We start from the raw sequence: 228,324 nt of genomic DNA on the forward strand, positions 1-228,324 counted from the left end.
GCCGTTGGAGGTCTACGCCGAGGTACTCAAGAAATCGGTCGCCGATCCGAACACCATTCAATAGCGTTGCGCTTGGTCATTGAGACCGCCGATCCTGACAGGCTGATCATCGATCAAGGTAGAGGGTTGCAGCTTTTCGCAACCAAGACCGATGACCATCACTTCATTTCCAAAATTCGGATTGTGCGTGATGTTCTTCAGCGTCCGAATAGGCACGATGGCGGCCGGGGCATTAATGGCAACCCCGCAACCATATGAATGATTAAGACCTACAACGTAGTCGACATTGGGAAAGCGTGGCAGCAACTCCTGCTTAATGCGCGACACCACATAGTCGACGGTCCCGGCAACGCACTGCACGCTGGTGGTTATGCCTAGCACATTACGCGTCCCGACACTGCCATCTGGATTGCGGTAGCCCTCAAAGGTGTACCCATCGAGCGGCTCCTGTTTGGTCACGGGTCGCGTCGCTAAAGGCAAGTCGTCCAACGATGGCGCTTCAGGTAGCCTCACATTCTCTTCATTAACGTGATCACCACGTGAAATTGCTGTGACGGCAGTACCAATAACCTCTGCATAACGAACCACCGGCTCATCGATGAGAATATCAGCCAGGGCAACCTTATGGCCTTGCGGGATTGCGGCTGTCACCACAAGGTCGCCGTTCAACACCTCACCTTCCGCCAAACCGCCCACCTCGACAACGATTGCAACGTTATCATCAGGGTGTACCTTGATAACTCTTTTTGCCGACTCAGCCATATTCCTACCTATAAGTTCTGGTTGCCGAGATCAGCTATAAGCTTGCTGATCATCTTTCTTGCCACGCCCTTTCAAGGACATCACGATGGAGAACGTGATCGAGGCAAGGATCAGTGCCCATAGGACCCAGGCAATAGGGCCTCGCGTGAAGAAAATGCCAAAGGTACCAAAAGATTCCAGGCTTTTGACAAAATAAACCTCAGCCGAGCTGCCCAGAATAAAGCCGATGATGAGAGGAGCCACTTCCAGGCCGACCTTCTGTACCAGATAGCCAAGAATGCCAAATATCAAGAGAGTCCATACATCAAACATGATGCCATAGTTGATCGCATAGGCACCCACCACACACATCATGATGATGAGCGGGAAAAGAATATTCTTGGGAACCAGCACTACCTTGGCGATATGTTTTATCGCAAAAAACATCACCAAGAACATCACGATGTTAGCAAACACCAGCGCCGTCATCATGATATACCAGGTGTCGGTATTCTCGGGAATGAAGAGCGGCCCCACCTGAATACCCTGCAGGGTAAAGGCACCGATTAGCACCGCCGTAGTAGAATCCCCCGGTATCCCTAGAGACAATAGCGGGATCAATGCGCCACCAGTCAAGGCGTTGTTGGCCGATTCAGATGCAATCACCCCTTGCGGCGCGCCTTTGCCCATCTGGGAAGAATCCTTGGAAAAATTCTTTTCCTGAGTATAAGCCAACACCGAAGCAGCACTCCCCCCGACCCCGGGCAGCATGCCGACAAAGGTGCCAATGAACGAAGAGCGAATCAAATTGGTCAAGCGCCCCTTATAAATGGACAACTTGAAAACACCGCTACTACCCAGCTTGACACGATCCCCACTTAAGTCATTTCTGACGCCTTTCTCAGCTTCAATAAGGATCGTTGACACGCCAAAGATACCGATCAATACGGGCAGCAATGAAAACCCATCGAAGAGATAGGGTTCCATAAAGTCGAACATCAAGCGCGTTTTACCGTTACCACCGTCTGAGACGCTATAGTCACCGATCAAACTTAGCCATACGCCAATAACGCCACTAAAGATGCCTACAAGCATACTTCTTGAAAGTGATGCAATCACCGTAAGCGCCAAGAAGATGATAAGGAACTTCTCGACATACGAGAATTTTATAGAAAAATAAGCCAAGGGCGGGGCAAACAGGAACAGTATCGCAGCACTAATCAAGCCGCCAACCAGCGAAGCGATGATACCGATCTTGAGCGCCTTCTCACCCTCCCCTCTCATGGCCATCGGGTGACCATCGAAGGTAGTGGTTATGGATGATGGTGTCCCAGGTATATTTAAAAGCACCGCAGGAACCATACCCCCCGATATTCCCCCTACATACAGGCCCAGCAACAGTGCCAACCCATGATGGAGCCCAAAGGCGTATGTCAGGGGCAGGCAAACCGCAACTGCCATTGTCGCCGTCATTCCCGGAATGGCACCGAAAATAACCCCAAGAACAGCACCCAAGCCGGCTAGCAGGAAAAATGTAAAGTCTAGATGAGAAACAAAATCCATCATATCACCCGATTATCAAGGGAGGGTAATGTAAAACACCTTGGCCATCACGAACCAGACGAGGGCAGGTGCGATTATGGAAATAGCCGTTATAATGGCAACTCCCTTCTTCGTCTTCTCATGCATATAAAGAAGCGACATCAGGAACACGAAAACCATCGAGACATATAAAAACCCGTAGCCTGTGTAGGGAAACATATCCCCCACCACATCCATGAGATAGAAATATGCCACGATCAAGGCTATCGACCCAAAGAAGCGATAATTATCTCTTGACTCACCAATGATAGGCATGGTCTTTTCCCCACGCCTCACTGCCGAAAGGAATGGCAGCATTTTGGTCACCAGCACCACGCCAAACAGACCGACCATGATCCAGGTAACTATCCTTGGAAAGAAAAGATGCGATGTCCCAAAATCTATTGAGACATTGAGCAGACTAGAAAGTCCCGATTCCATAGCGGCTCCGACTCAGGAATTATGATTCCCGTCTTGTCTTTATATACGATGGCACAAAATGACAGAAGGCCGGCAAACAGCGCCGGCCTTTTGTGATCTCACCGAATATTATTGATGATTTCCTCGTAGTCGGCCTTTTTCTCTTGAAGATATGCGGCGGACTCTGAAGAGGGTTTAAAATTAGGAATAAAGAACGAGTTCTTCTGAGTCTCCTGAATTTCACCTTCCTCGTAGATCTCGGCGAGAGCAGTATCAATTTGCTCGACGATGGCCTGATCCATGTCCTTGTTATAAAGGAAGAAGAATTCCTTATCGAAGGTGAATGCTTCATCGTCACCCATGGTGACGTTGACATTCGGCTCGACAAACTCAAGAAGCTGCTCGCGGGAAGTCTGTCCCAGGCCCTCTTCGGGCGCCTGCTGAATGGTTTCGTTACGTGCCGTCAGCCAGATAAAACGCATTGCGCGCTGATCATCTTCTTCCAGACGAGTATACTGCTCATTGGCCTGAACAGAACCATTGATGATATCGGCTTGACCATCGAAGAGCTGTTGGTTTTTATCGGCCTGCGAGCCGGTATTAACAGCAACCAAGTTATCTTCCATGCCCGGATGCTCAATCGCAACAGCATTCTTTAGCGCACTAAAGCCAATCTCGGATACGCCACCAGGCTGGATGGCCACTCGTACGGTTTCGCCCTCGGCCACCGCTGCAATCACGTCATCGAGTGACTGGTAGGGGGAATTCATCGGCACCAAGTAAGCATTACCCGGGTTGATAGCCAAGGTCGGTCCGACGTTGTACTTTTCGAAGATATCGTCGTAACCCTGCACACCATACAAATAGCCCAGATACGACATATCGTGGAAAATCATCAGCGTGTTGCCACGCGGATCACGATCCAGAGCACGGAAGGCAGCTGACACGCCCACGGCATCGACGCTCATATTGAGGTCGAGCTTTTCGGAGAGCTGATCGACGACGATACTTGAGTTCTGGTAGGTATCGCCACCCGTCGATGTGGAGCCGATCACGACCCGGATGTTGCCTTGCAGGGGGCCCTCGACAGCGTATGCCATACCACTGCCAACGACTACGGACATCATGGCAGCGGAACCGAATCCGATAAGAGTCTTGGATACTTTCATTATTTCACCTCATTGAACTTATTGTATCTTTATAGTTGCTTGGCGATACCAACCAGCTCCTCTAGCTGCTGGCGCTCCTCTTGAGTCGGCATTTCCAGCGGTGCTCTTACGTTGCCCGCCGGCCTGCCGATGATTGCTGCCCCGGCCTTGATCAGGCTGACAGCATAGCCCGCCTTGCGATCCCGCAGGTCCACAAAGGGGATGAAGAAATCGTTGGTGATCTGCTTGACCAAAGCGCTGTCGCCGCTACGTAGTGCCTTATAGAAGGTCACGGCCATGTCAGGCACGAAGTTGAATACCGCAGAAGAGTAGGTGTTCACCCCAATGGCGAGGTAAGCCTCGGCGAAAATCTCGGCGGTAGGTACGCCGCCGACGTAAACCAGCCGATCACCCACCGTCTTGACGATCTTGTTGAGCAACTGGATGTCACCCTTGCCATCCTTGAGGCCCACCAGGTTGGAGCACTGGTCTGCCAGCGCCTGCGCCGACTCGGCATTGAGAATGCCGTTGCCCCGGTTGTAGTAGATCATCGCCAGCGAGGTCGAGTCGCAGATCTGCTTGGCGTATTCGACCAGGCCATCCTGCGGGCACTCGGTCAGATACGGCGGCATCAGCAGGATACCGTCGGCGCCGGCCTCCTCGGCGGCCTTGGCAAAGGCCTTGCCGGTCTCGACGCTCAAGCCGGCGCTGGCGATCACCGGCAGCTTGCCGTCGACCACCTCGACCGCCACCTCGACCACGCGACGGAATTCATCGAGCGACAGGTTGAAGAACTCACCCGTGCCACCGGCGACGAAGACCGCAGAGATGTCGTGGCCGATGAACCACGCCAGGCGCTCACGATAGCTCGCCTCATCGAAGCGGCCTTGCTCATCGAAATCGGTGATGGGGAACGATAACAGCCCATCGCCTACTGCACGTTTCACTGCTTGGTTGGAAAACCTCACCCGTCTGCCCTCTTGCTCTGGAGGCTGAACGCCCCCGGTTTTCATCGACCGCCGATGCTTGTCGGTGTCATACATCATACAACATACAAGCTAGAGGTATTGTGCCCGGCGAACAAGCGGGAGAGAGTCAATTTCCGACTAAAGTTCAATCAAACGTGGGGGGCTAAATTACATAACCCATGAGATGCCTTGGCAGCAGCGAGGCACAGGCCAACCGTCTGCCGTGGGCTGATACCCCAGGTCGGCAGGACGCGCCCCCCACTGAATCACAGGGCCAGCGGGCAGCGCGGCCGGATCATGTCGGGTGTGTACTCAACGCAGCTCGCCCGGTGCCGTCAAACCACGCAGCGTGGCACAGCCCGCGGCCCACACCTCGGCCTCGAGGCTGGCCACCGCCGCGGTGGCGAAGCCCAACCCGCGAGCGCGGGGGCCTTCGCTAAGGCAGGCGGTCAGCTCACCGACCAGCGGCATATGGCTGACCAGCAGCAGCGGCTGGCCGGCATTGGCCTGCAGCCAGTCGATGACCGCCATTGGCGCGTCGTCGGGCGTAATGCAGTCCAGCGTGTCGAGCTCGCCACCCAGCGTCTCGGCGACTAGCGCGGCACTCTGCTGGGCGCGGATGAAGGGGCTGGCGACGATGCGCAGCGCCTGGCACTCGGCGTCGCTCAGCTCATCGGCCAGCCAGGCGGCCATGCGCTGCACATCGGCCTCACCGCGCGACGTAAGGCGCCGTGCCGCATCCGGCGAGCCCTGGGCGGCTTCGCCATGGCGCATGATCCACAGCCTTTCAATCGCCATCCTTGGTCTCCCGGCGGCGTGCCTGCTTGACGTCCTCGCGAGAGAGGATGAATTCCACGTCGCTGCTCTGCTCGCCCTGCATCAACATCTTGGCCATCTGTCGCGCCGGCACGTCGTTGAACAGCACCTGGTAGAGGCCTTCGGCCAGCGGCATGTAGATGCCATCGGCGTTGGCCTTGTCGCGCACCAGGCGCACGGTGTTGACGCCCTCGGCGACCTGGCCCAGCGCCTCGACGGCCTCGTCGAGGGTGCGCCCCTCGCCCAGCGCATGGCCGACCCGGTAGTTGCGTGACAGGTTCGACGAGCAGGTGACGATCAGGTCACCGACGCCGGCCAGCCCCAGGAACGTCATGGGGTTGGCGCCCTCCTCCACGGCGAAGCGGCTCATCTCGGCCAGCGCCCGGGTCATCAGCATGCTGCGGGTGTTCTCGCCCATGCCCAGCGCCGCGGCCATGCCGGCGGCGATGGCATAGATGTTCTTGAGCGCGCCGCCCAGCTCGACCCCGTAGCGGTCATTGCTGGCATAGACCCGAAAGTAGTCGCAGCCGAGCACGCTCTGCACCCGCGCACGGGTCAGCGGATCATCGCTGGCGATGACCGTGGCGGTGAGCTGCTTCTGGGCCACCTCGGAGGCCAGGTTGGGCCCCGAAAGTACGCCGATATGGCCAAAGCCGGTCTCCTCCTCGAGGATCTGGCTCATCAGCTTGAACCCCTCCTCCTGGATGCCCTTGGTGGTGCTCACCAGGATCTGCTCGGCATTCAAGTAGGGCCGCGCCTGGCGCACCACCTCGCGAAACGCCTTGGAGGGGATCGCCACCAGCACCAGCTCGGCAGCGTCCAGCACCTCGGCCATATCGCTGCTGGCGTGCACCGCCGGGTTGATGACGTAGTCCGGCAGGTAGCGCGAGTTGCGCTGGTCGCGGTTGATCTCCTCGGCCAGTGCTGCGTCGCGCAGCCACTGGCGCACCGCACAGCCGTTGTCGGCGGCGATGCTGGCCAGGGCGGTGCCGAAGCTGCCGCCGCCGAGCACCGCCACCCGGGTGGGTTGTTGTGACATGGTTGCCTCTGAGCCTATTGAGGTTAACGTTACGCCGAATGGTAACCAAAAACGCCCCTCGAGAGGGGCGTTGGAGGACAAAAGATCGCAGCAGGATGGCTATTCGATCAACGGAATCAGGGTGTCGATGCTGTCCCGCGCATCGCCGTAGAACATCCGCGTATTGTCCTTGAAGAACAGCGGGTTCTCGATGCCCGAGTAGCCGGTGCCCTGGCCACGCTTGCACACGATTACCACCCTGGAGCGCCACACCTCGAGCACCGGCATGCCAGCAATCGGGCTATTGGGGTCGTCCTGGGCAGCGGGATTGACGATATCGTTGGAGCCGATGACGATCACCACGTCAGTACTGGGGAGATCGTCATTGATCTCGTCCATCTCCAGCACGATGTCGTAGGGTACCTTGGCCTCGGCCAGCAGCACGTTCATGTGCCCCGGGAGACGCCCGGCCACCGGGTGGATGGCGAAGCGCACTTCCTTGCCCGCGGCGCGCAGCTTGCGGGTCAATTCGCTCACCGCGTTTTGCGCCTGGGCCACCGCCATGCCATAGCCCGGCACGATGACCACGCTGTCGGCATTGTTGAGCGATGCGGCCACGCCACCGGCGTCGATGGCCACCTGCTCGCCCTCGATCTCCGCCGCCGGCCCGCTGGTGCCGCCAAAGCCGCCGAGGATCACACTGAGGAAGTTGCGGTTCATCGCCTTGCACATGATGTAGGAGAGAATCGCCCCGCTCGAGCCGACCAGCGCCCCGGTAACGATCAGCAGATCGTTGGAGAGCGTAAAGCCGATGGCCGCCGCTGCCCAGCCGGAGTAGCTGTTGAGCATCGATACCACCACCGGCATGTCGGCACCGCCGATGCCCATGATCAGGTGATAGCCGATGAAGAACGACAGCGCCGCCAGCACCAGCAGCGTCCAGAAACCGGCGCCGTTCAGGTAGGCGATGGCCAGCAGCAGGCACAGCCCAGCCGCCACGGCGTTGAGCAGGTGGCCACCAGGCAGCTGCTTGGGCTTTCCGTCGACCTTGCCGGCCAGCTTGCCGAAGGCGATCACCGAGCCGGTGAAGGTCACCGCCCCGATGAAGATGGCGAATACCACCTCGAGCTGCAGGAAGGTCAGCTCGTCGGGCGCCTTGGTGGCAACCAGCGCGGCAAAGGCCGAGAATTCCTCGACCGCCCCTTCGGTGGCGCGTACCGCCAGCACCCGGCGCCGCTCGAGGTCGGCGCTCCAGGCCACGAACACCGCGGCCAGGCCGACGAAGCTGTGCAGCGCCGCCACCAGCTGCGGCATCTCGGTCATCGCCACCTGCTTGGCGACCTTCCAGCCGATCACCGCGCCGGCGATGATCATCGGAATCATCAGCCAGTAGGCGCCGATGCCCGGCCCCAGAGCGGTGAACACCACCGCCAACGCCATGCCGACGATGCCATACCACACTGCCCGTTTGGCTTTTTCTTGATTGCTCAGCCCGCCCAGCGACAGGATGAACAGCACACTCGCCGCAATTGCCGCGGCAGATACGAATCCTTGACCCAACATAGTCTGTCTCCGCCGCTCAGGATTTCTGGAACATGGCCAGCATCCGGCGTGTCACCAGGAAGCCACCCACGATATTGATCGTTGCAATCAGCACCGAGATCGCGGCCAACAGCACCACGACCCAGTTGCCCGAGCCGATCTGCAGCACCGCGCCGAGGATGATGATCCCCGAGATCGCGTTGGTAACTGCCATCAGCGGCGTGTGCAACGAATGACTGACGTTCCAGATCACCTGAAAACCGACGAAGCAGGCCAGCACGAAGACGATCAGGTGCTGCATGAACGACGCCGGGGCGATCTGCCCGAGCAGCAGCATCAGCGCCCCGCCGGCGCCGAGCAGCGTCAGCTGACGCTTGGTCTGGGCCTTGAAGGTGGCAAGTTCGGCGGCCTTCTTCTCCTCGGGGGTCGGCGCTTTCTCCTTGGGCTTGGGTTTGGCCGCGGCAATCGCCTTGACCTTGGGCGGCGGCGGCGGGAAGGTCACCTCGCCCTGGTGGGCCACCGTGGCGCCGCGGATCACGTCATCCTCCATGTCGTGGACGATGGCGCCGTCCTTCTCCGGCGTCAGGTCGGTAAGCATGTGCCGCACGTTGGTGGCGTAGAGCAGCGAGGCCTGGGTCGCCATGCGCGAGGGGAAGTCGGTGTAGCCGACCACCACTACGCCGTTGTCGCTGACCACCCGCTGGTCGGGCTGGGTCAGGTCGCAGTTGCCGCCCTTCTCGGCGGCCAGGTCGATGATCACCGAGCCCGGTTTCATGGCCGCGACCATATCCTCCAGCCACAGCTTGGGGGCCGGCTGGCCGGGGATCAGCGCGGTGGTGATGACGATATCCACCTCCGGCGCCTGCTCGCGGAACAGCGCCAGCTGTTTCTCGCGGAACTCGGGGCTCGAGGGTTTGGCGTAGCCGCCGCTCTCGGACCCGTCGGCGCTGTCATCGAAGTCGAGAAACAGGAACTCGGCACCCATGGATTCGATCTGCTCGGCCACTTCGGGGCGCACATCGAAGGCGCGAACCACCGCCCCCAGGCTGGTCGCGGTGCCGATCGCGGCAAGCCCCGCCACTCCGGCGCCGATTATCAGCACCTTGGCCGGGGGCACCTTGCCGGCGGCGGTCACCTGGCCGGTGAAGAAGCGCCCAAAGTTGTTGCCGGCCTCGATCACCGCGCGGTAGCCGGCGATATTGGCCATCGAGGAGAGCGCATCCATCTTCTGGGCCCGCGAGATGCGCGGCACCATGTCCATGGCGATCACGCTGGCACCACTGGCCCGGCAGCGCTCCAGCAGCGCCTCCTGCTGGGCCGGCCAGAAGAAGCTGATCAGCGTCTGCCCTTCGCGCAGCAGATCGGCCTCGGCCTCCGACGGCTCGCGCACCTTGATCACCACCTCGGCCTCGCGCCACAGCGCCTCGGCGCTATCGACCAGGGTAACGCCGGCCTCGCGGTAGGCGTCGTCATCAAAGCCAGCGGCCAGGCCGGCGCCGCGCTCCACCAGGCACTCGTGTCCGAGCTTGTGGATGTGTCCAGCGCTCTCCGGAGTCAGGGCCACTCGGGCCTCACCGGCAAACGTCTCCTTGGGTGCTCCAATTTTCACGTGCATTCCCCTCCTTGTCATCGAAGCTAGGCGTGATGGCGTATTGTTGTGGGTCGAGCCGTCAGTAGTGCCTGACGACCTCCAGGGTCGAAGCGATCTCTGCATATTCGCCGTCGAGCAGCGCCAGGTTCAAGCGCTGCACTTCTTCGGCAGGCCAACGCTGGCCGTGGCGGTCTTCCACCGCGAAGGTGGCGCAGGCATCCTCGACCACGCTGACGGCGAAGTCGAGGCAGGCAGCATGACGCACCGTGGTACTCACTGAATGCGCGGTGGCGACACCCGCCACGACCAGACGCGCCACGCCGTGGCGGCGCAGCCAGATTTCTAGGTCGGTGCCGATAAAGGCGCTGTTGACGTGCTTGGTGACCACGCGCTCGCCCTGGCGTGGCATCACGCACTCCTTGAAGTCGGCGCCGGGCTGGCCCGAACGATAGGGCGAGCGCGGCGTACGCGAGAAGTGTCGCACGTGCACGATATTGCCGTTGCCACCGCGCCAGCAGGCCAGCAGATCGGCCAGCCGCGCCTCCATCTCGGGATTGTTGCGCTCACCCCAGTAGCGGGTGTCGTCGATGGCCTGCTGGACATCGATGATCATCAGCGCCGCACCCTCGTCGCGGGCATCGCAGATGCGTAGCTTGGTCTGGCCGACCTGACGATTCATTGCGCTGCCTCTTGCGGGAATTCACTGCAGCATAGGCGTTGAACGGCGACTCTGCCGACCGCCCAGCCAACGCGCGGGAAATTCGCGGCCCCAGACGCAGAAAGCCCCGCCGGCGTAGCGCCGTCGGGGCCATCGATGCTTACCCGACTCGGGAGGTGTTAGGCGTCAGGCGGTGAGCAGCGCGTTGAGACGCTTGACGTAGGCCGCCGGATCGTCGAGATGACCACCCTCGGCGATGATCGCCTGGTCGAGCAGGATCCGCGCCAGGTCGCCGAAGGCCTCGCCCTCGGCGCCCTCGAGGCGGCCCACCAGGGCGTGCTCGGGGTTGAGCTCGAGGATCGGCTTGACCTCCGGCAGCGGCTGGCCGGCGGCTTCCATGATGCGGCGCATCTGGAAGCCCATCTCGTTCTCGGGGAGCACCACGCAGGCCGGCGAGTCGGTCAGGCGATGAGTGACCTTGACCTCCTGGACCTCTTCTCCCAGCGCCTCCTTGACGCGCTTGAGCAGGTCTTCCTTGGCCTTGGCGGTCTCCTCCTGGGCCTTCTTCTCCTCCTCGCCTTCGATCTCGCCGAGGTCCAGCTCGCCCTTGGCCACGTCGACGAAGGACTTGCCGTCGAACTCGGTAAGGTGGCTCATCAGCCACTCGTCGATGCGGTCGGAGAGCAGCAGCACTTCGATGCCCTTCTTGCGGAAGATCTCCAGGTGCGGGCTGTTCTTGGCCGCATTGAAGCTGTCGGCGACGATGTAGTAGATCTTCTGCTGGCCTTCCTGCATGCGCTCGACGTAGGCCGCCAGTGACTGGTCCTGGGTGGTGCTGTCAGTGTGGGTGGTGGCGAAACGCAGCAGCCCGGCGATCTTGTCGCGGTTGGCGTAGTCCTCGGCGGGGCCCTCCTTGAGCACGCTGCCGAAGGTATTCCAGAAGGTCTGGTAGGCCGCATCGTCCTTGGCCAGCTTCTTGAGCATGTCCAGCGAGCGCTTGGTCAGCGCGCTCTTCATCTTCTCGACCTGCGGGTCCTGCTGCAGCAGCTCTCGGGATACGTTGAGCGACAGGTCCTTGGTGTCCACCACGCCCTTGATGAAGCGCAGGTAGAGCGGCAGGAACTGCTCGGCGTCATCCATGATGAACACGCGCTGCACATAGAGCTTGACGCCGCGGGCGCCGTCGCGCTCGTAGAGGTCGAAGGGCGCACGGCCGGGCACGTAGAGCAGGCTGGTGTACTCGAGCTTGCCCTCGACCTTGTTATGGCTCCAGGTCAGCGGATCGCTGAAATCATGGGCGACGTGCTTGTAGAAGGCCTTGTAGTCGTCGTCGCTGAGGTCGCTCTTGGGCCGCACCCACAGCGCGGTGGCCTCGTTGACGGTCTCCCAGGTGGTGACGTCGCTGCCCTCGATGGGGTTGCCGTCTTCGTCCTTGGCAGACTCGACCTTGGGCATGCGCACAGGCACGTCGATATGGTCGGAGTACTTGCGGATCAGGCTCTTGAGCCGGAAGTCGTCAGCGAACTCCTTGGCGTCGTCCTTGAGGTAGAGCACGATCTCGGTGCCGCGGGCGGGACGTTCGATCTCGGCGATGGTGAACTCGCCCTCGCCCTTGGAGCGCCACTCTACGCCGGCCTCGCTGGGCTCCCCGGCACGGCGTGTCCGCACGACGACCTCGTCGGCGACGATGAACCCGGAGTAGAAGCCGACGCCGAACTGGCCGATCAGCTTGGCGTCCTTCTGCTGCTCGCCGGAGAGCTGCTGGAGGAACTCGGCGGTGCCACTGCGGGCGATGGTGCCGAGGTTCTTGATCACCTCGTCGCGGTTCATGCCGATGCCGGTGTCGCGCAGGGTCACGCTATTGGCCTCGGCGTCGACCTCGATCTCGACCCGCAGCTCGCTGTCGTTCTCGTACAGCGCATCGTTGTCCAGTGCCTCGTAGCGCAGCTTGTCGCAGGCGTCGGCGGCATTGGAAATCAGCTCACGCAGGAAGATCTCCCGGTTGGAGTACAGGGAGTGGATCATCAGATGCAGTAGCTGCTTGACCTCGGTCTGAAAACCCAGGGTTTCTTCTTGAGTGGCAGTGGCCATGGAACGAGCCCTCATAGGATCACAGTGAAAAAAGGCAGCCTCTCGGCGCCAGATCGTAACGTGATCGTGATATGGGGCTCAGCGTGCGCTTTTCAAGCGTTGCGGTTGATCAGCGAGGCGGCGTCGGGGTCGGCCAGGGCGAAGTGCAGTCGCGCCGTGGCCACCGGCTGCGCCTCGCTCTGCTGCCAGGCGGTGACCTGGACGTTGGCCATGCGCTTGCCCTCGCGCAGCAGCCGGCAGCGCGCCTGGGTCGGCGCCAGCCGCGCCGCCTGCAGAAAGTCGATGGAGAAGTCGATGATCTTGGGCAGCCGCGGCTCGCGGGTGGCCAGCATCAGGTCCAGCGAGGCGGCGGTCTCCATGAATGCTGCCACCACCCCGCCGTGCAGCGCCGGCAGCAGGACATTGCCGACGTTGCCCTGCTGCGGCGCCAGGTGGAAGAGCACGCCGTGGTCGTCGACCTCGGCGCTGACGCCGATGCGCCGGGCATAGGGCACCAGCGCCAACCACGCCTCCAGGTCGCCATGCTCGCGGGTGTGAGCCAGCCACTGGCTGGCGATCGATGTCTCGAACATGTGCTACTCCTCGCCGAACAGCGCCGCGGCAAAACCCGGCGGCGTATTGCGCGGGCCCAGGCGCACGAAGTTGCCGATACCGCGGGCCACGATGCGTTCCGGCTGCTGCCAGACCCGCCCCTCGGTAAACACCACCGACTCGGAGATGCGCACCACCCAGGCCTCACCGTGCAGGTCGTGACCGGCCAGCGCCGGCCGGTAGTGGTCGACGCGCAGATCGAGGGTCGGACACACCTCCGGCTCGGGCAGGCCGCACAGCACCGCCGAGCCGCACAGGGTATCCAGCAGCATGCTCAGCACGCCGCCGTGCACCAGCCCGCGCTGGCTGTCGCCGAGCAGGTCGTCGTGCCACGGCAAGCGCATGGTCACCCTGGGCGGCGCAGCCTCCACCACCTCGAGCCCCAGCGCTTGGGTATGGGGAATCACCTGCACGAAGCGCGTCAGCGCCGCCTGCCAGGCCTCGGGTGTACGTTCACCACCGGTGCTCATCGCCGCCTCGATTGACTATTCAAACGTATGATTGTCTATTTAGCGTCAAATCCCCTGCACCGGCAACGTCGACCTTAGCCGCCCCTGTCGCCGCTGCGCGACACTACTCAGCGGGCGGCGCATCGGCGAGGATAGACAGGTCGAGTCCCTACGCACCGAGAGGCACCGCCGTCATGCAGCATATTCGTCTCGCCAGGGGTGTCGTCACCCTGTTTACCGCCCTGGCCCTCAGCCTGCCACTTCACGCCGACCAGAGCCGCGACCAGGCCATGCGCGACGCCCTGGAAGCAGCCCGCAACCAGGAGTGGAGCCGCATCGATGCCGCCGGCATCGACGACCACTTGCTGGCCGGCTACGTCGAGTACCATCGTCTGCGCGCGCGCCTGCCCCAGGCCGAGCCGGGTCAGATCCTCGACTTCATGGAGCGCCACGCCGACTCGCCGCTGGCCGAGTGGATGCGCGGCCAGGCTCAGAGCCGCTACGGCCAGGCCGGCCGCTTCGGTAGCCTGTTGGCGATCAGCGACGGCGTGCCCAGCGGCGGCGAACGCCAGTGCTACTACTACACCGCCCTGCTCGGCAGCGACCCGGCCGCCGCCGCCGAGGGCGGTCGCGAGCTGTGGATGGTCGGGCACTCCCAACCCTCGGCCTGCGACACCCTGTTCAATCGTCTGCGCGCCAGCGGCGAGATCAGCGCCGAGGACGTCTGGGGGCGCAAGATGCTGGCCTGGCAGAGCGGCGAAAGCGGCCTGATGAGCTATCTCGGGCGGCTGCTCGGCAGCGACTGGGACGACGCCCGCGACGCCGTGGAGCGCCTGCGCGGCGACTACGCCGCGGTGACCCAGGTGCCGGCGAGGGTCGGCCCCGACGGGCGCGGCAGCAGCGCGATGTTCGCCGCCGCCATGCACGGCTTCACGCGTGCCGATACCGAAGCAGCACTGGAGGCGTGGCGCAAGATCGCGCCGCATCTCAATATCGACAGCGACGCCCGCCACGACATCGAACACGACCTGGCGTTCTACTCCATGGTCCGCGACGTGCGCCAGAACCTGGCCTGGGTCGACGAGGCCCTGCCGCGGCTGGTCAGCGGCAGCCTGTATGAGCTGCGCGTACGCAACGCCCTGGCCCGCCGCGACTGGCAGGACGCCCGGCAGTGGCTGGAGAGAATGCCCGAGGACACCCTCAGCGACAGCCGCTGGCAGTACTGGCTGGCACGCAGCAACGAGATGCTGGGCAATAGCGAGGCGGCCCGTGCCGCCTATCAGCGCGCGGCCCAGGGGCGCAGCTTCTTCGCCTTCGCCGCCGCCGATCGTATCGACCAGCCCTATCAACTCAACATGGAGCGCGCCGCGTTCAACGACGACTACCGCCAGGAGGTCGCCAACTGGCCGGTGGTGCAGCGCACCGAGGCGCTGATGCGCATCGGCGAGCAGGGCCTGGCCAACAGCGAGTGGTATGCCGCCGTGGCCCGCGCCAGCAACCAGGAGGCCCACGCCCTGGCCGACTACGCCCAGCGCCAGGGCTGGTACGCCAAGCTGGTGCAAACCACCATCACCGGCCAGATGTGGGATGCCCTGGAGTGGCGCTTCCCGCAGGCGTTCCATGAGGAGTTCCTGCACTGGGGGCGGATGACCGGCGTCGACCCCTACCTGCTGATGGGCATCGCCCGCCGAGAGAGCGCCTACAACACCGAGGCGCTGTCGCCGGCCGGCGCCCGCGGCCTGATGCAGATCATGCCCGGCACCGCCACCCAGCTCAGCCGCCAGCTGGGCATCAGCGACCCGGGCCCCTACGGCGTACTCGACCCGGCGCTCAATATCCGCCTCGGCAGCACCTACATCCGCGACATGACCAACCGCTACAGCGGCAATCGCCTGGCCGCCGCCGCCGCCTACAACGCGGGCCCCGGCCGTGTCGACCGCTGGCTGCGCGACGCACCGGAGGAGTTCGACCTGTTCGTCGAGAGCATCCCGTTCCGCGAAACCCGCGACTACGTGCAGGCGGTGCTCGCCTACCGGGTGATCTTCGAGAGCCTGGCCAACGGCGGCGACAGCCGCGGCGTGGCGATGCTCACCCCGGCCGAGCGCAACGTGCGCTATGACGCCTCGCTACTGGCCCGCAACTGAACAGCGCCCCGCGCTAAGCGGGGCGCTGTTCAAGGGCCAGCTTCACACCAAAGCCAATCAGCACCGTGCCGGTGGCCCCCTCCAGGCAGCGCGACACCCAGCGCTTGGCCAGCCACTGGCCGGCGCGCCCCACCGTCAGCACGATGGCGATCTGCCACAGGTTGGCGATCAGGAAATGCACTCCGGCCAGCCACAGCGACTTGAGCAGGGCCGGGTCGCTGGGCGCGATGAACTGCGGCAGAAAGGCCATGTAGAAGACCACCGTCTTGGGATTGAGCACGTTGGACAGCAGCCCCTCACGCAGCGGCACCCAGGCCGGCACAGGCGAGCGTGCGGTGCCCATGGCGGCGACCGGCAGCGCCACGCCGCGCCGCGCGCTGAGCAGACTCTGCACGCCGAGCCAGATCAGGTAGGCGGCGCCCACCAGCTTGAGCAGATGAAAGGCCCAGGCCGACTGCAGCAGAATCAGCGAGATCCCCAGCGCCGACACCGCGGCGTGCACGAACAGCCCGCAGCAGATCGCCAGGCTGGTGAGTACCCCGTCGCGCACGCCGCCCCGCGCGGTGTTGCGAATCACCAGCAGGGTGTCCACTCCGGGGCTCATGGTGAGCAGGATAATAGCGATCAGAAAGGGCCAGAACTGGGCGTCCAGCAGCATGCAGGCAATCCTCCGGGCGATATCGGCGGACGCCATACTACGCTATCTCTGCCAACGGCGAGAGCCCAGCGGCAGGCCCGGAGATTATCTGGACGCTCTGGTTTTTTCCATCTACAGTTGGGTTGGCGGGCATCGCAAGCGGATTGGCAGCGACATATTGACGCTGCCGCCACGCGCTGATGCACTATCCGCTGCGTTGGTTTGCAGGTTGAATGACGTCAGTTGTTGATCGATTCCTTCGAGACTCCCCGTGCGCTTTCACCTTCGCTCGACCTACGCACTACGGGCTCGCTCATGCGACGCATGGCGGCCCAGCACCATCATTTAGTTAGTTAAGGAAATCGACAATGGCAACTGGCACTGTCAAGTGGTTCAACGACACCAAGGGCTACGGCTTCATCTCTCCGGACGACGGCGGCGATGACCTGTTCGCGCACTTCTCCGAAATCCAGGCTGAAGGCTTCAAGACCCTGCAGGACGGCCAGAAGGTGACCTTCGAGGTCACTCAGGGCAAGAAAGGCCTTCAGGCCGCCAACATCAAGGTTGCCAACTAAGCGTTGCTGCCTTGATTCCCGCCAGTTGCCCAGGCCATCCATGCGTTCTTGACATCAACAGGTGTGAATCGCATTAACGCTGCAAGCAAGTGGTAGGAAAAAGGGCCACCCTCTTGGGTGGCCCTTTTTTGTGGCGTTGGATCAGTTCTGGGTGTCGGGCGAACTGAACTCGTCGTCGAAGGCGCCTTGCGACGGCGAATCACCAACATCCGGCTCGTCGAACTGGCTTTCGTCGAACTCGAAGTCGCCAGCCTCGCTACCCGGCTGCTGGCTCTCGACCTCCTCGAACTGCTCCTCGATCTGACGCTGAGCCTCCTCGAAGCGACGCTCGGTCTCTTCCATAAAGGCGTCAATGTCCGAGTCGCTGGTCTCGCCCGGCAGGGCCGTGTCGTCGTCCAGGGTACCCGGGCCTTCGCCAAGGGTCTCGCCGGTATCGAGGTCCTCGGCCGCGTCGGCCTCAAAGGGATCCTCATCGCTAGCCAACGGCTCGTCGTCGCCCAGGGCCGGCTCCTCCTCCGGTGCGGCGGCGTCCGGCTCGTCGACGGCCTCATCGTCCTGGGTGTCGGGCATCGCCACGTCGTCGGCATCGTCGTCGACCGGTGCCGCGCCGTTGGTCTCCTCGACCGGCTCATCTTCCACCACCGGCTCATCATCGCCGTTACCACAGGCGGTCAGTCCCAGGCTCAGCGCCAGCGCCATGGCTGCCGGTATCCAGGGTTTATGCCTCATGTCCACCTCTCCTTTGATATCACGGCGTTACGGTTGAACAGTATTTGACCAGAGGCGTGGGCTGGCCACAAGTCCGATCAATCAACAGCCGGGGGCCAAGCTCATCAACGGGCACTTGGCCGGCAACAGCAGCGCCAGCTCGCCGGGCAGCACCTCGGCCTCGAAATGCTTCCACTCGAAGGGCTCGCCATCGAGGGTCAGCGGCAGCTCTGCGTCACTGTCGAAACGTAGCCGCGTGGTCTGAAAGTAGTTCACGTAGTCGCCGCAGGCCGGCAGTGCTGCGAGTTCGTCGAGGGCCTGCCTGAGGCCGCTGAGCGATTCGAAGTCGCGCACGATCAGTACCTCCAGCAGGCCATCGTCGAGCTTGGCCGAGGGTGCCAGTCGCTGGCCGCCACCGGCCTGGCAGCCGTTGCCGATGGCCAGCAGGAACAGCGGCGCATCGCTTTCGCCCTCCGGCCAGCTCAGCCGCCCCTGGTAGGGCTGGTAGCGCCAGGCCTGCAGCGCCCCCATCAGCGAGTAGGCCCCGCCGCCGAGCATTCGTTTCATGGCCTTGGGCGTGCTCGAGGTGACCTCGGCACCAAAACCGCAGGAGGCCATGTTGAGATAGTACTGGCCGCCCAGGCATACCACGTCGGCCCACCGCGGGCTGGCTTCGAGTGCCAGTGCCAGCGCCAGACGCGGCTCCAGCGGAATGCCTGCGCCGTTGGCGAAGTCGTTGGCACTGCCCAGCGGCAGCACGCCGAGCGCCGGGCGCTCGGCTCGGTCGAGCTGCATCAGGCCGTTGACCAGCTCATTGACGGTGCCGTCACCGCCGCCGGCAATCAGTCGCGAGACGCCCTCGCGACTGGCTTCTGCGCAGAACCGCAGCGCATCGCCAGCCTCCCAGGTGACCCGCACCTCGAGATTGGCACCCGCTTTACGCAGCGCCTTGATCGCCTCCCTGACCTCCGGTATCTGGGCCGACTTGCCGTTGAGAATTACGCGTGCTCTATCGTCTGTCATGAGTTCCGTCTCATGGGGTTACAGCGCCATCATGCCGCGCCACACGCGGCTTGGCCAGCCACTCAGTCGACGTCGAGCAGCGGCGGCAGCGGGCAGTCCAGCGCCTCTGCCAGGGCCCGGAACAGCTCGGCTTCGCGCGCACTGACCCGCCCATCGTGCTCGACGCATCCAGCCAGGGCTGCGAGCAGCTGACGGCGGCCCTCGCCGTTGAGCCGCTGAAGGCGGTCGAGGCTCATGTCGAGCTCGCCGAAGGCGGTCGGACCGGGCACATAGTCGAGGGCCAGCGGTGCCAGTTCCGCCACGCCGGTGGCGAAAGCGCGGCGTGCCTCGTCGTCGTCATCGCTGCCGGCGCGCGCCATGCTCGACAGCAGCACCGCCGCCGGTTCGGCAAGGGCCGAGAGGGCCCGGTCACGGCGCCGGCTGTGGCGCCCTTCAACGCCCTGCACCAGCACTCGATAGAGCGCCCAGTGCAGGGCACCCGGCGCCGCTTCGGCGGCGATCAGCCGTTCCAGGCAGAGCTTGAAGGTGGCGTACTGCGCAGTAGAGAGCTGTTTGAGCAGCGGGATGGCCAGTTCCAGCAGGACCAGCCGCTGGTCGGCGGGCAATTCCGCCAGCGGTGCCTCGAGGGCATCCAGTTCGCGCAGCACGCCGGGGTCGGCAGCGCCATCGAGCAGCTCACGCTGGGCCGCGCGGGTCCTCGGCTCGAGGTGAATCAGCACGCCGTAGGCCACCGCCCGCGCCGCGCCGGGGTCATGGGCGGCCTCAAGCAGGCGTGGGTCGAGGGCGTCCAGGCGCCGGCGCGCATCGTCGAGGTGGGCCTGGTCGAGCTGGCCGATGGTGGCCAGCGCCATGGCCATCAGCTTCTTGGCATCGCGCCCGCGGGATTCGCCGCTGGGCACCGGGCCCGCAGCCGTCTCCTCGCCGCTGTCGCTGCGCTCGGCGCTGCTCGGCAGCTCGCCGTCCCACTGCGGGTCGACGCGGCGGATGCGCTCGTCGAGGGGCGGATGGGTCGCCAGCATGCCGCTGGCGGCGCGAATCCCGCGGCTGAAGTAGAGGTGGCTGAACTCGGCGGCGTTGCTGGCTTCCAGCTGCGAGCCCTGCTGGTGGGCGCCAATCTTCTTCAGCGCACCGCCGATGCCGTTCGGGTCGCGGGTGAACTGCACCGCCGAGGCATCGGCCAGGAACTCGCGCTGACGACTCACCGCGGCCTTGATGATGTTGCCGCACAGGGTGCCGACATAGCCGACGACCATCAGCGCCGCGCCCAGCGCCAGCATCGCCGCCTGGCCGTTGTTGTTGCGGTTGCCGCCGCCGAGCATGCGCCGGCCGGCGGTGCCACGCAGCACCATGTGGCCGACCAGGCCGATCAGCAGCAGGCCGTGGAGCAGCGCCACCAGGCGCAGGTTAAGCCGCATGTCGCCGTTGAAGATATGACTGAACTCGTGGGCCACCACCCCCTGCAGCTCGTCGCGGTCGAGGCGCTCGATGGCGCCGCGGGTGATCCCGACCACCGCATCCTGGGGCGAGTGGCCGGCGGCGAAGGCGTTGATCGCCGGCTCCTCGAGCAGGTAGACCGCCGGCACCGGCGTGCCCGAGGCGATCGCCATCTCCTCGACCACGTTGAGCATGCGCTGTTCGTCGGCGTCACGCACATTGCCGTTGAGCAGCCGCCCGCCCATCGCCTCGGCCACGGCACGGCCGCCGGCGCGCAGCTGCAGATGCTTGAACAGGCTGCCCAGCACCACCAGCGCCAGCACGCCCAGCGCCACGCTGCCCAGCAGGTAGGGGTCGAGGGCGCGTGCCAGCGGCTCGCCGCCGGCCTGCTGCTGGCTGCCCTCGCTGATCGCCATGACCAGCGCCACCGCCAGGGTCGCCATCGCCACCAGCGACACCACGGCGACGATCAGCAGCACCACCAGGCGCCCGGTATTGCGCCGGGCGCGATCCTGGGCGGCAAAGAAGTCCATCGAGCTCGGCGCCGCCATCTAGAACGAAACCTTGGGCGCTTCCTGGATCGCCTCGCTGTCCTCGAACTCGAGCAGCGCGGCATCCTCGCCGTGGCCGAAGGTCCCGGCCAGCAGCACCGTGGGGAAGCGCTGGCGGTAGGTGTTGTACTGCATCACCGCGTCGTTGAAGGCCTGGCGGGCGAAGGCGACACGGTTCTCGGTGCTGGTCAGGGTCTCGCTGAGCTGCTGCATGTTGGCCGAGGCCTTGAGATCGGGATACGCCTCCATCACCACGTTGAGCCGCCCCATCGCCGAGCCCAGCGCACCCTCGGCACTGGACAGCTGGGCCATGGCCTGGGGATCGCCGGGCTTCTCGGCGGCGGCCGCGAGACCGTTCATGGCGCCCTGGCGGGCCTGGACCACCGCCTCCAGGGTGTCACGCTCATGCGACATATAGGCCTTGGCGGTCTCGACCAGGTTGGGGATCAGGTCGTAGCGGCGCTTGAGCTGCACCTCGATCTGGGCGAAAGCGTTCTGGTAGCGATTGCGCAGCGCCACCAGGCTGTTGTAGATGCTGACGCCATAGAAGATCAGCGCCACCACGATCACGAGTAGAACAATGCTGGTAATCGACATAACCGGTCTCTGGTCCGTGGCGCAGTGCGCCGTGAAAATCAACTGCTGCAGATAGAGAGATTACACTACAACAGGGTAGTCTGATGATCAGCACGGTGGCAGCGATCAACGCTCGACGCTTGACCTCGCCGCCGCAAGCCCGCAAATTCTTGGGCTTGCTCCGCCGTGGCACAGGATATCCATGGAAGACTTCTTCAACTGGCTAGGCACCCTGATCGGCGAAACCCTGCGCTGGATCGTCGATCTACTGGTGATTTTCTTCTCCAGCCTGCGCGGCGCCGTCGAGGGTTTCATTGGCGGTCTCAGCGGTGCCATGGGCATCAACCCTACCCTGTTCAGCCTGCTGTTGCTGATCGTCGGCGTGTGGATGCTCTACTGCGCGCTGCGTGCGCTGCTCGCCCGGCGCCTGATCGCCACCCTGGTCTGGGCCTTCCTTGGCCTGGTGGTACTGAGCTGGCTAATCGGCCGCTAGCCTTTTTTGTACGAAAACTGCCTGCGCTCGGCTATTCCGCCAGCGCCTTCTCCACCACCTCGAAGACGTTGGGCGACAGCTCCTCGGCGCGAATCCGCTCCAGCTCGGCCTTCATCAGCGCCTGGCGCTGCTCGTCGAAACGCTGCCAGCGGGTCAGCGGAGTGATGATGCGCGCGGCGATCTCCGGATTGAGGCGATTGAGCTCGATCACCACGTCGGCCAGCAGCCGGTAGCCGGCGCCGTCGATGCGGTGGAAGTTGACGCGGTTCTGTCCGGCGAAGGCACCGATCAATGCGCGTACCCGATTGGGGTTCTTGAGCGAAAACGCCGGATGATCCATCAGGAACGTCACCCGCTCGAGCACGTCGGACTGCGGCCGCGTCACCTGGATGCTGAACCACTGGTCCATCACCAGCGGATCGTGGGCCCACTTCTCGCTGAACAGCCTGAGCGCTGGATCGGCCAGATCGCCGCGTGAGCTGTGGGTCAGCAGGGTCAGTGCGCAGCGCACGTCGGTCATGTTATGGCCGGCGCTGAACTGGCGCTGGGCCAGCTCGATGCCCTCTTCGTCCTCGATGCTCATCAGATACGACAGCGCCACGTTCTTGAGGCTGCGCGCAGCGATCTGCTCGGGCTCAGGCGCATAAGGCGCGTCGCTGGCGTTATCGTGATAGACGCGCAGGAAGTCGTCGCGCAGCGCCATCGCCAGCGACTGCTTGACGAAGGTGCGCGCTGCGTGAATCGCATCGACGTCGACCAGCGGCTGCTGCTCGGCGATATACGCTTCCGAGGGCAGCGTGAGCATCTCGGCGAGCACCGCCTTGTCGTCCGTTTCGGCATGCAGCAGGCCGCGGAAGGCCTCGACCACGCGCACGTCCATGACCTTCTCGACGCCGTTGCGGTGGGCGGCGATCAGGTCATCCAGCGCCAGCAGCGCCAGGCGCTGGCCGGCGTCCCAGCGGTTGAAGCCGTCGGAGTCGTGGGTCAGCAGGAAGGCCAGATCCTCCCGCGAATAGGGGAAGCGCAGCTTGACCGGCGCCGAGAAGCCGCGCAGCAGCGACGGCACCGGTGCCTCGGCGATATCGGTGAAGACGAAGTGCTGCTCATCTTCGCGCAGATGGACCACGGCATCCTTGCCGATCACCTCGCCATCCAGGGTCATGCGTAGATCCTCGCCGGACTTGGTGCCGACCAGGCCCAGGCGGACCGGAATGTGCAGCGGCAGCTTGTCGGGCTGGCCCGGCGTGGCCGGAGTGCGCTGGCGCAAGGTCAGGTGATACTCGGACTTGGCGTAGTCGTACTCGCCGTGGGCGTCGATCTCCGGGGTGCCAGCCTGGGAGTACCAGCGCATGAACTGGCCGAGATCGAGCCCCGAGGCCTCGGCCATGCAGTCGACGAAGTCCTCGATGGTCACCGCCTGGCCGTCGAAGCGCTCGAAGTAGCGATCGCTGCCCTGGCGGAAGGCCTCCCAGCCGACAAGATTGCGCAGCATGCGCACCACCTCGGCACCCTTCTCGTAGATCGTCAGGGTGTAGAAGTTGGTGATTTCGATGTAGTGGTCGGGGCGGATCGGGTGAGCGGTGGGGCCGGCATCCTCGGCAAACTGGGCGGTGCGGAAGAACGCCACGTCCTCGATACGCTTGACCGGCGCCGAGTTGGTGTCGGCCGAGAAGCACTGGTCGCGGAAGACCGTAAAGCCCTCCTTGAGCGAGAGCTGAAACCAGTCGCGGCAGGTCACCCGATTGCCCGACCAGTTATGGAAGTATTCATGGGCGACGATGCCCTCGACGCGCTGGAAGGCCGCGTCGGTGGCGGTCTGCGGGTGGGTCAGCACCGCCGCCGAGTTGAAGATGTTGAGGCCCTTGTTCTCCATCGCCCCCATGTTGAAGTCGTTGACTGCAACGATCATGAACAGGTCGAGGTCGTACTCGCGGCCGTAGGTCTGCTCGTCCCAGGCCATGGCGCGCTTAAGCGACGCCATGGCGTGGTCGGTATTGTCGAGGTTCTCCTCCTCGACCCAGATCTGCAGTACCACCTCGCGCCCGCTCACGGTGGTGAAGCTATCCTCGACCTTCTCCAGATCGCCGGCCACCAGCGCGAACAGGTAGCAGGGCTTGGGGTGAGGGTCTTCCCAGGTCACGAAGTGACGCCCGCCCGGTAGTTCGCCGCGCTCCAGCGGGTTGCCGTTGGAGAGCAGCACCGGCTCGCGCTGGGCGTCGCCGATCAGCGTGGTGGAGAAGGTCGCCATGACGTCGGGGCGGTCGGGGTAGTAGGTGATGCGCCGGAAGCCTTCGGCCTCGCACTGGGTGCAGTACATGCCGTTGGACTGGTAGAGGCCCTCCAGGGCGGTGTTCGCTTCGGGGGCGATCTCCACCTCGGTGTCGAGCAGGAAACGCTCGGGCACCCGATGCACGATCAGCTGGGTGTCGCTGACCCGGTACTCGTCGGGATCGAGGGGCTGGCCGTCGATGGCGATGGCCTTGAGTGACAGCTGCTCGCCGTCGAGGGTCAGCGGCGATTCGGCGGCATCATCACGCTCAGGATGACGCTCCACATGCAGCCGCGCCTTGACCCGAGTGGCCCCGGGGGCGAGGTCGAAGGTCAGTTCGGTGTGGGTGACCCGGTGGGCGGGCGGCTGGTAGTCATGCAGATACGTCGGCTGGGGTGCTGACATCGAGGAAAGCTCCTGATCGGAAATTGCCCCCATTGTACGGCCCAGCGGTTGTCAGACTCAAAGCATCGTCAGACTTCCCGATGACGATGCGCGAGGGACTTCAGCCGCCCCGCCTATGGCGAGAGGTGCCCCGGCGCCGGGCGGGTCACTATCCACAGCGCCAGCAGGCCGAGCCCGGCGACCAGCGTTAGCTTGATGATCGGGCTGGGCACCGTCAGCAGCAGTACCACGACCGAGAAAGCCAGCATCACCACGGCAATGCCCTTGGCACGCCGCGGGATCGCCCGCTCACACTCCCAGGCCACCACCGAGGGGCCGAAGCGCGGATGCTCACGGATCCACTGGGCAAAACGCGGCGAGCCGCGCGAGGCGGCCCATACCGCCAGCAGCATGAAGCAGGTGGTCGGCATCAGCGGCACGAACACGCCGATCACGCCCAACGCAAAACTGCACCAGGCAAGCACCAGATACAGCGCATTGCGCAGTGTGCGCAGCCCTCCGGCGGGGGCGTCCATGCTTGTCGGCAGTGTCACTCACTCTCCTCCCGCAGGGCTACTGCAGATAGGCTCGGAACTGATCCGGCGACAGCCCTGCGAGGAGGCGCTGTGAACCCATCCCTGGGCGCTATCTTGCGCCCTGCAGCGCTCTCGCATCCTGCTTCGCTTGCAGGACCGGTGCTGCGCCATCCATGGCTAGCCCGTTCGGAGCAGTGCTCCTCACCCATGGCGCAAACCTCCTCTTCGGCCTGTCCCCGGCGTCCTTGGTTTAGAGGCAGTTGCGATCACCCTGCTTCCGCCGGGCAGCGCTCGGGTCACAGTCTTGTAACTGCTATCATTGAAGCGCGAACGTCGAGCATTTTGAAATGCCTAGCCCCTATCAGGCGCCTAGCCTGGTTCAATTAGCATCTCTTAGAAAAAAGTGTAGCGTAAGTTCGGCTTGAACAGGTGGTCGTCGATCAGCAGCAGATTAAAGGATTCCGAATGCGTGCCAAGACACGGTTGTTTATCACCACTCTGCTGGCGAGCCTGATGGCGCTACCGGCGGCCGCCGAGGAGGACGCCCGCCCCCATGTGGTTGCCACCACCGGCATGATCGCCGACAGCGTACGCCAGGTGGCCGGCGAGCACGTCGAGGTTCGCGGCCTGATGGGGCCGGGTGTCGACCCGCACCTCTATCGCCAGACGCGCAGTGATATCTCGGCCATGACCCGTGCCGACGCGGTGTTCTGGAACGGCCTCTATCTCGAAGCCCAGCTCGACGGATTTCTCGCCCGTCTGGCCTCGCGCAAGCCGGTGGTCGCGGTCGCCGAGGCGGTGCCCGCCGAGCAGCGTCGTGCCGATGACGAGAGCCCCGACCAGCCCGACCCGCATGTATGGATGGACCCCAACCGCTGGCAGCACGCGGTGGACGCCATCGAGGTCACCCTCAGCGAACTGGCCCCCGAGCACGCCGACGATTTCGCCGCCAACGCCGACGCCTTCAAGCAGGAACTAAGCGCCCTCGACGACTACGCTCGCGAAATACTCGCCAGCGTGCCCGAGGACACGCGGGTACTGGTCACCGCCCACGATGCCTTCGGCTATTTCGGCGACGCCTACGACTTCGAGGTGCTGGGTATCCAGGGCTTCTCCACCGAGAGCGAGGCCGGCCTGTCGCGCATCGAGGAGCTGGTCGCGATGCTGGTCGAGCGCCGCATCGGCGCCATCTTCGTCGAGTCCTCGGTGTCCGAACGCAACGTCCGCGCCCTGGTCGAAGGCGCTGCCGCGCGGGACCATCAGGTGCGTATCGGCGGCGAGCTCTACTCAGATGCCATGGGCCCGCCCGGCAGCTACGAAGGCAGCTACCTGGGCATGCTCGACCACAACATGACCGTGATCGCCCGCGCCCTGGGCGGCGAGGCCCCCGCCGCCGGCCGACTCGGCAGGCTCGCTCAGGCCAACGCAGACAACGAGGACGCCAGGTGAACGCCGCCCTGGACCCGGAGATTGCCGCCAGCCCGCTGGCTGTGCACGGCCTGACCGTCAGCTATGGCCGCAAGCCGGCGGTCTACTCGGTGGATTTCGTCACCCCGCCGGGCAGCATGACCGCGATCATCGGCCCCAACGGCGCTGGCAAGTCGACGCTGCTCAAGGCCGCGCTGGGCATCACCCGGCGCCTGTCCGGCGACGTGCGGGTGTTCGGCAAGCCCTACGCCGAGCAGTCGCGCCACGTGGCCTATGTGCCGCAGCGCTCGAGCGTCGACTGGGACTTCCCGGCCACCGTGCTCGACGTGGTGATGATGGGGCTCTATCGCGACCTGCGCTGGTGGCAGCTGACGCGTCGCCGCCACCGAGAGCAGGCCATGCAGAGCCTGTCGCGGGTCGGCATGGAGGCGTTCGCCGAGCGCCAGATCGGCCAGCTCTCCGGTGGCCAGCAGCAGCGCGTGTTCCTGGCCCGGGCACTGGTCCAGGACGCCGAGCTGATGATTCTCGACGAACCCTTCGCCGGGGTCGACGCGGCCACGGAAAAAGCCATCGTCGAGGTGCTGAAGAGCCTCAAGGCACGCGGCAAGACGCTGCTCTGCGTGCACCATGACCTGGCCACGGTGCGCGACTACTTCGACCACGTGCTGCTGATCAACGTGCGCCGCGTGGCCGCCGGCCGGGTGGATCAGGCGTTCACCTCCGCGGCGCTGCAGGAAGCCTACGGCGGCCGCTTGAGCGACGTCCAGCTGGCGCGCATCATCTGCCCTGCTGCCCATCTCACCCAGCGAGCCTGACCCATGCTGACCACCTGGCTCGAACCCTGGGGCCGCGCGCTGCTCTTCGGCGCCGGCTACAACACCAGCCTGGTGACGCTGGGCGCCATGATCCTCGGCGCCAGCGCCGGCATGATCGGCAGCTTCATCCTGCTGCGCAAGCGCTCGCTGGTCAGCGACGCAGTCAGCCACGCCACCCTGCCCGGCCTGACCCTGGCCTTCATCCTGATGGCCACGCTGTGGGGCGACGGCCGCTGGTTGCCGGGGCTGCTGATCGGCGCTGCGGCGAGTGCCGCCTTCGGCCTGTGGGCGGTGCAGACCATTCGCGACCGCACCCGGCTCGGCGAGGACGCTGCCATCGGCGCCATCCTCTCGACGCTGTTCGGCTTCGGCGTGGTGCTGATCACCGCCATTCAGTCAATGAACGTCGGCGGCCAGGCCGGCCTGACCGGCTACCTGGTCGGCGCCACCGCCGGCATGCTGGCCTCGGAGGCCACCCTGATCACCGCCTGCGCGCTGCTGCTGCTGGTCGCGGTGTTCGTCATGCGCCGCGCCTTCCTGCTGGTGTGCTTCGACGCCGACTACGCCACCACCCGCGGCCTCAACGCTCGGCACATCGATCTCATCATGCTGATGCTGCTGCTGGCAGTAGTGGTCATCGGCCTCAAGGTCACCGGCTTGATCCTGATCGTCGCGCTGACCATCATTCCCCCGGTGACCGGCCGCTTCTGGACCGATCGACCGCTGCGCATGGTGGCCATCGCCGCGCTGTGCGGCGCCCTGGCCGGCTATCTCGGCGTGACCCTGTCGAGCGTGCGCAGCGGGCTGCCCACCGGGCCGCTGATCGTGCTGGCCGCCTTCCTGCTGTTCGCCGTGTCGCTGCTGTTCTCGCCGCGGCGCGGCATCGTCGCCACCCTGGCCGCCCACCAGCGCTTCAAGCGCCGCGTGCACCTGCGCCAGGGGCTGCTGGCGCTGGCCCGCGACGACGCCATCTACGACGACCTGACGCTGCGCGTGCTGCGCCGCCGCGGCTATATCCGTCGCGACGGCGTGGCCACACCGCTCGGCGCGAGCGCGGCCCGCGATGCCGAGCACGAGGAGCGGCTGTGGGCGCTATACCGCAACCGCTACCCTGATGAAGCCGCCCAGCTCGACCACCAGGGGCTGGTGCCGATCAACAGCGCCCTGCCGCCGGACACGGTGATCACCCTGGAGAGCGACCTGCAGCGCATCCCCGGGAGCGTGCAATGAGCGATTTCGTGATGCTCAGCCTGGTGCCGATGACCATTGCCGCCATCACCTGCATGAGCTGTGCGCTGCTCGGCAACTTCCTGGTACTGCGCCGCCAGAGCCTGATCGGCGACGCCATCAGCCACGTGGCGCTGCCCGGCATCGTCGCCAGCTTCCTGATCACGGGCACGCTGGCCGCCTCGGCGATGATGATCGGTGCCGGGGTCGCGGCGCTGATCACGGTGGTGATGATCGAACTGATCAAGCGGCTGGGTCAGGTCGAGGCCAGCGCGGCGATGGGCGTGGCGTTCACGGCAATCTTCGCCCTCGGCGTACTGATGCTCGAGTGGCACGGCGCCAGCGGCGTGCACCTCGACGTCGAGCACGCCCTGTACGGCAACCTCGAGAGCCTGATCTGGTTCGAGGGCCTCGGCTGGCACTCGCTGTTCGACCGCCAGGCGCTGGCCGACCTGCCCCCGCAGCTGGCGCGGGTCAGCTGGGTGGCGCTGCTGGTGGTAGTGTTCCTGATCGTGTTCCGGCGTGCGCTGGTGATCGGCAGCTTCGACGCCGAGTTCGCTGCCAGCATCAAGGCGCGCCCGGCCGTCGTCGACCTGCTGCTGGTAGTGATGGTGGCCATCACCGCGATTGCCGCCTTCGAGGCCGCCGGCTCGATCATCGTCATCGCCATGTTCATCTGCCCCGCTGCCAGCGCCCGGCTGCTGACCAACCACCTCGGCCAGCAGATCGCCTGGAGCCAGGTCCTGGCACTCATCTCGGCGCTGCTCGGCTATGTGCTGGCCGGCTACGGCCCGGGCTGGTTCGGCCTCGACATGTCGCTGAGCGCCGCGGGCATGATCGCGACGGTATCGGGACTGATCCTGCTGCTGGCCTGCCTGTTCGGCCCCTATCGCCAGCGCGACGCCGCCGCCCGCGCCTGAGCCACCCCCGGCCCTGGCCATCGCTGCCCAGCATTGCCGGATGGCGAATGGTGCATTTGCCGTTCACCGGCTGTCGCGGCGCCGCCATCCGCGTAGCCTGGCTGTCTGGTTTGCCCTACTGCACCGGAGGCCGACATGGTCCAGTCACTGTTTATCTCCCACGGTTCCCCATCGCTGGTCATCAGCGACCACCCGGCGAGGGCCTTCCTCGTCGCGCTCGGCCCGCGGCTGCCGCGTCCGCGGGGCGCGCTGGTCATCTCGGCCCACTTCGAGACGCCCGGGGTGACCCTCGGCAGCGCCGCGGCGCCGGCCACCCTGCACGACTTCTACGGCTTTCCCGACTCGCTCTACCGGATGCGCTACCCGGCCCCGGGCATGCCCGACACCGCGCGGCAGCTGGCAGACACCCTGCAGGGCCACGGCATCGCGGCCAGCCTCGACCCCGAGCGCCCCCTCGACCACGGCATCTGGTCGCCGCTGTCGCTGGTCTGGCCCGAGGCCGAGGTGCCACTGCTGCCGGTCAGCGTGCCCATGGCCATGACCGCCCAGCAGCAGCTTGAGGTCGCGCGCCGGCTCGGCGAGTTCGCGGATACCCACGGACTGTGGCTGATCGGCTCCGGCGCGGCCACCCACAACCTCGGCGACCGCCGGCCGGAGGGCTCGCCGCCGGACGCCTGGGCGCTGGCCTTTCACGACTGGGCCAGCGAGGTGGCCGAGCGCGGCGACCTGGCGGCCCTCGCCGACTGGCAGCGCCAGGCGCCCGCCGCGCTCCATGCCCACCCCAGCCCCGAGCACTTCCTGCCGCTGCTGATGGTGGTCGGCGCCATGCAGGGCGAGCCGCTACGCGCGCTGCACCAGAGCTTCAGCTTCGGCAACCTCAGCATGCTGACCCTGGCCAGTCAGGCACTGGCAGATCAGTGGTCGGCTAGCGCCTGAGGAAAACCAAAAAAAGGCGGCCCTAGCGGGCCGCCTCAAGCGGTTCAGTCAGAGCGCCTGACCGAGAGAGACAATCGCGTAGCCGGTTAGATCTCGAAGCCCAGGCCGAAGTCGTCGGCGGAGATCGCCATCAGCGAGCCGGCGCCGGCCTGCACCATGGCGGCATGGGCGCGGGTGCGCGGCAGCAGGCGCTGATAGTAGAAGCGCGCGGTGTCGAGCTTGGTCCGGTAGAAGGCGCCCTCGTCGCCATCCTGGGCAGCGCTGGCCTGCTTGGCGGCGCGGGCGAACAGGTAGGCGAGGGTCACGTAGCCCGAGTACATCAGGTAGTCGACGCTGGCGGCACCGACTTCCTCGCGGTCCTGCATCGCCTTCATGCCCACGCCCATGGTCAGCTCGCCCCACTCGGCGTTGAGCTTGGCCAGCGGCTTGATGAATTCGGCCAGCGCCGGGTTATCGGCTTCGGCCTGGCAGAACTTGTGGATCTCCTTGGTGAACACCTTGAGCGTCTCACCCTGGCTCATCAGCACCTTGCGGCCCAGCAGGTCGAGGGCCTGGATGCCGGTGGTGCCCTCGTAGAGGCGGGTGATACGCGCATCGCGTACCAGCTGCTCCATGCCCCACTCCTGGATGAAGCCGTGGCCGCCGAACACCTGCACGCCCTCGTTGGTGGCCTCGAAGCCGACCTCGGTGAGGAACGCCTTGACGATCGGGGTCAACAGGCCCAGCAGGATCTCGGCGCGCTCGCGTTCGGCGGCGTCCTGGCCGTGCTCGACCACGTCGACCATCTGCGCGGTGTACAGCACCAGCATCCGGCCGCCTTCGGCGAAGGCCTTCTGGGTCAGCAGCATGCGCCGCACGTCGGGGTGGACAATGATCGGGTCGGCGGCCTTCTCCGGCGCCTTGGGGCCGGACAGCGCGCGCATCTGCAGGCGGTCGCGGGCATAGCCAAGTGAATTCTGGAAGCTCGCCTCGATCAGGCCCAGGCCCTGGATGCCGACCCCGATACGCGCCACGTTCATCATCGTGAACATGCACGCCAGGCCCTTGTTGGGCGCGCCGACCAGGTAGCCCTTGGCGGCGTCGAAGTTCATCACGCAGGTGGCGTTGCCGTGGATGCCCATCTTGTGCTCCAGCGAGCCGCACACCACGCCGTTGCGTTCACCGGGCTCGCCCGCCTCGTTGGGTAGATACTTCGGTACCACGAACAGCGAGATGCCCTTGGAACCCTCCGGGGCATCGGGCAGCTTGGCCAGCACCAGGTGGACGATATTCTCGGCCAGGTCGTGGTCGCCGGCGGAGATGAAGATCTTGGTGCCGGTAATCTCATAGCCGCCGTCATCGGTGGGCACCGCGCGGGTCTTGATCAGCCCCAGGTCGGTACCGCAGTGCGGCTCGGTAAGGCACATGGTGCCGGTCCACACGCCCTCGACCAGCTTGGTCAGGTAGGTGGCCTTCTGCGCATCGCTGCCGTGGTGGCGCAGCGCATCGGCGGCGCCGTGGGAGAGCCCCGGGTACATGCCCCAGGCCAGGTTGGTGGCGCAGATCATCTCGGAGAGCACCATGCCCAGCGAGTGCGGCAACCCCTGGCCGCCGAACTCGGGCTCGGCGGAGAGGCTCGGCCAACCGCCTTCGACGTACTGCTGGTAGGCCTGCTTGAAGCCCTTGGGCGCCTTGACGTCGCCGCCCTCCAGCAGGCAGCCCTCTCGGTCGCCGCTCTGGTTGAGCGGCAGCAGCACCTCGCGGGAGAAACGCGCGCCCTCCTCGAGGATCGCCGCGACCACGTCCGGCGAGGCGTCGTCGCCTCCCGGCAGCGCAGCGTAGTGGCTGGGGAAGTCGAACATCTCGTCCATCACGAAGCGCAGGTCGCGCAGCGGGGCCTGATAGTCGGGCATCTTGCAATCTCCTCACGTCGGGCGCAGAAAGCACCGGCGGCGCTTTCAAACATGCGTTTGAAATTAGCGCCCGAGCCACTCGGAGTCAAGCGTTCGTTTGATGATTGGCCTACCACCTTGGTGGTAGTCGGGACTCGCCCCGGCGGGGTCAGGAGGCGGGGCTGAGCACCATGTTGGCCAGCTCATCCGCCAGCTGGGCAGTGTTCATCGGCCCCTCGGGGTCGTACCAGCGCGCCGTCCAGTTAAGCGCGCCCAGGGCGAAGCGGGTGACGGTCGCCGGGTCGCCGTGTACCAGCCCCACCTCGCGGGCGTCGACGATGACCTGATGCCATAGCGCCTCGTAGGCGTCACGCAGGTGGGTGAGGTGCTCGCGGTCCTCGTCGTTGAGGCGCCGCCACTCATAGAGCGCCACGCCGTGGGCATGGCGATCGTCGTGCAGGGTCTCGAGGTGAACCCGGGCCAGCGCCACCAGCCGCGCACGGGGCGTCGGCGCGGCTTCGGCCATGGCCCGGCGGGCGCTGACCAGGGCGTTACGGGTACTCTCCTCGATCACCGCACAGAGAATCTCCTGCTTGTCGGCGAAGTGGTGGAACAGGCTGCCCGACTTGATGCCCATCTCCTCGGCCAGCATGCGCACCGTGGTGCGGTCGAAGCCTTGCTGCATGAACAGCCGCGCGGCGATTTGGATCAGCTGCTGGCGGCGGGGCGAGTCGGTCGCTACATTCATCGCATTTACACTAGCGCTTGCTTGGTTATGCTGGAGCAAAGCATAGCCCCGCACGACGGGTCAATTGTCACCGCCTTCGAGGAGACCTCCATGGCAGCATCCAACGATATCGTGATTCTTTCCGCCGCCCGCACCCCGATGGGCGGCATGCTGGGCAGCCTGTCGAGCCTCACCGCTCCCGAACTCGCCGCGGTGGCGATCCGTGCCGCCATCGAGCGTGCCGGCATCGAACCCGACGAGATCGACGAGGGCTTTCTCGGCTGCGTGCTGCCCGGCGGGGTCAAGCAGGGCCCGGCGCGCCAGGCGATGCGCCAGGCCGGGATTCCCGACCAGATCGGTGCCACCACCATCAACAAGCTGTGTGGCTCGGGCATGAAGGCCGTGATGCTGGCTCACGACCTGATCCGCGCCGGCAGCGGAGAGCTGATCCTGGCCGGCGGCATGGAGTCGATGTCCAACGCCCCGCATCTCCTGACCAAGGCGCGCAGCGGCTATCGCCTGGGCCACGGCGAGCTCAAGGACCATATGTTCCACGACGGCCTCGAGGACGCCGAGACCGGCCAGCTGATGGGCGCCTTCGCCCAGCAGGTCGCCGACCAGCGCGGCTACGGCCGCGAGCGCATGGACGACTTCGCCATCGCCTCGCTGGAGCGCGCCATGGCCGCCCATGAGGCCGGCCACCTGACCGCCGAAATGGCCCCGGTGACGGTCACCTCGCGCAGCGGCGAGACGCTGGTGGCGCACGACGAGCAGCCGTTCCAGGCCAAGCTCGACAAGATCCGCAGCATGCGCCCGGCGTTTGCCAAGGACGGCACCATCACCGCCGCCAACGCCAGCTCGATCTCCGACGGCGCCTCGGCGGTGATCGTCGCCAGCCGCGCCGCGGCCCAGGCCCACGGCCTGACGCCGATTGCCCGAGTGCTCGGTCACAGCACTTTTTCGCGCCATCCCAGCGAGTTCACCATCGCCCCGGTGGGCGCCATCGCCGCGCTGCTCGAACGCCTCGACTGGACGGTGGAGGACGTCGACCTGTTCGAGGTCAACGAGGCCTTCGCCGTGGTCACCCTGATGGCCATGGACGACCTCGAGATCCCTCACGCCAAGGTCAACATCTTCGGCGGCGCCTGCGCCCAGGGCCACCCGGTGGGTTCTACCGGCTCGCGAATCATCGCCACCCTGATCAACGCCCTGCGCGTCACCGGCGGCAAGCGCGGCGTTGCCAGCCTGTGCATCGGCGGCGGCGAGGCTACCGCCATCGCCGTGGAGCTGGCCGACTAACCCCTTCCTGACTACCCGCGGCGCCCTCCTCCGAGGGCGCCCGTTCCGCTCTCCCACCTTGCCCCTCGCCCATGCGATGGACGCCTTATATACGCTTGAGCATATATGGTATTGCGCATATCATGGCGGCATCGTTTCTCCGCCAGGAGCCAGGCCATGAGCGCACACCAGGACACCCAAGCACCCAGCGTCTCCGAAGGCATGGGCCTGTTCGAGCGCTTCCTTTCGCTGTGGGTGGCACTTGCCATCGTCGCCGGCATCCTGCTCGGCCAGTTCGCCCCCGCCATTCCCGAGGCGCTGTCGCGCTTCGAGGTTGCACAGGTCTCCATTCCGGTGGCGATACTGATCTGGGCGATGATCTTTCCCATGATGCTGCAGATCGACTTCACCTCGGTCCTCGGCGTGCGCCGCCAGCCCAAGGGACTGGTCATCACCACCTCGGTGAACTGGCTGATCAAGCCGTTCAGCATGTTCGCCATCGCCTGGTTCTTCCTGATGGTGGTATTCGCCCCGCTGATCCCCGCGGAGCGCGCCAGTGAGTACCTGGCCGGCGCCATCCTGCTGGGCGCCGCGCCGTGTACCGCCATGGTCTTCGTCTGGAGCTACCTGACCCGAGGCGACGCCGCCTATACCCTGGTGCAGGTGGCGGTCAACGACCTGATCATGCTGTTCGCCTTCGCTCCCATCGTGGTCTTCCTGCTCGGCATATCGAATATCCAGGTGCCCTGGGACACGGTCATTCTGTCGGTGGTGCTGTATATCGTCATCCCGCTGACGGCCGGCTACCTGACCCGCCAGGCGCTGATCAAGCGGCGCGGCAGCGAGTGGTTCGACAGCGTCTTTATGAAACGTATTGGCCCAGTGACGCCGGTGGGATTAATTATCACCCTGGTGCTGCTGTTCGCCTTCCAGGGCGACGTGATCATCGCCAACCCGCTGCATATCGTGCTCATCGCCATCCCGCTGATCATCCAGACCGTGCTGATCTTCTTCATTGCCTACGGCTGGGCCAAGGCGTGGAAGGTGCCCCACAACGTGGCCGCCCCTGGGGCGATGATCGGCGCCAGCAACTTCTTCGAGCTGGCCGTGGCGGCGGCCATCGCGCTGTTCGGGCTGCAGTCGGGGGCGGCGCTGGCCACGGTGGTAGGCGTGCTGGTGGAGGTGCCGCTGATGCTGGCCCTGGTGCGCATCGCCAACAAGACCCGACACCACTTCCCGACGGCCGACACCCGCGCCGCACAGACCTGAAGCCAGGCCCTCCGTTCGACACGTTGAACCACCGCACTTGGCCCGGGCGACAACAGCTTCTAGTCTCGGTAGACGTTCCCTTGCCTGGCCCCGACATGCACCCGCAACGCGCCCGACTGCACAATGAGCTCCACGCCCGGCCCTCGATCTACTTCGAGGATCCGGCGCATCTCCACCACTACGCCTTTCTCGACGAGGACGGCATCGCCGCGGACATTCTCGAGCGGATCGCCGAGGTGGCAGGCAAGACCCCCGACATCGAGGCCGCCCAGGAGATTCTCGATCTCGGCGACCAGACCCTGAAATGGGAGCGCCATACCGAGTTTTTCACCCTCACGCTGCTGGTCCCGCGACCCGAGCGCGGCGAGCAGTGGCCATCACCCCCGCCGCTGCTCGCCGACATCGTCGCCAAGCACAGCCGGGCGCTGATCAATGCCAGCCTGATCCTGGTCGAGGCCGAAGCCACCTGGGGCGGCGACGCCGAGGCCTACGGCTTCCGCGACCCCGCCGGCTCGAGCCTAGGCGATGGCGGGGCCACCGTGTGGAGCGATTTCCGACTCACCGCGGCAGGCGTGAACCGGCTACTGCTGATCAACCGCGGCCTGAATGCCTTCCGCCTTGGGCGCATGACCCGACGACTGCTGGAGATCGAGACCTATCGCATGATGGCGTCGCTGGCCCTGCCGGTGGCCAAGCAGATGAGCCTCGAGCTGCACGATTACGAGCTCGAGCTCGGCGCACTCTCGCAGCGTAATACCGAGGACAAGGAGACCAGCTACCGGCCGCTGCTGGCGGCGATCTCCGCGCTCTCGGCACGCCTCGAGCATAGCGGCGCCCGCTCGCGGCAGCGCTTCAGCGCCACCGAGGCCTATGCGCGGATCGTCTTCACACGCATCGAGGAGCTGCGCGAGGAGCGCTTGGGCGACCGTCCACGCCTGGGAACCTTCATCCTGAGGCGCTTCCGGCCGACGGTGCACTACTGCGCCGCGATCAACCAGCGCCAGCAAGACCTGGCCCAAAGCGTGGCGCGACTCAACGATCTGCTGCGGACCCGCGCGCAGGTCGAGATCGAGGAGCAGAACTCCGCGATCCTGCACAGCCTCAATGAGCGCACCAGCAGTCAGTTAAAGATCCAGAAGGCGGTCGAAGGGCTGTCGATCATCGTCATCAGCTACTACCTCTTCAGCCTGTTCAAGCTGGGGCTGCAAAGCCTCGATGCCCTGGGGATGGTCATCGAGCCGATCGTCGCCGCTGCGGTGCTGGCCCCCTTGGGGGTGGGGATCATCGGCCTGCTGGCCTGGCGCATACAGCGCGTCAAGAATCACTGACCGCTAAGGCGAGTGTTGATGCGCGAGCGAATGGAGCGCCACCAGGCCTGGATCTACCTTGCCTTCATCCTGGCCGGGTTGGCACTGGGGCTGTGGCAACCGTCACTGGCGGCGATGCTCGAGCTACTGCTGTGGCCACTGCTCGGTACGCTGCTGTATGCCACCTTTACACAGATCCCACTGCTGCAGGTTCGCCGTGGTGTAAGGGATTGGCGCTTTATGGCCGCGCTGCTGCTGGGTAACTTCGTGCTAATTCCGCTGCTGGTGGGCGTGGCCACAAGCCTGCTGCCGCTATCACCGGCGGTGCAGGCAGGCATCCTGCTGGTGCTGTTGGTGCCCTGTACCGACTGGTTCATCAGTTTCACCCACCTCGGCAAGGGTGACGCGGGTCGCGCCCTTGCCGCAGCACCACTACTGCTATTGGGGCAGATCGTCTCGCTACCCGCCTACCTGTGGCTATTTCTCGGTCCGGGGTGGTTCCAAATGGTGCTCAGCACCCAGCTGCTCGGCGCCTTCGCCGGCCTTATCCTCACCCCGCTGACCCTGGCCTGGCTGACCGAGCGCCTGGCCAAACGCCGGGCCGGTGCCAAGCGCCTGGTAGAGGGGCTCGGCGCGCTGCCGGTCCCGTTGTTGGCGCTAGTGGTGCTGGCGATCGCCGCCTCTCAGGTGACAGGCCTAGGTGGCCTGAGCAGCATCCTGCTGCAGGTGCTGGCGATCTTTATCGCCTACCTGCTGTTCGCCGCCCTGCTCGGCAAGCTGCTGGGACGTGGGTTCGGCCTGGCCCCGGGGGCGACACGTACCCTGACCTTCAGCTTCGGCACCCGCAACTCCTTCGTGGTACTGCCCATTGCCCTGGCCCTGCCCGAGGCGTGGCAGGCCGCCGTGGTGGTGATCGTCTTCCAGTCGCTGGTCGAGCTGTTCGGCATGGTCGCCTATCTGCGCTGGGTGCCGGGGCGGCTGATTCCTTCACCGACCGAAGCCTAGCCTCAGCACAGCGCCGCGCGTCGCTCGGGGCGGTTGCCCATCGCCGCCAGCCGCGCCAATCGCGCCTCAAGGCGCTGCTGGTCGCCCGCGGCGGCGGCGCTCAGGACGTCCAGCGCCCAGGACGGCAGCGTCGGCGCCAGCCGGTAGTAGACCCACTGGCCGTCGCGCCGGTCGACCACCAGGCCACAGCCGCGCAGCTGGGCCAGGTGCCGCGACACCTTGGGCTGCGACTCCTCGAGCACGTGGGTCATCTCGCACACGCACAGCTCGCCCTCCTCGCGGATCAGCAGCATCAGCATCAGACGGGTGTCGTCGGCCAGGCATTTGAACAGGCGTAGCGGTTGCACGGGGCCTCTCTTGATTATTTCTATGATATTGACGCATTCAACTTGATGGTCCTGATCGGCAGGGCTATCGCAGATAGGCAGCACCGCTCGGAACTGATCCGTCGACAGGCCTGCGAGGAGGCGCTGTAAACCCTTCACTGGGCGCTACCTTGCGCCCTGCTGCGCTCTCGCATCCTGCTCCGCTTGCAGGACCAGTGCTGGCCATCCATGGCCAGCCCGTTCAGAGCAGTGCTCCTCACCCATGGCGCAAACCTACTCTTCGACCTGTCCCCGGCGTCCCTCGCTGCGGTAACCCTACCCTAATCGGCGACCGCGGTATCGGCCTGGCGCGGCAGCGCCAGGGCCATCAAGGCGCTGGCGGCGACCAGCGCCGCCGCTACCCACAGGCAGGCGCTGAGGCCGTGGGCCATGTATAGCCAGCCGGAGAGCAGCGTGCCGATCAGCCGGCCCATGGCATTGGCCATATAGTAGAAGCCGACGTCCATCGACACGCCGTCGGCACGCGCATAGTGCACGATCAGATAGCTGTGCCAGCTGGAGTTGATGGCAAACAGTACCCCAAAGGCCAGCAACCCCGCCACTAGCCAGCCCACCGCGGTCAGCGGCAGCAGTGCCAGGGCCACGCCAAGCAGCGCCAGGGCCGCGGCCCAGCCGGCAGTGATCAGCCGCGCCTCGCCGCTCATCAGCCGGGTCAGCCTGGGCGCCTGGGTCTGCACCCCACCGTAGCCGATCACCCACAGCGCCAGCAGCCCGCCCACGGTCCACTGGCTCCAGCCGTGCTGGTCGTAGAGGAACACCGGCAGCGCCACCACGAACCACACATCACGGGAGGCGAACAGGCACAGCCGCGCTGCCGACAGCACATTGACCGCCCGCGACTTGGAGAACACCTCGGAGAACTTGGGCTTGGCCTTCTGACGGCCGAGGTCGGCGCGCAGCCGCCACAGCGACAGCCCCAGCACCCCGCTGAGCATCAACGCCATGGCCAGCACCGCGCCCTGAAAGCCAACCAACGTCAGCAGCAGCCCGCCGAGAAAGAACCCCAGCCCCTTGAGGGCATTCTTGGAGCCGGTGAGCATCGCCACCCAGCGGTAGAGCGCGCTGCCGGCGCTGGCGCTCTCCTTGGGCACCAGCACCTTGACCGCGCTCTTGGCGCTCATCTTGTTGAGGTCCTTGGCAATCCCCGACAGCGCCTGGGCGGCCATCACCCATACCACCGTGAGCATGCCGGCCGGCACCAGCAGCATCGCCAGGGCGACGATCTGCAGGCCGAGCCCGACGTTCATGGTGCGGTTGAGCCCCAGCCGCGCGCCGAGCCAGCCGCCCACCAGGTTGGTGACCACGCCGAACGCCTCGTAGAACAGGAACAGCATGGCCACTTCCAGCGGCGAGTAGCCCAGCTGGCTGAAGTAGAGCACCACCAGCATGCGCAGCGCGCCGTCGGTGAGGGTGAAGGCCCAGTAGTTGCCGGTGATCAGCAGGTACTGGCGCACCTCGAAGGGCAGCTGCCTGACCCTCGCCAGCAGCGACATCGCTTCAGCCACGGGTCACCTGCACGCCGCCGACCTTCATCGCCAGCTCGGCGGTACGGTTGGCATAGCCCCACTCATTGTCGTACCAAGCGTAGAGCTTGAGCTGGGTGCCGTTGATGACCATGGTCGAGAGCGCGTCGATGATCGAACTGCGCGGGTCGCTGCGGTAGTCGATGGAGACCAGCGGTCGCTCCTCGTAGCCGAGTATGCCAGCCAGCGGCCCTTCTGCCGCGGCCTCGAGCGCGGCATTGACCTCTGCGACCGAGACCTCGCGCTCGAGCTCGAAGACCATGTCGGTGAGCGAGGCGTTGGCCAGCGGCACGCGTACCGCGTGGCCGTTGAGCTTGCCCTCGAGCTCGGGGAAGATCGCGGTGATCGCCTTGGCCGAACCGGTGGTGGTGGGAATCAGGCTCATGCCGCAGGCTCGCGCCCGACGAAGATCCTTGTGTGGGGCATCGAGAATGGTCTGGGTGTTGGTGATGTCGTGCACCGTGGTCATCGAGCCGTGGCGGATGCCGTAGGTCTCGTGGATTACCTTGACCACCGGCGCCAGGCAGTTGGTGGTGCAGCTGGCCGCGGTGACGATGCGGTGCTGGTCCGGGTCGTAGAGGTCGTCGTTGACGCCGACCACCAGGTTGAGCACGCCCGCATCCTTGACCGGGGCGCTGACCACCACCCGCTCGACGCCCTGCTCGAGATAGGCGTTGAGTTTTTCCTGGGTCTTCATCTTGCCGGAGCACTCGATGGCCACCTGGCAGGCTGACCAGTTGCTGTCACTCAGCTCGCGATGGGCGCTGAAGGCGATGCGTCGGCCGTCGATGACGATGGCATCCTGCTGCGCCACGATGCCCTGCCCCGGCGACCAGTGGCCGTGTACCGAGTCGAATTCGAGCAGATGGGCGAAGGTAGCGGCGTCACCGCCCGGGTCGTTGATGCCCGCGATCTCCACCGCGCCGGCCTCGACGCTGGCCCACAGGCTGCGCAGGGCCAGGCGGCCGATACGTCCGAAGCCATTGATACCGATACTGACTGACTTGCTCATAGGATGTACTCCGCCAACTGACATATATGAAATATCATATATACTAGCCCAGCATGAAGGTATCATGACAGTTGCGATTAACAGGGAGGCATAGCGCCTCCCCTGCCTGGCGGCGCGTTAGCCAAAGCGGCCGGTGATATAATCGTGTGTACGCTGGTCCTTGGGGTTGGTGAAAATCGTATCGGTATCGCCGACCTCGACCATGTCCCCCATATGGAAGAACGCCGTCTTGTGCGCTACTCGTGCCGCCTGCTGCATATTGTGTGTGACCATGGCGATGGTGTAACTGGCGCTCAGCTCATCGATCAATTGTTCGATCTTGGCCGTCGCTATAGGGTCCAGGGCCGAGCATGGCTCATCCATCAAGATCACTTCCGGACTGATGGCGATAGTTCGGGCAATACACAGGCGCTGCTGCTGGCCGCCCGACAAGCTGGTACCCGGCTGATCAAGCCGATCCTTGACCTCATCCCATAAGCCGGCACGCCGCAGACTATGCTCGACGATTTCGTCGAGTTCGGCACGTCTGCTGGCCAGTCCATGCAGGCGCGGCCCATAGGCGATGTTCTCGTAGATCGACTTGGGGAAGGGGTTGGGCTTTTGGAACACGATCCCGACCTGAGCCCGCAGCAGTACGACATCGAGCGATGGGGCGTAGATGTCGTTGCCATCGAGGATCACATCGCCCTCGATGCGACAGCCGGGGATGGTGTCGTTCATGCGATTGAGACAGCGCAGGAACGTCGATTTACCACAGCCAGAGGGACCGATAAAGGCGATCACTTCGTTCTCGGTGATATCGAGGTCGATACCATGCAGCGCCTGATTGTCACCGTAGAACACCTTGACACCTCGGGTGCTCATCTTGACCTGGCCCTGCTGGCGCGGCTCACCGGACGCTTCGCTCTTGTGCATTGCCGTGGGAACGGCCACCGTTGCAGTCGTCATTTACCACCTCGTCTCGAATTTTTTGCGCAGCCAGATGGCCAGCGCGTTGAGGCTCAGCATCAGCGCCAACAGCACGATAATGGCCGCTGAAGTCCGCGCTTCGAAGAAATTGCGCAGTTCATTGCCCTGCCACAGGTAGATCTGTACCGGCAGCGCCGATGCTTGATCGATGGGGCTGCTGGGAATGTTGGACACGAAGGCATTCATGCCGATCAGCAGCAGCGGCGCCGTCTCCCCCAGGGCCTGTGCCACACCGAGTATCGAGCCGGTCAGAATCCCGGGGAGTGCCAGCGGCAGTACGTGGTGGAACACCGTCTGCACCCGTGATGCACCTATGCCGAGCGCCGCCTGGCGAATCGAGTTGGGGATCGAGCGCAGCGAGGCGCGGGTGGCGATGATGATGGTCGGTAGGGTCATCAGCGTCAGGACCAGGCCGCCCACCAGTGGCGCTGAGAGTGGCAGGCGCAGGTAGCCGATAAATATCGCCGCCCCAAGTAGACCAAAGACGATTGAGGGCACCGCCGCCAGGTTGTTGATATTGATCTCAATCAGGTCGGTCAGGCGGTTCTTGGGGGCGAACTCCTCGAGGTAGATGGCGCTTGCAACCCCTATCGGAACCGACAGCACCATCACGATCAGCATCATGAACAGTGAGCCCATGAAGGCGCCGGCCAGACCCGCCGATGCCGGTGAGCTGCGCGAATCGGTATTCAGGAACAGCGCCGTGCTGAACGCATTTGTGATCACACCTTCGGCATAAAGCCGGTCCGCCCACTCGCGGGTCTGGGCACTCAATTGCTGCTGGCTATCCGGCAGATCACGATCGATATTACCCTTGAGCCAGACATCGACATTAGCACTGGCCAATAGCTTGATGGTATGCGTCTCGCCAAGCATTGACTGGTCCTCGATGAATCGATCACGCAGAATGCGTCGCTCGGCTGAGGTGACCAACGCCCGGAGATCACGCGCCTGTCGAGGTTCGATCTCTTCACCCAGCGCTTCTTCCAGGGCATTATCGATCAATTGCTGCCAATTGACCCGCCCCACTTCGCTCAACCAGATGAGATCACGCTCTCGGAAATCGGCCTCACTCTCGCCGGCTTCGCGGCTAGGCCGTTCTGACACATCGACTATTTCAGGGTCGAAATGGATATCGAGATGAAAACTCGCTTGCCAGAATGCCGGCAATCCGCGCATCAATATGCTGGCGAACAGAATCAACACCAACACCATGCCGGTTACCACAGCAGCCAGGCCCAAGCGACGAAACCGCTTTTCCCGACGATGTCGTGATGCCAGCGACCGTTCGATAGTGGCAAGACGCTCTCTGCGCGACGCTTGAGTAATGGTATTCAAGATGCCCCCTGCCGATTATTCATATTGCTGACGGTAGCGACGCACGATCAGCAGCGCGATGACGTTCAGGCCCAGCGTGATCACGAATAGCGTCAAGCCGAGCGCAAAGGCGACCAACGACTGCGGGCTGGCGAAGTCCATGTCGCCGGTCAGTTGATTGACGATGGTCACGGTAATGGTCGAGACCGCCTCGAACGGATTGGCGTGCAGTACCGGGTTATTCCCTGCTGCCAGCACCACAATCATGGTCTCGCCGATGGCCCGGCTTGCAGCCAGCAGGAACGCGCCGACGATCCCCGGCAGTGCCGCCGGCAGGACCACCTGGCGAATGGTTTCGGACTTGGTGGCACCCAGCCCCAGCGCACCGTCGCGCAGCGCCTTGGGCACCTGGGTGATGATGTCGTCCGAGAGAGACGAGACGAATGGGATGATCATGATGCCCATCACCAAGCCGGCAGTGAGCGCGCTGGTGGTACGAATACTGATTCCCACTACCTCGCCGAGCCCCGACAAGAAGGGACCAATCACTATTAACGCGAAGAAGCCATAGACGATGGTTGGAATGCCGGCCAGCACTTCGATGACCGGTTTTGCTACATTGCGCAGCGATGGCGGTGCATATTCAGCCATGTAGATGGCCGTCATCAGTCCCAACGGAATAGCCACCAGCAGCGCGATGCTGCTCACCATCAGGGTGCCCCACAATAACGGCAACAGGCCGAATTCGCCCTGTCCGGTATCGCCCGAGGTGCTGAAGCGAGGATTCCAGGTGGTGCCGAAGAAAAAGTCGGCGGGACTGATGAAACGGAAAAAATTCACCGCCTCACCAATCATCGAAAGCACAATACCGATCGTCGTCAAGATCGCCACGCCGGAGCTCAACGCCAGGGCGACCATGATCACACGCTCAATATGGTTTCTGGCTCGCATATGCGGCGTGATCTGACGCCTCGACACCACTAGCCCAAGCACTGCCGCTACCGCCATGCTGGCTAGCACGGTCAGGCGCCCGATGGTCTCAAGCCGCGCCTGCTGAGCGGCAGCAGCCAACTCGAACTGCTGCGGGTCGTTAATATTATTGCCGGCGGCCAAGGCCCCAATACGGCGCATCTGCAACACCATTTCCCGGTCACTGAACGCCGCGGTCTCGGCGGGCAGTTGCTGAACGACCAGGAACTGCACGATATCGCTGCCGAATACCCCCCACAGCAGCAATAGCAACAGCGCCGGCAGCCCACACCACAGGGCCACCAGTAGTCCATAGTATCCGGGACGCGAGTGCAGCCGCTGACCGTCGCCGACCACGGCCTTGCTACGCGTCAAGCCGAGCTGATAGGCCAGGGCCATGACCACCAGCACGCCTGCCATCAGGGCAAGATTGTTCATCGTGTCTCCACGCTATTTCGGGCAAAGCCGACGGCGAGAGTGGCCATTGCCACCCCCGCCGTGAGTTCGATCCTGCCTATCACTCGCCAGTGGCGACGGTACGCGCCTGGAACGCCTCCAGCGCTTGGGCACGCTCCTCTTCGTCCATCGGGATCAGGCCAGCATCCTCCAACGGACTGCCGTACCCTGAGGTCATTTCATCCAGGAAGAACTCGGTGTACTCGGCCAGGCCCGGAATCTGGTCGAGGTGCTCGCCCTTGACATAGAAGAACAACGGGCGTGAGACCGGATACTCGCCAGAGCCAATGGTTTCAAGGCTCGGTGTGATGCCATCGACGGTGGCGACCTGCAGGCGATCACGGTTCTGGTCGTAGAAGCTCAAACCGAACACGCCGACCGCATCTTCCTGGGCATCAAGACGTGCCAGCGTCTCGGTGTAGTCACCGGCGATCTCGATGATGCGGCCATCACCGCGCAGGGCGTCGCAGGCTTCGCCTTCCATGTCGTAGGCGTCACAGCCTTGATGCAGGACCTTCTCCTCAAAGACCTCACGGGTACCGTGGTTGGAGGCAGGGATCACCAGCACGATTTCCTGGTCGGGCAACGAGTCATCGATCTCAGACCAACGAGAATAGGGGTTTTCAACCGTTTCGCCGTCGATATTGAGCTCTGCCGCCGAGGCAGCAAAGACGTGTGCCGGTGTCAGTTCGAAAGACTCCCGGTCGGCGCGCGACGCGAATACGATACCGTCATAGCCGAACATCACCTCGAGAATCTCTTCCACGCCATTGGCGTTGCAGCTCTCGATCTCGGCGCTACGGATGGCCCGCGAAGAGTTGGCAATGTCGATGGTGTTTTCACCGATACCCTGGCAGAACTGGCGTAGCCCCCCGCCGGAGCCGCCTGAACCTACCACCGGCGTATCGTACTGTGGGAAGGTGGCGCCAAACTCCTCAGCTACGATGCTGGCGAACGGCAGCACCGTGGATGAGCCGGCAATCTGGATGGTGTCACGCGCCATGGCGGCGGTGGAGATACCGCTGGCCAGGCCTGCCGCAATGGCAATTCCCAAGGTACGCTTGTTGACGTTCATCTTCACGATCCTCTCTGCGTTGGTTACTGGACGGCGCGACGCGCTGACTCCAGTTCAGGTCGGCTCGGTGCCGATCGCAGGAGTGATCATGCAGGGGTTTCGTTGCAGGAATATGACAGCGACTACAGCAGCAAACCCAGCGCCGCCAGAGTGGAAAGCGCCATCGACGACCAGGTCAGGGCGCGACGGTCGAAGCGGTGTGCGCAGGTATTGGCCAGGGCATTGCCGACCAGCAACCAGGGGAACAGAGTAACGGCGAGGGTCAGGTGCCAGAGGCGGACCTGCCCCGCCAGGACCAGCGCCAGCAGCGTCATCAACGAGCTGCAGATGAAGTAAGCGGCGAGATTGCCGCGAGCACTATCCGGCGGCAGGCGGTGCATCAGCATGGCAATGGGCGGCCCGCCAATCGCCGAGACGGTGCCGAAGATGCCCGACAGCACCCCGGCCACGAACAGGCTAACGCGATTGACCGGCACGCTGATCCTCAACAGGCTGACCGCCACCGCGCTGAGCACGATCAGGGCAATGGCGTTCTCGAGCAGGGCTAGCGGTGCCGCCAGCAGCAGCCAGATCCCCAGCACGGTGCCCGGCACCCGCCCCACCAGCGCCGTGCCGATAAAGGTCACGCGCACCTCGTGGCGGTACTTGCCGACCATCATCAGCGATACCGTGAAACCGAACAGGACCAGGATCACCGGCACCAACCGCGGCTCGAGCAGCAGCAGGATCGGCGCACCAACCACCGCCAGGCCAAAGCCGGTGACACGCTGCACGAAAGCCCCCACCAACAGCGTCAGGCCGCAGCCAACCCACACCAGCGGAGCCACGTCGAGCGTGACGAACAGTGCCTCAGGCATGCGCGTGGCGCCCTACCAGCCAACGCAGCGCGACGTTGCCGAAGATCGACACGCCAAGCATGGTCAGCACCATTGGCCACAGGTTCTCGATTTCGAAGGCGCTGACCATCACACCGGCGAGACCCGCGGCGCCGAACTTGATGCCACCCATCACCGCAGTGGCGGTAGCGCTGATATGACCGAAGTGATCGAGCAGCAACGACATGGCGTTGGGCGTGATCAACCCGACCATGCCGGCATAGATCATGATCAGCGGCACCAAGGTATACAGCGAGTCGAGTCCGAGCACGGTGACCGCGACCAGCGCCGTGGCCGCACCCAGTTGAATGCCCAGCCCCAGGTACATGTTCTGCTGCGGGGTGCGCTTGCCGCGCAGTAGGCGAATATTGACCCAGTTGGAGAGTGCGATCACCACCACATTGATGCCAAACACCAGTGGATATAAGGCCGGTGATAGTCCGAAATAGTCGAGATACAGGAACGGCGAGAAGGTCACGAAGGCGAATAGCCCGGCGAAGGAGGCCGCCACTGCGCAAATGTAGCCCATGCCCTGGCGATGGCGCAGCACGCTGGCATAGTTGGCCAGCACCTGGCGCGGGCTGGCCGCCGGCAGGCTGGGATCGCGGGTTTCCGGCAACTGGGTGCTTAGTAGCCAGATCAGAAACGCCGCATAGAGCGCCAGGAATACGAAAATCAGCCACCAGTCGGCGAGGTACAGCAGCCCGCTGCCCACCACCGGGGCCACCAGCGGCGCCAGCATCATGATCATCGCCATGGTCGACATCACACTGGCCGCCTGGCGGCCGCTAAAGCAGTCGCGCACGATGGCCGCCGAGTTGACCACGCAGGCGCCACCGCCCAATGCCTGGATGAAGCGCCAAACCAGCAGTTCAGGCAGCGACCCCACCGTAGTGATCATCAGGCTGGCCAGCATGAATACCACCAGGCCGCCAATCAGCACCGGCTTGCGCCCCAGCCGGTCCGACAGCGGCCCGAAGACCAGTTGGCCGAGGGCGAAGCCGAACAGAAACACGCTGATCGACAACTCAGTATGGTGAATGCTGGCCTCTACCGACGCCGCCAGCCGCGACATTGCCGGCAGATAGGCATCAATCGCAAACGGTGCCAGCGCGGTATTTGCCGCCACCAGTAGCGCAACCCGACGAGCATTGAGCGTCACGACGCCTCCTGACGTTGGCAGGCTGCACGGCCCACCAAGGGTAAAAAAGATAGGAGGCTAAGCTTACCACTTCATTCGGCTAGGCGCAGTCCTCGCCGAGTTGGTAGAGTAATGGTGGTTGCTGCCCACCACAGGACTCAGTCAGGACACGCCCATGGATCAGGATAAACTGTCACAGCTCAAGACCATGACCACGGTGGTCGCCGACACCGGCGATATCGAGGCCATTCGCCGCTTCAGCCCTACCGATGCCACCACCAATCCCTCGCTTATTCTGCAGGCGGCACAGCAGGAGGCGCGTCGTGCCCGGCTGGCCGAACTAGCCCGTCAGAGCGTCGATATCGACGACGCCCTGGACGCCGTGGCGGTGGAGATCGGTAGTGAAATCAGCGAGCTGGTACCGGGCTATGTCTCCACCGAAGTAAGCGCCCGACTATCCTTCGACACCGATGCCACCCTGGCTCGGGCGCATTCACTGATCGAGCGCTACGAACGGCGCGGCGTAGGCCGCGAGCGCATCCTGATCAAGGTCGCCTCGACCTGGGAGGGCATCCGCGCCGCCCAGCAGCTGGAGCGCGAGGGTATCCGTACCAACCTCACCCTGCTGTTCAGCTTCACCCAGGCCCAGGCCTGTGCCGATGCCGGCGTCACCCTGATCTCGCCCTTCGTGGGCCGCATTCTCGACTGGCACAAGGCCGCCACCCCAGAGGCCGACTTCAGCGGCGACAACGATCCCGGCGTGCGCTCGGTCAAGGCGATCTACGAGCACTACAAGGGCCACGGCTACAGAACCATCGTGATGGGAGCGAGCTTCCGCAACTGCGGCGAAATCGAGGCGCTGGCGGGCTGTGATCGGCTGACCATCTCGCCCAAGCTGCTCGAGGAGCTAGCCGTCGATCACGGGTCGCTGAGCCGACGCTTAACGCCGCTGGATGCTGAAACCTCGGCGCCCGAGCCACAGGACGAAGCAGAATTCCGCTGGGCCATGAACGAGGACGCCATGGCCACCGAGAAGCTGGCCGAGGGGATCCGCAAGTTCATGGCCGACCAGCGCAAGCTGGAAAGGCTGCTGGGCGAGCTACGTTGCTGAGAGGGGTTACTGTACTGACAGGAAGAAGGCTGCGCGAGCCGCTCACTTGAGCGGCTCGGCCGCACGCTGGCGCTCGCGCTGCTGGGCTTCGAGCAGCTCCACCAGCGGTTGGAACTCGGAGCGATTGTGCTCGTTCATACGCATCAGCGTGCGGTGCGCGTCGAGGATACGCTGCTGCAGGCCGGCCTCGTCGGCCTCGATCTGCGGCAGCTCATCGAGGTCACGCGGCTCACTGAGCGGCGCCTCGACCAAAGTGAAATAGTGGGAGAAGCCCATCACGTCGAGCATGCGCTGCACATCGGGATGGTCGGCGACGATCGTCGGTGGCTGCTCGACCTTTCCTTGTACCGCCATCGCCACCTTGGCAAGAAAACCCAGCGCCGTCGAGTCGACGTTGCTGGTATCTCGCAGGTCGATCATGACTGCCTTGAGTCCAGGAGTATCAGCCAGTCGCTGGACCTGATCGTCCAGGGTAGCGCACAGCGTCAGGCGTACGTCGCCACATAGCTTGAGCACGAAGACGCCAGAATCAAACGCCGCCTTCAATCGCCCTTCATGCATCATCATCGTCAAATCCGCTCAACGTCATGATCGTCAGGTCATCCGGAAGCTCATCATAGCCTGGGGCACGCTCGACAACGGCATCGTCGTCGTTTTCCGGCACATCACCCAGTGATAGCTTCCCCCTCAGTGCAGCCACATCCTTGCTGGACTGCACCAGACGCTCGAGTTCCTTGAGCCGACTATCGAGCCCGTCACCGGGCAGGCACTCCAATACCCCGTCCGAACACAACCAGAGTCGGAAGTTCTGCGCGAGCTCACAGCCTAGCGTGGGATATTCCACGCCAGGAAACAAGCCCACCGGCATCCCTTCGCCGTCGAGCAGACGCAACCGCTCACCACTAACCAGCATCGGCATCGGTAGTTGAGCGCCGAGCGAATAGTGCAGGTAGCGACGCTGACGGTCAATCACCCCGACGAACAGGGTCGCGTGCTTGCCGATACCAGCATCCAGCAGTTCGCGGTTGAGCTTACTCAACCAGCGCGCAGGGAGATGCTCTGGGTCATGACCATCCCACTGCGCCAGCCAGTGATTGCACAGATACTTCAGCAGTACCGTGACGAACGCCGAAGAAGCGCCGTGCCCTGACACATCGGCGAAGTAGAACACGCTGTAGCGCTCGTCAAAGCGCTGAAAATCGAGAAAGTCACCGGACAGGTAGAGTGATGGCGCCAGCCAGTAGTCGCAGCTCACGCCGTTGAGGGTCAGCGGGCGATGCGGCAGCAGCTTGCGCTGAATATGCCCCCCCGCCTGCTGGTCGAGACGCAGCATCGCCAGATGGGTCTCGAGATGCTCGTTGAGATCGGCGAGTCGCAGGCGGTCGCGCTCATGCTCCCGCGCCAGGCGATGATTGTCGATCACCTTGTCGATCATCCGTCGCAGCACGTCGCCATGGCGCAGCGGCTCGACGATGTAGTCGACCAGACCGACATCCACTGCCTTGATCAGCTCGGCGTCCAGCCGCGTATCGCTGACTACCAGGGTCGGCAGGCGCTCCGACAGCGCCGCCCATCGGGTCGGTGGCACGGCGCGCACATGCGCCACCGCCAGCAGAGTGTGGTCGGGTAGCTCTTCCGGATCGGCCACCGCGACGACGGCGAAGTGGCCCTTGGCAATCATATCGGCCAGCGCATCACGCTCCTCCCCCGGCTGGTCGATGACCCCGATCAAGCGCTTGTCACTGGCCATATACCACCTTCAATCGGCGAAATCGTCATCGGCGAAGTCATCATCATCGAAGTCGAAATCAAAGTCGTCGCTGGCAAATGGGTCGTCACCCAGTTCGCCGTCGCTGACTTCATAGCGGCGCTGCTGCAGGTAAGAATCGCGAATGAAGCTGTAGCGATCGCCACGAATCAGCTCCTCGAGGTCTAGCAGGCTGGCCCGGGTGTCGACCACCTGCACCGCGCGCAGGGCGTTGCGCAGCGCCACGTCATCGACATGGGTAATCGGATAAGTGTACCAGTCCAGCGGCAGGCCGGCGGTGTCGCGCAGCGTGCTCGGCCCGAGGAACGGCAGCACCAGATAAGCCCCCTCGCCCACGCCCCAGGCCCCCAGGGTCTGGCCGAAGTCCTCGTCGCGTCCGGTGATCTCCATATGCGTGGCGAAATCCCACAGCCCGCCAATACCCACCGTGGTGTTGATCAGGAATCGTGTTGCAGCGATACCGGCATTGCCCGGCTTGCCCTGCAGCAGACTATTGAGCGCGGTGCGTGGCTCGCCAAGGTTGGAGAAAAAGTTGCCTACTCCGGTCTGCACCGGCTGCGGCGTGATGGTGTCGTAACCGCGTGCCACGGGACGCAGGACGGCGCGATCGAGCGCATCGTTGAACACGAATACACGGCGGTTGAAACCTTCCCATGGATCGTCCGGATTACGCTCTTGCATGGTTTGGGTGCCAGCGCATCCAGCCAGCACCAGCGCCATCATCAGCGCCGCCGCCAGACGTAGTCCGGCCGCCCACCCATTTCCCCACCCACGTCCCTTGCCTTGCATCATGTCACCCTGTAGTTACCGCTATATTGTAGATGGTTGATTAAGCCCTGCGTACCACTACGCTGCCGGCACTGTAGCCGGCCCCAAACGAACACACCACCCCCAGCTCGCCGGTCTGCAGATCGTCGCGATGCAGATGGAAGGCGATGATCGAGCCGGCCGAGCTGGTATTGGCGTAGCGGTCGAGGATCACCGGCGCCTCGGTTTCGCTGGGTTCGCGTCCCAGAACGCGCCGCGCAATCAGATCGTTCATATGGCGGTTAGCCTGGTGCAGCCACAGCCGGGCCGGAGGCGTATCGGCCACTCCCAGGCTCTCCAGGTGCTCGCCGATCAGCGCCGCCACCATCGGGCAGACCTCCTTGAAAACCCGCCGACCTTCCTGGATGAACAGCTTGTCCAGTGCCTGCGGGTCGCTATCGGTGACCCGATTGAGGAAGCCCGCGTTGTTGCGAATGGCATTGGAGAAGCGCGTGGTCAGGCGTGTGCCAAGGATTTCGAAGCGCCGCTCGCTGCGCGCCACCTCGGCGGCCTCGACCACCACCGCCGTACAGGCATCGCCGAAGATGAAGTGGCTATCACGATCGCGGAAATTGAGGTGCGCCGAGCAGATCTCGGGATTGACCACCAGCGCCCGCCGGATGCTCCCGGCGCGGATGGCGTTATTGGCCATGTCGATGGCGAAGGTTGCCGAGCTGCACGCCACGTTCATGTCGAAGGCGTAGCCACCGGTGCCAAGCGCCGCCTGCAGCTCCACCGCCACCGCTGGATAGGGTCGTTCGAGGTTCGAGCAGGCGACGATCAACAGGTCGATCTCGGCGGCCTCGACGCCGGCGTTGTCAAGCGCCTGCTGCGCAGCGCTCAGGCCCATCTCGCACTGGATGGAGGGCTCGTCGTTGCCGCGCTGCGGCAGCTTGGGGCGCATCCGTTCGGGATCGAGGATACCCTCGGCGTCGAGCACGTAACGGCTGTGAATCCCCGAGGCCTTGACAATGAACTCGCTGCTCGAGTAGGCCAGCGGCTCACATTCGCCGGCGGCGATGGCCTCGGCGCGGCGCGCGTTCTCGGCGTCGACCCAGGCATTGAAGGAGGCCACCAGCGCATCGTTAGCGATCGACTGGCTGGGGGTGAAAAGGCCGCTGCCGGTGATTACGGCTGTGGTCATATGGCATGTCTCCTGACGACGGCATCGAGACTCCTAGCCGTCGTGTTATCAATCGTATTCAGCAGGGCTGTCGCAGTTGGCGGCATCGCTCGGAACTTATCCGTCGACAAACCTACGAGGAGGCGCTGTAAACCCTTCCCTGGGCGCTACCTACACCGTCCCTGGTGTAGAACCTCCTCTTCGACTTGTCCCCGGCGTCCCTCGCTCGGGGGCAACTGCTAGCATCCTGTCGTGTTCAGTGGTGCCGGCCGGTGATCTCGGCCCAGCGCCGTTCCAGGCGCTTGGCCGACACCGGCATCGCGGTGCCCAGCTGCTGAGCAAACAGCGATACCCGCAGCTCCTCGATCCACCAGCCGAAGTCATCGAGCTCAGGGTCGCTGGCGCCGGCCCGCCGAATCGCCTCGCGGCGCTCCTCCAGGCGGCGCTCGAACGCCTGTACTTCTTGCATCATCATCTGGTCGCGGTTGCGCTCCCGCGGCGCCTTCTCTAAGCGTATCTCGGCGGCCTGCATATAGCGCGGGTAGTGCTCCAACCAGTCACCGGCGTCAGTGACGAAGCCGGGATAGACCAGGCGCTGCATCTGCGCCTTCAGGTCGCTGTAAACCAGCGCCAGGGCGAAGCTGAGATTGCCCTTCAGCGCCTTGGTGACGGCTAGATGCCCTTTGAGCGCCTGCTCGAGGGTCGCCACCAGCGCCTCGCCGTGGGGCACCAGGTCGCTGCGGCTGGCCTCGAGACGCGCCTCAAAGGCACTGTGCGAGCGCGGCAGCGGGTCCACCGCCACCACCTGCCCGACACAGGCGAACACCACGTCGTCGACCAGTTGGCGCTTGCTGCCCACCTTGGCGAACAGCAGCGCGCAGCGCTCCAGGCCCTTGAGTCGGGCGATATGCCGCGCCTGGTCAGGCAGGCGCTGAATCGCCAGTTGGGTCACCCCGCGGCGATGTGCCGCGTGGGCCTTGTCGGGATGGTCGAAGAGCTCGACAGCAAGCGCGTCGCCGTTGACCACCAGCGCCGGGTACGCCTCGACGCGAATCCCCGCCTGGGTGGTGACCCGCGACTCGGGCAGCGGCTCTTCGGGCAGCGACTCGACCGTTTCACTGGCACCGCCAGCGTCGGCCAGGGCCCGGGCACCCTGGCTGGCGGCCTCGCTGAAACGCTCGATCAGCGCCCCGAGATCACGCCCCTCGCCGAGTACCTGGCCATCGTGGTCGACCACTCGCAGGTTCATCACCAGATGCGGCTCGAGCTGGTCGTAGCGCCAATCATCAGGCGCCAGGCGCAGCCCGGTCTTGACCCGCAGGAACTCACTCAACGCCGCGCTCAGCGCGACATCGTCGGGCACCAGCGAATCGAGAGCAGCATCCACCCAGTCGGGGATCGGCACCACCTGGCGGCGCACCGCCTTGGGTAGCGACTTCATCAGCGCGATGCACTTCTCGCGCAGCAGCCCCGGCACCAGCCACTCGAGACGCGCCGCCGGCAGCTGGGACAGCATCGCCGCCGGCACCGTCAGGGTCACGCCGTCGTCGGCGGCGCCGGGCTGGAAATGGTAGGCCAGCGGGTAGCGCACCCCGCCCAGCACCAGCTCATCGGGGTATTGCTCGGCGGTAACATCATCGGCGTCGCGGGCCATCAGCGCCTCGCGGTCGAACTTGAGGATCGCCGGGTCGTCGGCCTCGGCGCGCTTGCGCCACGCCTCGAAGCCCTTGCCGTTGACGATCTCGGCCGGCAGGCGCTGATCGTAGAAGTCGAACAGCGCCTCTTCGTCGACCAGGATATCGCGCTTGCGGGCGCGATCCTCGAGGTCCTCGACCTCGTCGATCAGCGCCCGGTTGTGTTCGAAGAACTCACCGCGAGTGCGAAACTCGCCCTCCACCAGCGCGCGGCGAATGAAGATCTCGCGGGCCTCGTCGGGGGCGATCGGCCCGTAATGCACCTTGCGCCGGTTGACGATCGGCAGGCCGAACAGCGTTACCTGCTCGAAGGCGACCACCTGGGCGCGCTTCATCTCCCAGTGCGGCTCGCTGTAGCTGCGCTTGACCAGATGCCCGGCCAGCGGCTCTATCCACTGCGGCTGGATACGCGCCACCTCGCGGGCGAACAACTGTGAGGTTTCGACCAGTTCACCGGCCATCAGCCACTTGGGCGACTTCTTGGCCAGTCCGGAACCTGGGTGGATGACGAACTTGCGATTGCGCGCCCCGAGGTATTCGCGGTTCTCGAGTAGTTGGCCGAGGTTGGAAAGCAGGCCGGTGAGCAGCGCCTGATGCAGCTTGGCGGCGCTCTCGCGGCGCACCTCGTCGCGCTGTTCGGGGTCGTCATCGGCGCTACGCGGCGCGGCCGGAGGCACCTGGATCTCCATGTCGCGCAGCAGCTGACGCAGCTGGCGGAAGGTGTCGTGCCACTCGCGCAGGCGCAGGTAGCTGAGATAATGATCGCGGCACCAGCGCCTGAGCTGATTGCCGGATAGCTCGTCACGGGCGGCTTCGAAGCCGTGCCAAAGGTTGAGCCAGGCGACGAAGTCCGACTCCGGGTCCTGCCAGCGGCGGTGGGCCTGGTCGGCAGCCTGGCGCTTGTCCGCCGGACGCTCGCGGGGGTCCTGGGCCGCCAGCGCCGAGACCACGATCAGCACCTCACGTAGCGCGCCCTGCTCGGCGCCGGCCAGTACCATGCGCGCCAGCCGCGGGTCGATAGGCAGGCGCGCCAGGCGCTTGCCGGTGGCGGTCAGGCGCTGGGCCTCGTCAACGGCCCCGAGCTCGAACAGCAGCCGGAAGCCGTCCTTGATGAAGCGTCCGTCCGGCGCATCGACGAACGGAAACTCTTCGATCTCACCGAGCCTGAGGGACAGCATCGAGAGGATCACCGAGGCCAGGTTGGTGCGCTGTATCTCAGGCTCGGTAAAGGCCGGCCGCGCCAGGAAGTCCTCCTCAGCGTAGAGACGGATGCAGACACCCTCGGCGATCCGCCCGCAGCGCCCCTTGCGCTGGTCGGCGCTGGCCTGGCTGACCGGTTCCACCGGTAGCCGCTGGACCTTGGAGCGATAGCTGTAGCGGCTGATGCGCACCAGCCCCGGGTCGATCACGTAGCGAATCCCGGGCACCGTCAGCGAGGTCTCGGCGACGTTGGTCGAGAGCACGATGCGGCGCCCGGCGTGGGGCTGAAAGACGCGATTCTGCTCGGCGTTGGAGAGCCGCGCATAGAGCGGCAGGATTTCGGTGCCCTTGAGGTCGGCGCAGCGCAGGGTATCGGCGGTCTCGCGGATCTCGCGCTCGCCGGGCAGGAAGATCAGCACGTCGCGGGGGCCGTGCCACCAGCGCTTGTCGCGCTCGATCTGCTCGATCTCCTCCACCGCCTGCAGGATGCCCTCCTGCAGGGTGCGATCCTCCTCGTCGTCGGCCTCGCGTACCAGTGGCCGGTAGTGTACCTCCACCGGGTAGGTGCGGCCGGAGACCTGCACCACCGGCGCCGGCCGGCCCGGCTCGCCGAAGTGCGCGGCGAAGCGCTCGACGTCGATGGTCGCCGAGGTGATGATGATCTTGAGGTCCGGTCGGCGCGCGGTGAGGCGCTTTAGATAGCCAAGCAGGAAGTCGATATTGAGGCTGCGCTCGTGGGCCTCGTCGATGATGATCGCGTCATAGCGACTCAGATCGGGATCGTGCTGGGTCTCGGCCAGCAGGATACCGTCGGTCATCAGCTTGATCAGGGTACGCTCGTTGCTCTGGTCGGTGAAACGCACCTGGTAGCCGACCTGCTCGCCGAGCGGCACCTCGAGCTCCTCGGCCAGGCGCGTGGCCACCGAGCGCGCCGCCAGCCGGCGCGGCTGGGTGTGGCCGATCAGGCCGCGCCGCCCCAGGCCCAGCTCTAGGCACAGCTTGGGCAGCTGCGTGGTCTTGCCCGAACCGGTCTCGCCGGCCACCACCACCACCTGATGCTCGCGCAGCGCGGCGAGAATATCGTCGCGGCGCTCGGCCACCGGCAGCTCCGGCGGGTAGCGCAGCGTGACCGGCTGGGCACGCCGCGCGGTGACCTTGCTCGCCGAGGCATCGATCAGCCGCTCGATCTCGCCGAGGCCGCGATCCACCGGTTTGCCATCCCGCGCACGCCGCTCGAGCCCGGCCAGGCGCCTGGTCAAGCGCAGCGCATCGACGCGCAGGCAATCGCCCAGCCGCGCGTCGAGGTCGCGCAGTCGGGCCAGCTCGGGGGATGCTTCGGAACGAGAGGTGGTGATGCTCAAGGCAGCCTCACAGGTTGAAATGACACTGCCCGCCCCGGTGTTCCCGAGGCGGGCAGCATAGTGTAACGCTTGGCGCCTGGCCGCGCCTAATTCAGGGCGCCCAACCAATCCAGCAATGCTCGGGACTGATCCGGGGATAGGCCTACGAGGAGGCGCTGTAAACCCATCCCTGGGCGCTACCTTGCGCCCTGCTGCGCTCTCGCATCCTGCTCCGCTTGCAGGACCGGGGTTGGCCATCCATGGCCAGCCCGTTCGGAGCAGTGCTCCTCACCCATGGCGCAAACCTCCTCTTCGGCCTATCCCCGGCGTCCCTCGCCCACGGCAGTGGCATTAGGCGCTCTGCTTAGTCTCCTGGTCGCGCAGCTCGCGACGCAGCACCTTGCCAACGTTGGTCTTGGGCAGCTCGTCGCGGAACTCGACGAACTTGGGCACCTTGTAGCCGGTGAGCTCCTTCTTGCACCACTGGCGCAGGGTCTCACCATCGAGGTCCTGGTTGCGCGACACCACGAACAGCTTGATCGCCTCGCCGGCATCCTCGTCCGGCACCCCCACCGCAGCGGCCTCGAGCACATCAGGATGGCCGGCCACCACGTCTTCGATCTCATTGGGATAGACGTTGAAGCCGGAGACGATAATCATGTCCTTCTTGCGATCAACGATCTTGACGTAGCCATCCTCCTGCAGCACCGCGATATCGCCGGTGCGGATCCAGCCATCGCTGTCCATCGCCTTGGCGGTCTCTTCAGGCAGGTTCCAGTAGCCCTTCATCACCTGCGGCCCCTGCACGCACAGCTCCCCCGCCTCGCCATAGGGCAATGCCTGGCCGTCGGCGTCGATAACCTTGACCGTAGTGCCGGCCACCGGCTTGCCGATAGTGCCGAGCTGGATGGCGTCGACCGGGTTGAAGGTGACGATCGGCGAGGTTTCGGTCATGCCGTAGCCCTCGGCAATGGCGCACCCAGTGACCTCCTCCCAGCGCTGGGCAGCAGCCTTGGTCAACGCCATGCCGCCCGATACCGTGAGCTTGAGACGCGAGAAATCGAGCTGCTTGAAGTCGTCGCGATTGCACAGTGCATTGAACAGGGTATTGAGGCCAATGAAGCCGCTGAACTTGAGACTCTTCAGCTCCTTGACGAAGTTGTCGAGATCACGGGGATTGGTGATCAGGACCGAGTGGTTGCCGGTCTCGACCAGAAAAAGGCAGTTCACGGTAAAGGTATAGATGTGATAGACCGGCAGCGGGGCGATCACCGTCTCCTCGCCATCCTTGAGCGCCGGCCCTATCGCCGCACGCGCCTGGAGCATATTGGCGACCAGATTGCGATGGGTGAGCATCGAGCCCTTGGCCAAGCCGGTGGTGCCACCAGTGTACTGTAGCGCCGCGACATCATCAGCGGTGCGCTCGACATCCTGGTGGGATAGGCTCGCGCCCTTGCTCAGCACATCGCGGAAGCCCACCGCAGTGGGTAGCGAGTAGGCGGGCACCATCTTCTTGATGTACTTGACCACGGCGTTGATCAGCAGCCGCTTGGGGAAGCTGTGCATATCGCCGAGTTCGGTGACCAGCACGTGCTGTATATCGGTGCGGTCGAGCACCTTCTCCAGCTTGTCGGCCATATTGGCGAGGATCAGGATCGCCTTGGCGCCCGAGTCCTTGAACTGGTGGGCCATCTCGCGCTCGGTATATAGCGGGTTGGTATTGACCACCACCAAGCCGGCGCGCATGGCGCCGAATACCGCCACCGGGAACTGCAGCACGTTGGGCAGTTGGATGGCGATGCGATCTCCCGGCTCGAGGCCAGTTTCATGCTGCAACCAGGCGGCGAACGCCTGCGACTGCCTGTCCAGCTCGGCATAGGTCAGGGTCTGCCCCATGCAGGTGAAGGCTGGCTTGTCGGCAAATTTCTTAGCCGATATCTTGAAGACATCCATCACCGACGCGTAGTCGTCGAGGCCTTCCAGGGCCGGACCATTGAGTACCGGGGCAGTGGCGTGCTCGCTCATTGGCTGATCTCCGCTATTGAGATTGATCGACACCCTGTCGACTCTTGTTGTCTGTCAAACGATCGATTGAAACTAACGTTGGAACATGACATGTCGCGGTGTCAAATGCCATGCCACTTTAGGCCAGCATTAACTCAAGCCTATGGTTTATTGAGCGATTTCGCCAACCCCAGAGGCATAGCGTGCAACGATCTCGCCGTCGCGCCACACCAACAGCTCGCCGGGTAACATACGCACCCACTGCTCATTGTCGGTGAGTGGCTCGGTGGCCAGCACCGAGACAACATCGTGCTCGGTGGTGTGTTCGACGAAATCAACGCTGAGCTCGGCATCGGATAGTTGCGCCTTACCAAACGGCGCGCGCCGGGTGATATGCGCCAGCTTGGTGGAGCAGTAGGCGTAGAGATGAACGCCGTCGGAGAGTAGCAGGTTGAACACACCGAGCTCGCGCAGCCTTTCGCAGAGCGCGTGTAGCGCCTCCCAGATTGCCTCAGGCGAGGCAGGCAGATCGTCGAAACGACGCCGCAGCTCTCCGAGCAGAAAGCAGAAGGCGTGCTCGCTGTCAGTGCTGCCTACTGGGCGGTACACCGCCAGCGGCAGCGACTCCCAGTCGGTGAGCTGGCCATTGTGGGCATAGCACCACTGACGCCCCCACATCTCGCGGGTAAAGGGGTGGGTATTGGCCAACTGCACTTGGCCGACGTTGGCCTGTCGGATATGGCTGATGACCACGTGGGACTTGATCGGATAGTCGCAGATCAAGCGCGCAATCGGCGAATCCACCGACGGGTGGGGATCGCGAAAGTCGCGGTAACCGCCGGCTTCATAGAAGGCGATGCCCCAGCCGTCGCGGTGCGGGCCAGTGCCACCACCGCGATGCAGGAAGCCGGTGAAACTGAAGCATATATCGGTCGGGACATTGGCACTCATGCCCAACAGTTCACACATGCGGATCCTCTCGATGCATTGGCCGGCGCCGAGTACGTGACCAGCCTCCTAGGACAAGCAGGGCCAGCAGTAACGCAGCGAGACCGCCCGCCCAGCGTAGGCTGCCCTGGGCGTCCAGTCCGAGCGGCTCACCTGCTCGCTCGAGCCGCGGGATGGTATCCCGCCATAGCGCCTGGGCCTGCTGCGGAAGCTGATTGATGGCGCTCACCAAGCGCTCGGTAATGTCGGGTTCGGGCAGCGGCTGATGCTCCTCAACCGGCACCTCCTCGAGCGCCTCGGCCTGCAGGCCAGCAGTATCACGCTGGGTGGCATCAACACCAATCCGCGCCTGGGGGTTGAGCACCAGCCGTGGCAGGCTCAATTCGAGGCGCTGATCGTTGAGGGTCACCGTAGCGCTGAGCAGCAGCGGCAGGCTGGTTTCATCAGGCAACTCGGGCAGGGCGATCTGCCAGTGGCGGTCGTCCTGCGCCTCGACCTCGAGTGCCTCGCCCTGCAGCTCGGCGCGGATCTGGGTATTGTCGACGTTCAACTGAGGGTGCTCGGCGCGCAGGCTGACCTGCGAGACCGCCTCATCAAGCTCGGCGGCAATAGCCGGCAGCACGTTAACTGCCTGCACCCGTTGACGCTGAAAGCGCACGCTGTCGGCGTCGATTACCAGTCGTGCATTGCCAGGCAGCGTAGGCGCCGGCAACACCCCATGGAAACGCTGATCGTCTGGCGCCAAGCGCGTCGCCGCCTGGACATTGCCGGTCAAGTCCTGTAGCTCGGCGCGCAAGCGCAGGTCGTCGGGCCAGGCAGGCGATGCCAGCACATCACCGTCGAGATCCAGCCAGGCTTCGATCGGCAGCTCGAAGCCGATATACAGAGTCGCCGGTAGCTCGGCAGTTCGCAGCGTAAGGGTTGAGGCTACGCTGACCCGGCTGTCGAGGCTGATCGGGCCTTCGACGCGCCACTCACCTTCGGCGGGCGCGGGCACAGTGATCAGATCGAAGCGTGACTCACTCTGCCAGCGCATCGCGTCAGGGTGCTCGTCTCGGCTGTAACGCTGGCCATCCGGGCCGACTAGCGTCAAAGGCGGCGAATCGGGGTCGTGGAACAGTAGCGCTGAGAACGACTCGACCTGATCATCGATGGTGAAACGCCCATCATTGAGTGGCACCCGGTCGCCGGGGAAGATGCGATCGAAGATATCCAGGAACGCCCGCAGCAGCTCGTCGGGGGATTTGGCGAGGGCGGCCAGGCCACCGCTGCGTTGTCCGAGCAACTCGACCAGCGGCAGGTCAGCCTCCGGAGAGAAGGCTACGGCATGAATCACCACGCCCTCCTCGGCAAGCTGCGGCGTCAGCTCATCGCTCAACCTGCGCTGGGATGCCTCGTCACGGGCGGCTTTATTCTGCCCCTCCGCGGGCAGGTCGATCATGCCATCGGTGAGCAGAATCAGGTGGCGCGGGCCGTTGTCGGCGTCACCGGATGCCGCGCGCACCGCGGCCTCGATATCGGTGAACGGCTGATAGTCGACCAGCGCCTGGCGCAACGCTAACGCTTGCTGCCGCCACCCGGCATCGACCGGTGTGACGGGCAGTGGGTTATCAACGGTCTCGCCAAAGGTCCAGATGCCACCGTGGATGCCGTTGGGGAGTAGTGCCACCAACAGCTCCAGGGCACTCGCCGCCAGTTGGTCAGGGTCATTCTGGCGCATGCTGCCCGACACATCGATGACCACTCGTACATCCGCCGCCTCGCTGCGCTCCACACCGCGTTCGACAAGCAAAAGCGGCGGCTGGCCACCTTCGGTAGCAAGCTCCACTGCCGGCTGAGCCGCGAGCGGCATTGCCACGGCCAGCAGCCACCACAACCCCACCTTCAACACGCCGCGCATGACGCTTCCTTAGCCGATGACCGGCTCCCGACGTTCAGTGGCGGGGGGCCGTTCAGGGCGCTCGGGCGGTGACTTGCGCGCTTCGACAGGCGCATCACCTCGACCGAACCACCACAGCGCGACACCGGCCAACGTACCCAGGCCGATCCCCAGCACCAACAAAATCAACGCGGTGGTCATGGTACTGACATCGCGCTGCAGAAAAGTAATGCCGGCGATGACCACCGACGGTGCAAAACCGCTATAGAATTCGCCCTCTTCGAGCAGCGGCAGGCGAAAGCGGGTCGGCATCCAAAGCGCCCCGGCCACCGCCCCGACGATCACCAGGCGCGGCAGTCGCGGCAAGAAGCGGATGGCCATATAGCCCGTCGCCAGCACCACCAGCGACAGCACCGCGTAAATCAGCCAGAGTAGAGGTATGGAATCGGATATCAGCATCGAACTCTCCAGACCTGCGTCGACAGCGACGCAGCGTTGCAACATTCATACTCCATTATGGTACACCGCACCCGATGAAAGCACAGCCGCCACGTCATAATCCGCTCAACCAGGCAGTCGACTCCCCGGTTGAGGCCTACCGCCGACCCGACGATCCTCTGTGGCACTGGCTGGAAGTGCGCGACGACCCGCAAGTCAGCGCCTTTCTGGAGGCGGCCAACCGTGAATCCGACAGCTGGTTTGCACCACTAGCAGGGCTCAGCGAGGCGCTCTACCAAGGCCACCTGGCACGCCGCGAGCTGGCTGTCAGTGGTCTGGCCACGCCCCTCGATCACTACTGCTACTGGAGCGAGACCGCTGCCGATGCCGATTTTCCGCGTTGGTGGCGCTACCCTCTCGAGGCGCCCGAGGGACGCCACTGCTTTCTCGACCTGGAGGCCCGCGCCGCCGAGCACGATTTCTTCGAACTCGGCGATATGGCCCTCTCCCCTGATGAGCAGTGGCTGGCCTGGAGCGAGGATACCCGTGGTGACGAAACCTTCGAGCTATGGCTCAAGCGCTTGCCGGACGGCACCCCACAACGGGTGCTTGAGGAGATCGGCGCGGAACTGAGCTGGGCCGAGGACAACGTTACCCTGCTGTTCACTCGCTATGATGCCACCCAGCGACCCGACAGCGTGTGGCGGCTGATGATCGACGCCGCAGGTGAAGCCGGCGAGGCAAGCCTGATACTGCGTGAAGAGGACCCTGAGTTCTGGCTTGGGCTGGGCAAGACTCGCTCGCGCCAGTGGCTGGTGCTCGAGTCGGCCTCCAAGGACACCACCGAGTGCTATCTGATCCCAGCCGACGCACCCAGCACCCCACCACACTGCTTCCTCCCCCGTGAGAGCGGCGTGGAGTATTCACTGGATCATCGCCCTGGCTACTTCTATGTGCTGCACAACCGCCGGGCACTGCATTTCCAGCTCGACTGGATCGAGGAGACGGCAAGCCTCGATAGCCTGCCGCCCCACACCTGGCAACCACTGCTGGGCCACCGTGAGGACGTCACCCTCGAGGGCGTAGATGCTTTCAACTGGGGGCTGGTGATCACCGAGCGTGACCACCAGCAGGCGCAGGTGCACCTGCGCCTGCTCGAACTGGATACCGCCCACACCGCTGGTCGCGACGAGCGACTGCCGTTGCCCGAGGCGCCCTGCAGCCTGGTGCTTGGGGATATGCCGCACTTCACCGCACGTCGCCTGCGGCTGCGCGAGGAGTCGTTCACGCTGCCAGTGCGCTGGCTGGAGCATGACCTCGACAACGGCGAGCGACGCCTGCTCAAGCAGCAGCCGATTCACGGCTCGCTGCAACCCGAACAGCTAGCCTGTCGACGGCTTTGGGCCACCGCCCACGACGGCGAGCAGATTCCGGTATCGATCGTGGCCCGCGCCGACCTGCTCGGCCAGGCGCCGCTGCCCACGCTGTTGTACGGCTATGGCGCCTATGGCGAGGTGCTCGACCCCTGGTTTTCAGTCGCCAGGCTCGAACTACTCGAGCGCGGCGTGGCCTTCGCCGTGGCCCACGTGCGCGGCGGCGGTGACCGAGGCGAACCGTGGTATCTGGCCGGCAAGATGGAGCACAAGCAGAATAGCTTTGGCGACTTCCTCGCTGCCCGCGACGCACTAGCCGCCACCAGCCTCAGCGACCCGGCACGCATTGCCGCCTACGGTGCCAGTGCTGGCGGGCTGCTGGTGGGCGCCAGCCTCAACCTGGCACCCGAAGCCTTTTGCGCCGCGGTGCTCGACGTGCCGTTCGTCGACGTGCTGCGCACCATGGAAAATCCAGACCTGCCACTGACCACCGCCGAATACACCGAGTGGGGCAACCCCGACGAGCCGGCCGTCCGCAAGCGTATCCGCGACTATTCACCGCTCGACAATCTCTCACCACTGCCCTACCCCAGCGTCTTTCTACAGGGCAGCTGGCACGATACGCGGGTGCCCTACTGGGAGCCAGCCAAGCTCTATGCACGCTTGCGCGAGCTGGGCAGTGCCCGCGGCCCAGTGCTGCTGCGCACCGACATGGCCGCCGGCCATGGCGGCGCGTCGGGTCGCTTCAAAGCCTGGCAAGATGGCGCCCGCCAGGACGCTTTTATTCTCTGGGCACTCGGCCTGACCAACGCCTAGGAGCCTGTCGATTTGACCGATCATCGTGCCTAGGTCCGGCCGGCGATCAGCGTGCGGCGCGCTAGCCCCCTCTCAGCTATCGCCGCCGCTGCCGCCGCTGGCGCCGCCGCCTGAGCCACCACCTCCATTGCCACCACTACCACCGTTGGCACCGCCACCTGACCCGCCACCGGCGCTACCGCCGCCCGAGCCACCGCTGCCGCCACCGCCTGAACCACCGCCGGCGCTACCGCCGCCGGAGCCACCGTTGCCGCCACCGCCGGAGCCACCACCGGCGCTACCGCCACCCGAGCCACCGCTGCCGCCACCGCCTGAACCACCGCCGGCGCTACCGCCACCCGAGCCACCGTTGCCGCCGCCTCCAGTACCGCCGCCACTGCCACCGCCCGCGCCGCCGTTGCCGCCACCACTGCCATTACCACCGCCATTGCCGCCATTACCGGGTGTCGATGGATTGCTGGTATCTACCGGCTCGACCGCTGGCGCTGGTGTTGGGGCGACAGCATCGGCACTGGTATTGACGCTGAGCAGGAAGCCACCGCCACAACCACCGCCCTCCTCACCGCCGCCAGCCCCGCAGCCACCCCCACCTCCCCCACCAGCGGCGGTAGGCGGCAGGTCGTCTATCATCTCGAGTAGCTCGTCATCAGCCAGTGAGTCAAGTTCGCCCGGTTCAGCCAGGGCATCCCAGTTACTCGACTGTGACCATGCAGCCGGTGCCGCCAGCATCAGGCACACCAACGGCAGGCCTATCCCCCGATAGCGTTTCATGTTCCACCCCCTCGTGCAGATCCCCGTCGCCGGCCCAGCTGTAAGCCAGAAACACGTTGTTACATACACTAATCAGCATCGCCGGGATGGTTGACTACCACAATCAGAAGCCAGGGTGATTATGGCGCACGAACGGGCTCAGCCTTGCCAGACGCCACAAGGTTAAAGGCTGGTGGAAATGGCTGACGGACTAACCGTCGATTGGCAGGATGGCGATGATGTGCTCATCGTAGTCGGCTTCTGCCACGTCGCGTTGAGAGACAGCGAAGCTGGCCACGCTAACGCCCTTGCGATGCATGCGGCGACTATCGCCAGTGATCAGCGGATGCCATCGCGCCAGGCTTCGCCCCTCGGCCAGGCGACGGTAGGCACAGGAACCGGGTAACCAGCGGAATTCGTCGACCCGTGCCGGCGTCAGCTGGGTGCAGTCGGGCACCCGCGCGAAGCGGTTGGCATAGTCGCCGCAGCGGCAGCTATCGATATCGAGCAGCTCGCAGGCTACGTTAAGAACCGCCAGTTCGCCGCTATCTTCGTCGTGGAACTTGAGCAGGCAGCACTGGCCACAGCCATCGCACAGCGCCTCCCACTCCTCATTGGTGAGCTCGTCGAGGCGATAGCGCTCCCAGAACAGTTCGCGCATCCTGTGTCTCCCCCGGCGCCGGCGGCGCTCAGTAGCGTGATTGCGTCGGCGTACGATAGAGGTCGAGCAGATACGGCTCCTTGGCCGGGGGCATCTGCAGATAGAACCCCTTCTCGGCGATCTGCGTCATGACATCACTGGCCTCGGCGCGCGCCAGCCGCTTACCGGCGGTCAGCAGCATGGTGGTCACCGGCAGCGGCGTGCCAAAATGTTCGAGCAGCGCCTCCGGTACGTCACTAAGCCCGTGACGCTTGTCGACGTAGAGATACAGCTCATCCTTGCGCGAGCTCTTGTAGATCTCGCAGATCAACTTATCGCCACTCATGTGTCATCTCTCTCTGCCAGCACAGCGGCCAACCCCGCCGCGAGCCGCTCGCCGCGCCAGCCAACCGGCAGTGGTAGCGGGCGATTCTGCAGGTCGGCAGCCACCACAGCTTCTAGATCGCGACGCCGCAGCAGCACCTCCGGTGCCACCCCCAAAGCGTCGGCCTCAGCTGCCACTACCTGCTTGAGGGCCTTGAAGCGCTTCTTGAAGGCCCCCGCCAACGGCGATGGCAGCGATTCAGGAAGGTCGTCATCATCGGCCCGGCGCGCCTCGCCGATCAGTGCCAGCAGGGTGTCGCCCTCGCGCTTGACCAGCGTCGGCTTGACGCCCTCGATGGCGGCCAGCGCCTGGCGATGCTGCGGCATCGCCTCGGCGATGGCATAGAGCAGTTTATCGTTGACCAGCCAGCCGCGTGGCAGATTGCGCCGCCGCGCCTCACCTTCGCGCCATATGGTCAGGCGCCGGTAGGCTTCGATCTGGCGCGGCGATAGCCGCCATAGCTGGCGATGACGCAGGTACCACTGGCTATCGGCATCACCGTTGCGGCCCGCCTGAGCCAGCAGCTCGGCGCAGTCTGCTTCGAGCCAATCCAGTCTCTCGAGATCGACAAGACGCGCCCGCTGCTGCTTCCAAACCTCAAGCAGATAGACCACGTCGAGCGCCGCATAGAGACACTGGGCCTCCGACAGCGGGCGCTCGAGCCAGTCGGAGCGGGTTTCATCCTTGGGCAGGGTTTCACCGGTCCAGTGCTCGACCAGGCGCTGGTAGCCCATCGCAGGATCTTCCCCCAACAGCCCCTGCGCCACCTGGGTATCAACCAGTGGGGCCACTAATACGCCCGCCCAGTTGCGCAGCACCTCGAGATCCTCGCTGCTGGCATGCAACAGCTTGAGCGGCCCCTCTGACAATAGCTCACGCAGTGCGCTACTGGCCTGGAGCGCTTGGGGGTCGATCAGATAGACCGCTTCGCCGGCCGTCAGTTGGACCAACGCGGGCACCGGGTGGAAGGTCGATTCGCGAAAGAACTCGGTATCCAGCGCCAGGGTCTCGGCCGCCGCCAGGTCGGCACAGGCGGCGTCCAGCGCAGCCGGCGTATCGACCCAGCGAATATCGGGGGTGGCAGGGGTAGGCATAGTCAGGGGTGTCCTGGCCGCGAGGCGGCTCATTCGCTTTGAAATGGCAGGCGGCCGTTGAAGGCGCGACTGAGGGTGCCGCCATCGACGTACTCCAGCTCGCCGCCCATCGGCACGCCGTAGGCGAGACGTGACAGACGCAGCTGGCGACCGTCGAGCTGGGCGGCAATATAGTGAGCGGTGGCTTCACCCTCTACGGTAGGGTTAGTGGCCAGGATCACCTCACTGACCGCTTCGGCGTCGATACGCGCCTCGAGCTGGTCGAGGCCGATATCCTCAGGGCCGATACCGTCAAGTGGCGACAGATGGCCGTGGAGCACGAAGTACTGACCCTGGTAGCCGCCGGCATCCTCGATGGCCAGCATGTCGGCCGGCGATTCGACCACGCAGAGGATGCTGTCGTCGCGCCGCGGGTTGCGGCACAGCCCGCAGATCTCCTCTTCGGTCAAGGTACGACAGCGCTGGCAGTAGCCAACCTCGTCGAGAGCCTGGGCCAACACCGCAGCGAGCCGCTTGCCGCCCTCGCGGTCGCGCTCGAGCAAATGTAGTGCCATACGCTGGGCACTCTTGGGCCCGACCCCGGGCAGCACCCGCAGGGACTCGAGCAGGCGATCAACGAGGGGAGAAAAACTCATCAGAACGGCATCTTGAAACCGGGCGGTAGATTGAGGCCAGCGGTGGCTTCTTCCATCCGCTCCCGGGTGGTCTCCTCGACCTTGCGCACCGCGTCGTTGACAGCGGCAGCCAGCAGATCCTCGAGCAGTTCCTTGTCCTCTTCCAGCACGCTCGGGTCGATGTCCACCTTGCTGACGTCATGCCGCCCGTTCATGGTCACCTTGACCATGCCGGCGCCGGCTTCGCCGGTGACTTCGGCTTTCTGCGCCTCTTCCTGCATGCGCTGCATCTTTTCCTGCATTTCCTGGGCCTGTTTCATCAGGTTGCCCATTCCGCCCTTCATCATGGCTAATGCTCCTGGATCGTGGTGATCAGCGTGCGGCCTCGCCGCTGCGCTGCTGTGGGGACACCGAGGCTTCCAGCAGTCGAGCACCGAAGGCCTCGCGAAGTTCCTGTACGTGGGGGTCGGCCTCGAGGGACTGCACGGCGGCGGCGTGGCGCTCGGCGTTGATCCGGTCGGCCATGGCCCGTGGCGTCTCGATGCTGGGAGGCAGTTCGCCCGGCTCGATGGTGACGCGGCGCGACAGCCCCAACTCGAGCAGCGCCTTCTCGACCCGTTCGACGTGAACCTCGGCATTCATCGCCGCCTGGCTGGGGTCGAGCCGCAGTTGCAGACGCTGGCCATCATCGTGCTCCACCAGGCAATGGGCAGCGAGATTGCGGGTCAAGCCGCCCAAGCCGAGCTCGTCGAAACGCGCCAACCAGGCGGCGTGATCGAAGGCGCCCTGATGGGCGTCGCTCGCCTCCGCCGCGACGGGAGCCGGCTCGACATCGGCAGCAGGCGCAGGCGTGTGCGCCTGGCTGACGGGCATGGGCTCGAGCTCGGCCGCGCGCTGTTCGGCAACCATTACAGCCTCGTCAGCCGAGGAACCCGCATCGTCGGGAGTCGAGGAAGCAGGGGCCGAGACCTGATCGGCCGGCGCATGGCTAGCAGATTCGGGAACTGCAACCGATGGGACCTGACCGGCGGGCTCGGCGGCCGGCACTTCCCACGGTGGTGGCTCGCTGGTCGGCGGCGCCGGGTCAGCGGGGGGCGACTCGCTGGTCGGCGGCACCAGGTCAGCGGACGGCGGAGCAGCATCGCCTTCGGCACTGCCCGACGACGGGCCGGACTTGGAGACCGCCGCCGCTGGCGCGGGGCCAGCATCCTGGCCTTGCGTCGGCGCGCTCCCGCTGATCGGCAGCGGCGTGCTGGCCGGCTTGGGCACGCCCTGGGGGCGGAATGCCAGCATGCGCAGCATGGTCATCTCCAGCGCGGTGCGGGCATCCGGTGCGTGATCCATGTCGCCGCGGCCCTGCAGGCCGATCTGGTAGTAGAGCTGCACGTCTTCGGCGGTAAAGCGTGCGGCCAGGGCCAGCAGCGACTCGCGGTCGCCGTGGCCATTGTCGAGGGCGTCGGGAACCATTTGCGCCACCGCCAGGCGGTGCAGGGTGCCGAGCAGGTCGTCGAGCACGCCAGCGAAGTCGGGGCCCTGCTCGGCAAGGGCCGCCACCTCGCTGAGCACCCGGGCGGCGTCGACCTCGGCCAGCGCCTCGACCAGCGCCAGCAGGTGGCGATGGTCGAGGGTACCAAGCATGGCGGCCACGTCGGCCTGGCGTACCACCCCCTGGCCGAAGGCGATAGCCTGATCGGTGAGACTCATGGCGTCGCGCATCGAGCCATCGGCGGCGCGCCCCAACAGCCACAGCGCCGACTCGTCGAAGTCGACCCGTTCGGCGGTCAGCACCTTGCCAAGGTGCTCGACGATGCGCTCCGGCGGCATGTTCTTGAGAGTGAACTGCAGGCAGCGCGACAGCACCGTGACCGGCAACTTCTGCGGGTCGGTGGTGGCGAGCAGGAACTTGACGTGAGGCGGCGGCTCTTCGAGGGTCTTGAGCAGCGCATTGAAGCTGTGGGTAGAGAGCATGTGTACCTCATCGATGAGGTACACCTTGAAGCGCCCCTGGGTCGGCGCGTACTGCACGTTGTCGAGCAGCTCGCGGGTGTCTTCGACCTTGGTCCGCGAGGCAGCGTCAACCTCGATCAGGTCGACGAAGCGCCCCTCATCGATGGCGCGGCAGCTGTCGCACTCACCGCACGGAGTCGAAGTCACACCCTCTTCGCCATGGCCCTTCGCCGTACAGTTGAGACACTTGGCAAGAATCCGCGCCAGAGTGGTCTTGCCCACCCCGCGAGTGCCGGTAAACAGATAGGCGTGGTGCAGGCGCCCCTGGTCGAGGGCATTGACCAGCGCACGCTGCACATGGTCCTGGCCGACCAGCTCGTGGAAGGTGCGCGGGCGCCACTTGCGGGCCAGTACCTGATAACTCATTGCGGGCAGAATCCTTGCGGCCGGGTTCACGACGAAATTGGCGCCAGGCCGAGGCCAGCAAGCGCTGTCATGACAGGGACTTCATTCTAGCGGCTGGGACTCGCAGGGGAAAGCGACACCGGCAGGCAGTCGGAATCGATCACCCAGAATGGAGGCGGCCCCCGACAGACTCTCCCGAGCTATTCAGCAGGGAGATTACCGAGCGCCTTCCGAGATGCAGGCGATTGACTTAGAAAGGAAATTTCACCTTCACTCAATAGCGAGCAACATCCAGCCCGCTATCCAGATCCTACCTGAAAAAGCCAATATGTACGACCAGAATGGACAGACTACCCAGCCCCCCCCGACCCAAGGTTCTTGAATCCCATGCTCCAGCCCTTCAAGCGCTGGTCGTGTCTCCACTGAAGCTGGATATTTCAAGCACCCCCTATCGACACCGATACGGGTCTGGACAAGCAGGCAGACAGATTTTGAGCTTTTGGCATAGTTCGTACAGATGACCCAAGCATAGCCAGTACCTATGCAAAGCATACCCTCTATATAATTTTTTTATGAGTGAGATTCGCGGCACCTCCTGAAGCTTGTCAGACACGCACACGACCACAGTCTTCAAGGCACGCTGCACAGTTGAGGCGGCACAGCAACCGCTCAGACACTGTACCTTGGTGGTGTGCCCTCCCATCGCGAGCATCATTCGGCTATTGTAATGGTGTAAGAATTAGTCAAAGACGAGGTCGTATCATTTACCACAACCTTTATGTGGTGCATTGAGTGGGGAGTGGTCATGCAAATTGACGAGTACGATGGTAAGGGCAGGACGCCTCTTATGAATGCGGCTATCACCGGGAATATCGAAGAAGTTGAACGACTTCTTAAAGCTGGTGCCAATCCACTCATAGCAGATCGCGACTTCGGTACGACAACAGCAGAAGGGTATGCCGCGCGTTTCGCCAAAAATAGTAAAGAGCATCAGACTATACGAAAAATACTTAAAGCTGCAGCAGCTTCTTTCTCAGAGCAAATTAACCTTTCCTCTTCTCATGAGCCACTACGCCCCGAACCAGACGAGTTAGTTAGCAGAAGCGTGAAACACAATGAGACAGTCTTACATTGGCCATTTGAAATCGTCAGGACACCGCGTGGCGAAAGCATAAAGAGGATAAGGACCTCAACACTTTATCTCAGCGCAATTATCTCTTTCTCAACAGGCATTTACCTCATAAAAGAAGACTTGTTAGCCGGCGTGTTACTTGCTTTCACCATCACCTTGTGCCTAATCCTTTATCCTCCTATCCGTTTTCTATTTGGTGGAAAAGATAGTTTGGCTGCCGCTATCACAACGGTTGTGGCTGAAGAGCTTATAAAATCGCAGATCATTAAGAAAACTGACTCGAATCGACGCCGACGGAAACGATAGCAAGGCACTCAGAGTACGCCGAAATTTCATTAGAACTCTTTTAATGCATTGAATTTACTGAACACCCCAGCACTAGTTATCGAAACTCACGGGTGGATTTCAGTGCTCACCATGGTGCAAAAGGTACACCCTGTGAGCCAAGAGAGACGAAGGCTGACCACTATGGATCAAAGCTGTTGATTTACTATGAGCCACCCTGTAAATTGTGAGCCATGACTTATGAGCCACAAGCAGGGAGAAGCCAGTTCATGTCCGCCACCATCGCCTATGTTCGTGTCAGCACTGATGATCAGACCACCAGCGCTCAGCGTCACGCCATCGAGAGCCGCTATAAGGTGGCCCGCTGGTTCAGCGATGAAGCTACTTCTGGTGCTATCAAAGCCAAGGACAGAATAGGATTTGGGGAACTCCTCAGTTACGTCAGGGAAGGTGATATTGTGGCGGTTTACGCCATTGACCGATTGGGGCGGAACACCATTGACGTACTGGAGACGGTAGAGGCACTGAAGAGCAAAGGCGTGGCGATCCTCTCCATCCGTGAAGGATTCGACCTATCGACTCCGATGGGCAAGATGATGCTGACGATGCTGGCAGGACTCGCTGAGCTGGAGCGGTCCAACATCAAGGAGCGGCAACTGGCAGGGCTAGAGCGAGCTAGAGCGGAAGGGAAAAACCTCGGTCGGGAGAAGGTCATCGATGACAAGGCGGTGGTCCAATGGCGACACAAGCACAGCGCCAGCATCAAGGCCACAGCGGAACATTTCAGCATTTCAACAGCATCAGTGAAGAGAGCTTGCAGAATTTATCGGAAGAGTTTCGTATAATGTTCGACTATGACTCTAATATCTAGGCGGTTTCAATGACATCGAGCGGAAAGTAGCAAGCCATATATGTGATATTAAACATATCGCTACCACTCTTACCAACCGACTCTATAATTATCTGGATAGCTAACCAATGGAAATTTCTCCTCTCCTAGAAGGCAGTCAAGTCTTAGTAGCCACCTCAGCTCCCAGCTGGTACGACTATACGTCTCTTGCATTCACGCTTTTAGGCGCATTTGGTGGCGCGCTAGTAGGTGCTTGGGGTGGCTATAGGGCCTCATTGAAAGCTGGCAACAGCCTGCTCAGGCGCGAAAAACTAGAAGAAGCATTGTGGACGCTGAATGAAGTAAATCGAAGCACAGGGTCATTTATTCATCAACTGCACTTCACGTATCGAAAGGAAGGGAGCGACGCTGCCAAGAAGTTAGTTACGAATGAGCCAGATGCTTTAGACTTACAGTCATTATCTCGATTAAAAATGCTCATAGAGATCTATCTTCGTGATAGTTACAAAACCGTAGACGGCCTTGAAGCTTGTATCTATTTATTTGACATGTCCTGCAGGAATCTGAATAGAATCAATGGACCTGATGATGAAAAGAATGGCCTAGCTGTATTCTCGAAACACCACAAACAATACCTTTCCTACAAGCAGGATCTAAAGAAAGCACTGCTTCAGAAGCTTCATACTTGAGGCTACATTGCTGTATTGGTATTTATCTGACAACCAGCTGCTGAAAGCGAAGCAACCATAATACTCCTCGCGGGTTATAGAACGAGTGTCTGACGCTTGACTCTAACACCATGAGGAAACGTCTATGACCACCGAAGAAAAGGTAGCACGACGCAAGGAGTGCAGATCACTTGGTCAACATCTTTCTATAACGCGCGATCACATTTTCTAAATCTATACCCGCCTTAATTATTTCCTCTCTCTTCCATTTGCTTGGACTAACCCAAAAATCAGCCTTATGTGAACATATAAATGAAAGCTCTTGATCAATATGGCGAGCAGGTATTGCTGCTTCCGACCAAAGTCGCACCAACTCTTTCTCTTTTGATCTATTAGGCTCTTCCCCCAACTCAATATCCCTATAGTAATTGCGAGTTTCACTCAAGGCCAATGAAAGTGCTGACAAAGCCTGATCTGCAAGTTCTCTATTCCTCCCTCTAAACTTAGCAAAATCCTTGGAAAAATCGTACAGGTAACGTATCAGTTGTGCCAACATCTCAACTTCCATATCCACCTCCTTTGGAAAATCATCCTTGGGCATCACTCTTGCTAATCGCCCACTCATGCGCCAACTTCACTGTTTCAAAAATTTTCATAGCCGACTTTACCACAACCTTCCCATACCCTGAATCTGTTTTTTCCATCGCAAAGACGCCATATCTAACTCCGTTTTCTTTATCCCACAACTCTTCAATACAGAATTGATTTCCATGGTTGTTTATCAGATCGTCGTTTGCTTGAAAAAGGCGCTGCCTTATGAAGCTAGAAATATCCTCTGACTCCCAAACACGCATCGGAAGCCCTACCATGCCAATAGTACGGTTTACTGAGTAGTCCGCATACAACCTGACATAACCGTCAGGATAAAGGCGCAACTTTAGCCTTTCTGACACCTCCCCATTTATAGTCATCAAAACACCCGAATATAAATGGTACTTTGAGAAAACTCCATGTCTTCCTTTGTAACCCCAGCCTGTAGCATCTATATGCTCGACGGCCGCAGAAGAGTTAGCAAATCTTTTCTCGAACACATGTTTATACATTTACACCTCCACGAACTTACATACAGCCCTATCCTTAATGAAAATTTTAATATGCTGTCATCAAGGTTATTTAATTTCCACTGTTCAAATCTTATAACGACAACAAGATATCTAATAAAGTTCATCGAATACTTCCTTGGTCAATTTGAAATTCAACCCAACCTCTTAACTCTTTTGCCAAAGCTGATAAACTATGGCTTTTCCCACCACCATAACCATGAGCAACACTTAACAGCCCCGTCCTCTCTAACCTAGTTAACAAGGCAGCACTCAATTCCACAGTGCAGCCCAATCTTTCTGATATATATTTCGCCTGATTTCCGACCTTCTCTTCTTGATCTTTCTCGGCACCAGCCTCCTCTATTTTATAAAGCCAATACAAAATCAGCAACTCCCGCTCCGACAATCCTTCTATGATAGATAAAATTTCGGCATATGCATCAGGCTCCCTAAACAAACGTCCAGAAGAAACACCAGAAACAAGCATATTCGCTAACGCTGTGATTTTTTCCCGTGATGCACACTTATTTAAAGCATCCTCAGTAGCAAGAAAGCATGCGATGAAATCATCTTTCTGTAATTCTGGGCTATCGCGAGTGTATCCAGCCTTGGCTAGCTCAGACAACAAGAAGATACGCCGCTTTTCTTTATAGCTGCTAATGGCTTTCTGTGTAAAAAGGCTAGCCATTCGCAACACTACTGCATTAGGCCCCATTTCCTATCCCCTATTCATATTTCGTTGTTTTCAGCCTGCCACCGTAGGCTCTTCCTGTTCCTTCCGCTCACTTATCCAACTAGAAATGGTAGTAGGACCCTTTCCTAGCTCCTTACCAACAGCCCGAAAAGATTTACCCTGTTTATCAAGCCCATGCAATCTGCTTGAGTTCATCACGCTCCTTACCTCTACCTTTCATGATCGCCGCCCCCGTATGCCTCCAGTCCACAATGCCTTGGGCATAAGCCACTGTCAAAACCGCTCACAGGGGCTAGACGGCCTACCTGATGGGGGCCTATGCTGCTTTCTTCAGAGCCCTCTGCACCGTCTTGGTTGAAACCCCGCCCAGTGCTTCGCCAATCTCTTTATGTGTACGACCCTCTGAGTGCAACTCGATCATCTTCTGGTCTCGCTCGGCTTTCTTGAGCTTCACCTTACTTGGCGCCCTCTCGGGGATATTAAGCATGATGCTTGTATCGATCTCACATTCTACTTGAAGCACCTCTTCAATACGCTTTGCCACATCCACAGTCGGAAGCACCACCACGATACCCTCTTCCTGCTCAATACCATTGCGGATAGAAGTACGGGCAATGTGTTGTGCCATCGGTTCGATAAAGCGTTCATGCTCAATAGCAGCCCTACCTTCATCGATATCAATACCCATCATCGCGAGCATCTTGGTTTCAAGGCGGGCTTGGATCGGGTCTGGATTACCATGGAATACGTTCACTGTGCGATGGTAGTCATTCCTATACTTATTAACCCCACGAGAGTCGAAAGGCGTTACAATGACGTTCTTATAATCATCAAACGGGAACCGGTTCTTGCCCTTCATCCACTTGAAGCACTGGACTAGCACCTTCTCATTCTGATGATACTCGATAGCCTTTTTCATCGCTTTCCAGCCTAAGCAGGTTTCATCAAACCTCTTCGCCTTGGTACCATCGTCCATCAACTCCATCTTCGACTTACTGATCCTGTCAGTATTGAAGAGTGGCACCAGTGTCACAGAAGCTTTGTACTTAAAAGGACCAGGAGTAAATCGAGACTCTTTGATGTCGTAACCTTGAGCTACCACATACTGGTAAAAGAGAGTCTTTTCAACACCATTGCCCATCACATGAAACTCTTTGCACCAATCGATAATCTTGGTGTAGTCGTGATAGTCGGCAACAGTGACCACGTAATGGTCTTCACCCTTCACTAGCTGTACTTCAGATTTGGACTTCTTTCGATTAATCCCGGCCATCTGCTCCAGCAGTCCACTAAACATGATTTTCGCTGGTTCAATACCCGCTGTGATGGACTTTTTAAGCTCATCAAGCAGCATGTACTCTGGTACACCCTCAGCGATAGCCACCCTCCCATCATCGTGGTCTTGGACCAGACCCTTGAAAAGCTTGTCATATGTACTGAAAGGTATTTTTCGACTCTGAGCACAGTTATTCAAGTTCGGGACCTCATCCACTATTATGGTCCACTCCGACAGGTAATAAGACAGGTAGCCATCAGTCTCCATCATAGTAAGAGCCTTGTGAGTAATGACCAGGACACACCCTTCACGACCTTCAGTCAGAGCACGACTAATGCGGGACTTAGTTGATCCCTTCCAATTCTCATCACTGTTGATCACCTCATACTCAACTCCAGCTTCATTCATGGACGCTACAATGTCCTTGCCAAGCTCGATAGTGGGCACAGCAAGGATGTAGTTGAGTTCAGGATCAATGTTCTCGATAAATCCTCGGGTCTTTCCAGCACCCATCAGGGCACTTGCTACGAATACAGTCACTTCTTCTCCTTGTTGATGTGGTTGGTGCTTCCAAGTGGACACTTTTCCTTATAGCTATAAGAGTTTTTGTCCACCCCATCAGTCACTAGCTCCCCCATAGTCTTCGTAAGCCGTGTTGAAAGTCAGTAGCAATATCAGTATCGAGTCGGGAGGAGACCTGAGGACCAACCCCCGACCTCCTCAGAACTTAGACATTGGCAAGATTTTTCCCAACTACTTGGTGCGGTAGCACAGTAATGTGGAAAGGCTATTACCCACGCTCTCCATCAGTCCTGTTCGCTTCGCTCTCCCGCATGCATGATGTGTGGTTAAAGAGCGAATAGGCGCTTCGATGCCATGTAGACCGTTTCTTGGCACCAGCTATAGCCCCCTGTAATGGCTTAGCAGTTCTTATGCCCCTGCCTCTTCGACTTCCTTGATCTTTTTTATAAGCACATTGAATGCCTTTTCATCTAATCTTTCTTTGATCTCATAAGCCGTTTCAATAGCATCAGCACTATCATAAAAATCGCATGAATTTTCGATAAAACTTTCTGCCACTTTATCGAGTACTTCAAGACTATCACCACTCATCTCCATGAAGCACTTACGTGAGATGATCTTATCAAGCAACCAGTGACTTTCATCAAGGTATCCAGTAAGTTCAAAGTGATAGAAATTCAGAGCCTCTACGATCTTGGAACCGTGGGTAAGGTATGGATTTACTGAAGCATTAGTCATATCTATTATCCTTTATTTATTTCTGTAGAACGTACCAATCCCGAAGATACCCAGTTTTAGGGTTCCCCTTTATGTGGTCGTATGATGCCGATTCGTTGGATATACCCCAGACGCAAAGAGGGCCGGGAAATACATCCATTGGAAGGGATGCCCGGTTCAGTTGCTTAGCAGTGGATATACGATTATTAAACCACAGTCGATGACCCAAACGCAAGTTTGTTAACTTATGTAACCAAGCGCCCCCTAAGACACACCCAACCCCCCCATGTAATCCTCGACAACCCTGACTGGTGGGGTAGGTATTGGGTCACCGGTGATCATGACGCAGAGCAGCTTGTGGGTGATCCTGCTGCCATTCCTGCATCAGTGGAGGAGTGACACGACGAAGAACCTATGACTGTGTACTGGTGTTGGTGTCACCGGCAGGAAGCGATGCTCAAGTGACCATCGAGATTTCAGATTCGTCCTACGACTTTGCATTGAGCAACTGCGAGAACCAGGAATGCTACGCTTCACTTCCCGTGATGAGTTCACACTCTCTAATTTGCTTGAGATTTGGTGAACCTGATTCACACTTCTCGTTGAGAGAGTTTCTATCAAAGGGGCTAAGAGCATCCCACAAGCCCCTCTGATTACTGCAAGACTCTACGAACGACCTGTAGCTCTCTCAATATCTACTTGGATCATATCCGTTCCTTGTGGTGTCTGTTCAATAGTAAGCATCTCGATCACTGGCTTCAACACTTCAGGCTTATAGTCCTTACCATATCTGGTGTTAGTCATACCACCCGTTGTGTGCCCAAGAATACCACCAATCAAGTTTTCGCTGACGCCCTTCTGCTTCAGCTCATTGGCTACTGAATGCCTGACACTATGAAAATCTTTCTTTCCAGAGCCATCATCAACCAAGCCAATATCTATCTTGAATCGCCCAAACCATCGACTGGGTGTGGCAGAATAACCGTGCTTCTCTGAGTGTTTAAACATCGGAAAGATACGCTCACCCTGACTTTCCACATAGTCAAGAAAACCAAGCTCCACCAGTTTGCTGTGTACTGGCACAACCCTTTCAGCAGCGGGCGTCTTCAGCCTTTGATCCGACCTACCTGCCCGGATATGAATGCAAGCAACATCATGAATGTACCGTACATCGTCCCTGTAAAGCTGGCACAACTCATTCAAGCGAGCCCCAGTGTAATAGGCCAGTCTAGGCAGCCAATACTTGAAGTCCCGCTTGGTATATCGATATTTGGCTGTAGACTCGAACATCAAGACCACTTCATCAGAACTAAAGACATCACGATAGGAACTAGCCTTAATTTTTCTACGAATCTTCATGTATGCAAAGAGATGATTGGTGGCAAAACCTTCTCTTTTTGCATGGGTGAATACCGTGGAAAGATTCTTGATGTAATTATTATAGGTCGTGACACTGATTGTGGCGTCACCCTTACCGATCAGGTCTGAGAGGGACATTTCAGGATGCTTCTGGAGGATGCGGAGAGTAAAGGGCGGAAGTTTCAATGCTTTTTCTCGAAACATCTTGGCATCTTCGTGAGTGTAATAATCAATTCGCTTGTCCCGACAAATCCGGCAAAAAAGACGAATCACGGCCTCTTTATCGTCAATGGTCTTGACGCTAACCCCTTCGAGCAGTTGAGACTGACGAAATGTTTCGAAATATGCGGATAGCTTGGGGACAGGCTTGGACAGCTTAGGAGTGTGTGCGGGCTCAGAGGACACTGTAGGAGCCGTAGCAGAGACGTTACCCCCTACCCTACCCCTAGCCCTACCCAATAGCTCTTGAGCCTCCAGCAGCAGCCTTGCTGCCTCTAACAAGGCTACGCGCTTGCTTCGTGTCCTGAGTGATCGTCGTAGCTCAGTTTTACCCACGGTTACCCGAAGCGGGACAGGGATCACAAGACGAAAGTAGTAAACACCATGAAGGGACTTGAAGAGGTAGGGTGAGCCCATTTGTACGACCTATCTGTATCAATTCGATTCAGAAGGCAAAATTTACAAGCTCTTTCAATCGACTACCTTAAATGGAGGTGGCCCCCGACAGCCACATCCCGGCACACGCATCCACCACTACCGTTGCTCCCTTCCGGGCCTGGCGGGGTTCGCAGTTTAGCGTTGCGGGAGGACCGACGAGGGCCACCATAACGACCAGTCCGGCGTATCTTGATCCTGGCAGGATGGCGACCTATCCGGAGCAGGCGAGGCGCACTATAACAGCGCCCCGACGGCCTCGCAACCGCGCCAATCGCGAGGAACCCCCGGCGCACTTTGGCGTCCGACCCCTTACCCTGCACAAGCCCTTCGATGGGCCGCCTCGCTGTTAAGTTCGTGTCACAGGGTGTAGCGTGTAGGAACTCGTTCAACCAATTTCCAACGGAGGCACTACCATGACCAAGGACCCCAACAAGGGCTATATCGCGCTTCTGGGCTGGAGCTTGAGTGCCGTAGAAGCCGCCGAGAATTTCGATCGTCGTTACGTGGTGGTGGCTCCGGACTGGGCCGAAGAGTACTGCGAGAAGCACGACATCCCCTACGTCTCTTGGAACTTCGAACGCCTCAATGACCGCTCCATGGAAATTGCCGAGACTCTCCAGGAGATGGGCGTCGACGTGGCCATCCCGCTCTACGAGGAGACCGTGGAGTGGGCCGGGGCAATCAACTCGGTGCTGCTTGATAACCCGCGCCTCTACGGCCAGTCGCTACTGCTGCGCGACAAGGCGCTGATGAAGCGCCGCGCCCAGTTGGGCGGCATTCGCGTGGGTATTTTCGAGGAAGCCCACGACAAGGAAGACGTGGTGCGCTTTCTCAAGCGCGTCAACCAGACCCTGCTCAAGCTCGACGGCGATCCCAACGATCCGATCCACCTCAAGGCCTTCGACAAGGCCGGTTGCCTGGGCCACCGCGTGATCCGCACCCCGGATGAGGTCGACTCGATCCCCGACGAGGAATTCCCGGTGTTAATGGAATCCCACCTCGATGGCTGGGAGTTCGCCGTCGAGGCCTGGATTCACAACGGCAAGATCGTCTTTCTCAATATTTCCGAATACGTGACGCTGGGTTACTCGGTGTTCGTGCCGGCCTCACCGGAGCTGGAGCAGTATCGCCCGCAGATCACCGCGCAGATCGAGAAGCTGATCAAGACCTTCGATATCGAGTTCGGCCTGATCCACCCCGAGTACTTCGTGACCAGCGACGGCGAAATGTACTTCGGCGAAGTGGCCTATCGTCCGCCGGGCTTCAAGGTCTTCGAGCTGCTCGAGCGGGTCTACGGCTTCAATGCCTACCAGGCCTCGATGCTGGTGTTCGACCCCAAGGCCAGCGCCGAGGAAGTCAAGGCGTTCTTCCCCAAGGAGGTCGAGGGTGCCAACGGCTACGCCGGCTGCTTTGGGGTCTACCCGCGTCGCCGCGTGGTCAGCCGGTTGGAAATCCCCGAGGAGGTCGAGGACCATCCGTATTTCGAGTCCCACGAGCTGACGCCGCCGATGGAAGAAACCGTCACCAAGCGTACCGCGTTCGGCACCCACTGGGGGCTGATCTACTTCAAGGGCGAGGATCCTCACCAACTGCGTGATCTGCTCAAGCACCAGGAGGATCTGGACTTCTATGTATAATCCCTGGCAGAGACCGGGATAAGGAGTCGGTGTGACCGAGCACCCAGAGACAAACAGTGCACAAGCGTCCACGCCAGAGGTGGACAAACTCAACGCCCTGCTGGCCAAGCTGGACGAGGCGATCGAATTGCTCGATTCAGCTCGCGAGTTCGCCAAACCGGGCAAGCTCGGAAGGGTGCTCGATACTGCGCGCCGCGTGATGATGCAGCCCGGCGGCTGTGCGGCAGTGGAAGCCCGCGCCGAAAAACTGGAGTCGGCCGGGGTGTTCCTCGGCTCCGACTGGGCCACGCCGCAGTACCTGGTACCTTCGCTGACCACCCATGCGCTGAAGAGCGCCGACCCCAACAGCGTAGTGATCGAGTCGCTCAGCGAGCTGCGCCTGCTGGCGGTGGCCATGGGCGAGTATCAGCACGCGCTGGTCTCCGCCGAGCAAGCCCATCACTACCTGACCCAGGTAATGGCACTCAACCTGTGGCTGCTGTTCGGTGCGCCCAGCGAAGCCGAGCGCGAGACCCAGGGGCGCTTGGCCCAGCTGCCGCGGCGGCTATTCCAGCACCTTGCCGAGCGGATCGGCTACGAGCACATCGTCGATCAGTTGATCGACGAGATCTGGCGCATCCTGCGCCAGCGGCCACTGCAGGTCGAGCCGGTCAAGCAGATGATCACCCAGATCGCCATCTGCCAGGCCAATCCGGCCATCGACCTGGGCTCCAGCGGCCAAGGCGCCGACCGCCTGGTCAGTTCGCTGTTCGGCCCCACCCAGGCGTGTCGCGAAGACCCCGGCCTGGAGGTCTACCGCGAACGGCTTGAGAGCATGGATCAGGCTGCCTTGCAGTATGAGGCCAGCGGCTTCGCCCGTGCCATGCACGACACCGGCCTGGTGTCACCCTATCACGGCGTGTTGATGCGCTACCTGCTGGAGCACAGCGATCATTTGCTGGCCGAAGCCATGGGCCTCTCCTCCACCGGCCGCGACTGCCTGATGTGCTATCGCGAGCTGGTCCACGCGCTGATTCGCAGTGGCGTCTATCCGGCCACGCCCCAGGCCATCTACGGGCTGGCATTGATGCTCGAGCGCGGCATCCTCTACCAGCCGCCGGTAGCGCCGGCCATGTGGCGCCAACTGGGCTTGACCCTCTCGGCGTGGTCGCAGGAGCGGCTCAACATGGCGCACGGCGACGCGGTATCGCCGCGCGCGCGGCTGCTCGAGGGCGTGATGTGCATGTTGGGACTGCCACTGGGGGTGGGCCAGGGCAACAACCCGACCTGTCAGTCGGCTCGCGCGCTATCGATGTGGGCCTACAACGATCCCGACTACCTGCTGCAGATGGTCGCCTGGGCGGCGCGTGACGATGAGATCGTGATGCACTTCGAGGGACAGCCGATCTCGTCTCGCGAGAGCCTCTCGGGGGTGGCCACCGAGCTACCCATGGATCTCGACGCGGTATCGCTGCTGGTGGTGCCCCATCTCGACCGTATCTACGCCGAGATGGGCCGACGCTGTATCGGCCGCGATGGCGACCCGCACCGCTGGGTCAACCCGGAGTTTCACGGCTGGTGGTCGGGGCGTGGCTTCCGCATCAACGTCGATGTGGCCACCGGCCAGTTGGAGGGCCTGGAGGACTTCCTGCGCCACTTCTACGCCGCCTACCACCCCTACTACAACGGCAACCAGCCGCTGATTCATCCCCAGCCTGCAGGCATCGCCGTGACCGATAGCGCGGCGCGCTTCATCGGCTGGCATGCCATCACCCTGCTAAGGGTCAACCTCGATCCCCAGGAGGTGATGCGGGTCTACTTCTACAATCCCAATAACGACAGTGGCCAAGACTGGGGCGACGGCGTCAAGGTCAGCACCGCCGGCCAGGGCGAGCGCTTCGGCGAGGCCTCGCTGCCCTTCGAACAGCTCGCCTCACGGCTGTATATCTTCCACTTCGACCCGCTGGAGCGCGGCGAGCTGGCCACCATCACCCAGCAGGAGCTCGATCGGGTGATCGGCCATGTGCACCGCAGCTGGGGCGCCGACCGGGTGCCGGCCACCGACCTGCAGGCGAGTCCTGGTATCGACGGCGTCTGATCACTCCCTGCCCGGCGGCGATAGCGTCCGCCGGGCAGCCTCATCTCCCGGCATCGGGTAGCGCCGCGCCAGATAGCGGGCCCAGAACGGCGCCACGATCATCAAGGCCACCATGCGCAGGATATGGTGGAAGGCGACGAACACCGGGTCGATATCCAGAGCCACGGCCAGAATCGCCATCTCGCCGATACCGCCCGGTGCCAGCGCCAGCAGCGCCACGTCCCGCGGCACCCCCAATAGGCGGTGGATCAGCTCGGCGAACAGCGCCAGCACCAGCAGTGCCAGCAGCGTGGCCAGCGCGGCTTGCCACAGGTACTTGCCAAAGCGCCGCCGCGAAAGGCCGTGGAACTTGCAGCCGATGGCACTCCCCAACCCCCACAGCATCACGTTCATGCCCCACTCTGGCAGCTGCAGACTGGCCATATCGCTACCCGATAGCAGTGCGGCGAACGCCAACGGCGCCAGCAGCGAGGCACTCGGCAGGCGCAGCCAGTTGCCCAGCGGGATCACCAGTGGCAGCGCCAGCAACATCCACAGGTGCGCGGCCGGCTCGCTGGCGGCCGCCTGGGGCGGCGCACTGCCACCCTCGAAAGCCCAGAACAGCGGTGGCAGCAGCAGAATCACCAGGATGATGCGCAGCGACTGGGCGACGGCGACCCGCTGCGGGTCACCGCCGCACTTCTCGCCAAGCAGGATCATGGTCGGCATCGCCCCTGGTGCCGAGGCGAACCAGGCGCTGACCGGGTCGAATCCGCAGCGGCGGTACCAGGCCGCCGCCACCGCGGTGGACACTGCCACCCCCACCAGCAGCAGCGCCGCCGACAGCGGCCAGTCGAACACCCTTTCGGCCAGCTGAGGGGTGACCTGGCTGCCGAGTACCAGGCCCATCACGCCGAGGAAAGCCTCGCGCAGGCCCTCCGGCACACGTACGTCGATGCCGCGCCCGGAGGCCAGCAAATTAGCGACCAGCGGTCCCAGCATCCACGGCAACGGCAGGTCGAGCAGCGCAAACAGCAGCCCACCCACAGCACCAATCAGCAGGGCACGCAGCAGGGCCAACAGCGAGGCATTCGACACCCGGCACTCCTTTTATTAACCGGCTAACGAACACCCAGTATCGCACGTTCGCCGCCAGACGTTGACAGTGAGGCTATAATCGACGCCGAATCGCTTCAGGAAACCGCTCTATGCCGCGTCTCGACCAACTTCTCCTCAGTCAGGGCCTGGCCCGCTCTCGCACCCGCGCCCAGCGCCTGATTCGCCATGGTCGGGTCAGCCTGGCCAGCGACGGCCGCGTCCTCACCAAACCCGGTGAAAAGCTACCCGACAGCGTATCGCTAAGGATCGAAGCCGATCCCGAGGAGCGTTATGTGTCGCGCGCCGGACTCAAGCTCGAGGCGCTGCTGGAACGGCTCGGGCTGGAGCTCGATGGGCGTGTCGTGCTGGATGTGGGACAGTCCACCGGCGGATTCAGCGATTGCGTGCTGCAGTTCGGCGCGCGGCATGTCATCGGTGTGGAGGTGGGCCACGACCAGCTCGACCCTCTCCTGCGTGAAGACCCGCGGGTGACTTGCCTGGAGGGGCTCAATGCCCGCGCCATGGCCGACGATGCACGTTTGGCCGCGGCGCTGGCCAAGCAGGCGCCGGCCGGCCTCGATTACGCGGTAATGGACGTCTCGTTCATATCGCAGACCTTGATCCTGCCTCAGCTCGCCGCCCTGCTCGCCCCCGGCGGCGAGCTACTGAGCCTGGTCAAGCCGCAGTTCGAGGTCGGCCCCGGCGGCGTCAACGCCCGCGGCATCGTCAGCGACCCGGCCCGCTATACCGAGGTCGAGACGCGCATTCGCGACTGCTGCACACAACACGGCCTGACCGTTCACCACTGGCAGGAGAGCCCGCTGCGCGGCGGCGACGGCAATCGTGAATTCCTGCTTTATGCATTGCGCAACACGGCTGGCTAACGGCCGTCGCCGCTGTCTGTCTCAATATCTCCTGGATCGCCCTTGGCCCCCGGTGGTGGGAAGGCCGGGTTGGTGACTTGCCCCGCAGCGAGGCTTTGGACTTTCTGCGCACCGCCAGCGCTGCGGTGCAGCCAGACATCGAGCTGGTTGAAGGCGATATCGATGCCGTGCTCCTCGAACAGCTCGCCAACCCGGCAGTTGATCTCATCGGTGGCATATAACCGATCACCCAGCGCATTGACGAAGATACGTAGCTCGAAATTGAGGGTGCTGTCGCCATAATCCATGAAGAACACCTGCGGTTCGGGGTCGCTCATTACCCGCGGATTCTCGTCGGCGGCCTGGCGCAGCAGGCGGTGCACCAGGCGATGATCGGAGCCATAGGCCACACCGTAGTTGAGCACCACCCGGGTAACGCTGTCGGACAGCGACCAGTTGATCAGCTGGTCGGTGACGAAGGTCTTGTTGGGAATGATGATCTCCTTGCGATCGAAGTCGGTCACCGTGGTGGCACGGATGCGGATCTTGCTCACCGTGCCGGTGAGGTTGCCGATGGTTATGGTGTCGCCGATGCGCACCGGCCGCTCGAAGAGAATGATCAACCCCGAGATGAAGTTGGCAAAAATCTCCTGTAGGCCAAAACCCAGCCCCACGCCCAGCGCCGCCACCAGCCACTGCAGCTGGCTCCAGGCCACCCCCAGGGTGGCCAGTGACATCACCAGGCCGGTACCCACGATGGTGTAGGAGAGCAGCGAGGTAATCGCGTAGGCGCTGCCCTGCTTGAGGGTCAACCGCGACAGCACCATCACCTCCAGCAGCCCCGGCAGGTTGCCGGCCAGCATCAGCGTCAGCCCCACGATTACCAGCGCAGTGACGATGTCGGATACCGACACGGTGCTCGCTACCAATTCCGGACTGTCACCGTCAGCCGCCTCCCAGATCGCCACTCGGTCGAGATAGCCGAGCACCGACAGCAGATCGGCCCACACTAGATAGAACAGCGCCGCGAAGCCGATCAGCAGAATCAGCTTGGAGAGGCGTAGCGACTGTTGATTGACCTGCTGCATGTCAAGCGGCGGCTCCTCGACAACCTCCAGCCCGCCTTCGGCGCCCTCCTGTACCTGGGCCCGCCGGCGCATCAGTGCCCGGCGGTAAGCCAGGCGACGCGCGGCCACGGCCAGGCCACGCACCACAGCGGCCTCGACCAGGATCCATAATCCCAGCAGATAGAGGGTGATCACGAAGCGTCCCACCAGGCTTAGTGCAGTGTACTCGAAGCCAGCGACGATCAAGCCGACCAGCAGCAGTGGCACCAACGCCAGCGTAAGCCCCAGCAGCAGACGGAACAGCTTGACGCCGAAAAATGGAACATGCGCCAGGATCAAGCGCGCCAACAGCACGCTCATTGCCAGCAGGCCACCCACCAGCAGCGCCAGCGCCAACGGGCGCGAGGCCAGTGTCACCTCGGTATCGCGCACCAGCGGAGTGATCAACAGCACCGGCACCAGCGCGGCCCCCAGCCACAGCAGCAGCCAGCGCAGCCGCGCCGCATAACCTGCCGGCCAATAGAAGTGACGCATCGCCACGCCATCCTTGACCAGCAGACGACGCGACCAGGCGATAGTTGCCCAGGCCAGCGCCAGATGCCACAAGGCGTGGCCAAGCGCCACCGCAAACCCTTCTCCACCGGCTACCAAGCCGGTGCCCACTCCCGCCAGTGCCAGTGACACCGGCAATGCCAACAGCGCGTTTAACCCCACCGCCTGGGGAGTATGGCCCTGGCTGTCGCTGCGCAACCGACCGATCTGCTCGTTGAGCAGCGCCAGTCGCGCGCGAATGCGCCGCCGCGCCGCAGCCAATCCCAGTGCCAATAGCAACATAGGGACACCCAGCAGCGCTTCGATACCCGGCAGCCGCCAGCGGTTGGGCAGCCCTTCGCGCCACTCTCCATCGCGCCACTCAAGCGCCAGGTTGGCCGGCAGCTGTCGCAGCCAATGCCAGTCCAAGGGTCGGCTGTTGGCAACCCAGAACAGCTGCTCATTAATGGTGCCTCGCAACGACTGAGCCCCTCTTAGCAACTGCTGCTGGTTGAGTTGTAGCTCGATGCCGATGCTCAATAGCTCACCGTAGGTCTGCTCGAGCTGGTCGACCAGCTCGCGCCGCGACTGGTAAAGCCGTTGCAGCGAGTCGACCAGCTCTTCGGTGATCTCTACACCGGCCTCTTCCAGGCGCTGATTGGCCAGCCGCTCGCCTTGGCGAAGCTGGTCGCGCTGGCGGCCCAAATCGAACTGCCGCAGGCGCAGATCGGCGATTTCGTCCTGGAGGTCGCGACGCGCCTCGACCTGAGGCAGCGACTGGCGCTGCTCGCGCAGGATCCGCGACAGCAGCAAGCTACCACGTACCGCGCTGATCTGTTCATTGAGGCTACGCTGTAGCTGGGTGACCTGATCGAGCTGACTGCGCACCGTGATGGCTTCACGCAGCAGCGCATTGCGGCGGTCATTGGCACGCAACAACTCCAGGCTCAAATCCTGGTTTATCTGCTGTGCGCGCTCCAGTACCGGATGACCGGCAGCGACCAGGGGGTCGTCTCGCGCCGCATCGGCAATTGCCTGCTCCGAGGCCAGACGACGCTGGCGATCGATCACACTTTGCAGTAATAGCAGCAGGCTCTGCTGATGCTCGACCTGGGCAGTAAGTAGTTCGCGGCGCTGCTGAGCAAGCTCACGCAGGCGAGTATTCGAGCCTAGTTCACGCTGGTGCAGCCGTAGCTCGCGTTCGGCCAATTGGCGCTCAGCACGAAGTGCAAGCATACGCGGATCATCAGCAGTGAGATCGCGACCCGCCAACTCATCCAGCGCCCGACGGGTCTGATCGGTACGCTGCATGGCATCGCCAATCGCCTGCTGGACCCGCTCAGGCAGAGTCTGGGCCGTCAGCAACTGGGCGTTGACCTCAGCCAGGCGATCCTGGAGGCGCTGCAGCTCGCCCAGCGCCTCCTGCTGGCGATCCTCGAGTTCGGCCAGTGGCCGGTCGTCGAGATCCGCCGCCGAGAGCTCTGACACCGCCTGCTCCTCATCCTGCAGCTCACGCTCCAGGCGCATCAGCTCGGCGGGCGCCTCCTGCAGTCGACGATCGAGAGCGGCGAGCCGCTCCTCAACGTCCTCAAGCCGCTGCAGTGCGTCGATCGCATCCTGAAGCGCATCGCGCTGACGCTGCTGGGCCTGGCTAAGAGTCTCGCCCTCGCCGGGCGCGAGTTCGGCCAGCTGCGCCTCGAGCTGCTCAACGTCGGGTAGCTCGGCCAGCGCCGCTAGCGGCAGACTGAGCAGCAATAGCAACAGCGCGCCTAACCACACAAGCGGCACCCAACGGGTAATTCCACGGCGACAACAGATCACGGCACTCTCCGGGCAAAACCGATAGCGGCCCAGGGGCAGATTTTGGGTCTCAGGCGGCGCCAAGGCAATCTCTTTGCATTCACGAGTCACGGCAGTTGACTTAGGCCCCGGGCGTGGTAGAACGGTGGCACGTCATCCCCCTTATGAGCACTCGTTCATGACCCTGCTTCGTACCACTGCCACCGTCGGCACCGCGCTGGCCATCCTCAGCCTGGTCGCCACGGCAGGGGCCCACGCCGACAACCGGCGTGCACAGATCGAAAACCGCATCGACGCATTACAACAGGAGCTGGACAGCCTTCAGAGCGAACTCGAGACGATCCCCGAGGAGCACTCCCCAGGCGTTCAGCCCGAGATCGACCAGACCGCCATTGAAACACTGCAGCAGGCCCAGGAGCGGCGCGCCCTGGAGCGTGAGTCGGACCGCAACCCACTGGCCATCACCGCCTACCGGCGCAACTACCTGTTGCCGGTGAGCTATAACGCTCGCCAGAACGCTGACAATTTTCGCTTCATCAGTGAAGAGAACGGCGTCGACGACTTCGAGGTCAAGTTTCAGTTCAGTGCCAAGGTCAATCTGATCGAGGGGCTGTTTGGTGATCGTGCCGACCTCTATTTCGCTTATACCCAGCGCAGCTGGTGGCAGGCCTACAACTCCAACGCCTCTTCACCTTTTCGCGAGACCAACTACGAACCGGAAGCCTTCTTGAGCTTCGACAACGACTCACGGCTATTCGGCTGGACCAATACGCGTAACCGGCTGGCCTTCAACCATCTCTCCAACGGCCGCTCCACCGAGTTGTCGCGCAGTTGGAACCGGATCTACCTCGAGAGCACCTTTCAGCGCGGCGACTGGGCGCTCACCGTGACCCCGCACTGGCGGATCCCCGAGTCGGACGGCGACGACGACAATCCCGATATCGACCGCTACATGGGCTACGGCGATATCGAGGTCGCGCGCCGCTTCAATAACGATCATGAGGCCAGCGTGCTGGTACGCGGCAACCCCAGTGCCGGCAACATGGGTTCCCAGGTCGACTACTCCTGGCCGCTATTCGGCAACATTCGCGGCCACGTCCAGTACTACGTGGGCTACGGCGAGAGCATGATCGACTACGACAACTCCAACCACCGCCTCAGTCTCGGCTTCAGCCTCAACCCGCTGTTTGCCGGGCGCCCGGAAATGTAGCGTGGTGCTGGCGGCAGCTGATTGAAGTCACATGGCGACCTGCTATGCTGGAGACGTCATTCACCGTCAAAGGAAGACCCCGATGGCAAGCCGCAAACCCAATACCGATGCCAGTACCGAGCAACTCAAGGCTGACCTACATCACCTGACCCAGACCATCGAGGAACTGGTCAACGCCACTGCCGACGACTCGCGCAGCAACATCAAGGAGCTCCGCGAGCGCGCCGAGAAGCGTCTCCACGACACTCGTGACCGCCTCGAAGCACGTGGAGAACGCCTGTATGGCGAAGCCCGCGATACGGTGCGTGACCAGGTCGATGTCTGCGACAAGTACGTCCACGACAACCCCTGGTCCAGTGTCGGTATCGCCGCCGCCGCCGGCATGGTAATTGGCCTGCTGCTCGGTCGGCGCTGATGAGCCAAGGCCAGGGACCGGCCGAGCGACTGTTCGGCGCTACCAAGCGGCTGATCGCCAGCTTGCTGAGTAACGGCGAGGCGCGCTTGCGCCTCGCCGTCGTTGAACTCGAGGAGGAGCGAGCACGGCTTTTCATCCTGCTGTTGCTAGCGGGTATCAGTCTGCTAATGGTGATGCTGGGATTGACCGTGCTGACGCTATTCGTGGTGGTGCTGTTCTGGGAGACCCATCGGCTGATGGCCATTGGTGCCAGCGCAATGGTGCTTCTCGGCGGCGGTCTGGGCTTGGCGGCGTGGGCCGTCAGGTTGGCCAAACGTCCTACGCTACTCAAGAGCACTCTCAAGCATCTGGCGACTGACCGCGCGCTGATGGAGACATCACGTGACGACTAAGACCCCGTCCGCTCGAGAGTTACGCCGCCAGCGCAAGGCGGCCCTGGAGACGCAAATCGAGCAGCAGCGCATAGATATCATGGTCGAGTCGAGTCGCTGGCTCGGCGCCACCCAGCAAATCGACCGTACTTTCCGGCGCATCAAGCTGCCCACCTATACCTTGGGCGGCCTGGCGCTGCTGGCCAGCGCACGCCATCCCCACGCGCTGGTACGCTTCGCCCAGCGCGGCGTCGCCGGCGTGTTGCTGTTGCGGCGTGCCCAGCGGCTGCTGCGCATGCTACGCCGCTGACCCCCCGCCTCTCTTCTATAGCGACTGTCCACAGGCCACTCCTGAGGCCCATGCCCACTGGAAGTTATAGCCTCCCAGCTCTCCGGTAACATCGAGCACCTCACCGATAAAGCGCAGCTGCGGCAGGTCGTTCACAGCAAAGGTCTTGGAGGAGATTGCCTGGGTATCGACACCTCCCAGGGTTACCTCTGCCGTGCGCCAACCCTCAGTGCCGGCGGGCTTGATACGCCATGACGAGAGTCGTTGCTGCCAGGCTGCCAACTCAGCGTTGGAGAGCTCGGCCAGGGTCGGCGCCTCGCCATACCACTCCCCCACTGCCGTGGCCAGGCGCCGGGGCAAGTGCTCACTCAGCCAGGTGAGGAGATGGCGACGCGGTGTCTCGCGGCGCGCCACGGCCAGCGCCTCGACCACGTCGAGCCCGGGCAGCAGATCGATCTGCAGTTCGTCGCCAGGCTGCCAATAGCTGGAGATCTGCAGCATCGCCGGCCCCGACAGGCCACGATGGGTGAACAGTAGCGGCTCGCGATAGTTGCCATGGCGCCGGCCGTCGCGCCGACAGTGAACGCTCACCTCGCAAGCGACCCCGGCCAGCTCGCTGGCACGGGTTTTCCACTGCGAAGTCAGCGTGAAGGGCACCAGCGCCGGGCGGGTCTCAGTGACCGTCAGGCCGAACTGACGAGCGATATCGTAGCCAAACCCGCTGGCGCCCATGGTCGGGATCGACAGGCCGCCGCAGGCGACCACTACCGCGCCCGCCTCGATCATGCCCCGCGAGGTAAGCAAGCACATACTCTCACCACGGCGCTCGACCCTGGTGACCTCAGTCTTGAGCGTCACCTCGACGCCGGCCCAGTCGCACTCGGTTAGCAGCATGGCGACGATCTGCTTGGCCGAATCGGCGCAGAACAGCTGCCCGGGGGCCTTTTCCACGTAGTCGATGGCATGACGCTCGACCAGCTCGACGAAGTGCTCGGGACGATAGCGCTTGAGCGCCGAGATGCAGAAGTGTGGATTGGCCGAGAAGAAGTTCGCCGGCGAGGTCGCCATATTGGTGAAGTTGCAGCGCCCGCCCCCCGACATCAGGATCTTCTTGCCGGCCTTGTTGGCATGATCGATTACCAGCACCCGCCGCCCGGTATAGCCGGCGGTAAGGGCACACATCAACCCGGCAGCGCCGGCGCCGATCACAACAACGTCGTAGGTCATGGGCAGGAGGCTCCAGGCACGGCCTTGGCGAAAGATGCGATGAATCAGGTGCGGCATTCTATCAAGCTCGTCGGCGCTCGTCGCCCCGCTGAGGGATTGAACTTATACCATCAAAAACATTCTGTACAATTACCGCATCACCTAATAAGGTCAGCAAAATACCTCATTCTTGTCACATTACTGGCCGTAGTGATAAGTAGCCTAATGACAGGGGGAGCACAGGAGGTGCACCTGCCGACTCATCGACCGTGTAGAGACATCATGATTCTTATTTCGATGGCGCCTCGCGCCTGGCTGACGCTTGCCCTGACGCTCTCCCTCTGCCTTTACAGCGTTATCGCTTTGACTGACGAGCGCACCGCGGTGATTGGTGCCCGCGCCGATCAGCAGCGCTGGTCCGATCCTCTCGAAGCCCTTGGCACCTTGCGCGCCGACGAGAGCGTAACGCTCTCGGCCACCGTGACCGAGATCGTACGCGAGCTGAACTTCATCGACGGCGAGCAGGTGGAGGCCGGCCAGTTGCTGGTGCAGCTCGATGACAGCGAAGAGCAGGCCCAATTGCGCGCAGCCCAGGCACTGCGTGACGAGCGCCGTAACGCCGTGTCCCGTGCCTCACAACTTGAGTCACGCAATCTCGGCTCGCGGGCCGACGTTGAAGATAGTCAAGCACGCCTGCGCCAAATCGAGGCAGACATCGAAGCTATCGAAGCGCGCCTGTCGGGCCACCGTATCCGCGCCCCTTTCGACGGCGTGGTGGGCTTTCGCAATATCAGTCGAGGCGCCTTGGTCACACCAGGCATGGAGCTGGTGACCCTCGATAAGCTCGACGTGGTCAAGCTCGACTTCAGCGTGCCCGAGGTGTATCTAGCAATCCTGCGTCCCGGCCTAAATCTGAGCGCTCATAGCGTGGCCTTCCCCGATGAGCAGTTCGAGGGTGAGGTGGCGAGCATCGGCGCCCGGGTCGACCCGGTTACCCGCAGCGTCCAGGTGCGCGCCGAGTTTGTTAACCCCGACCTGATCCTGCGCCCAGGCATGTTGATGGAAGTCGTGCTGCAGCGCAGTCCAAGGGACGCCGTGGTGGTGGCCGAGAGCGTGCTGGTACCCAGCGGCGAGCGGCAGTACGTGATGCTCATCGACGAGGACGACGATAACCGCATCAGCCGCCATGAGATCGTGATCGGCGAGCGCCGCGCCGGCCAGGTAGAGGTGTTGGAGGGGCTCGAACCCGGCGACCTGGTGGTCGGCCACGGCGTGCAGCGGGTCCGCGACGGCGACCGGGTGCGGCTGCTGGGTATTGCCGACGACGAACACTCGATCCGCGAGATCCTCGAGCAGCACCGCGGGGATGACGCCTGATGCGCTTATCGGATGTTTCTGTTCAACGCCCGGTCCTGGCCACGGTCCTCGCCCTGCTGATCGTGGCATTCGGCTTCCTGGCCCTGGAACGCCTGCCGCTGCAGGAGTATCCCTCCATCGACCCGCCGGTGGTCAGCATCGACACCCGCTATCCCGGTGCCTCGGCCAGCGTGGTCGAAACCCGCATCACCCAGGTGCTCGAGGATCGCATTGCCGGCGTCGAGGGCATCCAGCTCATTACCTCCTCCAGCGAGGATGGCCGCTCGCGGATCAATATCGAGTTTGGCCTCGAGATGGATATCGACGCCGCCGCCAACGATATACGCGACCGTATCTCCGGCGCTCTGCGTAACCTGCCCGATGAAGCCGACCCACCCGAGGTGCAGAAAGCCGACAGCAGCGAGGACGTGATCCTATGGCTGAGTCTCTCCGGCGAAGACTTCAACATTCCCGAACTCACCGACTATGCCAATCGCTTTCTGGTCGACCGCTTCTCGGTGCAACCCGGCGTAGCCCGGGTTCGGGTCGGTGGTGGGCGCGACTACGCCATGCGTGTATGGCTCGACCGCAACGCCTTGGCAGCGCGCAACCTCACCGCGGGCGATGTCGAGGATGCCCTGCGTGCCGAGAATGTCGAGCTGCCAGCGGGCTCGATAGAGTCCGACGATCGCCAGTTCGTAGTACGCCTGCCGCGCAACTTCGCCACGCCAGACAACTTCCGCGCCCTGGCACTGTCGCGCAGCGATGACTATATCGTGCGACTGGGCGATGTGGCGCGAGTCGAGATCGGCTCGGTGGAGGATCGCTCGGTGTTTCGCGCCAACGGCGTGCCGATGGTCGGGCTGGGAATGATAAAGCAGTCCACCGCCAACGTGCTGGAGGTCTCGCAAGGCGTCACCGCCGAGATGGAGCGCCTGCAGGAGACGCTGCCCGAAGGCATGGAACTGAGCATGAACTTCGACTCCTCGGTGTTCGTCTCCGGTGCCATTCAGCAGGTGGTAATGACGCTGTTCATCGCCATGGGCCTGGTGGTGGTGGTGATATTCATGTTCCTCGGCAACCTGCGTACCACCCTGGTACCGGCGGTGACCGTGCCGATTGCGCTGATCGGCGCCTTTATCGCGCTTGCTGCACTGGGCTTCTCGATCAACCTGCTGACACTGCTGGCCCTGGTACTGGCCATCGGCCTGATCGTCGATGACGCCATCGTGGTGCTCGAAAACATCAACCGCCGCATGCAAGCCTACGGCGAGACGCCGCTCGTAGCGGCCTTCCGCGGCACCCGCCAGATCGCCTTCGCGGTCATCGCCACCACCCTGGTACTTATCGCCGTATTCGTGCCGCTGAGCATGCTGCAAGGTGACATCGGCCGGCTGTTCTCGGAATTTGCACTGACCCTGGCCGCCGCGGTGGCCATCTCGAGCCTGCTGGCGCTGACCCTGACGCCGATGATGGCGTCGAAGATCCTCAGCCCCAATATGCATGAAGGCCGCCTGGCCCACGCCGTGCAGGCGCTGCTCGAGTTCAGTCAGCGGCTGTACCGGCGCATTCTGCTCAAGGTACTCAAGCTGCGCCTGCTGGTGCTGGCGCTGTTCATCGCACTGGTGGCAGGCACCGGCTGGCTGGCCAGCAGCCTGCCCAACGAGTACACCCCCCAGGAGGATCGCGGCAACTTCATCATCCTGGTCAATGGGCCGGAGGGGGCGACCTTCGACTACATCATGGACTACATGGACGAGATCGAGTATCGCCTCGAACCGATGGTCGAGTCGGGTGAACTGGAGCGGGTGGTAATCCGCGCACCGCGCGGCTTCGGCAATATCGAAAACTTCAATAACGGCTTCGTGATCGTCAACATGGCGGACTGGGGCAGTCGCCGCAGCGCCTGGGAAATCATGGACGAGGTGCGCGCAAAACTACGCGACCTACCCGGGGTAACGGCTTCGCCGGTAATGCGCCAAGGCTTCGGCCAGCGCATCCAGAAGCCGGTGCAGTTCGTGCTCGGCGGCGGCACCTATGAGGAGCTCGCCGAATGGCGCGACATGATGTTCGAACATATCCGTGAGCATAACCCACGGCTTACCGCACTAGACAGCAACTATCAGGAGACCCAGCCGCAGCTGCGCGTCGACATCAACTACGAGCGCGCCGCCGCGCTAGGCGTCACCGTGACCGAGATCGGCCGTACCTTGGAGACGCTACTCGGCGGGCGCAACGTGACCCGCTATGTCGATGACGGCGAGGAGTACGACGTGATTCTCGAGGGCGACCGCCGCGCCCAGCGCAGCGCCCGCGCCCTTGACAATATCCAGGTACGCTCGCAGCGCTCCGGTGAACTGATCCCGCTGGCCAGTCTAGTCACCCTGACCGACTTCGCCGGTCCCAGCACCCTGAGCCGTTTCAACCGGGTGCGCTCGATCACCCTGGAGGCCAACCTGGCGGGAGGCTATCCCCTCGGCGAGGCCCTCGACTACCTGCAGCAGACCGCCGACGAGATTCTGCCCGCCGAGGCACAGACCGATGTCGACGGCCCCTCGCGGGACTTTCAGGAAGCCAGTGGTGCCACCACCTTCCTGCTGCTGCTGGGAGCGCTGGTGGTGTTCCTGGTGCTGGCCGCCCAGTTCGAGAGCTTCGTGCACCCCTTCGTGATCATGCTCACCGTGCCGCTGGCGATGAGCGGCGCCCTGCTGGGGCTGTTCCTCACAGGACAGTCGCTTAATATCTACAGCCAAGTGGGGCTGGTGATGTTGATCGGCCTGGCGGCCAAGAACGGCATTCTGATCGTCGAGTTCGTCAACCAACTGCGCGACCAGGGCGTAGCCTTCCACGACGCCTTGGTCGATGCCTCGGTGACACGCCTGCGGCCGATCCTGATGACCGCGGTGACCACCATGGCAGGCTCCATTCCGCTGATCATCGGCAGCGGTGCCGGTGCTGAAACGCGCCTGGTAATCGGCACCGTGATCATGTGCGGGGTGGCCGCAGCGACCCTGTTCACGCTGTTCGTGGTGCCGGTGGCCTACGACCTGCTGGCACGCAACACCGGCTCGCCGGGGGATGTGCAGCGCCGCCTGCAGCGCGAAATGGACGATCATCACACCCCTGCGTCGGCTCATGAGGCACACTGAGGAGCGGGGCTGCTATGCTGCTGTTGAGGATCCACCCCACCACCCTGTGGTGGGTCCAACAGGAGGCCATGAGATGATAGAACTACTACCGTCAGGCGCCGCCCATCTAGTCGCGATGCGTGTCAGCGGCCGCGTCGATGGCCAAGATCTGCAAGTCATCATCGACACCATCGAGGAGGCCAAGCGCCAGCAGCCGCGCATCAGCTTCTACGTCGAGCTCGACCAGATGCGCTGGATGACCGCCACCGCGCTGCTGCGTGACATCGGCTACGGTCTGACCCAGCTGAGTGAGCTGTCGCACTATTACCGCGCCGCAGTAGTTAGCGACAAGCGTTGGGTAAGACGTGTGGTGAGACTGGAGGATCGGCTATTGCGCTCGCAGGAGATGCGCGTCTTCCCCACTCATCAGCACGCCACCGCACTAGAGTGGGCACGCCACCGCCCCGAGGCGCCCGAGCCTGCCGTGGCGGGCGCCGCGGCAGGCTGATAGGGCATGCTGGCGGGCGTTGCCGTTCAACAGTCGCCGAGCCGCTCGCCTTCCATGCTGGTGTTCATGATCATGTCGCCCATCGGTGTGGTGGTCTCGACCCGCATATCGCCTTCCATGCGCTCTTCGAAGTAGCGCATCTCGCCTTCGACCATGGCCTCACCGCCCTCGCCCTGGCACGACATGCGATAGCTCATGCGCTCACTGCTGGCCGACTGCTCGAGAAACTCGCAGCCCTCCTCTTCCTGAACGAACGCCGCATTGGCCTCATCGATGGCATCCTGGGTCAGGCACTCGCGGTGGGTATCGGTTTCATCAGGGATCGGGAAATCGCCCTCTACCGTGGTGGTACTAGTGAACTCCCATTCGCCTGGAGTGAGATTGGGGGATTCCGCCAGCGCGACCAGTGGGAAAGCGAGCAGCGCAGCAGATGCCAGAGCGCGTAACAGCATGGGACAACCTCCGAAACAGTGAATGACGCCTTGTCACAGGCGTGGTGTTTCGACAGCTTAGCCCAGCCGCGACGCCATGCGAAGGCACCCACCAAGTACCACGCACAAGAAGAAGGGCCCGACCGTTTCCGGCCAGGCCCTTCTCAGCACTGCACTCCTTGCAGCCTCCATGGGCATCCTGCCCATGCATCCTTGTGCTAGTGCGCCATCCTGGGCGCGTCTTCCATGGCTGAGCGATCCTTGCTCAACGGCCACCACCTTCTCACGGATAGAGACCCGTTAAGCTAACCCAGGTTAAGGAAGAGAAAAGAAAAATGGCATAAAAAAGACGCTGGGTAGCTCCCCCTACGATCAAGGATAGATCCCATGCAACATATCGATGTCATTGCTCACGCCTTTGGCATGCAGATTACCTGCTTGCGCTGCGGCAACGCTGAGTCACCCCCCGACATGATGCTGCAGTACTTCCGGATCGAGGGCTACTCGAAGGAGAGCAGCCTGCTGCGCTGCCTCAACTGCAATGTCTGCGACGAAGTGCGGCTAGCCGATATCACCTCGTGGCTTGATTCCACTGGCTGATTCGGTTGCCGATCCGTTATCCCCTCGATCCCCCCCACGCCATCGGCCTGGCAAGCTCGCTGCTCGACATCCGCAAGAGGAGGTACATAAATCCTTCAGCATCAGGACAGCCAAGTGTACAGACCTTACACTGCCCCGTGACACATGGCGATGTTGATGACGGAGGATGACAAGCATGACAGACCCGCTGTCCGACGAAGACAAGCCCGCGACATCGCCCTCACGCATGGAACGGCTGACGGCGGTACGACCGCGCCTGGTCTCCTTTGCGCGCCTGCACCTGCGAGACAATGCACTGGCCGAGGATGCCGTTCAGGAAGCCCTGATGGCGGCCATCGAGAAGGACGCCAGCTTTGCTGGGCGCTCCGGATACGAGACCTGGGTATTCGGCATCCTGAAATACAAGATTCTCGATACGTTGCGCACCCAGAAGCGCCAAGGCAAGTGGCAACCGCTCGAGGAAGCCGGTGACGACGATGTGGTCGATCGCCTATTCCAGCACAACGGTCGCTGGCATCAGCATGCCCGCCCCGCCAGTTGGGGCGAACCGGATGCTATGTTCGAGAACGAGCGCTTCTGGCAGGTATTCGACGCCTGCATGATCGCCCTACCGGACAACGTCGCCCGGGTCTTCTCGATGCGTGAGCTGATGGGCCTCTCCACCGCCGAGATCTGCCAGGAGATCGGTATCAAGGAGAACAACTGCTGGGTCATTCTGCACCGCGCACGGCTGCGCTTGCGTAGCTGCCTCGAGAGTGGCTGGCTGAAGGAGGAATCACCATGATGATGTGCAAGGGAGCCACTCGCCTGATGTCGCTCAAGCAGGATCGTAGCCTGTCCTTGCAGGAGCGCATGTCATTGACGTTCCACTTGATGATGTGCGACCCCTGCCGTCAATGCGAAAAGCAGTTCACGCTACTGCATGAGGTGGGCCGACGCTTCGAGGAGGACATCGAACGCGCCGGGCGCGGGGCGGATCCGGACAATACCCGGGACTGAACATGTCCCACGGCCGCCTAACAGGACGCGGCTTGCTGCTGCCAGTGCCTTAGCGTTGAGGGATGGACGCCAAAATCCTCGGCGAGCGGGATACCCTGATGCTCGGCCAGCAGGCCGATGATCGCCATATGATGAATGGTGTGGCTGGTCAGAAAGGCCAATTCACGCGACACGCTGGTATCGAGCGTCAGCGCTTCATCGCCGACAGGGTAGTGCAGGCTCGCCGCCTCTCGCTGGGGGGCAAAAGCAGCCAGCAGGGCTTCGAGATCATCCAGCCGGTTCGCTGCCTGCTGCGGCCACTGTTCGAGACGCGCGTCGCGGCGGCGATGCTCGTAGTCGATAACGCCCTCCTCCGGGCCGAGATTCAGCAGCGCCTCGACGTGGTCGATGATATGCCGGACGTGCTTACCAAGCGTATGGCGGCCCTGGCGGCCGGCCGCCTGCTGATACGCCTCCGGTGTCAGGCCGGCAACGAGGTGTCTCAGCTGTGCCAGGGCCACCTGGTTCTCCTCGATGAGCGCCCGGTCAGGTGTACAAGGTGTGGACTCTGTCGTGGTCATGTCGAGACCCCATTGATGACATGGAAGTTAGCCGTGGCCGGCGCCTGAGTGGCGTCCGGCCCGGCACGCCAATGAATCAGCCTTCGGCTTCTCCCTCGGCTTCTGCTTCCCCTTCACCCTCAGCTTCGCCTTCTGCCCCTCCTTCGGCTTCGGGATCGGCTTCTGCATCATGGGCCTCTGCCAGCATCAGCGGTGCCTCCTGGCTCCCGCTGAACCCCGCAGAGGTGGCCGAATCGTCGGCTACGGCCTGGAACGCCACACCGCTGGCGACCAGCGCCAGCGCCGGAGCGGCATAGCCGAGCTGGCGGCTGAGACGCCCCAGCAGGCTTCTTCGTTTCTCATCTTGCAGTGTCATGATGATGACCTCCGTGATGATGAATAGGCGACATGCCACGGCATGCCGTCATGCAGTACGCCAACCTAAGGAGTCGACGCGCGTTTAGCAACGCCGCCGTGAGGCGACGGCGCGTTCTGCTCGGTGACTTGGCGTGCCGCTTCGAGCTCGGCAAACCAGCCCGATAGCGTCGCGAAGCTGGGCGCTTCCTGCCCCAGTGAACGTCTCGACAGCCCTCCCAGCCACTCGCCGAGTGCCATCACCATTTCTGGCTCAGCCGCAGCGTCGTCGGGAGCGCTGCAGCAGGCCAGCAGCGTGCCGAGCACATCCAGCGCCGATGGCGTGCCTAGCGCGTCATCGCCGTCACCCGCGACCAGCACGCCCTGCAGCATGATGCGGTTCGGCAGGTCGGGTATCATGCCGGCAAAGATCTCCGGGATAGGCAGGCCAAGCGGCTCGATGACCGGCGCAGCGTCAAGCGATAACCGCACGCCTCGCGTCAGTACGCCGTCTGCCGCCGATACCAGCCGCTGGGCAACGTCGATATGCTCACCAACCGCGAAGAGGCACAGTACACCGGTGCCTTGCGGGGTAATCAGCAGGCCGGCGTCGAGCACCGGGTGATCCGGCGTGCAGGCCTGGCGCACCAGATAGCCCAGCAGCGCAGGGCCGAGCTGGGCCAGCGTCACTCGCCCGGCAACTACCTCGCCGCCCGCCGCCAGGCTGTAGCCCGCGGTCTCGCGCAGGACGTCGAGACGTGGCAGGTGTATTGCAGCCTGTTCACTGAGCGGCACCAGCGCCCCGGCGAAGAGTGCCGTCAGCCGGTTCATCGCCGGACCGCTGGGGAGATACAGTGCCCAGCGCTTGCCATCGAAGGCCAACTGCATGGCCTGTGGCGTAGCGTCGATCTCGGCGGGCGCTGCCTCGCTGGCATGCCGCGAGGCATCTTGCGTACCGCGCTGACACAGCAGGCCATCGCGACACCACTCGCCAAGCGTGGCCCAGACCTCGCGACGCAGGACGTCACGATCCACACTGCCGCCCTTTTCTGCCTCCGCCGCCCGGGCCAGCTCGTCGGCAATGGCATCCGGCTCGACCCCCTCGGTGGCCAGCAGCCAGATCAGCGCTGCGCTGTCGTTGGGCCGATAGTAGCGGTGAGTGTGGGTGGCATAGAGCGCCAGCTGGTCATCGTCGAGCAGCTCTGCCACGTGGCGACGCCCAAGGCGTGGACGTGGCACGGCCACGCCGCTCAAGGCATCGGCCAGCTGCACGTCGGCCAGCCTCGGCAGTGAGAAATAGGGCAGGTAACGCTCGGGTTCGGATGCGGGCAGCAAGCGCTGGAAGTTGCCGCCACGGGCCTCCTCCGCCTGAGCTTCGGCCAGCAGCGAGTCATCGCTATCGCGGGCCGCGCCAATGCCCAGCAGCGCGACCATGTCGTGCACCAGCCCCCCCTTGACGCGCTCCTCGACCAGGCCACCGGTCTCGGGGGCGGCGCAGATGCCCAGCGACGGGCTGAGATTACACTCGAGAATCCATGGCTTGAGAGTGTCGTCCACCAGGCAGTCGAGCCCCAGCAATTCGTAGCAGCCCTTGGGGTCGGCGCCGACCTGGGCCGTACGCTGCTGCATGGCATCCACCGCCGAGATGGCGGTCAAGGCAATCAGGTCCTCGATCTTGGCAAACAGCTGTTCGTCGTCATGGCCCTGCTCGCGCAGCCAGTGCCGGTAGCGCTCGAGATCGATGAACTCCACCGGCACCTCGGCATCGGTGTTGAGCGCATTGATATCAGGGTTGGTCAGCTGACTGTAGGGGTTGTCGACATCGTCGGGGTCCCAGGGCTCGGAAGCCAGCTTGGCAAACCCCTGGCGATAGAGATAAACACGCAGCGGCTCGATGCTCGAGATAAGCACATACAGGCGCAGCACATACTTGTGGCCGCGGATGGTGTGAGGGTTGGCCAGGTACTCCTGGACCAGCCAGTCGGCGGCCAGCGGCGCCTGGGCCACGTCCTGCAGTACCCGCACCCCCTTGCCCTTGGAGGCATTGGTGGGCTTGAGAATCCAGCGCTGCTGCGGATCTGCCAGTGCGGCGGCCTGCAGGGCGTGGTAGTCGTGTGGCATCACATAGGCCCGCGGGAAGAATGCCAGCCGCTGGGCCAGTTCGCTCTCGGCGCCATGGCTGGCATGTATGTGCTCGCGCAGGTTGGCCAGGCTGTCGTGGAGACGGCTCTTGACCGTCAGCGCGGCGTTGCCCGGAAAGTGGTTCATGCTGCGCTGCGGTGTCACGCGGCGAAACTGCTTGCTCTCCGGCATGCCGGTGATCCACGCCGCGTCCCAGTGGTCTTCATCACCCTGTTTCCAGCCCAGTGGCTCCAGCGCCTCGCGAAAGAAACGATCCTGCTCGTCGGCCCGCTTGCCGCCCAGCCAAAACCGCCGTTGCGGCGTACTCTGCTTCGTCATCGCGCTGCCCTCATTTGGCTACGTCGCTATGTCATGCACTACCTGCAATCCTGCTCCCTGTGTCGTCGCCACACGCCAGTCCTTACAAGCCAAGATCTCTGACGAGCCTCGCGACCGCAGCGGCGGTGAAAGGGAAGGCCCCGCCTTCCCTTTCATGCATGGGTCAGGTATCGCAGTTGTGCCCTGTGCTGTTGCCGGCGAAGCGCTTCTGAGCATCAACCACGTAGGCCGATAGTGCTGCCAGCTCTTGAGAATCCCAGTCCAGCGGCTCGGCATCCATCGGGGCGACCATGCACAGCTGGACCATCTCGTCGGCATGCACGCGCTCCATCGAGAACATGTCCATGCCCATGGCGACCTCATGGGGGTAAGGGTCATTGAACGTGTCCTGATATCCCGACAAGCCATCGGCCCCGTGGCAGCTGGCACAGGAGAGGCCATTGGTACTCAGCGAGGTATCGTTGAACAGCACCTCGCCTCGGGCGATCAGCTCGGCGGGGTTATCACCCGACTCGTCATACCCCGGGGTATAGCCGTCGGGGCGCTCGACCGCAGATCTGTCATGGTCACCCGCTTCGGCTTCTCCCTCGGCTTCGGCTTCCCCCTCGGCCTCGGCTTCACCCTCTGCTTCGGCTTCTGCTTCTGCCTCTGCCTCCCCTTCGGCCTCTGCCTGGCCTTCGGCGTGGGCTTCTGCCAGCATCAGCGGCGCGTCCTGGCCGCTAGTGAATGAGCGACTGTCAGGCGCCTCACCGGCCATCGCCTGAAACGCCGAACCACCCGCTACCAACACCAGCGCTGGCGCGGTATAGCCCAATTGGCGGCTCAGCCGTGCCAGCAAGCTGCGGCGCTTCTCGTCTTGTATTGTCATTGTCAGATCTCCTCGATCACTGATGGACGACGACAGCGTGTGTTGTCGTGCCATGGCGCTAACGCTACGCCTCGCCGCCAGCTGTCAGCGGCCTGGAGGCTCCCTGTACGTGGCGCCATACCGACTTGGTCTGGATCACACTGCGTTCCTTACACCTGTTTTTCGGCCCAACCCCGGATCACGCGCACTTGATATATGGACTGATTGGTACTAAATTCACGGCATGACACGCGGACGCCCCATTGCCTTCAGCCCCGACCAAGCCACCAGTGCCGCCATGCAGGTATTCTGGGCGCGTGGTTACGACAGTGCTTCGACGCGAGATCTGCTCGATGCCATGCAGATTTCGCGTAGCAGCCTGTATCAAGCCTACGGCAACAAGGAGCAGCTGTTTCTCGAGGCGATGCGCCGCTACCGCGACAACTTGCTTGTGCGCCTCGCGAAGCGATCCGAGGCGGCACCTTCGGCGCTGGCATTCATCGAAGGGCTGTTTCTGGATACCGCCGCCGAGGCCGGCAGCGAGCGCGCCGCGCTGGGCTGCTTGATCTTCAACTCGGCAGGCGAGCTTGGCCAGCGTGAAGGGCTGGCAGCCGAGGAGGCGCGGCGCAGTCTCGACGCCATCACCGCGCTGTTTCAGCAGGTGATCGTCGCCGCCCAGCGCCAGGGAGACATCGATGCTCAGCGTGATTCCAAGGCTCTGGCCACCTACCTGACGATGGGCATGGCCGGGCTGCGTACCCTGCTCAAATCGACCCAGGATCGCGCCGCCACGCAAGCCGCCGCCACGATGTTTCTAGCGTCGCTTCGCTAACGCTTCGATACTCGCATGTCACTAGAGGAGCTTTTTTGCCGATTCTGGACTGATCAATCCATATTACAGGTACCGTGAGTACCCTCCACCGCAAACAGGAGTCACACCATGTCAGCCGACTACCAGATGCAGCTTGCCCCCCAGACCCTCGACAACGCCGACGACCAGGCACGCCCGCTGCTCGAGAAGGCCAACGACAAGCTGGGCTTTGTGCCGCATATGTATGAGGGCATGGCCAAGGCCCCCGGCGTGCTGAGCACCTACCTGCACGGCTATGAGCTGTTCCGCGAGGCCTCCGGCTTCGCGCCACCCGAGCAGGAAGTGGTGTTCCTGACCATCAGCCGTCTCAACGGCTGCGGCTACTGCATGTCGGCCCACAGCATGCTGGCCGACAAGATGTCCCAGGTGCCGGCCGACGTGCTCGAGGCCATCCGCACCGACCAGCCGATCCCCGATCAGCACCTGGCCGCGCTCAGCGCCTTCACGCGCGTCATGTTCGAGACGCGCGGCAAGCCGACCGAGGCCGACGTCAAGACGTTTCTCGAGGCCGGGTTCGAGGAGCAGCATGTCCTGCAGATCATACTGGCCATGGCGGTGAAGACGCTCTCCAACTACGCCAACCATGTGAACCACCCGGCGCTGGATGATGCCTTTGCCGGCCATGCCTGGCAGGGCTAACCTACCTATTCATGCCGGTGCAGCATCATGCGCTGCACCGGCATGACATCATCTGCATGAGGGCAATCCCATGTTACGTATCCTGATCCTGACACTTGCTACTCTAGGGTTTTCCGCACAGTCGTACTCCTCTGAACTCACACCGCTGGTCGACGCCGACTGGCTCAACCGCCACCTCGATGAGGACAACCTGGTGGTACTCGACGTGCGCTCGGATATCGACGGCGGCGGTGGCCGTGACGCGTTCGAAGCGACGCAGATTCCCGGCAGCCTGCACACACGCTACGGCGAAGACGGCTGGCGTGAGAGCCGCAACGACGTCGCCGGCCTGATGCCCGCCGTCGATGAACTGGAACAGTTGATCGGCGGGCTCGGCATCAGCAACGAGCATAGCGTGGTAATCGTCCCCGCCGGCACCGGCCCCACCGACTTCGGCACCGCCGCGCGCATCTACTGGACCTTCAAGATCCTCGGCCACGACCAGGTGGCAATTCTCGACGGCGGCTTCGCCGGCTGGCAGCAGCAAGGCTTCGAGGTAGCCAGCGGCCCGACGCCTAGCGTTGAGCCAGCCCCCTTCCAGGCCGAACTGCGCGAAGCACTGATCGCCACCACCGAACAGGTGGAAGAGGCGCGCCAACGCCAGGCCCAGCTGGTCGATGCCCGCCCGTCGGACTACTTCACCGGCGGGACCACCTCCCCCGCGGTACGCCTAGCGGGTACGATTCCGGGGGCACGCAACCTGCCACACCAGAGCCACCTGAATGACCGCAACGGTGCCTTCTACCTGGATACCGCGGGACTCGACGCGCGCATCAATGCCGCCGAACTGAACCGCGATGAGCGCACCATCGCGTTCTGCAACACCGGCCACTGGGCCGCCACCGACTGGTTTGTGCTCAGCGAGATCGCCGGCTTCGACAATGTCGCCATGTACGATGGCTCGATGGCCGCCTGGACGGTCAGCGAATCGCGCCCGGTGCAGCTGGCCCGCCGCGGCTTCGAGCTGCTCACCGGCGATTGATTCGAAACGTCATCGGCCCACCCACTGCCTCGGGCTCCACTCTGCCTGTCAGAAGAATGTCAGGCCGACCTGGAACAGCCGCTCCACGTCACGGATGCGGCGCTTATCGACCACGAACAGAATCACGTGGTCGCCGGATGCCACCACCACATCGTCGTGGGCGATCAGCACCTCCTTGCCGCGCACGATGGCACCGATGGTGGTGCCGCTGGGCAGGTCGATCTCGTCGATGGCACGGCCCACCACCTTGGACGAGCGCGCGTCGCCGTGGGCGATCGCCTCGATGGCCTCGGCGGCGCCGCGGCGCAGTGAGTGGACGTTGACGATGTCGCCGCGACGCACGTGGGTAAGCAGGCTGCCGATGGTGGCCTGCTGCGGCGAGATGGCGATATCGATTTCGCCGCCCTGCACCAGGTCGACGTAGGCGGCGTTGTTGATCAGCGTCAGCACCTTCTTGGCACCCAGCCGCTTGGCCAGCATCGACGACATGATGTTGACCTCGTCGTCGTTGGTCAGCGCGCAGAAGATGTCGCAATCCTCGATGTTCTCCTCCAGCAGCAGGCGCTTGCTGGTGGCGCTGCCGTGCAGCACCACGGTGCGGTCGAGACGCTCGGAGAGGGTGGTGCAGCGCTCCAGGTCGTGCTCGATGATCTTGACCTGGTGGCTGTGTTCGAGGTTCTCGGCCAGGCGCTCGCCGATATGGCCGCCGCCGGCGATCACCACGCGGCGGAAGTCGCGGTCGAGGCGACGCAGCTCGCTCATCACCGCGCGGATGTCACGCCGCGCGGCGATGAAGAACACCTCGTCGTCGGCCTCGATCACGGTGTCGCCGCGCGGAATGATCGGCCGGTTGCGGCGGTAGATGGCCGCCACCCGGGTGTCGACGTTGGGCATATGACGACGCAGGAAGCCGAGCTCCTGGCCGACCAGCGGGCCGCCGTAGAAGGCCTTGACCGCCACCAGCTGGGCCTGGCCGCCGGCGAATTCCAGCACCTGCAGGGCGCCGGGGTACTCGATCAGGCGGCGGATATGGTCGGTGACCACCTGCTCGGGGCTGATCAGCACGTCGATGGGCACCGCCTCGTGGGCGAACAGGCCCTTGCGGGTCAGATAGGCGGTGGCGCGCACCCGGGCGATCTTGGTGGGGGTGCGGAACAGGGTGTGGGCGACCTGGCAGGCGATCATGTTGACTTCGTCGGAGTTGGTCACCGCGATCAGCATGTCGGCGTCTTCGCAGCCGGCCTGGCGCAGCACCATGGGGTAGGAGGCGGGGCCGGACACGGTGCGAATGTCGAGACGATTGTGCAGATCACGCAGCCGACCGCCGTCGGTATCGACCACGGTGATGTCGTTCTCTTCGTGGGCGAGATGCTCCGCCAGGGTGCCGCCGACCTGACCGGCACCGAGAATGATGATTTTCATGAGAAGTTCTCCGTGTCGTTATCCATCGCCGCCGAGTCATCACGTTCGACCAGCAGGCGATAGCCGATACCGGCCTCGGTCTGCAGCAGAGCTGGCGCCCCCGGGTCGTCGCCAAGCTTGTGGCGAAGCTTGCTGATGACGATGCGCAGGTAGTGACTATCCTCGACGTGGCTGGGCCCCCACACCTCGCGCAGCAGTTGGGTCTGGGTCACCACCCGGCCGGCGTGTCGGCAGAGCCGCTCGAGCACCGCGTACTCCTTGGGCGTCAGGTGCACAGCCGTCGCGTGATGCCACAGACGCCGTGCACCGAGGTCGATCACCAGGCCACCCCGGCGATAGCAGCCTCCTTCCAGGGATAACGGCGACTCATCGCGATGGCGCAGCAAGGCACGAATCCGGGCCAGGAGCTCCTGAATGCCGAAAGGCTTGGTGACGTAGTCGTTGGCGCCACGGTCCAGGGCGCGTACCTTTTCGGTCTCCTGTCCCCGCACCGAGACAACGATGACCGGTACCTGGCTACGCGCGCGCAGACGGTTAAGCACCTCCTGGCCATCCATATCCGGCAGGCCCAGGTCCAGCAGCACCAGGTCGGGGAGCTCTTCGAGCGCCAGCGATAAGCCCTCTCCACCGCTTTGCGCCTCGTGAACCACGAATCCTTGGGAGACCAGGCTGATCCGCAGAAAGCGACGGATTTGCGGCTCGTCGTCGATCACCAGAATGCGTTGAGGCTCAGTCACCATGCGCGTCGCTCGCCTGTGTCGCTTGAGGGAGGGGAAGACGCATCACGATGCGCGTGCCCTGACCGTCGGGGGCCGGCAGGGCCGTGACACTGCCGGCATGAGCGCCCAGCATGCCGCGGCAAATAGCCAGGCCCAGACCGCTACCATGGCGACCGCGATCCCCCTCTCCGCCGGTAATGAACATGTCGAAGACCCGTTCACGCAGGTGCGGTTCGATACCCGGCCCCTGGTCAGTCACCGCGAGCCAGATATCCGCCGGAGAATGGCCGGCCTCGATACGCAGTACTCCGCCAGGTGGCGAGAAGCGTGCAGCATTCTCGATGACGTTGATAAGGGCCTGCTCGATAAGAGCCGGGTGCACATACAGCAACGGGAGTTCGGCCGGCCACGCTCGCCGTATCTCCAACCCCTGCAGCACTGGCCCCAGGCGTTTGAGAGCGCTCGCCACCAGATCGTCCAGGGCGATCCAGTCGCGCTCCAACTTGAGGCCTCCCTGCCCAAGGCGGGTCATATCCAGCAGGTTCTGGATATAGCGATCCAGCCGCTCGCTTTCACTGAGAATGCCATCAAGCAGCTCGGCGCGGTCGCAGGCACCGAGCTGGTCTCGCAGGTCGCGCAGCGTGCTCGCTGAGCCAATGATCGACGCCAACGGTGTCCTCAGATCATGCGAGACCGATGCCAACAGCGCCGAACGGAGTCGCTCGTTCTCTTCGGAAAGTCGTGAAGCCTCCAGGTCTGCCACCAGACGCGTACGCTCCAGCGCCAGAGACAGCAGCCGCAGCATGGCATCGATATGCCCCTCCTCATCAGGGGAAGGCAAGCGCTCTCTCTGTCCCAGCGCCAGTCCAACCAGAGCCACCAGGCGATCCTGTTCCAGTAGCGGAATGACCTGCCAATCGGTATCCATCGGCTGCTCAGTGCCTTTGCCACTCCGGCGAAGATGGCGACGGCTCCAGGCAACCGCTGTCTGAGCCCCGGCATCCAGCGACACCCCCGGCGGGGCACTGCGCGACGGCAGCAGATCGTCAGCATCTTCGGCTGCACCCAACACGACCACCGGACAACCCAGCCACTGCATCAGCGTTGCAGCGCCGGCCGCTTCGACTTGTTCACGGTGCGTCGCCATGGCCAGCTCGCGCGAGAAGGTCAACAGCTGATAGGTCTGTTCGCGACTGGCACGCAGTGCCAGCAGGCGCTTGCGCGCGCTGCCGGCCAACTGCCCCACGACCACCGCAACCAATAAATAGACGACGATGGTTACCACCTGGTCCTGCTCTACCATGGCCAGGGAGTGACGTGGCTCAGTCAGAAAAAAGTTGAAGCCAACGAAGCCCAGCAGGGCGGCGAGCATGGCCGAGCGTGTGCCTGCCAGGGTTGCACTGACCAGCACCGCAGCAAGGAATAGCAGTGACAGGGAGCCCAACTCCAGCCAGGACGCCAGCCCTGCCGCAAGCCCCAAGGCCGCCAGCGTCGCAGCCGCCGCGATGGCCGGATCACGCCAGCGCCACTTTATCCCGCGTCGGCGGGGCCGGAAACGGGGCCGCCGGCGCGCCTCGGCAACCACCACCAGGTCGAAGGGCCCTCCCAGGCGTGCTAGCCGCTCCGCGACCGGTCGACGCCAGATTCGCCATCCCGAGGGTCGTCCGTGGCCTACCAGCAGGGTGGCCACCTTGAGTTCCCTGGCCATGGCCACCAGCTCTCGCGCACGGTCCTGGCCCACGATGATCCGTGTCTCGCCCCCCAGCCGTTGCACTTGGGCAAAGTCTCGCTCCAGGATTTGCCGCCGGTGAGGGTTTACACCGCCACTGTCCACGTAAGCAGCACACCAATTCACCCCATCACGAACCGCTAGCCGATGCGCCGAGCGTACCAGGGCCGCATCTTCGTCTCCCCCACTCAGCGCCACCAGCAGGCGTACGGGCGCCAGGCGGCTCGATGCCAATGTGTCCGCTTCTACACTCTCCTGCATGCTTTCTACTCCAGCTTTCATGCGCACAACCGCCTAGCGCCGCCAGAACATCGGCGTCAACAGTACCAGTACCGTCAGGATCTCCAACCGCCCCATCAGCATGCCCACGCACAGCAGCCACTTGGCCGCATCCGGCAGCGGCGCAAAGTTGCCGGCGGGCCCAATGGTATCGCCAAGGCCCGGCCCCACGTTGGCCACGGCGGTGGCCGCTCCCGATAGCGCTGTCGTCATGTCGAGCCCCATCATCGCCAGTCCCAGTGCCAGCCCGGCGATGGTCAGGAAGAAGAAGAACGAGAAGGCGACCACGCCCCGGGTGATGTCGTCGGTGATCGGCTGGCCGTTGTAGCGAGTGGTAAAGACCCCGTTGACGTGGATCAGATAACGCAGCTGATTGCGCAGCAGGATGCTGGCGATCTGAAACCGGAAGATCTTCATACCACCGCTAGTGGAGCCACTGCAGCCGCCAACGAACGTCAGATAGAAGAAGGCCACGAAGGCCAGCGCTCCCCAGGTACTGTAGTCGTCCGACGCATAGCCGGTGGTGGTCACGATGGAGATCACATTGAAGGTGACATGGGTCAGTGCCTCGAAGGGCGGCGTGCCGAGCCACATGCGCCAGCCGGAAAGCAACACAATCACCACTAACAGCAGCGCCAGCAGGCCCTGCACCTGCTGGTCTCGCCATAGCGCCAGGCGCGAGCCGCGCAGGAAGCGGATATAGAGCACGAAAGGCATGGCGCCCATCAGCATGAACAGCGAGCCCAGCCACAGCAGATGAGGCTGTTCGGCGTAGGCACCGAAGGAGGCATCCGAGTTGGCGAAGCCGCCGGTGGCCAGGGACGTCATGGCATGCACCACCGCGTCCAGCGGTAGCATGCCGCCAAGCCAATAAGCCAGCATGGCCACCAGGGTGAAGCCCACGTAAATCGACAGGGTGGCCTTGGCGATGCCACCGGTACGTGGCATCACCTTGTCGGACCAGTCCGACGACTCGGTGTGGAAGAGACGCATACCCCCCACCTTGAGGAAGGGCAGGATGGCGATCCCCATCACGATGATGCCGATGCCCCCCAGCCACTGCATCATGCCTCGCCACAGCTTCAGGCCGTCAGACAGAACATCGATATCTTGTAATATGGTGGAGCCGGTCGTGGTGATTGCTGATACAGACTCGAACACCGCATTGGTGAAGGAAAGCTGGGGCCACCCAACACCAGCGGCAGGCTGGCCAGGGTGCTGATGCTGACCCAACTGAGGGTGGTCACCAGGAACATCTGCCCGGGCTTCAGGTAAAACTCGGCGCGCAGGGTGGCCAGCCAACTCACGACGACCGCACCGAGCACGATGCCAATAGACGTGGCGAAGGCCTGCGCATCGGGCTCCTCCTCTAGGATCAGCACCACCCAGGGCACGGCCATGAAGACCGCCAGAACCAGCCACAGCACCGATAACACCTTGAGGATCGGCGCCCAGTTACGCCACTGCTCCTGCAACTCATGCCAAAGACTCGCCATGGACTGGACCTATCTGTCGCACCGCCCTCGCAGGGCCCGATGGCGACCATGGCACCACAGCCCAGACTAAAAAATCCGTAAAAACCGCCACCGAGGCATGAGCGTATTTTACCCTGACTGCTTGGTAGTCATCCCTGACCTACATCGAGTTACAGCAGCACAGGCAGGTGGAAGAGGCGCGTCAACACCAGGCCCAACTGGTCGATGAGCCCCGTCGGACGACTAATGGGGAGTCGTCAGCGCCGCAGATCGAGCACCTGGTAAAGCCCCGACGCCTGATCGGGCTGGTCGTCGAGTTCGTCCGGGCAAGGGTTGGCAGGTGGCTCAACGGCGGCCACCTGGCCATCCGGGCGCTCCAATAATCTCCTAAGCTGGCCGAAATGCGGCACCTCCCCACCTTCCAGATCGAGCATCCCCAGCGTCGCCACCAGCGCCTCCATGCCGTGCGCTTGGTCCTCCAGCAGCTCATACACCTGCACGAAAGGCGTTCCATCGTCCCAGCCCACCTTGATCGGCTGGTCGACGATATTGACCTGAGTGCCCACCGGCACGGCACCGAATATCGCCTCGATATCCTCCGGGTACATGCGGATACAGCCGCGGCTGGCACGCATGCCGATGCCGTCCGGATCATTGGTGCCGTGGATCAGGTAGCCAGGGATATCCAGCAGAATGGCATACTTGCCAAGCGGGTTCTCCGGCCCAGGCGGCACTACCGCCGGTGCCGGCTCCCCTCGCGCTGCGGCCTCCTCACGCATGGAGCGGGGCGGATACCAGGCCGGATCCTCCAGCCGCATGGTCGCTCGGGTCACGCCCAGCGGCGTGTCGTAGCCCTCGCGGCCGATACCGATTGGATAGGTCTCGACTCGCGGCGTCTCCCCCGGCTCGGGCTCCGGGAAGTAGTAGAGACGCAGCTCGGGGATATTGATCACGATGCCCGTGCGTTCCGCATCGGGCAGGATATGCCGCGCCGGTACCACCACCTCGGTCCCGACGCCGGGCACCCAGATGCTGACGTCAGGGTTGGCGCGGCGGATCTCTTCGTAGCCCAGGTTATGGGCGCGCGCGATGTCGAGCAGCGTGTCCTCCTCGTTTTCGACGATGATCGTGTAAGTCTCGCCAATCACATCGCCATTTTCCGGCAAGGGGTAGTGGCCCAGCGGCCACTCTGTGGCCTCCTCGGCCAGCGCTGGCGACGCAACCAGCAGCGACAGGGCAAGCAGCAGTGCACACTGGCCGCGCCTGGCGGAGAGCGCGCTGGCCGTGACTCGGTTAGCAAGTGGCAGCATCAGGATGCCCTCCCATGGTCGCGTGAAGGCAGCACGCCGTGGCCAAGCGCACCGTCGACCGGCTGCCGACGCGACCAGGCGACAAGCGCCATGCCCGCGACGATCATCGGTGCGGTCAGCAGCATGCCCATGGTGACCCAGCCAAAGGCGATAAAGCCGAGATGCTCATCCGGCAGCCGTACGAACTCCACGGCGAAGCGGAACACGCCGTACAGCAGCATGAACATGCCGGAGATCATCCCCCGCCGCCGTGGCGCGGCGGATAGCCACCACAGCAGCACGAACAGCACCACGCCTTCCAGGGCGAACTCATACAGCGCCGAAGGGTGGCGTGTCTCGGGCCCCATGTGGGGAAACGGCATCGCCCAGGGCAGCTCGCTGACCCGACCGGGCAGCTCATAGTTGATAAAGTTGCCGATCCTCCCCGCCCCCAGGCCGATCGGCACCAGTGGCGCGATAAAGTCGGTGAGCTGGAAGTAGCCGAGCCGATGCCTACGCGCGAACAGCAGCGCCGCCACCAGCACCCCGAGCAGGCCGCCGTGGAAGCTCATGCCGCCGTCCCAGACCATGAACAGCCATAGCGGGTCGGCCACTAGGCGCTCGATACCGTAGAACAGGGCATAGCCGAGGCGGCCCCCTGCCACCACCCCCAGCGCCGCATAGAACACCAGGTCGCCGATGGCATCCTGGCTAAGGCCGACCCGATGAGCACGTCGGCGCCCCAGCCACCAGGCAGCGACGAAGCCGACCACGTACATCAGGCCATACCAGTGGATCTGCAGGGGCCCTAGCGAAATCGCCACTGGATCGATAGTGGGATAGTCCATCAGACGTCCCCCCGCGGCTTACCGTCATCGGCCGTAAACGCTGTCCGCACGGCCACCCGCCGGGTGACGTGCCAGCCTTTGCAATAGGTCATGGATAACCTCTCGTCTCTCGTGAAGATTGGCTCGTCAGCGAGACGAGCCGCCAATCAGCTACGAGTCAGACGCGAGGGGGGCGCTCGAGACGCCCAGGAGAGGTCGACAGCCAGGCGACGACCGGCGCGCGAAGGGCCTCGCTGGAGGGAGGGAGCAGTCCGGTATCGGGGGAGGCGCCGCCGGACAGATTGACGCAGGAGGTCACGCAGCCGCTACTGCTATCGTCTTGTCCTGCATCCATTGCGATATCGACGTCGAGCGAGGAAAGCAGCGCTACGGACGGTTCAGGCTGGATCGGGCAGCTCACGTCACCATGATGACTTGCTTCCGCCGCAGCCGAGGGCAGCGCCAGGGCAAGCACCAACGGTAGGAACAGCAGCCAGGAAAGCAGGAGGCGCAGCATGAGTCGGAGTCAACAGCCAGTGGGGAAGATAATGAGAGGCAGTATTTCATGGCGTTCGGCGCCCTACAACCGAGGGGCCGCACCCAGGTCGGCCGTACGGTGCCCTCGATATCAAACGCGCCTGGGGTCTTTTGCTAGTCGACGACATCAGAGTATCGGGGCGAGTAGATATGCCGCTCGCGCCGCGACCCGATGCCAGAGCGGCTGCGCCTCCACCTCGCCGGGGCGCATCCGCCACGAGCGGGAAAAGTCCGCCTCGAACATCGCCTCGACCTCGGCGGCGAATGCCGGGTCCATCACCAGCGCCGTCACCTCGAAGTTCAGGCGAAAGGAGCGGTTGTCCAGATTCACGGTGCCCACCGCCGCGCCGACGTCATCTACCAGAAAGGCCTTGCCGTGCAGGAACCCCTCCTCGAAGCGGTGGACCTCGACACCGGCATCCAGCAGTGAATCCAGAAACGCGTAAGCGGCAAAGTAGGTCAGCGGATTGTCCGGCCGCTCCGGAATCAGCACCCGTACGTCCACGCCGCTCAGAGCGGCCAGCTTGAGCATCGCCAGCACGCCCTCGTCGGGGACGAAGTAGGGGCTGGAGATCCAGATCCGCTCATGGGCGGCATGGATCGCCTGCTGGATCATCAGGCTGGCGGTCTCGAAACGGTCCGCGGGACCGGTGGGAAGGATCAGCACCGGCGACGCGTGGTGGGTGGGCACCACAGGCTCCCAGGGCAGCTCGGGCAACGTCTCGGTGGCCCAGTGCCAGTCCTCGAGAAACACCAGTTGCAGCGCCAGGGCTGCCGGCCCCTCGATCATCAGGTGGGTGTCCCGCCAGGGGCCAATGCGTGGATGACCGCGCAGGTACTCGTCGCCAACGTTGAAGCCGCCGACCCAGGCCCGGGCACCGTCAGCCACCACGATCTTACGATGGTTACGGAAGTTGAGCTGGAAGCGATTACCCGGCCCCCGGGTGGAGTGGAAGCGGTGCACGCGGACACCGGCCTCCTCCAGCGCCCTGAGATAGCTCCCCGGCAGGGCATAGCTGCCGATCTCGTCATACAGGAAGTAGACCTCGACGCCCTGCCGAGCCTTCTCGATCAAGCGAGTCTGCAGCGCCAGGCCCACCTCATCGGCGCGTACGATATAGAACTGCACCAGCAGATAGCGTTCAGCGGCCCCGATGCCGGCGAACAGACTCTCGAAGGTCGCCTCGCCATCGATCAGCAGCTCCACCCGGTTGCCGCCGAGAAACGGCAGCTTGGCCAGCTGCTCCACGCCCACCAAGTGCTTATCGCTGTGAGCCGCAGAAACGCCGTGGGCGCGCAGCTCGGCAAGTTTACTGGCTAGCGCCTGTCCTAGCACCGAGTCCTCGTCGCGCCGGGCCGAGACATAGCCCTGGAACCTCGCACGCCCGAACACCCAGTAGGTGGGCACCGCTACATAGGGCACCGTGTTCAGTGAGACGATCCAGGCCACTGCGCCCTGGGAGGTGCGACTCGACATCATGGCGTCCAGCGATGAGGCCAGGCCCACCAGATGGGCGACGCCCATCACAAGCAAGAGCCGGCGCCAGGGCCAGCGACGCCTGGCAGGCGCGTTCTGTGATGGTGACACGACTAGCTCCTCACTTCGCTCGGCCTTGCCGGCGCGGCCCATCAAGGGGAGTCCTCTCGACGTTCCTCTTTAGCCGTCGTTGCCGAGTCGCCAGTGCAAGGAGCACCGACGTCAGGCCTGCGCAGACAGGCTTCGCCGAGCATCAGTCGGCGCGCCAGCCACACCACGAGCGGTGGCAAGACGAGCCACTGCAGCAGCGGCGCAAGCCCCGTCCCCAACAGCGGCAGGGTGGGCATCCGCTCGGCGTATTGCCAGCGATCCTGCAGCACGGTGGCGTGCCACTCCAGCCCGATCGTGATCACCACGCCGACGACCACGAAACCGGCTATCGCCCTGCCGTGAGGCCGAAGCAACCAGTCGCGCTGCCGGAGTACCGCCGCCACGGCCCAGTAGGCCACGAGCGCGATGAGCACGTCCCCCAGGGTCGCCCGGGTGCAGAAGAGAACAGCGTCCCAGTGCCCCATTTCCGGCATCTCGGCGAACAGCGGTACTTGGAGGAACTCCCACGGATAGTTCAGCAGAAACGCAAAGAGCGCCACGTTGAACTCCGGGGTGGCCAGCAGCCGGTTCGACTTGCCGCATCCGGCTCGCGCTCCAGCCATGGTGAAAGCTCCAGAACAGAGAGGGGTCGATGCAGTGGGCAACGACAGGCGCCAGTGTTCCACGCCGCGCGAAGCCAGGCAAGCGGTGCCCTGCCCCCAAGTTGAACGGCAGATGTTTCTTGAGACTCGTCGCTCTAAGGTGCCCAAAGCGAGCCATCATGCTCAGGCCCGGCCCCGTCTATGGCGAAAGGTCTTGATCATTGCCGCCGTCTGCAGGACGAAGAGAATACCGACGAGCCCCAGGAACCAGAACCGAAACCAGTTGGGGTCCGGCACGCCTCGCTGGAAGGCCAGGTTCCTCAAGCTAAGCTCGTAATGCAGGAAAAGAAAATAAGAGGCGTGCAAGGCGACCAAGTAGAAGATGACATAGGCATACTGTTGTAGATGCTTCCAGGCCCGACTTCCCAGATAGCGTATGGCGCGATCAGAGGATATCGCCATCAGGACGAGTGCCCAGAACAGGGCCACCAGGCCGATCAGATTCGCCAGCCCGAAGCCGGGGTCTACGAGGACCGGCCCCGGAATCCCGATATTGTCAATGTGTTGGTAGCCCAGGGAGCCGCTTATCGACCAGCGTGCCCAACCGTCCCACACCAGGTAGGCATGCACGGCAGCGTACAGCGCGAACCAGATACCGAAGGCCCGCCGCCAGTGCATAAGTGAGACCATCACCTTTGGCCAGAGGCGCGCGACGGGGCCAATGGACAAGGCGACGAACAGCAGGGTGAAGGCCGCGTCCCCAAAGGCCCGCCAGGTGCGCATCTCATTATCCCACTCCAGGCGGCTGGCCCAGAAAAGGTATGTCACTACGGCACCGATGAGCACGACAGCCAGGTGCTTCAGGAGGCGGTACTTCCCCACTGAGGTAGTCGCCTCCGCCGAGGCTTCAAACGCTTTGCCCATCCTCTTCTGTCCCGGGGGGGGGTGCTGACTCATTCGCTTCTTCTCCAGCATCAAGAGCCACCTTACAGCGTCGACCAGTCGCGCCCACCGTTGTCACTGAGCAACAGCCGGCCCTCGTCATCCGCCGCCACTAGCCGCTCGGGGTCGTTCGGGTCAACCGCCAGGTGCAGCAGGTAGCGTTCACCCCAGCCTCGTTTTACGACTTCCCACTCGCGGTTGGCTTCCTCAGCCACTAACAGACCACCACCCAGCATGAAGGCATAGAGCCGCCCATCATGGGCCACCACCAGGCTCGCGGGACGGCGCTCGGGGTGAATCGGGCGCCAGCGCAGGCCGCCATCCGGGCTCAGCAACAGGCCATCCTGGGTGGCGGCATAGAGATGCTCGGAGTCGCGGCTCGAGGCCGCCAGGGCAATCAGGCCGTCCGGGGTCCGCTCCTGAATCTGCCATTGCTGGCCGCCGTCGTGGCTGACTTGCAGCTGGCCGGAAAAGGCACCGTAGAGCACGTCGGGGTCGGCTTCGCTGACGGTGAGCTGATGGAAATCCACCGGACCATCGGCGCCAGGCGAGCGCTGCTCCCAGTGTTTACCGCCATCGCTGGAGACTACCACGCCAAGGTTGCCGCCCCGGGCCGGATGGCCGCTGGCGAAGAAAGTCTCGGCGTCAGTGGGGTGCGGCGTGAAGCCCATGAAATCATGGGCCTCCTCCGACACTCGGCGCGCCAGCCGATCAGCACCGATGGCATAGAAGCCATGGTGGGTGGCCAGCCAGATCCGCTCGCTGTCGGCGCGGTCGAAGGCCAGGCCGTGAATATGGGTCTGTTGGCGTAATTGCTCGAGGCTGATGCCCTCCGGCTCGCGGGAACAGCCCGCCAGCAGCAGGCTCGCCACGGCGGTCAGCAGCAGGAAAGCACGTCGGAAGTCGCGCATCGCAAGAGGTCCTCGTTCATTCGGGTAAGGCCGGAGCTGGCGCGCAGCGCCGCGTTTGGCGGTGTCATAGGGCAGCCTCAGTTCACGCGGATCGTCGCCATCATGCCCAGTTCCTCGTGCTCGATGATATGGCAGTGGAATAGCCAGTCGCCAGGCTCGCGGAACACCATGCGCAGCTTGAGACGCTGGTAGGGTGCCAGGTTGACGGTGTCCTTCCAGGCCAGCCACGGCGCCTCACGCCACTCGTCGTCGGCATCGCGGGTGGCGATCACCTGGAAGTGAGTACCGTGTACATGGAAGGGGTGGTCCATGTGGGAGTTGTTGAAGACCTCCCACTCCTCTACCTCGCCGGCCCGGCCCTCGAAGAGGACCTCGTCCATGGCGAAGGCACGCCCGTTGATCAGGAAGTCCACCTCCGGGCGAGCATCGCCGTCCTGACCAGCACCGTGGGCGGCATGACTGGCCCCCGGGCCATGGGTGTGGTGGTGGCTGTCGCTGCCACCTCCATGCTCGGCATGGGGATCGGCGTGGCCCTCGCCGTGGTCGTCATGGCCCGGCATCACCTCGCTAAACTCCACCCGGCGCCGTACGTCCGGCTCGCCCAGGGGCTCGACGCGTCCCAGACGCTCGGGCAGTGCCACGGCAGGATAGACGCCGGCGTTTAGGGTGTTGATCGACAGCAGCGGCAACACGTCGTCCAAGTGTGGCGGCCGAGCGCCCATCCAGCCGCGCTCATAGGGGTAGCTTGCCAGCAGGAAGCGTTCATCGGCCCGCTCACTTACCCTTACCAGCAGGTCGGCGCGCTCCCCCGGGGTGAGCAGCAGTTCCTCGAGTGGCCGCGGCCGCCCGATCAGCCCGCCATCGGTGCCGATCAGGGTGAGTTCGTGCGCATCCAGGCGCAGGCGCAGGTAGCGGCCGGCACAGGCATTGACCAGCCGTAGCCGCAGCGTCGTACCCGGTGCCACATCCAGACGCGGTTCGCGCTGGCCGTTGACCAACAGCAGCTCACCTTCGCGGCCGTTCATCCAGTCCTCGGCGGTATGCGCTGCCACCTCCCCCTCCACATCGAGACGCAGGTCGCTGACCATCAGCAGGTGCTCTTCCACCTCCGCGGGCAACACGTCCTGAGCGGGCCTTACCAGCAGTGCGCCTGCCAAGCCGTGGGCGATTTGCCGGGCGGTGCCATGGTGTGGGTGAGGATGGAACCAGTGCAGGCCGGCGCTGCCCTCGGGGAGGGTGTAGCGGTACTGGCGGGACTCGCCCGGCGCCACGGCGTCCCACGGGGCGCCATCCTGGGCCGGCGGCACCGGCACGCCATGCCAGTGCACGGTGGTCTCATGCGACAGCTCATTGAATAGGGTGACATCCAGTTCATCGCCTTCCCTCACTTCAATCAGCGGCAGTACCTTGCCGTTGTAGAGCCACAGCCTGGCTTCCAGCTCGTCGTTCAGTGGCACTGCATGGGGCGCCGGGGTCAAGGCACTTTGGAAATGGCCGGCAGCATCGCTCAGATTGACGATACGAGGCAGCGGCTGAAGTGCCTGGCCACCCTCCGGCAAGGCGGTAAGCATGGCCGGGGCAGCCGAATGGGGATGTTGGCGGGATAAAGCAAAGCCCATGCCACCCGCGGTAGATAGCACCAAGGCGCCTAGCGCCGAATAGCCTAGAAAGTCGCGACGATTCATCAACTTGTCCTCATGACATGAACACTCTCACCGGGGATCGCTTACCACGGTGCAACAGGGGCAAGAGGGTTCAGGCGCGAGGAGGACGCTCGAAGGGGGCGATAGATCTGGAGGGATTGCCCAGGCCCGGGCTGGCCGTGAAGTGGCCAGATACTACTTGGCGGGTGGCCAGCTCAGCCATTGAGGCTCCGCACTGGGCGCAAGGCATGCTGCAAGGAGACGCGGCAACCGGATGAGACTCGTCGATCTCGGCGGTTGTAGCCAAGTCCCACCCCGCCTGGCTGTGCTTGGCCAGGTTCTGCGGGCAGGGGCCGTCACCATGATGGTCTTGCGCCGCCACAGGCGCTGCCAACGCCAGTAGCAGGATCATTAGGCCGATGCGCCAGTAGTGACAGAGTCGAGACATGTGCTGATAAGGCCATGCAAGCCAAACGGACCGCGAGTATTTCACGCGCCCAAGGACGCCCGCAACCAGCGTCCCGCACGCAGGTTTACCATCGATGTGCCCTTGATCTGCATCAATAGCAAGGTGGCGGCGATGCACTAGGGTAAGTACAACGCCACGTCAGTCGAGCCTCAGGCCATGGACACAGCCGCACCCGCGCCACATCCCGGATCAAAGCACTGCGGCCGGTCATTCTGGCTCAGCGTTTTTCTGCTGGCGTTGATACTGGTGGTAGCACCTCGCTTGTCCCACGCCCATACCGAGCCAACGGGGTCTCCCAGCAACGCAGTAGCGCCGGCTGGCCTTGCGCTCTCTGCGCCTGAGGGCACGTCTTCTCCGCGACTCACCACACCACCCGAGACCCCACGCTGCGATCATGGGCACGCGGCGTTCCAGACTGTGGGTCCCCTACCCCGGCTCGGCCTCGATCACGACGCCGATCATGATGCATATGACGACAGCGAAGCGCCCATTCGCCCGCCTGCCCATCATCCCGCGGTACTGCCCCCTTCCATTCCCCCGGTCATCCCCCTCTACCTGCTCACGCAGCGATTCCGGTCCTGAGTCTCGCGGCTCACTCATCGTTGACAGTGACGAACGAACATTGACCTGTGTGCCCCACACAGCTCGCAGAATGTAGGTGATGATCATCGATCGGGCTCTCTTGCCCGACGGGAGAATGAACATGAAGACTCATAAGCACGCTATCGCCCTCGGGCTTGCCCTGTCACTCGCTGTAAGCGGCACCGGCCTCGTCCTCGCGCAAGGCATGATGGGCGACCAAACGAGCCAAGGACGCACCATAATGGGTGGGATGATGGGCAGCCAGGCCGGCATGGGCCCTGGCATGATGGGGGACATGATGGGCGGCGATCAGGGCGGCATGGGCCCCGGGATGATGCAGGGCATGATGGCCGGCGGCATGATGCCTTGCCCGATGATGAGCAAGGGCATGGGCATGATGCAGATGCTCGAACCCGAGCAGCGCAGCGAGATGCGTGGGCTGATGCAGGAGCACCGCCCTGCCCAGTTCGAGCGCATGGGTCGCATGATGAACCTGCGCGACGACCTGATGGCCGAGATGCACGGCGAGCGCCCCGACCCGGAGGCCGTGCAGGTACTCCACGGCCAGATGGCCGAGCTGCATGGCGAAATGATGGCCGAGATGGTGCGCATGCGGAATGCCATGCATGACCTGCTCACCGACGAGCAGCGCCAGCAGCTCGAACGAAGCGTACCCGAGAGCAGCGTCGATCCCGATGACCACGACGCCCACCACTGAATCGCGGCGATAGACGCGTCAGAACCTACGGGCGGCTCGCCAATGGCCGCCCCTTCGGCCCGCTAGCAGGAGGCATGCGATGACCGATTCGACGGCCAAGACGATCACCCTCACGGTGCCCGGCATGGGCAGCGACCACTGTGCCGGCATCGTGCGCAAGACGCTCCAGCGCCTCGACGGCGTGGGCGAGATCGAGACCAATATCGCCAACCATCGGGTCAGCGTGACCCTCGACGACGACGGCCCCGACGGAGAGGCACTGAAAGGCGCCGTGGAAGGCGCCGGCTATGACGTCGCGGCGGTGCAAGACCAAGGCGACGACGTAGGCGACAGTGACGCCGAGATCGAGGAAGCCTATCTCGGCCAGGCCCGCAAGCGGCTATGGATTGCCGGCGTGCCCACCACCCTGATCATGCTGCTGATGATGCCGCATATGTTCTGGCAGCCGATTCCCGGTTATCTAGCGATCGTGGCGCTGCTGGCCTTCCCGGTGGTGTTCCTCTACGGCGGTATCGCCACCCATAAATCGAGCTGGCGCTCGCTGAAGAACGGCACCTTCAATATGGACGTGCTGATCTCCATGGGCAGCCTGCCGCCCTATTTGATCGGGCTGATCGGGTTCGTCTATCCGATGACCTCGTTCATCGAGATGGCCGCCACCATCATGACCTTCCACCTGCTGGGGCGCTACCTGGAGGCTCTGGCCAAGGGGCGCGCCTCCCAGGCGATCCGCCGCCTGCTGACCCTGGGCGCCAAGACCGCCCGAGTGGAGCGCAACGGCGAGGAGGTCGAAGTCCCGGTGAAGGAGCTGGCACCGGGCGATATCATGATCGTGCGCCCCGGCGACAAGGTCCCCACGGACGGCGAGGTGGTCGATGGCGAGAGCCATCTGGACGAGTCCATCGCCACCGGCGAATCGGTGCCGGTCTACAAGAGCCGCGGCGACAGCGTGATCGGCGCCACCCTCAACAAGGAGGGCCGGCTGCGGGTCAAGGCCACTCGGGTCGGCGGCGACACCTTCCTGGCCCAGGTGGTGCGCCTGATCGACCAGGCCCAGGGCTCGCGGGTGCCGATCCAGGAGTTTGCCGACCGTATGACCGGCCGCTTCGTGCCGGCGGTGCTGCTGATCGCCCTGGCCAGCCTGATCGTCTGGCTGTTGGTGCCCGACATCATGCGTCCGATCCTCGACTGGGGCGCCGGCTTCCTGCCCTGGGTCAATCCCGAGGCCGCCACCCCGGTGCTGGCGATCCTCGCCGCCGTCGCGGTGCTGGTCATCGCCTGCCCCTGTGCCCTGGGCCTGGCCACCCCCACCGCGCTGATGGTCGGCTCAGGCATCGGCGCCGAACGCGGCATCCTGATTCGCTCCGGTGAGGCGATCCAGACCTTCAAAGACGTCAAGGTGATGGTGCTCGACAAGACCGGCACCATCACCCGCGGCGAACCGACCCTCACCGAGGTGGTGGCCGCAGAAGGCGTCGACGAAGCCCGGCTGTTGACCCTGGCGACGAGCGTCGAGAACGCCTCGGAGCATCCCATCGCCCGGGCCATCGTCGAGGGCGCCCGGGAGCGCGGCGCCGAGCCCGGCGAGGTTCAGGACTTCCGCTCCACTGGCGCCCGCGGCGTCTCGGGGCGGGTGAGCAACGAGTCGGTGCTGATCGGCAACCGTCGACTGTTGGAAGAGGAAGGTGTGCAGGGCCTCGAGGCACTGGATGACGCCATGAGCGAGCTCGAGGGCAGGGGCCGCACCGTAGTGATCGTCGCCGCCGACGGCCAAGCGCTGGGACTGGTGGCCGTGGCCGACACCCTCAAGGAAGAGTCGATCGAGGCCATTCGCGGCATGCACGCCCTCGGCCTGCACGTGGTGATGATCACCGGCGACAACGAACGCGCTGCACGCGCCGTGGCCAAGGAGGTCGGCATCGATGAGGTTCAGGCCGGGGTGCTGCCGGAAGGCAAGGTCGACGCTATTCGCGCGCTCCAGGAAAAACACGGCAACCACGTGGCCATGGTTGGTGACGGCATCAACGACGCCCCGGCGCTGACCCAGGCCAACGTCGGCATCGCCATCGGCGCCGGTGCAGACGTCGCCATCGAGGCCGCCGACGTGACCCTGGTGCGCGGCGAGCTAACCGGCGTGGTAGAGGCCATGCATCTCTCCCGCGCCACCTACGGCAAGATCGTCCAGAACCTGATCTGGGCCAGCGGCTACAACATCGCGGCCATCCCCATCGCGGCCCTGGGCCTGCTTCACCCGATGATCGGCGTGATCGCCATGACCGCAAGCTCGCTGTCGGTGATCGGCAACTCGCTGCTGCTCAAGCGGCGCTTCACTCGCGAAACCCCGCAAGGAGAAGCCTAATGAACCGCCTTCACCACTGGATGATGACCGCTTGCGTGGGACTGATGGCGGCGGTCATGCTGCTGCTGATGTGGCGCGCCCAGTCGCTGGGCGGCGGCGCCTGGCTGCTACTGCCCATGGCCATGTGCCTTGGCGCCCACTGGCTGCTGCATCGTCACTGGCACCGGGAACAGGACAAGTAACCTGGCGCCAGCTGTGGCGGATTGCAACGGCCCCCGAAGGTGAGCCATGCCGACATATCACCGTGGCCATCTCGTATGGTGTCCATCGATCACGAAGATGTGCCGATGTCGGCCTTGCGTGTGGTGGTGAGGATGGCAGTGGGGTTCCGGCCCCTCCCACCCTTCGTGTTCGTGCTGATGGTGCTTATCATGGTAATGCAGATGGGTATGCGTCATGGGGGCATGATCGTGCTCGAGAACCAGCGGATCATGGGCACGCCATACCAGTGCCGCTAGCGCCGTTGCCCCCAACGCTACCATTCCCAGCACGGCGAAGGTTTCAGCAAGGCCGAGATGCGCTCCCATCCAGCCCGCCAGCGGATAGGTCGCCAGCCAGCAGCCGTGCGACAGTGAAAACTGCGCGGCGAACAGCGCCGGTCGATCCTCCGACTGACAGGAGCGCTTGAGCAGGCGCCCGGCGGGGGTCATGACCAGCGAAGCGCCAGCGCCGAGCAGCAGCCACAACCCAAGAAGCCCGACGAGCTCGGGGCCGAACAGACCCAACGAGAGGCTCAGGGTCATCAGCAAGCCGCCCAGCAGCATGACCGGCCGTTCGGGCAACCGATCCAACACCTTGGGAAGCAGCAAGGCCACCAGCATGGAGCCCCCACCGGCCGCGGCAAAGGCCAGGGCTACCTCGCGCTCGCCCAGCCCCAGCATCGAGCGTACGTAGACCACCGTATTGACGATCTGCATGGCCCCGGCGGCCGATACCGCCAGGTTCAATGCCAAGAGTCCGCGCAGCCTAGGCGTCTTGAGGTAGATCCTCAGGCCATGGGAGACGCGCTGCCAGACGCCCGGCGCGTCCGCCACCGGACGAGGCGAGGGCAGTGTCACCGACACGATCAATGCCGCCGAGAGCAGGAAGGCCAAGGCGTTGAGCACGAACAACACATCGAAGCCCATCACCATCAGCAGCGCCGCCGCGGCCACCGGGCTCAGCAGGTTCTCCAGGTCATAGGCGAGGCGCGACAGCGACAGCGCCCGGGTGTACTGCCCATCATCCTCCAGAATGTCGGGGATTGTCGCCTGGAAGACCGGTGTGAAGCCTGCCGAGCAGGCGTTGAGCAGGAAGATCAGCACATAGATCTGCCACACCTCGGTGACGAAAGGCAGCGCGCAGACCACCGCCGCTCGCAGTAGGTCCAGGCCGACCAGCAGCCAGCGCCGTGGCAGGCGCGCCGCATAGGCGCCCACCAGTGGCGCGATGCCAACATAGGCCACCATCTTGATCGCCAGTGCCGTGCCCAGCACGACCCCCGCCTGCCCCGCCGCCAGGTCATGGGCCAGCAGTGCCAGGGCCACCGTGGTCAGGCCTGTGCCGACCAACGCAATGACCTGGGCAGCGAACAGGTGACGGTAGACGCGGTTGGCGAGCACGTCGAGCATGGGGCCTCCTCTCGGGGCGGTGGCGCTACAGGTAGCGGGTGATCGTCTTGAACTCCTCTACCCTGGCACGCTGCTCCTGGCTTTGAGGGCCTAGCGCTTCCTCCAGGCAGTGGTCGATATGGTCCTGCACCAGGGTGCGCTTGGCCTGCTGGATGGCCTTTTCCACAGCGTGAAGCTGCTGGGCGATGTCCAGGCACGAGCGCCCGTCCTCGATCATCTGGGTCACGCTCTGCAGGTGGCCCCGGGCGCGGCTCAGGCGGTTGATGATGTCAGGGTGCGACTGGTGAGTATGCGGTGTCATCTTCAGTTCCTTTATTCTATTCCTATCCTCTGGGAGGGGATGTTAAGCTCTTGCCGGTGCTGTGCCAATGACCCGCGTCAGGGCTATGCGCTACTCGAAGTCACGTTTCGCTGCCCTCCTGGTACATTACTTTCATGCTCAACCGGCTTCGCCATCGCCTCGGTTACCTGATCCTGCTTATTCTCATCGTGCCCGGTCTGGTCATGACCAGTGTGGGGGAAGCGCATGCCCACGGAGCGGTAAGCCCGGCTGGCCTGGAGACCGTTCATCAGGAAGCTCAGCACGGCGGGCATGGCCATGCGCATAAGCATGACCATGAGCAGGATGACAGCCGTCAATTGCACCACGAGAGTAGCCATTTTCACGACAAAGTGGACCGACTCGTAGCAGGCATGCTCCTCGAGCCAGGGTTTCACGAAGCCCCGCGAATAGGTGAATGGGGTGGCGCTCCGCTACGCCGCGTCTACCGCCTGGAGCGCCCTCCACGGCCGGTTATCGAAGGATGACCGGGGCCGTCCACCGGACGGCCGATTCAATGACAGACTCGTGGAGGTTTCATGTTTCCATCCCGAATAGGGGGTGCGTTCGGCCTGCCTGCTATGGCGCGACGCCACACCCTGGCCCTGCTCACGCTGCTGGTGCTGCTCCTGGGAGCCAGCGGTGATGCCCTTGCCCACGCCGTCGCCGAAGGCGACAAGGGCTATATCCAGGAGATCTATGGCGTTCACCTGATCGCCTTCGTCTATCTCGGCACCAAGCACATGGTGACGGGGTACGACCATATCCTGTTTCTGCTGGGGGTGATCTTCTTCCTCTACCGGATGAAGCACATCGCCATCTACGTCAGCCTCTTCGCCATTGGTCACTCCACGACCATGCTGCTGGGGGTGTACTTCAACATCGGCATCAACAGCTACCTCATCGATGCCATCATCGGGCTCTCCGTCGTCTACAAGGCGCTGGACAACATCGGCGCCTACCAGCGCTGGTTCGGCGTTCAGCCCAATACCAAGGCGGCAACGCTGATCTTTGGCCTGTTTCACGGCTTCGGACTATCGAGCAAGATCATCGAGTACGAGATCTCGCCTGACGGCCTGGTGCCCAATCTGCTGGCGTTCAACGTCGGAGTGGAGATCGGCCAACTGCTGGCCCTGAGCGCGATCCTCATCGTCATGGGCTTCTGGCGACGCACCGCCGGCTTCCTGCGCCACGCCTACACCGCCAATGTCGCCATGATGTGCGCCGGTTTCATGCTGGTCGGTTACCAACTCACCGGCTACTTCGTCGCCTGATTCAGGGAGTCCCCAATGTACAACACCGATCTACCCACCCGTGCCGAGCTTCCCTCTACCAGGAAGCTGATCCGTTCCACCCTGGTGGCCGCCATTGTGGCCGCCGCCCTGCTGGTGACCGTGGTGCTGCCCTCCGAGTACGCCATCGACCCCACCGGCGCGGGACGCCTGCTGGGGCTGACCCAGATGGGAGAAATCAAGCAACAGCTGGCCGAAGAGGCCGAGCTCGACCGCGCCAACGACGAAGCCGCTGCACAACAGGTGTCGCAACCCGCCCAACCTCAGGAGACGGCGGACAATCAAGGCGTTGTCGCGACAGCTGTCGATCAGCCGGCCCCCACGCCGGACAGTGAGGTCAGCCAAGTTGCGCCTAGTGCGCCTGTGCAGGAGACGGAGCAGTCCGAGGACGACCAGGCGCTGGCCAACGCCTCGTCTACCCAGGAGACAGCCGAGGAGACGGCCATCTGGCGCGATGAAGTGAGCTTTACCCTGACACCGGGCGAAGGCACCGAGTACAAGCTGACCATGGAGGAAGGCGCCATCGCCACATTCGCCTGGGCATCCGACGGAGGACCTATCAACTTCGACACCCACGGTGATGGCAACGGCAACTCCATCAGCTACGAGAAGGGGCGCGGCGTGCCCGAGGACGAGGGCGATCTGGAAGCGGCCTTCACCGGCAACCACGGCTGGTTCTTCCGTAATCGTAACGACAACGAGGTAACAGTGGTGCTGCGAGTCAGCGGCGACTACGGGGAGCTGAAGCGCATGCTGTAACTCGGTACTGCCCTCATTGCCCCGGCCGAGTGAAGATGGCCGGGGCTTTGCTACTTATTCTCAAGCACTGCCATCGACATTGACTAAGGCTTGGTATACGTCGTCCAACAAAACACCCACATGGGTAAGCAGGGCATCGTCATCCGCACAGCGCTCCCGGGCGCCGCTCAACATCAGCTTCAGTCCAGCCGCTTCGGGTACGGGAGCTCCTCCGACATCCAGGTAGTGCACCAATTCGCCGAGCCGCACCAGGGCGGCATCCGCCACCAGCCCGAAACTCTCCAGCAACACTTCGAAGGTGACCTTGTCGTCGACATGGGTGAAGGCGGCACCGTCGAAATCGAACCCTAGCGCCTCCGGCGGACACTGCTCAGGGCTTTCCAGCCACAGGAAGCGCGCCTCGGGGTCGATGAAGCGCTGGATCAACCAGGCCGAGGCCACGCGATCCACCCACAGGTGACGACGCGTAGCCCATAGGCGGCCGCGAAATGCGCTTCGCTCCAGACGGGTAATCTCAGCCCGGGTGGCCTTGGGCTCATCGGGTACGAAGCTACGGTTATAGGTAGCCTCGGCGTCTGCCAGGGCCGCGACGGCTCGCTCTTTTCCTGCTCCCGGAAAGAAGTCGATCTCAATAAGGGCCTGAAAGCGCCGCTGCAGCTGAAGAAGCCGGCGCTGCGCCTCGCGCTCCTCCAGATTGGGACACTCCTGCTGCCAACTGGCGACCGCCTCGAGTAATTCCTGATACTCCGACCCCCGATCGAACAGGGAGGGCAGCACCTCCGTTGTCTCCATGCTCGTATCATCTACCTCAAGCAGCAGGGACTTCCCTCCTAGTGCCTGGATAGCAGCGGCCTGCTGTTGCAGCGCCAGGTACAGGGATGGGCTTGCCGGCAACAGGTAGACACCGTCACGCAGTACGGCCGCGCCCATGCTGCGCAAGGCCCGCCAGATCCGCATACGAGCACTACCCGCCCGTCCACTGAGGCTCATGACCAAGATCAGCCAGCGTCTTTTATCGTTTACCATGCCATCCATCATCGTTGTACACGTAACATGTATGTTATACGCTCTACAAAATTATGCTGCCATCGTCTTCGTGAGAGTGTACATGCCCCCCGTCAATGAAACGCCCCATCAGGTTCCCGTCCGTGAGGCCGTGATGGTCTGGCTGCGCATTGCCATGCTGAGCTTCGGCGGCCCAGCCGGCCAGATCGCGGTGATGCATCGTATCCTGGTCGAGGAGAAGCAGTGGATCGGCGAGCGGCGTTTTTTGCATGCCCTCAACTACTGCATGATGCTGCCGGGGCCAGAGGCTCAACAGCTGGCGATCTACATCGGCTGGCTGATGCACCGTACCAAGGGCGGCCTGGTCGCCGGCTGTCTCTTCGTCCTGCCCGGCTTCATCGCTATCCTGGCGCTGAGTTTCCTCTATGCAACGCTGGGCAACGTGGGCCTGGTGGAGGGGCTGTTCTTCGGCCTTAAGGCCGCCGTTCTGGCGGTAGTGCTTAATGCCGTGGTGCGAATCGGCAAGCGGGCGCTCAAGAATCGGATCATGCTGGGCCTGGCGGCGGCAGCCTTCGTGGCCATCTTCTTTTTCGACGTGGCGTTCCCGTTGATCATCCTGAGTGCGGCGCTGCTGGGTTACTGGGGCGGCAAGCGCGGCATGGCCGCCTTTCAGGTGGGCGGCAGCCATGGCGATGGCAACGACCAGGGGCTCAGCGACCGCGACTCGCTGCTCGGTGAGGGACTGCCGGCCCATGCCCGCCCCAACCCCGGCTGGTCGCTGCGCGTCTCAGCCATCTTTGTGCTGCTGTGGCTGACGCCGGTCGTGATTTTGCTGGCCACCCTGGGGAGCGAAAACGTCTTCAGTCAGATCGCCACCTTCTTCAGCAAGATGGCGGTGGTGACCTTCGGCGGCGCCTATGCCGTGCTCGGCTATGTGACCCAGGAAGCGGTCCAGAATTACGCCTGGCTGGCGCCGGGCGAGATGCTCGACGGCCTGGGCATGGCCGAGACCACCCCAGGCCCGCTGATTCAGGTGGTGCAGTTCGTCGGTTTCATGGGCGCCTACCGCGAGGCCATCGGGCTCGCCCCCATGCTGGCGGCAACGCTCGCGGCGGTGCTCACCACCTGGGTCACCTTCGTGCCCTGCTTCCTGTGGATCTTCCTCGGCGCACCCTACGTGGAGCGCCTGCGCGACAACCGCGCCCTCAGCGCCGCCCTGTCGGCCATCACCGCGGCGGTGGTCGGCGTCATCCTCAACCTGGCGATCTGGTTCGGGCTTCACGTGATCTTTGCCGAGGTGGAGGAGTGGCACGCCCTGGGGGCTCGCCTGCTGATCCCGGACCTGACCTCGCTGGAACCGCTTGCCCTGCTGCTGTCTGCCGCGGCGATGCTTGCCATCTTCCGCTTCAAGGTAGGCATGCTCACGGTATTGGGCAGCTGTGCGCTACTCGGGGTGCTGTTTTCCTTGGTGTTCTAGGGCAGTCTCATCTCGAATGCATTCAGCGTCATGGCCACCAGTGAGTAATAGCCGATGATGCCCACCACCTCGACCAGCGTCTGCGTGCCCAGCGCCTGCTGGGCTGCCTCGAACGTCGCATCGTCGATGCGATTGTCGGCCAGCAGCTGGCGCGCCAGCGTCTGCAGCATGCCAAGCCGTGGAGCGGCGAGATCGGCCCAACTGCCCTCACGTATCGACGCCACCGCCTGTTCCGCCAGCCCCGCCCTTATCGCGATGGGCTCGTGTATCTGCTGCTCGCCGACACAACGGAAATGCGCAGCAACGAGCAGGATCAGCAGTTCGCTCTCGAGGGTCGTCAACTGGCTCTCATAGCGGCAAAAGGCGCCCAGCTGCTGGGCAGGCCCCGCCAGGCCGGGACTATGCAGCCAGGCCAGGAAGGGCCCGTCGGCGTTGCCCCGCGTTGCGAGAATCGATTCGTGAATGGCCCGCTGCTCGGGGCTCATGGCATCTGCCGAAAGGAGTTCGATCCTCGACTGCATGGGCAGGCTCCGCGTCGTTAAAGGGGGATAATGCCTAACGGCTGAACACACACCGCATCACCAGTTCCCTATGACCGGCGTGGGCGCAGACTTTCTCCGTGACCGCTGCGAACCCGCAGCGCTCATAGAACCCGATGGTTCGGTGATTCTCCTTATAGACCTCGATGGTCAGCTCGTTGCGCCATCGCTGGGCCCGCTCGAGCAGCTCACGGCCAATGCCCTGCCCTTGCCAGGCAGGGGCGACGAACAGCGCGGCAAGCGCGCTGCCCTGCAATGAGCCCCCCCCTTACCGCTTGGCCGTCGTCGTAGACGTAGGTCTCGGAAGCGGGAAGATTGAAGTGGACCCCATCCTTCGGACCGCCTGACAGGTCATCTAAGCTCAGATCGGATCATCATCGGTGCAGAGCGACAATCAAGATGAGAGTCACGCGATAATCAGGATGAGAAAGCCGGAACGGTTCAGTTTTAAGAGCCTCGGTCTAGTCTGGGCTCACCTAGGCCCTGCTACTTAACCAGCGCACAAACAATACGCTTACGAATGGCCTCGGCGCCGGCCCCTACTAGCAGCCCCCAAAACGGATCTACTACTACCGTGACACCTGCCGTTACGGCAATCACCGGCCAGCACGCTGGCTTGCAGTCAAGTAATCGCTTGGTGGCAGCCAACTGCCCTGCTGTCACCAACAGCAGAGCCCCCAGCCCCGCCGCTGGTATGGCTGCGAGAATGGTCAGACCAAACTTACCTGGCAACAACGAGAATGCGATCAACGCTACGCCAATCATGAGAGGAGCGGCACCGCTGCGTGCGCCAAAGCGATAATGTGCGGCAAGTCCACCCGCACCATGGCACATGGGCAAGGCACCCCAGGGGGTCAGGAACAGGTTCGCGAGACCGCTGCTGATCGAGAGCCGTACAGGCGTTACATGGGAAGATCGTGCACCGAAATAGTCACCCGCAAGCAGGGCCGTGAGCAGAACAGCGTTGGTGAAGGTTAGCGATAGCTGAGGCAGCACGAAAACCGCAATCGCGCGTTCGATCTCGGCCAGCGAGGGCCATACCGGAAGCGACACCATTTCTGTTGAAAGCGTTCCGAAAATCATTCCTGGCACATCAAGTGCCTGAGCCAGAAGAGTCGCCGCTGCCAGCGCCACCAGCGTGGCCGGATAACGCGGTGATACTAATAGGCCGGCAAGCAATACTAGGGTCACCATTGCAATCAACGGCGCCGATGCCATCAGGTCCAGGCTCATGTAAGCGAGAACGAGCCCGAGCCCAAGCTGAAGACCCGCCACTACCGACTGAGGTACGAGGCGGACTATTCTGTTGATCCACCCCGTCCAGCCGAGAAGCAATAGTGTCAACCCGATCATGACGCCGCTAGCTGCAAGTCCACCAGGGCTGATCCCAGTCGTGAGAAGAACTGCAGCTACCGCCTTCATGGGCTGCACTGGTATAGGAAGACGATAGTAAAACGCTGATCCTATATAGAAAGCGGCAAACCCCAACAAAACTGGAGTCGGAGCCAGCCCGACCAAGGCTATTGTGCCGAGCATAAGCGGCAAGAGCGTGCCAATGTCGCCCAGCGCTCCATTCACCTCCCGTAAGGTGAAGACAAATCTCTCGCCCCTTACTCCAATTCCTACCACCTCTCTTCGCCTGAAAAAAAAGCCTGGGAAGACAGGCAATTATTTATCATCTTGCCAACCTCGCTGCGAGACTTTACATGGCTGCAAGGTGTAGCCTTCATGCATTGAACCTTATTTCACCGAGGTGAGAAATGTCATATCCGCCCATGGACTCGGCCCGCGCGTGGAGGCGTTCACTTCGGGCAAAGGTCATCAGCCTCTGAACCTGGGGCTCAAAGTACACGCGGCGTCGCATGGCAAGGTCGAACACTTCCTGGTGCAGCGGGATGAAATCGAGCCCATGGCGGCGTGCTGCTGCCTCTACTGCCAGGCCAGTATCAGCTTCTCCTTCCCGGATCGATAGCGCCAGATCGTCCTCGCTCAGTGACGCGTAAGGCGCCAAGTTTAGCTCACTCGCGGTGATTTCAAGGTGCTCCAACAATGAGCGGAACAAGGCATCCGAACCTGCCCCACGTTGGCGATGTGCAACCCTCACGGCAGGGGATGCCAGGTCAGCCAAGTCTCGGATACCGTGCGGGTTGGCTGGCTTCACCAGCAATCCCTGCGTACGCCTGGCCCAGTGTATGATAACCAGGTCCCGCATCCCCGACAGCCCCAGGTGAGCAGGATCGTTGAAGTTGCCGGTTGCGTGGTCGATGACATGCAGGCCAGCCACTGTGGCCTCGTCCCGAAGCAGCCGCCTCACGCCGTCTCCGCTACCGTTGCACAAGAAAGCCAGATCTGCGCCCGCCTCCCGAACCGCCCAGTCCAGCAACGGGTCCTGGCTGCCGGCGAGTACCGGCGGGGCCGTATGCCGGGGAGCTTGATCCCCCTCCAGATGGTTCATTACCCACAGATCAACACTGTCGCGCGGAAACAGTAGCTTGCCGGTTACCTTGGTCGACGGGATCAGCCCCTGCCGCACCAGATCGTAGACCTTGCGCTCCTTCATCCGCAGGTACGCAGCGACCTCGGAGGTTGTCAGGTACCGATGGGCCCCAGCTTTTTCATTTTCTGTCATATGGCTGCACGCTTTTCAGTAGTAGGTGATACCCCCCTTTATTATGCACATACTGCCCCACAGAGTTTCATTCGGGAAAGTACGGACATGGATAACGCCTTCCAGGTAGCCTTTCAACTAATAGTGTCGATGGATCCCGTACTGATCGGGATTGTCACGCTGTCCCTGCAGGTCTCACTGACAGCCGTGGTCATTGCCAGCCTGATCGCGTTGCCACTCGGGGCAGCGATAGCCCTGTGGCAATTTCCGGGGCGCGGCCTGGTTATCGTTGTACTCAACGCACTGATGGGGCTGCCTCCCGTGGTGGCCGGGCTCATGGTCTACCTGATGTTGTCCCGGGCAGGACCTCTGGGTCAGTTCGGGCTGCTATTCACCCCTACCGCCATGGTGATAGCGCAAATCGTGTTGATACTGCCCATTGTCGCGGCGCTGTCGCGTCAGGTCATTGAGGAACTTTGGTGGGAGTACCGCGAGCAATTACAGTCACTGGTTGTATCACGGCTGAGGGCCATTCCGACGCTGCTCTGGGATGCACGCTTCAGCCTCCTCACCGTTGTTTTGGCCGGCTTCGGGAGGGCCAGCGCGGAAGTTGGGGCAGTGTTAATCGTCGGCGGTAACATCGCAGGTGTCACTCGTGTGATGACCACCGCCATTGCACTGGAGACTAACAAGGGCAATCTGCCACTGGCACTAGGCCTCGGCATCATACTCTTACTGCTAGTGGCATCGGTGAATGCGGTGGCCTACGTCATCGGTGAAGCCGCGAAGAGGCGCCTAGGATGAATCGTGCTGAATCACCGTCACTGCTGCCGCTGGAACTTCAGGGCGTCACCTTCCGCCACCGCGGCCTAACGCTCCTCGAGCCGATGGATCTGCGGCTCGAGCGTAACGGTAAGACCATGATCATGGGGCCGAACGGCGCCGGCAAGAGTTTGTTGATGCGTATCTGTCATGGGCTGCTGCGGCCCACCAGTGGCTCGGTCCGCTGGGCCGGGAACGGCGCTACGCCAGAGACTATTCGGCAGAGACAGGCAATGGTATTCCAGCGGCCGGTCATGTTGCGTCGCTCGGCACTGGCCAACGTGCGCTATGCGCTCTCCGTCCAAGGCGTACCCCGCAGTGAGCGCCGCTGGCGCGCCGATGAAGCAATCGAGCGGTTCGGCCTCCAGCCCATCGCCCACCGGCCTGCCCGGGTTCTCTCGGGCGGCGAACAGCAGCGCCTGGCGTTAGCGAGGGCCTGGGCGCTGCGCCCGGAGATTCTGTTCATGGACGAACCCACTTCCGCACTGGACCCCACCGCGATCAAAGCCGTAGAAGAAGCCGTGGAGACATTCCACAGTGAGGGCACCCGCATCGTCATGACGACCCACGACTTAGGCCAGGCACGACGCCTCGCTGATGACGTGATCTTTCTGGTTAACGGCCGACTGGTGGAAAAGGCACCAGTGCGGGAGTTCTTCGAGCAACCCCAAAGTCGTGAGGCGGCCGCCTTTGTCCAGGGTGAACTGGTCTGGTAACCGCATTATGGCAAACCAATGCAGGACAACACTGGAGAGGATATTCATGAAACATTTGCTGAGAAACGTAGCCGTCACGCTAACGGCACTGTTCGTCGGCACAGCGGCTCATGCCGATGAGGATCGTTACATCACGGTAGCATCCACCACGTCAACCGAGGCATCGGGGTTGTTCGAACATATCGTTCCGATGTTCCGCGAGGAGACGGGGATTGATGTCCGCGTAGTAGCCGTCGGCACCGGTCAGGCGTTCGAGATCGGCCGCCGTGGTGACGCAGACATCGTGCTGGTGCATGACACTACAGGGGAGGAGGAATTCGTCACCAACGGCTACGGTCGTGAGCGCCGCGACATCATGTACAACGACTTCATCCTTGTTGGACCATCGGAGGATCCGGCCGCTCTTCGCGAGTCCGACAGCGCCCTGGACGCGTTCAGTCGCATCGCGGAAGCCGAGCATCCGTTCACCTCCCGCGGTGACGACAGCGGCACCAACCGCGCAGAGCTGCGCCTCTGGGAAGAGGCGGGTGTTGACCCCAGCGGCCAGTGGTACCGCGAACTCGGCAGCGGCATGGGTGAGACCCTCAACACTGCCGCTGGCATGGATGCCTACACCTACGTGGACCGGGCCACCTGGATCGCCTTCGACAACCGCCAGAACCTGGAGCTCGTCTACGAGGGCGACCCGGTAATGTTCAATCAGTACGGTAGCCTGCCTCTGAGTCAGGAACGTCACCCGGACCTCAAGCACGACATGGCCGAGGAGTGGCACCAGTGGTTGCTCTCCGACGAGGGACAGGCCGCCATCGCCAGCTATGAGCTGCGCGGCGAACAGCTCTTCTTCCCGAACGCCGAGTAGTCAGAAAATGTGCGCCCCGTTCTCTCAGTCTCAGTTGAACTGGCGATAACGGGGCAATCACAAAGTGCGAGATCACAAGAAAGCGAAGGAGAATGCATCATGACGCTAGCAATGACCGCCGCTTCTGGCCTTGTACCAAGCCGATACCGCCCGACATGAACGATCTGCAGATCCGGAAGCACTGGGACGCGGCGAGCAGCACCAGCCTAAACGGGCGAGACAGGAAACGCCGAATGCTCTGCCTGTGACTGACACCTAGGAGGAGGAGCACCATGAAATATGTTGCCTTGGGCCTGTTGGGGGCTAGTGTCTTGATGACAACCTCGGCGCAGGCATACGAACCCGTGAAGCTCCATGCTGCCGGTAGCCTTAGAGCGGCGCTCACAGAGGTGGCCGATGCGTTCACAGACCAGTACGGTGTTGTCATGGAATCCACGTTTGGGCCCTCCGGTCTTTTGCGCGAGGGTATCGAGAGCGGTCAGCGTCCCCATATATTCGCATCCGCCAACATGACCCACCCACAGACTCTAGAAGAGCAGGGTATTGGCGGCCCGGTGACGCTATTTGCGCGCAATCGGCTGTGCGGATTGGCATACTCCGATATGGATATCACCACGGATACGTTCCTGGATGTACTACTGGATGATAACGTGATAGTAGGCACTTCCACGCCTAATGCAGACCCCAGCGGGGACTACGCGTGGGAGCTTTTCGAGCTCGCCGAAAACATGCGCCAGGGCAGCTTCGAGCGGCTCAACGATAAGGCGAAACAGCTGACTGGAGGGCCAGATTCGGAGACGGCGCCGGATGGGCGCAATCAGTATGCCTGGGTAATGACCGAGGATCGGGCGGATATATTTCTGACGTACTGTACCAACGCAGTTCTCGCGCAGCAGGACACCAGTGACCTTAAGATCATACAGGTGCCGGAGAGCTTGAGCGTGGGCGCGGACTACGGGCTCACCGTCTTGGCACCCGATAATCAGGAGGCCGTGCGGTTCGCCCTTTTCGTTCTCTCAGATACCGGTCAGGCCATTCTGGGAGCCTACGGCTTCGATACTCCCACACGGGTCTCCACCAACCAGTGAGGTAATTCATGCAGATCAGTGCGCGCAACAACTGGCCAGCTATCGTCGATAATATTGACAAGGGACCGGTATCCACAGAGATCCAGCTGCGGCTGGATAGCGGGGATGCGGCTGTGGCAACCATAACCACTGCTTCGGCAAACAGTCTCAGCCTGGTACCTGGCGTTCGGGTACGAGTATTAGTCAAGGCGTCTAGTGTGATGGTACTAGCCGGTGACGGAGCCGATGTCGGAATCAGTGCCCGAAACTGCCTCTCGGGCCAAGTGACGCAAGTAGAGCATGGCGCGGTGCAGTCCATAGTGGCCCTGCGCACGACCAACGGCACCGAAATAACGGCTAGCATCACGAAGGCGTCGGCCGAAAAGCTGGGGCTTGTTGCCGGCAAGCCTGCAGCCGCACTCGTCAAGGCCAGCGACGTGTTGATTCTCTCGGAATAACAAGCCCATAGACACCCGCGTTCGCCTACTCGCCGCCAACAGGCAGCGGGGGAACGCTGCTGGAAAGCTTATGCACGCTTTTCCGGATCATCTCTAGCCCGCCCATGCCCAGCGAGTACCCGGACCTCACCTCTGCAGGCTTCACGGCATCAAATAACCGTCGCCATGCCAGGTAATTGAGTCATTACCCAGTCTACAACCCATGCAAACGCGCCATCCTGGACTATCTGCTCCTACCGGGTCACGTCCTCACTGGCTACCAGGCCTGTTCCCAAAAGCGCTTCCAAGACCTAAAACGAAGAAGGCGAATCAATCTAATTGATTGATTCGCCTTCAAAATTTTGTGGCGGAGGGGGAGGGATTCGAACCCTCGAAGCCTTTCGACTTACACACTTTCCAGGCGTGCTCCTTCGACCACTCGGACACCCCTCCGCATTTTGTGCCTGCGCCTGGCGGCCTATGACTGCCTGCTGCCGGTGCGTCAGAACGGCGCATACTGTAACGAGCCAAGCCCGTGATTGCAAGCGGTTTTCCCCGCACTCCTGCCATGCTGGCAGCGGTCCAGGCCGCCTCAGGCGACGTCCTGATACCCCCGTTGCCAGTGGTTCAGCTCCAGCGCTCGACGAAGTCGGCCGGGTCTCGCTCAGGCAGCGGCTTGTGGCGCCCAGCCAGTTGGCCGAGGTAGAGAAAACCGACGATTTCATCGTGCTCGCCCAGCCCGAGCCCCTTGCGCACGGTGCTGTGGAAGGCGTAGTGGCCGCTGCGCCACATCGCCCCCAGGCCCAGGGCGTGGGCGGCCAGCACGATACCGTGGGCAGCACAGCCGGCGGAGATCACCTGCTCCACCGGCGGTACCTTGGGCAGGTCCGGGGTGACCTTGGCAATCACCGCTATCACCATCGGTGCGCGGTGTGGCTTCTTGCGCGCGGCGTTGAGTGAATCATCGCCGCTGTGCGGATCATCGCGGTACTCGGCCTCGGCAAACAGCTCACCGAGCCGGTCGAGACCCTTGCCGGAGAACTCGATGAAGCGCCACGGCGTCAGTTCCTTATGATCGGGGGCGCGCAGCGCGGCACGATACAGCGCCTCGCGCTGAGCTGCGTCAGGGGGCGGCCCTGTCAGCTTGCCCATGGAACTCCGCTCGTGCAGCAGCGTCATGGCATCCATCCGACCTCTCCTCATGATGACATTATCGATCCCGCCAGCTTACCGCAGCGGCTTACTGGCGGGCCAGGCGTAGCGGTGCGGGCGGGCGTTCTCCCGGGGTTGCACGCCAAGGCGAGATATCGAGCCCGCCACGGCGCACGTAGCGTGCCAGCACCAGCAGTCTCTCGGGACGCGCCTGAGCCATCAGGTCGGTGAAGATATGCTCGACGCAGTGCTCGTGAAAGTCTTGATGCTGGCGATAGCCGATCAGGTAGCGCAGCAGCCCTTCGCGGTCGAGCCTGGAACCGCGATAGCGGATCAGCACGCTGCCCCAGTCGGGCTGGCCGGTGACCGGGCAGTTGGACTTGAGCAGGTGCGAATGAAGGCTCTCCTCGACGATCTCGTCGCTCACTGCCAGGTGCTCGGCGCTGGGGGTGTAGTCGTCGATGGCGATATCCAGCTCGTCCAGGCACTCGCCGGGCAGTGGTCGGGGCACCAACGCCTCATCCTCGACACCCAGCAGCGCCACACCCACCGGCGCTCCGGCCGCGGCACTCAGATCGCGCTCAAGGATCGCCATCACCTCTTCGCGGCTGGCGAAACGGGTCTGGTTGAAGCTGTTCAGGTAGAGCTTCCAGGACTTGGACTCGATCAGGTGGGGCGAGTCCGCCGGTAGCCGGAAGCGCGCCACGGCGACCAGCGGTTTGCCCCGGGCATTCAGCCAGGAGACCTCGAAGGCGTGCCACTCATCCTCACCGACGAACGGCAAGGCGCCCTCCTCGATACCCAGCGGCACCCGGTTGGCCGCGCGGGGAATCGGATAGAGCAACCCGGCATCGTAGTGCTCCGGATAGGCCGACTCGCGCCCCAGAGGCGCGTGTTCCAGCGTGTCTGGGCGATGCTGACTCATGAGCGAATTCCCTTACCGTGATCCAACATCCACAGAGCGATGCCGAACAGCACGATGATAAATGCCACGATGGCGCTCAACGCCCAGCCCACCGGAATGTCCGAGACGCCGAGGAAGCCGTAGCGGAACACGTTGACCATATACAGGATCGGGTTGAGCATCGACACGCCCTGCCATAGCGCCGGCAGCATCGAGATCGAGTAGAACACCCCGCCCAGATAGGTCAGCGGAGTGAGAATGAAGGTCGGCACGATCGAGATGTCATCGAACTTGTCGGCCAGCAGCGCATTGATGAAACCGCCGATGGAGAACAGTGCCGAGGTCAGCACCACCACGAAGATGGTCAAAAACGGGTGAGCCATGCTGATCCGCGTGAAGAACAGCGACACGATGGTCACGATCAGCCCAACGCCCAGCCCGCGGGCCATGCCGCCCAGCACGAAGCCGGCCAAGATCACCCAGTTAGGCATCGGCGAGACCATCATCTCCTCGATGGAGCGCTGGAACTTATTGGAGAAGAAAGATGATGCGACGTTGGAGTAACTGTTGGTGATCACCGCCATCATGATCAGTCCGGGGACGATGAAGTCCATGTAGCTGAAGCCATCCATATCACCAATCCGCGAACCGATCAGGTTGCCGAAGATGATGAAGTACATGGTCATGGTGATCGACGGCGGCAGCAAGGTCTGCGGCCAGATCCGCGTGAAGCGCTTGATTTCCTTGTGCACCAGTGTCCACAGCGCGATGGCGATCTGCATTGGATTCATGCCCGCGCCTCCGCTGCCGCAGCGGCACGGTCGAGCTCGGCATTGCCCTGCTCTACCATGGTCACGAACATCTCCTCGAGGCGGTTGGCGCGGTTGCGCATCGACACCACCTGAATGCCCTGCTCACCTAGGGCAGCAAAGATGTCGTTGAGCCGTTGACCTCGGTGTACGGCCACAGCGAGCTGCGCATTGTCGACCTGCTGCACCTCGAAGCCTTCGATCTGCGGCACTGCATCCAGCGGGTCAGCAAGATCGAACAGGAAGGTCTCTGTGTCGAGCTCTGTGAGCAGTGCCCTGACGCTGGTATTCCGGATGATCTCGCCGTGGTTGATGATCGCCACGTTGCGGCACAGGCTCTCGGCTTCTTCGAGATAGTGGGTGGTGAGAATGATGGTGGTACCCTCCTCACGATTGATACGCCGCAGGTATTCCCACATGCTGCGGCGCAGCTCGATATCCACCCCGGCGGTGGGTTCATCAAGGATCAGCAGTTTGGGGCGATGCATCAGCGCCCGGGCAATCATCAGCCGCCGCTTCATGCCACCGGAAAGCATCCGCGCGCTGCCCTCACGCTTGTCCCACAGGCCGAGGTCACCGAGCAGGCGCTTGGCCCGCGGCAACGCCTCGCTGCGCGACATGCCATAGTAGCCGGCCTGGGCCAGCACGATGTCGATGACTTTCTCGAACTGGTTGAAGTTGAACTCCTGGGGCACCACGCCGAGGTGATACTTGGCGCGGGCGAAGTCTCGATCGGTGTCGATGCCGAAGATCGAGATCTGGCCGGCACTCTTCTGCACCAACGAGCAGACAACGCCCAGGGTAGTGGACTTGCCGGCCCCATTGGGCCCGAGCAGCGCGAAGAAGTCGCCCTGCTGGACGTCGAGATCGATGCCCTTGAGGGCGTGAAAACCGTTGCCGTAGACCTTGGTCAGCCCACGGATGGAGAGCGCCGGTATGGCCATCGGAATCTCCCGGGAAATGGGTGAATCATTAGGCAACTAAAGATATGGGCGGCCACGAGAAATTCAATGCCTGGCATCCGCAAAGACAGCTATCGAATAACAAAAAAGGAGGGGGGGGATAAACTGGAGCGGGAAACGAGATTCGAACTCGCGACCCCAACCTTGGCAAGGTTGTGCTCTACCACTGAGCTATTCCCGCTTGTATCACAACTGGCCGATGATCGAGTGGCGTCCCATAGGGGGTTCGAACCCCTGTTACCGCCGTGAAAGGGCGGTGTCCTGGACCACTAGACGAATGGGACGCAAAGGGTGGTGCTTGGAGCGGGAAACGAGATTCGAACTCGCGACCCCAACCTTGGCAAGGTTGTGCTCTACCACTGAGCTATTCCCGCACAGAACCACACTACCGATCATCCGGCACCTGATGGAGGAAGTGGCGTCCCATAGGGGGTTCGAACCCCTGTTACCGCCGTGAAAGGGCGGTGTCCTGGACCACTAGACGAATGGGACGCTGCGTTCCCTCATCGAGGTGGCGCGTATGTTACTGAGCGCCCAAGTGGCTGTCAAGCAACTGGCCAAAGGGGAGTTTCCCGACCGGTCAGCTACGCTGAGTAATAGCTACGTCGGGACTAGTCAGACACCCCCCAAGCGGTGTTTGATGGCCACAGATTCACCCGCAGCGAGAGAGACCGCCATGCGCAACAAAGTCGAGAAAAGCGACGCCGAGTGGCGTGCCCAACTCACCCCCGAGCAGTATCGGGTCACCCGCGAGAAAGGCACCGAACGGCCGTTCAGCGGCGACTATCAGGTCAGCAACGCCCACGGTATCTACCACTGCGTCTGCTGCCAAGCAGCGCTGTTCGAGAACGAGCACAAGTTCGACGCTGGCTGTGGCTGGCCCAGCTTCGACCGCCCCCTGGGAGTCCACGCCGTCGAGGAACACGTCGACGACTCCCACGGCATGCAGCGCACCGAGGTGGTCTGCGCCCACTGCAATGCCCACCTTGGCCATGTCTTCCCGGACGGCCCCCCCGAAACCACCGGCCTGCGCTACTGCATCAACTCGGTATCGCTGAACTTCCACGACGGTGAATAAGCTCGCCCGGGCCGGCCCCCGCCGGCCCATGCTTGCCTAACGCCCTGCTTGCCAAGCTCTGCTAGAATGGTCGCCTTTTGCACGCGGATGGAGAGTGGCCATGCTCGGCTGGTTCCCAGGACACATGAACAAGGCGCGCCGCCAGATCAAGGAGGCACTGCCGGAGATCGACGTGGTGCTCGAGGTGCTCGACGCCCGCCTGCCCTACTCCAGCGCCAACCCGATGCTCGCCGAGCTCACCGAGCATAAGCCGGTGCTCAAGATCCTGTCACGGGCCGACCTCGCCGACCCCGCGCGGACCGCCGAGTGGGTTGCCCACTTCGACGCCCAGTCGGATACCCGCGCCCTGGCGGTAACCACCACCAACGCCCGCGAACTCAAGCGCATTCCCAAGCTGTGTCATGAGCTGGCCGGCCATATCCGCGCCGATCGCGACGTTAGGGTCATGGTGATGGGCATTCCCAACGTGGGTAAATCGACCTTGATCAACGGCCTGGCTGGCCGCAAGATCGCCAAGACCGGCAACGAGCCGGCGGTGACCAAACGCCAGCAGAAGGTGCGCATCGACGGCCGGGTTGCACTGATCGACACCCCCGGCGTGCTGTGGCCGAAGATCGAGGACCAGGCCAGCGCCTACCGCCTGGCGGCCAGCGGCGCGATCCGCGATACTGCCATCGACTATCTCGACGTGGCGGTGATCGCCGCTGCCGAGCTGGCCAAGCGCTATCCCGACGCCATCACCGCACGCTACAAGCTCAAGGCGCTACCCGCCTATACCGCCAATCCCGAGGCGGCGCGGGTCGAGGCCGACGGCCCGGCACGTCCCGATTACATGGCGCTGGCCGGCTTCGACGGCACTGCCATCGTTGCCGAAATCGCCGCCAAACGCGGCGGCCTGCGCCCCGGCGGCGAGGTCGACCTGCATCGCGGCGCTGAAGTGCTGCTTCACGAGCTACGCGACGGCAAGCTCGGGCCGGTGACCCTGGAGACCCCTGCGGACATTCCCGCACCGGCAACCGAGGACGACGCCCCGGATACTCTTGATTACCCATAAGACGCCCCTCGAGGGCTCCACTACTGGACGCACTTTCGGACACCCCATGGACACCCCGATCAGGAAATCGCACAAGCTTCACAACGTCTGCTATGACATCCGCGGCCCGGTACTCGACCATGCCAAGCGCCTGGAAGAGGAAGGCCAGCGCATCCTCAAGCTCAATATCGGCAATCCCGCGCCGTTCGGCTTCGAGGCACCCGAGGAGATCCTCCAGGACGTGATGCGCAACCTGCCCACCGCCCAGGGCTACTGCGATTCCAAGGGGCTCTACTCGGCGCGCAAGGCGATCATGCAGGAGTGCCAGCGCAAGCAGATCCCCGGCGTCGGCGTCGAAGACATCTACATCGGCAACGGTGTCTCGGAGTTGATCGTGATGGCCATGCAGGCGCTGCTCAACGACGGCGACGAGGTGCTGATCCCGGCCCCCGACTACCCGCTGTGGACCGCCGCAGCCAACCTCTCCGGCGGTCGCCCGGTGCACTATCTATGCGACGAACAGGCCGACTGGGCGCCGGACATGGCCGATATTCGCGCCAAGGTCACCAGTCACACCCGTGCCATCGTGCTGATCAACCCCAACAACCCCACCGGCGCGGTCTATCCCCCGGCGGTGGTCAGCGAACTGCTCGATATCGCCCGCGAGCACGACCTGGTGGTATTCTCCGACGAGATATACGACAAGATCCTCTACGACGACGTCGAGCACGTCTCCACCGGCGCCCTGGCCAGCGACGACCAACTAGTGGTGACCATGAACGGGCTCTCCAAGAGCTACCGCTGCGCCGGCTTCCGCTCCGGCTGGATGATTCTCTCCGGCAGCGTCGCCAAGCAGCGCGCCGCCGATTACATCCAGGGCCTGACCATGCTCGCCTCGATGCGCCTGTGCGCCAACGTGCCGGCCCAACACGCCATCCAGACCGCGCTGGGCGGCTACCAGTCGATCAACGACCTGATCCTGCCCGGCGGACGGCTGCGCGCCCAGCGCGATATCACCGTGGAAAAGCTCAACGCCATTCCCGGGGTCTCCTGCACCACGCCCAAGGGCGCGCTCTACGCCTTCCCGCGGCTCGACCCCAAGGTGTTCAATATCCACGACGACCAGCAGCTGGTGCTCGACCTGCTGCTGCAGGAGAAGATCCTGCTGGTGCAGGGTACCGCCTTCAACTGGCCGCAGCCGGACCACGTGCGCATCGTCACCCTGCCGTGGGCCGAGCAGCTCGGTGATGCACTGGAGCGCTTCGGCAACTTCCTGTCGCGCTATCGTCAATGACGCATAAAACGCCAGCGACGTGGGAGGCGCTGAATAAATCGGCTAGCGGGATGAAGCACAAGGCGCACGGAGCACAGAAACCGGAGCCTATGGGGTATAGGTGAGGATTTCGAGCACCGCGCAACGCAGTGATTCGCACGCGCAGGCATTTAGTCAGTGTTTCCCTTGAAACCCGGGCCCACAGACCGTATCTAATCCACAGCTAATTTGTCGTTTCTTGCCGGAGACCGCGTAACATGATGAGAATCCTGCTTTTCCTGGCCACCAACCTGGGTGTGATCCTGGTCGCCAGCATCACCCTCAGGCTGCTCGGGGTTGAGCCCTACCTCAACGCCCAAGGCCTGAACATGAACTCGCTGCTGATCTTCTGCTTCATCTTCGGCATGGCCGGCTCGATGATCTCGCTGTTCATCTCCAAGTGGATGGCCAAGCGCAGCACCGGCACGGTGGTCATCGAGCAGCCGTCGAACAGCACCGAGAAGTGGCTGCTCGACACCGTCGCCGAGCTGTCCCGCGAGGCGGGCATCAAGACGCCGGAAGTCGGCATCTTCCCGGCCCAACAGTCCAACGCCTTCGCCACCGGCTGGAACAGGAACGATGCCCTAGTGGCGGTTTCCGCCGGTCTGCTCAACCGCATGCGTCCGGAGGAGGTGCGCGCGGTGCTGGCCCACGAGATCGGCCACGTGGCCAACGGCGACATGGTCACCCTGGCGCTGATCCAGGGCGTGGTGAACACCTTCGTGATGTTCTTCGCGCGCGTCGTTGCCCACCTGGTGGACAGCTTCCTGAAGAGCCGCAGTAACGGCGCCGGGCTCGGCTTTATGGGCTACTTTGCGGTGGTGATCGTGGCCGAGATCGTGTTCGGCATCGTCGCCTCGGCGATCGTCGCCTGGTTCTCGCGCTTCCGCGAGTACCGCGCCGACGCCGCCGGCGCCCAGCTGGCAGGCTCCGGGGCGATGATCAACGCCTTGGCGCGCCTCAAGGCCGAGACCGAGCTACCCGACCAGATGCCGGACACCCTGCGCGCCATGGCCATTACCAAGGGCCAGACCCGCTCGCTGATGGAGCGCATGTTCGCCAGCCACCCGCCGCTGGATGATCGCATTCGCGCCCTCAAGGAGGCGGCTTACCGGCAGTAAGGTGCCACAGCGTGACCTTGGCCACTTGCGATACGGGCTCACCTTTGGTGAGTCCGTTTGCATTGCGTGCCAAATGATATCAGTTGATTCGGAAGCCCGCCGCGCTAAGCAGCGGTGCCAGCGCTCTACCGCCCTGCCCTAGCGCAACTTCCAGGGTGCCGAACTCACGGCGCAGTGGATAGTCGGCGCGCCAGGCATCGAAGCCCTTGGCCATGCCCTGAGTGGCCGCCCTGCGCGCCAGACCGTCATGGTCGCGGCGCACATCGTAAACGGCCCGCATGCACAGCCGCAGCGCATCCCAGGCCGGCAACCCGCCGCCTAGCTCGAGCCGTGAGAGTGGTGGCCGCGGTGCCAGGTCGTCGAGGCTCAGCCTTGCCGACAGCCCAAAGCGGCGCATCGCCGCAGCATAGATCTGTTGGGTGCCGCGCAGCTTGCCATCGAAGCTGTAACCGGCGATATGCGGCGTGGCGATATCCACAAGCCGCCGCAGTCTCTCGTCGATGCCCGGCTCCCCTTCCCAGACGTCGAGCACCGCACGCAGATCCTCGGCCATCACCAGCCGCTGGTAAAGCGCAGTACCATCCAGGCAGTCGCCGCGGCCGGCATTGAGCAGCCAGGTACCCGGTTTGAGAGCGGTAATGCGCTCGGCATCCAGCAGGTGATGAGTGGCATGCGACCCGCCATGCACCAGTGGGGTATGCAGACACAGCACATCGGCCCACTGACACAGCGAATCCAGATCATAGAAGCGCTCGCCCGGCTCGGCCTCGGCGCGAGGCGGGTCGCAGCGCCGGCAGTCGAGCCCCAGCGCCACCAGCCGCCGGTAGAGCCGCTCGCCGACGTTGCCGGCGCCAACAATCCCCACCCGGCGCTGGTCGAGGGCTGCCTCCTCGCGCTCGGCGAGCAGTGCAAGGCTCGACAGCACGTAGTCGACCACAGCCTCGGCGTTGCAGCCCGGCGCGCTGGCAAACTCGATGCCGCGTGCGGCCAGCGCCGCCTGGTCGACATGATCGGTGCCAATGGTACAGGTGCCGACGAAACGCAGCCGCGCCCCGGCCCGTTCGGCGGCCTCGAGCAGCGCCGCATCGACCCGCGTGATCGAGCGCACGATCAGCGCCTCGGCGCCGGCCAGCGCCGCGCCGTCGATCTCGCGGCCGGGCACCGCAACGACTTCGCCAAGCGCACCGAAGCAGCGCTCGGCGGCGGGGATGTTGGCATCGACGATCACACGCATATGGGGCTCCCAACTATCGCGTTAGCAGGCAAGCACAGCGCTATGGCTATGGGCGGCGGCGCCGTTACAATAGCACGCTAATCAGCGTCGAGCGCCCGACCACGCTCGCCAACCACCTTCAGGAGCCCCGATGATCGTCCGCTGGGAGAGTGAGCATGACTACGTGCTGGTGCATATCCATCAGGACATGTTCGGCGACTGGATCTTCAGTCGCGCCTGGGGGCAGATCGGCACCCAGTTCGGCGGTCTCAAGCACCAGCTCGCCGACGACTACGCCCAGGCGATGATGTGGCTCGACGATATAGGCCATATCCAGGCCTCGCGGGGCCTTCACAAGGTACTCGAGGTACAGGACGACACCCCCGAGGGGCGCGACGCGGTGCGCCAGCTGTCGCTGCTGGGGGCGCTTTAAGCGCCGAGCCATTAGCGCCAGGTTGCTTGGCACTACCTGAGGGCCTACCCCAGATAGCGCCGCCCGCCACGCATTACCGCGCCTTTCACCTCGGCGGCCGGCGGCTCGCCGTCAAGGCGCCGCTGCAGGGCCTCCCAGGCGGCGGCGTCCAGCCACCCTCGCGCCTCCAGCCAGGCCGCCAGCCGCGCCGGGTCGAAGCCGCGGTCGAGTTCCTCGCCCTGCTCATCGGCGAGCACCGGAATCCGCACGCCGTAGCGCGCCATCAAGGCATCGTCCTCGCTGATTTCAACATGCTCCAACGTCACCGGCTCGCGACTCAGCTCGCTGAGTAGCGCCTCGAGCTGGCTGCACAGGTGGCAGCCCAGGGTGGTGTAGAGTCGCAGCCGGATCATGCGGCCTCCCGATGGCGGATCATGAAGACGTGGTGGATATCCGGGCGCCGCGCGAAGTCCGGATCGAAGGTCTTGGCGGAGATGTCCTCCACCGCGTATTCCGCAGCGAGGTCGGTATCGAGCACGAACTTGCGCTGATTGTTGGAGAACACCAGGGTACCGCCGGGGGCCAACCGCGCCATGGCCAGGCGCACCAGGCGGCCGTGGTCGCGCTGGATATCCAGGGTCGCGGCCATCTTCTTGGAGTTGGAGAAGGTCGGCGGGTCCATGAAGATCAGGTCGAACTGGCTGCCGGCGGTCTCCAGCCAGCGCAGGCAGTCGTCGCGCACCACCCGGTGGCGGCTCGGGTCGAGGCGGTTGAGGGCGAAGTTGTCCCGCGCCCACTCCAGGTAGGTATTCGACAGATCGACGCTGACGCTGTCGCTGGCACCGCCCTGCTGCTCGGTACCCAGCGCGGCGTGCACCGTCGCCGTGGCGGTGTAGCAGAACAGGTTGAGAAAGCGCGTGCCCGGGGCCAGCTCGGCGAGCAGCCGCCGCACCGGGCGGTGGTCGAGGAACAGCCCGGTATCCAGGTAGTCGCGCAGGTTGACCCATAGCCGCGCACGGCCTTCGCGCACCTCGAAGCGTTCGCCGCTGGCGGCCTGCTTCTGGTACTGGGCGCGCCCGCTCTGGCGCTCGCGCTGCTTGACGTAGACATGCTCAGGCCGCACCCCAAGCACCTCGGGAATCACCTGCAGGGCGTCGTGCAGGCGGCGCTGGGCCTGGGCGGCGTTGACCGAGCGCGGCGGCGCATACTCCTGCACGTGTACGCGCTCGCCATAGACGTCGATGGCCAGGGCGTACTCCGGCATATCGGCGTCGTAGAGCCGGTAGCAGGGCTCGCCGCGCTGTTTGAGCCATTTCTTGAGGCGCTTGCGGTTCTTCTCAAGGCGGTTGGCAAACATCTGTGCGCCCTCGCTGCGCCGCGGCGCGCTATCGCCCTCGCCGTGGGCAGGTTCGGACGCCAATGCGTCTGCCGGCGACGCCTCTACGTCAGCTTGCGGCAGCGGCATCAACAGCAGCTTGCAGTCCAGCGGGCCGTTCTTGAAGGCGTACTGCTTGACGGCGCGCAGCCCGGTACGGTGGCCGAGGTCCGGATTGCCGGTGAACAGCGCCAGGGTCCAGCCCGGGAAGGCGCGCCGGCTACGCTCGCCGATGGCGGCGTACAGCGGCACCAGTTCGGGCAGTTCGCCGATGCGCTCGCCGTAGGGCGGGTTGGTGATGATCAGCCCCGGCGTCTCGGCGTCCAGCGCCGCGGGGCGCGTCAGCTGGGCCACCGCGCCGCCGCTGACGTCGATCAGTGCCGGAATACCGGCGCGCATGGCGTTTGCCTTGGCCGCGGCGACCGCCTGGGGGCTCTGGTCGAAACCGAACAGTGCCGACTTGCAGCGCTTGCGGCCGATGCTGGCGCGGGCCTCGGCCTCGCGCTTGAGCTCGGCCCACAGCGCCTCGTCGTGGCCCGCCCAGCCGTGAAAGCCGAAGCGCCCCCGGGCCAGCCCGGGTGCCACGTCGGCGGCCATCAGCGCGGCTTCGATGACCAGCGTGCCCGAGCCGCACAGCGGGTCGACCAGCGCCTCGCCGGCCTTGGCGCGGGCCGGCCAGTCGACGCGCAGCAGCAGCGCCGCGGCGAGGTTCTCCTTGAGCGGCGCATGGCCAAGCTCACGGCGATAGCCACGCTTGTGCAGGCTGTCGCCGGACAGGTCGATGCCCAGCGTCAGGCGCCCGCGGTGCAGGTGGGCATAGAGCCGCAGGTCCGGCGCCTTGGGGTCGATATCCGGGCGCCCGACGCCGGCAGCACGCAGTGCATCCACCACCCCATCCTTGACCGTCTGGGCGCCGAAGCGGGTATGCCGGATATGCGCCGACTGGCCGTGGAAGTCCACCGCCAGCGTCGTGCCCGGCCGCCAGTGCTGCTCCCAGGCCACGGCCGCGGCGCTGGCCTGCAACTGCTCGGGGTGTTCGATGCCCTCCTCCCGCGCCAGGCATAGCACCACCCGGTTGGCCAGCCGCGACCACAGGCAGAGCCGATAGGCTACCTCGAGAGACCCGCTGGCATGCACACCGGCCACGGTGGTCTTGTCGACCTGGGCGCCGAGCGCGCTCAGCTCATCGGCCAGCAGGCCCTCGATACCCCACGGGCATGTTGCAAAAATGTGATGGTTATCAGCTAGTTGTAGATTAGTCATAAAAAAGTGCCACGGCCCTGCTGCCGGTCATATTCCTGTAGTGTCAATTTGATAATGGCCTTATGCAAAATCACCGCTCGACAAGGCCCCGCATCATGGACTAGATGTAATAGGGTAGCTACTGAAAACGCATGCGTTTCTTGTCCATGGACGCCACTGGCAATGGCGTGTGGCGGGTCGAGCCGACCCACCGCACTAACACCATTCGTCCCGAACAAACTCGGTTCTTCATCAAGAGGCCATCCGATGAAACGACAGAAACGTGATCGCTTCCAGCGTGCCTATGTTCACGGTTACAAGGCGGGCATTACCGGCCGCTCCCGTGATGACTGTCCCAGTCAGGATGTGAATCTTCGCGAATACTGGATGAGCGGTTGGCGTGAAGGTCGTGGGGATCAATGGTCCGGTATGACAGGTGTCTCCGGCATTCACAAGAACCCCATGGTGATGTGATATCACCGTCTTCATCGTTTAATGCGTAACGCATGCGATGATTGTTTCAAGGCCCGCCTAACCCGCGGGCCTTTCTGTTGTCCACCTGTCGCTTATCCCTGGCTCGCCTCACGCAGCGCCCGGGCGCACTCGCCCACCAGCGCCGGACCACGGTAGATAAAGCCCGAGTAGAGCTGCACCAGGTCGGCGCCCGCGGCGATCTTGGCACTCGCCGCCGCCGCGCTGTCGATGCCCCCCACGCCGATGATCGGCATGTCCGGCAACTGCTGGCGCAGCTCGCGGATCACCCGGTTGGAGGCCTCGAACACCGGCCGCCCGGAGAGTCCGCCCTGCTCATCGGCGTGGGCAAGCCCGGCTACCGCCTCGCGGCCCACCGTGGTGTTGGTGGCAATCACTGCGTCGATCTCGCTGCGGGTCAATGATGCGGCGACCAGCCCGACTTCCTCGGCGCTCATGTCCGGGGCGATCTTTACCGCCAGCGGCACGCGCCGCCCGCTGCGCTGGTCGAGCTGCGTGGCCTCCTCGCGCAGCGTGCCCAGCAGCGCATCGAGATGCTCACCGAACTGCAGATTGCGCAGTCCCGGGGTATTGGGCGAGGAGATATTCACGGTGATGTAGTCGGCATGGGCGTAGACCTTGCGCAGGCAGATCAGGTAGTCGTCCACCGCCTGCTCCACCGGGGTGGTGAGGTTCTTGCCGATGTTGATGCCGATCACGCCCGGGTAGCGGCTGGCCTGGACCCGCGCCACCAGGTGATCGACGCCGGCGTTGTTGAAGCCCATGCGGTTGATGATCGCCCCTGCCTCGGGCAGGCGGAACATGCGCGGCTTGGGGTTCCCGTCCTGGGGCTTGGGGGTCACGGTGCCGACTTCAACGAAGCCGAAGCCCAGCGCGCCCAGCGCATCGAGGTGGTCGGCGTTCTTGTCGAGCCCGGCGGCCAGCCCGACCCGATTGGGGAAGCGCAGGCCCATCAGCGTCAGCGGATCGGCGACCTGCGCGCCGCCGGCCAGCCGTGCGGAGAGCCCGGCACGGTGCGCCAGGTCGAGCCCCCTGAGGGCCACGCCGTGGGCGGTTTCCGGATCGAGTCGGAACAGCAGCGAGCGGGCAAGCGAATACATGGCACTCCTCGGGGCGGCAGATGGCGACGGGCGGCGATTATAGCCCAGCCACTCCGTAAACGACGAACTCCCGCATGCCCGGGCCAGACTACCGTAGATAAGAAGCATCGCTCGGAACTGATCCGTCGACAGGCCTGCGAGGAGGCGCTGTAAACCTTCCCTGGGCGCTACCTACGCCATCCATGGCGTAGAACCTCCTCTTCGGCCTGTCCCCGGCGTCCTTCGCTCAAGCGGAAACGACGAACCCCCGCGTCGGCGGGGGCTCATCGTGCGGCAGCGAGCGGCGCGTCAGCTCTCGCCGTTGCTCTCGGCGAGATCGGCCAGTTCGCGGATCGCCACCGAGAACAGAGGGAAGCCACCCTGGCTGCCGGAGCGCACCTCGGCGAGCAGGCTGCACCAGCGCTGGAACAACCGGTCGTGTCGCTCGAGCCACTGTTCCACACGCTGTTCGACGTCACGCGCACCGCTGTCGAGCTTGATCACGCCCACCGTCAATGCCAGCTGCTGGCGGTCGAGATCGTCGCGGAAACTCTCGCGCGCCTGGGCCTGCCAGCTGTCGCGCACCTCCAGGGCGTTGATCTGGTCGATCATCCACGGCAGTTCGAGGCGATGGCCGACCTCGTAGAACACCTCGGCGACGCGCTGGATCTTCTCGTCGGTCTGCTTGGCCGCCTCGATGATGCCGAGCCCGGCATACAGGCTCTGGGTCGAGGCCACGCTGCTGGCCAGGGCATCCGGCACGCCGGCCGCCTTGAGCTGGTCGCGACGCGCCTCCCAGGCCTCGCGCTCGTCGCCGCGCAGGCGCTTGCCAAGGCTCTCCTGCAGCTGGGCCAGGCGTGGCGCGAAGTGCTCGATGCAGTCCTTGGTGGTCATGCCGCTGCGCTGGCGCAGGAACCAGCGCGTGGCGCGCCGCAGCAGGCGCATCAGGTCGAGCATCATGCGGTACTGCACGCGGCTGTCGACCTTGTTGTCGAGGGCTTCGATCTTGTGCCATACGCCGTTGAGGCTGAAGCTGTCGCGGGCCACGATATAGGCGCGGGCGATGTCGGCGCGCCCGGCGCCGGTAGTGTCCATCAGCCGCCGCACGAAGACGATGCCCATGTGGTCGACCAGGTCGTTGGCGATCTGGGTGGCGACGATCTCGCGCTTCAGCTTGTGGTCGTACATTTCCGTCTTGAAGCGCTCCACCAGCACCTGCGGGAAGATCCGCTCGAGGTGCTGCTGGATATAGGGGTCATCGGGCACCTCCGAGACGATCAGGTCGCCCTTGAGGGTGCTCTTGGCGTAGGAGATCAACACCGACAGCTCGGGCAGGGTCAGCCCCTGGTCGGCATTGGCGCGCTCGATCAGCGACTCGTCGTCGGGCAGGAACTCCAGCTCGCGGTCGAGATGCCCGCTGGCCTCGAGCTCGTTGATGAAGCGCCGGTAGGGCCCCATGCCCTCGTGGGAGAGAATTTCCGAGAGCGACAGCGCTTGAGTCTGGCGATAGTTGCCGATCAGTACCAGCTGCGACACGTCCTCGGTCATCTCGGCGAGCAGCTGGTTGCGCTGCTTGTCGGTCATGTCGCCGCGCTTGACGATATCGTCGAGCAGGATCTTGATGTTGACCTCGTGGTCGGAGCAGTTGACCCCGCCGGCGTTGTCGATGAAGTCGGTATTGACGCGAATCCCACGCGCCGCGGCCTCCATGCGGCCGCGCTGGGTCAGCCCCAGGTTGCCGCCCTCGCCGACCACCCGGCAGTTGAGCTCGCGTCCGTCGATGCGCAGCGCATCGTTGGCCTTGTCGCCGACCTCGGCATCGCTCTCGCTGGCAGCCTTGACGTAGGTGCCGATACCGCCGTTCCAGATCAGGTCCACCGACGACTTGAGCATGGCGCGGATCAGGTCGTTGGGGGCCAGCTTGTCGGCCTGTATGTCGAAGGCCGCCTGCATCTCGGGCGTGATCGCGATCGACTTGGCGCTGCGCGAGAAGATCCCGCCGCCCTTGGAGATCAGCTTGGCGTCGTAGTCCTCCCAGCTCGAACGCGGCAGCTCAAACAGTCGCTTGCGCTCGGCAAACGACTTGGCCGCATCCGGCGTCGGGTCGATGAAGATATGCAGATGGTTGAAGGCGCCGAGCAGGCGGATCTTGTCCGACAGCAGCATGCCGTTGCCGAACACGTCGCCGGCCATGTCGCCGATGCCCACCACGCTGAACTCGTCGGCCTGGGTATTGACGCCGAACTCGCGGAAGTGGCGCTTGACCGACTCCCAGGCGCCCTTGGCGGTAATCCCCATTTTCTTGTGGTCGTAGCCGTTGGCGCCGCCAGAGGCGAAGGCGTCGCCCAGCCAGTGGCCGTACTCGAGAGAGATCTCGTTGGCGATGTCGGAGAAGGTCGCGGTGCCCTTGTCGGCGGCGACCACCAGGTAGGGGTCGTCATCGTCGTGGCGCACCACCGCCTGGGGCGGCACTACCTCGCCGGCCACCAGATTATCGGTGACGTCGAGCAGCGCGCGAATGAAGATCTGGTAGCAGGCGATGCCTTCGCGCTGCAGGGCATCGCGGTCGCCACCCTCGGGCAGGCGCTTGCAGACGAAGCCGCCCTTGGCGCCCACCGGCACGATCACCGCGTTCTTGACCTGCTGGGCCTTGACCAGCCCCAGCACCTCGGTGCGGAAGTCCTCGCGGCGATCCGACCAACGCAGCCCGCCGCGGGCCACCTTGCCGCCACGCAGGTGCACGCCCTCGACCCGCGGCGAGTAGACGAAGATCTCGAACGCCGGGCGCGGCTTGGGCATGTCGGGCACGCGGGTCGGGTCGAGCTTGAAGGCGATGTAGTCCTTGAGCTCGCCGTCGACGCCGGGCTGATAGTAGTTGGTGCGCAGGGTGGCCTGGATCAGCTCGATATAGCGGCGCAGCAGCAGGTCGTCGTTGAGGCTGGCGACGCCGTCGAGGCTGTGCTGCAGGCGCGCCAGGCATGCCTCGACCTCGCTGTCGCGATCGCCCTGTTCGGGGTCGAAGCGCAGCTCGAACAAGCTGACCAGCTCGCGGGTGATCTCCGGGTGCTTGGTCAGGGTAGTGGCGATGTAGAGCTGCGACAGGCCGAAGCGGATCTGTTTGAGGTAGCGCGCATAGGCGCGCAGCATCGCCACCTCGCGCCAGCTGAGGTTGGCGCCGATCACCAGGCGGTTGAAGGCGTCGTTCTCGGCCTCGCCGTTCCAGATGCGCTTGAAGGCGTCGATGAACGGCTCGCGCATCTCCTGCAGGTTGACCACCTCGTTGGTGTGGTGCTCGAGATCGAAGTCGTGGATCCAGCAGGTACCGTCGTCGCGGGTGAGCTCATAGGGGCGCTCGCCGATCACTCGCAGCCCCAGGTTCTCCATCACCGGCAGCACGTCGGAGAGCGGGATCGGCCGGTCGCGGTGGAACAGCTTGAGATTGACCCCGTCGCCCTCCTCCTCGACCAGCCGATAGAGCGACAGCGACAGCGCCGCGCCGGCGTCCAGGTCATTGACGTGATGGATATCGTAGACCGCCGTGCGGGCGCTGAAGTCATCGCGATAGGCCGCCGGGAAGGCGTCGCGATAGACGTCCATCAGGCGATTGGCCTGCTCCTCGCCGAAGCCCTCGACCATCGCCTCGTGAAGCTCGTCGCGCCAGCTGCGCGCCAGGCTGATGACCTTGTTCTCGATGCGCTTGAGATCGTAGTCGGCCGGGGCATCGCCGTTGAAGCGCAGGATCAGCTGGATGCGCGCCAGCACCGACTCGGAGAGATAGGTGTTGAAGTCGCCGAAGGAGGCATCGAGTTCTTCGCACAGCAGGTTCTGGATGCGCACGCGCAGGTCGGTGGAGAACACGTCCCGCGGCACGAATACCAGGCAGGAGTAGAACTTGCCGAAACGGTCTTCGCGCACGAACAGCCGCACCCGACGCCGCTCGCGGATATTGAGGATGCCAAGCGCGGTACGGGTCAGCTCCTCGGTGGTGATCTGGAACAGGTCGTCGCGGGGATAGACCTCGAGGATCTGCATCAGCTGCTTGCCGTCGTGCCCCTCGGGGTTGACGCCGGTGGCTTCCATCACCGCCTTGAGCTTCTTGCGCAGCACCGGCACATTGCGCGGCGACTCGTTGTAGACCGTAGAAGCATACAGCCCCAGGAAGCGCCGCTCGCCGATTACCCGGCCCTTGGCGTCATAGCGGTCGATGGAGATGTAGTCGGGGTAGGCCGGACGATGCACGCGGGCGTGATGGGCGCTCTTGGCGAACGACAGCAGCTCGGGGATCAGCACGTAGTGGTCGCCATCGACGCCCTGGTCGTTGCGGATCCGCTCGCGGTAGCGCGGCTGGTCGAGGCGGAACACCCCCAGCTCGCTGCCCTCGACCAGCTTGAGCTCGTCGTGGCCATCGACCTCCACCACCTCGTACTCGTCGTAGCCGAGGAAGGTGAAGTTGTTGTCGAGCAGCCACGCGAGGAAGGCCTTGGCCTCGTCGTGGTCGGCGGAATCGACCTGCTTGGGGCGCTTGGCCTTGAGCTCATCGAGGGCGGCCGCGACCTGCCCACGCATGGCCTCGAAATCGGCCACCGCGGTGCGCACGTCGAGCAGCACCTCGTGCAGGCTGGCCTCGATCTCCTCGAGCAGCTTGGTATCGGAGTGGCGATCGACCTCGATCACCATCAGCGACTCACGCGACGGCGGCGCGTCCTTGTCGTTGGCTCGGGTCACCCGGGTCAGGCGATGCTTAGCATCGCGCTGCATGGCCAGCACCGCATTGTGGATGGCATGCACGGTGATACCGCGGCGGTTGAGCTCGATGCGCACCGAGTCGACCAGAAACGGCATGTCGGCGTGGAGGACCTCGACCTGGGTGTGGGTCGACTGCCAGCCGTGTTCGGCGAAATCGGGGTTGTAGACCCGCACCTTGGGCTTGGCCGGATCATGGTTCTGGATGAAGTGCCAGGTCGATAGCGTCGCGCCGTAGACATCCTCCGGGCGCCGCCCGCTCATGTCCTCGAGTGACGCGCTGGCGTAGAACGCATCGGCGAAGGCGGTGATCGCCTTGACCTTGTCGTCCGGCAGCCGCTTGACCAACTGCTCCTGAAGCTGAGCCAGAAACTCCTGTTTGCCTTCGATCGCAACGTGTTGCATCCATCACCTCGGCCTGAGCCGGCCGCAGCGCGACCGGCGAAATCGTCCAGTGAGCGACCCGCAGGGTCGCATGTGGCGTCACTCTACTCTCGACGCGGCTCCGACCCCACCGACTTGCCAGCCTTGTCATGCTGTATGTCAGTTACGCATCACCCCTTGACTTAGGGAACACTGCACAAATGCCTACACGGGCGAATCGCTGCGTTACGCGCTGCTCGAAATCCTCACCTATACCCCATAGGCTCCGGTTTCTGCGCTGCGGGCGCCTTGCGTTTCATCCCGCTCGACGATTTGCTCAGCGCTCCCTTAGATCACGCCGCTCCAGTAGCACCCCGCATTCGCAGTGGTGGGTCCAGGGAAACTGGTCGAACAGCGCGAAGCGCGTGATGCGGTGGCTATCGCAGAGCCGTTCGAGGTTGGCCGCCAGCGTATCAGGGTTGCATGAAATATAGACGATGCGCGAATAGCCGCTGAGCTGCGCGCAGCTGGCGTCATCCAGCCCGGCCCGCGGCGGATCCACCAGCACAGTAGAAAAATCGTAGTCGTCAAGCGCCATCTCGGCCACCCGGCGGCCGCCCTTATCGCCCTTGAGTGCCGCGGCGAACTCCTCCGCCGACATGCGCCCCACCTGCACGTTGTCGATCCCGTTGGCGGCCAGGTTCTCCCGCGCGCTGGCCACCGAGGTGCGCGATATCTCGGTGGCCAACACGCGGCGGAAGTTCTCGGCCAGGGCCACGGTGAAGTTGCCGTTGCCGCAGTAGAGCTCGACCAGGTCGGCGGCCTGGCTGTCGCGGGTCACGTCCCGCGCCCAGCCGAGCATGTCGCGGCAGATCTCGGCATTGGGCTGGGTGAAGCTGTTCTCGACCTGCTGGTAGGCAAACTCGCGCCCCTCGACCTCGAGCCGCTCCCAGACGTGGTCGCGCTCGAGCACCAGCCGCTGCTTGCGCGAACGACCGATGATGGCGACATCCAGCGCCTCCTGCAGCGCCCGCGCCTCGGCCTCCCAGGCCTCGTCCAGCGGCTTGTGGTAGATCAGCGTGACCAGCGCCTCACCGGCCAGGGTGGTCAGGAACTCGACCTGGAACAGCTTGCGGCGCAGCAGCGGGTTGTCACGCAGCGCCTCGATCAGCTGAGGCATCAGCTGATTGATGCGCCGGCTGGCCACCGGGTACTGATCGAGCCGAATCACGCGTTTCTGCTTGGGGTCGTCGGGATCGACCTCGAACATGGCGTAGAACAGGTCGTCGCCCTCGTGCCACAGGCGAAATTCGCAGCGCATGCGGTAGTGGCTCGGCGGCGAGGCAAACACCTCCAGCGGCGGCGGATCGAAGCGCGCGAACTGTGCGCTGATGCGCTGACGCTTGGCCTCGAGCTGCTCGGCGTAGCGCGGTGGATCGACGACGGGTACGGCCACAAGGCCTCCTTGACGGTGAGAATACGGTATAGGCGACGCCTCAGGGCGTCGACGAAGGGAACGTCGTATCAGTACGGGCCTTATCCAGCGCCAGGCAGCGCACCTCGGCGAAGCCATAGCGCGCCAGGGCCGGCGCCAGCGACGGCGCCTCGCGGGTCAGCCAGGCGGTCTGCGGGCCGGGCAGCGTGGGCAGCGGCGACACCACTTGGGCGACTCGACGAGCGATGGCGTCACCCGAATCGATCCAGGTCACCGGCCGCGGCGCGGCGGCGGCCAGCGCCTCGCCAAGCAGCGGGAAGTGGGTGCAGCCGAGCACCACGGTATCGAGTTCGGGGTCCTGCCACAGCGGCGCCAGGCACGCCTCGATCACGTCCCGGTCAAGCGGCGCGCCGGCCAACCACGCCTCGGTATGGCCGACCAGCGGGTCGGCGGCCAGGCGCTGCACCTGGCAGTGGCCGGCAAAGGTCTCGATCAACCGTCGCGTGTAGGGACGATTGACCGTGGCCGAGGTGGCCAGCAGCGCCAGGTGGCCGCTGCGCGACAGCGCCGCGGCGGGCTTGATCGCCGGCACCGTGCCTACCACCGGAATCGACAGCCGGGCGCGCAGCGCCTCGAGGGCCAGGGTGCTGGCGGTGTTGCAGGCCACCACCAGGGCGCTGGCACCGCTGGCCGCCACCGCTGCCTCGCACACCGCCACGCAGCGTGTCACCAGCCAGGCGTCCGGCTTGGTGCCATAGGGCAGCATGGCGTTGTCGCAGGCATAGCTCAGCGAGGCCTCGGGCAATCGCCGACGCATGGCCGCTACCACCGACAGCCCGCCCACCCCGGAGTCGAACACCAGCAGCGGCCCGCTCATGCCGAACGCGCCTGGAAATGCGCCAGCAGCGTCTCGATCAGCACCCGCAGCCGCGCCGGCATCAGTTCACGCTCGGCGTAGAGCAGATGTACCGCGAGGGGCGGTGGCGCAAAGCTCTCGAGCACTCGCACCAGGCGGCCGCGGCGCACCTCGGGCTCGCCGAGAAAGGCCGGCTTCATTGCCAGCCCCATGCCGCGCGCCGCAGCCTCGACCAGGGCGCGGCCATTGTTGCAGGTCAACACCGGCCGATAGCGCACCCGCTCCAGTTGGCCGTCAACCTGGAAGACCCAGCCCGGGCCACCGCGCTGCAGGCTGTAGTGCAGGCAGCGGTGGTTGGCGAGTTCGCGGGGATGGCGCGGCACGCCGTAGCGCTCGAAGTAGCTCGGCGCGCCGTACAAGTGAATCGGCATCGCCATCAGCGGGCGGGCAATCAGGCTGGAGTCCTCCAGCGTGCCGATGCGTACCACCAGGTCGAAGTCTTCGGCCAGCGGGTCGACGCGGCGATCCTCGAGCACCACCTCCAGCTCCACCCCCGGGTGGGCCTGCTCGAAGGCCTGCAGCGCCGGCATCAGCTCGCGCACGCCAAAATCCAGCGGCGCCGACAGACGCAGGCGGCCGCGCACCTCGCCGCGCTGCTCGCCCAGTTCCGCCTCCAGCTCACCGAGTTCATCGAGCAGCCGTGCGGCCCCCTGCAGATAGCGCTCTCCCTCCGCGGTCAACTGCAGGCGCCGAGTGGTACGGGCCAACAGGCGCACTCCGAGCAGCGCTTCAAGGCGCGATATCTGCTTGCTTACCATGGCGTTGGAGAGTCCGAGCTTGCGCGCGCCGCCGGCGAAGCTACCCGCCTCGACGACGGCGCGAAATATCTGCATTGCCTGTAGCCGGTCCATAGCGCCCCGCGCGATGTGTTCGATGCCGAGCATTCTACCCTGCCGCCGGCCACGACTCGACCATCACGGGCCCCCTTGCCCAGCAGCCAAATACTGGTTATTTTTACAGCATAAGATTTGCACACTTGGAGCCACGCATGCGCCTGACCCCGATTCCCCAGCACGCCGCTCGCAAGCCCCACCCCGGCCTGCAGCGCCGCGGCGCCAGCGGCTTTCCCTCGCCCGCCGACGACTATCTGGACACCCCGCTGGACCTGCACCGCCAGCTAGTGCCGAGTCCCGCCTCGACCTTCTTCATGCGCGTCGAGGGCGACGCCCAGGCCGAGACCGGCTTCCAGCACGGCGACCTGCTGGTGGTCGACCGTGCACTGGCGCCGCAGCGCGGCGACTGGGTGGTGGCGGTCATCGATGGTGCACTCTGCCTGCGGCGGCTCGACGGCCACCGCCAGCACCGCTGGCTGTGCCCTCCCGCTGCCCACCAGGCACGCCTGCCCCTCGACAATGAGAACGACTGCCGCCTGTGGGGCGTGGTGCACTATGTGGTGCACGGCTGCCGCCAGGCGCCGCCAATGACTACCTGAGCCGGGAGCCCGTCGTGTACGCGCTGGTCGATGCCAACAACTTCTACGTCAGCTGTGAACGGCTGTTCGCCCCCCACCTGGAAGGCCAGCCGGTGGGTGTGCTGTCGAACAACGACGGCTGCGTGATCGCCCGCTCCAACGAGTTCAAGGCGCTGGGCATCCCGATGGGCATTCCGACCCACAAGATCGCCCCGGCATTGCGTCGCCGCATCACCCTGTGCTCGTCCAACTACACCCTCTACGGCGACCTCTCGGCGCGTACCCAGCAGGTACTGGCCGCGCGAGTGCCGGGCCTGGAGCCCTACTCCATCGACGAGAGTTTCCTCGATCTGCGCGGCCTGCCCGGCGACCTCGACGTCCTCGGCGCTGAGCTGTGCCAGGCGGTGGCGCGGGAGGTGGGGCTGCCGGTGTCGGTGGGTATCGCCCCGACCCGTACCCTGGCCAAACTCGCCAACCACCGCGCCAAGCGTCAGCCGGGCCGGCCCCAGGTGTGTGTCTGGTCCCACGCTGACGACCGTGACCTGCGCGCGACGCTCGCCGAACTGCCGCTGAACGCGGTGTGGGGGATCGGCGAGCGTCTGCAGTGCCGGCTGCTCGACCAGGGCATCGATACCGCCGGTGCGCTGCGTGCCGCCCCCAGCGGCTGGCTGCAGCGGCGCTTTGGCGTGTTAGTGGCGCGCACCGCCCTCGAGCTTGCCGGCCACCCCTGCCTGGCGGGCACCGACCTGGCCACGCCGCGGCGTAGCATCCTCTGTTCGCGCTCGTTTCGCCAGGCGCTGCGGCGGCGCGAGTCACTGGCCACCGCGCTGCGCTACCACTGTCAGCGGGCCGGCGAAAAACTGCGTCGCGACGACCTCCAGGCCGCCGCCATCGGCGTCTTCCTGCGCACCAACCCGTTCCAGGACGTGGTCCAGCGTCGTGCCAGCCTGTGGGCGCCGCTGGCGGTCCCCAGCGCCGACACCCTGCACCTCAACCGCCTCGCCCAGCAGCTGCTCGGCCAGCTCTGGGAAGCGGGGCTGGCCTATCACAAGCTGGGCGTGATGCTTACCGACCTGAGCCCGCGCCAGCACCATCAGGCCTCGCTGCTGGCGCCCGCCGAAGCGCCCGAACAGGCACGCCTGATGCGCGCCTGGGACGGTGTCCGCGCGCGTTTCGGCCGCGAAGCGCTAACGCTCGGCGTACAGGCGGCAGAGGCAGACTGGCAGATGCACAGCCGCCAGCGCTCGTCGCGCTACACCACGCGCTGGGATGAGCTGCCGGCGGTGCGCGCCCGCTGACGGGCGCGCGCCCTAGAGTGCCGGCTCAGGGGTGGCTCGCAGCTCGGCGTAGAGTTCGGGATAGGCCGCCTGCAGATACTCGAGTCGCGCCTTGGCGCCCTCGGGCAGCAGGGTCGCCAGATGGCGCAGGTCGGCGTCGTCGAAGTGCTCGGCAATGAGTGGGAAGAGCGCCTCGCGCTCGTCGCGCAGGTAGCCACGGTGGGCCTCGAGATAGGCGCGCAGGTCATCGGCGAAGCGGTCCATGGGCAGCACCGCGTCCATCAGGATCATGTCGATATCCTGGGACAGACGCTGCAGACGCTCGCGCAGCGCGCGGTAGTCAGCGCTGAGGCGATTGCTCAGCTCGCGCACCTCCGGCACCTGTGCCGCCAGCTGCTCGCTGCACAGCCGCTCGAGTGGCACGGTGAAGTCCTCCATGTAGCCAAGGATATAGTCGACGACTTCGCGGATCAGCTGGAAGTCAGGCCGCTCGCCGGCGGCGAGCGTCTTCTGCTTGAGCTGCAGCACGTGCAACAGGCGCGCCATATTGGCATGATCCTGGCGCAGTTGGGTCAGCATGGGCATGGAGGGTCCTCCTCTGCTGTCGAAGGCTCTGCTGTTCGAGGGCAAACATCGGCACGACATTGGATCACGCTTGGGTGTCCCAGGTTCCAACCGGCTAGGCGTCGATACGAAAATCGCCTACGCGCGCTGACGTCATACCAGCCTGGAATGACGCCACGGCTAAGATGAGTGTTTAACCCTAGTGGGTATGGCGTCATCCTGCCTGTCGCCAAACGTCGCATACGAAGCATACTGAGGAAAGCATGGATCTTTTCAGCCAGTCACACGCCAACGCCAGCGCCCCGCTGGCCTACCGCATGCGCCCGCGGCGTTTGGATGAATATATCGGCCAGCAGGCGCTGGTCGGCCCGGACAAGCCGCTGCGCCGCATGGCCGAAAGTGCCACGGTGCGTTCGATGATCCTGTGGGGCCCGCCGGGCGTGGGCAAGACCACCCTGGCCGAAATTCTCGCCCACGAGGCCGACGCCCAGCTCGAGCAGCTGTCGGCAGTGATGGCCGGGGTCAAGGATATTCGCGCCGCCGTAGAGCGGGCACGCCTGGCGCAGTCCCAGGATCGCCAGACCCTGCTGTTCCTCGACGAGATCCACCGTCTCAACAAGAGCCAGCAGGACGCCCTGCTGCCCCACGTCGAATCCGGGCTATTGACACTGATCGGCGCCACCACCGAGAACCCCTCCTTCGAGGTCAACTCGGCGCTGCTGTCGCGGGCCAGGGTCTACGTGCTCAAGGCGCTCGGCGAGGACGAACTGCTGGCCGTGCTGCGCCAGGCGCTCGAGGATCGCGAGCGCGGCCTTGGCCAGCGGCGCATCCGCGTCGACGAGGGCGTGCTCGGCATGCTGGCACGTGCCGCCGGCGGCGATGCGCGACGCGCCCTGGGCCTGCTCGAGACCGCCTGCGATTTCTGCGTCCCGGAGGGCGATGAAGAGCGACTCAAGGCCGAGGCACTGGACGACGTGCTCGGCCATCAGGCCAGCGCCTTCGACAAGCAGGGCGATCACTACTACGACCTGCTCTCGGCGATCCACAAGTCGGTGCGCTCGTCGCGGGTCGACGCCGCGCTGATGTACATGGCGCAGTTCATGCAGGGCGGCGGCGACCCCCTCGACGTGATCCGGCGCCTGGCGGCGATCGCCTCGGAGGACGTCGGCAACGCCGACCCGCGGGCACTGCCGCTGGTGATGGCGGCCTGGGACGCCTACCTACGCCTCGGCGACTACGAGGGCCAGCGGGCCATCGCCCACGCCGCCATCCACCTGGCGGTGGCGCCCAAGAGCAACGCCATCGACCAGGCCTGGAAGCAGGCCAAGGCGCTTGCCGCCCAGCACCCCACCCTCGAGGTCCCCGTCTACCTGCGCAACGCACCGACCCAGCTGATGAAGGAGCTCGGCCACGGCGAGGGCTATCGCTACGCCCACCACGAGCCCCACGGCTACCCCGCCGGCCGCCGCCATGACTGCTGGCCCGAGCAGCTGCCACCGGCGAGCCTCTACCAGCCCAGCGACTACGGCCAGGAGGCGCGCTACAAGCAGATCATGGCGTGGCGCGCCGAGCTCGACGCCGAGGCCGATGGCGACAAATGAAAACGCCGCCCTGGGAGGCGGCGTCAGCGTAAGCACGGCGGGAATCAGTGATCGTCGCGAATCACATCGGCGTTGTCGGGGATCTCGAACGCGAACATCGCATCATCGATGCTGCCATTGACCTCGATACTGCTGAACTCGATGGCGGTACGCTGGCCGGTGCTGTCGTTCATCTGCAGGGCGCCGAACTGCTCGCCGTAGAAGGTCATCTTGAGCTCCTCGAACAGCGTATCGGCGCCGCGCGGCACCAGGGTGAAGGTCTCGGTATCGCCCTGCTGCTGATGGCTCACCTGGTAGCTATCGGTGAGCTCGGCGGCGCTGCCGGAGAGCAGCAGTGCCGGTGTATGGGTGACCCGGGTATCCAGCGCCTGCACGGTGACCTGCTCGAGGTCCGGGTCATGCAGGAAAACCTCGTCACCGTCGGACACCACCTCCTGGCGGTAGGGCGCGTCGACTTCCCAGCGGAACTTGCCGGGACGTGACAGCCACATCTGGCCCCGCGCCTCCTGGAGACGCTGGCCGCTGCCGTCGAGGATCTGCTGCTCGAAGTCGGCGCTATAGGTCTCCAGCGAATCGAGCAGCTGGGTAAGGCGCTGGGCGCCGTCATCGGCCAGCGCGGTGAGCGGCGAGGCGGCAGCCAGCGACAGGGCCAGCAGCGATGTCTTCAGTTTCATCTTGACTCCGTTACGTCGCACGTTGGGCGGCGAAGTTGTGTTCCCGATACATGGACAGCGCCCTCGAGGGGACGTTGCAGCGCGGCCGACGCTTCCACGATTGCTGCATGCTTTTGTCAGTCGCCGGCGGGCGGGCCGGCCAGCACCTCGCGGCTGCCGTTGCTGCCCATCGACGACACCACGCCCGCCGCTTCCATGGCTTCCACCAGCCGCGCGGCGCGGTTGTAGCCGATCTTGAAGCGTCGCTGCACCGCCGAGATCGAGGCGCGCCGCGACTCGGTAACGAACATCACCGCCTCGTCGTAGAGGGCGTCCTGCTCGGCGTCGTCGCCGTCGCTGCCACCTTCGGCCTCGAGCCCAGTGAGGGCATCGGCGGATACGCCCCCGGAGAGGATCTCCTCGATGTACTCGGGCTCGCCGCGGCGCTTCCAGTCCTCGACGATGCGGTGCACTTCGTCATCGTCGACGAAGGCGCCGTGGACCCGCGTCGGCAGACCCGAGCCGGCCGGCAGGTAGAGCATGTCGCCGTGGCCGAGCAGGTTCTCGGCGCCGCCCTGATCGAGGATGGTGCGCGAGTCGACCCGCGAGGAGACCTGGAAGGCCATGCGGGTGGGAATGTTGGCCTTGATCAGGCCGGTCACCACGTCCACCGACGGGCGCTGGGTGGCCAGAATCAGGTGGATGCCGGCGGCGCGAGCCTTCTGCGCCAACCGTGCGATCAGCTCCTCGACCTTCTTGCCGACGATCATGAACATGTCGGCGAACTCGTCGATCACCACCACGATATAGGGCAGCTTCTCGAGCACCGGCGGCGTTTCGTGCATCTGCCACGGCTGCGGCTCCCACAGCGGGTCGGCGACCTGGGCACCGGCGCGCTCGGCCTCGTCGAGCTTGGCGTTGAAGCCGGCGATATTGCGCACGCCCATGGCCGCCATCAGCTTGTAGCGACGCTCCATCTCGGCCACGCACCAGCGCAGCGCGTTGGCGGCCTCCTTCATGTCGGTGACCACCGGCGCCAGCAGATGCGGGATGCCGTCGTACACTGACAGCTCGAGCATCTTGGGGTCGACCATGATCATGCGCACCTCGTCCGGGGTGCCCTTGAGCAGCATCGAGATCAACATGGCGTTGACCCCCACCGACTTGCCCGAGCCGGTGGTGCCGGCCACCAGCAGGTGCGGCATCTTGCCGAGGTTGGCGACCACCGGCGCGCCGCCGATGTCCTGGCCCAAGGCCAGGGTCAGCGCCGAGGCCTCGTGCTGGTAGCGGTCGGAGTCGATCACCTCGCGCAGTCGAATCATGGCGCGCTTGGGATTGGGAATCTCGATACCCACGGTGGGCTTGCCGGGGATGATCTCCACCACCCGCACGCTCTTGACCATCAGCGAGCGCGCCAGGTCCTTGGCCAGGTTGCTGATCTTGGAGACCTTGACCCCGGCGGCGGGCTTGATCTCGAAACGCGTGATCACCGGCCCCGGCCAGGTCTCGACCACCTCGGCCTTGACGCCATACTCGCGCAGCCGCGTCTCGAGCAGCTCGGCCATGCTGGTCAGCTGCTCCTGGGTGTAGTTGGGCTGATGCGGCTCCGGCGGCGTCAGCAGCCGCAGGCTGGGCAGTTCACCGTCAGGCTCCGAGGCCATATCGAACTGGGGGCGCTGGTTCTGCAGGTGCTCCACGGTCCACAGCGCCGGGCCGGCGGGCTCGGCGGCCGCGGCGCGGCCCTGCTCGGCGCTGGCCACCCGCGGCGGCTCGACCGGCGACTGGCCAGGCTCGGGAACCGTCTGGGGAGCGGCCTCTTCCGCCGCGCCGTGGTCTGCCGCAGGGTGATCGGGTGGCACGTGCTCGTCGGCCACCTTGGCCGGTGCTGACGGCGTGTCGGGCTCGTCGAGATCCGACCACGACAGGCGCGGCTCATCGGCGTCAGGCTCATCGTCCCAGTCGGCGTCGCGCCAGCTGACCAGGCTCGGTTCGCGCTTGTCGCTGCGCGCCGGGGAGTGCGGCGATGAGCCGGAGGAAGCCCAGGCCTGGGGGCGCGCCTCGTCGTCTGCGTCCAGTTCGTCGGCTACGCTGGGCCGCGGCTCAGCCGGGGCCGGTTCAACGGGAGCCGGTTCGCTGGGTGTCGGCTCGGCCGCCAGCGGGCTGGGAGCGTCATCGCGCTGGGCGCTCAATGACATGCCGGCCCAGCGCGGCTCATCGAGCTCAGGACGCAGCGGCGCCTGGTCGGTACCGGCGGCGTCCGCGGCACTGACGGCGCCCGCCCAGGCGGGCTGGCTGCCGCTCGCCGGAGAGCTGTCCGCGACCCGCGCGCTATAGGCCGCCTCGGGGCGTTTAGCGGAGGGCGTCTGTGCCGGCACTTCCCAGGGAATGTCGGTTTTGCCATCGTCGCCGAAGCCGGGCTCACGACGCGCCTCGCCGTGCGCCGACGCCGTATCCAACGCCACGCTGGCAGCACGCCCACCGGGCAGCAGGCGCTGCCACCAGCGGCTCGAGGCTGCGTCGTCCTGCTCATCGGGTTCATCGCGGGAGGCGGTTTCCTCCTCGCTGCGCCGGGCTTGCTCATCGCTGCGCTTGGCATCGCGGGTCTGCTCGCGACGGACCAGCCAGTGATCCTTGGCCCCACCGAGCAGCCCCCAGACCCAGCCGATCAGGCGAAACAGCTGGCGGCCCAGCTCGTCCATTACGGTCAGCCAGGAGAGGCCGGAGAACAGCGGGAAGCCACACAGGATCGATACCATGGCCAGCAGCGTGGTGCCGTGGGCGCCGACCAGCGGGTATAACCCTGCTACCAGCCCTTCACCGAGAATCCCGCCCGAGGCGTAGGGCAGCCCGCTGTAGGGGCTATAGAAGTGCAGTGCGCCGAGGGTGGTGGTGCCGAGCAGCAGCAGCACCAGGCCGGCGGCCTTGACCGCCAGCACGGTGGTGTCCCATTCGAAGCGCACCTGACGCGAGCGCACCAACCACCAGGCGGCAAAACCGAGCATCCCGGGCCACCACAGCGCGCTGGCACCAAACAGCGAGTAGAGCACGTCGGACAGCCAGGCGCCGACCGGTCCCATCCAGTTACCGACCGCCGTCTCGGGTCCGCTGTGCGACCACCCCGGATCACCCGACTGGTAGCTGAACAGCGACAGCAGCAGAAATACGCAGCCGGCCAGCAGCATGATCACCACGCCTTCGCGGCTGGCGCCCTGCAGTTTCAATCCGACGCGACGCGCCTGGTCCTTGGCCTGACTGGCCCTGCCCTTGGCCTGGGTCGCCGTGGTACGGCGACCGCTGGCTCTCTTATTGACACTCAAGCGACCTTCCCCCTTGTACGCCTGTTACGGCGTCTTCCATGGTCTTGCAATGGCGCCATCATACCGAGCCAGCAGGCCGCATCACAGTAGGGAATCGGCGACAGCACCACGCCGGGGATGACCCTCGCCCTGCCCATGGTCAATAATGGCTGCCCGCTTCCGATATAGACCGTGCCTACCGATGCTGCCCTGGCTGCCCCCGACGCCGATTCAGTTTCCGCCGACCGACACAGCCCTCGACGACCCCGATGGCCTGCTGGCCGCTGGCGGCGCGCTGACGCCGGCGTGGCTGCTGGCAGCCTACCGGCGCGGCATCTTCCCCTGGTACAGCGACGACCAGCCGATCCTGTGGTGGAGCCCCGATCCGCGCATGGTGCTGTTTCCCGGGGAGCTCAAGGTGCGCCGCAGCCTCGCCAAGCGGCTGCGCAACGGTGGCTTCTCGACCAGCCTCGACCGCGCCTTCGCTGCGGTCATCGAGGCCTGTGCCGAGACGCGAGCCGCCCACGAGGGCACCTGGATCACCGCCGAGATGCGCCACGCCTACCTGGCCCTGCACCGCCTCGGCCACGCCCATTCGGTGGAGGTATGGCGCGAAGAAGAGCTGGTCGGCGGCCTGTATGGCGTGGCCATTGGTCGGATGTTCTTCGGCGAATCGATGTTCTCGCGGGAGCGCGACGCCTCGAAGATCGCCCTGGTGGCCCTTGCCAGGCACCTCCAGGCCGCTGGCGGCGGGCTGATCGATTGCCAGATGCACACCGCCCACCTGGCTAGCCTTGGTGCACGGGACATCGCCCGAGACAGCTTCCTCGACTATCTTGAGCAGTATGCACGGGCCGCCAAGCCGGCCTTCCACCCGCCAGGAGAGGGCGACAGTGAGCAGTAACACGCCTCAGCAGCCGACGCGGGATCTCCGCTTCTTTCTGACGGTCCCGCATGCCTGCAGCTATCTCGAGAAACGCGAGGCCACCACGCTGTTTCTCGACCCCCAGGAGTCCCCTGGCCAGGGCGTCTACGATGCCCTGGCCCTGCTCGGCTTTCGGCGCAGCGGGCGGCATCTCTACCGCCCCCACTGCGACGCCTGCAATGCCTGCGTCTCGGTGCGCATTCCGGTTGCCGACTTTACCCCCAACCGCAGCCAACGCAAGCTGCTGCGGCGCAACGCCGACCTGACCCTGCACGAGTGCCCGGCGCGCTTCAACGCCGAGCACTACGGCCTCTACTCGCGCTATATTCGCGAGCGCCACGCCGACGGTGACATGTACCCGCCCAGCCACGAGCAATACCGCACCTTCCTGACCCTCGATCACCCCTATGCGCGGCTGCTCGAGTTTCGCCTCGAGGGGCGCCTGGTGGCGGTTGCGGCCATCGACCTGCTGGGCCACGGGATATCGGCGATCTACACCTTCTTCGATCCCGACCCGGCCCTCGAGCGGCGTTCACTGGGCAGCCATGCGGTGCTCAGCCTGGTCGAGCTGGCCCGCCGCCGTGAGCTCCCCCACGTCTACCTGGGCTACTGGATTCGCGAGTGCCGCAAGATGAACTATAAGCGCAGCTTTCAGCCACTGGAGTACTTGCACGGCCGCCACTGGCGTCGCGAGATTCCACTATGAGCGGCTTTTTTGCCTTGAAGGGCGGCTTGCGGCACAATATCGCGCTATCTTGTTGACCAACACCAAGTGCACCATTACGAGGAACCGCCTAATATGGCACGTGAAGACCATATCGAAATGGAAGGCGTCGTCGTCGATACCCTTCCTAATACCATGTTCCGCGTCGAGCTGGAAAACGGCCACGTGGTCACCGCGCACATCTCCGGCAAGATGCGCAAGAACTACATCCGCATCCTGACCGGCGACAAGGTCAAGGTCGAGCTGACGCCCTACGACCTGTCCAAGGGCCGCATCGTCTACCGCTCTCGCTAAGCCCGCGCCGCGCCACCGGCCCCCGAACCGCAGCCCCATAACGCGCGACGCCCCGTCATATGACAGGGCGCCGGTGTGCTAGTGGCTGCGACCGGCATGCACCGGTCGCGTTACGTTCAGGCCAGCTCGGCCTCGGTTTCCAGCCGCAGCTCGTCGTCCCCCTCCTCGACGCTGACGTGGACCACGCCACCGTGTTCGGAGAGCTCACCGAACAGGATCATCTCGGCCAGCGGCTTCTTGAGCTTGTCCTGAATCAGACGCGCCATCGGCCGTGCGCCCATCTCCGGATCATAGCCCTGCTCGGCAAGCCAGCTGCGCGCCGCCTCGTCGACATCGAGCTGCACGCGCTTCTCGTCGAGCTGCGCCTGTAGTTCGACCAGGAACTTGTCGACCACGTTGCGCACCACTTCGGGCACCAGGCCATGGAACTGGATGATGCCGTCGAGACGATTGCGGAACTCGGGGGTGAAGGTCTTGCGAATCACCTCCATGCCGTCGGTGGAGTGGTCCTGGGTCTGGAAGCCGATCGAGCGCCGCGCGATCTGCTCGGCACCGGCATTCGAGGTCATAATCAGGATCACGTGACGGAAGTCCGCCTCGCGGCCGTTGTTGTCGGTCAGGCGGCCATGATCCATGACCTGCAGCAGCAGGTTGAAGACCTCGGGGTGCGCCTTCTCGATCTCGTCGAGCAGCAGCACGCAGTGCGGCTGCTTGGTGATCGCCTCGGTGAGCAGCCCGCCCTGGTCGTAGCCGACGTAGCCGGGAGGTGCGCCGATCAGCCGCGACACGGTGTGACGCTCCATGTACTCGGACATGTCGAAGCGCACCAGCTCAATGCCCATCAGCGAGGCCAGCTGCTTGGCCACCTCGGTCTTGCCGACCCCGGTGGGGCCGGAGAACAGGAAGCTGCCCACCGGCTTGTCCGGCGACTTGAGGCCGGCCCGCGACAGCTTGATCGCCGCCGACAGGCTGGTGATCGCCTCGTCCTGGCCAAACACCAGCATCTTGAGGTCGCGCTCGAGGTTGGAGAGCAGCTTGCGGTCGGAGCTGGAGACGCTCTTCGGCGGAATCCGCGCGATCGAGGCGACTACCGCCTCGACCTGATCGACGTCGATGGCATCGACCCGCACTTCCGGCGGCAGCAGGCGCTGATGGGCGCCGGCCTCGTCGATCACGTCGATGGCCTTGTCGGGCAGGTGGCGATCGTTGATGTAGCGATCCGCCAGGCGCGCAGCGCTCTCCAGCGCGCCGTCGGTGTACTTGAGCTTATGGTGCTCCTCGAAGCGCCCACGCAGGCCCTTGAGAATGCGGATGGTGTCCTCGACCGAGGGCGCCATCACATCGACCTTCTGGAAGCGCCGGGCCAGGGCACGGTCCTTCTCGAAGATGCCGCGGAACTCCTGGAAGGTGGTCGAGCCGATGCAGCGCAGCTCACCCGACGAGAGCAGCGGCTTGAGCAGGTTGGAAGCGTCCATGACGCCACCGGACGCCGCGCCGGCACCGATCACGGTGTGGATCTCGTCGATGAACAGGATCGCGTTGGGCTGCTTCTTGAGCTCCGCCAGCAGGCTCTTGAGGCGCTTCTCGAAGTCGCCGCGGTACTTGGTACCGGCCAGCAGTGCGCCCATGTCCAGCGAGTAGACCACCGCATCGGCGATTACGTCGGGCACTTCCTCCTCGACGACCCGCTTGGCCAGGCCCTCGGCGATGGCGGTCTTGCCGACCCCGGCCTCACCCACCAGCAGCGGATTGTTCTTGCGCCGCCGGGCAAGGATCTGCACGACCCGCTCGAGCTCGTGGTCGCGGCCGATCAGCGGGTCGATCTTGCCCAGTCGCGCCTGCTCGTTGAGATTGGTGGCATAGCCGGTAAGCGGGTGCGCGGCCCCTTCGTTACCGCCCTCCTCGCCCTCTTCGGCATCCGATGACGGTGCCGACGACGGATTCTGGGTGTGCCCGGAAACCTTGGAGATGCCGTGGGCGATGTAGTTGACGGCATCCACTCGCGCCACGTTCTGCTGCTTGAGGAAGTAGACCGCCTGGCTCTCCTGCTCGGAGAAGATCGCCACCAGTACATTGGCGCCGGTGACCTCGCTCTTGCCGGAGGACTGCACGTGGAAGACCGCGCGCTGCAGCACCCGCTGGAAGCCCAGCGTTGGCTGTGTTTCGCGGTCGACCTGATCCTCGGGAATCAGCGGCGTGGTGGAATTGATGAAATCCTGCAGGTCGGAGCGCAGCTTTTCGAGGTTGGCCCCGCAGGCTCTTAGCACGTCTGCCGCAGAGGCGTTGTCCAGCAGAGCCAGCAGCAGGTGCTCAACGGTCATGAACTCGTGGCGCTTGGAGCGGGCCACGGTAAAGGCCGTGTTCAGGGTCAGTTCAAGTTCTTTGCTCAGCATGGCAGTCCCCTTCTCGCCGCCTCGGGCTTACGTCGGCAAATTTCTCGGCCGCATTCTCACCATCGGGCACATTCATGGGTTTCGCAAGCTCGATGTTCCAACGCTTGCCGGTCGTAGCGTGCAAACGACCGATTGCGTATGCACTCAATCCGCCGCATCGATGTCGCACAGCAGCGGGTGCTGGCACTCTCGGGCATACTCGTTGACCTGATGACTCTTGGTCTCGGCGATATCGCGAGTAAAAATCCCGCAGGTCGCCTTGCCCTGAGTATGCACCGCCAGCATCACCTGTACGGCTTTCTCGCTCTCGAAATGAAAAAAAGTCTGCAGCACCTCGACCACGAACTCCATCGGCGTGAAGTCGTCGTTGTGCAGCACCACCTTGTACATCGGCGGCTTGGCCAGTTCCGGGTCGGACGGCTTGACCGCCAGATTGCCGTCATCTTCCTGATCCGGCTCGGGCGGCTTCGTCATGCCCAATACGGGGGCACGGTCGGAGGCACCCATCGCCACGGACTCATCGTGTTCAACCATAACCATTCATGTCCATCGATAGCGTCTGCTCACCGCCGGCGTCACGCTCTTTCGACGCCATTCGCGGCAGCGGGTTCAGTACTAAGTGATAAATGCGTCCCCTGCACGCCTCTTGCAAGGGGCAGGCCAGCAATACAGGCAAAAAAGCCCTCGCCCGCCTGGCGGACGAGGGCCCTGGGTCTCGCAGAGAGCGAAGTGATCAGCCGTTGGCGACCACGTTCAGCGCATCGTTGAGGATCCGGCTGGGACGCATCGCCTCGCGGGTCAGGTCGTGATCCGGGTGATAGTAGCCGCGGATATCGACCGGCTTGCCCTGCACACCGTTGAGTTCATTGAGGATAGCCGCCTCGTTGCTCTTCAGCGACTCGGCCAGGCGCGCGAACAGCGCCTTGAGCTCGGCATCCTCGTCCTGGGCGGCCAGCGCCTCGGCCCAGTACATCGCCAGGTAGAAGTGGCTGCCGCGGTTGTCGATCTCACCGACCTTGCGCGACGGCGACTTGTTGCTGTCGAGGAACTTGCCGTTGGCGCTGTCCAGCGCCTTGGCCAGCAGCGTAGCGCGGACGTTGCCGAAGGTGTTGCCGAGGTGCTCGAGGGACGCGGCCAGGGCCAGGAACTCGCCCAGCGAATCCCAGCGCAGGTGGTTCTCCTCGAGGAACTGCTGGACGTGCTTGGGCGCCGAACCGCCGGCACCGGTCTCGAACAGGCCACCGCCGTTCATCAGCGGCACGATGGAGAGCATCTTGGCGCTGGTGCCAAGCTCCATGATCGGGAACAGGTCGGTCAGGTAGTCGCGCAGCACATTGCCGGTGACCGAGATGGTGTCTTCGCCCTTGCGGATACGCTCCAGCGAGACCTTCATGGCTTCTACCGGTGCCAGAATACGGATATCCAGGCCGCTGGTGTCGTGATCCTTGAGGTAGGTCTCGACCTTGCTGATCAGCTGGGCGTCGTGGGCGCGCTTGGCGTCGAGCCAGAAGATCGCCGGTGCGCCGCTGTCGCGGGCACGGGTCACCGCCAGCTTGACCCAGTCCTGGATCGGCGCGTCCTTGGTTTGGCACATGCGCCAGATGTCGCCGCGCTCGACGCTGTGTTCGAACAGCAGCGCGCCGCTCTCGTCGCTGACCCGCACGGTGCCGTCGGCGGGAATCTCGAAGGTCTTGTCGTGGGAGCCGTACTCCTCGGCCTTCTGCGCCATCAGGCCGACGTTGGGTACGCTGCCCATGGTGGTCGGATCGAAGGCGCCGTTGGCCTTGCAGTCGTCGATCACGGTCTGATAGATGCTGGCGTAGCAGCGGTCCGGGATCACTGCCTTGGCATCATGCAGCTGGTCGTCGGCACCCCACATCTTGCCGGAGTCGCGGATCATCGCCGGCATCGAAGCGTCGACGATCACGTCACTGGGCACGTGGAGGTTGGTGATACCCTTGTGAGAGTTGACCATCGCCAGGCGCGGACGCTCGGCGTAGAGCGCCTCGACGTCGGCCTTGACCGCCTCCTGCTTGGCCTCGGGCAGCTCCTTGATGGTGGCGTAGAGATCGCCGATGCCGCTGTTGGCGTTGAAGCCCACCTTGTCGAGGTCGGCCGCGTGCTTGGCCAGCACGTCGCCGTAGAAGGCCTCCACCGCCACGCCGAAGATGATCGGGTCGGAGACCTTCATCATGGTGGCCTTGAGGTGCAGCGAGAACAGCACGTCCTGCTGCTTGGCATCCTCGATCTGCTCGGCGATGAAGGCGCTCAGCGCACGGCGGCTCATCACCGAGCCGTCGATCACCTCGCCGGCCAGCACCGGGGTCTGCTCCTTGAGCACCTGGGTGCTGCCGTCGGCGGCCACCAGCTCGATCTTGACGTTGCCGGCGGCCTCGATCAGCGCCGATTTCTCGCTGGCGTAGAAATCGCCGTCGCTCATGCTCGCCACGTGGGACTTGGAGTCGGCGCTCCACTCGCCCATGCGGTGCGGGTACTTGCGGGCGAAGCCCTTGACCGACTGCGGCGCACGGCGGTCGGAGTTGCCTTCGCGCAGCACCGGGTTGACCGCGCTGCCCTTGGTCTTGTCGTAGCGCGCCTTGACGTCGTGCTCGACCTGCGAAGAGGGCTCGTCGGGGTAGTTGGGCAGCTTGTAGCCCTGCTGCTGCAGCTCGCGGATAGCCGCCTTGAGCTGCGGCGTCGAAGCGCTGATGTTGGGCAGCTTGATGATGTTGGCTTCCGGCGTCTTGGCCAGGTCGCCGAGCTCGGCCAGGTGGTCGCCGAGCTGCTGCTCGTCACTCAGGTAATCGGGAAACTGGGACAGGATACGCCCGGCCAGCGAGATATCGCGGGTCTCCACTTCGATACCGGCCGGATCGGTGAAGGCATCGATGATCGGCAGCAGCGAGTGAGTGGCGAGGGCAGGCGCTTCGTCGGTAAGCGTGTAGATAATCTTCGGCGTTTTTGACATGTTAGCGGTAGTCTCTCTGGTCTCTCTGGTCACAGCGATTGCAGGAAAGGCGAGCGGGTCGGAACACCAGGCAGGGACAGGACTCGGCGGGTCCGGTTGTGACGACGGCGCTCCCAACGATCGGCTGGGAGTATACCAGCGCGAGGCCTGTTTCGCATGAGCGATGTTCGTATACCCCGCCGCCAGGCGCCGGGCAAGCCGGCAACGGCGCGGCCCGATTTACTCTTGATGACGGAGCCCCATGAGCACCCTGTATCTACTGCACAAGCCCTATCAGGTGCTCTCGCAGTTCACCGATCGCGAGGGCCGTGCGACCCTGGCCGACTACCTCGATGTTCCCGGGGTATACGCCGCCGGCCGCCTCGACTACGACTCAGAGGGCCTGCTGCTACTCTGCGACGACGGTGAGCTGATCCATCGCATCAGCCATCCGCGCCACAAGCAGCCCAAGACCTACCGGGTGCTGGTCGAAGGCGAGCCCGACGACACCGCGCTGCAGGCCCTGCGCCGCGGTGTGCCGCTCAAGGATGGCGTGACCCAGCCGGCCAAGGTGCGCCGCCTGGCAACCAGCGAACTGCCCGAGCGGCAGCCGCCGCTGGACCCCAGGCGCCACCCGCACACCGCCTGGCTCGAGCTGACCATCAGCGAGGGCCGCAACCGCCAGGTGCGGCGCATGACCGCTCATGTCGGCCATCCCACCCTGCGCCTGGTGCGCGTGGCCATCGGCCCCTGGCGGCTCGACGGCCTGGCCCCCGGCGAATGGCGCCGCGAACCCCTGCATGCGCCGGCGCGCCGCGCGGCCAAACCGCACCACTCCCCACAGAGGCGCTCACGATGAAACCTTGGTCTCCCCGCGTCACGGTTGCCACCGTGGTCGAACGCGCCGGGCGCTACCTGCTGGTCGAGGAGGACCGCGGCGGCCCCTTCACCCTGTTCAACCAGCCCGCCGGCCACCTCGAGCCCGATGAACGGCTGCTCGAGGCCGCCGAGCGTGAAGTCCGCGAAGAGACCGCCTGGCGGGTCGGCATCACCGACTACCTGGGGCTCTACGTCTACCACGCCCCGGACGGCGTAACCTTCCACAGCCACGGCTACGTAGGCATGGCGCTGGCCCACCTGGGCAACGAGCTCGACCGCGACGTGCTGGCCATCCACTGGCTGACCTTCGACGAGATCGAGGACCTGGAGCGCGCCGGGCGGCTGAGGAGCCCGCTGGTGATGCGCCGCATCCGCGACGCGCGCAGCGGCCGGGTGTTTCCGATGGACGTGATTCAGGAGCGCTAGCACCCACGCCCCTTAGCTCACCACCTCATCACCAGTCGATAGAGTGACGGGATCACCAGTAGCGTCAGCAGGGTCGAGGCGACGAGCCCGGAGATGATCGCCCAGGCCATCGGCGGCCACAGCGTCGACTGGGTCAGGGTCAGGGGCACCAGGCCGGCAACGGTGGTGGCGGTGGTGAGCAGCACCGGCCGGGTACGCCGGGCGACCGCCCCGATGACCGCATCGTCCAAGGGCATGCCCTGCCGGCGATGGGCATTCATCACGTCGATCAGCACGATGGCATTGTTGACCACGATCCCCACCAGGGCGACGACGCCCAGCATGGCGGTGAAGCCGAACGGCTGCCCGGTCAGCCACAAGCCGGGAATCACACCGATGGCCGCCAGCGGCACGGTGGTCAATACGATGCCCAGCTGGCGAAAGGAGTTGAACTGCGCCAGCAGGAAGACGACCAGCAACAGCACGCCGAACGGCAGGGTCTGGAACAGCGCCGTATTGGCCTCCCCCGCCGACTCGGCCGCCCCACCCACCATGTAGGTCACTCCCTCAGGCAGCTCGAGCTCCGCCAGCCGCGGCAATAGTCCGTCCAGCACCCCGGCATAGGTCTGGCCATCCGCCACCTCGGCCAGCACGGTGGTCATGCGGCGCAGGCCACGATGCTGAATCACCGCCGGCTGCCACGTCGTGCGCAGGGAAGCGACCTCGCCGAGGGGCACCGAGTCGCCGTTGTCCGCGGTCAGGCGCAGCCCTTCGAGCGCGGACAGCGGGAAACGCTCGCCCTCCGGCGAACGAACCAGCAGCGGCGCGGGGTCGCGCTCGGCTCGCCAGGTGCTCACCTCGATGCCGCGACTGGCACCCGCCACCGCCATGGCGACCTCGCGCCGCGACAGGCCGAACTCGCCGGCACGGGCATCGTCCACGTCCAGCCGCAGCGTGGGCAGCCCTTCCCCCAGGGTATGCCGCGCATCCCGCGCCCCCTCGGCACCGCGGACCAGCGCCAGAATGCGCTCTGTGCCTTCGGCTAGCCGGGTGCGCTCCTCGGCGAAGACACGAATCTCGATGGGGGCGGTGACGGGTGGCCCCTGCCCCAGGCGTCGCGCCACCACAGCGGCCTCCGGCAGGCGCTCCAGGGTGACGGCACGCACCCACGCCATCAACGGGGCCAGATCGTCGGCATGCTCCGCCTCGACGACCAGCCGTGCCAGATGCGCCTGACGCGGCTGCTCGACCAGGTTGTAATAGAACCGTGGACCGCTGAAACCGGCAAACAGATGCACCCCTGTCACCGCCGGTCGCTCACGCAGGTCCGCGGCCAGCACGCTCGCCTCATGGGCGGTGTAATCGAGATGCGTGCCCTCGGCGAAGTGCAGGTCAATGACCAGCTGGTTGCGGTCCGTATCGGGGAAGAAGTCATGGTTGAGCAGTGGCAGCATGGCCATCGCCCCCACCAGCAGCGCCACGGCACCGGCAAGTATGCTGCCGGGCCAGCGAACGGCGAAGCGCCCGATCCGCCGACCGGCGCCTGCCAGGCTGCGCCGCTGCGAACTACCGCCGGGCTTGAGGATGGCGGCGGCGAAGACGGGGGTGACGAAGATCGCGTAGAGATAGCTGACCACCAGAGTCAGCATCACCATCACCGGAATCGCCCGGGTGAAGTCGGCGGTATTGCCGCTGGAAAGCAGCAGCGGCACGAAGGCGGCCAGGGTGGTGCCGGTCGCCGCCAGCAGCGGTGCGGCGAGCTCCTGTACCGAGCGCGACACGGCCTCCGCCGCCGAGCGCCCCTGATCGCGATGCCACTGCAGGTTCTCGACCATGACGATGGCATTGTCCACCAGCATACCCAGCGCGATCACCATGCCGGCCACGGCGATCTGGTGCAGGATGCCGCCGCCCATGGCGTAGATGGCCAGGGCCGAAAAGGTCACCAGCGGCACGATCAGTATCACCGCGAACCCCAGCCTCAGGCCCATGGTCAGGAACAGCAGGGCGCCGAGAATGGCAATGCCCAGCAGCAGCGAGACGCCGAGTTCGGCCAGCCGCTGCTCCACCCAGCGGGGCTGATAGAACATCTCCTGAATCTGCAGCGGCGCATAGGCGGGGCGCACCTCGTCGAGCAGGCTGCGCAGGGATTCGCCGAAGCGGACGGCATTGATTCGCTCGTTGGAGAGAATGACGCCCAGCGCCACGGCGGGCTTACCGTCATGCCAGATGCGCTCGGTGGCGGGCTCGCGTGGCGACAGGCGAACGTCGGCCAGTTCGCCCAGCGGCAAGGTGTCCCCCCGCCGGGTGCGAATCGGGGTCGCGGCCAGATCCTCGAGGTTGGCGAACTCCGTCACCGGGTCGAGCACCACCGAGCGCCCGCCGCTGGAGAGGCTGCCTCCCGCAGTCGTCAGGTTGCGGGCAGCCAACTGATCGCCCAGTGCCTGGGCATCGAGCCCGGTCAGTTCGGCTTGCGCATCGTCCCAGCTGACGATGACCTGCTGCCCGGGATCGGCGAGCAGGTCGATGCGCGCAATTCCCTTGAGACGGAACAGATCCCGCCGCAGCCGCTCGGCGGCCTCGCGCAGCTCGAGCAGGTCATCGGTGCCGGTCACCGACAGCACGATGCCGTGGGCGTCGGAGTCCCGATCGCTGATCTCGGCGTCACCCACCCCGTCGGGAAACTGGCGCGCCGCCCGATCGACGGCAATGCGGATCTGCTCCCAGGCGGCATCGGTGTCATAGACATGCTCGTGCATCTCGATGTTGACATGCGCCACCCCCAGCCGCGCCGTGCCGATGAGCTCATTGACCTCCTCGACCTGGGCCAGCTCCTCTTCCAGGGTGTTGAGCACCAGGCGTTCGACCAGCTCCGGCTCGGCCCCGGGATAAGGCACCAGCACCTGGCCGAAGCGATAGGGAAAGAAGGGGTCCTCCTGACGATCCATGGCCAGCCAGGCGGTCAGTCCGATCAGCGCCAGCAGAGTCGTCACGGTCAGCACCAGGCGCTTGACGTGCAGCGTCGCATGCAGCCACTTCATGGCAGCACCCGCACGCTATCGCCCTGCTGGAGGCGCCCCTGGCCAGCAGTGACCACCCGATCGCCGAGAGCGAGCGGGGCCGCAATCGTGACCCAGTCGTTTTCCAGCCGTCCCGGCGCCACCGCCACCCGCCGTATGCTCTCCTCATCAGTGAGGGCGAGGACGTAGGGCGCGTGCCCGCCGGGGTCCTGCACCGCTGCAAGCGGTACCTGCAGCGATGGCTGCGTGGCAACGGAAAGATATACCTGCACCGACTCCCCGGGGACCAGGCGCGGGTCGGGGTCGAGTTCGACCACCACCGGCACCAGCGCCGATCCGGCTCTCCCCACGCTACTGATCCGCCCCTGGAAGCGGCCTTCCTGCAGCGTCGGCGACACCTGAACCGGCATTCCCACGGTCAGCCGGGCGCCGAGCGTCACCGGGACGCGAATTGCCACCTCCACGCCATCGATACCGGAAAGCGCCAGCACCGGCTCGCCGGCGGCCACGAAGTCACCCGGCTCGATGAGCAGGTCGGCCACGTTGGCGGCGAACGGCGCCCTCAGCGTCATCTCCTCGACCTGGGCTGCGGCATCGGCACGGGCAGCCACCGCCTGCTCCCGGACCTGGGCGGTGGCCTGCCGTTCCGCAACCAGCCGATCCAGCTCCTCCTCAGCGACCAGGCTCCGTTCGCGCAGCACCCGAGCCCGCTCGACATCCCTCTCCAGCCTGGCAAGGTGGGCGTCAAGCTCCTTGACCCGCCCCTCGGCACCCGCCAAGGCAGGCTCAAGTGCGGGGTTGTGCAACCGTGCCAGGGGCTCACCCTGCTCGACACGCTGGCCACGCTCCACCAGGCGCTCGCTGAGCACGCCGGCATGCAGGAATGCCGGCGCACCCCGGTCCATAGCCTGCACCACACCGGGGAAGCGCATCCTCTGTTCGGCGGAACCGTTGCGCACCTGGGCGACACGCACCATCGGCCGAGTATCGAGCGTCTCGTCGGCCTCGCCACTCGCGGCCGGCGCCGAGTCGCAGCCTGCAAGTAGCAGCACGATGCCCAGCACCCCCAGCGCCCTCGTGGCAGCCCCTCCTCTTGTCCCCTGTGTCATGTTCCTGCTTCCTCATTTAGCGAACAGGCTTAACAAACTGGCCGACCGGTCAGTAATTGGCGCAAAAAACTCAGTTCTGCGGCGCGACCCCGGCCATGAAAATCGTCAGGAAATCGTCCAGGAAGGCCTCGTCGCTGCCCATGCCCGGCCAGTGTTGATGATGACACTTGGCCTCGAACCATTGCGTGCACGTCATCACGAACAGCGCGATCACATGGGTTGGGTTGATGTCCTTACGCAGCAGGCCACGCATCTGGGCCTGGCGAACCCATTCAGCACCCGCACCGACCAGCTGGTTGTCGAGCTCTCCACAATGACTGTCACCTTCCAGATGGGTCCAGGCGAACAACCGCACGACGCCGGGGTTGTCGCGTAAAAAGTGGAAGTAGGCTTCCACCGAATTCCGCAGCAGCATGGCATCCGGCTCGCCAGCCCCCTCCAGCATGGCCATCTGGCCAGTGTAATAGCGCTCGAAGGCACGATTCTTGACCGCCTCCCACAGCTGTTCCTTGCTGCCGAAATGGTGATGGATCAGGCTCTTGGTCACATCGGCTGAACGCGCCAACGCACTCAGCTTGACGGCGGAGAAGCCCTGCTCCACGAAGAGGGACTCCGCCGCGTCGAGAATGCGGGTGCGGGTCAGTTCAGGATCTCGGGTCTGGGTTTTCTGGCTCATCACCAGACGATAGCCTCGATTGGCCGACCGGTCAATTGAGCGCGCGTTCGTTGGAGCGATGCCCCACGAGATGAAGCACCGCGGCAACATGAGGTATAATCGCCGGCCATTTGAGGCTCCAACCCGAGAGAGTGTATGTCTTCAGCTACCGGCAAGGTGATCGTCGGCATGTCCGGCGGCGTCGACTCCTCCGTTTCCGCCCTGCTGCTGCTGGAGCAGGGCTATCAGGTCGAAGGCCTGTTCATGAAGAACTGGGACGAGGACGACGGCACCGAGTACTGCACCGCCAAGGAGGACCTGGCAGATGCCCAGGCGGTGTGCGACAAGCTCGGCATCACGCTGCATACCGCCAACTTCGCCGCCGAGTACTGGGACAACGTCTTCGAGCACTTCCTCGCCGAGTACCAGGCCGGGCGCACGCCCAATCCCGACATCCTGTGCAACCGCGAGATCAAGTTCAAGGTGTTCCTCGACTATGCCGAGATGCTCGGTGCCGACAAGATCGCCACCGGCCACTATGTGCGCGGCGGCGTCCGCGAGGGTCGCGCACGGCTGCTCAAGGGCATCGATACCAACAAGGACCAGAGCTACTTCCTGCACGCGGTGCCCGAGGCGGCCATTGCCCGCACCCTGTTCCCGGTCGGCGAGCTCGAGAAGCCCGAGGTCCGCGCGCTGGCCGAGCAGCACGGCCTGGTCACCGCGCGCAAGAAGGACTCCACGGGGATCTGCTTTATCGGCGAGCGCCGCTTCAGCGACTTTCTCAAGCAGTACCTGCCGGCCCAGCCCGGCACCATCGAGACCCCCGACGGCGAGGTGATCGGCGAGCACATGGGCCTGATGTACTACACCCTTGGCCAGCGCCAGGGGCTCGGCATCGGCGGCCTGGCCAACCACCCGGACGCGCCCTGGTACGTGGCCGCCAAGGACCTCGATCGCAACGTGCTGGTCGCCGTGCAGGGCAAGCATCACCCGTTGCTCTACAGCGACAGCCTGGCCACCGAGGCCATGGACTGGGTGGCCGGCGAACCGCCTGTCAATGCAGGACGCTTCACCGCCAAGACCCGCTACCGCCAGGAAGACGTGCCCTGCCATATGCACACGCTGCCCGATGGCGGCGTCGAGGTACGCTTCGATGAGCCGCAGCGCGCGGTGACGCCAGGCCAATCGCTGGTGCTCTACGCCGACGACATCTGCCTTGGCGGCGGTGTGATACGCACTACCTGGAACGCCACGGAGGCCGCCGCATGAGCAGTACCCCGATCCACAGTGCCCCGGACAGCCCGATGGCCCGCCAGACCCTGGCACTTGCCGGCGTCTTTCAGGCCGCCGCGGTGGTCGATGAAATGGCGCGCACCGGCCAGGCCGACGAGCGCGCCTGGAGCACCCTGATCCGCGCCACCGTGGACACCGACCCCGAGAGCTTCGAGGCGATCTACGGCGGCCACCCCAACCACCTGCGCCAGGGGCTCGAGGTGCTCGAGGCGGTGGTCGGCCGCAAGCAGGCCAACCCGGTGGTGCTGCGCTACGGCTTCTCGCTGCTGATGCTGATGAACAAGCTGCGCAACAACAGCGAGATGATGGGCACCCTGGGCAGCAAGCTGACCCGCATCCAGGGCCAGGCCGATCACTTCGGCGACACCCACGAGAACGTGGTGGCCAGCCTCGGCGAGCTCTATCAAGAGACGCTCTCGACCTTCAAGTACCGCATCGTGGTGCAGGGCGAACCCAGCCTGCTACAGCAGCGCATGATGCCCGAGCGAGTGCGCGCCGCGCTGCTGGCCGGCGTGCGCTTCGGCCTGCTGTGGCATCAGCAGGGCGGCCGGCGCTGGAAGCTGGTGTTCCAGCGCAGTGCCATGAAGCGCGCCCTCGACCAGATCAACCGCCAGTGACGCGCGACCAGACGGCCCGTCCCAACCTCCAGGAAGACCCGACCATGCAGCTCTCCTCCCTGACCGCCCTCTCCCCCGTCGACGGCCGCTACGGCAGCAAGGCCGCGGCGCTGCGCGAACACTTCAGCGAATTTGGCCTGATCCGCGCCCGGGTCACCGTCGAGGTGCGCTGGCTCGAGGCGCTGGCCGCGCTGCCGGGCATCGCCGAGGTGCCGCCGCTGTCACCGGCCGCCAAGGCCTTTCTCGACGCCCTGGTGGCCGACTTCAGCGAAGCCGACGCCGCGCGCATCAAGGAGATCGAGCGCACCACCAATCACGACGTCAAGGCGGTGGAGTACTTCATCAAGGAGCGCATCGCCGAGCAGCCCGAGCTGCACGCGATCAGCGAATTCGTGCACTTCGCCTGCACCAGCGAGGACATCAACAACCTCTCCCACGGCGTGATGCTGACAGACGGGCTCAAGAGCCTGCTGCCGGTGATGCACGAGGTGGCCGACGCCATCGCCGCGCTCGCCCACGAGCATGCCGCCCAGCCGATGCTGTCGCGCACCCACGGCCAGACCGCCAGCCCCACGACGCTCGGCAAGGAGATGGCCAACGTCGCCTACCGTCTGCGCCGCCAGCTCAAGCAGATCGAGGGCGTCGAGATCCTCGGCAAGATCAACGGCGCGGTGGGCAACTACAACGCCCACCTCACCACCTACCCCGAGGTCGACTGGGAAGCCAATGCCCGCACCTTCGTCGAGGGCCTGGGGCTCTCCTTCAATCCCTACACCACCCAGATCGAGCCCCACGACTACATCGCCGAGCTGTTCGACGCCATCTGCCGTTTCCACACCGTGCTGATCGACTTCGATCGCGACGTCTGGGGCTATATTTCGCTGGGCTACTTCAAGCAGCGCACCGTCGAGGGCGAGATCGGCTCCTCGACCATGCCGCACAAGGTCAACCCCATCGACTTCGAGAACTCCGAGGGCAACCTGGGGCTGGCCAACGCCATCCTCGGCCACCTCGCCCAGAAGCTGCCGATCTCGCGCTGGCAGCGCGACCTCACCGACTCCACGGTGCTGCGCAACCTCGGCGTCGGCCTGGCCTACGGCCTGATCGCCTACCAGGCCTCGCTCAAGGGCATCTCCAAGCTCGAGGCCAACCCCTCGCGCCTTGACGAAGACCTCGACGCCAGCTGGGAAGTGCTCGCCGAGCCAATCCAGACGGTGATGCGCCGCTACGGCATCGAGCAGCCCTACGAGAAGCTCAAGGAACTGACCCGCGGCAAGCGCATCGACCAGGCCGGCTTCGCCGCCTTCATCGACACCCTGGAACTTCCAGAAGACGTCAAAGTGGAGCTGAAGGCACTCAGCCCGGCGACCTATACTGGCAATGCCAGTGAGCAAGCGAGCAGGCTGTAAGCACCCAGCGCCCAGTAAATTCAGCGGCTCCGGGGACAGGCCGTAGAGGGGGTTTTTGCCAGGGACGGCAAAAGGTAGCGTACAGGGACGTATTCACAGCGCCCCCTCGCAAGCCTGTCGCCGGGTCAGCCGCGACACAGGATGAGCGGCGCCGGGGACTGGCCGTAGAGGGGGTTTTTGCCAGGAACGGCAAAAGGTAGCGTACAGGGACGTATTCACAGCGCCCCCTCGCAGGCCTGCCGCCGGGTCAGCCGCGACACAGGATGAGCGGCGCCGGGGACAATCGCGATTCCTGCCCGCAGCTTCAATCTTTGCAACGAGGTACGACGCATGTCCTCCGATTCACCGCTATCGTTACTCGGTGGCCTTACCGCCAGCGAGTTCCTGCGTGACGTCTGGCAGCAGAAACCGCTGCTGATCCGCGGCGCCCTGCCCGACCTCGAATGCCCACTCGACCCAGACGAGCTGGCCGGCCTGGCCTGCGAGGAAGGCATCGAGGCGCGCCTGGTCGATGAGCATGGCCGCGACGGCCCCTGGCAGGTCCAGCACGGCCCCTTCGATGACGCCACCTTTGCCGCCCTGCCCGACGAAAACTGGTCGCTGCTGGTCCAGGCCGTGGACCACTACGTGCCCGAGGTCGCCGCGCTGCTCGAGCACTTCGACTTCCTGCCGCGCTGGCGCCTCGACGACATCATGATCAGCTACGCCCCGCCGGGCGGCAGCGTCGGCCCCCACGTCGACCAGTACGACGTCTTCCTGCTCCAGGCCAGCGGCCAGCGCCGCTGGCAGCTGGGCGGCGCGGTGGCCGATGACGCCCCGATCATCGCCGGCATCGACCTGCGCATCCTCGAGCGCTTCGAGGTGACTCCCGGCGCCGACTGGGTACTCGAGCCCGGCGACATGCTCTACCTGCCGCCCGGCTGGGCCCATCACGGGGTCAGCCAGTCCGACGACTGCATGACGGTCTCGGTGGGCTTCCGCGCCCCCTCCGCCGACGAGGCGGTGACCTCCTATGCCGACTATGTCGGCGAGACGCTACCCGCCTCGAAGCGCTTCGGCGATGCCGGCATGGCAGCACCTGCCGATCCCCATGAGCTCGACGACGACGCAGTCCAACGTGTACGCCAGCTGATCCTCGACAGCCTCGATGACCCCGCCCAGATGGCGCAGTGGTTCGGCCGGGCCATGACCCAGCCCAAGTACGTCGACCAGCTGGTACCCGCCGAACGCCCCATCGAGGTCGAGGAGCTTGTCGCGACACTACACGACGGCGACCAGCTGGTGCGCAGCCTCGGGTCGCGCTTCGCCTGGCGGGCGCTTGACGATGCGCGTGCCACGCTGTTCGTCGACGGCGACGGCCTGACCTGCTCGCTGCCGCTGGCCCGGGCGCTGGCCTCCGACGCCGCGCTGGACGCCACGCTGCTCGAATTCGACGGTGCCGCCGAGCTGCTCGCGCTGCTGCATGATCGCGGTAGCCTCGGCTGGCCACTGGAAGACGACGATGAGGATGACCAATGAGCGACGCCATCAGCATTGAACAGGGTGACTGGGAAGAACTCGGCAGCGAAGCCAGCGAGATACGCCGCATCGTGTTCATCGTCGAGCAGCAGGTGCCCCAGGAGGAGGAGTGGGACGGCCGCGACAGCTTTTGCCTGCACTTCCTGATCCGCCGCGGGGGGCGTGCACTGGGCACCGCCCGACTGCTGCCCGACGGCCACCTGGGGCGCGTGGCGGTTCTCGAGGAGGGACGTGGCCTAGGCCTGGGCCAGCGACTGGTCGAGGCCGCCATCGAGGCGGCTCGCGTCCAGGGCCACGCCCATCTGGAGCTGGCCGCCCAGCTACAGGCGATCCCCTTCTACGAACGTCTCGGCTTCATTGCCTACGGCGATGAATTTCTCGACGCAGGAATTCCGCACCGCAACATGTCCCTTCCCCTAGGTGATTGATTCATCACCTCCTTTCTCGACTGCGGAAAGTTGACTACATAAAGCGAGCCTTTTTTGGCTCGCTTGTAGTCATACTACAACCCCTTCTGCCGCTAAGTAATGATTGTGAGGCCCAGTGTTCATGGGCCATAGTTCAATCACAGGCACGAATTAAAACGATTGTTTAAATGCAGCTTGTAGTCGCTATTAAACATTCGTTTGATGTTGCCGCCTGATACGACCAAGGCAGTACAGACAGCCTTTGAAACCTGGTCAACCCTGAGACTACTTCGCAGGTGCAGCATAAAACGGACCCACACGGCACCCGATGAAGTCGACCAAGCCAAGCAGCGTGACACCGCAGTGCAACAAATGAGAAAGGACGGCCCCATGTCAGCATATCAAGACGACCTAGACACCATCACTCGCTTACGCGACGCCCAGGGCGGCAAGTGGGATGCCATCAACCCCGAGTACGCCGCGCGCATGAAGGCCCAGAACCGCTTCAAGACCGGCCTCGACATCGCCCGCTACACCGCTGGGATCATGCGTCAGGACATGGCCGACTACGACGCCGACACCAGCCAGTACACCCAGTCGCTGGGCTGCTGGCACGGTTTCATCGGCCAGCAGAAGATGATCGCCATCAAGCGCCATCACGGCACCACCAGCAAGCGCTACCTGTACCTCTCGGGCTGGATGATCGCCGCGCTGCGCTCCGAATTCGGCCCGCTGCCCGACCAGTCGATGCACGAAAAGACCTCGGTGCCAGCGCTGATCGAAGAGCTCTATACCTTCCTGCGCCAGGCCGATGCCCGCGAGCTCGGCCACCTGTTCCACGAGCTGGACGAGGCTCAGGCCAAGGGTGACGACATCGCCGCACGCGCCGTACAGAAGCGCATCGACAACTACGAAACCCACGTGGTGCCGATCATCGCCGATATCGACGCCGGCTTCGGCAACGAGGAGGCCACCTACCTGCTGGCCAAGCGCATGATCGAGGCCGGTGCCTGCTGCATCCAGCTCGAGAACCAGGTGTCCGACGTCAAGCAGTGCGGCCACCAGGATGGCAAGGTCACCGTGCCGCATGAGGACTTCCTGGCCAAGATCAACGCCGTGCGCTACGCCTTCCTCGAGCTTGGCGTCGACGACGGCGTGATCGTGGCACGCACCGACTCACTGGGCGCCGGCCTGACCCAGAAGCTGCCGGTGAGCACGGAGCCAGGGGATCTGGCCGCGCAGTACAACAGCTTCCTCTACACCACGCCGATCGATTCCATCGATGACGTCCGCGAGGGCGACAGCGTGATCAAGCTGGACGGCGAGCTGCGCAAGCCACTGCGCCTGGCCAACGGCCTGTATCGCTTTCGCTCGGGCACCGGCGAGGATCGCGTGGTGCTGGACTGCATCACCAGCCTGCAGAACGGTGCCGACCTGCTGTGGATCGAGACCGAGAAGCCCCACGTCGGGCAGATCGCCAGCATGGTCAACCGCATCCGCGAGGTGGTGCCGGACGCCAAGCTGGTCTACAACAATTCGCCGTCGTTCAACTGGACCCTCAACTTCCGCCAGCAGGTGTTCGACGCCTGGCAGGCCGAGGGCAAGGATGTCTCGGCCTACGACCGCGACCAGCTGATGAGCGCCGAGTACGACGCCACTGAACTGGGCACGCTGGCCGACGAGTGGACGCGCAACTTCCAGCGCGACGCAGCCCGCGAGGCAGGTATCTTCCACCACCTGATCACGCTGCCCACCTACCACACCGCGGCACTCTCTACCGACGAGCTGGCCAAGGGCTACTTCGGCGAAGAGGGCATGCTGGCCTACGTCGCCGGGGTCCAGCGCAAGGAGATCCGCAGCGGCCTGGCCTGCGTCAAGCACCAGGACATGGCCGGCTCCAATATCGGCGACGATCACAAGGAGTACTTCTCCGGTGCCGGCGCACTCAAGGCCGGCGGCAAGGACAACACCATGAACCAGTTTGGCTGATTCACGCCAAGACGCGCAGCTCGCATGGCATGACAGTGATTTGGGGAGGCAGCCGCCTCCCCTTTTTTGCGCCTTTCCTTATTGTTTGTCGATTGACGGGCCTACACTGGGGGCACTCGAGCGTAAAGCGCTGGTCGAAGCGGACAAGTGGGATTAAACTCGCTGAAAACACCGTTTCATAATCTGTTTGATCATCGGAGGAGCTCCCATGAAACGTCTTATTCCCGTCGTTGCCCTGGGCATGCTGACATTGGCCGGCTGTGCCAATACCGCGCCCTATGGCGGTGACGTATATCGCGGCAGCCAGGCCCAGACCGGGCAGAGCGTCGCCTACGGCACCATCACCGCGCTGCGCCAGGTGCAGATCCAGGCCGACAGTCCGCAGGGTAACGTGATCGGCACCCTGGGCGGCGGGGTCATCGGTGGCCTGCTCGGTAACCAGGTCGGCGGCGGTTCAGGACGCCAGCTGGCGACCGCCGCCGGCGCCATCGGTGGCGCCATGGCCGGCTCGCGCACCGAGGACGCGGTCAATCGCACCCGCGCCTGGGAGATGGAGGTCCGCCGCGACAATGGCGAAAGCGTGGTCGTGGTGCAGCGCGCCGACCGCGACTTCCAGGTCGGCCAGCGGGTTCGCCTGATCGGCAGCGGCGCCAGCATGAGCGTGGCGCCCTACTGAGCTCCGCCGTATTGATCGAGTGATGAAGGTAACGATAAAGGCTCGCCAGATGGCGAGCCTTTATCGGTTATGGCAATGACTGGCTGGCTCAGTGCGACTTGGCCTTCTTCATGGCCCAGCACAGCAGCCGCTTGGCGACCCAGGCCACCAGGGCGATGACCAGCAGCGTCAGCAGCATATCCACCGGGCGCACCAGGAAGGTCGCCCCCAGGATCGCCAGCGCCGGGCACCATACCCAGCGCTCGTCGGCGTTGCTTTGCAGCGCCTCGGGCAGCGTGCGCGACATAAACGGGCTCAGGCTGGCTTCCCAGCCGCGCAGGCTGAAGAACAGGATGGCGGCAAACCCAATCAGCCAGATAATGGTCACGGTCATTGGCAATCTCCATCATGGTTTAGCGGTTGAAGGTCGAAACGCAGCGGATAAATGATCCTCAGGGTAAAACATGCCGGCGATGAAAAGTACCCGCGATTGGGCGCATGGCGTCTTCTCGTTCAACCTCGCCGTCGGCTGGCTAGCGCCCATGCGGTTCTCTGCGGCGGGGCTTGAGCGCCAGTCATGATGGGCAATCGAAACCTGAAAAAATTCCCTGCGCCCCTGACAGCCCCCCGACCGGCACGTTACCATTAGCCTGACATGCACTCACCGAAAGGTTCATCAATGCAGATTGCGCAGAACTCCGTTGTCGCGTTTCACTACACCCTGACCAACGATGCAGGTGAGGTGCTGGACAGCTCGGAAGGCCGCGACCCGCTAACCTACCTCCACGGCGCCGGCAACATCATTCCGGGTCTGGAAAAGGAACTCGAAGGCCGCGAAAGCGGTGAAAAACTGCAGGTCACCGTTGAGCCGGCCGAAGGCTATGGCGAAACCCAGCCGTCGCTGGTGCAGGAAGTCCCCCGCGATGCCTTCCAGGGCGTCGAGAGCGTCGAGCCGGGCATGCAGTTCCAGGCTCAGACCCAGGGCGGCCCGCTGATGGTCACCGTGACTCAGGTCGAAGGCGACACCGTGACCGTGGATGGCAACCATCCGCTGGCCGGCCAGACGCTGAACTTCGACGTCGAGATCTCCACGGTGCGCGAAGCCAGCCAGGAAGAGCTCGAGCACGGTCACGTGCACGGCGAGGGCGGCGTGGAGCACTAAACGCTCGCCACGCTCGATCCGACACGCGGGGCAGCCATCGGCTGCCCCGCCGTCGTTTCAGGTCTCACCATCAGCCCGCTGGGGCACCAGTACCAGCTGTCCGTGGCGCACGCTGCGCTCGGCGATCACCTCGCTGGCGAACCCCTGTACCTCGCACCCGCGGCCCTTGAGCACCGCCACCTCCAGACAGCTGTGGTGGTCGAGATGCACGTGCAGGGTCGAGACGGTCAGGTGGTGGTGGGCGTGGGAGTGGTGGGTCAGGCGCTTGGCCAGCTCCCGCGCGGCATGATCGTAGACGTACACCAGCGCTCCCACGCAGGGCTGCTCGGCGTCGCCCTCCAGCGTCGTCTCCTTGATTCCCGCCCGCGCCAGGTCGCGGATCGCCTCGGAGCGATTCTGATAGCCACGCTGGGCGATCAATCGGTCCAGGTCCGCCATCAGGGCATCGTCCAAGGTCACCGTTACCCGCTGCATTGCTCCCTCCTCGCTCGCGTGGGTCGCCACGCGAGTATGATGTTATTGACTAGACTTCATACGGCGTCGACTTTAGGGTAAGAAAAAAGCCAAGGATCCGCTCATGTCGCTATCGCGTTGTCGCTGGCTCGTCGCCGCGACGCTGGCCCTCGCCTTCAGCCCGCTGGCCGCCGGAGCCCCCTCGCAGCTGGTGCTGGCCATCGGCGGCGAACCCGATGACGGCTTCGACCCGCTGCTGGGTTGGGGCCACTACGGTCATCCGCTGTTCCAGTCGACGCTGCTGAGTCGCGATGCCGAGCTTGCCAGCCAGCCCGAGCTGGGCCACGACTGGTCGCTATCCGACGACCGCCTGCGCTGGACCCTGCAGCTGCGCGACGACGCCAGGTTCAGCGACGGCACGCCGCTGACCGCCGCGGACGTGGCCTTCACCTTCAACGCTGCCGCCCGGGCCGGGGGACGCGCCGACCTCAGCGTACTGGCCAGCGCCGAGGCCCTCGACGACCACCGCGTACGGCTGACCCTGACAGAGCCACGCATCACCTTCGTCGAGACCCTCCACACCCTGGGCATCGTGCCCGACGCCGACCGCGACAACGGCTACCACGACGGCTACGCTCGCGCGCCGCTGGGCTCCGGCCCCTACCGACTGGTCGAGTGGCAGGAGGGCGAGCAGCTGATCGTCGAACGCAACCCCCACTACCATGGCGACACACCGCCCTTCGAACGGCTGGTGTTCCGCTTCACCGGCGAGGATACCACGCTGGCCGCCGCCAATGCCGGCGACCTGCAGCTGGCTGCGATTGCGCCGGCGCTGGCCGCCCAGCCGCCCACCGGCATGCATCGGGTCGCCATGCAGAGCGTCGACAACCGCGGCATCCTGTTCCCCATGCGGCGCGCCAGCGGTGATACCAGTGCAAGCGGCGCGCCGATCGGCAACGACGTCACCGCCGACCCGGCAATCCGCCAGGCGATCAACCTGGCCCTCGACCGCGAGCTGCTGGTGGAGGTCGCCCTGCACGGCTTCGGCCAGCCGGCCTACGGCCCCGCCGACGGCCTGCCGTGGAGCGATCCCGCCGAGCGCGTCGACGACGGCGACCTGCAGGCCGCCGCCGAGCGACTCGACGCCGCGGGCTGGCAGCTGCAGGACGATGGCCTGCGCCGGCGCGACGGCCAGGCGGCGCGCTTCCACCTCACCTACCCCGCCGGCGACACTACCCGCCAGCTGCTCGCCGAGAGCGTTGCCGAACTGCTGCGCCCGCTGGGTATCGCGGTCGAGCCGATGGGCCGCCACTGGGACGAGATCCGCCGCGAGGCGCTGCATCAAGATGCCATCCTGTTCGGCTGGGGTAGCCACAGCCCGCAGGAGATCTACTACCTCTATCACAGCCAGCACGCCGGGCAGGATTACTACAACAGCGGCTTCTATGCCAACCCGGCCGTCGACGCCCACCTCGAGGCGGCCCAGAACGCCGCGAGCTTCGACGCCTCGCTGCCCCATTGGCGAGCGGCCCAGTGGGACGGCGCACAGGGCTACGGCGTACGCGGCGACGCCGCCTGGGCCTGGCTGGTCAACCTCGAGCACCTCTACTTCGTCGACGACTGCCTCGACCTCGGTGAGCTGGGCGTCGCCCCCCACGGCCACGGCTGGCCGATCACCGCCAACCTGCTCGACTGGCAGTGGCAGTGCGAGGGATGACCTGCCTGATCGCCGCGCTAGGCCGGCGACTGCTGCGCCTGATCGCGGTGCTCGGGATCGTCGCACTGGCCGCCTTCGGCCTGATGCAGGCCTCGCCGGTGGACCCGGTAGACGCCTACCTCGGCGCGCAGCTGGCCCAGGTCAGCCCCGAGCAGCGGGCGCTGATAGCCGAGCGCTGGGGCGTCGACCAGCCGGCAGTGCAGCAGTTTCGGCTGTGGCTGGGCAACCTGCTGCGCGGCGAACTGGGCTGGAGCCGGGTCTACAACGCCCCGGTCGGCGAAGTGATCGGCACCCGCTTCCTGGCCTCGCTGCCGCTGCTGGCCAGTGCCTGGCTGGGTGCCACCCTGTTCGGCTTCATCCTCGGCGTAGTGGCCGGCACCCGCGAAGACGGCTGGGCCGACCGCTGGATCCGCCGCTACGCCTACACCCTCGCCTCCACGCCGACCTTCTGGCTGGCGATCCTGGCGCTGCTGCTGTTCTCGGTGGCGCTGGGCTGGACCCCGGTATGCTGTGCCGGACCTGCCGGGGTAACCCGCGATGAACTGGGCCTGGCCACCCGCCTCCACCATCTACTGCTGCCGGCGCTGACCCTGTCGCTGCTCGGCGTGGCCCAGATCACCCTGCACACCCGGGCGCGGATGCTCGAGCTGATGCGTTCCGAGATCGCCCTGCACGCCTTCGCCCAGGGCGCCAGCCGCCGCGAGGTGGCGTGGCGCCACGGCGCCCGTCACGCCTGCCTGCCGGCACTGACGCTGGCGTTTGCCTCACTGGGTGAGCTGTTCGGCGGAGCCATCCTGGTCGAGCAGGTGTTCGCCTACCCCGGCCTGGGCCGCGCCACGGTAGAGGCCGGCCTGCGCAGCGACGTGCCGCTGCTGCTGGCCATTGCGCTGTTCACCGCGCTGTTCGTCAGCCTCGGCAATGCCCTGGCCGACGGCCTCTATCGGCTGGTCGACCCGCGCCTGCGCGAGGCATACCAGTGAGCGGCGCAGCGCAGGCCAAGGCATCGCAACGGGTCCTGCGCGGCAATCCGCGGCTGGGCCTGGCGCTGGGGGCGCTGGCACTGCTGGTGGCCCTCATCGCACTGCTGATCGCCCAGCCCACGCTCGCCGAGCGGGCCGCCGCCAGCGACTTCCAGGCCCGCCTGCTGGCCCCCGGCGGCGAGCACTGGTTTGGTACCGATGTACTCGGCCGCGATCTCCTGGCGCGCACCCTGCAGGGCCTTACCCTGAGCCTGTGGGTGGGTGCCGCGGCGGCACTGCTCGGCACCCTGATCGCGCTGGGCCTGGCGGCCCTGGCGTGTCACGGGCCGCGCACCGATGTCGCCGTGGGGCTGCTGGTCGACAGCGTGCTTGGGCTGCCGCATCTGATCCTGCTGATCCTGATCGCCTTCGCCATGGGCGGCGGCACCCAGGCGGTGATCATCGCCGTGGCGCTGACCCACTGGCCGAGCCTGACCCGGGTACTACGCGCCGAGCTGCTGCAGCTGAGGCAGGCCGACTACGTGCGCCTGTCGCGCCGCTTCGGCAAGTCCCGCGGCTACATCATCCGCCATCATCTGCTGCCGGCGCTGCTGCCCCACTGCCTGGTCGGCGGCCTGCTGCTGTTTCCCCATGCGATCCTCCATGAAGCGGCGCTGACCTTTCTCGGCTTCGGCCTCTCGCCGGGCCAGCCCGCCATCGGCGTGCTGCTCGCCGAATCGCTGCGCTATCTCAGTGCCGGCTACTGGTGGCTGGGCGTCTTCCCGGGGCTCGGCCTGCTGCTGCTGGTGCTGGCCTTCGACCGTCTGGGCAACGCCCTGCGGCGGCTGCTCACCCCCCGCGAGGCCCAGCAATGACCCCAACCTCGTCAAGCGGAGCCTGACCATGCTCGAGATCCGCCAACTCGCCCTCGACTTTTTGCGCTACCGCGGCCTGTGGCGCCGCGAGACGGTTACCTGCCTGCGCGACGTATCGCTGACCCTGGCCCGCGGTGAGCTCCACGCGGTGGTGGGCGCCTCGGGGGCCGGCAAGAGCCTGATGGCCCAGGCCCTGATCGGTCTACTGCCCGGCAACACCCGGCGCCGCGGTGAACTGTGGCTCGACGGCGAGCCGCTGGACGCGGCACGCCAGGCGGCGCTGCGCGGCAAGCGCCTGGCGCTGATTCCGCAATCGCTGGCGGCGCTGGACCCGCTGGTGCGCAGCCATCGTCAGGTCGCCTGGGCGGCACAGCGTGGCGGTGCCGCCGCGCCGCGGGCGGCGGCCGAGCGCGCCATGGCGCAACTCGGCCTGGTCGGCGACAGCGCGCGACGCTACCCCCATCAGCTCTCCGGCGGCATGGCGCGGCGGGTACTGCTGGCGATGGCCACCGCCGGCAACGCCGAGTGGCTGATCGCCGATGAACCCAGCGTAGGCCTCGACCCGCAACAGCGCGACGGCGTGCTCGACCAGCTGCGCCGGGTGGCCGACACCGGCAAGGGCGTGCTGCTGATCACCCACGATCTGCGCCATGCGCTGCGCGTGGCCGACCGGGTCACGGTGTTCCACGCCGGCACCACCCTGGAAACCGCGCCGGCCACGGCCTTCCACGGCCGCGGCGAGGCGCTGGCCAGCGACTACGCCCGGGCCCTGTGGCGGGCCCTGCCCGACAACGACTTCGCCCGCCCCGCTGCCCGGGAGGCCACCCAGCTTGCTTGAAGCCTGCGACGTCACGGTCGGCTATCGGCGCGGCGAGAGCGTGCTGCGCGGGATCTCGCTGCAGCTGGCAGCCGGCGAGTGGCTCGGACTCAGCGGCGCCTCGGGGTCCGGCAAGTCGACCCTCGGCCGAGTACTGGCCGGGCATCTCGCCCCCCGCCGCGGCAGCCTGCGGCTCGACGGCACAGCGCTGCCGCGGCGCGGCCTGCACCCTGTGCAGTGGCTACCCCAGGTGCCGGAGCTGGCGGTCAATCCGCGCTGGCGCATCGGCCGCGTGCTGAATGAGGCCTGGTCGCCGAGCGCCGCGCAGCGCCGGCGCTTCGGCATCGACGACGCCTGGCTCGAGCGCTACCCCCACGAGCTGTCCGGCGGAGAGCTGCAGCGGGTGGTGGTGCTGCGCGGCCTGGCGCCCGGGGTACGCTACCTTATCGCCGACGAGATCACCTCGATGCTCGACGCCATCACCCAGGCGGCGCTATGGCAAGCGCTGGGCGAGGAGGCCCAAGCGCGACGCCTGGGAGTACTGGTGATCGGCCACGATCCGGCGCTGCTGCAGCGGCTCTGCCAGCACCGAGTGCGGCTGGAGCAGGGTCAGCTGTTCGCCTCGTCCTGAGACGCTTGGGCACGCAGGGTGTGATAGCCGCCCCACAGTCGGGTCGCGGTGGTGATCAGACAGGCCACCGCGAACAGCGTGGCCAGCAGCGCAAAGTGCTGGGGAAACAGACAGAAGAGCACGAAGGCGAACAGCGTCTCGGTGCCCTCGGTGAGCCCGTGCAAGTAATAGAAGGCCTTGGACTCGAAGCGCGGCCGCTCCAGACGGTGCTTGGCGGCCATGATCGCGAAGGCCAGGAACGAGGTGCCGGTGCCAATGAAGGCGAACAGCAGCAGCGCCGCGGCCAGGGCGTTGGCCGCCGGGTCGGCCAGCGCAAAGCCCAGCACCACCGCGGCGTAGAAGACGAAATCGAGGCCGATATCGAGAAAGCCGCCGGCATCGCTGGCACGCTGGGTGTGCCGCGCCAGGGCACCGTCAAGGCCATCGCCGAGGCGGTTGAGCAGGATCGCCACCAGCGCCGGCAGGTACCACTCCAGCGCCAGCAGCGGCAGCGCCAGCATGCCCACCGCGAAGGCCGCCACGCTGACCTGATCCGGCCGCACGCCGCGCCGTGCCAGCGCTGCAGCCATCCATCCAAGCGGCGCCTGGGTCAACGGCATGGTCCAGCGATCGAGCATCAGCTGCGCTCCTCACGGGCATCGATCAGAAGCGGCTTGCCGCTGCGCCGCCGCCAGCGGAAATAGCGCGCCAGCCAGTCGAGCACACGCTCGGGCTTGTGGGCATTCTTCCACACACCGGCGCTGGCCTTGGCCGCCTCCGAATAGCTTGGGTAGGGATGAATCGTCGCCAACAATTTGTTGAGGCCGATATTGCGAGTCATCGCCAGGGTGAAGGTGGCGAGCAGCTCGCCGGCGCCGTGGCCGACCACGCAGGCACCGAGGATACGATCCTTGCCGGGCACCGTCAGCACCTTGACGAAACCGCGGTCGTGGCCGTCGGCGATGGCGCGGTCCAGCTCGCCGAGTTCGTAGCGGGTCAGCTCGTACTCCACCCCGCGCGCCTCGGCCTCGCGCTCACTGAGCCCGACCCGTGCCACCTCGGGGTCGCTGAAGGTCACCGCCGGCAGCGCCCGGTAGCTGACCGCGAAGCGCTTGACCTCGCCGAACAGGGCGTTGACCGTGGCGTGCCACGCCTGGTGGGCGCTGGCGTGGGTCAGCTGGTAGGGGCCCACGACGTCGCCGCAGGCCCAGATATTGGGGTGCACGCTGCGCAGGGTCTCGTCGACATCGAGGGTGCCGTTGGCACGGGTGGCAATCCCCAGCGCCTCCAGTCCCAATCCGGTCACGTTGGCCTCGCGCCCCACCGCCATCAGCAGGCGGTCGAAGACGAGGCGTGCCTGACTGCCGTCGCCGCGCTCGATGACCAGCACCTTGCCGCGGTCGGCGTGACTGGGGCCAGGCTCCACCGCCACCGCGCGACAGCCCAGATGCAGTGCCACGCCCTCCTCGCGCAGCCCGGCCTCGAGCGCCTCGGCGACGTCGCGATCCTCCCGCGGCAGCAGTTGGGCGGCGCCTTCGACCAGGTTTACCCGGCTACCCAGCCGCGCGAAGCTCTGGCCCAGTTCGCAGCCGATCGGCCCACCGCCGATCACCACCAGCCGCTCGGGCAGCCGTTCGAGCTGCCACAGGTTGTCGGAGGTCAGTATCTCGTCGGCGGCGATGCCCGGCAGCGGCAGCACCCGCGGACGCGCACCGCTGGCGATGATCACATGGCGGCTGGTCAGCACCCGCTCGCCAACGCGCACCTCCCAAGGCGTCTGCAGGTGCGCCTCGCCGTGCACCACATCCACGCCCAGACTGCTATAGCGGGCCGGGCTGTCATGGGGCGCGACCTTGGCGACGGCCTCGTGGACGTGGGCCATGACGCCGTGAAAATCGATGTCGGGCTCACCGAGGTGGACCCCGAAGCGCTTGGCCTGGCGCGCCTCATGGGCGACACGCGCGGCACGAATCAGCGCCTTGGAGGGCACGCAGCCGGTATTCAGGCAGTCGCCGCCCATGGCCTCGCGTTCGACCAGCGCTACCCGCGCCTTGACCGCCGCGGCGATATAGCTCGCCACCAACCCCGCCGAGCCGGCACCGATCACCACGATGTCGTAGTCGAAGCTGCGCGGCCGGTGGTAGGCCTTGGCCAGCCGACGACGCTTGATAGCCTCCACCGTGAAGCGTGCCAGCAGCGGAAACAGCCCGATCAGCACGAAGGATGCGATCAGCGTCGGCGACAGGATGCCGCCCAGCGAGTCGAGGCTGCCGAGCTCGCGGCCGGCGTTCACGAACACCGCCGTGCCCGGCAGCATGCCCAGCTGGCTGACCCAGTAGAAGGTCGCCACCTTCATTCGCGTAAGCCCCATCACCAGATTGATGACGAAGAACGGGAACAGCGGAATCAAGCGCAGGGTGAACAGATACAGCGCACCTTCGCGCTGGATGCCGCGGTTGATGCTATCGAGCTGGGTGGCGAAGCGCCGCTCCAGCGGGCCGCGGGCCAGGGTCCGCGCGATCAGGAAAGCCAGGGTCGCGCCCAGGCTGCTGGCGAAGGAGATGATCAACAGCCCCCAGCCGAAGCCGAACAGCGCCCCGCCGAGCAGCGTCAGCAGCGTCGCCCCGGGCAGCGACAGCCCGGCCATCAGCATGTAGATCAGGAAGAACCCACCGCCGACCAGCAGCGGCCGCTCGCCGAACCAGCGCTGGAACTCGGCCTGATTGGCCCTTAGGTTGTCGAGGGTCAGCCACTGGTGCGCGCCGCTGATAAAGAATGCCGCCACTACCAGCGTGATGCCGGCCAGGATCCACAGTCGTCGTTGTGCCAAGCTCGTCTCTCCATGATCAGGGTACCTGCCTGGGCCTCAGGTTACGCACGCCCCCCCGGCGTCCTATTCTTAGAGGAAACTGCGCATTCAGGTTGGCGCTAAGTCGCGTTGGGGCCTCGCTTCCTTACAGCGGCGGCCGCAGGTAACTCGGGAACCCCTATGCCATGAGGCCATCAAAGCAGGCATCGTCCCGCAACCGGTCAATTACCATGCCACCGATTCGTCCGCTTCGCTACGCCCTGCTCGCCCTGCTGCCACTCGCTGCCCACGCCGAGGAGGCCAACCAGTCGTCCGCCGAGGCGGTCTTCGCCGGTGGCTGCTTCTGGTGCGTGGAGGAGTTCTTCGACGCCGTCGACGGCGTACTCGCCACCACCTCCGGCTTCAGCGGCGGTGACGTCGAGAACCCCAGCTACGAGCAGGTAGTGGCCGGCGGCACCGGGCATGCCGAGGTGGTCAAGGTCGAGTACGACCCGTCGCAGGTCGACTATGAGACGCTGTTGCACGTGTTCTGGCGCAACATCGACCCCTTCGTTGAAGACCGTCAGTTCTGCGACGCCGGCGAGGCCTATCGTAGCGCGATCTTCACCGCCAGCGACGAGGAGCGCGCCCTTGCCGAGGCCAGCCGCGATGCCGTAGCCGAGCGCTTCGACCAGCCCATCGCGACCCGGATCTATGACTTCGAGACCTTCTACCCGGCCGAGGACTACCACCAGAACTACTACCAGGAGAACCCGCTGCGCTACCGCTTCTACAAGTCGGCCTGCGGCCGTGAAGAGCGCCTCGAGGAGATCTGGGGTGATGAAGCCGGCGGCTTGTAGCCTAGGCTTCGTCTGAAAAGTCGACGAGCGAAGGTCAGACAAGGCAAAAATCAGAGAAAAGACGGAGTTTACGGGGTGTAAATGAGTACTTTGAGCTGATTTTTAACGCCGTATGACCAAGCGCAGGCACTTTTCGGACAAAGCCTAACCTCAGCCCGCCAGGCGGCGCTCCTGGCGGCCTAGCCATGCCGCCAACGCCAGGGTCGCCGCCAGCACCAGCCACGAGGCCAGCGCCACGCCCCACCAGTGGGCCAGTTGCCAGAACGGCTCCAGGTAGAAGCCGCCTAGGCTGGCGCCGACATAGTAGAACACCAGGTAGAGCGCCGAGGCGCTGCCGCGGGCCGTCCTGGCCTGGCGCCCTACCCAGCTCGAGGCCGTCGAGTGGGCGAAGAAGAAGCCGAAGGCGTTGACCGTCAGCCCGATGACGATCGCCGCCAGCGAGCCGGCCAGGGTCAGCAGGGTGCCGGCGGCAAATATCGCGATACCCAGCATCATGCAGCGCGGCTGCGACAGCCGCTGGGCGGCCCGCCCCGACAGCGAGGCGCCCAGGGTACCCCCCAGGTAGGTAACGAAGATCATTCCCAGCCACTGGGTCGTGAGGCCGAAGGGCGCCTCGCTGAGGCGGAAGGTGATATAGCTGTACTGGTTGATGAAGACCATGAAGTTGAGCCCGCCGAGCAGGTAGGCGCCCAGCAGCAGCGGATTGCGCAGGTGGCCGGCGATGGAGCCCAGCGCCACCGTCAGGCGGAACGGCTGCGGCTCGAAGTGACGCGACCTGGGCAGCAGCTTCCAGAACAGCGCCACGCATACCACGCTGACTGCCCCCACGGTAGCGAAGCTGGCCTGCCAGCCGCCCAGATCGGCGGCAAAGCCACCCATTACCCGGCCGCCGATGCCACCCAGGGTATTGGCGCTGATATATAGCCCGACCGCCAGCATCAGCGCGCGCCTGTCGAACTCGTCGCCCATCCAGGCGATCGCTACCGCCGGCAGGCCGCCCAGCACGAAGCCCTGAACGGCACGCAGCCACAGCAGGGTGTGGTAGTCCGGCGCCAGCGCCAGCCCCAGGCTGCACAGCGTGGTCAGCAGCAAGGTCACCAGCATGATGCCGCGCCGACCGATGGCATCGGAGAGCGTGCCGAATACCAGCAGCGCCAGCGCCAGGGTCAGCGTCGACACCGACATCACCAGCCCCGCGGCCAGGGTCGAGATACCGAACACCTGGCGCAGTTCGGGCAGCAGCGGCTGCGGCGCATAGAGATTGATGAATACCGTGAAGGATCCCAGGCAGAGGGCCAGGGTAGCACGCCACCAGGCGCGACTATGGGCTTCGATCATGGACGTCTCCGAGTGGGAAGGGCATGATCAATGCCTTGTATCAATAAGCCAAACAGCAACTTTTGATAGCCGCCATCGGATTTGCTTATGCGCCTGCCTTTCGATCTACGCGCCCTGCAGTGCTTCGTCAGCGTCGCCGACCAGCGCGGCTTCAGCGCCGCCGCCCGTGAACTGCACGTCGCTCAGTCGGCGATCAGCCAGACCGTCGCCAATCTCGAGAAGCGCCTCGAGCTCAACCTGTTCCATCGCCACGAGCGGCGCATCAGCCTCACCGCCGAGGGCGAGGCGCTCTACGCCCACGCCAAGGCACTGCTCGAGCGCGCCGAGGCCGCTCACCTGGCGATGCGCGAGCTGCACGGCCTGGTCAAGGGCGAGGTGCGTATCGGCATCCCGTCGATGCTCGGCTCCTACTATTTTCCGCCGCTGCTGATGGGCTTCAAGGCGCGCCACCCGGGCATCCGCCTGACGGTGGTCGAGGCCGGCACGCGTCGCCTGCAGCACATGATCAACGCAGGCGAGCTGGATCTGGGCGTGGTGATCGACGATGCCACCAGCCAGGGGCTGGAACGGCGTCGTTTCCTGCGCGAGGAGATGGTGGTGTGCGTGCCGGAGGACCACCCTTTCGCGGGGCGCGCCAGCGTTTCACCGGCGGACTTCTTCAGCGAGCCGCTGGTGCTGTTTCAGGACGGCTATTTCCACCGCGAATTCGTCGATGCCCTGGCCGAAACCGGCGGACACCATGCCGACGTAGCATTTCAGTCGAACCTGATCCCGCTGACCAAGGCCATCGTTCGCCAGGGCTTCGGCATTACCACCTTCCTGCGCCGGGTGATCGATGAGCCGGGGCTTGCCGCGGTGTCATTCGCCCCCAAGGCATGGTTAGCGCTGTCCCTGGCCTGGGCCCGTGGCAGCGGCCTGTCGCGGGCCGAGCAGGCCTTCGTCGACTTCGTGCTCGAGCATCCCGATCAGCCGCGCTGACGCCAGGCCGCGCGCTGGGCCAGCTGGGTCTGCTCCATGGGCCGCCGCGACTGCCAGTAGTGGCGCTGCCAGTAGACGTTGTCGATCTCGGAGAGAATCACCCCCTGGGACGTGGAGGCGTGCAGGAAGTAGCCGTCGCCGACATATACCCCTACGTGGTTGTAGGGCCCCGGCGGGCGGAAGAACACCAGGTCACCGGGGCGCAGTTCGCTGCGCTCGATACGGCTGCCCTGCAGGGCCTGGGACTCGGTGGTGCGCGGCAGGTCCATGCGGAAGCTGTCGTTGAAGACGTGCTGCATCAGTGCCGAGCAGTCGATGCCGGCCTGGCCCTCGCCGCCGAGGCGATAGGGGGTGCCCACCCAGCGCTCGTGCTGAGCCAGCAGCGCCTGGCGCACTAGCGCCGGTGACGGGCGCTGGAAACTGCGCAGTTCGCGGTTCGGGTTGTCGACCGGCGACATCAGTGGGTCATGGTCGAGAGACGGCAGGGATGTACCGAAGTAATCGGCGGGGGGCTCTTCTTGGGGCGTTCCAGCACAGCCAGCCACGATAGCAACAAGCAGACATACGCCAGCAATACGCAACATTCCAGCGACCTCGTTCACGAATACGCGAACCGCGCTTCGCCTCCATCACGCATTAGCAGCATGTGGGGGGGCGATATGACATCGCTGTGGAAGTGGTGCCAAGGGCGTTTGCCCGACGTACCACGTCCATAGCGGCCTGTCAGCGGTCCGATGCCAAGAAAGATCAAGCGCCTGACAGGAAGCGCCTGTTGACAATAACCTGATGAATATAATCCATGTTATGGCGTCTGGCGACAGCCGGGAAGGTAACGTTTCGTTAATGAAGGGTACGCGCATCCCCCGGGAGAGTATCAATATGCATCGGCGCCCAGTGCCGCGGGCGCGCACCGGGGAAGTCGAGGCTCGCCCAGGCGCCGGCCAGCGGCGGCGCTCCGGTCAGCCAGGCCACCAGCGCCTCGCGGAAGCTGGCCAGGAAGTCCGCCCGCTCTGCGGTCTCGCCCATGAAGAACGAGAAACCGGCGTAGAGGCCGCGGGCGTAGGCCGACCAGCCGCCGTAGTGCTCGCCGGCCAGCCGCATGGCGCGCTCCAGCGCGGCGGCGAAAGCCGCCTCGTCGAGCCAGTTCAACTGGCGTGCGGCGATCGCCAGATCCACCGCCTGGGCCACGTCCCAGGCGGTCATGTCGATGTCGTTGCAGCCATCCTCGTTGTCGCGCACCCGAGCCAGCCGCAGCAGATGGTTGCGCTCCTCCTCGCCGCAGTCGTCGGATTCCAGGGTGGCGATCTCGGAGGCCAGCCGCGCCGCGTTGAGGGTGTAGGGGGCGTAGTTGATCTGGTACTCCTGGCGGTCGCCGGAACCGAGCAGAAAGTCGAGGAACTCGGCCACGCTTTCGGGACCATGCAGGCCGTAGTGGCTGTCGAGCCACTCGCGGATCGCCTCGCACTCGCGGGGGCTCTCGGGCAACGGTTCGCTCCAAGCGCTGGTGTTGAGCGGGCCGACCAGGGCCAGCGCGGTGAAGCGCGGCAGGCTGGGGCGATCGCCGGGCTCGTGCCAGGCGCCCGGCGTCCAGTCCAGCCAATGGAAGGGGCTGCCGGGATCGTCGCGGTGCCAGCAGATTTCATGGCTCAGCAGCGGCCCGTCGCCGTCGGGCAGTACGCTCTCCCAGGCGGCCCAGGCGCTCAGCAAGCGTCGCGCATCGGGATAGAAGCGGCACAGCACGCCGCGCAGCGACTCGGCTTGATCGGCAAGCGCCGCGGCGTCGAATTCGTCGCTATCCAGGGTCATCTGCAGGTAGAAGGCGTACTTTTCGGCCATATGAATGGTTGCCGCGTGGCGGCTGCAGGCGGCCAGGGCGTTGCGCTGGGCCACTGCCGCTGGCTGCGGTTCGCCGAACGGGGTGTGGGTTCTGGGCAGCGCCGAATGGCTGGCATCGGCAGCCAGCTGATTGAGGTGATGGGCCTGGGCCGGCAACCAGTAGCGGCGCAGCCCGTCGGCGCCGTCATCGGGAAACAACCCCAGGGTCTCGCGCAGGTAGCCGCGGGCATCGTCGCGTCGTGCGGCACTCGGCGGCGGCGCGATACCCTGGCGGAAGAGCAGGTCCGGCTCGCGGATCGAGGCCAGTGCCAGCACCCAGTGACGCGGCTCGCGGCGCCAGGCGCGCATCGCCGCGCGGCTGCGTTCGCGCAGCGGCTCATCGAGCAGGCCGGCCAGCGGCTCGCGCCACGGACTTTCCGGCGACTGCAGCAGCAGCGCCCAATCGCGCGTCACTTCGCCGCTCAGGTCGCGCCCGTCGAACAGGCTGCGCCCGCGCTGGTAGGCATTGGCCAGCGCCAGCCAGTCGCTATAGCGCCGCGACAACAGATCCAGGGCGTGGCCGGCAAAGTCCTCGGCCTCCTGCTGGCTTAGCCACTCCAGGCACCAGCCGGCATAGGCCAGTTCGACCAGTCGCAGCCAGTCCCAGGCCGCCCACTCCAGTGGCTCGCCGCGCGCCACGAAGGTCAGTAGCACATGGCCGTAGGGCTTGGCATCCTGCAGACCGGCCAGCCACGCCTGGCGCTGGTCGGGGTCCTGCTCGAGCAGGCGGCTGGCATCGAGGTCCCAGCCATAGCGGTCGCCCTGCCCGGCCAGCCAGAGCATCAGGCGGATCAGCTCGTCGCGGTCATGTACCTGCCACACCTCGCCGAGCCAGGTGGCGACATCGGGCCAGTCGAGCCCCGGGCTCGGCGGCAGCGCCAGGGTCGGAGCGAAGGCCGCGCGCAGCCGCCACACCGACTCCCCCGGAGCGCTCGGCCACAGCGCTGCCAGCGACTCGCGACGCGCCAGGCGGGCGGCCAGCATTTCCCAGGTCACGCCATCGCCGTCCTGCTCTAGGCGCGCCAGGGCCTCGCAGGCCTCGTAAAAGCCATCGTCGCCGCGCACCCAGCCCTCGCCGCTGCGTGCCGCCAGCAGCGCCTTGAGCCAGTCGTCGAGGTCGCGATGGTGGGTACAGATCTCCTCACCCAGCCGCTTGACCCAGGCGCGCACCTGCTCGGTGGGCAGCCAGCCCGCCGCTGCCGCCAGGGCCAGCAGCTCCAGGGCGTCTAGCTGGCACAGCGGGTTGGGCTGGCCGGGAGTGAACGCCTCGAGCAGCCGCCAGCCCAGCTCGCTGCGCTCCTCGACCCCGAGGTGCACCAGCCGCTCGCTGGCCAGCTCCGCCGACACGGCCGTCGGGTCAGGCTCGAAGGCCCAACCACACAGCACCAGTTGTTGCGCCCACCAGGCATTCAGGGGATCGACCAAGGCTCACCTCGATATGACGAAAGACGGCAATGCATAAATCGGCGCCTAGTGTAGCCGAAAGCGCACAGGGCGCCGATGGTTCGAGGTCAATTGAATATTGAGCGTTTTATATATTGCACAGCACGTCAATTATGATAACAATCGTCGAGATCTACCCTCCAGGAGGCTCCATGCCCATATCGTCTCTTCCCGATCTGATGATCGACAAGGCATTCATCGCCGGTGACTGGCGCGACGCCGAGCGGCGCTTCGCAGTGACCAACCCGGCCAACGGCGACGTGCTCGCCGAAGTACCCGACCTCGATGCCGAGGACGCGCGCGACGCGGTGGCCGCCGCCGAGGCGGCCTGGCCGGCGTGGCGCAAGACCCCGGCCAAGCAGCGCAGTGCGCTGCTGCGCGCCTGGTTCGAGGCGATCATGGCCCACCAGGAGGATCTGGCGCGGCTGATGACCCTGGAGCAGGGCAAGCCGCTCGCCGAGTCCCGCGGCGAAGTCGCCTACGGCGCCAGCTTCATCGAGTTCTACGCCGAACAGGCCAAGCGCATGGCCGGCGAGACGCTGCCCAGCCACGGCGCCGACAAGCGCTTGCTGGTGCTGCGCGAGCCGATCGGCGTGGTCGCGGCCATCACCCCGTGGAACTTCCCGCTGGCGATGATCACCCGCAAGTGCGCCCCGGCGCTGGCCGCCGGCTGCCCGGTGGTGATCAAGCCCGCCGAGGCCACGCCGCTGACCGCCCTGGCCCTGGCGCGCCTGGCCGAGCAGGTCGGCTTTCCCGCCGGCCTGCTCAACGTGGTCACCGCCGAGAAACCGGCCGCCATCGGCGAGGTGCTGACCAGCGACCCGCGGGTGCGCAAGGTCTCCTTCACCGGCTCGACGCCAGTCGGCAAGAGGCTGCTGGCGCAGTGCGCCACTACGGTCAAGAAGGCCTCCATGGAGCTGGGCGGCAATGCGCCGTTCATCGTCTTCGACGACGCCGACCTCGACGCCGCGGTGGAGGGCGCCATCGCCTCCAAGTTCCGCAACGCCGGGCAGACCTGCGTATGCACCAACCGTTTCCTGGTCCAGGACGGCGTCTATGACGCCTTCCTCGAAAAGCTCGCTGCCCGGGTCGCCGAGCTCCAGGTCGGCGACGGCCTCGATGAGGGCGTGATGCAGGGTCCGCTGATCAATGCCGCGGCAGTGGACAAGGTCCAGTCGCATATCCACGATGCCCTGGAGAAAGGCGCGCGGCTGGTGTGTGGCGGCGAACCGCACGCCCTGGGCGGCACCTTCTTCCAGCCCACCGTGGTCGCCGACGTCACCGCCGAGATGCGCGTGGCCCGCGAGGAGACCTTCGGCCCGCTGGCACCGGTGTTCCGCTTCGACACCGACGAACAGGCCATCGCCATGGCCAACGCTACCGAGTTCGGCCTCGCCGCCTACTTCTATGCCCGCGACTATCGGCGCATCTGGCATGTCATGGAGGGCCTCGAGTATGGCATGGTAGCAGTCAATGAAGGTCTGCTTTCCACCGAACTTGCGCCGTTTGGCGGCGTCAAGGAATCGGGCCTGGGCCGTGAAGGGTCGCACCACGGCCTGGATGACTTCACTGAGCTAAAGTATGTGTGTATCGGCGGCCTGTGAGCGCCCCCTACCAACGATCCAAGGAGTAGATGATGACTAACGCAGAGCTCAACGACCTCAAGCAGCGCTATGTGGCCAACGGCGCCGCCAGCCCCGCCACGGCCTTCGCCGACCGCGCCGAGAACGCCCAGGTGTGGGACGCCGACGGCAACCGCTTCGTCGACTTCGCCGGCGGCATCGGCGTGCTCAATATCGGCCACCGCCATCCCAAGGTGGTCGCGGCGGTCAAGGCCCAGCTGGACAAGGTGATGCACACCTGCCAGACCGTGATGCCCTACGAGGGCTACGTGAAGGTGGCCGAGAAGCTCAGCCAGATCACCCCGGTACGCGGCCACGCCAAGGTAATGCTGGCCAACTCCGGCGCCGAGGCACTGGAAAACGCCGTCAAGGTCGCCCGCGCCGCCACCGGCAAGAACAACGTGATCTGCTTCGACGGCGGCTATCACGGCCGTACCTTCATGACCATGGCCATGAACGGCAAGGTCGCGCCCTACCAGACCGACTTCGGCAGCATGCCCGGCAACGTCTTCCGTGCGCCCTTCCCGGTGCCCTACCACGGTGTCAGCGAAGACGAAGCCCTGCGTGGCTTGAAGATGGCGCTCAAGACCGATGCCAACCCCAAGGACACCGCAGCCATCGTGCTCGAGCCGGTGCTCGGCGAGGGCGGCTTCTATCCGGCGCCGACCAGCTTCCTCAAGGCGATCCGCGAGATCTGCGACGAGCACGGCATCCTGATGATCATCGACGAGGTGCAGTCGGGCTTCGGGCGCACCGGCAAGATGTTCGCCATCGAGCACAGCGGCGTCGAGCCCGATATCATGACCATGGCCAAGAGCATGGCCGACGGCATGCCGATCTCCGCGGTGGTCGGCACCGACAAGGTGATGGACGCTTCCGGCGGCAACTCGCTGGGCGGCACCTACACCGGTAGTCCGGTCTCCTGCGCCGCGACCCTGGCGGTACTCGAGGTCTTCGAGGAGGAGAACATCCTCGCCAAGAGCAACGCCCTGGGCGACAAGCTGGCCAAGCGCTTCGCCACCTGGCAGCAGGACTTCGACTGCATCGACAACGGCCGCAACATGGGTGCCATGGCGGCCTTCGACCTGGTCTCCGACAAGGCCAACCACACCCCGGACGCCGAGCTGGCAGCGGCGCTGTGCAAGAAGGCCCGTGACAATGGCCTGATCCTGCTCTCCTGCGGCATGTACGGCAACACCATCCGCTTCCTGATGCCGGTCACCATCGAGGACGACATCCTCGAAGAGGGCCTTGGCATCCTCGAGTCGTGCCTCAAGGAACTGGTCGGCCAGAAGGCAAGTGCCACCGCCTGAGTCAGCCCCTCCCGTTACGCTTCATGCCCGGTGGCGATCCACCGGGCATGCGACCTGCCCCCTACCGAAAAAGCAAAGCACAACCCTAAAGTTCTCGAGATCAATGTCGATATACATTTTGTCACAAAGACATCTTGGGAACGGCTTCTATGACCTGGCTCGCATATGGCATCGCCTCGCGTAAGATCGATGCGATCAAGAACAGCATGGCTTATATCGAATTTTCGCCAAGCGGCGAGATTCATTTTGCTAATGACTTGTTTCTCGATACCCTGGATTACACATTAGGTGAGATCAAGGGTAAGCATCACCGCATCTTTTGCACCGAGCAGACCCAGCGAAGTCACGCGTACCAGAATTTCTGGCGCGCTCTCGCGTCAGGCATCCAGCAGAGCGGCACCTTTGAAAGGCTCGGCAAGAGCGGCCGGAGCGTCTGGCTCGAGGCAACGTATTTTCCAGTAAAAAATGCCCACGGCCATGTCATTAAAGTCATCAAGATCGCCACTGACATAACCCAGAAACATTATGCTTCGCAATCACAGCACGCCGTGCTCAGCGCGCTGGACAACTCCATGGCGACCATTGAGTTCACGCCACAGGGGGTGATTGTCAAAGCCAACCAGAATTTCCTCGACACCGTGGGTTACACCCACGAGGAAATCGTCGGCCAACACCACCGCTTGTTCTGCAGTGATGCATTTTACAAGCAAAACCCGCATTTCTGGGATGACCTCGGCGATGGCAAACTCAACGCCGGACAGTTCGAGCGCTTTACCTCTAGCGGCCGCCGGATTTGGCTAGAGGCGACCTACAACCCCATCCTGGATAACCAGGGCAGGGTCGAGCGAATCATCAAGTTCGCGACAGATATCACCGCACGAGTAGAGAAAGACGAGGCGGCACGGCAAGCCGTCGAGTCTGCCAGCAGCGTGGCTGGCCAAACGGAAAAGATAGCCATCAGCGGCTTGGAAAAGCTCGGAGAGGCCGTGAACCACTCCCAGCAAGCCAACACTGACATTGCCGACCTCGAGGCCCTCATCAACACGCTCAGTGAGAAATCCAACAGCATCGATCAGATAACAGGGACCATTTCACGCATTGCAGAGCAGACCAACCTGCTATCGCTCAATGCCGCCATCGAGGCCGCGCGTGCCGGCGAGCATGGCAAAGGGTTTTCGGTAGTAGCCAACGAAGTGCGCCAGCTGGCCCGGCGGGCCGGGGAAGCCGCGAGCAATATATCGCTGGTACTCAATGAAAACACAGCACTGACGCAGGCAGCGTCAGTAAAGATGACCACTGCCTCAAGTCAAAGCCATGAAACACAGCAAGCACTTGCCGATGTGTCACTAGTGGTCAACGAGATGCTGGAAGGCGCGAGGCAGGTGTCCCGCGCGGTAGATGATCTCTCTCGCTGACGTGTACACGCCTCGCACAGCATCACGCAATGGTGTTAGATTCCTGATTATTGTGACCAATGGTAGATCCCTCGCCTCATGCTTCGCACCCTCTCGCTGCTGCGCTCGCTGCACGGCGCCCACCACTCGCTGGCGGACGCCCGCACCACCGTCCAGCGCGCCTGTGACTACCGCTGGCTGCGCGCTGCCATGGCCGGCGGCCATGTCAGCGAGTCATCGCGACCGCTGGCCGATGGCACGCCCTGCATAGCGCTCACCCAGCTGTTTTCGGCCACCGCCGGGCGACTGAGCGGAGGTAACTGGCCGGCCGACGCCGAAGCCCGCGAGCGCTGCCGGGTCGAGGGCGCCCACGCCTGCCGCGCCGCCGGGGCGCCGGCCTATCGCACCCTGGAGAGCCTCTCCCAGGGGCTGGTACACGGCGCCATGTCGGTGCTCAAGGATGCCGCCCGGCTCGACTACCTGCTCGAACAGCAGGCGCTGTGGCTGACCTGGCGCCGCCCCCAGCACCTCGAGGGCGCACTCGCACAGCTGGCCGCCCGCCGGCTTGGCCAGGCGCCCCAGGGCGTCTTCGTGCTCAGCTTGAGAGTGCCCGGGCGCGAGCTGAACCATGCCACTGACGGCGAATGGCTCGACCGGCAACTGGATCGCTATCGCAAGCTGCTGCCGGCAAAGCGCGGCTGACCCCTTGTAGGACACGCCGTGACTCTCCTAGGCTGGTAGCGACGCAAGATGCGACGCAACCCGCACAAGGAGAGACGTGTGAACAATACCGACCTTGGCGTCCTTGACGCCGCACAGCTAGCCGAGCGCTACCGACGCCGCGACTGCTCGCCGCTGGAAGCCACCCGCGCCGCCCTCGAGCGCATCGAGCGCTTCAACCCTGCCGTCAACGCCTATGTCCACGTCGATCGCGAGGGTGCCGAGCAGGCTGCCCACGCCTCGGCGCGGCGCTGGGGAAAGGGTGAGCCGCTGAGCGCCATCGACGGCGTGCCGGTGTCGCTCAAGGATCTCACCGAGGTAGCCGGCATGCCCTCGCGGGAGGGCTCGCTGACCACCAGCGACGCCCCCCGCGAGCGCGACTCGCCGCCGGCCAGAAAGCTGCGCGAGGCTGGCGCGATCCTGCTCGGCAAGACCAATACGCCGGAGTTCGGCTGGAAGGGCGTGACCGACAATCTCGTCCACGGCGCCACCCGCAACCCCTGGGATACCCGGCTGACCCCGGGCGGCTCATCCGGCGGCGCGGCTGCCGCGGCAGCGCTCAATATGGGCGTGCTGCATCAGGGCGGTGACTCCGGCGGTTCGATCCGCATTCCCGCCGCCTTCACCGGCATTTTCGGCTTCAAGCCGTCGTTCGGCTGGGTGCCCCAGTGGCCGCCCTCCCAGGAGCCCACCCTTTCACACCTCGGCCCGATGACGCGTACCGTGCGCGATGCCGCCATGCTGCTCAACGTGATCGGCCGCTACGATTACCACGATCCCTATGCCATCCGCGGCCAGCCCGACGACTGGGGCGACGATATCGGCCAGGGCATCGAGGGGCTGCGTATCGCCTACTCCGCCGACCTGGGCTATGCCCAGGTCGACCCGCAGATAGCGCAGCGTGTCAGGGAGGCCGCCGACAAGCTCGCGGCACTCGGCGCCGAGGTCATCGAGATCGACCCCGGCTTCGCCTCACCGCTTGCGACCTTCCAGACTATCTGGCACACCGCCTCGCTGGACATGTACCTGCAGTTGAGCGCAAGCCAGCGCGATCGGCTCGACCCGGGGCTGGTCTCCAACGCGCTGCGCGCCGAGTCGCTGTCGTCGGTGGACCTGTTCCGCGCGCTGAGCCAGCGGGCACGGTTGACCCAAAGCCTGGAGCACTTCAATCGCGACTATCACCTGCTGATGACCCCCTCGGTGTCCGTCGAAGCCTTTGCCGTCAATCACGAGGTACCACCGGGCAGCGGTATGCAGGACTGGGTGGACTGGGCCCCCTTCTCGTACCCCTTCAACCTCAGCCAGCAACCCGCCGCCTCGGTGCCCTGCGGCTTTACCGACAAGGGCCTGCCGGTAGGCTTTCAACTGGCTGGCGGCAAATTTGACGACGTGCGCGTGCTGCGCGCCTGCCATGCGTTCATGGAGCAGCACCCGCCGCGCTTTCCGACCATGCCCAACCCCATTCAGCAGGCCTGAACGCACACCGCCCGGCAAGTGCCGGGCGGTGTTTGCCTCTCAAGATGGCCAGCTCAGCCGCTGCGCACCTTGGAGATCACCCATAGCAGCACCACGGCGCCCACCGTGGCGGTCACCAGCGAGCCGATGAAGCCACCGGACTGCAGCCCCAGCAGACTGAACAGGAAACCACCGATTACCGCCCCGACGATCCCCACGCCGATGTTGCCGAGGATACCGAAGCCGCCGCCACGCATGATGTTGCCGGCAATCCAGCCCGCCAGACCACCAATGATCAACCACAGAATCAATCCCATCGTGTGTCTCCTTCATCCATTGAATCGTGCCGCATGCGCTCGCCCGCGGCGTGAGTGGCTCAGAACGACGAGCCAGGCTGTTCGAGAAAGGCCAGCTCCGCCGCCGTGGAGTCGCGCCCCAGTATGGCATTGCGATGGGGGTAGCGGCCAAACCTGGCGATGACGTCGCGGTGACGATGCTCGAAGCGCAGATTCTCCTCGAGGCCTGGCTGGTCGAACAGCCGCAGCGCCTGGTCGTGCACCTTGAGCGACTCGCTGTGCATATAGGGCATATACAGGAAGGCGCGCCAGGCGACGTCGAGATGGCGGTCGCTGCCCTGGGTCACGGCTTCCTGGGCCAGCACCAGGGCCATGCCGTCATTGGCGAAGGCCGCCGGCGTATCGCGATGCACGTTGCGCGAGAACTGGTCGAGCACGATGATCTCGGCCAGCCGACCGCGCGCCGACAGCCGCCACTCCCACAGCTCACCGCTGCCCGCCGCCTCGAGCAGTGCGCCAAAACGCCCGGCGATGGCCGCGTCTAGCGCGGCGTCCTTGCTGAACCACTGTGCAGGGGCCAGCTCATCGAACCAGAATGCCAGTATTTCATCTGCCTCGCCCATAGCCACTCCTGTTATGCAGCGTATCCCTTTGTCGCCGACACCCCGCTGCAGTCGCAGGGGGCAATTGCTATCATCAGAGCCCGCCACTCTTCGGGGGTTCCCCTGGACGCTCATAGCCCAAGCCTACGTCAAGGAGTCACGATGGCTACCCAGGAGCTGCTGGAAATGTCGCTGTTCGTTTTCAACCTGGTCGGACTGGTGGTATGCCTCGTCGGCCTCAGCCTGGCGCGACGGCGCCGACGCCGCCCGCTGGGCTACGGCATCGCCGTGCTGGGTTTCCTGATTGCCGCGATCCCCATGTTGGCACAGCTCTTCGGCAATCGCTAAGCAAACAGCGCGAGCGCGAAATTTTTGTAAACTTAGCAAATAAAATCGCCAACATGCGACTAAAGGCGAATTTGAGAATCGTGTCACCTAACTAAAATCACGTCACCAGAAATGTCTCGCATTTACTTCGGCGATCTCGACGAGCATGCGTCGGAACATTCACGCCAACCGCAAGGTGACCCATCATGCACGCCCTGACCCTGGCCTCCTTCCTGTTCTTCACGGGACTGGTCGCCTTCATCACCTGGCGCATCACGCGTCGCGATGACCACAAGAGCACCAGCGGCTACTTCCTTGCCGGCCGCACCCTGACCTTTCCGCTGATCGCCGGGTCGCTGCTGATGACCAACCTCTCCACCGAGCAGATGGTGGGCCTCAACGGCGCCGCCTTCAGCGACGGCCTGAGCGTGATGGCCTGGGAAGTGGTGGCGGTGATCGCGCTGGTGGCGCTGGCACTGTTCTTCCTGCCGCGCTTTCTGCGCAGCGGCATCGCCACCCTGCCGCAGCTGCTGTCGATCCGCTTCGACGCCGGCACCCAGCTGATCACCAACGTCATCTTCCTGATCGCCTATGCGGTGATCCTGCTGCCGATCATTCTCTACTCCGGGGCCATGGGCCTGCAGGGCATGCTCGACCTGCAGGGTCTGACCGGTATCCAGTCGTCGACCGCTCTGCTGTGGCTGACGGTATGGATCGTCGGCATCATCGGTGCCATCTATGCGCTGTTCGGCGGGCTGCGTACCGTCGCCGTGTCCGACACCCTCAACGGCGTCGGCCTGCTGATCGGCGGCTTCGTGATCGTCTACTTCGGCCTGCAGGCGGTCAGCGGCGGTGACGGCATCTTCGAAGGCTGGAGCATCCTCAAGGAGAGCGACCCCGAGAAGCTCAACTCGATCGGCGGCTCCGACCAGCAGGTGCCGTTCTTCACCCTGTTTACCGGGGTGTTCCTGATCAACCTGTTCTACTGGACCACCAACCAGCAGATCATCCAGCGCACCTTCGCCGCCAAGAACCTCGCCGAAGGCCAGAAGGGCGTGCTGCTGACCGGCTTCTTCAAGCTGCTGGGCCCGCTCTACCTGGTGCTGCCGGGCATCATCGCCTATCACCTCTACGCCGAGCAGGGCGTGCGCGCCGACGAGGCCTACGGCCACCTGGTATTCAACGTGCTGCCGCCCTACCTCACTGGCTTCTTCGCCGCGGTGATGGTCGGCGCCATCCTGTCGTCGTTCAACTCGGCGCTCAACAGCACCACCACCATCTTCAGCCTGGGCATCTATAAGGGCGTGCTCAACAAGGACGCCAGCGAAGAGCAGGTGGTCAAGTCGGGCAAGGTGTTCGGCTGGATCATGGCCTTTGCCACCATGACCATCGCCCCGCTGCTGGCTGGCCAGGAGAGCCTGTTCGGCTACCTGCAGCGCATGAACGCCATCTACTTCATCCCCATCCTGGCCGTGGTCATCGTCGGCCTGCTGACCAAGCGGGTGCCGCCGATGGCGGCCAAGATCGCCCTGGTGGGCGGCTGCCTGCTGATCGCCGCCGGCTACTTCGTGCCGCCGTTCAACCAGCTGCCGGTGGTGATGCACGAGTTCCACTTCGTGGCCAGCGTGTTCGTGCTGCTGGTGGTGGTGATGCTGGTAATCGGCAAGCTGCGCCCGCGGGAGACCGAGTGGGTCCACGAGCACAGCGGCGACGTCGACCTGACGCCGTGGAAAGGCGCCGTGCCCACCGGCATCGTACTGATCGTGCTGGTGATCATCATGTACGCCGCCTTCGCCGGCGTCTGAGCGACCCGCGACACGAGGTAGACACCTATACAGCCCCGCCTCGGCGGGGCTGCGGCCTTTCTGGCGGCATGTCCGAATCGGTGGGTATATGGTCCTTGCCGACCTTCTTGCCAACACCGACACTGCAAGGGTCTAGCTGCCGGAGAAAGATCGTGACCCGCCGCATCGCCCTGCTCGCCTACCCCGACTGCCAACTGCTCGATGTCAGCGGCCCCTGGCAGGTCTTCGCCAGTGCCAATGAGATCAGTGCCTCAGCGCTGTATCAGCTGCATCTGGTAGCGCCTGCGCCAGGGCTGGTCATGACCAATGGTGGCCTGGCGCTGGACGCATCCCATGGTTACCGCGAGTTGCGTTCGCTGATGCCGCTCGACACCCTGCTGGTAGCCGGCGGCCGGGGGGTAATGCAGCAGCGTGACGATCTCGATCTGCTGGCCATGTTGCAGGCGCTGGCCCCGCAGCTGCGACGGATGGGGTCGATCTGCTCCGGCGCCTTCCTGCTCGCCGCCGCCGGGCTGCTCGATGGCCACCGCGCCACCACCCACTGGCGTCACGCCGCGCGCCTGGCCGAGCGCTACCCCAAGATACGGGTGGAGGCCGACGCCCTGTATGTCGAGAGTGAGGGGCGTTATACCAGTGCCGGGGTCACCGCCGGCATTGATCTCGCCCTGTCGCTGCTGGAAGCCGACCATGGCGCCGCCCTGGCCGGTCGGGTAGCCCGCGAGCTGGTGATGTTCCTGCATCGCCCCGGCGGCCAATCCCAGTTCAGTGAAGCGCTGCGCCACCAGCAGGACAGCGGCCCGCTACGCGCCCTGCTCGACTGCCTGCATGACGACCCCGGTGGCGATCACGATATCGAGAGCATGGCCGCGCAGATGGCCGTATCGCCACGCCACCTGACACGCCTGTTCCGCCGCTATCTGGATACCAGCCCCGGGGCCTATCTGACCCGGCTGCGTCTCGAGCGGGCGCGCATGGCGCTCCTCGACAACCGCCAGTCGACCTCGCTGTCGCGTCTCGCCGAGCGCTGGCGACTGGGCAGCGCCGAGCAGCTGCGCCGCCAGTTTCAGCGCCACTACGGCGTGTCACCTTCTGTCTACCGCCAGCGCTTCGCCACGACGTCATCGAGCGCCGCCTGAGAGGGTGTTTACAAATGTCACGAGCGACGGCCAGGCAAGGCGAAATCAGCCGAAATAGCGGAGTTTACTGGGTGTTAAATGAGCATTTTGAGGCTGATTTCAACGCCGCATGACCTAGCGCAGTAGTTTGTAAGCACCCTCTGACCCCTACCGGAGAATCCACCATGCCCGTTACCGTCACCCTGCTGTCGCTGTGCCAGGCCCTGCTGGTCAGCGGCAATATCCTGCTGATCGCGGTCTCGCCGCTGATCGGTGCCAGCCTGGCGCCCAGCGCCAACTGGTCCACTGCGCCGGTGGCCACCCAGTGGCTGGGGCTGATGTGCGCGACCATCCCGGCTTCGCTGATCATGGCCAGGCTGGGTCGCAAACGCGGCTTCGTGCTGGGCAACCTGCTGGGGCTCGTCGGCGTGGCAGTGGCGATACAGGCGCTACGCAACCAGCACTTCACGCTGTTCCTGCTGGCCACATGGCTGATCGGTATCGGCATCGGCTTCGGTCAGCTGTATCGTTTCGCCGCGGTGGAGGCCGCCCCGGCGCCGCTGCGTGACCGCGCTATCGGCCTGGTGATGGGCGGCGGCGTGCTGGCAGCCTTCTTCGGTCCGTGGCTGGCCCGAGTCAGCCGCGAGCTCGGCGAAATCCCCTTCCTGGGCAGCTTCGTCGGGCTCGGCGCGCTCTACCTGGTGGCCCTGCTGATCCTTGCCGTCACGCGGCTGCCACCGGCGACCCGCACCCACGGCGAGGGCACGCCACGACCGCTGGGCGAGATCCTGCGCCAGCCGACCTTTATCGTCGCCGTCAGCGCCGCGCTGATCGGCTACGGAGTGATGAACCTGGCCATGACCGCCACGCCGCTGGCGATGGCTAGCGTCGGGCACCACTTCGACCACGTCGCCGCGACCATCCAGTGGCACGTCGTGGCGATGTTCCTGCCGTCGTTCTTTACCGGTCATCTGACCGCCCGTTTCGGCGCCAGTCGCATGATCGTCGCCGGCTGCGTGCTGCTGGTGGCCAGCGCCCTGGCCGCGCAGATCGAGGCCGGGGTAATGGGCTTTCACGTTGCGCTGGTGCTGCTCGGACTGGGCTGGAACTTCACCTTCCTGCCCGCCACCGGGCTGCTCACCGAGACCTATCGGCCGGTGGAGAAGGCTCGCACCCAGGCCGCCAACGAGTTCCTGGTGTTCTCCACCGTGGCGCTCACCGCGCTGCTCGCCGGCCCGCTGGTCAGCCAGCTCGGCTGGGCCACCCTCAACGCGCTGCTGATCCCGCTGTCGCTGCTGCCGATCGCGATCCTGGCCTGGCAACGACTTGCCAAGGCGCCTGCCCGCCCGCACATTAGTGACTGAATTCACACCACGAGTCGTCCTGCATGCCGCAACCCCTGGCACGCGAACTGGGTAATCTCATCGAACGCGGTCGCGACCGCCAGCTGCGGCTGGCGGTCACCGGCCTGTCGCGGGCCGGCAAGACCGCCTTTCTCACCTCGCTGGTCCATCAGCTGCGCCATGCCGGCCTCGAGGCGCGTCTCGACCTGCTGCCGGCGGCCCGCGACGGCCGCCTGCTCGGCGCCAGCCGGGTCAGCCAGCGCGACCTCGGCGTGCCGCGCTTCCCCTACGACCAGGCACTGGCGGCGCTCGACGAGACCCCACCGCGCTGGCCCGAGCCGACCCGCGGCATCAGCGAACTGCGCCTGGTGATTCGCTACCGCCCGGCCAAACGCGGCCTGCTCGGCGGCGAGAGCCGCGAGCTGACCCTCGACCTGTTCGACTACCCCGGCGAGTGGCTGCTCGACCTGCCGCTGCTCGACCACGACTACCTGAGCTGGAGCGAATCCCAGGATGCGCGACTGACCCACGGCCAGGCGCGCCACGCCATGTTCGCCGAGTGGCGCGCTGCGGTGGCCGACCTCGACCCCGCCGCTGACGCCGACGAGGCACAGCTGGCGGCGATTGCCGAACGCTATGCCGAAGGACTGCGCGCCGCCCGCGAGGCCGGCTTCGCCGACCTTCAGCCGGGACGCTTCCTGCTCCCGGGCGATCTCGACGGCGCACCGGTACTGCAGTTCTTCCCGCTCCCGGGGCTCGCCGAGGCCCAGCGCAAGTCCCTCGAGGCGCTGCCCGAGGAGAGCGTCTATCGCACCCTGGCGACACGCTACGCCCACTACCGCCGCCACATCGTCAAACCCTTCTACCAGCAGCATTTTCGGCGTTTCGACCGGCAGATCGTGCTGGTCGACGTGCTCGGCGCCCTCAACGCCGGCCCCGAACGCTTCGAGGACCTTTCCCGGGCGCTCTCCACGCTGATGCAGAGCTTCGCCTACGGCAAGCGCAGCCTGGTCTCGCGGCTGTTCGCACCGCGCATCGACCGCCTGGCGATCGCCGCCACCAAGGCCGACCATGTCACCCCCGAGCAGCACGGCCACCTGGTCAGCCTGCTCGAGGCGCTGCTGGCCGAGCCGCTCAAGGACCTGCGCTTCGCCGACGTGCCGGTGCGGGCGCTGTCGCTGGCGTCGATCCGTGCCACCCGCCCACGCGAGGTCGAGCAGCGCGGCAAGCGCACCCCGGCGCTGGCCGGCACCACCCTCGACGGTGACGAGGTACTGCTGTTTCCCGGCGAGGTGCCGCCGCGGCTGCCGGATGCCGGCTTCTGGGCCCGCCAGGGGTTCGACTTTCACGCCTTTCGGCCGCTGCCTCGCGACGCCGGCGCCCTGCCCCATATCCGCCTCGACGCGGCCCTCGACTGGCTGATCGGAGACAAGCTGCAATGAACGATCCCCGCCCCGGCCAGCGCTTCGCACTCGATGATCCACCCCCTGCGCCCGGCGATCCGCGCCCGGCCCAGGCCTTCGACCCGACCACCGAGAGCCGCGACTGGCAGCCCGAGGCCGAGCCCCAGGCCCCCGGCGAAGCGGCATTGGTGGCGAGCCTGGCGCGCCCGCGCAGGCGCCGCTGGGGCCTGCTGACGCTGCTCGGCGGTGCCCTCGGCCTGGGCGCCGTGGAAGCCGGCTCGACGCTGTATGCGGCGAGCCTCGGCGGCGACTGGTTGGCCGGCGCCTGGAGCGTGCTGCTGCTGCTGGCGCTGGGGCTGGGCGGCCGCGCCCTGCTGCGCGAGCTGTGGCGACTGCGGCGGCTGCGCCGTCACGGCCGCCTGCGCGAGGCGCTGGCCGGCCTCGACCAGGCCAGCCCGCGTGAGGCACTGGCGCTGGCGCAGCGGCTGCGCGAGCAGCTCGGCCTGGATGCCGACCACCCACACTGGCAGGGCTTCGTCACCGCCCACCAGCCCCACCACGACGGCGGCGAGACCCGCGCGCTGCTGGCCCACCATCTGCTCGCGCCCCGCGACCGCGAGGCGCGCCGGCTGATCTCGCGGATGTCCGGCGACACCGCGGTGCTGGTGGCGGTCAGCCCGCTGACGCTGGTCGACATGGCACTGGTGGCGTGGCGCAACCTGGCGCTGATCGACCGCCTGGCGCGCCTCTACGGGCTCGAACTCGGCTACGCCAGCCGTCTGCGGCTGTTTCGCGCGGTGCTCTACAACATGGCCTTCGCCGGCGCCAGCGAGATTGCCTCCGAGGCGAGCATGGAGATCCTCTCGATGAACCTCGCCGGACGCCTCTCGACCCGCGCCGGCCAGGGACTCGGCGTGGGCCTGCTCAGTGCCCGCCTGGGGCTGCGTACCGCCCGGCTGACGCGCCCGCTGGCCTTCGCCGACGACGAGGCACCGCGCATGAAGGACCTGCGCGGTGAGGTGTGGCAGCGGCTGCGCCGCCTCGAGGAAGAGCGCTGAGACTTGCTTGACCGGGATCAATGCAGCGCCGCTGTGATCGGCTAGGCTGAGGGGGAAACATCCCTGACGGAGACAGCCATGTTCAAATCAGTACTCATCGCCGTGGACGGCTCAGAGCACGCCAAGAAAGCCCTCGAGGTCGCCTGCCAGCTGGTCAGCAAGGAGGATGCGACCCTGCATATCCTGCACATCCCCGAGGCGCTGACCCATGAGACCACGCTGGTATGGGGGATCGGCGCCATCGCCATCGAGTCCTCCCGCGAGGTGCTCGAGGAGGCCGGCAAGTCGGTCATCGAGCGCGCCAGCGAGGCGGCCCGCAGCATGGGCGCCAGCCACGTCGAGACCCACCTCAGCAAGGGCGACCCGGCGCGCAACATCCTGCGCCACGCCGAAAAGCTCGGCGTCGAGGCCATCGTGATGGGCAGCCGCGGCCTGGGCGACTTCGCCGGGCTGATGATGGGCAGCGTCTCGCACAAGGTCACCAACAGCGCCAAGTGCACGGTGATCAGCGTGCGCTGACCCTTGCCCCGTACCCGGCCGCCTATTGGCCGGGGCCGGGCCCCGACGGGTCAAGCCAGGCGCTTCTCCGTCTCGCTGTCGAACAGCACCGCACGGGCCATGTCGATGCGCAGCGCGAGGCGTTCGCCTGCCGCTACCCGGCACTTGGGGCCGACACGCGCCGTGGCCTCGCCCTCGCCCAGCTGCAGCTGAACCAGGATATCGGCGCCGGTGGGCTCGACCACGGTGATGCGTGGTGTGAGCAGCACGCCCTCGTCGTAGTCACTCAGCCGCGCATCGTCCTCGGCGAAGTGCTCGGGGCGCAGCCCGAGAATGACCGGCTGGCCGACCCGCTCGACCATGGCCGGGGTTTCCCGCTCACGCGGCCAGGGGAGCCACAGAGATTCCTCCTGCGGTGTCTCCACGCGCAGCCAATAAGAGCCCGCCTCACTCTCCAGCGTCGCGGCAATGAAGTTCATCGACGGCGAGCCCATGAAACCGGCCACGAAGATGTCTACCGGATTGTTGTAGACCTCATCGGGCGAGCCGAGCTGGAGGATACGGCCGTCGCGCATCACTGCGATGCAATCGGCGAGCGTCATGGCCTCGATCTGGTCGTGGGTGACGTAGACGATGGTGGTTCCAAGGCGCTGATGGAGCTTCTTGATCTCGGTGCGCATCTCGACGCGCAGCTTGGCATCCAGGTTGGAGAGCGGCTCGTCGAACAGATAGACCTTGGGCTCGCGGGCCAGCGCCCGGCCCATCGCCACCCGCTGGCGCTGGCCACCGGAGAGCTGCGACGGCTTGCGCTCGAGCAGGTGCGACATCTGCAGCAGGTTGGCGACCCGCTCCACGGCGGCGTCGCGCTCGGCCTTGGGCACCTTGCGCATCTCCAGGCCGAAGCTGATGTTGCCGCGCACCGTCATGCTCGGATAGAGCGCGTAGGACTGAAACACCATGGCGATATCACGCTCCGCCGGGGTCTGCCAGGTGACGTCCTCGCCGGCGATGCGGATCTCGCCTGACGTGACCGGCTCGAGTCCTGCGATGGCGTTGATCAGCGTCGACTTGCCGCAGCCGGAAGGCCCGACCAGGATCAGGAACTCTCCCGAATCGATCGCCAGGCTCACCTCCTTGAGCACCTGCTCGCTGCCGAAGTTTTTGCAGACATTATTGATTTCAAGTGCTGCCATCTTGAAAACCTCTTTGTTGTTCGGTTACTCAGCCCTTGACCGAGCCTGCCGTGAGCCCACGCACGAAGTACTTACCCGCCAGGACGTAGACGACCAGGGTCGGCAGGGCGGCGATCATCGCCGCTGCCATGTCGACGTTGTACTCCTTGGCCCCGGTCGAGGTATTGACCAGATTGTTGAGCGCTACCGTCACCGGTTGGGTGTTGTGGGCCGAGAAAGCCACGCCGAACAGAAAGTCGTTCCAGATCTGGGTGAACTGCCAGATCACCGAGACCACGATGATCGGCGCCGATACCGGCAGCAGGATGCGCCAGAAGATACGCAAGAAGCCGGCACCATCGAGCTTGGCCGCGGAGACCAACTCGGTGGGCACCGCCACGTAGAAGTTGCGGAAGAACAGCGTGGTAAAGGCGATGCCGAAGACCACGTGCACCAGGATCAGCCCCGCCCGGGAGGTTGATAGCCCCAGCCAGCCCAGGGTCTGCGCCATTGGCAGCAGCACCACCTGGAACGGGATGAAGCAGCCGAACAGCATCAGCGCAAAGACCAGCTCCGAGCCCTTGAAGCGCCACTTGGTCAGCACATAGCCGTTGAGCGCACCGATGGCGGTGGAGATAAGCACGGCAGGTACCACGATGGCGATGGAGTTGAAGAAATAGCCCCCCACCCCTTCGCAGCGCATGCCGGTGCAGGCCTCACCCCAGGCCTTGCCCCAGGGCGCCAGCGTTGGCTCGCGGGGCAGCGACAGCAGCGTGCCGGGGGTGATCTCGGCCAGCGGCTTGACCGAGGTGATCAGCATCACCACCAGTGGCAGCAGGTAGAACAGCGCCGCCATGATCAACACGGCATACAGCAAAACACGCGCGATACGTGCGCCCAGCGTGCGTCGGCGGATCACATTATCCATGGCGGCGGTTCCTCAGCTCGGAGTAGAGGTAGGGCACCAGGATCGCCAGCACACCGCCCAGCATCAGCATGGCGCTGGCCGACCCCAGGCCGATCTGCGCGCGGGTAAAGGCGTGGGCGTACATGAAGGTGGCCGGCAGGTCGGAAGCGTAGCCTGGCCCGCCACCGGTGAGCGCTACGACCAAATCGAAGCTCTTGATGGCGATGTGCGAGAGGATCATCACCGCGCTGAACACCACCGGGCGCAGGCAGGGGATCACCACCCGCCAGTAGACACGCGGCAGGCTGGCACCATCGAGCTGGGCAGCCTTGAGGATGCTGTCGTCGATGCCGCGCAGCCCGGCCAGGAACAGTGCCATGACGAAGCCGGAGGCCTGCCACACCGCGGCGATCACCAGGGTATAGATGGCCATGTCGGGGTTGACCAGCCAGTCGAAGCGAAACTCCTCGAAGCCCCAGCCGCGCACCATGGCCTGGATGCCCAGCCCGGGATTGAGCAGCCACTTCCAGACCACCCCGGTGACGATAAAGGACAGCGCCATGGGGTAGAGATAGAGAGTGCGCAGCACGCCCTCCTGACGGATACGCTGGTCGAGCAGGATGGCGAGCACCACCCCGATGACCAGGCAGATCGTCACGAACAGGCCGCCGAAGATCACCAGATTGGTGGACGCTACCCACCAGCGGTCGTTGGTCATCAGCCGCGCATACTGGGCGAAGCCGACGAATTCATAGCTTGGCAACATCCGCGAACTGGTCAGCGAGAGGATGAACGTCCAGAGCATAAAGCCGTAGACGAAGAACAGGGTGATGGCGACGGAGGGCGCCAGCACCAGCCGCGGCAGCCAATCCTGCAAGCGTGCCGTCAGCGAAGGCCGGCCAGCGCGCGGGATGGGCACGCCGGAACGCGCCGCAGATGTCGATGCGGGTTTCATGCGAGTCACCTCAACAGCGGGAGACGAAGAGCCGGCAGCCCGCCCGGGAGACGGGCTGCACGGCGTGGCGTGTCAGCGCCTCAGCCAGCGGCGCTGGCGGCCCGCGCCAGCCGCTCTGCGGCCTGCTCTGCGGTCATGCTCGCGGCGTTGAAGTAATTGGTGATGATGTCGAAGAAGGCCCCCTGCACATCGCTGTTCATGGCCATGCGGTGTGCCATGCTGGGTACTAGGGTGTCGCCATCGCGGGCTTGCTCGAAATCCTCCAGCGACTGCTGGGCGCAGCTATCGAATTCGCCCATGTCGAGATCGGGGCGTGCCGGAATCGAGCCCTTGACCTTGTTGAAAGCCGCCTGGAACTCGGGTTCGAGCACCAGGCGGGCCAGCGTTTGCTGCGCCTCCTGATTCTCCGGCTCGGTCACCCGGAACATCGCGAAGCTGTCGATATTGAAGATGAAATCCGTCTCGGTGCCCGGCACCGGCGAACAGAGGTAATCGACCCCCGCCTCCATGCCGGCAGCGCTGAATTCGCCCTTAGCCCAGTCGCCCATCAGCTGCATGGCCGCATCGCCGTTGATGACCATCGACGTGGTGAGGTTCCAGTCACGCCCCGGCATGCCTTCGTCCATCAGTTCGCGTAGCCGCTTGAAGGTCTCGAGCACCTCGATCATGGTATCGCTCTCGATCGCCTCGATATCGAGATCGACGAAGACTTGGCGATAAAAATCGCTGCCTCCATAACTCAGCACCAGGCTTTCGAAAACGGTCGCATCCTGCCAGGGCTGACCGCCGTGGGCGAGCGGCACATAGCCGGCTTCGCGCAGCTGCTCTCCGGCATCGAACAGCTCATCCCAACTGGTAGGCAGCGCGACCCCGGCATCTTCGAGCACCTGCGGATTGGCCCACAGCCAGTTGACCCGGTGCACGTTGACCGGTACCGCCACGTAGTTACCCTCGTAGCGCATCATGTCGGCAACCACATCGGGCAGCAGCGCGTCCCAGTCGCCCTGCTCCGCCACCTCATCAAGGTTACCGAGCAGCCCCAACTCCCCCCACTCCTGAATTTCCGGACCGTTGATCTGCGCCGCCGACGGAGGATTGCCGGACATGGCGCGGGACTTGAGCACCGTCATGGCGCTATCGCCAGCCCCCCCGGCCACCGCGAAATCCTCCCAGGAGTGGCCTTCCGCCTCGACCAGGTCCTTGAGCACGCCGACAGCCTGGGCTTCACCGCCGGAGGTCCACCAGTGCAGCACCTCTACTTCACCGGCCTGGGTCGTGGACATGGCAGCCGCCGCTACGGTCAAGCCGAGCAGCGTCTTGCGAAACAGCGGAAATCGGGTGAATGGGCGCATAGGGCGTGTCTCCGGATATTGTTAGAATGTTACCGACCGTGATGGAGCCGGCTACACACCAAGCTAACGCATTCGCCTCCAGCGCAGGGTTACTTAGTAATGGATAGTGTTGCCGGCTCATTGCACGCTTGAAACATTCCTCAGGGTCGCGATGACGTCATAGCAGGCCCCCATGGTGTGGTAGTCGACCTTGCCCGCCGGGCTCTTCTCGTCGGAGTAGCGCCGGTTATCCGGCGTCAGAATGCGATACCAGGCGCCGTGGTGGTGATCGATCATATGCTGCCAGCAGAACGCCCATAGCCGCTCATACCACTGCCAGTATTCCGGCTCAGCGGTGCGCTGGCCAAGCATTGCCGCACAGGCCAGGCTCTCGGCCTGGACCCAGAAGTACTTATCCGCGTCAAAGATATTGCCTTCCAGATCAAGGCCATACACCAACCCGCCGTGCTCTGGGTGCCAGCCAGCCTCCACGCTGGTCAGGAACAGTCGGCTGGCGGTGGGCAGCAGCCAGGCCTCGGGGGAGCGCCGCTCCAGCAACAGTAGCAACTTGGCCCACTCGGTCTGGTGGCCTACCTGGTAGCCCCAGGGCCGGAATAGATGGCGTGGGTTGTCACGGTGGTAATCCAGGTCGCGCCGCCACTGCCGATCGTAATGCTCCCAGATCCAGCCCCCCTGCTCGGGCTTGTCTGAGCTTGCCGGGTCATACTGCGACGGCGCCAGGCAGAAGGCGCGGGCAAGCTGCAGTGCACGCTCGAGAAAATCTCGGTCGCCGGTCGCGTCGTAAGCGGCGATCAGCGCCTCGCAGCTGTGCATATTGGCGTTCTGCCCTCGGTAATCCGACACTCGCCAGTGGCGGTCCGCCTCATCGGCATAACGCTGCCACTGCGCCTCCCAGAAACGCCTCGTCTGCAGGTCATGTACGCGATACAGGCCCTGACGGGCCTCCTCGATGCCGGCCTTGAGCGCCGTCGCATGAGCCAGAAGCACGAAGGCCAGGCCATAGCAGTGATTGGTGTCGTCCTCGACCCGTCCATCATCCAGCGTCCAGGCGTAGCCCTGGTAGTCGGGCTGGAAATGCACCTGCTCGAGGAAGTGCAGCGCGTGGCGCGCGCCCTCCAGGTACTCCGGGCGCTGGAAGTGCTCAGCATAGCGGGCATAGGTGAAGACGTAGCGGGCGCTGGACACCAGATGACGGTGGCGCCGATCGTAGATCTCGCCATCGTCGCGCAGATAGTGGAAGAAACCGCCCTGGGGATCGATGGCCCGCGGGTGATAAAACGCCATGGTCTTGCGAACATGAGCTTCGAGAGACGCGATATCGTAGACGTCCATGAGCGTGTCCTTGAGAGCGATGAACCCCCTAACCTAACCGATCGCGCCAACCGCGCCATGTTTCCTAATGCTGCAAAGTATTGCTTGGGTCCCGGCGCGGGATGCTCAGGGTGACGAGCAAGCCGCCTTGGGGATGGTTGGCTAGCGTGATCTCGCCGCCTAGCGCGCGGGCGATATGCCGGGCGATGCCCAGTCCCAGGCCACTCCCCCCCGTATTGCGGCTGCGCGAGGGCTCGAGGCGTACGAAGGGCGCGAACACCCGCTCGCGCTGAGCCTCGGGAATGCCCGGACCGTGATCGCGGATCGCGATGGACAGCCGCTGCGCCGAGTCGTCCAGCGCCACCTCGGCGCGCCTGCCGTAGAACACCGCATTCTCCACCAGGTTTGCCAGGCAACGCTTGAAGGCCAGCGGCTTGACCGTCAGCGGTGCGGCGTGTCCCGCAAGGGTCACCTCGCCGCCCTGAAGCGCCAGCTCGCCGGCCAGCTCCTCGAGCACCGCGCGCGGATCGACCGCCTGCATCGCCTCGTGCAGGTCGAACCCCTTGACCGACGCCAGCGCCCCCTTGACCAGCAGATCGAGTTCATCGAGTGAGGCACAGAAGCGCTCGCGCTGCAGCGGATCGTCGAGCATCTCGGCACGCAGGCGCATGCGAGTAATCGGCGTCTTGAGGTCATGGGAGACCGCCGAGAACAACCGCTCGCGCTCGTCTACCTGCTCGCAGATGCGCTCCTGCATGCGGTTGAACGCCACCGCCGTGGCCGCCACCTCGCGCGGCCCCGTCTCGCGCAACGGCGGCGCGTCGAGGTCGTCGCCCAGCTGTCGCGCCGCCCTGGCCATGCGGGCAAGCGGGCGAGTCACGCTGCGGATGCCAAGCAGCGAAAGGCCGATGACGGTGAGCAACACCATCAAACCGGCCAGCAGGCGCTCGCCCGACATCCAGCGACTCTCGTTGAACAGGTCCGCTACCGGCAGCAGCGTCGCCACGTAGAGCCAGGTCTCGGGGCCGAGCTCCATCTGCACCACCAGAATCGGCGGCGACAGCGGCTCCATCAGTAGGCTGTGCTGTCCCCAGCGCGGCGGCAGGTCGTGCAGCAGCACTTCGTTGTTGTACATGCGCAGCGTCTCGGGGCGTGAGAACTCCACCAGCACGTCGCTGATGCTCAGCTCGCGGGCCAGGATCTCGCGGAAGTTGTCGACCACCAGCGCCTTCTCGGGCCCCGAGCCGATGTCCTGCACCGGGATGCGCCGCTCATTGACGCTGACGAAGAAGCGCGTACCGCCCATGTTGCGCAGCTGATCGAGCACGATATGGCGGTACTCATAGGGCAACGAACGAAAGAAGCGCATGGTCGAGGCCACGCTGTAGGCGATGTTCTGCGAGAGTTCGTCGAGCTGCTCGAGCTGGCTCGATCGCACCTGGGAGGTCCAGATGGTATAGCTGGCCAGCTGGGCGGTGAGCACGCCGACGATCATGATCAGCACGAAACGTCCGCGCAAGGTGCGTGGCAAGCCCCGCACCAGGCGGCGGCGGCAGCGTTGCCAACGCGCCGCCATCACGGCAGCGCTTCGACCCGAGCGGTGAGCACGTAGCCCGCCCCTCTCACGGTGCGGATCAGTTGATGGTAATGGGCGTCCTCACCGAGTCGCTGGCGCAAGCGGCAGACATGCACGTCGATGGAGCGATCCAGCGGCGGCGCCGGCCGGCCACGGGTCAGCTCGAACAGCGCATTCCGGGAGAGCACCTGCTCGGGGTGTTCGAGAAACACCTGCAACAGCTGGAAATCGGCACCGGAAAGCGGGATACGCTGCTCCTGCCGGTCGATCAGTTCACGGGTCATGCGATCCAGCCGCCAGCCACCGAAGCTGACCAGCCGTGCACGTGCGGGATGCTGCAGCTGCTGGTCGCCGCGGGCACGGCGCAGCACCGCCTTGATGCGCGCCAGCAGCTCACGGGGGTTGAACGGCTTGCTCAGGTAGTCGTCGGCGCCAAGCTCCAGCCCCAGGATACGGTCGGTCTCGTCGGCACTGGCGGTAAGCATGATGATCGGTACGTCGCTGCCGCGGCGAATGTCTCGACAGAGGGTGAAACCGTCGTCACCGGGCAGCATGATATCGACGATCAGCAGGTCGGGAGACTCGACGGCCAGCAGACGATGGAGTGACACGCCATCTTCGGCGGCCAGGGCTCGGTAGCCGTGGCGCTCCAGGTAGTCGACGAGCAGTTCGCAGATCTCGGGATCGTCGTCGACCACGATCAGGGTAGCGGGCGGTGTGGTCATCGTGGTCCGATGGCAGGGGCCTTGTTTCGGCAGCGCCGGTGGGGCATTACCAGATGCACTAGATGATGGGCAAGCCCGGCGGGCACGACAAGAGCTCCTAGACCATGGTCGACAAGCGCTAGAGCGCGAAGCGGTCTCGCAGGAGCCTGGCCACGGCGGTATCGGCATGGTGGCCGATCACCCTGGCGCCGTGGACACGCCCGGCGAGTCCAGGATGGGCATTGGCCATGACGTGGGCCTCGCCGGCCACCGACAGCATTTCGGTGTCGTTGAGGTTGTCGCCGAAGGCCAGGCAGGCCTCGGGGGCAACGCCCAGGCGCTCGAGCAGTGCCAGGAGCGCCTGGCCCTTGTTGACCCCGCCGGCCATCACCTCCAGAGAGTTGGCCATCGAGTAGGTGACGTGCAGTTGGTCGCCAATTCGCGCGGCGATGCCGGCCTCGAGCTCGGCCAGGTGCGCTGGATCACCGATGTAGAGCACCTTGCCCACCCCCTGGCCATCGAGCAGGGCCGGCTCCACCACCCGGTAGCCGAAGCCGGTATGCGCGTGCAGCGCCAGCAGCCCCGGTGCCGGGGCGTCGATCAGCCACTCATCGTCTTGATAGAGATTGAGGCGCACTTCGGCCGGGCGCTCCAGGGCGATCAGTTGGCGAGCGTGCTCCGCCGCCAGGTGTCGAGCATGCAACAGCTGATCGTCCGGGGCGTGCAGATAGGCGCCGTTGGTGCTGATCAGATGCACCGGCACACCGAGCCGCTCGCGAAACGCCAGCATGTCGCGATAGTGGCGGCCCGAGGCGAAAGCCAGGTGGTGGCCCCGCTCGGCCAGGGCGCGCAGGGTGTCGACGGTGTCGGGGTGAAGGTCGTGGTCGGCGCCCAGCAGGGTACCGTCGAGATCA

At 64.4% G+C, this 228,324-nt stretch carries 203 protein-coding genes, 5 tRNA genes, 1 other RNA gene and 3 pseudogenes (1 of these 212 only partly in view); 85 read left to right on the forward strand and 127 right to left on the reverse strand.

Translation table 11 applies throughout. The annotated features are described in order from the left end of the window. Positions 1-57: 57 nt before the first annotated feature. The 13 genes from QC821_RS05920 to QC821_RS05980 form a co-directional block, all read right to left on the reverse strand. A complete protein-coding gene (locus QC821_RS05920; protein WP_309718297.1) occupies positions 58-762 on the reverse strand; it encodes a UxaA family hydrolase in 705 nt (234 codons plus the stop codon). 30 nt (positions 763-792) lie between these two features. After that, positions 793-2,304, reverse strand: a complete 1,512-nt coding sequence (locus QC821_RS05925) for a tripartite tricarboxylate transporter permease (RefSeq protein WP_309718299.1) — start codon at positions 2,302-2,304, stop codon at positions 793-795. A gap of 15 nt (positions 2,305-2,319) precedes the next feature. Beyond that, positions 2,320-2,763, reverse strand: a complete 444-nt coding sequence (locus QC821_RS05930) for a tripartite tricarboxylate transporter TctB family protein (protein ID WP_309718300.1) — start codon at positions 2,761-2,763, stop codon at positions 2,320-2,322. Positions 2,764-2,861: 98 nt separating this feature from the next. After that, on the reverse strand, positions 2,862-3,911 hold the full coding sequence (locus QC821_RS05935) for an ABC transporter substrate-binding protein (RefSeq protein ID WP_309718302.1): 1,050 nt from the start codon (positions 3,909-3,911) through the stop codon (positions 2,862-2,864). 29 nt (positions 3,912-3,940) lie between these two features. Continuing rightward, a complete protein-coding gene (gene kdgD, locus QC821_RS05940) occupies positions 3,941-4,858 on the reverse strand; it encodes a 5-dehydro-4-deoxyglucarate dehydratase (protein WP_309718304.1) in 918 nt (305 codons plus the stop codon). 312 nt (positions 4,859-5,170) lie between these two features. Next, positions 5,171-5,656 (reverse strand): phosphohistidine phosphatase SixA, encoded by a 486-nt coding sequence (gene sixA, locus QC821_RS05945; RefSeq protein ID WP_309718307.1) that lies wholly within the window; start codon positions 5,654-5,656, stop codon positions 5,171-5,173. Then, a complete protein-coding gene (locus QC821_RS05950) occupies positions 5,646-6,713 on the reverse strand; it encodes an NAD(P)H-dependent glycerol-3-phosphate dehydrogenase (RefSeq protein ID WP_309718309.1) in 1,068 nt (355 codons plus the stop codon). The genes sixA and QC821_RS05950 overlap by 11 nt, the downstream gene beginning before the upstream one ends. A gap of 99 nt (positions 6,714-6,812) precedes the next feature. Next, on the reverse strand, positions 6,813-8,255 hold the full coding sequence (locus QC821_RS05955; RefSeq protein ID WP_309718311.1) for an NAD(P)(+) transhydrogenase (Re/Si-specific) subunit beta: 1,443 nt from the start codon (positions 8,253-8,255) through the stop codon (positions 6,813-6,815). A gap of 16 nt (positions 8,256-8,271) precedes the next feature. Further along, complete coding sequence (locus QC821_RS05960) at positions 8,272-9,843, reverse strand: Re/Si-specific NAD(P)(+) transhydrogenase subunit alpha (RefSeq protein ID WP_309718314.1); 1,572 nt, start codon at positions 9,841-9,843, stop codon at positions 8,272-8,274. Positions 9,844-9,904: 61 nt separating this feature from the next. After that, positions 9,905-10,504, reverse strand: coding sequence for a cysteine hydrolase family protein (locus QC821_RS05965; RefSeq protein WP_309718317.1), 600 nt, complete (start codon positions 10,502-10,504; stop codon positions 9,905-9,907). A 165-nt stretch (positions 10,505-10,669) separates the two neighbouring features. Further along, positions 10,670-12,574, reverse strand: a complete 1,905-nt coding sequence (gene htpG, locus QC821_RS05970) for a molecular chaperone HtpG (protein WP_309718320.1) — start codon at positions 12,572-12,574, stop codon at positions 10,670-10,672. A gap of 92 nt (positions 12,575-12,666) precedes the next feature. Further along, positions 12,667-13,146, reverse strand: coding sequence for a PaaI family thioesterase (locus QC821_RS05975; protein WP_309718323.1), 480 nt, complete (start codon positions 13,144-13,146; stop codon positions 12,667-12,669). A 3-nt stretch (positions 13,147-13,149) separates the two neighbouring features. Next, on the reverse strand, positions 13,150-13,635 hold the full coding sequence (locus QC821_RS05980; protein WP_309718326.1) for a PaaI family thioesterase: 486 nt from the start codon (positions 13,633-13,635) through the stop codon (positions 13,150-13,152). 173 nt (positions 13,636-13,808) lie between these two features. Here QC821_RS05980 and QC821_RS05985 point away from each other — a divergent pair, with 173 nt between their 5' ends. Continuing rightward, on the forward strand, positions 13,809-15,758 hold the full coding sequence (locus QC821_RS05985; RefSeq protein ID WP_309718329.1) for a transglycosylase SLT domain-containing protein: 1,950 nt from the start codon (positions 13,809-13,811) through the stop codon (positions 15,756-15,758). A gap of 13 nt (positions 15,759-15,771) precedes the next feature. Here QC821_RS05985 and QC821_RS05990 read toward each other — a convergent pair whose 3' ends face one another. Beyond that, positions 15,772-16,416 (reverse strand): LysE family translocator, encoded by a 645-nt coding sequence (locus QC821_RS05990; protein ID WP_309718332.1) that lies wholly within the window; start codon positions 16,414-16,416, stop codon positions 15,772-15,774. A 347-nt stretch (positions 16,417-16,763) separates the two neighbouring features. Here QC821_RS05990 and QC821_RS05995 point away from each other — a divergent pair, with 347 nt between their 5' ends. Further along, positions 16,764-16,970: a cold-shock protein gene (locus tag QC821_RS05995; RefSeq protein WP_076748693.1), complete on the forward strand. Its 207-nt coding sequence runs from the start codon at positions 16,764-16,766 to the stop codon at positions 16,968-16,970. Between the two features lie 141 nt (positions 16,971-17,111). On the opposite strand, the gene QC821_RS06000 is transcribed toward QC821_RS05995, so the two are convergent. The 4 genes from QC821_RS06000 to QC821_RS06015 form a co-directional block, all read right to left on the reverse strand. After that, the gene (locus QC821_RS06000; protein ID WP_309718336.1) at positions 17,112-17,699 is read right to left on the reverse strand and encodes a hypothetical protein; all 588 of its coding nucleotides are present in this window, start codon (positions 17,697-17,699) and stop codon (positions 17,112-17,114) included. An 81-nt stretch (positions 17,700-17,780) separates the two neighbouring features. Continuing rightward, positions 17,781-18,701 carry a lipid kinase YegS gene (gene yegS, locus QC821_RS06005; RefSeq protein ID WP_309718339.1) on the reverse strand — a complete coding sequence of 307 codons (921 nt, stop codon included), beginning with the start codon at positions 18,699-18,701 and terminating at the stop codon, positions 17,781-17,783. Positions 18,702-18,763: 62 nt separating this feature from the next. After that, positions 18,764-20,686, reverse strand: a complete 1,923-nt coding sequence (locus QC821_RS06010) for a M48 family metallopeptidase (RefSeq protein ID WP_309718341.1) — start codon at positions 20,684-20,686, stop codon at positions 18,764-18,766. Further along, entirely contained in the window at positions 20,687-21,283 is a 597-nt protein-coding gene (locus tag QC821_RS06015) for a LemA family protein (RefSeq protein ID WP_309718343.1), read from the reverse strand. Between the two features lie 181 nt (positions 21,284-21,464). Here QC821_RS06015 and QC821_RS06020 point away from each other — a divergent pair, with 181 nt between their 5' ends. Further along, positions 21,465-21,755, forward strand: coding sequence for a hypothetical protein (locus QC821_RS06020; RefSeq protein ID WP_309718346.1), 291 nt, complete (start codon positions 21,465-21,467; stop codon positions 21,753-21,755). 31 nt (positions 21,756-21,786) lie between these two features. On the opposite strand, the gene pepN is transcribed toward QC821_RS06020, so the two are convergent. Together pepN and QC821_RS06030 are read right to left on the reverse strand one after the other, a co-directional pair. Beyond that, positions 21,787-24,429 carry an aminopeptidase N gene (gene pepN, locus QC821_RS06025; protein WP_309718349.1) on the reverse strand — a complete coding sequence of 881 codons (2,643 nt, stop codon included), beginning with the start codon at positions 24,427-24,429 and terminating at the stop codon, positions 21,787-21,789. A gap of 113 nt (positions 24,430-24,542) precedes the next feature. Continuing rightward, the gene (locus tag QC821_RS06030) at positions 24,543-24,962 is read right to left on the reverse strand and encodes a YbaN family protein (protein WP_309718352.1); all 420 of its coding nucleotides are present in this window, start codon (positions 24,960-24,962) and stop codon (positions 24,543-24,545) included. 447 nt (positions 24,963-25,409) lie between these two features. Between QC821_RS06030 and QC821_RS06035 the strand changes: the two genes are divergently transcribed. The 5 genes from QC821_RS06035 to QC821_RS06055 all read left to right on the forward strand — a co-directional run bounded on the left by QC821_RS06035 (position 25,410) and on the right by QC821_RS06055 (position 30,270). Next, complete coding sequence (locus QC821_RS06035; RefSeq protein ID WP_309718355.1) at positions 25,410-26,393, forward strand: metal ABC transporter solute-binding protein, Zn/Mn family; 984 nt, start codon at positions 25,410-25,412, stop codon at positions 26,391-26,393. Continuing rightward, on the forward strand, positions 26,390-27,187 hold the full coding sequence (locus QC821_RS06040) for a metal ABC transporter ATP-binding protein (RefSeq protein ID WP_309718358.1): 798 nt from the start codon (positions 26,390-26,392) through the stop codon (positions 27,185-27,187). Before QC821_RS06035 ends, QC821_RS06040 begins: the two co-directional genes overlap by 4 nt. A 3-nt stretch (positions 27,188-27,190) precedes the next feature. Further along, complete coding sequence (locus QC821_RS06045; protein ID WP_095619613.1) at positions 27,191-28,417, forward strand: metal ABC transporter permease; 1,227 nt, start codon at positions 27,191-27,193, stop codon at positions 28,415-28,417. Continuing rightward, a complete protein-coding gene (locus tag QC821_RS06050; protein WP_309718364.1) occupies positions 28,414-29,334 on the forward strand; it encodes a metal ABC transporter permease in 921 nt (306 codons plus the stop codon). The genes QC821_RS06045 and QC821_RS06050 overlap by 4 nt, the downstream gene beginning before the upstream one ends. A gap of 135 nt (positions 29,335-29,469) precedes the next feature. Further along, positions 29,470-30,270, forward strand: coding sequence for a DODA-type extradiol aromatic ring-opening family dioxygenase (locus QC821_RS06055; protein ID WP_309718367.1), 801 nt, complete (start codon positions 29,470-29,472; stop codon positions 30,268-30,270). A gap of 86 nt (positions 30,271-30,356) precedes the next feature. Here QC821_RS06055 and QC821_RS06060 read toward each other — a convergent pair whose 3' ends face one another. Then, positions 30,357-32,162 carry an acyl-CoA dehydrogenase C-terminal domain-containing protein gene (locus QC821_RS06060; protein WP_309718370.1) on the reverse strand — a complete coding sequence of 602 codons (1,806 nt, stop codon included), beginning with the start codon at positions 32,160-32,162 and terminating at the stop codon, positions 30,357-30,359. 148 nt (positions 32,163-32,310) lie between these two features. Further along, positions 32,311-32,889, reverse strand: a complete 579-nt coding sequence (locus tag QC821_RS06065) for a TetR/AcrR family transcriptional regulator (protein ID WP_309718373.1) — start codon at positions 32,887-32,889, stop codon at positions 32,311-32,313. Positions 32,890-32,979: 90 nt separating this feature from the next. On the opposite strand from QC821_RS06065, the gene QC821_RS06070 reads away from it, so the two are divergent. From QC821_RS06070 to QC821_RS06085, 4 genes are all read left to right on the forward strand, one after another. Then, positions 32,980-34,167 (forward strand): thiolase family protein, encoded by a 1,188-nt coding sequence (locus QC821_RS06070; RefSeq protein ID WP_309718375.1) that lies wholly within the window; start codon positions 32,980-32,982, stop codon positions 34,165-34,167. 156 nt (positions 34,168-34,323) lie between these two features. Next, positions 34,324-35,415 carry an ACR3 family arsenite efflux transporter gene (arsB, locus tag QC821_RS06075; RefSeq protein ID WP_309718377.1) on the forward strand — a complete coding sequence of 364 codons (1,092 nt, stop codon included), beginning with the start codon at positions 34,324-34,326 and terminating at the stop codon, positions 35,413-35,415. A 95-nt stretch (positions 35,416-35,510) separates the two neighbouring features. After that, the gene (locus QC821_RS06080) at positions 35,511-36,743 is read left to right on the forward strand and encodes a DUF3422 domain-containing protein (RefSeq protein WP_309718380.1); all 1,233 of its coding nucleotides are present in this window, start codon (positions 35,511-35,513) and stop codon (positions 36,741-36,743) included. Positions 36,744-36,761: 18 nt separating this feature from the next. Next, complete coding sequence (locus QC821_RS06085) at positions 36,762-37,727, forward strand: arsenic resistance protein (RefSeq protein ID WP_309718383.1); 966 nt, start codon at positions 36,762-36,764, stop codon at positions 37,725-37,727. A gap of 2 nt (positions 37,728-37,729) precedes the next feature. On the opposite strand, the gene QC821_RS06090 is transcribed toward QC821_RS06085, so the two are convergent. From QC821_RS06090 to QC821_RS06130, 9 genes are all read right to left on the reverse strand, one after another. Then, entirely contained in the window at positions 37,730-38,074 is a 345-nt protein-coding gene (locus QC821_RS06090) for a metalloregulator ArsR/SmtB family transcription factor (protein WP_309718385.1), read from the reverse strand. Positions 38,075-38,373: 299 nt separating this feature from the next. Continuing rightward, positions 38,374-39,606 (reverse strand): organoarsenical effux MFS transporter ArsJ, encoded by a 1,233-nt coding sequence (gene arsJ, locus QC821_RS06095; RefSeq protein WP_309719090.1) that lies wholly within the window; start codon positions 39,604-39,606, stop codon positions 38,374-38,376. A 4-nt stretch (positions 39,607-39,610) separates the two neighbouring features. Then, positions 39,611-40,648 (reverse strand): ArsJ-associated glyceraldehyde-3-phosphate dehydrogenase, encoded by a 1,038-nt coding sequence (locus tag QC821_RS06100; protein WP_309718387.1) that lies wholly within the window; start codon positions 40,646-40,648, stop codon positions 39,611-39,613. A gap of 117 nt (positions 40,649-40,765) precedes the next feature. Next, positions 40,766-41,563, reverse strand: coding sequence for a phosphate ABC transporter ATP-binding protein PstB (gene pstB, locus QC821_RS06105; protein WP_309719093.1), 798 nt, complete (start codon positions 41,561-41,563; stop codon positions 40,766-40,768). A gap of 33 nt (positions 41,564-41,596) precedes the next feature. Beyond that, complete coding sequence (gene pstA, locus QC821_RS06110; protein WP_309718390.1) at positions 41,597-42,955, reverse strand: phosphate ABC transporter permease PstA; 1,359 nt, start codon at positions 42,953-42,955, stop codon at positions 41,597-41,599. 15 nt (positions 42,956-42,970) lie between these two features. Next, a complete protein-coding gene (pstC, locus tag QC821_RS06115) occupies positions 42,971-44,341 on the reverse strand; it encodes a phosphate ABC transporter permease subunit PstC (protein ID WP_309718393.1) in 1,371 nt (456 codons plus the stop codon). 79 nt (positions 44,342-44,420) lie between these two features. Further along, positions 44,421-45,434: a substrate-binding domain-containing protein gene (locus QC821_RS06120; RefSeq protein WP_309718395.1), complete on the reverse strand. Its 1,014-nt coding sequence runs from the start codon at positions 45,432-45,434 to the stop codon at positions 44,421-44,423. Between the two features lie 122 nt (positions 45,435-45,556). Then, positions 45,557-46,291 carry a sulfite exporter TauE/SafE family protein gene (locus QC821_RS06125; protein WP_309718399.1) on the reverse strand — a complete coding sequence of 245 codons (735 nt, stop codon included), beginning with the start codon at positions 46,289-46,291 and terminating at the stop codon, positions 45,557-45,559. Then, positions 46,284-47,471, reverse strand: coding sequence for a multidrug effflux MFS transporter (locus QC821_RS06130; RefSeq protein WP_309718402.1), 1,188 nt, complete (start codon positions 47,469-47,471; stop codon positions 46,284-46,286). The genes QC821_RS06125 and QC821_RS06130 overlap by 8 nt, the downstream gene beginning before the upstream one ends. Before the next feature lie 154 nt (positions 47,472-47,625). Here QC821_RS06130 and tal point away from each other — a divergent pair, with 154 nt between their 5' ends. Continuing rightward, complete coding sequence (tal, locus tag QC821_RS06135) at positions 47,626-48,561, forward strand: transaldolase (protein ID WP_309718404.1); 936 nt, start codon at positions 47,626-47,628, stop codon at positions 48,559-48,561. Between the two features lie 42 nt (positions 48,562-48,603). Here tal and QC821_RS06140 read toward each other — a convergent pair whose 3' ends face one another. From QC821_RS06140 to QC821_RS06180, 9 genes are all read right to left on the reverse strand, one after another. Continuing rightward, positions 48,604-49,128 (reverse strand): STAS domain-containing protein, encoded by a 525-nt coding sequence (locus QC821_RS06140; RefSeq protein ID WP_309718406.1) that lies wholly within the window; start codon positions 49,126-49,128, stop codon positions 48,604-48,606. After that, positions 49,115-50,311, reverse strand: a complete 1,197-nt coding sequence (locus tag QC821_RS06145; protein ID WP_309718409.1) for a PP2C family protein-serine/threonine phosphatase — start codon at positions 50,309-50,311, stop codon at positions 49,115-49,117. The genes QC821_RS06140 and QC821_RS06145 overlap by 14 nt, the downstream gene beginning before the upstream one ends. A 9-nt stretch (positions 50,312-50,320) precedes the next feature. Next, the gene (locus tag QC821_RS06150; RefSeq protein WP_309719096.1) at positions 50,321-51,052 is read right to left on the reverse strand and encodes an MlaA family lipoprotein; all 732 of its coding nucleotides are present in this window, start codon (positions 51,050-51,052) and stop codon (positions 50,321-50,323) included. A 106-nt stretch (positions 51,053-51,158) separates the two neighbouring features. After that, a complete protein-coding gene (locus QC821_RS06155; protein ID WP_309718412.1) occupies positions 51,159-52,280 on the reverse strand; it encodes a beta-ketoacyl-ACP synthase III in 1,122 nt (373 codons plus the stop codon). Between the two features lie 235 nt (positions 52,281-52,515). Beyond that, a complete protein-coding gene (gene hrpA, locus QC821_RS06160; protein ID WP_422720095.1) occupies positions 52,516-56,475 on the reverse strand; it encodes an ATP-dependent RNA helicase HrpA in 3,960 nt (1,319 codons plus the stop codon). Between the two features lie 369 nt (positions 56,476-56,844). Continuing rightward, positions 56,845-58,518 (reverse strand): AMP-binding protein, encoded by a 1,674-nt coding sequence (locus QC821_RS06165; protein WP_309718414.1) that lies wholly within the window; start codon positions 58,516-58,518, stop codon positions 56,845-56,847. Positions 58,519-58,665: 147 nt separating this feature from the next. After that, positions 58,666-59,466 (reverse strand): class II glutamine amidotransferase, encoded by an 801-nt coding sequence (locus tag QC821_RS06170; protein ID WP_309718418.1) that lies wholly within the window; start codon positions 59,464-59,466, stop codon positions 58,666-58,668. Next, entirely contained in the window at positions 59,459-61,345 is a 1,887-nt protein-coding gene (locus QC821_RS06175; RefSeq protein ID WP_309718421.1) for a VWA domain-containing protein, read from the reverse strand. Before QC821_RS06175 ends, QC821_RS06170 begins: the two co-directional genes overlap by 8 nt. A 9-nt stretch (positions 61,346-61,354) precedes the next feature. Beyond that, positions 61,355-61,783: a hypothetical protein gene (locus QC821_RS06180; RefSeq protein ID WP_309718423.1), complete on the reverse strand. Its 429-nt coding sequence runs from the start codon at positions 61,781-61,783 to the stop codon at positions 61,355-61,357. Positions 61,784-61,857: 74 nt separating this feature from the next. Here QC821_RS06180 and QC821_RS06185 point away from each other — a divergent pair, with 74 nt between their 5' ends. Next, on the forward strand, positions 61,858-63,951 hold the full coding sequence (locus QC821_RS06185; protein ID WP_309718426.1) for a S9 family peptidase: 2,094 nt from the start codon (positions 61,858-61,860) through the stop codon (positions 63,949-63,951). Positions 63,952-63,980: 29 nt separating this feature from the next. Here QC821_RS06185 and QC821_RS06190 read toward each other — a convergent pair whose 3' ends face one another. From QC821_RS06190 to dnaX, 7 genes are all read right to left on the reverse strand, one after another. Beyond that, positions 63,981-64,388 (reverse strand): hypothetical protein, encoded by a 408-nt coding sequence (locus tag QC821_RS06190; protein ID WP_309718430.1) that lies wholly within the window; start codon positions 64,386-64,388, stop codon positions 63,981-63,983. 524 nt (positions 64,389-64,912) lie between these two features. Beyond that, the gene (locus QC821_RS06195) at positions 64,913-65,362 is read right to left on the reverse strand and encodes a YcgN family cysteine cluster protein (protein WP_309718434.1); all 450 of its coding nucleotides are present in this window, start codon (positions 65,360-65,362) and stop codon (positions 64,913-64,915) included. A 28-nt stretch (positions 65,363-65,390) separates the two neighbouring features. Further along, entirely contained in the window at positions 65,391-65,687 is a 297-nt protein-coding gene (locus QC821_RS06200; RefSeq protein ID WP_309718435.1) for a YcgL domain-containing protein, read from the reverse strand. After that, entirely contained in the window at positions 65,684-66,820 is a 1,137-nt protein-coding gene (gene rnd / locus QC821_RS06205; protein ID WP_309718437.1) for a ribonuclease D, read from the reverse strand. The genes QC821_RS06200 and rnd overlap by 4 nt, the downstream gene beginning before the upstream one ends. Before the next feature lie 29 nt (positions 66,821-66,849). Next, positions 66,850-67,455: a recombination mediator RecR gene (recR, locus tag QC821_RS06210; RefSeq protein WP_309718440.1), complete on the reverse strand. Its 606-nt coding sequence runs from the start codon at positions 67,453-67,455 to the stop codon at positions 66,850-66,852. Next, positions 67,455-67,781: a YbaB/EbfC family nucleoid-associated protein gene (locus QC821_RS06215; protein WP_076748730.1), complete on the reverse strand. Its 327-nt coding sequence runs from the start codon at positions 67,779-67,781 to the stop codon at positions 67,455-67,457. Before QC821_RS06215 ends, recR begins: the two co-directional genes overlap by 1 nt. Positions 67,782-67,806: 25 nt before the next feature. Then, a complete protein-coding gene (gene dnaX / locus QC821_RS06220) occupies positions 67,807-69,807 on the reverse strand; it encodes a DNA polymerase III subunit gamma/tau (protein ID WP_309718445.1) in 2,001 nt (666 codons plus the stop codon). Positions 69,808-70,591: 784 nt separating this feature from the next. Between dnaX and QC821_RS06225 the strand changes: the two genes are divergently transcribed. From QC821_RS06225 to QC821_RS06235, 3 genes are all read left to right on the forward strand, one after another. Then, positions 70,592-71,224 (forward strand): ankyrin repeat domain-containing protein, encoded by a 633-nt coding sequence (locus QC821_RS06225; protein ID WP_309718448.1) that lies wholly within the window; start codon positions 70,592-70,594, stop codon positions 71,222-71,224. Between the two features lie 248 nt (positions 71,225-71,472). Continuing rightward, on the forward strand, positions 71,473-72,048 hold the full coding sequence (locus tag QC821_RS06230) for a recombinase family protein (RefSeq protein WP_309718451.1): 576 nt from the start codon (positions 71,473-71,475) through the stop codon (positions 72,046-72,048). A gap of 133 nt (positions 72,049-72,181) precedes the next feature. After that, the gene (locus QC821_RS06235) at positions 72,182-72,742 is read left to right on the forward strand and encodes a hypothetical protein (protein WP_309718454.1); all 561 of its coding nucleotides are present in this window, start codon (positions 72,182-72,184) and stop codon (positions 72,740-72,742) included. Positions 72,743-72,908: 166 nt separating this feature from the next. Here the strand turns inward: QC821_RS06235 and QC821_RS06240 are convergent, their stop codons facing one another. The 8 genes and pseudogenes from QC821_RS06240 to ffs all read right to left on the reverse strand — a co-directional run bounded on the left by QC821_RS06240 (position 72,909) and on the right by ffs (position 79,207). After that, positions 72,909-73,289, reverse strand: a complete 381-nt coding sequence (locus QC821_RS06240) for a hypothetical protein (protein WP_309718456.1) — start codon at positions 73,287-73,289, stop codon at positions 72,909-72,911. A gap of 19 nt (positions 73,290-73,308) precedes the next feature. Then, a complete protein-coding gene (locus QC821_RS06245; RefSeq protein WP_309718459.1) occupies positions 73,309-73,824 on the reverse strand; it encodes a hypothetical protein in 516 nt (171 codons plus the stop codon). Between the two features lie 121 nt (positions 73,825-73,945). Beyond that, the gene (locus tag QC821_RS06250; protein ID WP_309718462.1) at positions 73,946-74,539 is read right to left on the reverse strand and encodes a hypothetical protein; all 594 of its coding nucleotides are present in this window, start codon (positions 74,537-74,539) and stop codon (positions 73,946-73,948) included. A gap of 295 nt (positions 74,540-74,834) precedes the next feature. After that, positions 74,835-76,334, reverse strand: coding sequence for a hypothetical protein (locus QC821_RS06255; RefSeq protein WP_309718465.1), 1,500 nt, complete (start codon positions 76,332-76,334; stop codon positions 74,835-74,837). A 390-nt stretch (positions 76,335-76,724) separates the two neighbouring features. Continuing rightward, entirely contained in the window at positions 76,725-77,054 is a 330-nt protein-coding gene (locus QC821_RS06260; RefSeq protein ID WP_309718470.1) for a hypothetical protein, read from the reverse strand. Between the two features lie 645 nt (positions 77,055-77,699). Beyond that, the gene (locus tag QC821_RS06265) at positions 77,700-78,665 is read right to left on the reverse strand and encodes a site-specific integrase (RefSeq protein WP_309718471.1); all 966 of its coding nucleotides are present in this window, start codon (positions 78,663-78,665) and stop codon (positions 77,700-77,702) included. 183 nt (positions 78,666-78,848) lie between these two features. Next, positions 78,849-79,028: pseudogene (locus tag QC821_RS21735) on the reverse strand (DUF6538 domain-containing protein); the annotation flags it as partial. A gap of 82 nt (positions 79,029-79,110) precedes the next feature. Further along, positions 79,111-79,207: signal recognition particle sRNA small type (gene ffs, locus QC821_RS06270), an RNA gene on the reverse strand. A 255-nt stretch (positions 79,208-79,462) separates the two neighbouring features. Between ffs and QC821_RS06275 the strand changes: the two genes are divergently transcribed. Further along, positions 79,463-80,686 carry an ATP-grasp domain-containing protein gene (locus QC821_RS06275; protein WP_309718474.1) on the forward strand — a complete coding sequence of 408 codons (1,224 nt, stop codon included), beginning with the start codon at positions 79,463-79,465 and terminating at the stop codon, positions 80,684-80,686. A 31-nt stretch (positions 80,687-80,717) separates the two neighbouring features. Next, on the forward strand, positions 80,718-82,763 hold the full coding sequence (locus tag QC821_RS06280) for a hypothetical protein (protein ID WP_309718476.1): 2,046 nt from the start codon (positions 80,718-80,720) through the stop codon (positions 82,761-82,763). Here QC821_RS06280 and QC821_RS06285 read toward each other — a convergent pair whose 3' ends face one another. Beyond that, a complete protein-coding gene (locus QC821_RS06285) occupies positions 82,764-83,840 on the reverse strand; it encodes an AbrB family transcriptional regulator (RefSeq protein ID WP_309718479.1) in 1,077 nt (358 codons plus the stop codon). A 110-nt stretch (positions 83,841-83,950) separates the two neighbouring features. On the opposite strand from QC821_RS06285, the gene QC821_RS06290 reads away from it, so the two are divergent. Beyond that, positions 83,951-84,724, forward strand: coding sequence for a TlyA family RNA methyltransferase (locus QC821_RS06290; RefSeq protein WP_309718482.1), 774 nt, complete (start codon positions 83,951-83,953; stop codon positions 84,722-84,724). Here QC821_RS06290 and mscK read toward each other — a convergent pair. Then, positions 84,721-88,062, reverse strand: coding sequence for a mechanosensitive channel MscK (gene mscK, locus QC821_RS06295; RefSeq protein WP_309718485.1), 3,342 nt, complete (start codon positions 88,060-88,062; stop codon positions 84,721-84,723). The two genes, QC821_RS06290 and mscK, sit on opposite strands and share 4 nt — an antisense overlap. Before the next feature lie 217 nt (positions 88,063-88,279). Between mscK and QC821_RS06300 the strand changes: the two genes are divergently transcribed. From QC821_RS06300 to QC821_RS06315, 4 genes are all read left to right on the forward strand, one after another. Continuing rightward, positions 88,280-89,311, forward strand: a complete 1,032-nt coding sequence (locus tag QC821_RS06300; protein ID WP_309718489.1) for a phospholipase A — start codon at positions 88,280-88,282, stop codon at positions 89,309-89,311. Between the two features lie 82 nt (positions 89,312-89,393). Next, positions 89,394-89,726, forward strand: a complete 333-nt coding sequence (locus tag QC821_RS06305) for an ElaB/YgaM/YqjD family protein (RefSeq protein ID WP_076748741.1) — start codon at positions 89,394-89,396, stop codon at positions 89,724-89,726. Next, positions 89,726-90,118 carry a phage holin family protein gene (locus QC821_RS06310; RefSeq protein WP_309718494.1) on the forward strand — a complete coding sequence of 131 codons (393 nt, stop codon included), beginning with the start codon at positions 89,726-89,728 and terminating at the stop codon, positions 90,116-90,118. Before QC821_RS06305 ends, QC821_RS06310 begins: the two co-directional genes overlap by 1 nt. Further along, positions 90,108-90,407: a YqjK family protein gene (locus QC821_RS06315; protein ID WP_309718497.1), complete on the forward strand. Its 300-nt coding sequence runs from the start codon at positions 90,108-90,110 to the stop codon at positions 90,405-90,407. Before QC821_RS06310 ends, QC821_RS06315 begins: the two co-directional genes overlap by 11 nt. A gap of 15 nt (positions 90,408-90,422) precedes the next feature. Here QC821_RS06315 and QC821_RS06320 read toward each other — a convergent pair whose 3' ends face one another. Beyond that, positions 90,423-91,613 carry a BaiN/RdsA family NAD(P)/FAD-dependent oxidoreductase gene (locus tag QC821_RS06320; protein WP_309718499.1) on the reverse strand — a complete coding sequence of 397 codons (1,191 nt, stop codon included), beginning with the start codon at positions 91,611-91,613 and terminating at the stop codon, positions 90,423-90,425. A gap of 261 nt (positions 91,614-91,874) precedes the next feature. On the opposite strand from QC821_RS06320, the gene QC821_RS06325 reads away from it, so the two are divergent. The 3 genes from QC821_RS06325 (at position 91,875) to QC821_RS06335 (ending at position 96,584) form a co-directional block, all read left to right on the forward strand. Then, the gene (locus tag QC821_RS06325; RefSeq protein ID WP_309718502.1) at positions 91,875-92,969 is read left to right on the forward strand and encodes an efflux RND transporter periplasmic adaptor subunit; all 1,095 of its coding nucleotides are present in this window, start codon (positions 91,875-91,877) and stop codon (positions 92,967-92,969) included. Further along, the gene (locus QC821_RS06330; protein ID WP_309718505.1) at positions 92,969-96,097 is read left to right on the forward strand and encodes an efflux RND transporter permease subunit; all 3,129 of its coding nucleotides are present in this window, start codon (positions 92,969-92,971) and stop codon (positions 96,095-96,097) included. The genes QC821_RS06325 and QC821_RS06330 overlap by 1 nt, the downstream gene beginning before the upstream one ends. 73 nt (positions 96,098-96,170) lie before the next feature. Then, a complete protein-coding gene (locus tag QC821_RS06335; protein WP_309718509.1) occupies positions 96,171-96,584 on the forward strand; it encodes a SpoIIAA family protein in 414 nt (137 codons plus the stop codon). Between the two features lie 26 nt (positions 96,585-96,610). On the opposite strand, the gene QC821_RS06340 is transcribed toward QC821_RS06335, so the two are convergent. Next, on the reverse strand, positions 96,611-97,036 hold the full coding sequence (locus tag QC821_RS06340) for a DUF3617 domain-containing protein (protein ID WP_309718512.1): 426 nt from the start codon (positions 97,034-97,036) through the stop codon (positions 96,611-96,613). A gap of 366 nt (positions 97,037-97,402) precedes the next feature. Here QC821_RS06340 and QC821_RS06345 point away from each other — a divergent pair, with 366 nt between their 5' ends. The 3 genes from QC821_RS06345 (at position 97,403) to QC821_RS06355 (ending at position 98,614) form a co-directional block, all read left to right on the forward strand. After that, positions 97,403-97,615 (forward strand): hypothetical protein, encoded by a 213-nt coding sequence (locus tag QC821_RS06345; RefSeq protein WP_309718515.1) that lies wholly within the window; start codon positions 97,403-97,405, stop codon positions 97,613-97,615. 175 nt (positions 97,616-97,790) lie between these two features. Next, positions 97,791-98,399 carry a sigma-70 family RNA polymerase sigma factor gene (locus tag QC821_RS06350; protein WP_309718518.1) on the forward strand — a complete coding sequence of 203 codons (609 nt, stop codon included), beginning with the start codon at positions 97,791-97,793 and terminating at the stop codon, positions 98,397-98,399. Beyond that, positions 98,396-98,614, forward strand: coding sequence for a zf-HC2 domain-containing protein (locus QC821_RS06355; RefSeq protein ID WP_309718521.1), 219 nt, complete (start codon positions 98,396-98,398; stop codon positions 98,612-98,614). Before QC821_RS06350 ends, QC821_RS06355 begins: the two co-directional genes overlap by 4 nt. A gap of 17 nt (positions 98,615-98,631) precedes the next feature. On the opposite strand, the gene QC821_RS06360 is transcribed toward QC821_RS06355, so the two are convergent. From QC821_RS06360 to QC821_RS06375, 4 genes are all read right to left on the reverse strand, one after another. Further along, entirely contained in the window at positions 98,632-99,174 is a 543-nt protein-coding gene (locus tag QC821_RS06360) for a DinB family protein (protein WP_309718524.1), read from the reverse strand. Between the two features lie 76 nt (positions 99,175-99,250). Then, positions 99,251-99,529, reverse strand: coding sequence for a hypothetical protein (locus QC821_RS06365; protein WP_309718526.1), 279 nt, complete (start codon positions 99,527-99,529; stop codon positions 99,251-99,253). A gap of 65 nt (positions 99,530-99,594) precedes the next feature. Beyond that, positions 99,595-101,967 (reverse strand): PqqD family peptide modification chaperone, encoded by a 2,373-nt coding sequence (locus tag QC821_RS06370; RefSeq protein ID WP_309718529.1) that lies wholly within the window; start codon positions 101,965-101,967, stop codon positions 99,595-99,597. Positions 101,968-102,130: 163 nt separating this feature from the next. Beyond that, a complete protein-coding gene (locus QC821_RS06375; protein ID WP_309718532.1) occupies positions 102,131-102,835 on the reverse strand; it encodes a hypothetical protein in 705 nt (234 codons plus the stop codon). Positions 102,836-103,058: 223 nt separating this feature from the next. Here QC821_RS06375 and QC821_RS06380 point away from each other — a divergent pair, with 223 nt between their 5' ends. From QC821_RS06380 to QC821_RS06390, 3 genes are all read left to right on the forward strand, one after another. Next, positions 103,059-103,646 carry a TetR/AcrR family transcriptional regulator gene (locus QC821_RS06380; protein ID WP_309718534.1) on the forward strand — a complete coding sequence of 196 codons (588 nt, stop codon included), beginning with the start codon at positions 103,059-103,061 and terminating at the stop codon, positions 103,644-103,646. A 108-nt stretch (positions 103,647-103,754) separates the two neighbouring features. Then, positions 103,755-104,324 carry a carboxymuconolactone decarboxylase family protein gene (locus QC821_RS06385; protein WP_309718537.1) on the forward strand — a complete coding sequence of 190 codons (570 nt, stop codon included), beginning with the start codon at positions 103,755-103,757 and terminating at the stop codon, positions 104,322-104,324. A gap of 70 nt (positions 104,325-104,394) precedes the next feature. After that, positions 104,395-105,345, forward strand: a complete 951-nt coding sequence (locus tag QC821_RS06390; protein WP_309718540.1) for a sulfurtransferase — start codon at positions 104,395-104,397, stop codon at positions 105,343-105,345. Between the two features lie 48 nt (positions 105,346-105,393). Here the strand turns inward: QC821_RS06390 and trkA are convergent, their stop codons facing one another. The 12 genes and pseudogenes from trkA to QC821_RS06450 all read right to left on the reverse strand — a co-directional run bounded on the left by trkA (position 105,394) and on the right by QC821_RS06450 (position 119,329). Then, positions 105,394-106,767: a Trk system potassium transporter TrkA gene (trkA, locus tag QC821_RS06395; protein WP_309718542.1), complete on the reverse strand. Its 1,374-nt coding sequence runs from the start codon at positions 106,765-106,767 to the stop codon at positions 105,394-105,396. Beyond that, on the reverse strand, positions 106,764-107,507 hold the full coding sequence (locus QC821_RS06400) for a response regulator transcription factor (RefSeq protein ID WP_309718544.1): 744 nt from the start codon (positions 107,505-107,507) through the stop codon (positions 106,764-106,766). The genes trkA and QC821_RS06400 overlap by 4 nt, the downstream gene beginning before the upstream one ends. Next, on the reverse strand, positions 107,497-109,476 hold the full coding sequence (locus QC821_RS06405; RefSeq protein ID WP_309718547.1) for a DUF4118 domain-containing protein: 1,980 nt from the start codon (positions 109,474-109,476) through the stop codon (positions 107,497-107,499). The genes QC821_RS06400 and QC821_RS06405 overlap by 11 nt, the downstream gene beginning before the upstream one ends. Before the next feature lie 33 nt (positions 109,477-109,509). Then, positions 109,510-110,990, reverse strand: a pseudogene (gene trkI / locus QC821_RS06410) (Trk system potassium transporter TrkI). 236 nt (positions 110,991-111,226) lie between these two features. After that, a complete protein-coding gene (locus QC821_RS06415; protein ID WP_422720012.1) occupies positions 111,227-112,279 on the reverse strand; it encodes a L,D-transpeptidase family protein in 1,053 nt (350 codons plus the stop codon). Next, a complete protein-coding gene (lgt, locus tag QC821_RS06420; RefSeq protein WP_309719104.1) occupies positions 112,279-113,109 on the reverse strand; it encodes a prolipoprotein diacylglyceryl transferase in 831 nt (276 codons plus the stop codon). The genes QC821_RS06415 and lgt overlap by 1 nt, the downstream gene beginning before the upstream one ends. Before the next feature lie 154 nt (positions 113,110-113,263). Continuing rightward, positions 113,264-113,602 carry a hypothetical protein gene (locus tag QC821_RS06425; RefSeq protein WP_309718550.1) on the reverse strand — a complete coding sequence of 113 codons (339 nt, stop codon included), beginning with the start codon at positions 113,600-113,602 and terminating at the stop codon, positions 113,264-113,266. A gap of 147 nt (positions 113,603-113,749) precedes the next feature. Beyond that, complete coding sequence (cls, locus tag QC821_RS06430) at positions 113,750-115,147, reverse strand: cardiolipin synthase (protein WP_309719107.1); 1,398 nt, start codon at positions 115,145-115,147, stop codon at positions 113,750-113,752. A gap of 104 nt (positions 115,148-115,251) precedes the next feature. Next, positions 115,252-115,812, reverse strand: a complete 561-nt coding sequence (locus QC821_RS06435) for a hypothetical protein (protein ID WP_205600930.1) — start codon at positions 115,810-115,812, stop codon at positions 115,252-115,254. A 162-nt stretch (positions 115,813-115,974) separates the two neighbouring features. Beyond that, positions 115,975-116,766, reverse strand: coding sequence for a hypothetical protein (locus QC821_RS06440; protein WP_309718557.1), 792 nt, complete (start codon positions 116,764-116,766; stop codon positions 115,975-115,977). A gap of 11 nt (positions 116,767-116,777) precedes the next feature. After that, entirely contained in the window at positions 116,778-117,644 is an 867-nt protein-coding gene (locus tag QC821_RS06445; RefSeq protein ID WP_309718560.1) for a WD40/YVTN/BNR-like repeat-containing protein, read from the reverse strand. Positions 117,645-117,721: 77 nt separating this feature from the next. Then, the gene (locus tag QC821_RS06450) at positions 117,722-119,329 is read right to left on the reverse strand and encodes a multicopper oxidase family protein (protein ID WP_309718563.1); all 1,608 of its coding nucleotides are present in this window, start codon (positions 119,327-119,329) and stop codon (positions 117,722-117,724) included. 1,250 nt (positions 119,330-120,579) lie between these two features. Here QC821_RS06450 and QC821_RS06455 point away from each other — a divergent pair. The 3 genes from QC821_RS06455 (at position 120,580) to QC821_RS06465 (ending at position 123,597) form a co-directional block, all read left to right on the forward strand. Then, positions 120,580-121,056, forward strand: coding sequence for a Spy/CpxP family protein refolding chaperone (locus QC821_RS06455; RefSeq protein ID WP_309718565.1), 477 nt, complete (start codon positions 120,580-120,582; stop codon positions 121,054-121,056). A 79-nt stretch (positions 121,057-121,135) separates the two neighbouring features. Beyond that, a complete protein-coding gene (locus QC821_RS06460; RefSeq protein WP_309718567.1) occupies positions 121,136-123,415 on the forward strand; it encodes a heavy metal translocating P-type ATPase in 2,280 nt (759 codons plus the stop codon). After that, positions 123,415-123,597 carry a hypothetical protein gene (locus QC821_RS06465; RefSeq protein WP_309718570.1) on the forward strand — a complete coding sequence of 61 codons (183 nt, stop codon included), beginning with the start codon at positions 123,415-123,417 and terminating at the stop codon, positions 123,595-123,597. The genes QC821_RS06460 and QC821_RS06465 overlap by 1 nt, the downstream gene beginning before the upstream one ends. Before the next feature lie 57 nt (positions 123,598-123,654). Here the strand turns inward: QC821_RS06465 and QC821_RS06470 are convergent, their stop codons facing one another. From QC821_RS06470 to QC821_RS06480, 3 genes are all read right to left on the reverse strand, one after another. After that, the gene (locus QC821_RS06470; protein ID WP_309718572.1) at positions 123,655-125,025 is read right to left on the reverse strand and encodes an MFS transporter; all 1,371 of its coding nucleotides are present in this window, start codon (positions 125,023-125,025) and stop codon (positions 123,655-123,657) included. A gap of 25 nt (positions 125,026-125,050) precedes the next feature. Continuing rightward, positions 125,051-125,326, reverse strand: a complete 276-nt coding sequence (locus QC821_RS06475) for a metal-sensing transcriptional repressor (RefSeq protein WP_309718574.1) — start codon at positions 125,324-125,326, stop codon at positions 125,051-125,053. Positions 125,327-125,409: 83 nt separating this feature from the next. Further along, the gene (locus tag QC821_RS06480; RefSeq protein ID WP_309718577.1) at positions 125,410-125,742 is read right to left on the reverse strand and encodes a hypothetical protein; all 333 of its coding nucleotides are present in this window, start codon (positions 125,740-125,742) and stop codon (positions 125,410-125,412) included. Between the two features lie 141 nt (positions 125,743-125,883). Here QC821_RS06480 and QC821_RS06485 point away from each other — a divergent pair, with 141 nt between their 5' ends. Both QC821_RS06485 and QC821_RS06490 read left to right on the forward strand, forming a co-directional pair. Next, the gene (locus tag QC821_RS06485; protein WP_309718580.1) at positions 125,884-126,618 is read left to right on the forward strand and encodes a HupE/UreJ family protein; all 735 of its coding nucleotides are present in this window, start codon (positions 125,884-125,886) and stop codon (positions 126,616-126,618) included. 15 nt (positions 126,619-126,633) lie between these two features. Next, on the forward strand, positions 126,634-127,395 hold the full coding sequence (locus QC821_RS06490) for a RodZ family helix-turn-helix domain-containing protein (RefSeq protein WP_309718582.1): 762 nt from the start codon (positions 126,634-126,636) through the stop codon (positions 127,393-127,395). 60 nt (positions 127,396-127,455) lie between these two features. Here QC821_RS06490 and QC821_RS06495 read toward each other — a convergent pair whose 3' ends face one another. Further along, positions 127,456-128,421, reverse strand: coding sequence for a chromate resistance protein ChrB domain-containing protein (locus QC821_RS06495; RefSeq protein ID WP_309718585.1), 966 nt, complete (start codon positions 128,419-128,421; stop codon positions 127,456-127,458). An 82-nt stretch (positions 128,422-128,503) separates the two neighbouring features. On the opposite strand from QC821_RS06495, the gene chrA reads away from it, so the two are divergent. Beyond that, on the forward strand, positions 128,504-129,877 hold the full coding sequence (gene chrA / locus QC821_RS06500) for a chromate efflux transporter (protein WP_309718587.1): 1,374 nt from the start codon (positions 128,504-128,506) through the stop codon (positions 129,875-129,877). On the opposite strand, the gene QC821_RS06505 is transcribed toward chrA, so the two are convergent. From QC821_RS06505 to QC821_RS06525, 5 genes and pseudogenes are all read right to left on the reverse strand, one after another. Continuing rightward, a complete protein-coding gene (locus tag QC821_RS06505; protein WP_309718590.1) occupies positions 129,874-130,398 on the reverse strand; it encodes a carboxymuconolactone decarboxylase family protein in 525 nt (174 codons plus the stop codon). The two genes, chrA and QC821_RS06505, sit on opposite strands and share 4 nt — an antisense overlap. Before the next feature lie 34 nt (positions 130,399-130,432). Continuing rightward, positions 130,433-130,672 (reverse strand): GNAT family N-acetyltransferase, encoded by a 240-nt coding sequence (locus QC821_RS06510; protein ID WP_309718593.1) that lies wholly within the window; start codon positions 130,670-130,672, stop codon positions 130,433-130,435. Between the two features lie 230 nt (positions 130,673-130,902). Then, positions 130,903-131,649: a putative sulfate/molybdate transporter gene (locus QC821_RS06515; protein WP_309719109.1), complete on the reverse strand. Its 747-nt coding sequence runs from the start codon at positions 131,647-131,649 to the stop codon at positions 130,903-130,905. An 18-nt stretch (positions 131,650-131,667) separates the two neighbouring features. Further along, positions 131,668-132,045 (reverse strand): annotated as a pseudogene (locus QC821_RS06520) (putative sulfate/molybdate transporter); the annotation flags it as partial. A 97-nt stretch (positions 132,046-132,142) separates the two neighbouring features. Then, entirely contained in the window at positions 132,143-133,045 is a 903-nt protein-coding gene (locus QC821_RS06525; RefSeq protein ID WP_309718596.1) for a helix-turn-helix transcriptional regulator, read from the reverse strand. An 87-nt stretch (positions 133,046-133,132) separates the two neighbouring features. On the opposite strand from QC821_RS06525, the gene QC821_RS06530 reads away from it, so the two are divergent. From QC821_RS06530 to QC821_RS06550, 5 genes are all read left to right on the forward strand, one after another. Further along, the gene (locus QC821_RS06530) at positions 133,133-133,828 is read left to right on the forward strand and encodes an ABC transporter permease (protein WP_309718598.1); all 696 of its coding nucleotides are present in this window, start codon (positions 133,133-133,135) and stop codon (positions 133,826-133,828) included. Beyond that, positions 133,825-134,562, forward strand: coding sequence for an ABC transporter ATP-binding protein (locus QC821_RS06535; protein ID WP_309718600.1), 738 nt, complete (start codon positions 133,825-133,827; stop codon positions 134,560-134,562). The genes QC821_RS06530 and QC821_RS06535 overlap by 4 nt, the downstream gene beginning before the upstream one ends. Positions 134,563-134,608: 46 nt before the next feature. Continuing rightward, positions 134,609-135,421 carry an ABC transporter substrate-binding protein gene (locus tag QC821_RS06540; protein WP_309718603.1) on the forward strand — a complete coding sequence of 271 codons (813 nt, stop codon included), beginning with the start codon at positions 134,609-134,611 and terminating at the stop codon, positions 135,419-135,421. Positions 135,422-135,693: 272 nt separating this feature from the next. Beyond that, positions 135,694-136,509, forward strand: coding sequence for a molybdate ABC transporter substrate-binding protein (locus QC821_RS06545; RefSeq protein ID WP_309718606.1), 816 nt, complete (start codon positions 135,694-135,696; stop codon positions 136,507-136,509). 8 nt (positions 136,510-136,517) lie between these two features. Beyond that, the gene (locus QC821_RS06550) at positions 136,518-136,946 is read left to right on the forward strand and encodes a TOBE domain-containing protein (protein ID WP_309718608.1); all 429 of its coding nucleotides are present in this window, start codon (positions 136,518-136,520) and stop codon (positions 136,944-136,946) included. Positions 136,947-137,290: 344 nt separating this feature from the next. Here QC821_RS06550 and QC821_RS06555 read toward each other — a convergent pair. From QC821_RS06555 to QC821_RS06595, 9 genes are all read right to left on the reverse strand, one after another. Next, positions 137,291-137,378: transfer RNA gene (locus QC821_RS06555), tRNA-Ser, on the reverse strand. 174 nt (positions 137,379-137,552) lie between these two features. Further along, positions 137,553-138,113, reverse strand: a complete 561-nt coding sequence (locus QC821_RS06560; protein WP_309718611.1) for a nitroreductase family protein — start codon at positions 138,111-138,113, stop codon at positions 137,553-137,555. 52 nt (positions 138,114-138,165) lie between these two features. Beyond that, complete coding sequence (gene queF, locus QC821_RS06565; protein WP_309718613.1) at positions 138,166-139,002, reverse strand: NADPH-dependent 7-cyano-7-deazaguanine reductase QueF; 837 nt, start codon at positions 139,000-139,002, stop codon at positions 138,166-138,168. Further along, positions 138,999-139,772 (reverse strand): ABC transporter permease, encoded by a 774-nt coding sequence (locus QC821_RS06570; protein WP_309718616.1) that lies wholly within the window; start codon positions 139,770-139,772, stop codon positions 138,999-139,001. Before QC821_RS06570 ends, queF begins: the two co-directional genes overlap by 4 nt. Next, positions 139,769-140,734 carry an ABC transporter ATP-binding protein gene (locus tag QC821_RS06575; protein ID WP_309718619.1) on the reverse strand — a complete coding sequence of 322 codons (966 nt, stop codon included), beginning with the start codon at positions 140,732-140,734 and terminating at the stop codon, positions 139,769-139,771. The genes QC821_RS06570 and QC821_RS06575 overlap by 4 nt, the downstream gene beginning before the upstream one ends. Positions 140,735-140,858: 124 nt before the next feature. Next, a tRNA-Gly gene (locus QC821_RS06580) sits at positions 140,859-140,933 on the reverse strand. Positions 140,934-140,960: 27 nt separating this feature from the next. Then, positions 140,961-141,036: transfer RNA gene (locus tag QC821_RS06585), tRNA-Glu, on the reverse strand. A 15-nt stretch (positions 141,037-141,051) separates the two neighbouring features. After that, positions 141,052-141,126: transfer RNA gene (locus QC821_RS06590), tRNA-Gly, on the reverse strand. A 42-nt stretch (positions 141,127-141,168) separates the two neighbouring features. Further along, positions 141,169-141,244, reverse strand: a tRNA-Glu gene (locus tag QC821_RS06595). Positions 141,245-141,428: 184 nt separating this feature from the next. Here QC821_RS06595 and msrB point away from each other — a divergent pair. From msrB to htpX, 4 genes are all read left to right on the forward strand, one after another. Further along, positions 141,429-141,830: a peptide-methionine (R)-S-oxide reductase MsrB gene (msrB, locus tag QC821_RS06600; RefSeq protein WP_309718622.1), complete on the forward strand. Its 402-nt coding sequence runs from the start codon at positions 141,429-141,431 to the stop codon at positions 141,828-141,830. A gap of 100 nt (positions 141,831-141,930) precedes the next feature. Further along, the gene (gene ylqF, locus QC821_RS06605; protein ID WP_309718625.1) at positions 141,931-142,884 is read left to right on the forward strand and encodes a ribosome biogenesis GTPase YlqF; all 954 of its coding nucleotides are present in this window, start codon (positions 141,931-141,933) and stop codon (positions 142,882-142,884) included. A gap of 46 nt (positions 142,885-142,930) precedes the next feature. Beyond that, positions 142,931-144,157 carry a pyridoxal phosphate-dependent aminotransferase gene (locus tag QC821_RS06610; protein ID WP_309718628.1) on the forward strand — a complete coding sequence of 409 codons (1,227 nt, stop codon included), beginning with the start codon at positions 142,931-142,933 and terminating at the stop codon, positions 144,155-144,157. 236 nt (positions 144,158-144,393) lie between these two features. Then, a complete protein-coding gene (gene htpX, locus QC821_RS06615; protein WP_309718631.1) occupies positions 144,394-145,296 on the forward strand; it encodes a protease HtpX in 903 nt (300 codons plus the stop codon). A gap of 79 nt (positions 145,297-145,375) precedes the next feature. On the opposite strand, the gene pdxB is transcribed toward htpX, so the two are convergent. Beyond that, a complete protein-coding gene (gene pdxB, locus QC821_RS06620; RefSeq protein WP_309718634.1) occupies positions 145,376-146,530 on the reverse strand; it encodes a 4-phosphoerythronate dehydrogenase PdxB in 1,155 nt (384 codons plus the stop codon). A gap of 130 nt (positions 146,531-146,660) precedes the next feature. Between pdxB and QC821_RS06625 the strand changes: the two genes are divergently transcribed. Then, positions 146,661-146,942, forward strand: a complete 282-nt coding sequence (locus QC821_RS06625; protein WP_309718637.1) for a hypothetical protein — start codon at positions 146,661-146,663, stop codon at positions 146,940-146,942. Between the two features lie 44 nt (positions 146,943-146,986). Here QC821_RS06625 and QC821_RS06630 read toward each other — a convergent pair whose 3' ends face one another. Both QC821_RS06630 and rlmKL read right to left on the reverse strand, forming a co-directional pair. Beyond that, positions 146,987-147,334, reverse strand: coding sequence for a glutaredoxin family protein (locus QC821_RS06630; protein ID WP_309718641.1), 348 nt, complete (start codon positions 147,332-147,334; stop codon positions 146,987-146,989). Then, positions 147,331-149,559 carry a bifunctional 23S rRNA (guanine(2069)-N(7))-methyltransferase RlmK/23S rRNA (guanine(2445)-N(2))-methyltransferase RlmL gene (rlmKL, locus tag QC821_RS06635; RefSeq protein ID WP_309718643.1) on the reverse strand — a complete coding sequence of 743 codons (2,229 nt, stop codon included), beginning with the start codon at positions 149,557-149,559 and terminating at the stop codon, positions 147,331-147,333. Before rlmKL ends, QC821_RS06630 begins: the two co-directional genes overlap by 4 nt. 246 nt (positions 149,560-149,805) lie before the next feature. On the opposite strand from rlmKL, the gene rmf reads away from it, so the two are divergent. Next, the gene (gene rmf, locus QC821_RS06640; protein ID WP_076748798.1) at positions 149,806-150,012 is read left to right on the forward strand and encodes a ribosome modulation factor; all 207 of its coding nucleotides are present in this window, start codon (positions 149,806-149,808) and stop codon (positions 150,010-150,012) included. A gap of 92 nt (positions 150,013-150,104) precedes the next feature. On the opposite strand, the gene QC821_RS06645 is transcribed toward rmf, so the two are convergent. The 5 genes from QC821_RS06645 to QC821_RS06665 form a co-directional block, all read right to left on the reverse strand. Continuing rightward, a complete protein-coding gene (locus QC821_RS06645) occupies positions 150,105-151,130 on the reverse strand; it encodes a quinone-dependent dihydroorotate dehydrogenase (RefSeq protein WP_309718650.1) in 1,026 nt (341 codons plus the stop codon). Between the two features lie 288 nt (positions 151,131-151,418). After that, positions 151,419-156,257 (reverse strand): NAD-glutamate dehydrogenase, encoded by a 4,839-nt coding sequence (locus QC821_RS06650; protein WP_309718654.1) that lies wholly within the window; start codon positions 156,255-156,257, stop codon positions 151,419-151,421. A 295-nt stretch (positions 156,258-156,552) separates the two neighbouring features. Next, on the reverse strand, positions 156,553-157,671 hold the full coding sequence (gene trmA / locus QC821_RS06655) for a tRNA (uridine(54)-C5)-methyltransferase TrmA (RefSeq protein WP_309718656.1): 1,119 nt from the start codon (positions 157,669-157,671) through the stop codon (positions 156,553-156,555). Positions 157,672-157,711: 40 nt separating this feature from the next. Continuing rightward, entirely contained in the window at positions 157,712-158,527 is an 816-nt protein-coding gene (murI, locus tag QC821_RS06660; RefSeq protein WP_309718659.1) for a glutamate racemase, read from the reverse strand. Then, a complete protein-coding gene (locus QC821_RS06665; protein ID WP_309718662.1) occupies positions 158,524-159,399 on the reverse strand; it encodes a LysR family transcriptional regulator in 876 nt (291 codons plus the stop codon). Before QC821_RS06665 ends, murI begins: the two co-directional genes overlap by 4 nt. A gap of 155 nt (positions 159,400-159,554) precedes the next feature. Here QC821_RS06665 and QC821_RS06670 point away from each other — a divergent pair, with 155 nt between their 5' ends. Both QC821_RS06670 and QC821_RS06675 read left to right on the forward strand, forming a co-directional pair. Beyond that, on the forward strand, positions 159,555-159,998 hold the full coding sequence (locus QC821_RS06670; RefSeq protein ID WP_309718665.1) for a LexA family protein: 444 nt from the start codon (positions 159,555-159,557) through the stop codon (positions 159,996-159,998). A 14-nt stretch (positions 159,999-160,012) separates the two neighbouring features. Further along, entirely contained in the window at positions 160,013-161,275 is a 1,263-nt protein-coding gene (locus tag QC821_RS06675; RefSeq protein WP_309718668.1) for a Y-family DNA polymerase, read from the forward strand. A 12-nt stretch (positions 161,276-161,287) separates the two neighbouring features. On the opposite strand, the gene QC821_RS06680 is transcribed toward QC821_RS06675, so the two are convergent. Then, positions 161,288-161,833: a hemerythrin domain-containing protein gene (locus tag QC821_RS06680; RefSeq protein ID WP_309719112.1), complete on the reverse strand. Its 546-nt coding sequence runs from the start codon at positions 161,831-161,833 to the stop codon at positions 161,288-161,290. 248 nt (positions 161,834-162,081) lie between these two features. Between QC821_RS06680 and QC821_RS06685 the strand changes: the two genes are divergently transcribed. Further along, a complete protein-coding gene (locus QC821_RS06685; protein ID WP_309718671.1) occupies positions 162,082-163,419 on the forward strand; it encodes a replication-associated recombination protein A in 1,338 nt (445 codons plus the stop codon). A gap of 44 nt (positions 163,420-163,463) precedes the next feature. Here the strand turns inward: QC821_RS06685 and lolA are convergent, their stop codons facing one another. Together lolA and QC821_RS06695 are read right to left on the reverse strand one after the other, a co-directional pair. Continuing rightward, positions 163,464-164,093, reverse strand: a complete 630-nt coding sequence (gene lolA, locus QC821_RS06690; protein ID WP_309718673.1) for an outer membrane lipoprotein periplasmic chaperone LolA — start codon at positions 164,091-164,093, stop codon at positions 163,464-163,466. 116 nt (positions 164,094-164,209) lie between these two features. Further along, positions 164,210-167,389: a DNA translocase FtsK gene (locus tag QC821_RS06695; protein ID WP_309718676.1), complete on the reverse strand. Its 3,180-nt coding sequence runs from the start codon at positions 167,387-167,389 to the stop codon at positions 164,210-164,212. A 181-nt stretch (positions 167,390-167,570) separates the two neighbouring features. Here QC821_RS06695 and aat point away from each other — a divergent pair, with 181 nt between their 5' ends. The 3 genes from aat (at position 167,571) to infA (ending at position 169,311) form a co-directional block, all read left to right on the forward strand. Further along, positions 167,571-168,272: a leucyl/phenylalanyl-tRNA--protein transferase gene (gene aat, locus QC821_RS06700; RefSeq protein WP_309718678.1), complete on the forward strand. Its 702-nt coding sequence runs from the start codon at positions 167,571-167,573 to the stop codon at positions 168,270-168,272. Then, a complete protein-coding gene (locus QC821_RS06705) occupies positions 168,262-168,999 on the forward strand; it encodes an arginyltransferase (RefSeq protein WP_309718680.1) in 738 nt (245 codons plus the stop codon). Before aat ends, QC821_RS06705 begins: the two co-directional genes overlap by 11 nt. Positions 169,000-169,092: 93 nt before the next feature. Beyond that, positions 169,093-169,311, forward strand: a complete 219-nt coding sequence (infA, locus tag QC821_RS06710) for a translation initiation factor IF-1 (RefSeq protein ID WP_013332816.1) — start codon at positions 169,093-169,095, stop codon at positions 169,309-169,311. A gap of 116 nt (positions 169,312-169,427) precedes the next feature. Here infA and clpA read toward each other — a convergent pair whose 3' ends face one another. The 3 genes from clpA to QC821_RS06725 all read right to left on the reverse strand — a co-directional run bounded on the left by clpA (position 169,428) and on the right by QC821_RS06725 (position 174,672). Next, positions 169,428-171,704, reverse strand: coding sequence for an ATP-dependent Clp protease ATP-binding subunit ClpA (gene clpA / locus QC821_RS06715; protein WP_309718682.1), 2,277 nt, complete (start codon positions 171,702-171,704; stop codon positions 169,428-169,430). A 144-nt stretch (positions 171,705-171,848) separates the two neighbouring features. Then, positions 171,849-172,178, reverse strand: coding sequence for an ATP-dependent Clp protease adapter ClpS (clpS, locus tag QC821_RS06720; protein WP_309718685.1), 330 nt, complete (start codon positions 172,176-172,178; stop codon positions 171,849-171,851). Between the two features lie 259 nt (positions 172,179-172,437). Continuing rightward, complete coding sequence (locus QC821_RS06725; RefSeq protein WP_309718688.1) at positions 172,438-174,672, reverse strand: NADP-dependent isocitrate dehydrogenase; 2,235 nt, start codon at positions 174,670-174,672, stop codon at positions 172,438-172,440. A 241-nt stretch (positions 174,673-174,913) separates the two neighbouring features. On the opposite strand from QC821_RS06725, the gene QC821_RS06730 reads away from it, so the two are divergent. Both QC821_RS06730 and QC821_RS06735 read left to right on the forward strand, forming a co-directional pair. Beyond that, on the forward strand, positions 174,914-175,510 hold the full coding sequence (locus QC821_RS06730) for a pseudouridine synthase (protein WP_309718691.1): 597 nt from the start codon (positions 174,914-174,916) through the stop codon (positions 175,508-175,510). Next, positions 175,507-175,956 (forward strand): NUDIX domain-containing protein, encoded by a 450-nt coding sequence (locus QC821_RS06735; protein WP_095619710.1) that lies wholly within the window; start codon positions 175,507-175,509, stop codon positions 175,954-175,956. Before QC821_RS06730 ends, QC821_RS06735 begins: the two co-directional genes overlap by 4 nt. Positions 175,957-175,973: 17 nt before the next feature. On the opposite strand, the gene QC821_RS06740 is transcribed toward QC821_RS06735, so the two are convergent. The 3 genes from QC821_RS06740 to QC821_RS06750 all read right to left on the reverse strand — a co-directional run bounded on the left by QC821_RS06740 (position 175,974) and on the right by QC821_RS06750 (position 180,830). After that, the gene (locus QC821_RS06740; protein ID WP_309718695.1) at positions 175,974-178,976 is read right to left on the reverse strand and encodes an efflux RND transporter permease subunit; all 3,003 of its coding nucleotides are present in this window, start codon (positions 178,974-178,976) and stop codon (positions 175,974-175,976) included. Continuing rightward, the gene (locus tag QC821_RS06745) at positions 178,973-180,064 is read right to left on the reverse strand and encodes an efflux RND transporter periplasmic adaptor subunit (RefSeq protein WP_309718698.1); all 1,092 of its coding nucleotides are present in this window, start codon (positions 180,062-180,064) and stop codon (positions 178,973-178,975) included. Before QC821_RS06745 ends, QC821_RS06740 begins: the two co-directional genes overlap by 4 nt. Before the next feature lie 70 nt (positions 180,065-180,134). After that, positions 180,135-180,830 carry a TetR/AcrR family transcriptional regulator gene (locus tag QC821_RS06750; protein WP_309718700.1) on the reverse strand — a complete coding sequence of 232 codons (696 nt, stop codon included), beginning with the start codon at positions 180,828-180,830 and terminating at the stop codon, positions 180,135-180,137. Positions 180,831-180,875: 45 nt separating this feature from the next. Between QC821_RS06750 and mnmA the strand changes: the two genes are divergently transcribed. The 7 genes from mnmA (at position 180,876) to QC821_RS06785 (ending at position 188,628) form a co-directional block, all read left to right on the forward strand. After that, positions 180,876-181,988, forward strand: a complete 1,113-nt coding sequence (gene mnmA, locus QC821_RS06755; RefSeq protein WP_309718703.1) for a tRNA 2-thiouridine(34) synthase MnmA — start codon at positions 180,876-180,878, stop codon at positions 181,986-181,988. Beyond that, positions 181,985-182,629 carry a high frequency lysogenization protein HflD gene (gene hflD, locus QC821_RS06760; protein ID WP_309718706.1) on the forward strand — a complete coding sequence of 215 codons (645 nt, stop codon included), beginning with the start codon at positions 181,985-181,987 and terminating at the stop codon, positions 182,627-182,629. The genes mnmA and hflD overlap by 4 nt, the downstream gene beginning before the upstream one ends. 44 nt (positions 182,630-182,673) lie before the next feature. Beyond that, positions 182,674-184,038 carry an adenylosuccinate lyase gene (gene purB / locus QC821_RS06765; RefSeq protein ID WP_309718709.1) on the forward strand — a complete coding sequence of 455 codons (1,365 nt, stop codon included), beginning with the start codon at positions 182,674-182,676 and terminating at the stop codon, positions 184,036-184,038. Between the two features lie 330 nt (positions 184,039-184,368). Further along, on the forward strand, positions 184,369-185,556 hold the full coding sequence (locus QC821_RS06770) for a cupin domain-containing protein (RefSeq protein WP_309718712.1): 1,188 nt from the start codon (positions 184,369-184,371) through the stop codon (positions 185,554-185,556). Beyond that, positions 185,553-185,984: a GNAT family N-acetyltransferase gene (locus QC821_RS06775; protein WP_309718715.1), complete on the forward strand. Its 432-nt coding sequence runs from the start codon at positions 185,553-185,555 to the stop codon at positions 185,982-185,984. Before QC821_RS06770 ends, QC821_RS06775 begins: the two co-directional genes overlap by 4 nt. A gap of 369 nt (positions 185,985-186,353) precedes the next feature. Further along, positions 186,354-187,952: an isocitrate lyase gene (locus QC821_RS06780; protein ID WP_309718717.1), complete on the forward strand. Its 1,599-nt coding sequence runs from the start codon at positions 186,354-186,356 to the stop codon at positions 187,950-187,952. 208 nt (positions 187,953-188,160) lie between these two features. Further along, the gene (locus tag QC821_RS06785; RefSeq protein WP_095619720.1) at positions 188,161-188,628 is read left to right on the forward strand and encodes an outer membrane lipoprotein; all 468 of its coding nucleotides are present in this window, start codon (positions 188,161-188,163) and stop codon (positions 188,626-188,628) included. Positions 188,629-188,716: 88 nt separating this feature from the next. On the opposite strand, the gene QC821_RS06790 is transcribed toward QC821_RS06785, so the two are convergent. Continuing rightward, the gene (locus QC821_RS06790) at positions 188,717-189,001 is read right to left on the reverse strand and encodes a hypothetical protein (RefSeq protein ID WP_309718721.1); all 285 of its coding nucleotides are present in this window, start codon (positions 188,999-189,001) and stop codon (positions 188,717-188,719) included. Between the two features lie 285 nt (positions 189,002-189,286). Between QC821_RS06790 and QC821_RS06795 the strand changes: the two genes are divergently transcribed. After that, on the forward strand, positions 189,287-189,769 hold the full coding sequence (locus QC821_RS06795; RefSeq protein ID WP_095619722.1) for an FKBP-type peptidyl-prolyl cis-trans isomerase: 483 nt from the start codon (positions 189,287-189,289) through the stop codon (positions 189,767-189,769). A gap of 57 nt (positions 189,770-189,826) precedes the next feature. Here the strand turns inward: QC821_RS06795 and nikR are convergent, their stop codons facing one another. Continuing rightward, on the reverse strand, positions 189,827-190,243 hold the full coding sequence (nikR, locus tag QC821_RS06800; protein ID WP_309718726.1) for a nickel-responsive transcriptional regulator NikR: 417 nt from the start codon (positions 190,241-190,243) through the stop codon (positions 189,827-189,829). A gap of 103 nt (positions 190,244-190,346) precedes the next feature. Here nikR and QC821_RS06805 point away from each other — a divergent pair, with 103 nt between their 5' ends. Genes QC821_RS06805 through QC821_RS06825 form a run of 5 tightly spaced genes read left to right on the forward strand, consistent with a single transcriptional unit; the run spans position 190,347 to position 195,221 of the window. Continuing rightward, complete coding sequence (locus QC821_RS06805) at positions 190,347-191,939, forward strand: ABC transporter substrate-binding protein (protein ID WP_309718729.1); 1,593 nt, start codon at positions 190,347-190,349, stop codon at positions 191,937-191,939. Next, the gene (locus QC821_RS06810) at positions 191,936-192,919 is read left to right on the forward strand and encodes an ABC transporter permease (RefSeq protein WP_309718732.1); all 984 of its coding nucleotides are present in this window, start codon (positions 191,936-191,938) and stop codon (positions 192,917-192,919) included. Before QC821_RS06805 ends, QC821_RS06810 begins: the two co-directional genes overlap by 4 nt. Then, on the forward strand, positions 192,916-193,773 hold the full coding sequence (locus tag QC821_RS06815) for an ABC transporter permease (protein ID WP_422720052.1): 858 nt from the start codon (positions 192,916-192,918) through the stop codon (positions 193,771-193,773). The genes QC821_RS06810 and QC821_RS06815 overlap by 4 nt, the downstream gene beginning before the upstream one ends. 28 nt (positions 193,774-193,801) lie before the next feature. Then, positions 193,802-194,611, forward strand: a complete 810-nt coding sequence (locus QC821_RS06820; protein WP_309718736.1) for an ATP-binding cassette domain-containing protein — start codon at positions 193,802-193,804, stop codon at positions 194,609-194,611. Next, positions 194,604-195,221 carry an ABC transporter ATP-binding protein gene (locus QC821_RS06825; protein ID WP_309718738.1) on the forward strand — a complete coding sequence of 206 codons (618 nt, stop codon included), beginning with the start codon at positions 194,604-194,606 and terminating at the stop codon, positions 195,219-195,221. Before QC821_RS06820 ends, QC821_RS06825 begins: the two co-directional genes overlap by 8 nt. Here the strand turns inward: QC821_RS06825 and QC821_RS06830 are convergent. Together QC821_RS06830 and QC821_RS06835 are read right to left on the reverse strand one after the other, a co-directional pair. After that, complete coding sequence (locus QC821_RS06830; RefSeq protein WP_309718741.1) at positions 195,200-195,838, reverse strand: CDP-alcohol phosphatidyltransferase family protein; 639 nt, start codon at positions 195,836-195,838, stop codon at positions 195,200-195,202. The two genes, QC821_RS06825 and QC821_RS06830, sit on opposite strands and share 22 nt — an antisense overlap. After that, entirely contained in the window at positions 195,838-198,030 is a 2,193-nt protein-coding gene (locus tag QC821_RS06835) for an FAD-dependent oxidoreductase (protein ID WP_309718743.1), read from the reverse strand. Before QC821_RS06835 ends, QC821_RS06830 begins: the two co-directional genes overlap by 1 nt. A gap of 209 nt (positions 198,031-198,239) precedes the next feature. Between QC821_RS06835 and msrA the strand changes: the two genes are divergently transcribed. Further along, the gene (gene msrA, locus QC821_RS06840; RefSeq protein WP_309718745.1) at positions 198,240-198,848 is read left to right on the forward strand and encodes a peptide-methionine (S)-S-oxide reductase MsrA; all 609 of its coding nucleotides are present in this window, start codon (positions 198,240-198,242) and stop codon (positions 198,846-198,848) included. A 150-nt stretch (positions 198,849-198,998) separates the two neighbouring features. Here the strand turns inward: msrA and QC821_RS06845 are convergent, their stop codons facing one another. Then, positions 198,999-200,186: an MFS transporter gene (locus QC821_RS06845; protein ID WP_309718748.1), complete on the reverse strand. Its 1,188-nt coding sequence runs from the start codon at positions 200,184-200,186 to the stop codon at positions 198,999-199,001. 87 nt (positions 200,187-200,273) lie between these two features. Here QC821_RS06845 and QC821_RS06850 point away from each other — a divergent pair, with 87 nt between their 5' ends. After that, positions 200,274-201,164, forward strand: coding sequence for a LysR family transcriptional regulator (locus QC821_RS06850; protein ID WP_309718751.1), 891 nt, complete (start codon positions 200,274-200,276; stop codon positions 201,162-201,164). On the opposite strand, the gene QC821_RS06855 is transcribed toward QC821_RS06850, so the two are convergent. Beyond that, positions 201,152-201,622 carry a C40 family peptidase gene (locus QC821_RS06855; RefSeq protein WP_309718753.1) on the reverse strand — a complete coding sequence of 157 codons (471 nt, stop codon included), beginning with the start codon at positions 201,620-201,622 and terminating at the stop codon, positions 201,152-201,154. The genes QC821_RS06850 and QC821_RS06855 overlap by 13 nt on opposite strands. A 382-nt stretch (positions 201,623-202,004) precedes the next feature. After that, entirely contained in the window at positions 202,005-204,464 is a 2,460-nt protein-coding gene (locus QC821_RS06860; RefSeq protein WP_309718756.1) for a DUF1266 domain-containing protein, read from the reverse strand. A 170-nt stretch (positions 204,465-204,634) separates the two neighbouring features. On the opposite strand from QC821_RS06860, the gene QC821_RS06865 reads away from it, so the two are divergent. The 5 genes from QC821_RS06865 (at position 204,635) to QC821_RS06885 (ending at position 211,007) form a co-directional block, all read left to right on the forward strand. Further along, entirely contained in the window at positions 204,635-206,086 is a 1,452-nt protein-coding gene (locus tag QC821_RS06865; protein ID WP_422720057.1) for an NAD-dependent succinate-semialdehyde dehydrogenase, read from the forward strand. A gap of 32 nt (positions 206,087-206,118) precedes the next feature. Further along, positions 206,119-207,417, forward strand: a complete 1,299-nt coding sequence (gene gabT, locus QC821_RS06870) for a 4-aminobutyrate--2-oxoglutarate transaminase (protein WP_076748839.1) — start codon at positions 206,119-206,121, stop codon at positions 207,415-207,417. A 149-nt stretch (positions 207,418-207,566) separates the two neighbouring features. Then, entirely contained in the window at positions 207,567-208,832 is a 1,266-nt protein-coding gene (locus QC821_RS06875) for a methyl-accepting chemotaxis protein (RefSeq protein WP_309718760.1), read from the forward strand. Positions 208,833-208,910: 78 nt separating this feature from the next. After that, complete coding sequence (locus QC821_RS06880) at positions 208,911-209,513, forward strand: hypothetical protein (protein WP_309718763.1); 603 nt, start codon at positions 208,911-208,913, stop codon at positions 209,511-209,513. A gap of 78 nt (positions 209,514-209,591) precedes the next feature. After that, positions 209,592-211,007: an amidase gene (locus QC821_RS06885; protein ID WP_309718766.1), complete on the forward strand. Its 1,416-nt coding sequence runs from the start codon at positions 209,592-209,594 to the stop codon at positions 211,005-211,007. Positions 211,008-211,060: 53 nt separating this feature from the next. Here QC821_RS06885 and QC821_RS06890 read toward each other — a convergent pair whose 3' ends face one another. Both QC821_RS06890 and QC821_RS06895 read right to left on the reverse strand, forming a co-directional pair. Further along, positions 211,061-211,303, reverse strand: coding sequence for a GlsB/YeaQ/YmgE family stress response membrane protein (locus QC821_RS06890; protein WP_163502408.1), 243 nt, complete (start codon positions 211,301-211,303; stop codon positions 211,061-211,063). A gap of 59 nt (positions 211,304-211,362) precedes the next feature. Then, on the reverse strand, positions 211,363-211,905 hold the full coding sequence (locus QC821_RS06895) for a DUF924 family protein (protein WP_309718771.1): 543 nt from the start codon (positions 211,903-211,905) through the stop codon (positions 211,363-211,365). Between the two features lie 141 nt (positions 211,906-212,046). Here QC821_RS06895 and QC821_RS06900 point away from each other — a divergent pair, with 141 nt between their 5' ends. From QC821_RS06900 to QC821_RS06930, 7 genes are all read left to right on the forward strand, one after another. Next, a complete protein-coding gene (locus QC821_RS06900) occupies positions 212,047-212,232 on the forward strand; it encodes a hypothetical protein (protein ID WP_309718774.1) in 186 nt (61 codons plus the stop codon). A 185-nt stretch (positions 212,233-212,417) separates the two neighbouring features. Next, a complete protein-coding gene (locus QC821_RS06905; protein WP_309718777.1) occupies positions 212,418-214,016 on the forward strand; it encodes a solute:sodium symporter family transporter in 1,599 nt (532 codons plus the stop codon). A 152-nt stretch (positions 214,017-214,168) separates the two neighbouring features. Further along, entirely contained in the window at positions 214,169-215,152 is a 984-nt protein-coding gene (locus QC821_RS06910) for a GlxA family transcriptional regulator (RefSeq protein ID WP_309718779.1), read from the forward strand. Positions 215,153-215,316: 164 nt separating this feature from the next. Then, positions 215,317-216,495, forward strand: coding sequence for an MFS transporter (locus tag QC821_RS06915; protein WP_309718782.1), 1,179 nt, complete (start codon positions 215,317-215,319; stop codon positions 216,493-216,495). Between the two features lie 23 nt (positions 216,496-216,518). Then, positions 216,519-217,916, forward strand: a complete 1,398-nt coding sequence (locus QC821_RS06920) for a YcjX family GTP-binding protein (RefSeq protein WP_309718783.1) — start codon at positions 216,519-216,521, stop codon at positions 217,914-217,916. Beyond that, positions 217,913-218,935, forward strand: a complete 1,023-nt coding sequence (locus QC821_RS06925) for a TIGR01620 family protein (RefSeq protein ID WP_309718785.1) — start codon at positions 217,913-217,915, stop codon at positions 218,933-218,935. The genes QC821_RS06920 and QC821_RS06925 overlap by 4 nt, the downstream gene beginning before the upstream one ends. 78 nt (positions 218,936-219,013) lie before the next feature. Beyond that, positions 219,014-219,454, forward strand: a complete 441-nt coding sequence (locus QC821_RS06930; protein WP_309718787.1) for a universal stress protein — start codon at positions 219,014-219,016, stop codon at positions 219,452-219,454. Between the two features lie 50 nt (positions 219,455-219,504). On the opposite strand, the gene QC821_RS06935 is transcribed toward QC821_RS06930, so the two are convergent. From QC821_RS06935 to QC821_RS06970, 8 genes are all read right to left on the reverse strand, one after another. Continuing rightward, positions 219,505-220,626 carry an ABC transporter ATP-binding protein gene (locus QC821_RS06935; protein ID WP_309718789.1) on the reverse strand — a complete coding sequence of 374 codons (1,122 nt, stop codon included), beginning with the start codon at positions 220,624-220,626 and terminating at the stop codon, positions 219,505-219,507. A 28-nt stretch (positions 220,627-220,654) separates the two neighbouring features. Beyond that, entirely contained in the window at positions 220,655-221,533 is an 879-nt protein-coding gene (locus tag QC821_RS06940; RefSeq protein ID WP_309718793.1) for a carbohydrate ABC transporter permease, read from the reverse strand. Then, a complete protein-coding gene (locus tag QC821_RS06945; RefSeq protein WP_309718796.1) occupies positions 221,526-222,467 on the reverse strand; it encodes a carbohydrate ABC transporter permease in 942 nt (313 codons plus the stop codon). The genes QC821_RS06940 and QC821_RS06945 overlap by 8 nt, the downstream gene beginning before the upstream one ends. 80 nt (positions 222,468-222,547) lie before the next feature. Beyond that, entirely contained in the window at positions 222,548-223,819 is a 1,272-nt protein-coding gene (locus QC821_RS06950; protein ID WP_309718798.1) for an ABC transporter substrate-binding protein, read from the reverse strand. A gap of 117 nt (positions 223,820-223,936) precedes the next feature. After that, positions 223,937-225,151, reverse strand: a complete 1,215-nt coding sequence (locus tag QC821_RS06955) for an AGE family epimerase/isomerase (RefSeq protein ID WP_309718801.1) — start codon at positions 225,149-225,151, stop codon at positions 223,937-223,939. 64 nt (positions 225,152-225,215) lie between these two features. Beyond that, entirely contained in the window at positions 225,216-226,706 is a 1,491-nt protein-coding gene (locus QC821_RS06960; protein WP_309718805.1) for an ATP-binding protein, read from the reverse strand. After that, positions 226,706-227,431, reverse strand: coding sequence for a response regulator (locus tag QC821_RS06965; protein WP_309718807.1), 726 nt, complete (start codon positions 227,429-227,431; stop codon positions 226,706-226,708). Before QC821_RS06965 ends, QC821_RS06960 begins: the two co-directional genes overlap by 1 nt. A gap of 118 nt (positions 227,432-227,549) precedes the next feature. Then, on the reverse strand, positions 227,550-228,324 hold the 3' portion of the coding sequence (locus QC821_RS06970) for a Cof-type HAD-IIB family hydrolase (protein WP_309718811.1). Its footprint extends 23 nt past the window's final position; only the last 775 of its 798 coding nucleotides appear in the window; its start codon lies off the right edge, out of view; it ends in the stop codon at positions 227,550-227,552.

Source organism: Franzmannia qiaohouensis, from assembly GCF_031451695.1.
Lineage (GTDB): Bacteria > Pseudomonadota > Gammaproteobacteria > Pseudomonadales > Halomonadaceae > Franzmannia > Franzmannia qiaohouensis.

What these genes read in the sequence shown, in the direction of transcription:
- QC821_RS05920 (WP_309718297.1), bottom strand. Translation starts at nt 762, where the DNA reads ATGGCTGAGTCGGCAAAAAGAGTTATCAAGGTACACCCTGATGATAAC.
- QC821_RS05925 (WP_309718299.1), bottom strand. Translation starts at nt 2,304, where the DNA reads ATGGATTTTGTTTCTCATCTAGACTTTACATTTTTCCTGCTAGCCGGC.
- QC821_RS05930 (WP_309718300.1), bottom strand. Translation starts at nt 2,763, where the DNA reads ATGGAATCGGGACTTTCTAGTCTGCTCAATGTCTCAATAGATTTTGGG.
- QC821_RS05935 (WP_309718302.1), bottom strand. Translation starts at nt 3,911, where the DNA reads ATGAAAGTATCCAAGACTCTTATCGGATTCGGTTCCGCTGCCATGATG.
- sixA (WP_309718307.1), bottom strand. Translation starts at nt 5,656, where the DNA reads ATGGCGATTGAAAGGCTGTGGATCATGCGCCATGGCGAAGCCGCCCAG.
- QC821_RS05950 (WP_309718309.1), bottom strand. Translation starts at nt 6,713, where the DNA reads ATGTCACAACAACCCACCCGGGTGGCGGTGCTCGGCGGCGGCAGCTTC.
- QC821_RS05955 (WP_309718311.1), bottom strand. Translation starts at nt 8,255, where the DNA reads ATGTTGGGTCAAGGATTCGTATCTGCCGCGGCAATTGCGGCGAGTGTG.
- QC821_RS05965 (WP_309718317.1), bottom strand. Translation starts at nt 10,504, where the DNA reads ATGAATCGTCAGGTCGGCCAGACCAAGCTACGCATCTGCGATGCCCGC.
- htpG (WP_309718320.1), bottom strand. Translation starts at nt 12,574, where the DNA reads ATGGCCACTGCCACTCAAGAAGAAACCCTGGGTTTTCAGACCGAGGTC.
- QC821_RS05975 (WP_309718323.1), bottom strand. Translation starts at nt 13,146, where the DNA reads ATGTTCGAGACATCGATCGCCAGCCAGTGGCTGGCTCACACCCGCGAG.
- QC821_RS05980 (WP_309718326.1), bottom strand. Translation starts at nt 13,635, where the DNA reads ATGAGCACCGGTGGTGAACGTACACCCGAGGCCTGGCAGGCGGCGCTG.
- QC821_RS05985 (WP_309718329.1), top strand. Translation starts at nt 13,809, where the DNA reads ATGCAGCATATTCGTCTCGCCAGGGGTGTCGTCACCCTGTTTACCGCC.
- QC821_RS05990 (WP_309718332.1), bottom strand. Translation starts at nt 16,416, where the DNA reads ATGCTGCTGGACGCCCAGTTCTGGCCCTTTCTGATCGCTATTATCCTG.
- QC821_RS05995 (WP_076748693.1), top strand. Translation starts at nt 16,764, where the DNA reads ATGGCAACTGGCACTGTCAAGTGGTTCAACGACACCAAGGGCTACGGC.
- QC821_RS06000 (WP_309718336.1), bottom strand. Translation starts at nt 17,699, where the DNA reads ATGAGGCATAAACCCTGGATACCGGCAGCCATGGCGCTGGCGCTGAGC.
- yegS (WP_309718339.1), bottom strand. Translation starts at nt 18,701, where the DNA reads ATGACAGACGATAGAGCACGCGTAATTCTCAACGGCAAGTCGGCCCAG.
- QC821_RS06010 (WP_309718341.1), bottom strand. Translation starts at nt 20,686, where the DNA reads ATGGCGGCGCCGAGCTCGATGGACTTCTTTGCCGCCCAGGATCGCGCC.
- QC821_RS06015 (WP_309718343.1), bottom strand. Translation starts at nt 21,283, where the DNA reads ATGTCGATTACCAGCATTGTTCTACTCGTGATCGTGGTGGCGCTGATC.
- QC821_RS06020 (WP_309718346.1), top strand. Translation starts at nt 21,465, where the DNA reads ATGGAAGACTTCTTCAACTGGCTAGGCACCCTGATCGGCGAAACCCTG.
- pepN (WP_309718349.1), bottom strand. Translation starts at nt 24,429, where the DNA reads ATGTCAGCACCCCAGCCGACGTATCTGCATGACTACCAGCCGCCCGCC.
- QC821_RS06035 (WP_309718355.1), top strand. Translation starts at nt 25,410, where the DNA reads ATGCGTGCCAAGACACGGTTGTTTATCACCACTCTGCTGGCGAGCCTG.
- QC821_RS06045 (WP_095619613.1), top strand. Translation starts at nt 27,191, where the DNA reads ATGCTGACCACCTGGCTCGAACCCTGGGGCCGCGCGCTGCTCTTCGGC.
- QC821_RS06050 (WP_309718364.1), top strand. Translation starts at nt 28,414, where the DNA reads ATGAGCGATTTCGTGATGCTCAGCCTGGTGCCGATGACCATTGCCGCC.
- QC821_RS06055 (WP_309718367.1), top strand. Translation starts at nt 29,470, where the DNA reads ATGGTCCAGTCACTGTTTATCTCCCACGGTTCCCCATCGCTGGTCATC.
- QC821_RS06060 (WP_309718370.1), bottom strand. Translation starts at nt 32,162, where the DNA reads ATGCCCGACTATCAGGCCCCGCTGCGCGACCTGCGCTTCGTGATGGAC.
- QC821_RS06065 (WP_309718373.1), bottom strand. Translation starts at nt 32,889, where the DNA reads ATGAATGTAGCGACCGACTCGCCCCGCCGCCAGCAGCTGATCCAAATC.
- QC821_RS06070 (WP_309718375.1), top strand. Translation starts at nt 32,980, where the DNA reads ATGGCAGCATCCAACGATATCGTGATTCTTTCCGCCGCCCGCACCCCG.
- arsB (WP_309718377.1), top strand. Translation starts at nt 34,324, where the DNA reads ATGAGCGCACACCAGGACACCCAAGCACCCAGCGTCTCCGAAGGCATG.
- QC821_RS06080 (WP_309718380.1), top strand. Translation starts at nt 35,511, where the DNA reads ATGCACCCGCAACGCGCCCGACTGCACAATGAGCTCCACGCCCGGCCC.
- QC821_RS06085 (WP_309718383.1), top strand. Translation starts at nt 36,762, where the DNA reads ATGCGCGAGCGAATGGAGCGCCACCAGGCCTGGATCTACCTTGCCTTC.
- arsJ (WP_309719090.1), bottom strand. Translation starts at nt 39,606, where the DNA reads ATGTCGCTGCTGGCGAGGGTCAGGCAGCTGCCCTTCGAGGTGCGCCAG.
- QC821_RS06100 (WP_309718387.1), bottom strand. Translation starts at nt 40,648, where the DNA reads ATGAGCAAGTCAGTCAGTATCGGTATCAATGGCTTCGGACGTATCGGC.
- pstB (WP_309719093.1), bottom strand. Translation starts at nt 41,563, where the DNA reads ATGCACAAGAGCGAAGCGTCCGGTGAGCCGCGCCAGCAGGGCCAGGTC.
- pstC (WP_309718393.1), bottom strand. Translation starts at nt 44,341, where the DNA reads ATGAACAATCTTGCCCTGATGGCAGGCGTGCTGGTGGTCATGGCCCTG.
- QC821_RS06120 (WP_309718395.1), bottom strand. Translation starts at nt 45,434, where the DNA reads ATGAACGTCAACAAGCGTACCTTGGGAATTGCCATTGCGGCAGGCCTG.
- QC821_RS06125 (WP_309718399.1), bottom strand. Translation starts at nt 46,291, where the DNA reads ATGCCTGAGGCACTGTTCGTCACGCTCGACGTGGCTCCGCTGGTGTGG.
- tal (WP_309718404.1), top strand. Translation starts at nt 47,626, where the DNA reads ATGGATCAGGATAAACTGTCACAGCTCAAGACCATGACCACGGTGGTC.
- QC821_RS06140 (WP_309718406.1), bottom strand. Translation starts at nt 49,128, where the DNA reads ATGATGATGCATGAAGGGCGATTGAAGGCGGCGTTTGATTCTGGCGTC.
- QC821_RS06145 (WP_309718409.1), bottom strand. Translation starts at nt 50,311, where the DNA reads ATGGCCAGTGACAAGCGCTTGATCGGGGTCATCGACCAGCCGGGGGAG.
- QC821_RS06150 (WP_309719096.1), bottom strand. Translation starts at nt 51,052, where the DNA reads ATGATGGCGCTGGTGCTGGCTGGATGCGCTGGCACCCAAACCATGCAA.
- QC821_RS06155 (WP_309718412.1), bottom strand. Translation starts at nt 52,280, where the DNA reads ATGACCACAGCCGTAATCACCGGCAGCGGCCTTTTCACCCCCAGCCAG.
- QC821_RS06165 (WP_309718414.1), bottom strand. Translation starts at nt 58,518, where the DNA reads ATGAGCGAGCACGCCACTGCCCCGGTACTCAATGGTCCGGCCCTGGAA.
- QC821_RS06170 (WP_309718418.1), bottom strand. Translation starts at nt 59,466, where the DNA reads ATGTGTGAACTGTTGGGCATGAGTGCCAATGTCCCGACCGATATATGC.
- QC821_RS06175 (WP_309718421.1), bottom strand. Translation starts at nt 61,345, where the DNA reads ATGCGCGGCGTGTTGAAGGTGGGGTTGTGGTGGCTGCTGGCCGTGGCA.
- QC821_RS06180 (WP_309718423.1), bottom strand. Translation starts at nt 61,783, where the DNA reads ATGCTGATATCCGATTCCATACCTCTACTCTGGCTGATTTACGCGGTG.
- QC821_RS06185 (WP_309718426.1), top strand. Translation starts at nt 61,858, where the DNA reads ATGAAAGCACAGCCGCCACGTCATAATCCGCTCAACCAGGCAGTCGAC.
- QC821_RS06190 (WP_309718430.1), bottom strand. Translation starts at nt 64,388, where the DNA reads ATGGCGGCAATGGCGGTGGTAATGGCAGTGGTGGCGGCAACGGCGGCG.
- QC821_RS06195 (WP_309718434.1), bottom strand. Translation starts at nt 65,362, where the DNA reads ATGCGCGAACTGTTCTGGGAGCGCTATCGCCTCGACGAGCTCACCAAT.
- QC821_RS06200 (WP_309718435.1), bottom strand. Translation starts at nt 65,687, where the DNA reads ATGAGTGGCGATAAGTTGATCTGCGAGATCTACAAGAGCTCGCGCAAG.
- rnd (WP_309718437.1), bottom strand. Translation starts at nt 66,820, where the DNA reads ATGCCTACCCCTGCCACCCCCGATATTCGCTGGGTCGATACGCCGGCT.
- recR (WP_309718440.1), bottom strand. Translation starts at nt 67,455, where the DNA reads ATGAGTTTTTCTCCCCTCGTTGATCGCCTGCTCGAGTCCCTGCGGGTG.
- QC821_RS06215 (WP_076748730.1), bottom strand. Translation starts at nt 67,781, where the DNA reads ATGATGAAGGGCGGAATGGGCAACCTGATGAAACAGGCCCAGGAAATG.
- dnaX (WP_309718445.1), bottom strand. Translation starts at nt 69,807, where the DNA reads ATGAGTTATCAGGTACTGGCCCGCAAGTGGCGCCCGCGCACCTTCCAC.
- QC821_RS06225 (WP_309718448.1), top strand. Translation starts at nt 70,592, where the DNA reads ATGCAAATTGACGAGTACGATGGTAAGGGCAGGACGCCTCTTATGAAT.
- QC821_RS06230 (WP_309718451.1), top strand. Translation starts at nt 71,473, where the DNA reads ATGTCCGCCACCATCGCCTATGTTCGTGTCAGCACTGATGATCAGACC.
- QC821_RS06235 (WP_309718454.1), top strand. Translation starts at nt 72,182, where the DNA reads ATGGAAATTTCTCCTCTCCTAGAAGGCAGTCAAGTCTTAGTAGCCACC.
- QC821_RS06240 (WP_309718456.1), bottom strand. Translation starts at nt 73,289, where the DNA reads ATGGAAGTTGAGATGTTGGCACAACTGATACGTTACCTGTACGATTTT.
- QC821_RS06245 (WP_309718459.1), bottom strand. Translation starts at nt 73,824, where the DNA reads ATGTATAAACATGTGTTCGAGAAAAGATTTGCTAACTCTTCTGCGGCC.
- QC821_RS06250 (WP_309718462.1), bottom strand. Translation starts at nt 74,539, where the DNA reads ATGGGGCCTAATGCAGTAGTGTTGCGAATGGCTAGCCTTTTTACACAG.
- QC821_RS06260 (WP_309718470.1), bottom strand. Translation starts at nt 77,054, where the DNA reads ATGACTAATGCTTCAGTAAATCCATACCTTACCCACGGTTCCAAGATC.
- QC821_RS06275 (WP_309718474.1), top strand. Translation starts at nt 79,463, where the DNA reads ATGACCAAGGACCCCAACAAGGGCTATATCGCGCTTCTGGGCTGGAGC.
- QC821_RS06290 (WP_309718482.1), top strand. Translation starts at nt 83,951, where the DNA reads ATGCCGCGTCTCGACCAACTTCTCCTCAGTCAGGGCCTGGCCCGCTCT.
- QC821_RS06300 (WP_309718489.1), top strand. Translation starts at nt 88,280, where the DNA reads ATGACCCTGCTTCGTACCACTGCCACCGTCGGCACCGCGCTGGCCATC.
- QC821_RS06305 (WP_076748741.1), top strand. Translation starts at nt 89,394, where the DNA reads ATGGCAAGCCGCAAACCCAATACCGATGCCAGTACCGAGCAACTCAAG.
- QC821_RS06310 (WP_309718494.1), top strand. Translation starts at nt 89,726, where the DNA reads ATGAGCCAAGGCCAGGGACCGGCCGAGCGACTGTTCGGCGCTACCAAG.
- QC821_RS06320 (WP_309718499.1), bottom strand. Translation starts at nt 91,613, where the DNA reads ATGACCTACGACGTTGTTGTGATCGGCGCCGGCGCTGCCGGGTTGATG.
- QC821_RS06325 (WP_309718502.1), top strand. Translation starts at nt 91,875, where the DNA reads ATGATTCTTATTTCGATGGCGCCTCGCGCCTGGCTGACGCTTGCCCTG.
- QC821_RS06330 (WP_309718505.1), top strand. Translation starts at nt 92,969, where the DNA reads ATGCGCTTATCGGATGTTTCTGTTCAACGCCCGGTCCTGGCCACGGTC.
- QC821_RS06335 (WP_309718509.1), top strand. Translation starts at nt 96,171, where the DNA reads ATGATAGAACTACTACCGTCAGGCGCCGCCCATCTAGTCGCGATGCGT.
- QC821_RS06340 (WP_309718512.1), bottom strand. Translation starts at nt 97,036, where the DNA reads ATGCTGTTACGCGCTCTGGCATCTGCTGCGCTGCTCGCTTTCCCACTG.
- QC821_RS06345 (WP_309718515.1), top strand. Translation starts at nt 97,403, where the DNA reads ATGCAACATATCGATGTCATTGCTCACGCCTTTGGCATGCAGATTACC.
- QC821_RS06350 (WP_309718518.1), top strand. Translation starts at nt 97,791, where the DNA reads ATGACAGACCCGCTGTCCGACGAAGACAAGCCCGCGACATCGCCCTCA.
- QC821_RS06355 (WP_309718521.1), top strand. Translation starts at nt 98,396, where the DNA reads ATGATGATGTGCAAGGGAGCCACTCGCCTGATGTCGCTCAAGCAGGAT.
- QC821_RS06360 (WP_309718524.1), bottom strand. Translation starts at nt 99,174, where the DNA reads ATGACCACGACAGAGTCCACACCTTGTACACCTGACCGGGCGCTCATC.
- QC821_RS06365 (WP_309718526.1), bottom strand. Translation starts at nt 99,529, where the DNA reads ATGACACTGCAAGATGAGAAACGAAGAAGCCTGCTGGGGCGTCTCAGC.
- QC821_RS06370 (WP_309718529.1), bottom strand. Translation starts at nt 101,967, where the DNA reads ATGACGAAGCAGAGTACGCCGCAACGGCGGTTTTGGCTGGGCGGCAAG.
- QC821_RS06375 (WP_309718532.1), bottom strand. Translation starts at nt 102,835, where the DNA reads ATGACAATACAAGACGAGAAGCGCCGCAGCTTGCTGGCACGGCTGAGC.
- QC821_RS06380 (WP_309718534.1), top strand. Translation starts at nt 103,059, where the DNA reads ATGACACGCGGACGCCCCATTGCCTTCAGCCCCGACCAAGCCACCAGT.
- QC821_RS06385 (WP_309718537.1), top strand. Translation starts at nt 103,755, where the DNA reads ATGTCAGCCGACTACCAGATGCAGCTTGCCCCCCAGACCCTCGACAAC.
- QC821_RS06390 (WP_309718540.1), top strand. Translation starts at nt 104,395, where the DNA reads ATGTTACGTATCCTGATCCTGACACTTGCTACTCTAGGGTTTTCCGCA.
- trkA (WP_309718542.1), bottom strand. Translation starts at nt 106,767, where the DNA reads ATGAAAATCATCATTCTCGGTGCCGGTCAGGTCGGCGGCACCCTGGCG.
- QC821_RS06400 (WP_309718544.1), bottom strand. Translation starts at nt 107,507, where the DNA reads ATGGTGACTGAGCCTCAACGCATTCTGGTGATCGACGACGAGCCGCAA.
- QC821_RS06405 (WP_309718547.1), bottom strand. Translation starts at nt 109,476, where the DNA reads ATGCAGGAGAGTGTAGAAGCGGACACATTGGCATCGAGCCGCCTGGCG.
- QC821_RS06415 (WP_422720012.1), bottom strand. Translation starts at nt 112,279, where the DNA reads ATGCTGCCACTTGCTAACCGAGTCACGGCCAGCGCGCTCTCCGCCAGG.
- QC821_RS06425 (WP_309718550.1), bottom strand. Translation starts at nt 113,602, where the DNA reads ATGCTGCGCCTCCTGCTTTCCTGGCTGCTGTTCCTACCGTTGGTGCTT.
- cls (WP_309719107.1), bottom strand. Translation starts at nt 115,147, where the DNA reads ATGGGCGTCGCCCATCTGGTGGGCCTGGCCTCATCGCTGGACGCCATG.
- QC821_RS06435 (WP_205600930.1), bottom strand. Translation starts at nt 115,812, where the DNA reads ATGGCTGGAGCGCGAGCCGGATGCGGCAAGTCGAACCGGCTGCTGGCC.
- QC821_RS06440 (WP_309718557.1), bottom strand. Translation starts at nt 116,766, where the DNA reads ATGCTGGAGAAGAAGCGAATGAGTCAGCACCCCCCCCCGGGACAGAAG.
- QC821_RS06445 (WP_309718560.1), bottom strand. Translation starts at nt 117,644, where the DNA reads ATGCGCGACTTCCGACGTGCTTTCCTGCTGCTGACCGCCGTGGCGAGC.
- QC821_RS06450 (WP_309718563.1), bottom strand. Translation starts at nt 119,329, where the DNA reads ATGAATCGTCGCGACTTTCTAGGCTATTCGGCGCTAGGCGCCTTGGTG.
- QC821_RS06455 (WP_309718565.1), top strand. Translation starts at nt 120,580, where the DNA reads ATGGGTGGGATGATGGGCAGCCAGGCCGGCATGGGCCCTGGCATGATG.
- QC821_RS06460 (WP_309718567.1), top strand. Translation starts at nt 121,136, where the DNA reads ATGACCGATTCGACGGCCAAGACGATCACCCTCACGGTGCCCGGCATG.
- QC821_RS06465 (WP_309718570.1), top strand. Translation starts at nt 123,415, where the DNA reads ATGAACCGCCTTCACCACTGGATGATGACCGCTTGCGTGGGACTGATG.
- QC821_RS06470 (WP_309718572.1), bottom strand. Translation starts at nt 125,025, where the DNA reads ATGCTCGACGTGCTCGCCAACCGCGTCTACCGTCACCTGTTCGCTGCC.
- QC821_RS06475 (WP_309718574.1), bottom strand. Translation starts at nt 125,326, where the DNA reads ATGACACCGCATACTCACCAGTCGCACCCTGACATCATCAACCGCCTG.
- QC821_RS06485 (WP_309718580.1), top strand. Translation starts at nt 125,884, where the DNA reads ATGTTTCCATCCCGAATAGGGGGTGCGTTCGGCCTGCCTGCTATGGCG.
- QC821_RS06490 (WP_309718582.1), top strand. Translation starts at nt 126,634, where the DNA reads ATGTACAACACCGATCTACCCACCCGTGCCGAGCTTCCCTCTACCAGG.
- QC821_RS06495 (WP_309718585.1), bottom strand. Translation starts at nt 128,421, where the DNA reads ATGGTAAACGATAAAAGACGCTGGCTGATCTTGGTCATGAGCCTCAGT.
- chrA (WP_309718587.1), top strand. Translation starts at nt 128,504, where the DNA reads ATGCCCCCCGTCAATGAAACGCCCCATCAGGTTCCCGTCCGTGAGGCC.
- QC821_RS06505 (WP_309718590.1), bottom strand. Translation starts at nt 130,398, where the DNA reads ATGCAGTCGAGGATCGAACTCCTTTCGGCAGATGCCATGAGCCCCGAG.
- QC821_RS06515 (WP_309719109.1), bottom strand. Translation starts at nt 131,649, where the DNA reads ATGAGCCTGGACCTGATGGCATCGGCGCCGTTGATTGCAATGGTGACC.
- QC821_RS06525 (WP_309718596.1), bottom strand. Translation starts at nt 133,045, where the DNA reads ATGACAGAAAATGAAAAAGCTGGGGCCCATCGGTACCTGACAACCTCC.
- QC821_RS06530 (WP_309718598.1), top strand. Translation starts at nt 133,133, where the DNA reads ATGGATAACGCCTTCCAGGTAGCCTTTCAACTAATAGTGTCGATGGAT.
- QC821_RS06535 (WP_309718600.1), top strand. Translation starts at nt 133,825, where the DNA reads ATGAATCGTGCTGAATCACCGTCACTGCTGCCGCTGGAACTTCAGGGC.
- QC821_RS06540 (WP_309718603.1), top strand. Translation starts at nt 134,609, where the DNA reads ATGAAACATTTGCTGAGAAACGTAGCCGTCACGCTAACGGCACTGTTC.
- QC821_RS06545 (WP_309718606.1), top strand. Translation starts at nt 135,694, where the DNA reads ATGAAATATGTTGCCTTGGGCCTGTTGGGGGCTAGTGTCTTGATGACA.
- QC821_RS06550 (WP_309718608.1), top strand. Translation starts at nt 136,518, where the DNA reads ATGCAGATCAGTGCGCGCAACAACTGGCCAGCTATCGTCGATAATATT.
- QC821_RS06560 (WP_309718611.1), bottom strand. Translation starts at nt 138,113, where the DNA reads ATGGATGCCATGACGCTGCTGCACGAGCGGAGTTCCATGGGCAAGCTG.
- queF (WP_309718613.1), bottom strand. Translation starts at nt 139,002, where the DNA reads ATGAGTCAGCATCGCCCAGACACGCTGGAACACGCGCCTCTGGGGCGC.
- QC821_RS06570 (WP_309718616.1), bottom strand. Translation starts at nt 139,772, where the DNA reads ATGAATCCAATGCAGATCGCCATCGCGCTGTGGACACTGGTGCACAAG.
- QC821_RS06575 (WP_309718619.1), bottom strand. Translation starts at nt 140,734, where the DNA reads ATGGCCATACCGGCGCTCTCCATCCGTGGGCTGACCAAGGTCTACGGC.
- msrB (WP_309718622.1), top strand. Translation starts at nt 141,429, where the DNA reads ATGCGCAACAAAGTCGAGAAAAGCGACGCCGAGTGGCGTGCCCAACTC.
- ylqF (WP_309718625.1), top strand. Translation starts at nt 141,931, where the DNA reads ATGCTCGGCTGGTTCCCAGGACACATGAACAAGGCGCGCCGCCAGATC.
- QC821_RS06610 (WP_309718628.1), top strand. Translation starts at nt 142,931, where the DNA reads ATGGACACCCCGATCAGGAAATCGCACAAGCTTCACAACGTCTGCTAT.
- htpX (WP_309718631.1), top strand. Translation starts at nt 144,394, where the DNA reads ATGATGAGAATCCTGCTTTTCCTGGCCACCAACCTGGGTGTGATCCTG.
- pdxB (WP_309718634.1), bottom strand. Translation starts at nt 146,530, where the DNA reads ATGCGTGTGATCGTCGATGCCAACATCCCCGCCGCCGAGCGCTGCTTC.
- QC821_RS06625 (WP_309718637.1), top strand. Translation starts at nt 146,661, where the DNA reads ATGATCGTCCGCTGGGAGAGTGAGCATGACTACGTGCTGGTGCATATC.
- QC821_RS06630 (WP_309718641.1), bottom strand. Translation starts at nt 147,334, where the DNA reads ATGATCCGGCTGCGACTCTACACCACCCTGGGCTGCCACCTGTGCAGC.
- rlmKL (WP_309718643.1), bottom strand. Translation starts at nt 149,559, where the DNA reads ATGACTAATCTACAACTAGCTGATAACCATCACATTTTTGCAACATGC.
- rmf (WP_076748798.1), top strand. Translation starts at nt 149,806, where the DNA reads ATGAAACGACAGAAACGTGATCGCTTCCAGCGTGCCTATGTTCACGGT.
- QC821_RS06645 (WP_309718650.1), bottom strand. Translation starts at nt 151,130, where the DNA reads ATGTATTCGCTTGCCCGCTCGCTGCTGTTCCGACTCGATCCGGAAACC.
- QC821_RS06650 (WP_309718654.1), bottom strand. Translation starts at nt 156,257, where the DNA reads ATGCAACACGTTGCGATCGAAGGCAAACAGGAGTTTCTGGCTCAGCTT.
- murI (WP_309718659.1), bottom strand. Translation starts at nt 158,527, where the DNA reads ATGAGCGGGCCGCTGCTGGTGTTCGACTCCGGGGTGGGCGGGCTGTCG.
- QC821_RS06665 (WP_309718662.1), bottom strand. Translation starts at nt 159,399, where the DNA reads ATGCAGATATTTCGCGCCGTCGTCGAGGCGGGTAGCTTCGCCGGCGGC.
- QC821_RS06670 (WP_309718665.1), top strand. Translation starts at nt 159,555, where the DNA reads ATGCGCCTGACCCCGATTCCCCAGCACGCCGCTCGCAAGCCCCACCCC.
- QC821_RS06680 (WP_309719112.1), bottom strand. Translation starts at nt 161,833, where the DNA reads ATGCTGACCCAACTGCGCCAGGATCATGCCAATATGGCGCGCCTGTTG.
- QC821_RS06685 (WP_309718671.1), top strand. Translation starts at nt 162,082, where the DNA reads ATGGATCTTTTCAGCCAGTCACACGCCAACGCCAGCGCCCCGCTGGCC.
- lolA (WP_309718673.1), bottom strand. Translation starts at nt 164,093, where the DNA reads ATGAAACTGAAGACATCGCTGCTGGCCCTGTCGCTGGCTGCCGCCTCG.
- aat (WP_309718678.1), top strand. Translation starts at nt 167,571, where the DNA reads ATGCTGCCCTGGCTGCCCCCGACGCCGATTCAGTTTCCGCCGACCGAC.
- infA (WP_013332816.1), top strand. Translation starts at nt 169,093, where the DNA reads ATGGCACGTGAAGACCATATCGAAATGGAAGGCGTCGTCGTCGATACC.
- clpA (WP_309718682.1), bottom strand. Translation starts at nt 171,704, where the DNA reads ATGCTGAGCAAAGAACTTGAACTGACCCTGAACACGGCCTTTACCGTG.
- clpS (WP_309718685.1), bottom strand. Translation starts at nt 172,178, where the DNA reads ATGACGAAGCCGCCCGAGCCGGATCAGGAAGATGACGGCAATCTGGCG.
- QC821_RS06725 (WP_309718688.1), bottom strand. Translation starts at nt 174,672, where the DNA reads ATGTCAAAAACGCCGAAGATTATCTACACGCTTACCGACGAAGCGCCT.
- QC821_RS06730 (WP_309718691.1), top strand. Translation starts at nt 174,914, where the DNA reads ATGAGCACCCTGTATCTACTGCACAAGCCCTATCAGGTGCTCTCGCAG.
- QC821_RS06735 (WP_095619710.1), top strand. Translation starts at nt 175,507, where the DNA reads ATGAAACCTTGGTCTCCCCGCGTCACGGTTGCCACCGTGGTCGAACGC.
- QC821_RS06740 (WP_309718695.1), bottom strand. Translation starts at nt 178,976, where the DNA reads ATGAAGTGGCTGCATGCGACGCTGCACGTCAAGCGCCTGGTGCTGACC.
- QC821_RS06745 (WP_309718698.1), bottom strand. Translation starts at nt 180,064, where the DNA reads ATGACACAGGGGACAAGAGGAGGGGCTGCCACGAGGGCGCTGGGGGTG.
- QC821_RS06750 (WP_309718700.1), bottom strand. Translation starts at nt 180,830, where the DNA reads ATGTTGCCGCGGTGCTTCATCTCGTGGGGCATCGCTCCAACGAACGCG.
- mnmA (WP_309718703.1), top strand. Translation starts at nt 180,876, where the DNA reads ATGTCTTCAGCTACCGGCAAGGTGATCGTCGGCATGTCCGGCGGCGTC.
- hflD (WP_309718706.1), top strand. Translation starts at nt 181,985, where the DNA reads ATGAGCAGTACCCCGATCCACAGTGCCCCGGACAGCCCGATGGCCCGC.
- purB (WP_309718709.1), top strand. Translation starts at nt 182,674, where the DNA reads ATGCAGCTCTCCTCCCTGACCGCCCTCTCCCCCGTCGACGGCCGCTAC.
- QC821_RS06770 (WP_309718712.1), top strand. Translation starts at nt 184,369, where the DNA reads ATGTCCTCCGATTCACCGCTATCGTTACTCGGTGGCCTTACCGCCAGC.
- QC821_RS06775 (WP_309718715.1), top strand. Translation starts at nt 185,553, where the DNA reads ATGAGCGACGCCATCAGCATTGAACAGGGTGACTGGGAAGAACTCGGC.
- QC821_RS06780 (WP_309718717.1), top strand. Translation starts at nt 186,354, where the DNA reads ATGTCAGCATATCAAGACGACCTAGACACCATCACTCGCTTACGCGAC.
- QC821_RS06785 (WP_095619720.1), top strand. Translation starts at nt 188,161, where the DNA reads ATGAAACGTCTTATTCCCGTCGTTGCCCTGGGCATGCTGACATTGGCC.
- QC821_RS06790 (WP_309718721.1), bottom strand. Translation starts at nt 189,001, where the DNA reads ATGACCGTGACCATTATCTGGCTGATTGGGTTTGCCGCCATCCTGTTC.
- QC821_RS06795 (WP_095619722.1), top strand. Translation starts at nt 189,287, where the DNA reads ATGCAGATTGCGCAGAACTCCGTTGTCGCGTTTCACTACACCCTGACC.
- nikR (WP_309718726.1), bottom strand. Translation starts at nt 190,243, where the DNA reads ATGCAGCGGGTAACGGTGACCTTGGACGATGCCCTGATGGCGGACCTG.
- QC821_RS06805 (WP_309718729.1), top strand. Translation starts at nt 190,347, where the DNA reads ATGTCGCTATCGCGTTGTCGCTGGCTCGTCGCCGCGACGCTGGCCCTC.
- QC821_RS06810 (WP_309718732.1), top strand. Translation starts at nt 191,936, where the DNA reads ATGACCTGCCTGATCGCCGCGCTAGGCCGGCGACTGCTGCGCCTGATC.
- QC821_RS06820 (WP_309718736.1), top strand. Translation starts at nt 193,802, where the DNA reads ATGCTCGAGATCCGCCAACTCGCCCTCGACTTTTTGCGCTACCGCGGC.
- QC821_RS06830 (WP_309718741.1), bottom strand. Translation starts at nt 195,838, where the DNA reads ATGCTCGATCGCTGGACCATGCCGTTGACCCAGGCGCCGCTTGGATGG.
- msrA (WP_309718745.1), top strand. Translation starts at nt 198,240, where the DNA reads ATGCCACCGATTCGTCCGCTTCGCTACGCCCTGCTCGCCCTGCTGCCA.
- QC821_RS06845 (WP_309718748.1), bottom strand. Translation starts at nt 200,186, where the DNA reads ATGATCGAAGCCCATAGTCGCGCCTGGTGGCGTGCTACCCTGGCCCTC.
- QC821_RS06850 (WP_309718751.1), top strand. Translation starts at nt 200,274, where the DNA reads ATGCGCCTGCCTTTCGATCTACGCGCCCTGCAGTGCTTCGTCAGCGTC.
- QC821_RS06855 (WP_309718753.1), bottom strand. Translation starts at nt 201,622, where the DNA reads ATGTCGCCGGTCGACAACCCGAACCGCGAACTGCGCAGTTTCCAGCGC.
- QC821_RS06865 (WP_422720057.1), top strand. Translation starts at nt 204,635, where the DNA reads ATGCCCATATCGTCTCTTCCCGATCTGATGATCGACAAGGCATTCATC.
- gabT (WP_076748839.1), top strand. Translation starts at nt 206,119, where the DNA reads ATGACTAACGCAGAGCTCAACGACCTCAAGCAGCGCTATGTGGCCAAC.
- QC821_RS06875 (WP_309718760.1), top strand. Translation starts at nt 207,567, where the DNA reads ATGACCTGGCTCGCATATGGCATCGCCTCGCGTAAGATCGATGCGATC.
- QC821_RS06880 (WP_309718763.1), top strand. Translation starts at nt 208,911, where the DNA reads ATGCTTCGCACCCTCTCGCTGCTGCGCTCGCTGCACGGCGCCCACCAC.
- QC821_RS06890 (WP_163502408.1), bottom strand. Translation starts at nt 211,303, where the DNA reads ATGGGATTGATTCTGTGGTTGATCATTGGTGGTCTGGCGGGCTGGATT.
- QC821_RS06895 (WP_309718771.1), bottom strand. Translation starts at nt 211,905, where the DNA reads ATGGGCGAGGCAGATGAAATACTGGCATTCTGGTTCGATGAGCTGGCC.
- QC821_RS06900 (WP_309718774.1), top strand. Translation starts at nt 212,047, where the DNA reads ATGGCTACCCAGGAGCTGCTGGAAATGTCGCTGTTCGTTTTCAACCTG.
- QC821_RS06905 (WP_309718777.1), top strand. Translation starts at nt 212,418, where the DNA reads ATGCACGCCCTGACCCTGGCCTCCTTCCTGTTCTTCACGGGACTGGTC.
- QC821_RS06915 (WP_309718782.1), top strand. Translation starts at nt 215,317, where the DNA reads ATGCCCGTTACCGTCACCCTGCTGTCGCTGTGCCAGGCCCTGCTGGTC.
- QC821_RS06920 (WP_309718783.1), top strand. Translation starts at nt 216,519, where the DNA reads ATGCCGCAACCCCTGGCACGCGAACTGGGTAATCTCATCGAACGCGGT.
- QC821_RS06925 (WP_309718785.1), top strand. Translation starts at nt 217,913, where the DNA reads ATGAACGATCCCCGCCCCGGCCAGCGCTTCGCACTCGATGATCCACCC.
- QC821_RS06930 (WP_309718787.1), top strand. Translation starts at nt 219,014, where the DNA reads ATGTTCAAATCAGTACTCATCGCCGTGGACGGCTCAGAGCACGCCAAG.
- QC821_RS06935 (WP_309718789.1), bottom strand. Translation starts at nt 220,626, where the DNA reads ATGGCAGCACTTGAAATCAATAATGTCTGCAAAAACTTCGGCAGCGAG.
- QC821_RS06940 (WP_309718793.1), bottom strand. Translation starts at nt 221,533, where the DNA reads ATGGATAATGTGATCCGCCGACGCACGCTGGGCGCACGTATCGCGCGT.
- QC821_RS06945 (WP_309718796.1), bottom strand. Translation starts at nt 222,467, where the DNA reads ATGAAACCCGCATCGACATCTGCGGCGCGTTCCGGCGTGCCCATCCCG.
- QC821_RS06950 (WP_309718798.1), bottom strand. Translation starts at nt 223,819, where the DNA reads ATGCGCCCATTCACCCGATTTCCGCTGTTTCGCAAGACGCTGCTCGGC.
- QC821_RS06955 (WP_309718801.1), bottom strand. Translation starts at nt 225,151, where the DNA reads ATGGACGTCTACGATATCGCGTCTCTCGAAGCTCATGTTCGCAAGACC.
- QC821_RS06960 (WP_309718805.1), bottom strand. Translation starts at nt 226,706, where the DNA reads ATGGCGGCGCGTTGGCAACGCTGCCGCCGCCGCCTGGTGCGGGGCTTG.
- QC821_RS06965 (WP_309718807.1), bottom strand. Translation starts at nt 227,431, where the DNA reads ATGACCACACCGCCCGCTACCCTGATCGTGGTCGACGACGATCCCGAG.